The organism is Stenotrophomonas sp. 05N37 (genome assembly GCF_056397365.1).
The window spans coordinates 55935-283228 of sequence record NZ_JBFTNG010000001.1 but is presented as its reverse complement, the minus strand read 5'-3'; the positions used below and the strand labels follow the sequence as shown (position 1 = coordinate 283228).

General features: G+C 68.0%; 195 protein-coding genes, 1 tRNA gene and 2 pseudogenes (1 of these 198 only partly in view). 101 read left to right on the top strand and 97 right to left on the bottom strand.

All coding sequences use genetic code 11. The annotated features are described in order from the left end of the window. Nucleotides 1–22 precede the first annotated feature (22 nt). Nucleotides 23–832 (top strand): tRNA threonylcarbamoyladenosine dehydratase, encoded by an 810-nt coding sequence (locus AC1DGC_RS01260; RefSeq protein ID WP_478047056.1) that lies wholly within the window; start codon nt 23–25, stop codon nt 830–832. 136 nt (nt 833–968) lie between these two features. Here the strand turns inward: AC1DGC_RS01260 and AC1DGC_RS01255 are convergent, their stop codons facing one another. Then, nucleotides 969–1736, bottom strand: coding sequence for a TatD family hydrolase (locus AC1DGC_RS01255; RefSeq protein WP_478047055.1), 768 nt, complete (start codon nt 1734–1736; stop codon nt 969–971). Then, the gene (locus AC1DGC_RS01250) at nt 1733–1957 is read right to left on the bottom strand and encodes a DUF6116 family protein (RefSeq protein WP_259203294.1); all 225 of its coding nucleotides are present in this window, start codon (nt 1955–1957) and stop codon (nt 1733–1735) included. Before AC1DGC_RS01250 ends, AC1DGC_RS01255 begins: the two co-directional genes overlap by 4 nt. 161 nt (nt 1958–2118) lie before the next feature. On the opposite strand from AC1DGC_RS01250, the gene AC1DGC_RS01245 reads away from it, so the two are divergent. The 9 genes from AC1DGC_RS01245 (at nt 2119) to AC1DGC_RS01205 (ending at nt 12846) form a co-directional block, all read left to right on the top strand. Further along, entirely contained in the window at nt 2119–2949 is an 831-nt protein-coding gene (locus AC1DGC_RS01245; RefSeq protein ID WP_310439266.1) for a glycine zipper 2TM domain-containing protein, read from the top strand. Nucleotides 2950–3112: 163 nt separating this feature from the next. Then, the gene (locus AC1DGC_RS01240) at nt 3113–3658 is read left to right on the top strand and encodes a GNAT family N-acetyltransferase (RefSeq protein WP_449335714.1); all 546 of its coding nucleotides are present in this window, start codon (nt 3113–3115) and stop codon (nt 3656–3658) included. A 92-nt stretch (nt 3659–3750) separates the two neighbouring features. Continuing rightward, the gene (locus AC1DGC_RS01235; protein WP_449335713.1) at nt 3751–6030 is read left to right on the top strand and encodes a transketolase C-terminal domain-containing protein; all 2280 of its coding nucleotides are present in this window, start codon (nt 3751–3753) and stop codon (nt 6028–6030) included. Nucleotides 6031–6033: 3 nt separating this feature from the next. Continuing rightward, a complete protein-coding gene (asnB, locus tag AC1DGC_RS01230) occupies nt 6034–7977 on the top strand; it encodes an asparagine synthase (glutamine-hydrolyzing) (RefSeq protein ID WP_478047054.1) in 1944 nt (647 codons plus the stop codon). Nucleotides 7978–8443: 466 nt separating this feature from the next. Beyond that, entirely contained in the window at nt 8444–9004 is a 561-nt protein-coding gene (locus tag AC1DGC_RS01225; RefSeq protein ID WP_478047053.1) for an NADPH-dependent FMN reductase, read from the top strand. A gap of 203 nt (nt 9005–9207) precedes the next feature. Then, a complete protein-coding gene (locus tag AC1DGC_RS01220; RefSeq protein ID WP_259203287.1) occupies nt 9208–10632 on the top strand; it encodes a replicative DNA helicase in 1425 nt (474 codons plus the stop codon). 742 nt (nt 10633–11374) lie between these two features. Continuing rightward, entirely contained in the window at nt 11375–11587 is a 213-nt protein-coding gene (locus AC1DGC_RS01215) for a hypothetical protein (RefSeq protein WP_478047052.1), read from the top strand. Beyond that, nucleotides 11584–11847 (top strand): hypothetical protein, encoded by a 264-nt coding sequence (locus AC1DGC_RS01210; protein WP_478047051.1) that lies wholly within the window; start codon nt 11584–11586, stop codon nt 11845–11847. The genes AC1DGC_RS01215 and AC1DGC_RS01210 overlap by 4 nt, the downstream gene beginning before the upstream one ends. 78 nt (nt 11848–11925) lie before the next feature. Next, nucleotides 11926–12846, top strand: coding sequence for a YwqG family protein (locus tag AC1DGC_RS01205; protein ID WP_478047050.1), 921 nt, complete (start codon nt 11926–11928; stop codon nt 12844–12846). A 225-nt stretch (nt 12847–13071) separates the two neighbouring features. Here the strand turns inward: AC1DGC_RS01205 and lpdA are convergent, their stop codons facing one another. The 7 genes from lpdA to AC1DGC_RS01170 form a co-directional block, all read right to left on the bottom strand. Then, nucleotides 13072–14508: a dihydrolipoyl dehydrogenase gene (gene lpdA / locus AC1DGC_RS01200; protein ID WP_259203284.1), complete on the bottom strand. Its 1437-nt coding sequence runs from the start codon at nt 14506–14508 to the stop codon at nt 13072–13074. 129 nt (nt 14509–14637) lie between these two features. After that, nucleotides 14638–15846, bottom strand: coding sequence for a dihydrolipoyllysine-residue succinyltransferase (gene sucB, locus AC1DGC_RS01195; protein ID WP_259203283.1), 1209 nt, complete (start codon nt 15844–15846; stop codon nt 14638–14640). Nucleotides 15847–15889: 43 nt separating this feature from the next. Beyond that, entirely contained in the window at nt 15890–18721 is a 2832-nt protein-coding gene (locus AC1DGC_RS01190; RefSeq protein ID WP_259203281.1) for a 2-oxoglutarate dehydrogenase E1 component, read from the bottom strand. Between the two features lie 185 nt (nt 18722–18906). Further along, nucleotides 18907–19812: a GNAT family N-acetyltransferase gene (locus AC1DGC_RS01185; protein WP_478047049.1), complete on the bottom strand. Its 906-nt coding sequence runs from the start codon at nt 19810–19812 to the stop codon at nt 18907–18909. Nucleotides 19813–19814: 2 nt separating this feature from the next. Then, complete coding sequence (locus AC1DGC_RS01180) at nt 19815–21230, bottom strand: ribosomal protein uL16 3-hydroxylase (protein ID WP_478047048.1); 1416 nt, start codon at nt 21228–21230, stop codon at nt 19815–19817. Nucleotides 21231–21559: 329 nt separating this feature from the next. Next, nucleotides 21560–22927 (bottom strand): adenylosuccinate lyase, encoded by a 1368-nt coding sequence (purB, locus tag AC1DGC_RS01175; protein ID WP_478047047.1) that lies wholly within the window; start codon nt 22925–22927, stop codon nt 21560–21562. A gap of 36 nt (nt 22928–22963) precedes the next feature. After that, nucleotides 22964–24286, bottom strand: a complete 1323-nt coding sequence (locus tag AC1DGC_RS01170) for a hemolysin family protein (RefSeq protein ID WP_394162632.1) — start codon at nt 24284–24286, stop codon at nt 22964–22966. Nucleotides 24287–24556: 270 nt separating this feature from the next. Here AC1DGC_RS01170 and AC1DGC_RS01165 point away from each other — a divergent pair, with 270 nt between their 5' ends. Then, complete coding sequence (locus AC1DGC_RS01165) at nt 24557–25969, top strand: class II fumarate hydratase (protein WP_394162634.1); 1413 nt, start codon at nt 24557–24559, stop codon at nt 25967–25969. Nucleotides 25970–26527: 558 nt separating this feature from the next. Here the strand turns inward: AC1DGC_RS01165 and AC1DGC_RS01160 are convergent. The 7 genes from AC1DGC_RS01160 to AC1DGC_RS01130 form a co-directional block, all read right to left on the bottom strand. Further along, nucleotides 26528–26953, bottom strand: coding sequence for a hypothetical protein (locus AC1DGC_RS01160; RefSeq protein WP_259203272.1), 426 nt, complete (start codon nt 26951–26953; stop codon nt 26528–26530). Nucleotides 26954–27047: 94 nt separating this feature from the next. Further along, nucleotides 27048–27644: a DUF2884 family protein gene (locus AC1DGC_RS01155; RefSeq protein WP_259203271.1), complete on the bottom strand. Its 597-nt coding sequence runs from the start codon at nt 27642–27644 to the stop codon at nt 27048–27050. 29 nt (nt 27645–27673) lie between these two features. Then, entirely contained in the window at nt 27674–28555 is an 882-nt protein-coding gene (locus AC1DGC_RS01150; protein ID WP_478047046.1) for a GIN domain-containing protein, read from the bottom strand. A gap of 38 nt (nt 28556–28593) precedes the next feature. Then, nucleotides 28594–29622, bottom strand: a complete 1029-nt coding sequence (locus tag AC1DGC_RS01145) for an ABC-2 transporter permease (RefSeq protein ID WP_259203267.1) — start codon at nt 29620–29622, stop codon at nt 28594–28596. Then, complete coding sequence (locus tag AC1DGC_RS01140; RefSeq protein WP_259203266.1) at nt 29619–30494, bottom strand: ABC transporter ATP-binding protein; 876 nt, start codon at nt 30492–30494, stop codon at nt 29619–29621. Before AC1DGC_RS01140 ends, AC1DGC_RS01145 begins: the two co-directional genes overlap by 4 nt. Then, complete coding sequence (locus tag AC1DGC_RS01135; RefSeq protein ID WP_019185943.1) at nt 30491–30853, bottom strand: GntR family transcriptional regulator; 363 nt, start codon at nt 30851–30853, stop codon at nt 30491–30493. Before AC1DGC_RS01135 ends, AC1DGC_RS01140 begins: the two co-directional genes overlap by 4 nt. A 2-nt stretch (nt 30854–30855) precedes the next feature. Continuing rightward, nucleotides 30856–31110 (bottom strand): hypothetical protein, encoded by a 255-nt coding sequence (locus AC1DGC_RS01130; protein WP_478047045.1) that lies wholly within the window; start codon nt 31108–31110, stop codon nt 30856–30858. A gap of 537 nt (nt 31111–31647) precedes the next feature. Between AC1DGC_RS01130 and AC1DGC_RS01125 the strand changes: the two genes are divergently transcribed. The 6 genes from AC1DGC_RS01125 (at nt 31648) to AC1DGC_RS01100 (ending at nt 37690) form a co-directional block, all read left to right on the top strand. Continuing rightward, nucleotides 31648–32184 (top strand): glutathione peroxidase, encoded by a 537-nt coding sequence (locus AC1DGC_RS01125; protein WP_394162700.1) that lies wholly within the window; start codon nt 31648–31650, stop codon nt 32182–32184. 84 nt (nt 32185–32268) lie between these two features. Further along, nucleotides 32269–33249: an FKBP-type peptidyl-prolyl cis-trans isomerase N-terminal domain-containing protein gene (locus tag AC1DGC_RS01120; RefSeq protein ID WP_259203260.1), complete on the top strand. Its 981-nt coding sequence runs from the start codon at nt 32269–32271 to the stop codon at nt 33247–33249. A gap of 23 nt (nt 33250–33272) precedes the next feature. Next, a complete protein-coding gene (locus AC1DGC_RS01115; protein ID WP_259203257.1) occupies nt 33273–34622 on the top strand; it encodes a UDP-glucose dehydrogenase family protein in 1350 nt (449 codons plus the stop codon). Beyond that, nucleotides 34615–34854 (top strand): SlyX family protein, encoded by a 240-nt coding sequence (locus AC1DGC_RS01110; RefSeq protein ID WP_259203255.1) that lies wholly within the window; start codon nt 34615–34617, stop codon nt 34852–34854. Before AC1DGC_RS01115 ends, AC1DGC_RS01110 begins: the two co-directional genes overlap by 8 nt. A gap of 13 nt (nt 34855–34867) precedes the next feature. After that, a complete protein-coding gene (locus AC1DGC_RS01105) occupies nt 34868–35566 on the top strand; it encodes a DUF2058 domain-containing protein (protein ID WP_259203254.1) in 699 nt (232 codons plus the stop codon). A gap of 48 nt (nt 35567–35614) precedes the next feature. Further along, the gene (locus tag AC1DGC_RS01100; RefSeq protein ID WP_478047044.1) at nt 35615–37690 is read left to right on the top strand and encodes an acyltransferase family protein; all 2076 of its coding nucleotides are present in this window, start codon (nt 35615–35617) and stop codon (nt 37688–37690) included. A 55-nt stretch (nt 37691–37745) separates the two neighbouring features. Here the strand turns inward: AC1DGC_RS01100 and AC1DGC_RS01095 are convergent, their stop codons facing one another. The 5 genes from AC1DGC_RS01095 to AC1DGC_RS01075 form a co-directional block, all read right to left on the bottom strand. Further along, nucleotides 37746–39080 (bottom strand): amidohydrolase family protein, encoded by a 1335-nt coding sequence (locus tag AC1DGC_RS01095; protein WP_478047043.1) that lies wholly within the window; start codon nt 39078–39080, stop codon nt 37746–37748. Between the two features lie 89 nt (nt 39081–39169). Then, entirely contained in the window at nt 39170–40360 is a 1191-nt protein-coding gene (locus AC1DGC_RS01090) for an MFS transporter (protein ID WP_478047042.1), read from the bottom strand. 91 nt (nt 40361–40451) lie between these two features. Continuing rightward, the gene (gene metH, locus AC1DGC_RS01085; protein ID WP_259203247.1) at nt 40452–43136 is read right to left on the bottom strand and encodes a methionine synthase; all 2685 of its coding nucleotides are present in this window, start codon (nt 43134–43136) and stop codon (nt 40452–40454) included. 57 nt (nt 43137–43193) lie between these two features. Then, nucleotides 43194–44297, bottom strand: coding sequence for a homocysteine S-methyltransferase family protein (locus tag AC1DGC_RS01080; RefSeq protein ID WP_449335650.1), 1104 nt, complete (start codon nt 44295–44297; stop codon nt 43194–43196). 8 nt (nt 44298–44305) lie between these two features. Further along, nucleotides 44306–45235 carry an ArsR/SmtB family transcription factor gene (locus AC1DGC_RS01075; protein WP_070208802.1) on the bottom strand — a complete coding sequence of 310 codons (930 nt, stop codon included), beginning with the start codon at nt 45233–45235 and terminating at the stop codon, nt 44306–44308. 148 nt (nt 45236–45383) lie between these two features. Between AC1DGC_RS01075 and AC1DGC_RS01070 the strand changes: the two genes are divergently transcribed. Further along, nucleotides 45384–46532 (top strand): acyl-CoA dehydrogenase family protein, encoded by a 1149-nt coding sequence (locus AC1DGC_RS01070; protein WP_259203242.1) that lies wholly within the window; start codon nt 45384–45386, stop codon nt 46530–46532. 81 nt (nt 46533–46613) lie between these two features. Here the strand turns inward: AC1DGC_RS01070 and AC1DGC_RS01065 are convergent, their stop codons facing one another. Further along, a complete protein-coding gene (locus AC1DGC_RS01065) occupies nt 46614–47516 on the bottom strand; it encodes a hypothetical protein (RefSeq protein ID WP_478047041.1) in 903 nt (300 codons plus the stop codon). A gap of 238 nt (nt 47517–47754) precedes the next feature. Here AC1DGC_RS01065 and AC1DGC_RS01060 point away from each other — a divergent pair, with 238 nt between their 5' ends. Beyond that, on the top strand, nt 47755–48048 hold the full coding sequence (locus AC1DGC_RS01060; protein ID WP_478047040.1) for a hypothetical protein: 294 nt from the start codon (nt 47755–47757) through the stop codon (nt 48046–48048). A gap of 473 nt (nt 48049–48521) precedes the next feature. Here AC1DGC_RS01060 and AC1DGC_RS01055 read toward each other — a convergent pair whose 3' ends face one another. From AC1DGC_RS01055 to AC1DGC_RS01045, 3 genes are read right to left on the bottom strand one after another with little or no spacing between them, the layout of a single operon-like run. Continuing rightward, nucleotides 48522–51695: a multidrug efflux RND transporter permease subunit gene (locus AC1DGC_RS01055; protein ID WP_478047039.1), complete on the bottom strand. Its 3174-nt coding sequence runs from the start codon at nt 51693–51695 to the stop codon at nt 48522–48524. Nucleotides 51696–51710: 15 nt separating this feature from the next. Further along, nucleotides 51711–52976 carry an efflux RND transporter periplasmic adaptor subunit gene (locus AC1DGC_RS01050; protein ID WP_259203237.1) on the bottom strand — a complete coding sequence of 422 codons (1266 nt, stop codon included), beginning with the start codon at nt 52974–52976 and terminating at the stop codon, nt 51711–51713. Then, on the bottom strand, nt 52976–53635 hold the full coding sequence (locus AC1DGC_RS01045) for a TetR/AcrR family transcriptional regulator (protein ID WP_259203235.1): 660 nt from the start codon (nt 53633–53635) through the stop codon (nt 52976–52978). Before AC1DGC_RS01045 ends, AC1DGC_RS01050 begins: the two co-directional genes overlap by 1 nt. Before the next feature lie 344 nt (nt 53636–53979). On the opposite strand from AC1DGC_RS01045, the pseudogene AC1DGC_RS01040 reads away from it, so the two are divergent. The 3 genes and pseudogenes from AC1DGC_RS01040 to AC1DGC_RS01030 all read left to right on the top strand — a co-directional run. After that, nucleotides 53980–58875: pseudogene (locus AC1DGC_RS01040) on the top strand (NAD-glutamate dehydrogenase); the annotation flags it as partial. A 192-nt stretch (nt 58876–59067) separates the two neighbouring features. Then, the gene (locus AC1DGC_RS01035; RefSeq protein ID WP_478047038.1) at nt 59068–59838 is read left to right on the top strand and encodes an NAD kinase; all 771 of its coding nucleotides are present in this window, start codon (nt 59068–59070) and stop codon (nt 59836–59838) included. 79 nt (nt 59839–59917) lie between these two features. Then, nucleotides 59918–60865: a 5'-nucleotidase gene (locus AC1DGC_RS01030; protein ID WP_259203230.1), complete on the top strand. Its 948-nt coding sequence runs from the start codon at nt 59918–59920 to the stop codon at nt 60863–60865. 29 nt (nt 60866–60894) lie between these two features. On the opposite strand, the gene AC1DGC_RS01025 is transcribed toward AC1DGC_RS01030, so the two are convergent. The 12 genes from AC1DGC_RS01025 to asnS all read right to left on the bottom strand — a co-directional run bounded on the left by AC1DGC_RS01025 (nt 60895) and on the right by asnS (nt 71861). Next, nucleotides 60895–61470, bottom strand: a complete 576-nt coding sequence (locus AC1DGC_RS01025; RefSeq protein ID WP_478047037.1) for a DUF2939 domain-containing protein — start codon at nt 61468–61470, stop codon at nt 60895–60897. Nucleotides 61471–61535: 65 nt separating this feature from the next. Further along, nucleotides 61536–62519, bottom strand: coding sequence for an aldo/keto reductase (locus AC1DGC_RS01020; protein ID WP_478047036.1), 984 nt, complete (start codon nt 62517–62519; stop codon nt 61536–61538). 5 nt (nt 62520–62524) lie between these two features. After that, the gene (locus AC1DGC_RS01015; RefSeq protein WP_478047035.1) at nt 62525–63211 is read right to left on the bottom strand and encodes a DUF2461 domain-containing protein; all 687 of its coding nucleotides are present in this window, start codon (nt 63209–63211) and stop codon (nt 62525–62527) included. Next, nucleotides 63208–64647 carry an exodeoxyribonuclease I gene (gene sbcB, locus AC1DGC_RS01010; protein ID WP_478047034.1) on the bottom strand — a complete coding sequence of 480 codons (1440 nt, stop codon included), beginning with the start codon at nt 64645–64647 and terminating at the stop codon, nt 63208–63210. Before sbcB ends, AC1DGC_RS01015 begins: the two co-directional genes overlap by 4 nt. Beyond that, on the bottom strand, nt 64647–66014 hold the full coding sequence (locus tag AC1DGC_RS01005) for an FAD-dependent oxidoreductase (RefSeq protein ID WP_478047033.1): 1368 nt from the start codon (nt 66012–66014) through the stop codon (nt 64647–64649). The genes sbcB and AC1DGC_RS01005 overlap by 1 nt, the downstream gene beginning before the upstream one ends. Nucleotides 66015–66045: 31 nt before the next feature. After that, entirely contained in the window at nt 66046–67323 is a 1278-nt protein-coding gene (gene kynU, locus AC1DGC_RS01000) for a kynureninase (RefSeq protein WP_394162663.1), read from the bottom strand. Between the two features lie 480 nt (nt 67324–67803). After that, nucleotides 67804–68334 carry a 3-hydroxyanthranilate 3,4-dioxygenase gene (locus tag AC1DGC_RS00995; protein ID WP_259203215.1) on the bottom strand — a complete coding sequence of 177 codons (531 nt, stop codon included), beginning with the start codon at nt 68332–68334 and terminating at the stop codon, nt 67804–67806. A gap of 25 nt (nt 68335–68359) precedes the next feature. After that, the gene (gene can, locus AC1DGC_RS00990; protein WP_259203213.1) at nt 68360–69022 is read right to left on the bottom strand and encodes a carbonate dehydratase; all 663 of its coding nucleotides are present in this window, start codon (nt 69020–69022) and stop codon (nt 68360–68362) included. Between the two features lie 73 nt (nt 69023–69095). Further along, entirely contained in the window at nt 69096–69806 is a 711-nt protein-coding gene (locus AC1DGC_RS00985; RefSeq protein ID WP_478047032.1) for an FMN-binding negative transcriptional regulator, read from the bottom strand. A gap of 6 nt (nt 69807–69812) precedes the next feature. Further along, nucleotides 69813–70127: a hypothetical protein gene (locus AC1DGC_RS00980; RefSeq protein ID WP_259203211.1), complete on the bottom strand. Its 315-nt coding sequence runs from the start codon at nt 70125–70127 to the stop codon at nt 69813–69815. After that, on the bottom strand, nt 70124–70429 hold the full coding sequence (locus AC1DGC_RS00975; RefSeq protein ID WP_478047031.1) for a hypothetical protein: 306 nt from the start codon (nt 70427–70429) through the stop codon (nt 70124–70126). The genes AC1DGC_RS00980 and AC1DGC_RS00975 overlap by 4 nt, the downstream gene beginning before the upstream one ends. 37 nt (nt 70430–70466) lie before the next feature. Then, nucleotides 70467–71861: an asparagine--tRNA ligase gene (asnS, locus tag AC1DGC_RS00970; protein WP_259203206.1), complete on the bottom strand. Its 1395-nt coding sequence runs from the start codon at nt 71859–71861 to the stop codon at nt 70467–70469. 186 nt (nt 71862–72047) lie between these two features. On the opposite strand from asnS, the gene AC1DGC_RS00965 reads away from it, so the two are divergent. The 7 genes from AC1DGC_RS00965 to zipA all read left to right on the top strand — a co-directional run bounded on the left by AC1DGC_RS00965 (nt 72048) and on the right by zipA (nt 79574). Then, nucleotides 72048–72386, top strand: coding sequence for a HesB/IscA family protein (locus AC1DGC_RS00965; RefSeq protein WP_394162670.1), 339 nt, complete (start codon nt 72048–72050; stop codon nt 72384–72386). Nucleotides 72387–72444: 58 nt separating this feature from the next. Continuing rightward, nucleotides 72445–72993 (top strand): CbrC family protein, encoded by a 549-nt coding sequence (locus AC1DGC_RS00960; protein WP_478047030.1) that lies wholly within the window; start codon nt 72445–72447, stop codon nt 72991–72993. Nucleotides 72994–73206: 213 nt separating this feature from the next. Beyond that, nucleotides 73207–73644 carry a 30S ribosomal protein S6 gene (gene rpsF, locus AC1DGC_RS00955; RefSeq protein ID WP_259203201.1) on the top strand — a complete coding sequence of 146 codons (438 nt, stop codon included), beginning with the start codon at nt 73207–73209 and terminating at the stop codon, nt 73642–73644. 11 nt (nt 73645–73655) lie between these two features. Continuing rightward, nucleotides 73656–73886, top strand: coding sequence for a 30S ribosomal protein S18 (gene rpsR, locus AC1DGC_RS00950; protein WP_002804494.1), 231 nt, complete (start codon nt 73656–73658; stop codon nt 73884–73886). A gap of 152 nt (nt 73887–74038) precedes the next feature. Continuing rightward, nucleotides 74039–74491: a 50S ribosomal protein L9 gene (gene rplI, locus AC1DGC_RS00945; protein ID WP_259203194.1), complete on the top strand. Its 453-nt coding sequence runs from the start codon at nt 74039–74041 to the stop codon at nt 74489–74491. 796 nt (nt 74492–75287) lie between these two features. After that, nucleotides 75288–78791 (top strand): chromosome segregation protein SMC, encoded by a 3504-nt coding sequence (gene smc, locus AC1DGC_RS00940; RefSeq protein ID WP_478047029.1) that lies wholly within the window; start codon nt 75288–75290, stop codon nt 78789–78791. A gap of 45 nt (nt 78792–78836) precedes the next feature. Then, nucleotides 78837–79574, top strand: a complete 738-nt coding sequence (gene zipA, locus AC1DGC_RS00935; RefSeq protein ID WP_449335346.1) for a cell division protein ZipA — start codon at nt 78837–78839, stop codon at nt 79572–79574. 357 nt (nt 79575–79931) lie between these two features. On the opposite strand, the gene AC1DGC_RS00930 is transcribed toward zipA, so the two are convergent. Together AC1DGC_RS00930 and AC1DGC_RS00925 are read right to left on the bottom strand one after the other, a co-directional pair. After that, a complete protein-coding gene (locus tag AC1DGC_RS00930) occupies nt 79932–80387 on the bottom strand; it encodes an REP-associated tyrosine transposase (protein WP_478047028.1) in 456 nt (151 codons plus the stop codon). A 536-nt stretch (nt 80388–80923) separates the two neighbouring features. Next, entirely contained in the window at nt 80924–82030 is a 1107-nt protein-coding gene (locus AC1DGC_RS00925) for a pyridoxal phosphate-dependent aminotransferase (protein ID WP_478047027.1), read from the bottom strand. A gap of 143 nt (nt 82031–82173) precedes the next feature. On the opposite strand from AC1DGC_RS00925, the gene ligA reads away from it, so the two are divergent. From ligA to AC1DGC_RS00880, 9 genes are all read left to right on the top strand, one after another. Next, nucleotides 82174–84636, top strand: a complete 2463-nt coding sequence (ligA, locus tag AC1DGC_RS00920) for an NAD-dependent DNA ligase LigA (protein WP_478047026.1) — start codon at nt 82174–82176, stop codon at nt 84634–84636. A 9-nt stretch (nt 84637–84645) separates the two neighbouring features. Next, nucleotides 84646–85131 (top strand): GNAT family N-acetyltransferase, encoded by a 486-nt coding sequence (locus AC1DGC_RS00915; protein WP_259203186.1) that lies wholly within the window; start codon nt 84646–84648, stop codon nt 85129–85131. Next, entirely contained in the window at nt 85128–86072 is a 945-nt protein-coding gene (gene epmA, locus AC1DGC_RS00910) for an EF-P lysine aminoacylase EpmA (RefSeq protein WP_449335342.1), read from the top strand. The genes AC1DGC_RS00915 and epmA overlap by 4 nt, the downstream gene beginning before the upstream one ends. A gap of 132 nt (nt 86073–86204) precedes the next feature. Continuing rightward, nucleotides 86205–86948, top strand: a complete 744-nt coding sequence (locus tag AC1DGC_RS00905) for a DUF3011 domain-containing protein (protein ID WP_259203183.1) — start codon at nt 86205–86207, stop codon at nt 86946–86948. 43 nt (nt 86949–86991) lie between these two features. Further along, on the top strand, nt 86992–88053 hold the full coding sequence (mtnA, locus tag AC1DGC_RS00900; RefSeq protein WP_478047025.1) for an S-methyl-5-thioribose-1-phosphate isomerase: 1062 nt from the start codon (nt 86992–86994) through the stop codon (nt 88051–88053). 349 nt (nt 88054–88402) lie between these two features. Then, entirely contained in the window at nt 88403–91120 is a 2718-nt protein-coding gene (gene gyrA, locus AC1DGC_RS00895; protein WP_394163307.1) for a DNA gyrase subunit A, read from the top strand. Nucleotides 91121–91348: 228 nt separating this feature from the next. Next, complete coding sequence (locus AC1DGC_RS00890) at nt 91349–93868, top strand: membrane-bound PQQ-dependent dehydrogenase, glucose/quinate/shikimate family (protein WP_478047024.1); 2520 nt, start codon at nt 91349–91351, stop codon at nt 93866–93868. 60 nt (nt 93869–93928) lie between these two features. Further along, nucleotides 93929–94429, top strand: coding sequence for a DUF4952 domain-containing protein (locus AC1DGC_RS00885; RefSeq protein WP_449335339.1), 501 nt, complete (start codon nt 93929–93931; stop codon nt 94427–94429). A 61-nt stretch (nt 94430–94490) separates the two neighbouring features. Beyond that, the gene (locus AC1DGC_RS00880) at nt 94491–94880 is read left to right on the top strand and encodes an energy transducer TonB family protein (RefSeq protein ID WP_259203175.1); all 390 of its coding nucleotides are present in this window, start codon (nt 94491–94493) and stop codon (nt 94878–94880) included. A gap of 15 nt (nt 94881–94895) precedes the next feature. On the opposite strand, the gene AC1DGC_RS00875 is transcribed toward AC1DGC_RS00880, so the two are convergent. Further along, nucleotides 94896–95288, bottom strand: coding sequence for a DUF3037 domain-containing protein (locus AC1DGC_RS00875; protein ID WP_394163313.1), 393 nt, complete (start codon nt 95286–95288; stop codon nt 94896–94898). Further along, nucleotides 95266–96042, bottom strand: a complete 777-nt coding sequence (locus tag AC1DGC_RS00870; RefSeq protein WP_259203173.1) for a HipA family kinase — start codon at nt 96040–96042, stop codon at nt 95266–95268. The genes AC1DGC_RS00875 and AC1DGC_RS00870 overlap by 23 nt, the downstream gene beginning before the upstream one ends. Before the next feature lie 643 nt (nt 96043–96685). Between AC1DGC_RS00870 and AC1DGC_RS00865 the strand changes: the two genes are divergently transcribed. The 6 genes from AC1DGC_RS00865 (at nt 96686) to AC1DGC_RS00840 (ending at nt 105143) form a co-directional block, all read left to right on the top strand. Beyond that, nucleotides 96686–97918: a cytochrome P450 gene (locus tag AC1DGC_RS00865; protein WP_394163315.1), complete on the top strand. Its 1233-nt coding sequence runs from the start codon at nt 96686–96688 to the stop codon at nt 97916–97918. Between the two features lie 136 nt (nt 97919–98054). Continuing rightward, nucleotides 98055–98537 carry a LuxR family transcriptional regulator gene (locus AC1DGC_RS00860; protein WP_259203170.1) on the top strand — a complete coding sequence of 161 codons (483 nt, stop codon included), beginning with the start codon at nt 98055–98057 and terminating at the stop codon, nt 98535–98537. Between the two features lie 102 nt (nt 98538–98639). After that, on the top strand, nt 98640–99008 hold the full coding sequence (locus AC1DGC_RS00855) for a hypothetical protein (protein WP_478047023.1): 369 nt from the start codon (nt 98640–98642) through the stop codon (nt 99006–99008). Between the two features lie 794 nt (nt 99009–99802). Then, the gene (locus tag AC1DGC_RS00850) at nt 99803–100108 is read left to right on the top strand and encodes a hypothetical protein (RefSeq protein ID WP_394163602.1); all 306 of its coding nucleotides are present in this window, start codon (nt 99803–99805) and stop codon (nt 100106–100108) included. Between the two features lie 145 nt (nt 100109–100253). Beyond that, nucleotides 100254–102716 carry a S9 family peptidase gene (locus tag AC1DGC_RS00845; protein WP_449335335.1) on the top strand — a complete coding sequence of 821 codons (2463 nt, stop codon included), beginning with the start codon at nt 100254–100256 and terminating at the stop codon, nt 102714–102716. A 168-nt stretch (nt 102717–102884) separates the two neighbouring features. After that, nucleotides 102885–105143, top strand: coding sequence for a patatin-like phospholipase family protein (locus AC1DGC_RS00840; RefSeq protein WP_478047022.1), 2259 nt, complete (start codon nt 102885–102887; stop codon nt 105141–105143). 15 nt (nt 105144–105158) lie between these two features. On the opposite strand, the gene AC1DGC_RS00835 is transcribed toward AC1DGC_RS00840, so the two are convergent. Next, entirely contained in the window at nt 105159–106136 is a 978-nt protein-coding gene (locus tag AC1DGC_RS00835; protein ID WP_394163326.1) for a hypothetical protein, read from the bottom strand. Nucleotides 106137–106279: 143 nt separating this feature from the next. Here AC1DGC_RS00835 and AC1DGC_RS00830 point away from each other — a divergent pair, with 143 nt between their 5' ends. The 5 genes from AC1DGC_RS00830 (at nt 106280) to AC1DGC_RS00810 (ending at nt 110825) form a co-directional block, all read left to right on the top strand. Further along, a complete protein-coding gene (locus AC1DGC_RS00830; RefSeq protein WP_478047021.1) occupies nt 106280–106963 on the top strand; it encodes an HAD family hydrolase in 684 nt (227 codons plus the stop codon). Between the two features lie 98 nt (nt 106964–107061). Next, nucleotides 107062–108084 (top strand): glycosyltransferase, encoded by a 1023-nt coding sequence (locus AC1DGC_RS00825; protein WP_478047020.1) that lies wholly within the window; start codon nt 107062–107064, stop codon nt 108082–108084. Nucleotides 108085–108106: 22 nt separating this feature from the next. After that, a complete protein-coding gene (locus AC1DGC_RS00820; protein WP_478047019.1) occupies nt 108107–109210 on the top strand; it encodes a CDP-glycerol glycerophosphotransferase family protein in 1104 nt (367 codons plus the stop codon). Between the two features lie 31 nt (nt 109211–109241). After that, on the top strand, nt 109242–110027 hold the full coding sequence (locus AC1DGC_RS00815; protein WP_478047018.1) for an SGNH/GDSL hydrolase family protein: 786 nt from the start codon (nt 109242–109244) through the stop codon (nt 110025–110027). 66 nt (nt 110028–110093) lie between these two features. Next, nucleotides 110094–110825 carry a hypothetical protein gene (locus AC1DGC_RS00810; protein WP_478047017.1) on the top strand — a complete coding sequence of 244 codons (732 nt, stop codon included), beginning with the start codon at nt 110094–110096 and terminating at the stop codon, nt 110823–110825. A gap of 12 nt (nt 110826–110837) precedes the next feature. Here the strand turns inward: AC1DGC_RS00810 and AC1DGC_RS00805 are convergent, their stop codons facing one another. Then, the gene (locus tag AC1DGC_RS00805; protein WP_478047016.1) at nt 110838–111380 is read right to left on the bottom strand and encodes a thioesterase family protein; all 543 of its coding nucleotides are present in this window, start codon (nt 111378–111380) and stop codon (nt 110838–110840) included. A gap of 69 nt (nt 111381–111449) precedes the next feature. Here AC1DGC_RS00805 and AC1DGC_RS00800 point away from each other — a divergent pair, with 69 nt between their 5' ends. Continuing rightward, nucleotides 111450–112034, top strand: coding sequence for a TetR/AcrR family transcriptional regulator (locus tag AC1DGC_RS00800; RefSeq protein WP_449335327.1), 585 nt, complete (start codon nt 111450–111452; stop codon nt 112032–112034). A gap of 20 nt (nt 112035–112054) precedes the next feature. Here the strand turns inward: AC1DGC_RS00800 and AC1DGC_RS00795 are convergent, their stop codons facing one another. Further along, nucleotides 112055–112732 carry a MarC family protein gene (locus AC1DGC_RS00795; RefSeq protein WP_478047015.1) on the bottom strand — a complete coding sequence of 226 codons (678 nt, stop codon included), beginning with the start codon at nt 112730–112732 and terminating at the stop codon, nt 112055–112057. Between the two features lie 249 nt (nt 112733–112981). Here AC1DGC_RS00795 and AC1DGC_RS00790 point away from each other — a divergent pair, with 249 nt between their 5' ends. The 4 genes from AC1DGC_RS00790 to AC1DGC_RS00775 are packed head-to-tail and all read left to right on the top strand — an operon-like array spanning nt 112982 to nt 116719. Then, nucleotides 112982–113344, top strand: a complete 363-nt coding sequence (locus AC1DGC_RS00790; protein WP_259203154.1) for a hypothetical protein — start codon at nt 112982–112984, stop codon at nt 113342–113344. Nucleotides 113345–113380: 36 nt separating this feature from the next. After that, nucleotides 113381–114961 (top strand): multicopper oxidase family protein, encoded by a 1581-nt coding sequence (locus AC1DGC_RS00785; RefSeq protein ID WP_478047014.1) that lies wholly within the window; start codon nt 113381–113383, stop codon nt 114959–114961. Continuing rightward, a complete protein-coding gene (locus AC1DGC_RS00780) occupies nt 114961–116106 on the top strand; it encodes a hypothetical protein (protein ID WP_478047013.1) in 1146 nt (381 codons plus the stop codon). Before AC1DGC_RS00785 ends, AC1DGC_RS00780 begins: the two co-directional genes overlap by 1 nt. A gap of 1 nt (nt 116107) precedes the next feature. Beyond that, complete coding sequence (locus tag AC1DGC_RS00775) at nt 116108–116719, top strand: SCO family protein (protein WP_259203150.1); 612 nt, start codon at nt 116108–116110, stop codon at nt 116717–116719. Nucleotides 116720–116785: 66 nt separating this feature from the next. On the opposite strand, the gene AC1DGC_RS00770 is transcribed toward AC1DGC_RS00775, so the two are convergent. Then, the gene (locus tag AC1DGC_RS00770) at nt 116786–117064 is read right to left on the bottom strand and encodes a hypothetical protein (RefSeq protein WP_478047012.1); all 279 of its coding nucleotides are present in this window, start codon (nt 117062–117064) and stop codon (nt 116786–116788) included. Between the two features lie 314 nt (nt 117065–117378). Here AC1DGC_RS00770 and AC1DGC_RS00765 point away from each other — a divergent pair, with 314 nt between their 5' ends. The 4 genes from AC1DGC_RS00765 (at nt 117379) to AC1DGC_RS00750 (ending at nt 119746) form a co-directional block, all read left to right on the top strand. Further along, entirely contained in the window at nt 117379–118134 is a 756-nt protein-coding gene (locus AC1DGC_RS00765; protein ID WP_394163352.1) for a cyclic nucleotide-binding domain-containing protein, read from the top strand. A gap of 90 nt (nt 118135–118224) precedes the next feature. Then, entirely contained in the window at nt 118225–118605 is a 381-nt protein-coding gene (locus AC1DGC_RS00760) for a VOC family protein (RefSeq protein WP_259203543.1), read from the top strand. Then, complete coding sequence (locus tag AC1DGC_RS00755) at nt 118602–119381, top strand: hypothetical protein (protein WP_478047011.1); 780 nt, start codon at nt 118602–118604, stop codon at nt 119379–119381. The genes AC1DGC_RS00760 and AC1DGC_RS00755 overlap by 4 nt, the downstream gene beginning before the upstream one ends. Nucleotides 119382–119383: 2 nt before the next feature. Next, nucleotides 119384–119746 carry a hypothetical protein gene (locus AC1DGC_RS00750; protein ID WP_478047010.1) on the top strand — a complete coding sequence of 121 codons (363 nt, stop codon included), beginning with the start codon at nt 119384–119386 and terminating at the stop codon, nt 119744–119746. Here the strand turns inward: AC1DGC_RS00750 and AC1DGC_RS00745 are convergent, their stop codons facing one another. The 7 genes from AC1DGC_RS00745 to hutI form a co-directional block, all read right to left on the bottom strand. Further along, a complete protein-coding gene (locus AC1DGC_RS00745) occupies nt 119747–120160 on the bottom strand; it encodes an EF-hand domain-containing protein (RefSeq protein WP_259203144.1) in 414 nt (137 codons plus the stop codon). A gap of 129 nt (nt 120161–120289) precedes the next feature. Further along, entirely contained in the window at nt 120290–121198 is a 909-nt protein-coding gene (locus tag AC1DGC_RS00740; RefSeq protein ID WP_259203143.1) for a hypothetical protein, read from the bottom strand. A 65-nt stretch (nt 121199–121263) separates the two neighbouring features. Beyond that, nucleotides 121264–123372 carry a TonB-dependent receptor family protein gene (locus AC1DGC_RS00735; RefSeq protein ID WP_478047009.1) on the bottom strand — a complete coding sequence of 703 codons (2109 nt, stop codon included), beginning with the start codon at nt 123370–123372 and terminating at the stop codon, nt 121264–121266. A 902-nt stretch (nt 123373–124274) separates the two neighbouring features. Further along, nucleotides 124275–125942: a urocanate hydratase gene (hutU, locus tag AC1DGC_RS00730; protein WP_478047008.1), complete on the bottom strand. Its 1668-nt coding sequence runs from the start codon at nt 125940–125942 to the stop codon at nt 124275–124277. Continuing rightward, nucleotides 125939–126793: an N-formylglutamate deformylase gene (hutG, locus tag AC1DGC_RS00725; RefSeq protein ID WP_478047007.1), complete on the bottom strand. Its 855-nt coding sequence runs from the start codon at nt 126791–126793 to the stop codon at nt 125939–125941. Before hutG ends, hutU begins: the two co-directional genes overlap by 4 nt. After that, entirely contained in the window at nt 126790–128331 is a 1542-nt protein-coding gene (gene hutH / locus AC1DGC_RS00720; RefSeq protein WP_478047006.1) for a histidine ammonia-lyase, read from the bottom strand. Before hutH ends, hutG begins: the two co-directional genes overlap by 4 nt. 23 nt (nt 128332–128354) lie before the next feature. Then, the gene (gene hutI / locus AC1DGC_RS00715; RefSeq protein WP_478047005.1) at nt 128355–129554 is read right to left on the bottom strand and encodes an imidazolonepropionase; all 1200 of its coding nucleotides are present in this window, start codon (nt 129552–129554) and stop codon (nt 128355–128357) included. A gap of 63 nt (nt 129555–129617) precedes the next feature. Here hutI and AC1DGC_RS00710 point away from each other — a divergent pair, with 63 nt between their 5' ends. After that, complete coding sequence (locus tag AC1DGC_RS00710; RefSeq protein ID WP_478047004.1) at nt 129618–131009, top strand: formimidoylglutamate deiminase; 1392 nt, start codon at nt 129618–129620, stop codon at nt 131007–131009. Nucleotides 131010–131039: 30 nt separating this feature from the next. Next, nucleotides 131040–131768 (top strand): histidine utilization repressor, encoded by a 729-nt coding sequence (gene hutC / locus AC1DGC_RS00705; RefSeq protein ID WP_259203134.1) that lies wholly within the window; start codon nt 131040–131042, stop codon nt 131766–131768. A gap of 67 nt (nt 131769–131835) precedes the next feature. Here the strand turns inward: hutC and AC1DGC_RS00700 are convergent, their stop codons facing one another. The 3 genes from AC1DGC_RS00700 to AC1DGC_RS00690 form a co-directional block, all read right to left on the bottom strand. Further along, a complete protein-coding gene (locus tag AC1DGC_RS00700) occupies nt 131836–132864 on the bottom strand; it encodes a restriction endonuclease (RefSeq protein WP_478047003.1) in 1029 nt (342 codons plus the stop codon). A gap of 271 nt (nt 132865–133135) precedes the next feature. Next, nucleotides 133136–133636: a phasin family protein gene (locus AC1DGC_RS00695; RefSeq protein WP_259203131.1), complete on the bottom strand. Its 501-nt coding sequence runs from the start codon at nt 133634–133636 to the stop codon at nt 133136–133138. A 97-nt stretch (nt 133637–133733) separates the two neighbouring features. Next, nucleotides 133734–134009 carry a polyhydroxyalkanoic acid system family protein gene (locus AC1DGC_RS00690; protein ID WP_259203130.1) on the bottom strand — a complete coding sequence of 92 codons (276 nt, stop codon included), beginning with the start codon at nt 134007–134009 and terminating at the stop codon, nt 133734–133736. A 120-nt stretch (nt 134010–134129) separates the two neighbouring features. Between AC1DGC_RS00690 and AC1DGC_RS00685 the strand changes: the two genes are divergently transcribed. The 4 genes from AC1DGC_RS00685 to aroA all read left to right on the top strand — a co-directional run bounded on the left by AC1DGC_RS00685 (nt 134130) and on the right by aroA (nt 138867). After that, nucleotides 134130–134930 (top strand): FHA domain-containing protein, encoded by an 801-nt coding sequence (locus tag AC1DGC_RS00685; protein ID WP_394163377.1) that lies wholly within the window; start codon nt 134130–134132, stop codon nt 134928–134930. Between the two features lie 158 nt (nt 134931–135088). Further along, nucleotides 135089–136174, top strand: a complete 1086-nt coding sequence (gene serC, locus AC1DGC_RS00680; RefSeq protein WP_478047002.1) for a 3-phosphoserine/phosphohydroxythreonine transaminase — start codon at nt 135089–135091, stop codon at nt 136172–136174. Between the two features lie 53 nt (nt 136175–136227). Next, the gene (gene pheA / locus AC1DGC_RS00675; protein ID WP_394163381.1) at nt 136228–137436 is read left to right on the top strand and encodes a prephenate dehydratase; all 1209 of its coding nucleotides are present in this window, start codon (nt 136228–136230) and stop codon (nt 137434–137436) included. A 117-nt stretch (nt 137437–137553) separates the two neighbouring features. Beyond that, nucleotides 137554–138867, top strand: coding sequence for a 3-phosphoshikimate 1-carboxyvinyltransferase (gene aroA, locus AC1DGC_RS00670; protein WP_478047001.1), 1314 nt, complete (start codon nt 137554–137556; stop codon nt 138865–138867). A 314-nt stretch (nt 138868–139181) separates the two neighbouring features. Here the strand turns inward: aroA and AC1DGC_RS00665 are convergent, their stop codons facing one another. Together AC1DGC_RS00665 and AC1DGC_RS00660 are read right to left on the bottom strand one after the other, a co-directional pair. Continuing rightward, nucleotides 139182–139763 carry an energy transducer TonB gene (locus AC1DGC_RS00665; RefSeq protein WP_449335310.1) on the bottom strand — a complete coding sequence of 194 codons (582 nt, stop codon included), beginning with the start codon at nt 139761–139763 and terminating at the stop codon, nt 139182–139184. 157 nt (nt 139764–139920) lie between these two features. Continuing rightward, complete coding sequence (locus AC1DGC_RS00660; RefSeq protein ID WP_478047000.1) at nt 139921–140553, bottom strand: energy transducer TonB; 633 nt, start codon at nt 140551–140553, stop codon at nt 139921–139923. A 134-nt stretch (nt 140554–140687) separates the two neighbouring features. Between AC1DGC_RS00660 and serS the strand changes: the two genes are divergently transcribed. Continuing rightward, the gene (gene serS, locus AC1DGC_RS00655; protein WP_394163389.1) at nt 140688–141968 is read left to right on the top strand and encodes a serine--tRNA ligase; all 1281 of its coding nucleotides are present in this window, start codon (nt 140688–140690) and stop codon (nt 141966–141968) included. A 611-nt stretch (nt 141969–142579) separates the two neighbouring features. On the opposite strand, the gene AC1DGC_RS00650 is transcribed toward serS, so the two are convergent. Together AC1DGC_RS00650 and AC1DGC_RS00645 are read right to left on the bottom strand one after the other, a co-directional pair. Further along, nucleotides 142580–142933: an SH3 domain-containing protein gene (locus tag AC1DGC_RS00650; RefSeq protein ID WP_449334612.1), complete on the bottom strand. Its 354-nt coding sequence runs from the start codon at nt 142931–142933 to the stop codon at nt 142580–142582. Nucleotides 142934–143137: 204 nt separating this feature from the next. Continuing rightward, a complete protein-coding gene (locus AC1DGC_RS00645) occupies nt 143138–143719 on the bottom strand; it encodes an FMN-dependent NADH-azoreductase (RefSeq protein ID WP_394163391.1) in 582 nt (193 codons plus the stop codon). A 125-nt stretch (nt 143720–143844) separates the two neighbouring features. Here AC1DGC_RS00645 and AC1DGC_RS00640 point away from each other — a divergent pair, with 125 nt between their 5' ends. Then, the gene (locus tag AC1DGC_RS00640) at nt 143845–144837 is read left to right on the top strand and encodes a LysR substrate-binding domain-containing protein (protein ID WP_256774489.1); all 993 of its coding nucleotides are present in this window, start codon (nt 143845–143847) and stop codon (nt 144835–144837) included. 155 nt (nt 144838–144992) lie between these two features. Next, nucleotides 144993–145082: transfer RNA gene (locus AC1DGC_RS00635), tRNA-Ser, on the top strand. Between the two features lie 349 nt (nt 145083–145431). Here the strand turns inward: AC1DGC_RS00635 and AC1DGC_RS00630 are convergent. The 7 genes from AC1DGC_RS00630 to AC1DGC_RS00600 form a co-directional block, all read right to left on the bottom strand. Further along, entirely contained in the window at nt 145432–145878 is a 447-nt protein-coding gene (locus tag AC1DGC_RS00630) for a lysozyme inhibitor LprI family protein (protein WP_259203117.1), read from the bottom strand. A gap of 61 nt (nt 145879–145939) precedes the next feature. Beyond that, a complete protein-coding gene (locus tag AC1DGC_RS00625) occupies nt 145940–146440 on the bottom strand; it encodes a DUF4189 domain-containing protein (RefSeq protein ID WP_478046999.1) in 501 nt (166 codons plus the stop codon). Nucleotides 146441–147029: 589 nt separating this feature from the next. Next, nucleotides 147030–148532 (bottom strand): DUF1254 domain-containing protein, encoded by a 1503-nt coding sequence (locus AC1DGC_RS00620; protein ID WP_478046998.1) that lies wholly within the window; start codon nt 148530–148532, stop codon nt 147030–147032. Nucleotides 148533–148579: 47 nt separating this feature from the next. Then, nucleotides 148580–150100, bottom strand: a complete 1521-nt coding sequence (locus AC1DGC_RS00615; RefSeq protein WP_478046997.1) for a DUF1254 domain-containing protein — start codon at nt 150098–150100, stop codon at nt 148580–148582. A 276-nt stretch (nt 150101–150376) separates the two neighbouring features. Further along, complete coding sequence (locus AC1DGC_RS00610) at nt 150377–150727, bottom strand: hypothetical protein (protein ID WP_478046996.1); 351 nt, start codon at nt 150725–150727, stop codon at nt 150377–150379. A gap of 18 nt (nt 150728–150745) precedes the next feature. Then, nucleotides 150746–150940, bottom strand: coding sequence for a hypothetical protein (locus AC1DGC_RS00605; protein ID WP_259203111.1), 195 nt, complete (start codon nt 150938–150940; stop codon nt 150746–150748). Between the two features lie 78 nt (nt 150941–151018). Beyond that, nucleotides 151019–151450: a hypothetical protein gene (locus AC1DGC_RS00600; protein WP_478046995.1), complete on the bottom strand. Its 432-nt coding sequence runs from the start codon at nt 151448–151450 to the stop codon at nt 151019–151021. 173 nt (nt 151451–151623) lie between these two features. Between AC1DGC_RS00600 and AC1DGC_RS00595 the strand changes: the two genes are divergently transcribed. Then, nucleotides 151624–151836: a hypothetical protein gene (locus AC1DGC_RS00595; protein WP_478046994.1), complete on the top strand. Its 213-nt coding sequence runs from the start codon at nt 151624–151626 to the stop codon at nt 151834–151836. A 26-nt stretch (nt 151837–151862) separates the two neighbouring features. Here the strand turns inward: AC1DGC_RS00595 and AC1DGC_RS00590 are convergent, their stop codons facing one another. Further along, a complete protein-coding gene (locus AC1DGC_RS00590; protein WP_478046993.1) occupies nt 151863–152828 on the bottom strand; it encodes an AraC family transcriptional regulator in 966 nt (321 codons plus the stop codon). 104 nt (nt 152829–152932) lie between these two features. On the opposite strand from AC1DGC_RS00590, the gene AC1DGC_RS00585 reads away from it, so the two are divergent. Further along, on the top strand, nt 152933–154177 hold the full coding sequence (locus AC1DGC_RS00585; RefSeq protein WP_478046992.1) for an MFS transporter: 1245 nt from the start codon (nt 152933–152935) through the stop codon (nt 154175–154177). 219 nt (nt 154178–154396) lie between these two features. Continuing rightward, nucleotides 154397–155080, top strand: a complete 684-nt coding sequence (locus AC1DGC_RS00580; RefSeq protein ID WP_478047465.1) for a thermonuclease family protein — start codon at nt 154397–154399, stop codon at nt 155078–155080. Nucleotides 155081–155085: 5 nt separating this feature from the next. Here the strand turns inward: AC1DGC_RS00580 and AC1DGC_RS00575 are convergent, their stop codons facing one another. Genes AC1DGC_RS00575 through AC1DGC_RS00560 form a run of 4 tightly spaced genes read right to left on the bottom strand, consistent with a single transcriptional unit; the run spans nt 155086 to nt 158902 of the window. Then, the gene (locus tag AC1DGC_RS00575) at nt 155086–155448 is read right to left on the bottom strand and encodes a hypothetical protein (protein ID WP_478046991.1); all 363 of its coding nucleotides are present in this window, start codon (nt 155446–155448) and stop codon (nt 155086–155088) included. Between the two features lie 54 nt (nt 155449–155502). After that, nucleotides 155503–155628: a hypothetical protein gene (locus tag AC1DGC_RS00570; protein WP_394163413.1), complete on the bottom strand. Its 126-nt coding sequence runs from the start codon at nt 155626–155628 to the stop codon at nt 155503–155505. Then, nucleotides 155625–156755, bottom strand: a complete 1131-nt coding sequence (locus AC1DGC_RS00565) for a PepSY-associated TM helix domain-containing protein (protein ID WP_478046990.1) — start codon at nt 156753–156755, stop codon at nt 155625–155627. The genes AC1DGC_RS00570 and AC1DGC_RS00565 overlap by 4 nt, the downstream gene beginning before the upstream one ends. An 8-nt stretch (nt 156756–156763) precedes the next feature. Beyond that, nucleotides 156764–158902 carry a TonB-dependent siderophore receptor gene (locus AC1DGC_RS00560; protein WP_478046989.1) on the bottom strand — a complete coding sequence of 713 codons (2139 nt, stop codon included), beginning with the start codon at nt 158900–158902 and terminating at the stop codon, nt 156764–156766. Between the two features lie 189 nt (nt 158903–159091). On the opposite strand from AC1DGC_RS00560, the pseudogene AC1DGC_RS00555 reads away from it, so the two are divergent. Next, nucleotides 159092–159274 (top strand): annotated as a pseudogene (locus AC1DGC_RS00555) (transcriptional regulator); the annotation flags it as partial. Between the two features lie 11 nt (nt 159275–159285). Here AC1DGC_RS00555 and AC1DGC_RS00550 read toward each other — a convergent pair. Genes AC1DGC_RS00550 through AC1DGC_RS00540 form a run of 3 tightly spaced genes read right to left on the bottom strand, consistent with a single transcriptional unit; the run spans nt 159286 to nt 162221 of the window. Beyond that, nucleotides 159286–160284 carry an NADP-dependent oxidoreductase gene (locus tag AC1DGC_RS00550; protein ID WP_478046988.1) on the bottom strand — a complete coding sequence of 333 codons (999 nt, stop codon included), beginning with the start codon at nt 160282–160284 and terminating at the stop codon, nt 159286–159288. Further along, the gene (locus tag AC1DGC_RS00545; RefSeq protein WP_259203094.1) at nt 160281–161063 is read right to left on the bottom strand and encodes an SDR family NAD(P)-dependent oxidoreductase; all 783 of its coding nucleotides are present in this window, start codon (nt 161061–161063) and stop codon (nt 160281–160283) included. The genes AC1DGC_RS00550 and AC1DGC_RS00545 overlap by 4 nt, the downstream gene beginning before the upstream one ends. Nucleotides 161064–161123: 60 nt before the next feature. Further along, nucleotides 161124–162221 (bottom strand): alkene reductase, encoded by a 1098-nt coding sequence (locus AC1DGC_RS00540; protein ID WP_478046987.1) that lies wholly within the window; start codon nt 162219–162221, stop codon nt 161124–161126. 166 nt (nt 162222–162387) lie between these two features. Here AC1DGC_RS00540 and AC1DGC_RS00535 point away from each other — a divergent pair, with 166 nt between their 5' ends. Together AC1DGC_RS00535 and AC1DGC_RS00530 are read left to right on the top strand one after the other, a co-directional pair. Further along, nucleotides 162388–162969, top strand: a complete 582-nt coding sequence (locus AC1DGC_RS00535) for a TetR/AcrR family transcriptional regulator (protein ID WP_478046986.1) — start codon at nt 162388–162390, stop codon at nt 162967–162969. Between the two features lie 819 nt (nt 162970–163788). Then, entirely contained in the window at nt 163789–164205 is a 417-nt protein-coding gene (locus tag AC1DGC_RS00530) for a hypothetical protein (RefSeq protein ID WP_478046985.1), read from the top strand. Between the two features lie 148 nt (nt 164206–164353). Here AC1DGC_RS00530 and AC1DGC_RS00525 read toward each other — a convergent pair whose 3' ends face one another. The 4 genes from AC1DGC_RS00525 to AC1DGC_RS00510 all read right to left on the bottom strand — a co-directional run bounded on the left by AC1DGC_RS00525 (nt 164354) and on the right by AC1DGC_RS00510 (nt 168472). Then, the gene (locus AC1DGC_RS00525) at nt 164354–164680 is read right to left on the bottom strand and encodes a hypothetical protein (protein WP_394163443.1); all 327 of its coding nucleotides are present in this window, start codon (nt 164678–164680) and stop codon (nt 164354–164356) included. Nucleotides 164681–164851: 171 nt separating this feature from the next. Continuing rightward, a complete protein-coding gene (locus tag AC1DGC_RS00520) occupies nt 164852–166675 on the bottom strand; it encodes a glycoside hydrolase family 15 protein (protein ID WP_478046984.1) in 1824 nt (607 codons plus the stop codon). Then, complete coding sequence (locus AC1DGC_RS00515) at nt 166672–167568, bottom strand: SDR family oxidoreductase (protein ID WP_478046983.1); 897 nt, start codon at nt 167566–167568, stop codon at nt 166672–166674. The genes AC1DGC_RS00520 and AC1DGC_RS00515 overlap by 4 nt, the downstream gene beginning before the upstream one ends. Nucleotides 167569–167605: 37 nt before the next feature. Next, complete coding sequence (locus AC1DGC_RS00510) at nt 167606–168472, bottom strand: SDR family oxidoreductase (RefSeq protein ID WP_478046982.1); 867 nt, start codon at nt 168470–168472, stop codon at nt 167606–167608. A gap of 219 nt (nt 168473–168691) precedes the next feature. Between AC1DGC_RS00510 and AC1DGC_RS00505 the strand changes: the two genes are divergently transcribed. Next, nucleotides 168692–169246: a hypothetical protein gene (locus AC1DGC_RS00505; protein WP_478046981.1), complete on the top strand. Its 555-nt coding sequence runs from the start codon at nt 168692–168694 to the stop codon at nt 169244–169246. Nucleotides 169247–169387: 141 nt separating this feature from the next. Further along, nucleotides 169388–169858 (top strand): YkgJ family cysteine cluster protein, encoded by a 471-nt coding sequence (locus AC1DGC_RS00500; protein ID WP_478046980.1) that lies wholly within the window; start codon nt 169388–169390, stop codon nt 169856–169858. 127 nt (nt 169859–169985) lie between these two features. Here the strand turns inward: AC1DGC_RS00500 and AC1DGC_RS00495 are convergent, their stop codons facing one another. From AC1DGC_RS00495 to AC1DGC_RS00465, 7 genes are all read right to left on the bottom strand, one after another. Beyond that, nucleotides 169986–171188: a hypothetical protein gene (locus AC1DGC_RS00495; RefSeq protein WP_478046979.1), complete on the bottom strand. Its 1203-nt coding sequence runs from the start codon at nt 171186–171188 to the stop codon at nt 169986–169988. Nucleotides 171189–171297: 109 nt separating this feature from the next. Continuing rightward, nucleotides 171298–172545 carry an arsenic transporter gene (locus tag AC1DGC_RS00490; RefSeq protein WP_478046978.1) on the bottom strand — a complete coding sequence of 416 codons (1248 nt, stop codon included), beginning with the start codon at nt 172543–172545 and terminating at the stop codon, nt 171298–171300. 18 nt (nt 172546–172563) lie between these two features. Next, the gene (locus AC1DGC_RS00485) at nt 172564–173832 is read right to left on the bottom strand and encodes an MFS transporter (protein WP_478046977.1); all 1269 of its coding nucleotides are present in this window, start codon (nt 173830–173832) and stop codon (nt 172564–172566) included. Nucleotides 173833–174189: 357 nt separating this feature from the next. Then, nucleotides 174190–175638 carry a PepSY-associated TM helix domain-containing protein gene (locus tag AC1DGC_RS00480; RefSeq protein WP_478046976.1) on the bottom strand — a complete coding sequence of 483 codons (1449 nt, stop codon included), beginning with the start codon at nt 175636–175638 and terminating at the stop codon, nt 174190–174192. Between the two features lies 1 nt (nt 175639). Then, entirely contained in the window at nt 175640–177613 is a 1974-nt protein-coding gene (locus AC1DGC_RS00475; protein WP_478047464.1) for a TonB-dependent receptor, read from the bottom strand. Between the two features lie 253 nt (nt 177614–177866). Continuing rightward, nucleotides 177867–178301, bottom strand: a complete 435-nt coding sequence (locus AC1DGC_RS00470) for a DUF2946 family protein (RefSeq protein WP_478046975.1) — start codon at nt 178299–178301, stop codon at nt 177867–177869. A 222-nt stretch (nt 178302–178523) separates the two neighbouring features. Then, the gene (locus AC1DGC_RS00465) at nt 178524–178694 is read right to left on the bottom strand and encodes a CsbD family protein (RefSeq protein WP_259203067.1); all 171 of its coding nucleotides are present in this window, start codon (nt 178692–178694) and stop codon (nt 178524–178526) included. 236 nt (nt 178695–178930) lie between these two features. Here AC1DGC_RS00465 and AC1DGC_RS00460 point away from each other — a divergent pair, with 236 nt between their 5' ends. After that, nucleotides 178931–179221 carry a hypothetical protein gene (locus AC1DGC_RS00460; protein WP_394163470.1) on the top strand — a complete coding sequence of 97 codons (291 nt, stop codon included), beginning with the start codon at nt 178931–178933 and terminating at the stop codon, nt 179219–179221. A gap of 54 nt (nt 179222–179275) precedes the next feature. Here AC1DGC_RS00460 and AC1DGC_RS00455 read toward each other — a convergent pair whose 3' ends face one another. The 5 genes from AC1DGC_RS00455 to AC1DGC_RS00435 all read right to left on the bottom strand — a co-directional run bounded on the left by AC1DGC_RS00455 (nt 179276) and on the right by AC1DGC_RS00435 (nt 188664). Then, on the bottom strand, nt 179276–179752 hold the full coding sequence (locus AC1DGC_RS00455) for a hypothetical protein (RefSeq protein ID WP_478046974.1): 477 nt from the start codon (nt 179750–179752) through the stop codon (nt 179276–179278). Between the two features lie 117 nt (nt 179753–179869). Beyond that, nucleotides 179870–182026, bottom strand: a complete 2157-nt coding sequence (locus tag AC1DGC_RS00450; protein ID WP_478046973.1) for a methyl-accepting chemotaxis protein — start codon at nt 182024–182026, stop codon at nt 179870–179872. Nucleotides 182027–182140: 114 nt separating this feature from the next. Beyond that, nucleotides 182141–183907, bottom strand: coding sequence for a sensor domain-containing diguanylate cyclase (locus AC1DGC_RS00445; protein WP_478047463.1), 1767 nt, complete (start codon nt 183905–183907; stop codon nt 182141–182143). A 343-nt stretch (nt 183908–184250) separates the two neighbouring features. After that, nucleotides 184251–184607, bottom strand: coding sequence for a bleomycin resistance protein (locus AC1DGC_RS00440; protein ID WP_394163478.1), 357 nt, complete (start codon nt 184605–184607; stop codon nt 184251–184253). 127 nt (nt 184608–184734) lie between these two features. Then, complete coding sequence (locus AC1DGC_RS00435) at nt 184735–188664, bottom strand: hypothetical protein (protein ID WP_478046972.1); 3930 nt, start codon at nt 188662–188664, stop codon at nt 184735–184737. Between the two features lie 639 nt (nt 188665–189303). Here AC1DGC_RS00435 and glgA point away from each other — a divergent pair. The 13 genes from glgA (at nt 189304) to AC1DGC_RS00370 (ending at nt 207284) form a co-directional block, all read left to right on the top strand. Further along, the gene (gene glgA, locus AC1DGC_RS00430) at nt 189304–190866 is read left to right on the top strand and encodes a glycogen synthase GlgA (RefSeq protein ID WP_449334509.1); all 1563 of its coding nucleotides are present in this window, start codon (nt 189304–189306) and stop codon (nt 190864–190866) included. A gap of 77 nt (nt 190867–190943) precedes the next feature. Then, the gene (gene glgB / locus AC1DGC_RS00425) at nt 190944–193103 is read left to right on the top strand and encodes a 1,4-alpha-glucan branching protein GlgB (RefSeq protein ID WP_394163614.1); all 2160 of its coding nucleotides are present in this window, start codon (nt 190944–190946) and stop codon (nt 193101–193103) included. Further along, nucleotides 193100–194839 carry a malto-oligosyltrehalose trehalohydrolase gene (gene treZ, locus AC1DGC_RS00420; protein ID WP_478046971.1) on the top strand — a complete coding sequence of 580 codons (1740 nt, stop codon included), beginning with the start codon at nt 193100–193102 and terminating at the stop codon, nt 194837–194839. The genes glgB and treZ overlap by 4 nt, the downstream gene beginning before the upstream one ends. Continuing rightward, nucleotides 194836–196737: a 4-alpha-glucanotransferase gene (malQ, locus tag AC1DGC_RS00415; protein ID WP_478046970.1), complete on the top strand. Its 1902-nt coding sequence runs from the start codon at nt 194836–194838 to the stop codon at nt 196735–196737. Before treZ ends, malQ begins: the two co-directional genes overlap by 4 nt. A 3-nt stretch (nt 196738–196740) precedes the next feature. Further along, complete coding sequence (gene treY / locus AC1DGC_RS00410) at nt 196741–199278, top strand: malto-oligosyltrehalose synthase (protein WP_478046969.1); 2538 nt, start codon at nt 196741–196743, stop codon at nt 199276–199278. Nucleotides 199279–199289: 11 nt separating this feature from the next. Then, entirely contained in the window at nt 199290–199451 is a 162-nt protein-coding gene (locus tag AC1DGC_RS00405) for a DUF2934 domain-containing protein (RefSeq protein ID WP_394163490.1), read from the top strand. Beyond that, on the top strand, nt 199448–201577 hold the full coding sequence (glgX, locus tag AC1DGC_RS00400; RefSeq protein ID WP_478046968.1) for a glycogen debranching protein GlgX: 2130 nt from the start codon (nt 199448–199450) through the stop codon (nt 201575–201577). Before AC1DGC_RS00405 ends, glgX begins: the two co-directional genes overlap by 4 nt. A 299-nt stretch (nt 201578–201876) precedes the next feature. Continuing rightward, the gene (locus tag AC1DGC_RS00395; RefSeq protein WP_478046967.1) at nt 201877–202734 is read left to right on the top strand and encodes an STAS domain-containing protein; all 858 of its coding nucleotides are present in this window, start codon (nt 201877–201879) and stop codon (nt 202732–202734) included. 1 nt (nt 202735) lies between these two features. Beyond that, entirely contained in the window at nt 202736–203101 is a 366-nt protein-coding gene (locus tag AC1DGC_RS00390; protein ID WP_259203052.1) for an STAS domain-containing protein, read from the top strand. Continuing rightward, nucleotides 203098–203499, top strand: coding sequence for an anti-sigma regulatory factor (locus AC1DGC_RS00385; protein WP_259203051.1), 402 nt, complete (start codon nt 203098–203100; stop codon nt 203497–203499). Before AC1DGC_RS00390 ends, AC1DGC_RS00385 begins: the two co-directional genes overlap by 4 nt. After that, nucleotides 203490–204506, top strand: a complete 1017-nt coding sequence (locus AC1DGC_RS00380) for an ATP-binding protein (protein WP_478046966.1) — start codon at nt 203490–203492, stop codon at nt 204504–204506. Before AC1DGC_RS00385 ends, AC1DGC_RS00380 begins: the two co-directional genes overlap by 10 nt. Further along, entirely contained in the window at nt 204503–205363 is an 861-nt protein-coding gene (locus AC1DGC_RS00375) for a sensor histidine kinase (protein WP_394163497.1), read from the top strand. Before AC1DGC_RS00380 ends, AC1DGC_RS00375 begins: the two co-directional genes overlap by 4 nt. Beyond that, nucleotides 205350–207284, top strand: coding sequence for a response regulator (locus AC1DGC_RS00370; RefSeq protein WP_394163499.1), 1935 nt, complete (start codon nt 205350–205352; stop codon nt 207282–207284). The genes AC1DGC_RS00375 and AC1DGC_RS00370 overlap by 14 nt, the downstream gene beginning before the upstream one ends. 36 nt (nt 207285–207320) lie before the next feature. On the opposite strand, the gene AC1DGC_RS00365 is transcribed toward AC1DGC_RS00370, so the two are convergent. After that, a complete protein-coding gene (locus AC1DGC_RS00365) occupies nt 207321–208271 on the bottom strand; it encodes a cation diffusion facilitator family transporter (RefSeq protein WP_259203047.1) in 951 nt (316 codons plus the stop codon). 185 nt (nt 208272–208456) lie between these two features. Between AC1DGC_RS00365 and AC1DGC_RS00360 the strand changes: the two genes are divergently transcribed. The 4 genes from AC1DGC_RS00360 (at nt 208457) to AC1DGC_RS00345 (ending at nt 210734) form a co-directional block, all read left to right on the top strand. Next, complete coding sequence (locus tag AC1DGC_RS00360) at nt 208457–209080, top strand: sigma-70 family RNA polymerase sigma factor (RefSeq protein ID WP_310439316.1); 624 nt, start codon at nt 208457–208459, stop codon at nt 209078–209080. Beyond that, a complete protein-coding gene (locus AC1DGC_RS00355; RefSeq protein ID WP_259203043.1) occupies nt 209077–209769 on the top strand; it encodes a ChrR family anti-sigma-E factor in 693 nt (230 codons plus the stop codon). The genes AC1DGC_RS00360 and AC1DGC_RS00355 overlap by 4 nt, the downstream gene beginning before the upstream one ends. A 27-nt stretch (nt 209770–209796) precedes the next feature. Next, nucleotides 209797–210480 (top strand): NAD(P)H-binding protein, encoded by a 684-nt coding sequence (locus AC1DGC_RS00350; RefSeq protein ID WP_478046965.1) that lies wholly within the window; start codon nt 209797–209799, stop codon nt 210478–210480. A 95-nt stretch (nt 210481–210575) separates the two neighbouring features. Beyond that, complete coding sequence (locus AC1DGC_RS00345) at nt 210576–210734, top strand: hypothetical protein (RefSeq protein WP_394163504.1); 159 nt, start codon at nt 210576–210578, stop codon at nt 210732–210734. 52 nt (nt 210735–210786) lie between these two features. Here the strand turns inward: AC1DGC_RS00345 and AC1DGC_RS00340 are convergent, their stop codons facing one another. Both AC1DGC_RS00340 and AC1DGC_RS00335 read right to left on the bottom strand, forming a co-directional pair. Further along, complete coding sequence (locus tag AC1DGC_RS00340) at nt 210787–211197, bottom strand: response regulator transcription factor (RefSeq protein ID WP_478046964.1); 411 nt, start codon at nt 211195–211197, stop codon at nt 210787–210789. Between the two features lie 91 nt (nt 211198–211288). Beyond that, nucleotides 211289–212032, bottom strand: coding sequence for an SOS response-associated peptidase (locus AC1DGC_RS00335; RefSeq protein WP_478046963.1), 744 nt, complete (start codon nt 212030–212032; stop codon nt 211289–211291). 100 nt (nt 212033–212132) lie between these two features. Here AC1DGC_RS00335 and xth point away from each other — a divergent pair, with 100 nt between their 5' ends. Both xth and AC1DGC_RS00325 read left to right on the top strand, forming a co-directional pair. Further along, nucleotides 212133–212927, top strand: coding sequence for an exodeoxyribonuclease III (gene xth / locus AC1DGC_RS00330; RefSeq protein ID WP_478046962.1), 795 nt, complete (start codon nt 212133–212135; stop codon nt 212925–212927). Nucleotides 212928–212961: 34 nt separating this feature from the next. Further along, nucleotides 212962–217737 (top strand): ATP-dependent helicase, encoded by a 4776-nt coding sequence (locus AC1DGC_RS00325; protein ID WP_478046961.1) that lies wholly within the window; start codon nt 212962–212964, stop codon nt 217735–217737. A 77-nt stretch (nt 217738–217814) separates the two neighbouring features. Here the strand turns inward: AC1DGC_RS00325 and AC1DGC_RS00320 are convergent, their stop codons facing one another. Further along, nucleotides 217815–218732 carry a hypothetical protein gene (locus AC1DGC_RS00320; RefSeq protein ID WP_478046960.1) on the bottom strand — a complete coding sequence of 306 codons (918 nt, stop codon included), beginning with the start codon at nt 218730–218732 and terminating at the stop codon, nt 217815–217817. Nucleotides 218733–218914: 182 nt separating this feature from the next. Between AC1DGC_RS00320 and AC1DGC_RS00315 the strand changes: the two genes are divergently transcribed. After that, nucleotides 218915–219502, top strand: a complete 588-nt coding sequence (locus tag AC1DGC_RS00315) for a DUF4124 domain-containing protein (protein ID WP_478046959.1) — start codon at nt 218915–218917, stop codon at nt 219500–219502. A 36-nt stretch (nt 219503–219538) separates the two neighbouring features. Here the strand turns inward: AC1DGC_RS00315 and AC1DGC_RS00310 are convergent, their stop codons facing one another. The 3 genes from AC1DGC_RS00310 to AC1DGC_RS00300 form a co-directional block, all read right to left on the bottom strand. Continuing rightward, nucleotides 219539–220654, bottom strand: coding sequence for an alpha/beta hydrolase family protein (locus tag AC1DGC_RS00310; RefSeq protein ID WP_478046958.1), 1116 nt, complete (start codon nt 220652–220654; stop codon nt 219539–219541). Nucleotides 220655–220673: 19 nt separating this feature from the next. Beyond that, nucleotides 220674–222350, bottom strand: a complete 1677-nt coding sequence (locus AC1DGC_RS00305; RefSeq protein ID WP_394163520.1) for a type IV secretory system conjugative DNA transfer family protein — start codon at nt 222348–222350, stop codon at nt 220674–220676. 95 nt (nt 222351–222445) lie between these two features. After that, the gene (locus AC1DGC_RS00300) at nt 222446–223015 is read right to left on the bottom strand and encodes a hypothetical protein (RefSeq protein ID WP_259203030.1); all 570 of its coding nucleotides are present in this window, start codon (nt 223013–223015) and stop codon (nt 222446–222448) included. 673 nt (nt 223016–223688) lie between these two features. On the opposite strand from AC1DGC_RS00300, the gene AC1DGC_RS00295 reads away from it, so the two are divergent. The 5 genes in view from AC1DGC_RS00295 to virB11 are tightly spaced (at most 14 nt apart) and all read left to right on the top strand, a layout consistent with a single transcriptional unit that may run on beyond the window. After that, a complete protein-coding gene (locus tag AC1DGC_RS00295) occupies nt 223689–224015 on the top strand; it encodes a hypothetical protein (protein ID WP_259203029.1) in 327 nt (108 codons plus the stop codon). A 14-nt stretch (nt 224016–224029) separates the two neighbouring features. After that, complete coding sequence (locus tag AC1DGC_RS00290; protein WP_259203028.1) at nt 224030–225019, top strand: VirB8 family type IV secretion system protein; 990 nt, start codon at nt 224030–224032, stop codon at nt 225017–225019. After that, entirely contained in the window at nt 225016–225792 is a 777-nt protein-coding gene (locus AC1DGC_RS00285) for a TrbG/VirB9 family P-type conjugative transfer protein (protein WP_394163523.1), read from the top strand. The genes AC1DGC_RS00290 and AC1DGC_RS00285 overlap by 4 nt, the downstream gene beginning before the upstream one ends. Continuing rightward, nucleotides 225789–227003 carry a TrbI/VirB10 family protein gene (locus AC1DGC_RS00280; protein ID WP_478046957.1) on the top strand — a complete coding sequence of 405 codons (1215 nt, stop codon included), beginning with the start codon at nt 225789–225791 and terminating at the stop codon, nt 227001–227003. The genes AC1DGC_RS00285 and AC1DGC_RS00280 overlap by 4 nt, the downstream gene beginning before the upstream one ends. A gap of 14 nt (nt 227004–227017) precedes the next feature. After that, nucleotides 227018–227294, top strand: partial view of a P-type DNA transfer ATPase VirB11 gene (gene virB11, locus AC1DGC_RS00275; protein WP_259203025.1) — the 5' end (the start) only. Its footprint extends 761 nt past the window's final position; 277 of the gene's 1038 nt are visible here — the first part of the coding sequence; the start codon lies at nt 227018–227020; its stop codon lies beyond the right edge, outside the window.

Below are 227294 nucleotides of genomic sequence, written 5' to 3'. Positions count from 1 at the left end.
GGGGGGAGGGTAAAATTCGCGGATGAACGACGTATTGCGCGAACGATTTGCCGGCATCGACCGGCTGTATGGGGCAGGCACCGTGGACCAGCTGTCCACCCGCCGGGTGGCGGTGGTCGGCATGGGCGGGGTCGGCTCGTGGGTGGTCGAAGCGCTGGCGCGCACGGCGGTGGGGCATATGACCCTGATCGATGCCGACGACATCTGCGTGTCCAATACCAACCGCCAGCTGCCGGCGCTGGCCGGCCAATACGGGCGCAACAAGGCCGAGGCGATGGCCGAGCGCTGCCGTGCGATCAATCCGGACATCCAGGTGGATGCGATCGCCGCGTTCCTGACCGTGTCGAACATGGTGGAACTGCTGGACCGCGATTTCGACCTGGTGATCGATGCCTGCGACAGTTTCCGGGTCAAGGTGGAAACCATCGCCTGGTGCCGCCGACGCAAGCTGCCGATCCTCACCGTGGGCGCGGCCGGCGGGCGTACCGATCCGACGCTGGTGCGCATCCGCGATGTGTCGCGCACCGAGCACGACGCGATGATGGCGTTGATCCGCAAGAAGCTGCGCAGCGATTTCAACTTCCCCAAGAACGCCTCGCGCTACTTCGGCGTGCCCGCGGTGTATTCGCTGGAGAACGTGAAGTACCCGCAGGCCGATGGCAGCGTGTGCGGCATCCGCCCGAACCTCGGGGCGGACGCGGCGTTGAAGCTGGACTGCGGCGCCGGCCTCGGCGCGGCCACCCACATCACCGGGGCGTTCGCGTTCGCCGCGGTGGGCAAGGCGCTGGAGATGCTGTTGAAGAAGCCGGCGGCGGCCGCCAAGGCCGATTGAAGCCCGCGTGCCGCGCGCCGGGTAGAGCCGACCGTTGGTCGGCTGCTTTCGCGTGAACCGCCGCCCATTGGTCGGCCGCCGTTGCGTGAACCACCGGTCGGCTGCCGTTGCGCCGACAGCCGACCAACGGTCGGCGCTACGCTGCCAGGCCAAAGAGTGCGCGCGCATTGGCCGTCGTCTGCGCGGCAATCTCCTCGGCCGGCTGCCCGCGCAGCCGCGCCACCGTCTCCAGGATCACCGGCAGCCGCGAAGGCTCGTTGCGTTCGCCGCGGATGCCGGCATCGGGCTGGTCCGGGGCATCGGTTTCCAGCAGCAATTGCTCCAGCGGCATCCGTGCCACCAGCCGGTGCAGCCGCTGCGCACGGTCGTAGGTCAACGGACCGCCAAGACCCAGCAGAAAACCCAGTGTGTGCAGTTGCGCGGCCTGCTCCGGACTGCCCGGGAAGCTGTGGACGACGCCACGCAGCCCGCCCACCTGCCTGATTGCCGAGATCACCGCATCGACCGCGCGCCGTGCATGCACGATGACCGGCAGGTCGAACTCGCGGGCCAGGCGCAGTTGCCCCACGAAATACTGCTGTTGCAGCTCCGCATCCAGCCCCTCGACGAAGAAATCCAGCCCGCATTCGCCGACCGCGCACGGGCGCTCGCGCTCGATCCAGGCGCGCAGTTCGTCAAGATGCCCGGCACGGTGCTCGGCCAGGAACATCGGGTGCAGCCCGTAGGCCGGATGCAGTCCCTCGGCCGACTGGCAGGTCTGGCGCAGCTTGGGCCAACTGGCGGCGGTCACCGCCGGCACGATCTGCGTGCCCACCCCGGCCGCACGTGCCCGCGCGATCACCTCGGCGCGATCGGCATCAAACTCGCCGGCGTCGAGGTGGCAATGGCTGTCGACCAGGATCACGCGCGGCGTTTGCGCGGCAGGGCGGGCGGCACCGCTGCGCTGCGATTCTTCCAGTTGGCCAGCAGCAGCGTGCCCAGGCCCAGCAGGATCTCGTCCACGAACGGCACCGGATCGGGAATGAACAGGGTCAGCGCGAACAGGCCGGCGGTCAGCTTGAACAGCGTGGGGTAGCGCAACCGGCGCGCCCATTCCAGCATCGGCAGCAGCAGGGGATTGGCCATGACGCACTCCTCGGACAGATGCTGTAAACGCTATCACGAGCCCCATCAACACAGAACCTGAATGGGTAAGGGGGGCGTGCACGCACTGTGGAGATTCCGTTCAGGCACCGCATGCTGGAATCCGCTCAAGAACGTTGCGGATCGCCCGCAGGGAGCCGGATATGAAAAGTACCACCACCACTGCTTTGGTCGCTGCTGGCGCGCTGCTCGTCGGCGGCATCGCCACCGCTGCCTTCATGAAGAGTGGCTCGTCCGCCCCCGATCCGGTGACGGCGACGCAGACCCGGCCCACCCTGGACACCACCCCGCTGGCCGACGACGGCGCCCGCACCGATGCCGTCGCGGTGGACGACAAGGCCGGCAAGCTGGAGTACGCCGACATCGTCAAGGTCGATCCGCTGACCAGGAAGGAGAAGGCCTACGCCACGGTGATCGGTACCGAGCCGGTGCGCGAAACCTCCACCACCCAGACCCCGCATGAAGTCTGCGAGGACGTGGTCGTGCAGGAACGCCTGCCCGAGCGCGATGGCAACGTCGGCGGCACCGTGGCCGGTGCGGTCATCGGTGGCCTGCTCGGCAACCAGGTCGGCGGCGGCAACGGCCGCAAGGCCGCGACTGCCGCTGGCGCGGTGGCCGGTGGCCTGATCGGCAACACGGTCGACAAGCGTCACGTCGGTGGCCGCGTGGTCAACCGGACCGAGCGCCAGTGCCATACCGAAACGGCGACCTCCGAGTCGACCAAGGTCACCGGCTACAACGTGACCTACCGCAATGAAGACGGCACGACCGGCACGATGCGCATGGCCAGCAAGCCGGGCAACCGCATCCCGATGGGCACCAGCAACGCGGTCACCGGCTACAACGTGACCTACCGCTACGACGGCGCCGAGAAGACCGTGAAGATGGACAACAAGCCGAGCAGCGATCGCCTGCCGGTGATCGATGGCCAGCTGGTCACCCAGACTGCGGCACTGGATTCGAACAAGCAGTGATGTTTCGCGCCGCTTGATGGGGCGAGCAACAGGCCGGCCTAGTCCGGCCTGTTGCGTTTTGCTGTGGCGGCCGGCTCGACCGGCGGGCCCGATCAATGACATCCATTGGCTTGCGCGCGCGGCGTCTGCGAAGATCGATGCCGGCACGGCACGGGGCATGGGCATGAGCATCTTCGATCTGCAACTGGAAACCGACCGATTGATCCTTCGCCCGCCGCGGGCAGAGGATTTCGACGCGTTCCTGCGCTTCTGCACCGACCCGGAGGTCATGCAGCACCTCGGTGGCGTGCAGGCGCCATCGCAGGCCTGGCGCAGTTTCTGCTGCCTGGCCGGCAGTTGGCACCTGTACGGTTTTTCGATGTTTTCGGTGATCGAAAAGAGCAGCGGTGACTGGGTCGGTCGGATGGGGCCGTGGCAGCCGCTGGACTGGCCGGGCACCGAAGTCGGCTGGAGCATCCGCCGTGAAAGCTGGGGCAAGGGCTACGCGCCCGAAGCCGCCGTGGCCAGCATCGAGTGGGCGTTCGACACGCTGGGCTGGGACGAGGTGATCCACACCATCGATGCGGCCAACGAGAACTCCAAGGTCGTCGCGCGCAAGCTCGGCAGCACGCTGCTGCGGATGGGTGAACTGCCGCCCCCGCACGGTGGCAAACCGATCGAAATCTGGGGCCAGTCGCGCGGCCAATGGCGGGCGCGCCGCGGCCCCTGATGGCCATGCTGCACCCGCGCTTGGCAAGCGGCGCGGGTTGCGGCCAGACTCCCGGCGTGGTCGATTTGGCCGCGCGTCACGGAGGCTGATGGATGTTTGCCGTGGTTCCCGATCCGATTCCCGCCCGCATGAAGGCCCTCAACCGGGCCGAGATCTGCGACGCCAACTTCATCGATTTCGTGCAGCAGTGGCAGGGCGATCCGACGCCGCGGCCAGCGCCGGACGCGCCGATCCTGCCGGGCAGCACGCTGGATGCGCAGGGCTTCGATGCGCTGTTCGAGTCGCAGCTGATCAGCCGCCACCTGGACCTGATGGCGCGCGTGCTGCGCGTGCAGAACAAGGTCTTCTACACCATCGGCTCGTCCGGCCACGAGGGCAATGCGCTGGTGGCGCGGCTGGCGCGGCACACCGATCCGGCGTTCCTGCACTACCGCTCGGGCGCGTTCATGGCCGAGCGCTTCCGCCAGTTGCCGGGCATGGACCCGGTGCTGGATGCGGCCCTGTCCTTCGCCGCCAGTTGCGATGATCCGGCCAGCGGCGGGCGGCACAAGGTGTGGGGCAGCAAGCCGTTGTGGGTGCTGCCGCAGACCTCCACCATCGCCTCGCACCTGCCCAAGGCGCTGGGCACGGCCATGGCGATCGAAAGCGCGCGGCGGATCGGGCACGCGCTGCCGATTCCCGAAGACAGCGTGGTGATCTGCTCCTTCGGCGATGCCTCCTCCAACCATGCCACCGCGCAGACCGCGTTCAACACCGCCGCCTGGGCGGCTTACCAGCGACTGCCGGCACCGGTGCTGTTCGTCTGCGAAGACAACGGCATCGGTATTTCGGTGAAGACCCCGGACGGCTGGATCGCGCAGAACTTCAGCCACCGTCCGGGGCTGGACTACTTCTTTGCCGATGGCCTGGACCTGGCCAGCGGCCATGCCCAGGTGCAGCGCGCGCTGGAGCATTGCCGGCGCACGCGGCGGCCGACCTTCCTGCATCTGCGGACCACGCGGTTGATGGGCCATGCCGGTACCGATTTCGAGATCGAGTGGCGGCCGCTGCCGGAGCTGTGCGCGGCCGAAGCGGCCGATCCCCTGCTGCGCTCGGCGCAGATCGCCCTCGAATCGGGCTGGATGGACGGCACGCAGGTGCTGCAGCGCTACGAAGCGATGCGTACGCGCTGTTTTGCCGCGGCCGAAGAAGCCGACCGCCGGCCCAAGCTGGATGGCCTGGCGCAGATTCTGGCGCCGCTGGCGCCGTACTCGCCGGCGGCCGTGCAGGCCGAGGCAGGCCGCGTGGCCGCTGCCGAAGCGCGCCTGGCCGCGTTCGGCAGCGAGGCGCAGTTGCCCGAGCGGCAGCCGCCGCGGCACCTGGCGATCCAGATCAACCAAGGCCTGCACGAACTCATGGCGAAGTACCCGTCCACGCTGTTGTTCGGCGAAGACGTGGCGCAGAAGGGCGGGGTGTATACCGTCAGCAAGGGCCTGCTCAAGGCGTTCGGTCCGCGCCGGGTGTTCAACACGCTGCTGGATGAAACCATGATCCTGGGCATGGCCCAGGGCCTGGCCAACCTGGGCATGCTGCCGATCCCGGAGATCCAGTACCTGGCCTACCTGCACAACGCGGCCGACCAGTTGCGCGGTGAGGCGTGTTCGCTGCAGTTCTTCTCCAACGACCAGTACCGCAACCCGATGTTGGTGCGTATTGCCGGGCTGGGCTACCAGAAGGGGTTTGGCGGCCACTTCCACAACGACAACTCGATCGCCGCGCTGCGCGACATCCCGGGGCTGGTGGTGGGCTGCCCGTCGCGTGGCGACGACGCGGCGATGATGTTGCGCACCCTGGCCGCGCTGGCCCAGGTCGACGGACGGGTGTCAGTGTTCCTGGAGCCCATCGCGCTGTACATGACCAAGGACCTGTACGCGCCCGGCGACGGCCAGTGGCTGTTCGCCTACCCGCCGCCGGAGCAGACGATGCTGCCCGGCGAGGGCCGGGTGTACGACCCCGAGGCCAGCGACCTGGTGATCTTCACCTATGGCAATGGCGTGCCGATGAGCCTGCGCGCGGCGCGCACCCTCCAGGCCGAGCTGGGCTGGCAGGTGCGGGTGGTGGACCTGCGCTGGCTGGTGCCGCTCAATGCCGGTTTCATCGCCCAACAGGCGGCCGATGCCCAGCGGGTGCTGGTGGTCGATGAAGGCCGGCACAGCGCGGGGGTGGGGGAGGGCGTCATCACCGCGCTGGTCGAGGCGGGGCTGGGCCACCTGCCGCTGCAGCGCGTTTGCGGCGCCGACACCTATACACCACTGGCAGGGGCAGCAATGTGCGTGCTTCCAAGCGACAATGCACTGGTAAGCGCCGCCCGGGTACTGGCGCAGGACCTCTGACGCATGTGTGGATTGGCAGGAATGCTGCTGCCGGCTCCGGTAATGGAGCAGGCCGTACTGGAACAGCTGGCGCGACGCATGGGCGACGCGTTGATCCATCGTGGCCCGGATGACAGCGGGGTGTGGGCCGATGCCAGCGGCGGCGTCGCGCTGGCGCACCGACGGCTGAGCATCCTGGACCTGTCCCCGCTGGGCCACCAGCCGATGGCGTCCAACGACGGGCGCTACGTGCTCGCCTACAACGGCGAGGTCTACAATTTCGCCGCCCTGCGCGCCGACCTGGAGGCCCTGGGACATACGTTCCGCGGCCATTCCGACACCGAGGTGCTGCTGGCCGCGTTCGTGGCCTGGGGCCTGGATGCCACCCTGCAGCGCGCCAATGGCATGTTCGCCATCGCGCTGTGGGATCGCGCCGAGCAATGCCTGTGGCTGGCCCGCGACCGGGTCGGCAAGAAGCCGCTGTACTACGGCTGGGCCGGCGAGGCACTGGTGTTCGGCTCGGAGCTGAAGGCGCTGTGGCAACACCCGCACTTCGACAACGACATCGACCGCGATGCGCTGACCCTGCTGCTGAAGCTGGATTACATCCCCGCGCCGCACTGCATCCACGCGCGCTGCTTCAAGCTGATGCCCGGCCGGGTGCTGCGGCTGGATGCGGCCACGGTGGCCGCCGGTGCCGACGCTCACCGGCCGGACCAGCAGCAGGTGCCGTTCTGGAACGCGCGCGAGCGCATGCAGCAGGCCCTGGCGCAGCCATTCGTCGGCAGCGATGCCGAGGCCGAGTCGCAGCTGGATGGTGTGCTGCGTGACGCAGTGGCGTTGCGCATGGTGGCCGACGTGCCGGTCGGCGTGTTCCTGTCCGGCGGGACCGATTCGTCGGTGGTGGCCGCGTTGATGCAGGCGCAGTCGAGCACGCCGATCCACAGTTTCAGCATCGGCTTCGAGGGCTCCCACCACGACGAGGCGCCGCTGGCCAAGGCGTTGGCGCAGCACCTGGGCACCGACCACACCGAGCTGTACGTCAGCGGGGCCGACGCGCTGGCGGTGGTGCCGCAGTTGCCCACGATGTTCGATGAGCCCTTCGCCGACGCCTCGCAGGTGCCCACCGCGCTGGTGGCGAAGCTGGCGCGCGGCTCGGTGGCGGTGGCGCTGTCGGGCGACGGCGGCGATGAGCTGTTCTTCGGTTATGGCCGCTACCAGCGGGCGCTGCGCAACTGGGCGATGCTGGGCAGGGTGCCCGCGCCCCTGCGGCGCTGGATGGCCGCCCATTCCACCACCCAGGGCGAGGCCTCGCGTACCGGCGGGCTGGCCGCGTTGCTGGCCGAAACCGGGGCGCGGGGGATCGGCGATGTGTACCGCAACCGGATCTCGCGATGGCGCGATCCGGCGGCGGCGGTGAAGGGAGCTGCCGGGGCGGGCAGCTTCTATGACCTCGCCGACCCGCTGCATGGCGCCGGCTCACCGGCCGACGCGATGATGCTGGCCGACTTCAACACCTATCTGCCTGATGACCTGCTGTGCAAGGTGGACCGCACCAGCATGGCGGTCAGCCTGGAGGCACGCGCTCCGCTGCTGGACTGGCGGGTGGCCGAGTTCGCCTGGTCGCTGCCGCTGTCGATGAAGCACCGCGATGGCGTGAGCAAGTACCTGCTCAAGCGGGTGCTTGGCCGCTATGTGCCGCAGGACATGGTGCACCGCCCCAAGCGCGGCTTCGGCGCGCCGGTCAGCGAGTGGCTCAAGGGCGACCTGCGCGGTTGGGCCGATGAACTGCTCGACCCGGCCCGGCTGGCGGCCGAAGGAGTCTTCAACGTCGAGGCGGTGGTGCCGCTGTGGCAGCAGTTCCAGCAGGGCGAGCGCAAATGGCACACGCACCTGTGGAACGTGCTGATGTTCCAGGCCTGGCAGGCGCATTGGCGCCACGTCCGCGCCGGCGTCGAAGGCGGCTGACATTGCGCGCAGCCACCCATGGGGTGGCTCTACGAGGGAAGGCCGGCGGTCTGCCCCCCGCGTAGAGCCACGCCATGCGTGGCTGGGGCCGCCGACGACGCCTGACCAACAGGCAGCCCCACAGGTTGGCACCACGCAGGAAAGGCCCCCGCAGTCATGGCCCCCCGTAGAGCCACGCCATGCGTGGCTGGGACCGCCGACCACACCTGGCCAACAGACAGCCCCCAGGGTGGCACCACGCCAGGAAAGCCCCACAGTCGTCAACCCCGCGTAGAGCCACGCCATGCGTGGCTGCGACCGCCGCCGCCCCCTGACCAACAGGCAGCTCCCCACGAGCCGGCACCACCCGGCCCCCAATCAACCACAGCCCCCCGTACAGCCACGCCATGCACGGCGGCCTCACCTTCACCGTTGCCGAAGGTTGCGCCGCCTACGCTGGACCTTTCCCCCAACGGAGACATCCCCCATGGCCGAAGTGAAGATCGCAGTACTGGTCGGCAGCCTGCGCAAGGGCTCGCACAACAAGGCGCTCGCCCACGCGCTGGAAAAGCTCGCGGCCGGCAAGGCGCGTTTCGAGCACGTCGACATCGGCGACCTGCCGCTCTACAACCAGGATCTCGACAAGGATTACCCCGCCGAGGCGATACGCCTGAAAAAGCAGATCCGTGATGCCGACGCGGTCTTGTTCGTCACCCCCGAGTACAACCGTTCGATCCCCGGCGTGCTCAAGAACGCCATCGACTTCGGTTCACGCCCCTACGGCGACAGTGCCTTCGCCGGCAAGCCGGCGGCCGTGGTCGGTGCCTCGATCGGGGTGATCGGCACCGCGCTGGCCCAGCAGCACCTGCGCAACGTGCTGGCCTACCTGGACATGCCCGTGCTGGGCCAGCCGGAGGTGTTCCTGCAGGTCAAGGACGGACTGATCGACGAGGCGGGCAACATCAGCAACGCGGGCACGCAGACGTTCCTGCAGGGGTTCATCGACACCTTCCTGGCCTGGATCGCCACCCACGGCGGTCAGCATTGAGCCGGGTGCTTCTGCGATAATGGCAGGACGACGGGCGCCGCAACGGCGTCTGTCGCACTAAATGCGACGCTTGCGGCCGATGCTGCCGGCACTGCCGGTATACCCTGCTATCCACCGCTTATCCACAGGGTTGTGCATGGCTGGGGCGGTCGCTACGTGCCTACCATGCCCCATGCTCCGCACTGCAGGAAGTACACCCCCACATGTCTGCCCGTTCTGGCTTCCGTTCCGACCGCAAAGACCGCGGTGACCGCTTCGACCGCGACGAATCGCGGATCGACCAGTTGCGCGTGCCGCCGCATTCGATCGAGGCCGAACAGGCGGTGCTGGGCGGGTTGATGCTGGCACCGGAGAGCTACGACCGGGTCAACGACCAGCTGACCGAGACCGACTTCTACCGCCGCGATCACCAGATGATCTACCGCGCGATCCGTGAGTTGTCCGAGCGCGATCGTCCGTTCGATGCGGTGACCCTGGGCGAGTGGTTCGAATCGCAGGGCCGGATGGAGCTGGTGGGTGATGGCGCCTACCTGATCGAACTGGCCAGCACCACGCCGTCGGCGGCCAACATTGCCGCCTACGCCGAGATCGTGCGCGACAAGGCGGTGCTGCGCCAGCTGATCCAGGTCGGCACCGATATCGTCAACGACGGCTTCCAGCCCGAAGGCCGCGAAAGCAGCGAGCTGCTCTCGGCGGCGGAAAAGTCGGTGTTCGCGATCGCCGAGCAGGGCGCACGTGGCCGCACCGATTTCGTGGCGATGCCCGGCGCGCTGAAGGACGCCTTCGAAGAGCTGCGCAACCGCTTCGAGAACGGTGGCAACATCACCGGCCTGCCGACCGGCTATGCCGACTTCGATGCGATGACCTCCGGCCTGCAGCCGACCGATCTGATCATCCTGGCCGCGCGTCCGGCCATGGGCAAGACCACCTTCGCCCTGAACATCGCCGAATACGCCGCGATCAAGTCCAAGAAGGGCGTGGCGGTGTTCTCGATGGAAATGTCCGCCTCGCAGTTGGCGATGCGCTTGATTTCCTCCAACGGCCGCATCAACGCCCAGCGCCTGCGTACCGGCCAGCTGGAAGACGAGGACTGGAGCCGGGTCACCGGCGCGATCCGGATGCTGAAGGAAACCAAGATCTTCATCGACGACACGCCAGGCGTGTCGCCGGAAATCCTGCGCTCCAAGTGCCGCCGCCTCAAGCGCGAGCACGACCTGGGCCTGATCGTGATCGACTACCTGCAGCTGATGAGCGTGCCGGGCAACAGCGAAAACCGCGCGACGGAAATCTCGGAGATCTCGCGTTCGTTGAAGGGCCTGGCCAAGGAGCTCAACGTGCCGGTGATTGCGCTGTCCCAGCTCAACCGCTCGCTGGAAACGCGTACCGACAAGCGCCCGGTGATGGCCGACCTTCGTGAATCCGGCGCTATCGAGCAGGACGCGGACATGATCGTGTTCATCTACCGCGACGACTACTACAACAAGGAAAACTCGCCGGACAAGGGCCTGGCCGAGATCATCATCGGCAAGCACCGAGGCGGTCCGACCGGCTCGTGCAAACTCAAGTTCTTCGGTGAATACACCCGCTTCGACAACCTGTCGCACGATTCGGTGGGGTCGTTCGAATAACGCCGCAGGCCCTGCGGTGGTGTTGGCCGTGGGCTGCACTCTGGCGAATCGGGTGAAGGCGAATCCGGCGAATCCAACCCGGGAAGTGACGACCGTTGGGCGGTACGCCGCGGCACCGGTCCCGGAGCAGGGTAGAGCCGAGCCATGCTCGGCTGCTCTTCCGGCAGCGCGCCGGGCGCGTCAGCCGAGCATCGCTCGGCTCTACCTCCCGCCTTTGGTCAGCCGAGCGTGGCTCGGCTCTACCTCCCGCCTCTGGTCAGCCGAGCGTGGCTCGGCTCTACCTCCCGCCTCTGGCCAGCCGAGCGTGGCTCGGCTCTACCCCCTTTTACCTTGGCGGTGGTGTTGGCCGTAGGCTGCACTCCGGTGAATCGGGTGAATCGGGTGAATCCAACCCGGGAGGTGACGACCGTTGGGCGGTACGCCGCGGCACCAGTCCCGGAGCATGGTAGAGCCGAGCCATGCTCGGCTGCTCTTCCGGCAGCGCTCCGGGTGCGTCAGCCGAGCGTGGCTCGGCTCTACCTCGCCTCTGGTCAGCCGAGCATGGCTCGGCTCTACCTCCACGTGTAGGCAGCCGAGCACGGCTCGGCTCTGCCCCCTTCCGCTGTGTCGTGCTGTTATTCATCCGCGTATTCCCACGTTCGTCGGCGCTGGTCGATGTTCGTCGCATGCGGCTTGCCGGCCGATCGGCGCGGTCGCAGTGTAGAGCCGTGGGCAATGACGCCCCGTGCGGTGGAGACCGATGATGAAGACCCTGTTCGCGCTGGGCGTGTGGTGCCTGCTGTTCGTGCTGTGCTGGCCGCTGGCGATTCTGGCGTTGGTGGCCTGGCCGTTCGTGTGGCTGCTGAGCCTGCCGTTCCGCCTGGTCGGGATCACCTTGTCGGCGTTGTTCGCGTTCCTGCGCGCGCTGTTCATGCTGCCGGCGCGACTGCTGGGCGGCGGCCCGGTGGCCGCATGAGCCGGCTGTGCGCTGGACTGGTCGCGCTGTGGTTGGCGGCGCCTGCGTTCGCCGCCGAACCGCCCAAGGCGTGGGTGGAACGGCAGCAACCTGGTCAGGTGGGTGCCGAGCCTGCGGCTGGCAAGGACGCGCCGAAGCAACACTGCCGTGTGGTGAAGGAATGGAAAGTGGGCGAGGTGGTCGCGCAGCATCGGGTCTGTGAGGGCGCGCCGAAGGTGCCGGCTGCGGCCGCGCCGGAGACGATCCGGACACGTACGTGATGTCGATGGGCGCGGCCGGTGGCCGGCTCGTGGACATTGCGTGGAGCCGGCCAGCGGCCGGCTCTACCGGTTTTGTCGGTGCTGCGCCTAGACTGCTGTCTGCTTTCAGACAGGGAGGTGGTCATGACGCTGACTCAACACGAATTCACCGCGCTCTGCGCATCGCATGGGTTCGGCGCGCATGTCGGCGTGCTGCGGCCGTGGCTGCGGCCGCGCGTACGGTTCAGTCGCCGCGCGGAGACGGATGCACCGATCGGCGCATCGCGGATCGGCGGCGGGCCGGATGTCCCCGCCGGCTTTGAATGGCCTAACCACAAGGGCAGGGCGCTGGACTTCCTGCTGCAGATCAACCTGGCCGACGTGCAGGGTCTGCAGTGCGGGCTGGATCTGCCCGCACAGGGCGTGCTGTCGATCTTCTACGACGCCGAGACGCAACCGTGGGGCTATGACCCGGCCGATCGCAGTGGGCATGGCATCGGCCTGTTCGACGCGGACGGGTTGCAGCGCCTGCCTTCGCCGGATGCGGAGGCCGCGTTGGTGCCGTCCGCGTTGGCGTTCCATCAGGCCTGGAGCCTGGCGCATTCGTTTACGTCCGAGGGCGAAGAGGTCGCGCAGGCGCTGCGTGACGCCGGGCTGGGCTGGGACGACGCGGCCGAGGAGGGCTACTACGCACTGGTGGAGGATATCGCCGACCTGGGCTCCCCGACGCCGCGCGAGCGGCACGGCCTGGGCGGGTGGTCGCATAACGTGCAGGGCGACATGGCACTGGAAGCGCAGCTGGTCAGCCATGGCTTGTATTGCGGCGACCCGAGCGGATATGGCGATCCCCGCGCCGCTGCGCTGGCGGCCGGTGTGGCCGACTGGGCGATGCTGCTGCAGCTGGATTCGGACGACGAGGCGATGTGGGGCGATTCGGGAATGCTGTACGCCTGGGTCCGCCGGCAGGACCTGGCCGCGCGGGATCTGTCGCAGACCTGGCTGGGCTTGCAGTGCTGCTGACAAAATCGCGCCGGTAGTGCCAGCCGCTGGCCGGCTCCTCGACAGGTTGATCGAGGAGCCGGCCAGCGGCCGGCGCTACCAGAGAGGGTCGACGCGCCCGCCAGCAGCCCGGACCACCGGAGCCATGTTCGAGGCGCCGCCGGCAGTGGTTGCCACCGGGCAAGCACGCACAAAAAACCCCGCCTTGGCGGGGTTTTTCGTTTCGTTACACGATCCGCAGGGCGATCAGTTCGCCTTGTGGATGGCGCGCTTGCTCACGGCCATGGCGGCGTCGTGCACGGCTTCGGACAGCGACGGGTGGGCGTGGCAGATGCGCGCCAGGTCGTCGGCCGAGCCGCTGAACTCCATGGTCAGCACGCCTTCGTGGACCAGTTCGGAGACGTTGGCGCCGACCAGGTGCATGCCCAGGATGCGATCGGTTTCGGCATGCGCCAGCACCTTCACGAAACCGGCCGGCTCGATCATCGCCACGGCACGGCCGTTGGCGGCGAACGGGAAGCTGCCGGCCTTGTACGGGATGCCTTCGGCCTTCAGCTGCTGCTCGGTCTTGCCGACCCAGGCCAGCTCCGGCTCGGTGTAGATGACCCACGGGATGGTGTCGAAGTTGACGTGGCCCGGCAGGCCCGCGATCAGTTCGGCCACTGCGATGCCTTCCTCGAAGCCCTTGTGCGCCAGCATCGGCCCGCGCACGCAGTCACCGACCGCCCAGACGCCATCCACGCCGGTGTGGCAGTGGTCGTCCACTTCGATCTGGCCGCGCTCGTTGATCTTGACGCCGGTGCCTTCGGCCAGCAGGCCCTTGGTGGCGGCGCGACGGCCGACGGCCACCAGCAGCTTGTCCACGATCAGGCTCTTCTCGCCTTCGGCGTCGGTGTAGGTCAGGGCGACTTCCTTCTTCTTGCCCTTGGCGGTCACTTCGGCCTTGGAGACCTTGGCCCCCAGGCGGATGTCCAGGCCCTGCTTCTTGAATTCCTTGGCGGCCGCCTTGGCCACCTCGGTATCGGCGGCGGCCAGGAAGTCCGGCAGGGCTTCCAGGATGGTCACTTCCGAACCCAGGCGCTTCCAGACGCTGCCCAGTTCCAGGCCGATCACGCCGGCGCCGATCACGGCCAGGCGGGCGGGGACCTCGGTGAAGTCCAGGCCGCCGACGTTGTCGACGATGGTCTCGCCGTCGAACTTGGCGAACGGCAGTTCGATCGAATCCGAACCGGCGGCGATGATCACGTTGGTGCCCTTGAGCTCGACGATGGCGCCGTCGTGCTGGGTGACCTTGACCACGTTGCCCGGCTGCAGCTCACCGAAGCCGTAATAGGCGGTGACCTTGTTGGCCTTGAACAGCATGCCGATGCCGCCGGTGAACTGCTTGACGATCTTGTCCTTGCGGCCAACCATCGCTTCGACGTCGATCTTGGCGTCCTTGAAGCTGATGCCGTGGTCGCCAAAGATGTGGCCCATGTTCCAGAACTGGCGCGAGGAATCCAGCAGCGCCTTGGACGGAATGCAGCCCACGCGCAGGCAGGTGCCACCGAGGGCCGGCTTGCCGTCCTTGCCCAGGGCAGCGTCGATGCAGGCGGTCTTCAGACCCAGCTGCGCGGCGCGGATGGCGGCATGGTAGCCGGCCGGGCCGGCACCGATGACGACGACGTCGAATTGTTCAGCCATTGAGATATTCCTTGTTGCAGTCCCGAGCTTCGGTCGAAGCCGGTGGCGCGCAGGCGCCGGGGAGAGAGCAGGGTGCACCGTGCCGTAAAACCACTACCCCTCCGCGCAGGCGCGGAGGGGTAGGCGGTCTTACAGGCCGAACAGCATGCGGCCCGGGTTTTCCAGCTGGTTCTTGATGTCCACCAGGAACTGCACCGAGTCCTTGCCATCGATGATGCGGTGGTCGTAGGACAGCGCCAGGTACATCATCGGCGCGATCACGACCTGGCCGTTCTGGGCGATCGGACGCTCCTTGATGGCGTGCATGCCCAGGATGGCGCTCTGCGGCGGGTTGATGATCGGGGTCGACAGCAGCGAGCCGAAGGTGCCGCCGTTGGTCACGGTGAAGGTGCCGCCCTGCAGTTCTTCCAGGCTCAGCTTGCCGTCACGGGCCTTCTTGGCGTAGTCGGCGATGGTCTTCTCGATGTCGGCAAACGACATGCGCTCGACGTTGCGCAGCACCGGGGTCACCAGGCCCTTGTCGGTCGACACGGCGATGGAGATGTCCGAGTAGCCGTGATAGATGACGTCGTCGCCGTCGATCGAGGCGTTGACCAGCGGGAAGCGCTGCAGTGCGTTGGCGGCGGCCTTCACGAAGAAGCTCATGAAGCCGAGCTTGATGCCATGGGCCTTGACGAACTCGTCCTGCAGGTCCTTGCGCGCGGCCGAGACCTTGGACAGGTCGACCTCGTTGAAGGTGGTCAGCATGGCCGTGCTGTTCTTGGACTGCATCAGGCGCTCGGCGATGCGCTTGCGGATGCGGGTCATCGGCACGCGTTCTTCCGGACGTGCGCCACCGGCCTTGCCGGCGCCGCCGTTGCGGGCGAAGTTGACGATGTCTTCCTTGGTCACCGCGCCGCGACGGCCGGTGCCGTCCACGTCGGCCGGGTTCACGCCTTCGGTGATCGCGGTGAAGCGGGCACCCGGGGGCAGGGCGTCGGCGGAGGACTTGGCGGCCGGGGCCGGCGCGGCGGCAGCGGCCGGCGCAGCGGCAGCAGGTGCTGCGGCTGCCGGGGCGGCCTCGGCCTTCTTCTCTTCCGCAGCGGGGGCAGCAGCCGCGGCGCCTTCTTCGATGACGGCCACGACCTGGCTGGAGGTCACGGTGGCGCCCACCTCGAACTTGATCTCCTTCAGCACGCCATCGACTGGCGACGGCACTTCCAGGACGACCTTGTCGGTTTCCAGATCAAGCAGGTTTTCATCGCGCTTGACGGCATCGCCGACCTTCTTGTGCCAGGTGGCGATGGTGCCGTCGGCGACGGATTCGGGCAGTACCGGGGCTTTGACTTCGGTGGCCATGCGGGAGCTTCCTGGTTTGTCTTTTCTAGAATGAGGGAGGGGGTTATTCAGCGACCGAGTCGTTGAACGGGTTGACCAGGGCATCGGCGATCAGCTTCTGCTGTTCGATGATGTGGTCCGCCATGTGTCCAGCGGCCGGCGACGCCGAACGGGCGCGACCTGCGTAATGGATGCTCTGGCCATCGGCCAGGCAGGCCTGCAGGTGGTGGCGGATCTGGTACCAGGCACCCTGGTTCTGCGGCTCTTCCTGACACCACACCACATCGGCCGCCTTGCCGTACTTCTTCAGTTCTGCGGCCAGGGCCACGCGCGGGAACGGGTACAGCTGTTCGACGCGGATGATGGCCACATCGTCCTGGCCACGCTTGGTCTGGTCTTCCAGCAGGTCGTAGTAGACCTTGCCCGAGCACAGCACCACGCGCTTGACCTTCTTGGCCTCTGCGTTGGCATCGCCAATCAGGTGCTGGAACTCGCCATTGGCCAGTTCTTCCAGGCTGGACACGGCCAGCTTGTGGCGCAGCAGCGACTTGGGCGACATCACGATCAGCGGCTTGCGGGTGGTCATGCGCATCTGGCGACGCAGCATGTGGTACGCCTGCGCCGGGGTCGACGGCACGCACACCAGCATGTTCTCCAGCGCGCACAGCTGCAGGAAACGCTCCAGGCGTGCGGAGCTGTGCTCCGGGCCCTGGCCTTCGTAACCGTGCGGCAGCAGCAGGGTCAGGCCGGTGATGCGGCCCCACTTGGCTTCGCCGGCAGCGATGAACTGATCGATCACCACCTGGGCGCCGTTGGCGAAGTCGCCGAACTGGCCTTCCCAGATGCACAGGGTGTTCGGATCGGTGGTGGAGAAGCCGTACTCATAGGCCATCACTGCTTCTTCGCTGAGCAGCGAATCGATGATGGTGGCCTGTTCCGGCGACTCGACCAGCTGGCGCAGCGGCAGGTAGTAGTTGTCGGTCTTCTGGTCGTGCAGGATCGCGTGGCGGTGGGTGAACGTACCGCGGCCGACGTCCTGGCCGACCAGGCGCAGGCTGTTGCCTTCGTCCAGGACGGTGGCGTACGCCAGGTTTTCGGCAAAGCCCCAGTCGCCCGGGATCTCGCCGGCAGCCATCTTGCGACGGTCGTCGTACACCTTGGCCACGCGCGAGTGCAGTTCCACGCCTTCGGGCACGGTGTTGATCAGCGTGGCGAGCTGCTTGACCTTCTCCATGCCGACGGCGGTGGAGACCGCGTCGGAGAGCTTGCCGTTGAGCAGCTTGGGCCAATCGACGTACATCCTGCTGGTGGCCGGGGTCTTTTCGACCTGGGCCAGCTCGGTGGTCACTTCACCGGCATCGAGCTTGTTGCGGTAGGCATCGACCATCGCCTTGCCGCCGCCCGCTTCGATCACGCCGGCAGCTTCCAGCGCCGCGGCGTACAGCTCGCGGGTGGTCTGGTGCTTGCGGATCACCTGGTACATCAGCGGCTGGGTGATCGCCGGTTCGTCGGCCTCGTTGTGGCCCCAACGGCGGTAGCACATCAGATCGATGACCACGTCCTTGGCGAACTTCTGGCGGAACTCGAAGGCCAGCTGCGCGGCGAACACGACCGCTTCCGGGTCATCCCCGTTCACGTGCAGCACCGGCGCGGCGATCATCTTGGCCACGTCGGTGGCATAGCGCGTGGAGCGCGTGTCCAGCGGGTTGGAGGTGGTGAAACCGACCTGGTTGTTGACCACGATGTGCACCGTGCCACCGACGGCGAAGCCGCGGGCCTGGGACATCTGGAACAGCTCCATCACCACGCCCTGGCCGGAGAAGGCCGCGTCGCCGTGGATCAGGATCGGCATCACCTGCTTGCGGGCGGTATCGCCACGACGTTCCTGGCGCGAGCGCACGCTGCCGGCCACGACCGGGTCGGCGATTTCCAGGTGCGACGGGTTGAACGCCAGCGCCAGGTGGACGGCGCCGCCCGGGGTGGAGACGTCGGCAGAGAAGCCCATGTGGTACTTCACGTCACCGGCCGAGGCGTGGTCGTCGTGCTCGAACTTGCCTTCGAACTCGTCGAACAGCTTGCGCGGGCTCTTGCCCAGCGTGTTGACCAGCACGTTCAGACGGCCGCGGTGGGCCATGCCGATCACCACGTCCTTGACGCCATCCTTGCCGGCGTCACGGATGATGGTGTCCATCATCGGGATCAGCGCATCGCCGCCTTCCAGCGAGAAGCGCTTCTGGCCGACGTACTTGGTGTGCAGGTAGCGCTCCAGGCCCTCCGCCGCGGTCAGGCGCTCCAGGGTGCGGCGCTGGGTGTCGGCATCCAGGTTGTAGTTGCCACCGGCCGTTTCCAGGCGCTGGTACAGCCACTGGCGCTGCTCGACCTCGGAAATGTGCATGAATTCCGCACCGATCGAGCCGGTGTAGGTCTTCTTCAGGCGCTCCAGCAGGTCGCGCAATTTCATCCGCGGCTGGCCGGCGATGCCGCCGGTGCTGAACTCGCTGCCCAGGTCGCTCTCGGACAGGCTGTGGAACGGCAGCCCCAGGTCCGGCGGGTTGGTCGGCGGGGTCAGGCCCAGCGGGTCCAGGCGGGCACCGAGGTGGCCACGCGAACGGTAGGCGGTGATCAGACGGCCGACATTGCGCTCGCGCTCATCGCCGGCACCGGTGGCCGAACCGCTGTTGACAGCGTTCTTGGCAGCGTCGGTGATGTGGGCGATGACGGCCGAGTGCGGAATGTCACCGGCTTCGCGGCCCTTGAAGCCGTCGAAGTAGGTCTTCCATTTGGGATCGACACTGTCCGGAGAAACGAGGTACTGCTCGTACAGATCCTCGATATAGGAGGCGTTGCCGCCGGCGAGCTGCGAAGACTGCGCAAACTGCTTCAGTAGATTGTCCACGATGGAGGGTCGGATTCGCTTGTGGGGTAAGGCTTCGATGATCCGGCAGGGAAAAGTGAATAGCCCTGCGCGGGCGGTATCTAACTCCACAAATTGTACCCCCATCGGGACAGGAAGGGGCACCGCGGCGGCCGTGGCAGGACCTGCGGTGTCATTCCCAGACAGGTTCGAGCCCGTGGCGTGAGCTACAGGCCGATGGCCCGTAGTTCGCTGCATTCCCGCGAACGTTCCCATACGCGCTGCAAACCGTCCTGCAACGGTCGCGAACGTGCTGGCAGCGAGAGCCCTGCCTCGCCATCGAAACGCTGGCCGCTGAGACGAAAGTAGTAGTCACCGGCATCGTTGAGCAGGCAGGCCGAGGCCAGCGCGCGGTCGATCGGATCGGTTGGCTGGCGCAGGCGGAACACGCTGGGCAGCCGCTGCAGCAGGCCCAGCAGGGGCGAACCGGCCTGGGGGATGGCCGCTGGGTCGTGGACGATCAGCCAGGCCTGCTTGTCGTGGCGGGCGGTGGCGAAGCGGCGCAGGGCCTCCAGCACCGGCGGGGCGTCAAGCAGGCCGGGGTCGAGCTGGCGGCTGTGGATCCACACCTGGCGGCGGGCACGGTGGACCACGGCGGTGGTGATCGCCACCGCCTCCTCGGCATTATCGATCTGGGCCGCCCCCGTCAGCACCCGGCGCATGTGCTGGTGGGCGATGCCCGCTTCCTCGAACACCTCGCCGTGCGGCAGGAAGCCCTGCCGGGTGTAGAACACCCGGGCCGGCAGCTGGGCATGCAGGGTCACCTCGGGCCAGCCGCGGGCCCGGGCCACCTCGACCAGGGCCAGCAGCAGCGCTTCGCCGACGCCGTGGCCGCGCCAATCGGCCAGCACGGCCATCCGGCCGATCCGGCCATCCGGGGTGAGCCGGCCGGCCCCGACCGGCGTGCCGTCGCCGCTACGCGCCAGGACGTGCACGCTGAGCGGGTCCAGCGCGTCGATCTCCAGGTGGGCCGGCACCTGTTGTTCATCAACGAACACGCGGTGCCGGACCCGGTGCAGCGCGTCGCGCTGGGCCGGGTAGGGGACGATCTCGACCTGGATGCCGGTGGCCATGCTCAGGCGGGCTTGCCGTCGTCCTGGTCGTCGCTGTCGTCGAAATCGACGATCACTTCGATACCGTCCTCATGGATGGTCACTTCGTGGACGTCGGGCTGGGCGTCGTCGACCTCGACCGCGGCGGTGCCGTCGACGACGGCGTCGTCGGCGAAGGTGCCCTCCTCGTCCTCGTACTCCGCCTCGTCCTCGTCTTCGTCATCGAAGGCCTGGGCGTCGAACAGCTGGTAATAGCCGCCGGAGACCAGGTCCTGGACCGCATCGCGGCCCTTGGCCGAGAGCTTCTGGTAGAGCGCGGCGCCGAGCTGTTCGGTCGCGGCCAGCACCTGCGCGTCCTTGACCGGCAGGGCGAACTCCAGGCCGCTGCAGTACAGGCTTGCCCCGCGCTTGGCGCGGCGCCAGGCCATGCGCGCCCACGGATGGCGCTGCAGGTCCAGGCCAGCGGCCAGTGCGGCCTCGATCTCCTCGCGCGGCACCGGCTCACCGCCGGGCATCACCTCGCCGGCAGCGCGGTAGGTGGTGATGAAGCGGCCGAACCAGTCGCCCAGCTTGTCCGGGTCGTTCATGCGGATGGCGTTGAGCGCGTCGACCACGCGGTTCATGGCCACCACGTCGATTTCGTTCGGGTCCTCGGGCAGGGTGAGGTCCGGATCCTGGTAGCGGATGGATTCGTCGGCGCCCTCGATCAGGGTGTCCAGGTAGTCGCTGATCAGCTCGGCCGAGGCGGGCGCGCGCATGCCGAAGGAGAAGGTCAGGCAGGGATCTTCGGCCACGCCGTTATGCGGGACGTTGGGCGGCAGGTAGAGCATGTCGCCGGGGGCCAGCACCCAGTCATGGGTGGGCTTGAAGCGGCGCAGCAGCTTCAGCTCGACGTCGTCGCGGAAGTCCAGCGGCGGGCGCTTGCCCTTGGTCGATTCGCTGGCGTCGATCTGCCAGCGGCGATGGCCATGGGCCTGCAGCAGGAACACGTCGTACTGGTCGACATGGGCGCCGACCGAGCCGCCCGTGGCGGCGAAGCTGATCATCACATCGTCCATGCGCCAGCGCGGCAGGAAGTCGAAGTGGCCGATCAGGGCGCGTACGTCCGGGTCCCACTTGTCGACGTCCTGGACCAGCAGGGTCCAGTCGTGGTCGGGCATGCCGGGAAATTCCTCTTCCTGGAACGGGCCGCTGCGCACGGTCCAGCCATCGGTGGCGCGATCGTGGGTGATCAGGCGGGCCAGGGCGGTTTCCTCGCAGGCCAGGCCGGCCAGGTCTTCGGGCTGGACGGGGGTCTGGAAATCGGGGAAGGCGGCGCGGATCAGCAGCGGGCGCTTCTGCCAGTAGTCGCGCAGGAACACGGCGGCGGGCATGCCGAGCGGGAGGCCGGGACGGGCCTGGATTTCGATGACGGGGGTCTTGGTCTTGCGGGCAGCCATGCGGGAATCCTTGGAGCGTATAGACGGAAAACGGGGCGCGGCGCGGGCCGGCGCGAGCCGGCGCGAGCGGGGCTATTGTCCGCTGGTTGGGGCGGATGTGCACCTGCGGTGGGGTGTCGCGGGGTGGGGCGTTGGTCGTGGCGCGGCAATGCGCGGGGTACGGTCGATTCCAACCGACGGCCGATGCGGTGCGTGCGCCCGGGTCACGCAGTGCAGGGATCGAATCCTGCGGTAGCGCCGGGCCATGCCCGGCTGCGCGCTCGGCCACAACGAAAAAGGGACGCTGGTGGCGCCAGCGTCCCTTCCATGTCACACGGTGGGCGCGATCGTCAGATCGCCTTGGCCAGGTCCGCGGCCAGGCCGATGTAGCCGCCCGGGGTCAGGGCGCGCAGGCCCTGCTTGGCGTCTTCGGGCAGGTCCAGCGACTCGACGAAGGCCTGCATCGACTCGGCGGTGATGCCCTGGCCACGGGTGAGGGCCTTGAGCTGCTCGTACGGGTTGGGCAGGCCATGGCGACGCATCACGGTCTGCACGGCCTCGGCCAGCACTTCCCACGACGCGTCGAGGTCGGCGTCCAGGCGCTCCGAGTTGACGGTCAGCTTGCCCAGGCCCTTGGCCAGCGAGTCCAGGGCCACCTGGGTGTGGCCGAAGGCGGTGCCGACCGCGCGCAGGACGGTGGAATCGGTGAGGTCGCGCTGCCAGCGGCTGATCGGCAGCTTGGCGCTGAAATGCTCGAACAGCGCGTTGGCGATGCCGAAGTTGCCTTCGGCGTTTTCGAAATCGATCGGGTTGACCTTGTGCGGCATGGTCGACGAGCCGACCTCGCCTTCCTTGAGCTTCTGCTTGAAGTAGCCCAGCGAGATGTAGCCCCAGATATCGCGGGCCAGGTCGATCAGGATGATGTTGGCGCGGCGCGCGGCATCGCCGATCTCGGCGACGTTGTCGTGCGGTTCGATCTGGGTGGTGTACGGGTTGAACACCAGGCCGAGGCTTTCCACGAAGCGCTTGGCGAAGGCCGGCCAGTCCACCGCCGGGTAGGCGATGACGTGGGCGTTGTAGTTGCCCACGGCGCCATTGATCTTGCCGGTCAGCTCGACCGCGGCGATCTGGCGGCGCTGGCGTTCCAGGCGGGCGACCACGTTGGCCACTTCCTTGCCCAGGGTGGTGGGCGAGGCGGTCTGGCCGTGGGTGCGCGAGAGCATCGGCTGGCTGGCCTGGGCGTGGGCGAGGGCGCGCAGCGTGGCGGTCACGCCGTCCAGGCTGGGCAGCAGCACGTCGCGACGGGCCTGCTCGAGGATCAGGCCATAGCTGAGATTGTTGATGTCTTCGCTGGTGCAGGCGAAATGCACGAATTCCAGCGCGGGGCCCAGCTCGGCGTCGGCCTTGAGCTGTTCCTTGATGAAGTACTCCACGGCCTTGACGTCGTGGTTGGTGGTGCGCTCGATCTCCTTCACCCGCGCGGCGTGGGCCGGGGCGAAGTCATCGGCCAGGGCGCGCAGGCGGGCGGTGGCGGCGGCCGAGAACGGTGCCAGTTCGACGATGCCCGGCTCGTTGGCCAGTGCCAGCAGCCATTCCACTTCGACCTTCACGCGGGCCTTGATGAGGCCGTATTCGGAGAAGATCGGGCGCAGCGCATCGACCTTGCCGGCATAGCGGCCATCGAGCGGGGACAGGGCGAGCAGGGCGAATTCGGACATGGCAGGCGCGGGGCTATGACGGCGGGGGCCGTCATTCTACGCTGCCCCGGGGGCCTCGGCCTGTGCCATGCGTACGGTGACGGCCTGGATGCGGTGCCCGGCCATGCGCTTGACCGTGAACTGATGCCCGTCGATCTCCAGCTGCTCGCCCTCGTCGGGCAGGCGCTGGAGCTGGTGGACGATCAGCCCGCCGACCGAATTGAGGTGTTCGGGCGCCTCCAGGTCGTGGCCGAGCAGGCGCTCCAGGCGGAAGATCGAGGTCGAGCCGGCGACCAGCAGGCTGCCATCGGCGCCGCGGGTGGGCGCGTCCTTGACGATGTGCGGGTGCTCGTCCTCGATATCGCCCACCACCACCTCCAGCAGGTCCTCCAAGGTGAAGAAGCCCAGGATGCGGCCGTGCTCTTCCACGCACAGCGCCAGGTGGGTGGTGCCGGTGCGGAAGCGTTCGAGCACGCTGGGTACCGGGGTCTCCAGCGCGATCAGGTTGGCCGGGCGCAGCAGCGCGCGCAGGTCGTCGGTGGGGTTGCCACGGGCGATCTCGACCAGCAGATCCTTCATGTGCAGGATGCCCAGCACATCCTCGCCGTCGCGGTCGAACCACGGGTAACGGCTGTAGCGGCTTTCGGCGAACTCGGCCATCACCTCGGCCAGCGCCATGCCGTCGCGGAACGAACGCATGTGGTCGCGCGGGCGCATCAGGTCGCCGGCCACCAGTTCAGGCAGCTCCAGCGCATGGCTCATCAGGGTCAGGCCGTGGTCGGGCGCGCTGTCGGTGGGCTGTTGGCGGCCGACGATCAGCTTGAGCTCTTCGCGCGAGTAGCGGTGCGAGGTGTGCTCCACGTCGCCCCAGCCGGCCAGCCGCAGCAGCGCGTTGGCGCTGTTGTTGAGCAGCCAGATGGCCGGGTACATCGCCCAGTAGAACAGGTACAACGGCGCGGCGGTCCACAGCGACATGCGGTCCGGGCGACGGATCGCCATCGATTTCGGCGCCAGTTCGCCCAGCACGATGTGCAGGAACGAAATCACGCTGAAGGCGATGATGAAGGAGGTCAGCTGCGAGGCCTCCGCGCTCATGCCCAGCGCGTCGAACAGCGGCTGCAGCAGGTGCGCGAAGGCCGGTTCGCCGACCCAGCCCAGGCCCAGCGAGGACAGGGTGATGCCGAGCTGGCAGGCCGAAAGATAGGCATCCAGGTGCGAGTGCACGTTGAGCAGCAGGCGGCCGCGCCAGCCGTGGCTCTCGGCCAGGCCCACGGCCTGGGTGTGGCGCAGCTTGACCAGGGCGAACTCGGCGGCTACGAAGAAGCCGTTGAGCAGCACCAGGCCGAAGGCAAGCAGCAGCAGGAGCAGGTTGCCGATCATCGGCGGACCCCGGTCAACGGCGCGGCAGGCGCGGTGACGGAAGGGGCGGGGCACTGCGCATGGGCAGGCCAGGGACTACTGTGGGGGTCGTCACCCATGGGGGCGGAAGGCTTTCTGAATGAACACGAATCCCGAGTCTAGCCGATCACCCGCGCCCTTGGGTTTCAGTCCGCCTTGGGAGTATCGTGCCGAGAGCCGCCAGCCAGGGAATCAGGCCCGTTGCCAGCCGCAGGTTCCCTTTCCAAACCGAAAGAAACGCGGAGTGATGCAATGAGCAAGGGTTTCAGGATCGAACACGACAGCATGGGCGAGCTGCAGGTGCCCAATGATGCGTTGTGGGGCGCGCAGACGCAGCGGGCGGTGAACAATTTCCCGGTGTCCGGGCAGCGCATGCCGCGTGGTTTCATCCGCGCGCTGGGGCTGGTCAAGGGCGCGGCGGCGGCGGTGAACGTCGAACTGGGCCACCTGCCGAAGAACATCGGCAAGGCGATCGAGGCGGCCGCGGCGGAGGTGGCCAGTGGCCAGCACGACGCGCATTTCCCGATCGATGTGTACCAGACCGGTTCGGGCACGTCCTCGAACATGAACGCCAACGAGGTCATCGCCACGCTGGCCAACCGCGCCGGCAAGGCCGGCAAGCTGGCCGTGCACCCCAATGATCACGTCAACCAGGGGCAGAGCTCCAACGATGTGATTCCCACCGCGCTGCGCGTATCGGCGCTGCTGGGCGTGCAGGAACAGCTGCTGCCGGCGCTGGTGCACCTGCGCAAGACCATCGACAAGAAGGGCCGCAGCCTGCGCAAGGTGGTCAAGACCGGCCGCACCCACCTGATGGACGCGATGCCGCTGACCTTCGAGCAGGAGTTCGGTGCGTGGTCGGCGCAGTTGGCCTCGGCGCAGGAGCGCATCGAGGACAGTCTGAAGCGGCTGCGCCGGTTGCCGCTGGGTGGCACGGCGATCGGGACCGGGATCAACGCCGATCCGCGCTTCGGCGAACGCGTGGCCAAGCTGCTCAAGCAGCAGACCGGGGTGAAGTTCGACAGTGCCGAGAACAAGTTCGAGGGGCTGGCCGCGCAGGACGACGCGGTGGAAGTGTCGGGCCAGCTCAATGCGCTGGCGGTGGCGCTGATCAAGATCGCCAACGACCTGCGCTGGATGAATGCCGGTCCGCTGGCCGGCCTGGGCGAGATCGAACTGCCGGCATTGCAGCCGGGCAGCTCGATCATGCCGGGCAAGGTCAACCCGGTGATTCCCGAAGCGACGGTGATGGTGTGCGCGCAGGTGATCGGCCACCACACCGCGATCACCGTGGCGGGGCAGACCGGCAATTTCCAGTTGAACGTGACGCTGCCGTTGATCGCGGCCAACCTGTTGGACGGGATCGGGCTGCTGGCCAACATCTCGCGGCTGCTGGCCGATACGGCGATCGCGGGGCTGAAGGTGCGCGAGGACCGCGTCCGCGAGGCGCTGGACCGCAATCCGATCCTGGTGACGGCGTTGAACCCGATCATCGGCTACGAGAAGGCGGCGGCGATCGCCAAGCGCGCGTACAAGGAGCAGCGCCCGGTGCTGGACGTGGCCAAGGAAGACAGTGGTCTGTCAGAAGCCGAGTTGCGCACGCTGCTCGATCCGGCAGCGCTGACCGCCGGCGGCATCCATGCTGGTAGCAGCGGCGGCGGCTGACGCCCAGGCCAAGAACGAAAAAACGGGCCCAAAGGCCCGTTTTTTTTGGCTCCCCCTGCCAGCGCCGGGTAGCGGCTTGTTGCATGGCAGATGGCGTCCGGCGATGCGCGCGTGGCGGGAGTGTCCGGGTCACGCGTGCGGGGGCGGGTCTCCGTTCGGGCGTGCCGCGCGCGTGAGGGCCCCGCAGCGGCCGGTAGGCCCCTGAGGTGGTGTCCCCCGGCCTGGCGGCCTCCTCCTTTATTTTGCCCGGGAGCCTACCGGCCGCTGCGGGGCTAGGCTTGCGGCAAGAAGGTAGACGCCAAGGCTGTTTTGACGCTGGTCGGTGGGTCGGGCGCTGGGCCCCCATGCCCTTGGAGGCGAAATAAAGGGGGAGGTGTCGGCCGCAGGCCGACGCCGGAGGACATTCGCCGGAAAGGGCATGGGGGCCCAGCGCCCGACCCACCGACGGCCGCTGGAGTCGAAATAAAGGGGGGAGGCCGCCGACCGACACCGGAGCCGTCGCCGAAAAAGATATGGGGGCCCAGCGCCCGCCCCACCGACCCCCGCGCGATCAGACCGTCAGTGCCGATCGGCCTGCAGGTTGTCGAAGGTCTCGGTGTAGTCCTTGAACTCCGGAATCCGCTGCACCAGGTCCGGCGGGATCGGCTGCATGCCCTCGGGGACCTGGATCTTGACCGAACGCTTGGCCGGGTCCGGCGGGGCATCGGTGAGGGTGTTCTGGCGCAGCACCTGGAGCTGGCCGAACATCCCCTGCAGCAGCGCCTGCTGGCTGGCGTCCAGCGGGATCTCGATCTCGTCGATCTTCATGTGGCCGTTCGGCAGCACGATGATGTTCGGCGCCGGCGCGCGGCGCACGGTGAGCATGCCGTCGCTGACGGTGATCTTCGGCTTGCCGCGCTCGGCGCGGTGGTTGCGGTATTCCTGGTCGCAACCGGTGGCGGCTACGCAGAACAGGGCGAACAGGAGCAGGCACAGCTTCTTCATGGGCAGGTGGCAGACATGAAAAGGGGGAGGACCATTCTAGTCCTCCCCCCTTGCCTGCGGGCCGGGCTGCGACCGAACGTCGCAGCCGTGGCGCTTACTTGCCGCAGTCGTCGATGTCGCTCTGGTCCATCGTGGCGTAGGGCTTGAAGGCCGGCAGTTCGGCCGCCAGCGCCTGTTGCTTGGCCATCATCCCCGGCAGCAGGGCGCACAGCTTCCTGGCCTGCGCCTCGATCTTGCCGGCCTCGGCGTTGACCCGCGCTTCGATGCCCTGGGTATCCCCGGCGAGGATGCCCTTGAGCGCCTCGCCGGCCGCGCTCACGCCCAGGTTGGCCCCGGCCACGCCGATGTCCATGCCGGCCCCGGCCAGCGCTTCGACCTGCTTGCGGTAGTCCACCAGCAGTGCACGCTGGCTGGCGGTGGTGGTCACCGTCTTGCCGTTGATCAGCAGTTCGCCCTGCGGGGTGATCTCGGCCTTGTCCGACTGGCCGTTGGAAATGCTGATGTTCTTCTTGGCGATCTCCGCGCGGGCCTTGTCGGTGGCCTCCTGCACGGTCCTGCCCACCGACGTGGTCTCGGCCGTGGGTGAGGCACCCTTGCCCGAAGCGGTGGCGGCCTTGTCGGCATCGTGGTTGCCACAGGCCGCCAGCGGCAGGCACAGCAGCAGGGTGGGCAGCAGCAGTCGGGTGGTCATGCGCGCATTCCTTGGGATGAAAGTAGAGGTCACTTGCCGCGGGGCAACTGCACGCGGCCGCCCACGCCGCTGTGGCGGATGTCGCCACTGCCGCTGTTGGCCACGGTGAGGTTGCCGCCGACATCGCGCGCGGTGACATCGCCGGAGCCATGCCGCTCCACGCTGACATTGCCGCCGACGCCACGGATTTCCAGGTCGCCCGATCCCACGTTGCCGACGCTGACGTTGGCCTTCACCTCGCGCAGGTCGACATCGCCCGAGCCCACCGTGCCCAGCTCCACGTTGCCCTGCACACCGTGCAGCGTCAGGTCGCCGGAGCCGACCGTGCCGATCGTGGCGTTGCCGCGCACGTTGCGTGCCTTGAAGTCACCCGAGCCGACCGACAGTACGTTGAGTGCGCCGGCACCGTCGAGATCCACGTCGCCGGAGCCGATCGCCGCGGTGACCAGGCCCTTGATGTCACGCAGCGTGATGTCGCCCGAGCCGACGTCGGCACTGAGCGAGTGCGCGCCGCTGACGCTGGCGTCGCCGGAACCCACCTTCATCTGTACCAGCAGGGTGTTCGGCACGCTGCCGCGCAGGTCCAGGTAGGCGTAGTTGCCGCCGGTGGTGACGTGGTTGCGGCCTTCGCGCAGCAGCCGCACCACCAGCTTGCCGTCTACTTTGTGCTGGGTCACGGTCAGCTCGCGCAGCCAGTCGGCGTTGGACGCGCAGGCGCGTCCGCCGAGCTGGGCCGGGCCGGGCCCGGCGGTCAGCACCAGGTCGTGCTGGTTGACCTCGAACACCACGGCCTTGGCACCGGCCAGGTCGAGCTTGAGCTCGCGTGGTGCGTTGAACTTGCATTGCGGTTCGTCGGCCAGCGCGGACAGCGGCAGCAACAGCAGGGAAGCGACGGCGAGGGTGCGGATCATGTGCGACTCCTGGGAACGGTGGGTCGAAGGGCGGGCGGTCAGATTTCGCCGGCGCGGCGGCGCAGGCGGATGGCGACGATGATGAACACCACGCCGATCGCGGCGCCGATCCAGATGTCCGGCACGCTCAGTGCCAGCAGCTGGTTGGACGGGGCCAGCGCGGCGACCAGGTTGTCGCGGTCGCCGATCACCGCGCGCAGCTGGTCGGTGCGGTAGAACACATCGCTGCCCGGCAGGGTGCCCAGCAGCAGGCGGCCCACGATGTTCTTCCAGAACCAGCCGCTGGTGCTGCCGAAGGCGCCCATCAGGTGGGTGGTGCTGACGATGATGCCGGCGAACAGCGGCAGCATCACCGCCCACAGGAACGGCTTGGTCTTGGCCCAGGCCGAGCACAGCAGCAGCCAGCCCACGCTCGGCAGCGCCCACAACAGGTAGACCGGGATCCAGGACAGGTGGCCGGCGACGATGCTCAACGGACTGGCCGGCCCCCAGATCAGGGTCATCGGGTTGCCGCCGTGCGCCAGCACCACCACGCTGATGATCAGCAAGAAGCCGAACATGGTCAGGATCGAGGCGAACACCGCGATCACCGGCGCCACCAGCAACGCGCTCACCGCCTTGGACAGCACTGTCTGGGTATCGGACAGCGGCAGCGACTTCCAGAACAGGATGCTGCGGTCGCGACGGTCGTCGTAAAGGGCGCCCAGGCAGTAGAAGAAGACCACGAAGGCCAGCACGATGAATGGCCACAGCGAGCTGAGGATCAAGGTCAGGTCGAGCCCGTTGGCCAGGTTGTGCAGGGCCTCCGCGTCGAGCTTCTGGGTCAGCAGGGCCAGGTCGAGCCCGTTGACGTTGACGTTTTCATCGTCGATGACGAAGTTGCCGCTCTTGGCGGCACGATGCATCGCCAGCAGGCCGAACAGGATCCCGACCAGGCTCATCACCAGCGAAATGGCCCCGGCGATCAGGGGGGCATACAGGAACCCGCCGCGGTTCTCCCAGTACTCGCGCTTGAGCATCCACTTGAAGGTGCTGGCCTTGCTGATGGGGTGGTGGACGGTGTTCATGCGTAGGTTCCCTTCATGATGGCCACGAACAGGTCCGCCAGCCCGGGGCTGCGGATCTCGCCCAGGGGCGTGAGCTGGGCGCGTGGCACCCCGTCATACAGCAGCACCGTCTTGCCGAACGGCAGCGAGCGTTCGTCGATCGGCTGCAGCGCGCGCGCGGCCTCCAGCGTCTCGGCCGACACCAGCACTTCGCTGTAGCGCTCGCCGATGTCCTCCATGTCGGTGGTCAGCACGATGCGGCCGTCGCGGATGAACATGACATCGGTGAGGATGTGTTCGATCTCCTCGACCTGGTGGGTGGTGACGATGATGGTCTTCTGTTCGTCGAAGTAGTCTTCCAGCAGGCGCTGGTAAAACTCCTTGCGGTACAGGATGTCCAGGCCCAGGGTCGGCTCGTCCAGCACCAGGACCTTGGCATCGATGGCCATCACCAGGGCCAGGTGCAGCTGCACGATCATGCCCTTGGACAGTTCGCGCACGCGCTGCCTGGGCTGCAGCTTGGTCGAGGCCAGGAAACGTTCGCAGCGGGCGCGGTCGAAGCGCGGGTGGGTGCCGGCGACGAAGTCGATCGCCTCGCGCACCTTCATCCAGCGCGGCAGCACGGCCACATCGGCGATGAAGCACACCTCGTTCATCAGCGCATTGCGCTGCACGGCCGGGTCCAGCCCGAGCACCTGCAGCTCGCCTTCCACCGTGGTCAGGCCGAGCAGGGCCTTGAGCAGGGTGGTCTTGCCGGCGCCGTTGGGGCCGATCAGGCCGGTGATCCGGCCGGGGGCGATGGTGAAGCTGGTGTTGTCCAGCGCCAGGGTCTGTTTGTAGGCCTTGCGCAGGCCGCGGGCGGAGATGACGACATCACTTGCAACGGCATTCATGAGGATTTCCCCTGGGGCAGCAATTCGTCGAGATTCAGGCCCAGGCGTTGGATGCGCTCCAGCACCAGCGGCCATTCTTCATTGAGGAACCGGTCGCGCTCGCTGCTGCGCAGCTGCGTGGCCGCTTCCTCGGTCATGAACATGCCCAGCCCGCGGCGCTTCTCGACCAGGCCTTCGTCAGCCAGTTCCTGGTAAGCGCGCGATACGGTGATGGGGTTGAGCTGGTACTCGGCGGCGACCTGCCGGACCGAGGGCAGGGCGTCGCCAGGCTTGATGATGCCGTCAAGCATCATGGCGATCACGCGTTCCTTCAGCTGACGGTAGATCGGAGCACCATCGCTCCATTGGATATCGCTCATGGTCAGCTCCGTGGGTTCAGCGACTGTGCGAATGAGAAGTAAGGCATGGACAGGGAGCTGTGCAGCCGGCGGGGGGGCGTGGGGGCGCCGTCGGCGGTCCCTGCCTCGATGATCGCGCCTGCGTCCTGCGGGCCTTCGAACGCACCGGTGGCGGCACTGCTGCCGACCTCACCGGTGGGGGTGCCCAACCAGCCGAGCAACAGCAGCGCGGAGGCGGCGGTAACGGCTTTGGTGGACTGGCGGCGCATGCGGTTCATGGGCTTCCCCTGCATCAGGTGACTGGTGTTGTATGCAACTATAACACCGGCACGCCGAAGTGCAATGGGTCCATGCCCCCAACTGATGGCAGGGGCATGCCACTGCGCCCTGGGGTTGTTCAAGTGATTGATTTGAAATGGATTCAATCGATTTCGCCTGGCGGCTGGGCTGCCGCCTTCGTTCAGCCTCATCAATGGTAGAGCAGGTCACGTGGCTATTCAGGTGAATGCAGCCGCTGGTGGCGTCGCGTGGACAGACCGCCAGATTCGGCAATTCCGTCACGGGTGACGCTGGAAACCATCGCATCGCTGTATGCGCGGCCAGGCCTATCGCGGCCAGGGGGACGGCCGCGATAGGGCAAAAGTGCCGGTGATATAGTGCGAAACGGCCCGTTGCCGGCCGTGCGCCGCTGCGCCCGGCGCACGGGGTACCCATCCCGTTCGACCCTTTCGTGGAGTCTTGCAATGCCCCAGATCCGTCCCGAGTCGTCCCCGCGCCGCGCTGCCCTGGGCCGTGCCCGCCGTTGGGGTGCCACGCTGTTGCTGGGAGGGTTGCTGGCCGCCACCGGCGCCCATGCGGCCGGGCTGCTGGACCTGAGCTACCGGCCGCTGGCCGGCAAGGCCGAGGTCAACCTGCAGAAGCAGTACGGCGGCAAGGTGCTGCTGGTGGTCAATACCGCCAGCAAGTGCGGCTTCACCCCGCAGTACGAAGGCCTGGAGGCGCTGCAGCAGAAATATTCCGCGCGCGGTTTCTCGGTGCTGGGTTTCCCGTCCAACGACTTCAAGGGCCAGGAGCCCGGGAGTGAGGCGCAGATCCAGGAATTCTGCACGCTGACCTATGGTGTCAAGTTCCCGATGTTCCAGAAGGTGCAGGTGACCGGCAAGGACGCCACGCCGTTGTACCAGCGCCTGGCGGCGGCCACCGGCGTGGAGCCGGGCTGGAATTTCCACAAATACCTGATCGCGCGCGATGGCCGGGTGGTTGCGCAGTTCCCCAGCAAGGTCAAGCCGGATGATGCCGGGCTGGTCGCGGCGATCGAACGTGAGCTGTCCGTCACGCCGGCAAAGCGCTGACAACCTCGACATCTCGCACGTGCGTGCGACAATGATCGCTTTCGCGCCGACGTCGGCGTCCAGTCACTTCCAGGAAAGCAGCGAATGAAGATGGGAATGCGCGGCGCCGCGGCGTCGGTTCTGATTCTGGCGATGGGTGCCACCGGTACCGTGATGTCGCAACAACCGGCCGCGCCTGCGGCTGCCAAGGAGACTTCCGCTTTGAACTCCCAACGGGAAAAGCTCGGCTACGCCATCGGCATCGATGTGGCCAACTCGTTCGCTCCGATCTCCAGCGAGATCGATCTGGCGGCGCTGCGTCGCGCGGTGACCAATGCCTTTGAAGGCAAGCAGCCGCTGATCAGCCAGGAAGAAGCCCAGAAGACCGACGGCGCGCTGCGCCAGGCCATGGCCGCCAAGAGCGGCCAGCCGGTGCCGGGCGTTGCCCCGGGTACCCCGGCGCCGAAGGTGGACCGTGAAAAGGTCGGCCTGATGCTGGGCAGCTATGCGGTCGGCCCGTCGCTGGCCCCGCTGAAGGACGACCTGGACCTGGACGCGCTGTTCGACGCGATCGGTACCACCTTCAACAAGGGCGCCACCAAGATGACGCCGGAGCAGGCCAAGGCCACGCTGGAAGGCTTCATGGCCGGCAAGCAGGCCGAAATGCAGGCCCAGGCGGCCGCCAAGGCCGGCACCAACCGCACCGAAGGCAACGCCTTCCTGGCCAAGAACAAGACCGTGCCGGGCGTGGTGACCACCGCGTCGGGCCTGCAGTACCAGGTGCTGCGTCCGGGTTCGGGCGAGCGTCCGCTGCCGACCAGCAAGGTGCGCGTGAACTACGAAGGCAAGCTGCTGGACGGCACCGTCTTCGACAGCAGCTACGAGCGCGGCCAGCCGATCGAGTTCGGCCTGGACCAGGTCATCAAGGGCTGGTCCGAAGGCGTGTCGCTGATGCCGACCGGCGCCAAGTACCGCTTCTGGATCCCGGGCGAGCTGGCCTATGGCGAACAGGGTACGCCGGGCGGTCCGATCGGTCCGAACGCGACGCTGACCTTCGACGTCGAACTGCTCAACGTCCTTCCGTAATCGGAATTGGAGTCACCACGGACATGCGTGTAGCGATTTTCGGTACCGGCTACGTCGGGTTGGTCACGGGTACCTGCCTGGCCGATGTGGGTCATCAGGTGGTCTGCGTCGATATCGACCAGGCCAAGGTCGACGGCCTCAACCGTGGTGTCATCCCGATCTACGAGCCGGGCCTGGAGCCGATGGTCAAGGCCAACCACGCCGCGTCGCGGCTGGCCTTCACCAGCGATGCTGCCAGCGCGATCACGCATGGCCAGGTGATCTTCATCGCCGTGGGCACGCCACCGGACGAGGACGGCAGTGCCGACCTGCAGTACGTGTTGGCGGTGGCCCGCACGATCGGCACGCACATGCGCGTGCCGACCGTGGTGGTGAACAAGTCGACCGTGCCGGTAGGCACGGCCGACAAAGTGCGCGCGGCCATTGCCGAGGTGCTGGCCGCACGTGGGGTGGAGATCGCGTTCGACGTGGTCTCCAACCCGGAATTCCTGAAGGAGGGCGACGCGGTTGCCGACTGCATGCGGCCGGACCGCATCGTGGTGGGTGCCTCCAACCCCGATTCGGTGGCGTTGATGCGCCGCCTGTATGCGCCGTTCAACCGCAACCACGACCGCGTGGTGGAGATGGACGTGCGCTCGGCGGAGCTGACCAAGTACGCCGCCAACGCGATGCTGGCCACCAAGATTTCGTTCATGAATGAAATCGCCAACATCGCCGAGAAGGTCGGTGCGGATGTGGAACAGGTTCGCCAGGGCATCGGTTCGGATCCGCGCATCGGCTGGCATTTCATCTACCCGGGCGCCGGTTACGGTGGCTCGTGTTTCCCCAAGGACGTGCAGGCGCTGGCGCGCACCGCGCAGCAGTACGGCCATGAGCCGAAGCTGCTCAATGCGGTGGAAGCGGTCAACGATGCGCAGAAGGGGCATCTTTACCAGTTGATCCAGCGCCATTACGACCGTGGCGAGGATGAAGGCGTGCGCGGCAAGACCTTCGCGGTCTGGGGCCTGGCCTTCAAGCCCAACACCGACGACATGCGCGAAGCCTCCAGCCGGCGGCTGCTGGCGCAGTTGTGGGAAGCGGGCGCCACGGTGCGGGCCTATGACCCGGAAGCCACCGAGGAAGCGCGCCGCATTTTCGGCGAGCGCGAGGACCTGGTGTTCTGCGAGCATGCCTACGATGCGCTGGAAGGCGCCGATGCGCTGGTCGTGGTGACCGAATGGAAGCAGTTCCGCAGCCCGGATTTCGCCCGGTTGCGCGAGATGCTCAACGATGCGGTCGTGTTCGACGGCCGCAACCTGTACGACCCGCAGGAGATCGAAGCCGCGGGCCTGGCCTATTACGGCATTGGCCGGGGACGTTCGCTGCATGCATGATTCCACCCCCTCATCGCGTGAGCAGGCGCTGGAAGCGCGCCTGGTCGAGCTGGAAATGCGCGTGTCCTTCCAGGAGCAGGCCCTGGCCGAGCTGAGTGAAGCCCTGGCCGATGCACGCATCGAAGGCAGCCGCAACGCCGACTTGACCCGCCTGCTGCTGGAGGACCTGGGCAAGGTCCGCAACGCGCTGTATTCCGATTCGGGCGAAGAACCACCGCCCCCGCACTACTGATCGACCCAACGTCATGAGCGATACACTCCGCGACCAGCTGCTGGGCCTGGGCTTCAAAGCCGCGCCCAAGCCCGAACGCAAACCCGAACGCAAGCCCGATGCCCGCCGCGATGGCCGCCCGGGTAACAAACCGCAGGGCGCCCGTCCACCGGCCAAGCCCGGCGATGCCGCGCGTCCGCCGCGCGAAGGCGACGCCGCACGGCGTGCCGCGCACGGCAAGGGGCGTCCCGGCGGCGCCCGTCCCGGCCAAGGCCAGAATTCCGGCCAGGGCAAGCCGCGCTCGCGCGAGGACATCGACCTGGCCAAGGCCTACGCGATCCGCGCGCAGAAGGAAAAGGACGACCGCATCGAAGCCGAGCGCGTGAAGCAGGAAGAGGCACGCCTGCGTCGCGAAGCCAAGGCCAAGCTCGACGTGCTGCTGGAAGGCAAGTCGTTGAACGATGCCGCGGCCGAGATCGCGCGCCACTTCAACTACGGCGGCAAGATCAAGCGCGTCTACGTCACCGCCGAACAGCTCAAGGCGCTCAACGCCGGCGAGCTGGGCGTGCTGCAGCAGAACGGACGCTACCTGCTGGTGACCGCGGCCGTGCTCGACGAGGCCGAAGCGGTGTTCGCCCCGTCGGTAGCCCTGCGCGTGGACCCCAATGCCACCGCCGACGAAGACCCCTACGCCGATCCGGCTTACCAGGTCCCCGACGACCTGGTCTGGTGATTCCATCCGGGTCGCGGCCACCGCGACCCTTTCGTTGCAGGGATGCGCATGACGGCTGACCCCAGTCACGGCTACGTGCCGCATATCGACGGGCTGCGTGCCATCGCGGTGCTGGCGGTGATCCTGTTCCACCTCGACCCGGCCTGGTTGCCCGGTGGGTTCACCGGGGTGGACGTCTTCTTCGTCATCTCCGGCTTCGTGGTCAGTGCCTCGGTACACCGGCTGCCGCCGTTGCCGCTGCGCCCGTCGCTGCAGCGCTTCTATTCGCGCCGACTGCGCCGCATCGCGCCGGCCCTGGTGGCCTGCCTGCTGGTGTCCGGCGTCGCCAGCGTGCTGTTGATTCCACAGTCGTGGTTGAGCGAAGCCAGCGACATGACCGGGCTCATGGCCTTCGTCGGCTTGAGCAACTGGGTGCTGGTGGGCGTGGGCAGCGACTACTTCGCGCCACGCGCGGAGTTCAATCCATTCACCCATACCTGGTCGCTGGGCGTGGAAGAGCAGTTCTACCTGCTGTTCCCGCTGTTGTTCCTCGCCTGGAGCCGCGGTGGGCGCGGGCGCCTGCTGAGCCTGGGGCTGTTCGCGCTGGCGAGCATGCTGTCGATCGGCCACGCCGTGTATGCCGGCAGCCATCCCGAGCAGGCGGTGCGGGCGTTCTATGCCACCACCACCCGGTTCTGGCAGCTGGGCGCGGGCGTGCTGCTGTTCCAGGTGCTGCACCTGCGCCAGCATGACGCCGGCAGCGTGCCGGCGCCGGGGCGTGCCCGCGTGGCGTGGTCGCTGCTGGCCGTGGCGGCGCTGGTGGCGCTGGGCTGGACCCTGTGGTCGGCACGGGCCGGGCACTCGCCCTGGCCGGACGGACTGTGGGCCGTGCTGGCCAGTGCCGGGCTGCTGCTGGCGCTGCATTTCCACCCGCGCGCGCTGGTTGGCCGGCTGCTCTCCAGCCCGCCACTGCGCCGGATCGGGCTGCTCTCCTATTCGTTGTACCTGTGGCATTGGCCGGTGTTCGTGCTGATGCGCTGGACGGTGGGCCTGGACACCCCTGGCCAGCGGGTGTTCGCCACGTTGCTGGTAGCCGTATTGGCCTGGGCGTCCTGGCGCTGGGTGGAGCGGCCGTTCCGCGGCCCCTTGGCGCAGCGCCTTGGCGCGCCCCGCTGGGTGCTGGTGGGCGTCGCGACGCTGGCACTGGCCGGTGGCCTGCAGGCGTTGCTGTATTGGCAGTCGCCACATCTTTCCCTGAGCACGGTGAGCCGCCATCCGCTGGACTGGTATCCCGATGGCGAATCCGTGGCCGCCGATTACCCGGGCTGCACGCTGCAGGTGGGCAAGGAGCGCTTCGAGGGGGGGCGTGCGCGCACGTTCTCACGCGGCGAGTGCGGTCGCCCGGTGCCGGCGGGGATGCCGCGCAACGTGTTCGTGGCCGGCGATTCGCATGCGATGGCCTATAACGAACTGCTGCGCCGGCTGGCGCTGGAGACCGGTGCGACCGTGTGGCAGTACGGGCGGGGCGGTTGCCCGCAGTTGGGCCTGCAGGAGTGGCGGTGGGCCGCGCCGGATTGCCAGGCCTACGACGCCGCCGTGCGGGCCGACATCGCCCGCCGCGCCGCATCCGGCGATGTCGTGCTGCTGGTCTCGCTGCGGGTGCCGCGCCTGTCCGACCAGTTCATCCTGTTCGACGCGCGCGAGCAGCGCGACAGCGAACACAGCGAGCAGGGCTATGCCGGGCGTGCTGCCGAAGCCGAGCGTGCCATCGCCGATTGGCGCCCGCTCGCCGACGCCGGCGTGCGCGTGGTGCTGGAGGCGCCCAAGCCGGTGCTGCCGGCGCCGCCTTACCGGTGCTCGGACCGCTTCAATGCCGCCAATGCGGTATGTCGCAATGGCCTGCAGGTGCAGCGCGCCTGGATGGAGGAATATCGCGCCCCGGCCCTGGTGGCGCTGCAACAGGTCGCGTCGGGGCTCCCCGGCGCGGTGATCTGGGACCCGTTGCCGATCCTGTGCGACGCCGACGCCTGCCGCGCCCAACGCGATGGCCGTCCGCTGTTCTTCGATGGCGACCATCTGAGCGGCTATGGCAATCGGCTGCTGCTGCCGTCGTTGCAGGCCACGCTGGCAACCCGCCCGCGATAACGGAGCGGGGTGCGTCGTGGATATTCGCGGCGTCATGGCGCCGCGAAGGCATCCATCATTCCGTGATCGGCCCAGCCACCTGCCGACCGGCCTGCCAGACCGCCTCGATGCGCTGGCTGTTGGCGATATCGGCCAGCGGATCGGCATCCAGCACCAGCAGGTCGGCGCGTTTGCCGGCGGCAATGCGACCGCGGTCGGATAACCCGAGCAGGTCGGCAGCCTGGGCGGTGGCGGTCCGCAACGCTTCGGTCGGGGTCAGCCCGGCCTCTACCAGCAACTGCAGTTCGCGATGTTCGGCAAACCCGATCACCCGCTGCGGCATCGCGCCGGCATCGGTGCCAAAGCCGAGCCGGACCCCGGTCGCGTGCAGCCGGCGCAGGTTGTCCAGGTTGGTTGCCACCGCGTTGCGTGCAGCGGGTATGTCGCTGCCTGCCAGCTGCGCACGTTGCCAGGTCGGCTGCGACCAGCGCGCCAGCACGTCGGCGGGCAACGCCGTGCGCAGGAACGGCTGCTGCAGGTACTGCGGATGCTCGGCATACCAGTAGTTGGCCTCGTCGATGGCGACGGTGGCGATGTACCAGGTGCCCTGGTCGCGCATTTTGCGCGCGAGCATCGGGTCCACCGCACGGTCGCGGATGCCGTGGGCGAGGATGTCCACCTGCGCGTCGACCAGCGCGCGTGCCTGCGCCAGGTCGTGGATGTGCGCAGCGACCTTGAGGCCGCGCGCATGCGCTTCGGCAATCGCCGCGCGATACACCTCCGGGGTCATCATCGGCCGCTTGCCGCCCATGTCGTCCACCCACAGCTTGATCAGGTCTACGCCATCGGCCTGTTGGGTGGCCACCGCCGCGCGTGCCTCCTCGGCGTTGCGCGGGCGCGCCACGGGATCGTGGCTCAGGCCCATGCTGTCGGCCGGGGGCGCACCGTCCGGCACCCCGATGCCGCCGCCGGCGCCGTACAGCTGGGCGCCCAGTGCGGGGTCGGCATTGACTGCCGTGCGGATGGCGAAGAAGTCCGCGCCGTTCATGCCCAGCGCGGTCACCGTGGTGATGCCGTAGCGCTGGAACTGGCGCAGGTCGCCCACCACGTTGTCCTGGGTGTAGAAGCGGTCGCCGTGGTCCAGGCCCTGGGTGTTGCCGACGTGCGCGTGGTCGCTGACCAGCCCCGGCAGCAGGGTCTTGCCGGTGTAGTCGATGCGGCGCGCGCCGGTGGCCGCGGCCGGCAGCGGCGTGCCGACATGCACGATGCGTGCGCCGTCGATCAGTACCGGGGTGACCCCGAGGTCACGCTGGCCGTCGAACACACGGGCGTTCTCGAGCAGGATCGGTTCGGCGGCGGCAGGCAGGGCGACGGCGGCAAGCAGCAGGGCCCACAGGCGGGTCGATCGCATGGGCGGCTCCAGTCAGGGGGAGGCTTGAGCCTACCCCATCCGGGGGACCGGGTTGCCGGCCGGCGGCCGGCGCTACCAGCGGCGGGCGATCAACGCCTGCGCGCGCGCAGCAACGGCAGGCTGATCGCGAAGAAACACAGCAACGCGCCGGCCAGCGCAAAGCCACTGCCGGCCAGGAACGCGGTGCGGCCCTGGTCGATGTTCCACAACTGGCCGGCGATCAACGCGCCCAGCACGCCGCCCACGCCGGACGAAAACCCGTACAGCAAGCCCTGGCCATGGCCGTTGAGGCGGCCGGGGAAGTAGGTGGCCAGCATCTGCATCGCGGCGGCGAAGAAGGCGGCAAACCCCAGTGCATGCGCGGTCTGGGCCACCAGCATCACCGGCAGGTTGTCCGGGAAGAGGGCGGTGACGGCCCAGCGCACGGTGGAACTGAGCAGGGCGATCAGCAGCATCCAGCTCGCGTCGTAGCGGCGGAAGAATCGGCCGATGGTGAAGAACACGCCCACCTCGAACACCACCCCGACCGTCCACAACACGCCCAGCGTGGAGGTGGCATAGCCATGGTGGTCCATGTAGACCGAGAAGAAGGTGTAATACGGGCCGAACGACAGCTGCTCCATGAACGCGGCAAGGAAGAAGGCCAGCACCTGCGGCTTGCGCACGATCTGCCAGAAGCCGGTGGCGTCGCCATCACGGCGCTGCAGGTTGCGCGCGTAGTGGTTGGCAAAGCCCGAGGCGGTGAGCAGGCCGAACAGCGGCAGCATCAGCCACGGCAGCAGGTGTGCGTTGCCGGCGCCGCCGTGGCCCTCGATGATCCAGCCGAACAGCATCACCACGGCGATGAAGCCCAGCGAACCCCAGACCCGGATCAGGCCGTAGCGATGGCTGTCGCTGCCGAGGTGGGTGAGGGTGATCGATTCGAACTGCGGCATCACCGCGTTGTAGAAGAAGCAGAACGCGATCATGGCCGGATACAGCCACGGTTGCGGCAGCGGCAGCAGGAACGCGCAGAAGGTGAGCAGGGTGAGCACGCAGCCGATGCGCAGCCAGAAGATCGGGCGCGGCGAGGCGGCGGCGATCGAGGTCCAGGTGGTGGGCGCGACGATGCGGGTGGCATACCACAGGCCCATCATCACGCTGATCGCGGTGACGCTCATGCCGCGGGAGGTGAGGAACAGGCTCCAGTACGGCGTGAACGCGCCGAGCGCGGCGTAGTAGAAGAGATAGAAAGACGACAGGCGAACGGCCGGAACGGCGTCGCGGGTGGAGGCGGTCATGCAGGGTCCCGGTTGTTGCGCGCACCCCGCAACGCAGGGGGCCTACCGATGCATTATGACCGCAGCACCCCGCCGCGGGTGGGCGTGCGACTCACTCCGGATCGTAATCCAGGTTCGAGGCCAGCCAGCGTTCGGCCTGCACGCGGTCCACGCCCTTGCGCTTGGCGTAGTCGCTGACCTGTTCGCGGGTGACCCGGCCCACCACGAAATACTGGCTCTGCGGGTGGCTGAAGTAATAGCCGGACACCGCTGCGGTGGGCAGCATCGCAAAGCTCTCGGTCAGGTGCATGTCGGCGTTGCGCTCGGCGTCGAGCAGGCGGAACAAGGTGGCCTTTTCGCTGTGCTCGGGGCAGGCAGGATAGCCCGGGGCCGGGCGGATGCCGCTGTACTTCTCGGCGATCAGGGCCTCGTTGTCCAGCTGTTCGTCCGGCTGGTAGCCCCAGTAGTCGGTACGCACGTGCTGGTGCAGGCGCTCGGCGAGCGCTTCGGCGAAGCGGTCGGCCAGGGCCTTGAGCAGGATCGCGTTGTAGTCGTCGTGGTCTGCCTCGAAGCGCGCCACGTGCGCATCGATGCCGATGCCGGCGGTGACCGCGAAGGCGCCGATCCAGTCCTGCTTGCCGCTGTCGGCCGGGGCGATGAAGTCGGCCAGGCAGAAGTCCGGGCGTTCGACCGGCTTGTCCACCTGCTGGCGCAGGAAGTGCAGGGTGGTCTCCCCATCCGGGTGCTGTACGCGCACGTCATCGCCGACGCTGTTGGCCGGCCACAGCCCGAACACCGCCTTGGCGGTCAGCCATTTCTCGCCGACGATGCGGTCGAGCATCGCGCGTGCATCACGGTACAGCTCGCTGGCCTGGGGGCCGACGATCTCGTCGGTGAGGATGGCCGGGAACTTGCCGGCCAGCTCCCAGGCCTGGAAGAACGGGGTCCAGTCGATGACCTCGACCAGGTCGGCCAGCGGGTAGTCGTCCAGCACATGCAGGCCGGGCTTGCGCGGCGCCGGGGGCGTGTACGCGGCCCAGTCGCCCTGGAAGCGCTGCGCGCGCGCCTTGGCCAGGGGGACCAGGCGCTTGGCATCGCCGCGGTTGCGATGGCGCTGGCGGATGTCGGCGTAGTCGGCCTCGTTGGCGGCCACGAACGCGTCGCGCAGCTCGCGGGAGATCAGCGACTGGGCCACGCCCACCGCGCGCGAGGCATCCTTCACCCACACCGTGGGTGCCTTGTAATGGGGATCGATCTTCAGTGCCGTGTGCGCCCGCGAGGTGGTGGCGCCGCCGATCATCAGCGGCAGGGTGAAGCCCTGGCGCTCCATTTCGCGGGCGACGTGGCTCATTTCCTCCAGCGACGGGGTGATCAGCCCGGACAAGCCGATGATGTCGGCGTTCTCGGCGCGCGCCGCGTCGAGGATCTTCTGCGCCGGCACCATCACGCCGAGGTCGATCACCTCGAAGTTGTTGCAGGCCAGCACCACGCCGACGATGTTCTTGCCGATGTCATGCACGTCGCCCTTCACCGTGGCCATGATGATCTTGCCGTTGCTCTTGGCGGTATCGCCGCTGCGCGCCTTCTCGGCCTCGATGTAGGGCAGCAGGTAGGCCACGGCCTTCTTCATGACGCGCGCGGACTTGACCACCTGCGGCAGGAACATCTTGCCCGCGCCGAACAGGTCGCCGACGATGTTCATGCCATCCATCAGCGGGCCCTCGATCACGTCCAGCGGGCGGCTGGAGCGGATCCGTGCTTCTTCGGTATCGGCCTCCACCCAGGCGTCCAGGCCGTGCACCAGGGCGTGCGCCAGACGCGCGTCGATCGGCTTCTCGCGCCACGCCAGGTCTTCGCCCTTGACCTCGCCCTTTTTGCCCTTGTAGCGCTCGGCGATCTCCAGCAGGCGCTCGGTGCCGTCACGGCGACGGTTGAGGATCACATCCTCCACGCGCTCGCGCAGTTCCGCATCGAGGTCGTCGTAGATCGGCATCGCACCGGCGTTGACGATGCCCATGTCCATGCCCGCCGCGATCGCGTGGTACAGGAACACCGCGTGGATCGCCTGGCGCACCGTCTCGTTGCCGCGGAAGGAGAACGACACGTTGGAGACGCCGCCGGAGACATGGCAATGCGGCAGGGTGCGCTTGATGATGCGGGTGGCTTCGATGAAGTCGACGGCGTAGTTGTCGTGCTCTTCGATGCCGGTGGCCACGGCGAAGATGTTGGGATCGAAGATGATGTCCTGCGGCGGGAACCCGACCTGGTCGACCAGGATCCGGTAGGCGCGGGTACAGATCTCCACCTTGCGCGCGCAGGTATCGGCCTGCCCGTCCTCGTCAAAGGCCATCACCACCGCCGCCGCGCCGTAGCGCAGCACCTTGCGCGCCTGCTCGATGAACTGCGCCTCGCCTTCCTTGAGCGAGATCGAGTTGACCACGCTCTTGCCCTGCAGGCACTTCAGCCCGGCTTCGATCACGCTCCACTTGGAGGAATCGACCATCACCGGAATGCGCGCGATGTCCGGCTCGGACATGATCAGATTCAGATAGCGGGTCATCGCCTTTTCCGAATCGATCAGGCCCTCGTCCATGTTGACGTCGAGGATCTGCGCGCCGTTGGCCACCTGCTGGCGTGCCACTTCCACGGCCTCTTCGTAGCGCTCTTCCTTGACCAGCTTGCGGAACTGCGCGCTGCCGGTGACGTTGGTGCGCTCGCCGATGTTGATGAACAACAGGTCCGGCGTAATCACCAACGGTTCGAGGCCGGACAGGCGGGTATGGCGGGAAGACGTCATGGGCGGGCGGGCATCGGTTGGCGAAGGGGGATCAAACGCATGCGGACAACGCGGCGCTCACGCGGCATCGTCCAGCGCGGCGGCAGGCAGGGCACGGGGAGGCAGGTCGGCCACCGCGTCGGCGATGGCGCGGATATGCGCCGGCGTGGTGCCGCAGCAGCCGCCGACCAGGTTGAGCAGCCCGGCACTGGCGAACTCGCGCAGGGTGCCGGCCATTTCCTCGGGGGTTTCGTCGTATTCGCCGAAGGCATTGGGCAGGCCCGCATTGGGGTGTGCGCTGACCAGACAGTCGGCCACGATCGACAGGGTTTCCACGTGCGGGCGCATGTCGGTGGCGCCGAGCGCGCAGTTGAGCCCGACCGACAGCGGCCGGCTGTGCGCGACCGAGGCATAGAAGGCCTCGGCGGTCTGCCCCGACAGCGTGCGCCCGGAGGCATCTGTAATGGTGCCGGAGATCATGATCGGCAGGCGTGCACCGCGGGCGTCGAAGGCCTCTTCGATGGCGAACAGGGCCGCCTTGGCGTTGAGCGTGTCGAAGATGGTTTCGACCATGAGCGTGTCCGCGCCGCCGTCGATCAGGCCGTCGATGGCTTCGCGGTAGGTCTCGCGCAGCGCGTCGAAGCTGGTGTTGCGGAAGCCGGGGTCGTTGACGTCCGGGCTGATCGAGGCGGTGCGGCTGGTCGGGCCCAGCACGCCGATCACGAAGCGCGGCTTGCCCGGCGTGGTCGCCGCCACGGCATCGCAGCAGGCGCGCGCGACCGCGGCACCGGCCTTGTTGAGCTCGTACACCAGGTGTTCCAGGTGGTAGTCGGCCTGGCTGACCGAGGTGGCGTTGAAGGTATTGGTTTCCACCAGGTCGGCGCCGGCCTCCAGGTAGGCGGTGTGGATCCCGGCGATCACCTCCGGCTTGCTGAGCAGCAGCAGGTCGTTGTTGCCCTTGAGGTCGTGGCCTTCCGGCGGGGTGCCGTGGTCGCAGCCGGGGCCATGCGCGTGTGCGCTGTCGTAGCCGGCGACGAAGCGCTCGCCACGGTAGTCGGCCTCCTCCAGCCCATGGCGCTGGATCATGGTGCCCATCGCGCCATCGATGATCAGGATGCGCCGGGCAAGCGCGTCCTGCAGGGCATGGACGCGGTCGGGATGCAGCCAGGGAAGGGATGACATGGCGGGCCTCAGGGCTTGCTGGCGATCAGCGAAATGACTTCGAAATGCGGCGGCCGCTTCTCGCGGGTCACCGTTTCCAGGCTGGAGACGACCAGCCCGGCCTTCTCGGCGAACTTGCGCAGTTCCTTGTCCGAGAAGCCCAGGTTGACGTGGCCATAGGCCTCCACGGCAGCCTTGTGTTCATGCCGTGCCAGGCTGCACAGCAGCAGCCTGCCACCGGAGCGCAGCACGCGCGCACCCTCGGCCACGGCCTGGGCCGGCTTGGCCGCATAGGTCAGCGCGTGCATCAGCACGACCAGGTCGAAGCTGCGGTCCTTGAATGGGAGCGCGTGCATGTCGCCTTCGCGCACTTCCACGTTGGCCAGGCGGCGCAGGCGCTCGCTGGCGGCAGCCACCACGCGTGCGCTGGTGTCGATGCAGACGTAGCGCTTGGCATGCGGGGCGACCAGTTCGGCCAGCACGCCATCGCCGGAGGCGATATCGAGCACGTCGCCGGTTTCCAGCAGGGGCAGGGCGGTGCGCGCCAGCGCTTCCCAGGTACGGCCGGGCGAGTAGTGCCGCTCCATGTCGCCGGCCACGCTGTCGGCCCAGTTCTGGTCGGCGGCGCGGCTGGCGAGCACGGCCGCCACCCGTTCAGCATCCTGGCGCAGCAGGGGGTCGTCGCTGCCGGTGCTCAGCGCATGCCACAATGCACGCTGCGCCGGGTCCAGCGCGGCGTCATCGAAGCGGTAATACGCCGAGACGCCGGCGCGCCGGTCGCGCACCAGGCCGGCTTCCTTGAGCCGGGCCAGGTGGGTGGACACGCGTGGCTGGGCCAGCGTGGTGATGGCCGACAGCTCGGCCACGGTCAGTTCTTCCTGCTCCAGCAGGGTCAGCAGGCGCACACGGGTGGCGTCGGCGAATACTTTCAGCCGGACTGACCAATCCTCGAGATCCATAAATATCTACCTATCGCGATATAGAGATATTTTCGTCCCTGGGCCGGTGCGGGGTCAAGTCAGCCGGGATCGACCCGCCCCCGGTACAATCGCCCCACCGGGGCGCGCACTGCGCGGCCCTATCACCATATGTTCCTGGGAGGGTGTTGTGGATTTCAGCTTTACCGAAGAGCAGTTGATGCTGCAGGACGTCGCGCGTCGCATCGCGCAGGAAAAGATCGCGCCCAGCGCCGAACATCATGACCGTACCGGCGAATTCCCGCTGGAGAACATCCGCCTGCTGGGCGAGAACGGGCTGATGGGCATCGAAGTGCCGGCCGAGTATGGCGGCGCGGGCATGGACCCGATCGCCTACGTGCTGGCGATGGTGGAGGTCGCCGCCGGCGACGCCGCCCACTCGACCATCATGTCGGTCAACAACTCGCTGTTCTGCAACGGCATCCTCACCCACGGCACCGAAGCGCAGAAGCAGACCTACGTGCGCGCCATCGCCGAAGGCGAGGCCATCGGCGCGTTCGCGCTGACCGAGCCGCAGTCCGGGTCGGACGCCACCGCCATGCGTTGCCGCGCGGTCAAGCAGGCCGACGGCACGTTCGTGATCAACGGCAAGAAGAGCTGGATCACCTCCGGCCCGGTCGCCAAATACATCGTGCTGTTCGCGATGACCGACCCGGACCAGGGCGCGCGCGGCATCACGGCGTTCATGATCGACACCGACAAGGCCGGCTTCCACCGCGGCAAGACCGAGCCGAAGCTGGGCATCCGCGCCTCGGCCACCTGCGAGATCGAGTTCCAGGACTACGTGGCCAGCGCCGACGACGTGCTGGGCAAGGAGGGCGAGGGCTTCAAGATCGCCATGGGCGTGCTCGACGCCGGCCGCATCGGCATCGCCTCGCAGGCGATTGGTATTGCCCGCGCGGCGTATGAAGCGACCTTGGAGTACGTGAAGGACCGCAAGGCCTTTGGTGCCGCCATCGGTACCTTCCAGATGACCCAGGCCAAGATCGCCGACATGAAGTGCAAGCTGGACGCAGCGCTGCTGCTGACCCTGCGCGCGGCCTGGGTGAAGGGGCAGGGCAAGCGCTTCAGCAACGAAGCGGCGATTGCCAAGCTGACCGCGTCCGAAGCGGCGATGTGGATCACCCACCAGGCCGTGCAGATCCACGGCGGCATGGGCTACTCCAAGGAAATGCCGCTGGAGCGTTACTTCCGTGATGCCAAGATCACCGAGATCTACGAGGGCACCTCGGAGATCCAGCGGCTGGTGATCGCGCGCAACGAGACCGGGTTGCGCTGAGTCATGTGACGGCGTTCCCGCGTGGGGACGCCGTCCGTGCCCTGAAGGCTGTTGACCAGAACGTTGCTTGGCCGCTCCGTGTCAGCGGCCGCTGCAGGCAAGTGTCTGGCTATTCCATGTGCATCGCAGCTGCAGGCTGTCAATACCCACATTGTCGACATGTACGCCATAGAGCTTGGCTGCCTGCAGCCAGTTTTCGATCGCGTGGCGATCCTGGAAGTGATAGTCGCCGCCGAAGATGTCGGGTGCTTCCGGGCCAGTGGCGGCTGCATCGGGAATGGGATTCCCCTGCGCATCACGGCTCTTGCCTTTGACATACTGCGCTTGGTGGACGGAGTCCGGCTCCAGCTTAAGCAGGGTCTGTGATCCGTCCCGCCAAGTGACGGCGTAGGTGACGGAGCTGACACCAAACAGGCGGCTGACAAAGCTCAATCCTACCGATGACAGTGTGGTGGAAAGCGAATTCCACACGGTGCTGCCGGTCGTAGCGCCGGAGAACGCGCTGCCAATACGCGTTTCAAGCTGCGATCGCGTGGTGGCGGACTGGACGACATCGTAAGCGGTGAGGCCCTTGAAATCCTCCGGAAACGAAATGCCATTGGCGCCGCCGGGATCGTCGGGATGGACCGGGATGACCGCGCCGTTGCCGCCTGCCTGTGGGGTGACCGCAGCACCTGCCGCGCCGTGTGATTCGGCAAGGGCCATGACGCGCAGGAAGGCCTCGTTCACCGGCGCGGGGATCTGGGTCGGGAGTGCGCGGTAGCGCTTCAGTTCCCGGTCGTACTCGACCTCATAGCCGCTGATCTTCACCTGCAGCAAGTCGACCACGAGCGTGGTTCCCGCGCCGGACCCTACGGCGACCTGCTTCGGGTTGGCGCAGTTGTCGCACACGACAACACCGCCCGCATGCGCGGGGGACACCACCGCCAGCCAAGGAACCAGCAGGGCTGCGGGCCAGTGTGGGTTGAACCCAGAACGTGCCATGCCTGTTCTCCCTCGTTGTGCAGTGAATCGATCATCGGCTATGGATGGGAAGCTCTTTGTAGCGTGGCTGCTCACACGAAGTTGTGTTGCGGCATACAGAAAATGCGGTGCGTGTTGATTGCGACATTGTTTGCGCGCGCGCCGCGCCGCGTACCGAGGCGCCACGCGGATCGCCACGGGCATCTCCAGCGCTGTACGATGCCCGGCCGCAACTCAACACAACGCCCCAGGAAACCTCATGCTCATCTATCGAGGCGCAGGATTTCTGACCCTGCTCACGCCCATCGCCACCTTGCTGCTGCTGATGTGGCTGTGGCCCGATCCAGCCGTTGCCAAAGGCAATACCTCGCTGACCCAGCTTCTGCTTGGATTCGGCAGTGGTGCGGCACTCAATGTGCTGCTGGGTCTGGTGCTCAATCGCGGCCCGCGCGCGGCTGGCGAGCATGCCCGCCACCATTTCTTTTTCCTGCCGATGCAGTGGCCATCGCTGGCCATCGTCGTCGCGTGCGTAGTGGTGGCGCTGCTTCGCTGACGCGTCGCCGGATCACCGTGGGCGCTGTGTTGTTCGGGGTCATGCGTTACAGCGCCGACGAGCGCTATCGGCGGTCGTCTGGGAACCGACCCCACCCCCGCAAGGCGTGCGCGTGGGGGTTGGTTGCGCGCGTCAGGATCGCGCTCGGGCGCCGGAGGTAGGGTCGGCGGCGTGTGTGGATCGGGCTGTGCCTCCGCTTGGGCCTGTCGCGCGCGTGAGGGCCCCTTGGCGGCCGGTAGGCCCTTGGCGTAGTGTCCTCCGGCTTGGTGGCGTCCTCCTATATTCTGCCCAGGAGCCTGCCGGCCGCTAAGGGGCTCGGCTTGCGGTAAGCAGGCCGAAGCAAGGCTTTTCTGATACCGCCGCGCGCAAAGGATTGAGCGCGCACTTCGTGCTTGCCCCGCATACGGGTGAAGACCCAAAAAAAAGCCCCGGCGCGAGCCGGGGCTTTTCGTTTCAGCAGCGTACTGCCCGGATCAACGATCCGGACGGTGCGCCGTGTTGGCTTCGCCCTGGCGTTCCAGGAACTCCTTGGACGGTTCGTCCAGCTTGTCGCCCAGCATGCGGCGGACCACGATGAAGAACACCGGGATCATCAGCAGGCCCAGGAAGGTGGCGAACACCATGCCGCCGATCACGCCGGTACCGATGGCGTGACGGGCATTGGCGCCGGCGCCGGTGGAGATGGCCATCGGCACCACGCCCAGGATGAACGCGAAGGAGGTCATCAGGATCGGGCGGAAGCGCAGGCGGGAGGCCTCGATGGTGGCCTCGCGCAGGGTCTTGCCCGCCGCACGCTGCTCCACCGCGAACTCCACGATCAGGATGGCGTTCTTGGCCGCCAGGCCGATCACCGTGATCAGGCCGATCTTGAAGTACAGATCGTTGGGCAGGCCGCGCGCCAGCGAGAACGCCAGTGCACCGAGCACGCCCAGCGGCACCACCAGCAGCACCGCCACCGGGATCGACCAGCTTTCATACAGCGCGGCCAGGCACAGGAACACCACCACGATGGACAGCACCAGCAGCAGCGTGGCGGCGTTGCCGGCCAGGATTTCCTGGTAGGACATGCCGGACCAGTCGTAGCCGAAGCCGGCCGGCAGGTCGTCGCTGACGATCCGCTCCATCGCCTGCATCGCCTCACCCGAGCTGCGCCCCGGTGCCTGCGAACCGACGATGTTGACCGCCGAGTAACCGTTGTAGCGGCTCAGCGACGGCGGTGCGGACACCCAGTCGGACTTCACCACGGTGCTCAACGGGATCATCGCCGGGGTGCCGTCCGCGTTGGTCTGCAGGCTGCTGGGCGTATAGAAGCTGTTGAGCGATTCGGCACCGGTGCGGTACGGGCCATCGGCCTGCATCGTCACCCGCTTGATGCGGCCTTCGTAGAAGAAGTCGTTGACGTACACCGGGGCCAGCATCAGCTGGATGGTGCTGTACACGTCCGACACCGACAGGCCCATGGTCTGGGCCTGCACGCGGTCCACGTGCAACTGCAGCTGCGGTGCGTTTTCCAGCCCGTTGGGGCGCACGCCGGTGAGCAGGTCGCTCTCCTGCGCCGCCTTGCCGAGCAGGATGTTGCGCGCCTGCGTCAGCTGTTCATAGCCGGCGCCGCCACGGTCCTGCAGCCACATGTCGAAGCCGCCGAACTGGCCCAGGCCCTGCACGGTGGGCAGGTTGACCACGAAGATCTGCGCTTCCTTGATGCCATAGAAGGCACCGTTCATCTTCTGGATGAACTCGGGCACGGTGACCTTGCGATCCGCCCAGGGCTTGAGGCGGATGAAGCCCATGCCCACGTTTTCGCCCGAGCCGACGAAGCTGAAACCGGCCACCTGCAGCATGCCCTCGAACCCTTCCTGGTCCTTGAGCACGCCCCGCATCTGCGCGAAGGCCTGGTTGGTCTGGGCCTTGGTCGAGCCCGGCGGCAGCTGCACGATCGCCAGGGCGTAGCCCTGGTCTTCCTCGGGCAGGAAGCTGCCCGGCATGCGGGTGAACAGGAAACCGCACAGCACGGTGAGCACCACGAACAGGATCATCCAGCGCGGCGCATGGCGCACCGCCGAGGTGATGTGGCCCACGTAGGTGCCACTGATCTTGTCGTAGTACTTGTTGAAGGTGCGGTAGACGACGTTGGGCTTGTCGGTGTGGGTCGGCTTGAGGAACGTCGCGCACAGTGCGGGGGTGAAGCCCAGCGCCAGGAACGCGGAGAAGCCCATCGCGATGGCGATGGTCAGCGCGAACTGCTTGTAGATCTCGCCGGCGGCACCGCCCTGCAGCGCGGACGGGATGAACACTGCCGCCAGCACCACAGTGATGGCCACCACCGCGCCGGTGATCTGGGTCATGGCCTTCTGGGTAGCGGCCTTGGGCGGCAGCTTCTCCTCGGTCATGATCCGCTCGACGTTCTCGATCACCACGATGGCGTCATCGACCACGATGCCGATCGCCAGCACCATCGCAAACAGGGTGAGCTGGTTGATGGTGAAGCCGATGACGCTCATGCCCAGGAAGGTACCGAGCAGGGCCACCGGGATGACCAGGGTCGGGATCAGGGTGGCGCGGAAGTTCTGCAGGAAGATCAGCATCACCAGGAACACCAGTGCCACTGCTTCGATCAGCGTCTTGACCACTTCCTCGATGGAGATCTTCACGAAGGTGGTGCTGTCGTACGGCGAGAACCAGCTGACACCGGCCGGGAAGCTCGGGGCCAGTTCGTCCATCTTGGCGGTGACCGCGTTGGCCACGTTCAGGGCGTTGGCGCCTGGCAGCAGCTGGATCGCGAAGGCACCGGTCGGCTTGCCGTTGTACTGGGTGTCAAAGCCGTAGTTGTTGGCACCGAAGGCGATGCGTGCGATGTCCTTGAGCATCACCCGCGAACCATCCGCGTTGGCGCGCAGGATGATGTTCTCGAACTCCTGCGGCGAGCTGAAGCGGCCTTCGGCCGACACCGTGGCGGTGAAGTAATGCCCCTCCGGCGACGGATCGGCACCCAGCGAACCGGCCGCGAACTGCACGTTCTGGTCCTTGATCGCGGCCAGCACCTGGCTGGCCGACAGGCCGTAGCCCTGCATCTTTTCCGGGTTGAGCCAGATGTTCATGGCGTACTCGGAGCCGAACTGCTGGGTGCTGCCGACGCCGGGGATGCGCGAGATCTGGTCGAGCACGCGCGAGCCGACGATGTCGTTCAGCGCGTCACGGTCGATCGACGCGGTGTCCGACTGCAATGCCACCACCATCAGGAAGCCGGCGTTGGCCTTGGCCACCACCACGCCCTGCTGGGTGACTTCGGTCGGCAGGCGCGGCGTGGCCAGCGACACCTTGTTCTGCACCTGCACCTGGGCGATGTCCGCGTCGGTGCCGGTCTCGAAGGTGAGGGTGATGGTGACGCGGCCGTTGGACGCGGAGGACGAGCTGAAATACAGCAGGTGATCGATACCGGTCAGCTGCTGCTCGATCACCTGGGTGACCGACTTTTCGGCGGTGTCGGCGCTGGCGCCGGGGTAGGTGGCGCTCACCGTCACCTGGGGCGGTGCGATGCTGGGGTAGGACTCGACGCCCAGCCCGAGGATCGAGATCACGCCGGACAGCGAGATCAGGATCGCGACCACCCAGGCGAATACCGGGTGTTCAATGAAAAATTTAGGCATGACGGAGGGTTCCCGTTATTGCTTGTTCGATTCGGCAGCCGGGGCCGCGTCGGCCTTGTCGGCAGTCGCGTCGGCGGGTTTTGCAGCGGCGTCCGGCTTGGCGGCGGCCGGTGCGGCCCCGCCCGCGGCCGGGGCCTGGCCGTTGGCTGCGGCGCTGGCCGGATCCCACGGCTTGGCCGTGGCCGGCGCCCCTTCCTTGACCTTCTGCACGCCTGCCACGATCACCTTGTCGCCCGCATCAAGACCGCCACTGACCAGCCAGTTGCCGCCCTGCTGGCCCTCGCTCTTGACGTTCTTGCGCGCCACCTTGCCGTCCTTGCCGACCACCAGCACGTAGCCGCCGGTGGTATCGCGCTGGAGCGCCTGCAACGGCACCAGGAACGCGTTGTTGCGCTCGCCGAGGGTGGCCTGGAAGCTGACGAAGGCACCCGGCAGCAGGATCTGCTGCGGGTTGGGCAGTACCGCGCGCAGCGAGACCGCGCCGGTGGTGGGGTCGACGGTGGTCGAGGAGAAGTCCAGCGTGCCCGGCTGGTCGTAGAGGGTGCCGTCGGCCAGCTTGACCTGCACGGTGGACTTGCCGTCCCCGCTCAGCGCCAGCTGGCCCTTGGCCTGCGCGGCGCGCATCTGGGTCAGCTCGTCCACGCTCATGGAGAAGTTGACGTACAGCGGGTCCAGCTGGTCCACGGTGGTCAGCAGGGTGACATCGCCCTGGCCGACCAGCGCGCCTTCGGTGACCTGCTGCTTGCCGGCGCGGCCGCTGATCGGCGAGGTCACTTCGGCATAGCCGAGGTTGATCTTCGCGCTGGTCAGCGCCGCCTGGGCCTGCTGCACGGCCGCCGCAGCGGTGCGCTCGGTGGCTTCTGCGGCGTCCAGGTCGGACTTGGAGACGTACTTCTGCGGCGCCAGCGAACGGGCGCGGTTGGCGGCGGCCTTGGCGTTGGCGTAGGTGGCCTGCGCGGACGCCAGCTCGGCCTGCGACGCGTTCAAGGAGGCACGCAGCGGGGCCGGGTCGATCAGGAACAGAACCTGGCCCTGCTTGACGTCGGCGCCTTCCTGGTAGACGCGCTTGAGCAGCACCCCGGGCACGCGGGCGCGGACGTCGGCGCTGCGGTAGGGCGACAGGCGGCCGACCAGCTCACGCTGCAACGGCAGGGTCTGCGGCTTGGCATCGATCACGCCCACTTCCGGCGGCGGGGGCGTCTGCTGCTCTGGCTTCTTGCAAGCGGTCAGTGCGACAGCAACTGCGCAGGTCAGGGCAAGGCTGCGGAGTGGGGCGATCATCAGGAAAAACTCCGGTGTTGGTTTGAATGCGATGCCGCGGCGGTCTCCGGCACGGCGAACGCGCGCAGGAAGCTGTCAACGGAGAATTCGGCCCAGCGGCGGCGCACGGTGGCGTCAGCGCGGTGGGGGGTGTGGAAGCGCTGTTTCTCGAAATCCAAGCCGGCGATCATGCTCAATAGCAGTTCGGCCATGAAGTGCGGGTCGTCATGCCCCAACTGGCCCAGCGCGGTGCGCGCCTGGAGCCATTCAGCGACGTGAAGAACGAGCGCGCCCGCCCCGTCGCGGTACAGGGCGCGGGCTTCCTGCGGGAAATGCGGGGAGTCGGCGGCGATCAGTCGCCGGGCCTGGGCCACGTGCGGCTGGTTGCAGTGCTCCAGGTAGTCGGTGGCGAACTGCAGCAGGCTGCCGCGCAGGTCGCCCTGGTCCAGGCTGTGCAGGCCGGCCGTGGCCCGGCTGACATGCCGCTGCATGACCCGGCGCAGCAGTTCCTGCTTGCTGCCGTAGCGGCTGTAGAGGGTCTGCTTGGAGCAGCCGGCCTGCTGGGCCACCGCATCCATGCTGATCTGCATGCCCTGGGTGGAGAACAGATCGCGCACGGCATCGAACACGCGCTGATCGCGCGCATCCAGGGTGCTGGCGGCGGGGTGGGGGGGATTCACGCGATGGACTATACCGTCCAGTTCAGAATTGGAGAAGCCTTGTGTTTGCCGCGGATTTGATACCCATCGTCAAGTTGCCACGGAAGTGGCCGATGCTTGCGTGCGTGGATCTCCTACGCGAGCGTCCGTACTCGTGCGGATTGACCATCGCGACGTAAACGCCACCCAACCCGATTTGCCTTATTCCGTCCTGCAGCAAGGTATTTTTGTGCGGTAGGCCTACAATTTCATTTTCCCAACTGAGCAACACGCACCGCTCTGCCATGAAACCGCAAAAACCAGCAGCCAAGACCGTGAAAAACAAATCCAAACCAGCCGATACGCAGACTGTTTCGCCAGTGGGCTTCTCGCTGGAGCCGGTGTACACGGCCTTGCGCAAGCGCTACCCGGCGGCCGGGCAGGCCGAGGCAGTGGCTTTCGCCGCCGACTTCTACAAGCGCATGGAGGCGGACGAGTTCCCCCACCACACCGCCGAGGAGTGGGCTGCGCTGGCGGCGGACACGCTGGAATTCGCGCGTGTCCGCAAGCCGGGCAAGGCCAATGTCCGCGTGTTCAACCCGAGCCTGAAGGCCAACGGGTGGGAATCGCCGCACACGGTGCTGCAGATCGTCAATGACGACATGCCGTTCCTGGTCGACACGGTCACCATGTCGCTGGCCGAGCATGGCATCGGCGTGCACGTGCTGGGCCACCCGGTGATCCGCTTCGCGCGCGACAAGGCCGGCAAGCTCAGCGGCGTCAGCGAGGGCAACGCCGAGTCGGTGATGCTGCTGGAAATCGACCGCCAGCCGGCCGATGCCATGGCCGACGTCGAGCAGGCGATCGTCAAGGCGCTGGACGAGGTGCGTGCCATCGTCCACGACTGGGACGCGATGCGTGCCAAGGCGCAGAGCCTGGCCGAGGACCTCGGCAGCCGCCAGCTCCCGATCGATGCCGCTTCGCGCGCCGAAGCGCAGGAATTCCTGCGCTGGGCCGCCGACAACCACTTCACCTTCTTCGGCTACCGCGAATACCGCGTGGAGAAGCAGGGCAAGGAAGAGGTGCTGGCACCGCTCAACGAAACCGGCCTGGGCCTGATGCGCGGCAAGGACAAGTCCGCCGCCCGTCCGGTCAAGACCCTGGCCGCGCAGGGCCTCAACGCCACCACCGGGTTGAAGGACGCGCTGATCCTGACCAAGACCAATGCCCGTTCGCGCGTGCACCGCGCCGGCTACATGGACTACATCGGCGTGCTGGAATTCGACGCCAAGGGCAAGATCATCGGCGAGCAGCGCTTCCTCGGCCTGTTCACCTCCAGCGCCTACAACCGCCGCCCGTGGGAGATCCCGCTGGTGCGCCAGCGCCACGAATACGTGATGACCCAGTCCGGCCTGGCGCCGAGCAGCCACAGCGGCAAGGCCCTGCGCCACATCCTGGAAACCCTGCCGCGCGAAGAGCTGTTCCAGTCCAGCGAGGACGAGCTGTTCCGCACCGCGATGGGCGTGCTGGGCCTGCAGGAGCGCGTGCGTAGCCGGCTGTTCCTGCGCCGCGACAAGTACAGCCGCTTCATCTCCGCGCTGGTCTACCTGCCGCGCGAACGCTTCAACACCGATGTGCGCCTGCGCATCGAAGCCATGCTCAAGGACGCCCTGCAGGGCGAATACGTGGACAGCTCGGTGGTGCTCGGCGAATCGCCGCTGGCCCAGGTGCACCTGATCGTGCGCCCGAAGGCTGGCCAGACCCTGGAAGTGGACACCAGCGTGCTGGAACAGAAGCTGGCCCAGGTGCTGCGCAACTGGCAGGACGACCTGCGTGAAGCGCTGGTGGCCCGCCACGGCGAAAGCGAAGGCCTGCGCATTGCCGCGCGTATCGGCAAGGCATTGCCGGCCGGCTACATCGAAGACTCCAGCACCGAGATCGCGGCCAACGACGTCAGCCAGCTCGACGCGCTGACCGGTCCGGACGACCTGCGCCTGAGCCTGCAGGCCGTGCAGCGCGACGGCGGTGACGGCCTGCGCCTGAAGCTGTATCGCCAGCTGGACGACATCCCGCTGTCGGACGCGCTGCCGATGATGGAAAACATGGGCCTGCGCGTGATCGCCGAGCGTCCGTACCGCCTGACGGTCGACAACGCCCCGGTCTACGTGCAGGACTTCGAGGTCGAATCGGTGGCCGGTGCCATCGACGCGCCGAGCGTGGATGCCGCCTTCGGCGAAACCTTCGCCCGCGTGTGGCACGGCGATGCCGAGAACGACGGCTTCAACCGCCTCGTGCTGGCTGCCGGCCTGCATTGGCGCCAGGTCGCCATGCTGCGTGGCTACTGCAAGTACCTGCTGCAGACCGGCGTGCCGTTCTCGCAGGCCTACGTGGAAGGCACCTTCACCCGCTACCCGCTGCTGGCGCGCCTGCTGGTGGAGCTGTTCGAAGCCCGCTTCGACCCGGCCACCGGGCATGAAAGCAAGGAGGCCATCGCCGAGGGCCAGGCCCAGCTGCGTGCGCACCTGACCGTGCTCGCCGGCGGCGACGAGGCCACCCTGAAGGTGCTCAAGACCGTGGTCGATGCGCGCAAGGGCGACCGTGCCGCGCAGATGGATGCCGCGCGTGACGCGCTGGTCAAGCTGATGGACCGCGTCTCCAGCCTGGACGAGGACCGCATCCTGCGCAGCTTCATGGGCGTGATCGATGCGACCCTGCGTACCAGCTACTACCAGACCGATGCCGATGGCCGTCCGGGCCATGTCATCAGTTTCAAGTTCGATTCGGCGCTGGTGCCGGACCTGCCCAAGCCGCGCCCGTACCGCGAAATCTTCGTGTACGGCCCGCGCGTGGAAGGTACCCACCTGCGTTTCGGTGCCGTGGCCCGTGGCGGCCTGCGCTGGTCGGACCGTCGCGAAGACTTCCGCACCGAGGTGCTGGGCCTGGTCAAGGCGCAGATGGTCAAGAACACGGTCATCGTGCCGGTCGGCGCGAAGGGCGGCTTCTTCGCCAAGACTCCGCCGGTGAACGGCGACCGTGATGCGGTGTTCGCCAACGGCGTGGCCTGCTACAAGCTGTTCATCCAGGGCCTGCTGGACATCACCGACAACATCGTCAACAACAAGATCGTGCCGCCGGTGGACGTGGTCCGCCACGACATGGACGACCCGTACCTGGTGGTGGCCGCCGACAAGGGCACCGCGACCTTCTCCGACATCGCCAACGGCCTGGCCATCGCGCACGGCTTCTGGATGGGCGATGCGTTCGCCTCCGGTGGTTCGGTCGGTTACGACCACAAGGGCATGGGCATCACCGCGCGCGGTGCGTGGGAGTCGGTCAAGCGCCACTTCCGTGCCCTGGGCCGTGACAGCCAGAGCCAGGACTTCACCACGGTGGGCGTGGGCGACATGTCCGGCGACGTGTTCGGCAACGGCATGCTGCTGTCGCGCCACATCCGCCTGGTGGCCGCGTTCGACCACCGCCACATCTTCCTGGACCCGAACCCGGATGCGGCCAGCACGTTCGTCGAGCGCGAGCGCCTGTTCACCGTGCCGCGCTCCAGCTGGGCCGACTACGATGCCAAGCTGATCAGCAAGGGCGGTGGCATCTACCCGCGCTCGCTGAAGTCGATCGAGATCACCCCGCAGGTGCGCGAGGCGTTGGGCCTGGACGACAACGTCAAGGCGCTGTCGCCGAACGACCTGATGAGCGCCATCCTCAAGGCGCCGGTGGACCTGCTGTGGAATGGCGGCATCGGCACCTACGTCAAGGCCTCGACCGAGCAGCACAGCGATGTGGGCGACCGCGCCAACAACGCGCTGCGCGTCAACGGTGGCGAGCTGCGCTGCAAGGTCGTGGGCGAGGGCGGCAACCTGGGCATGACCCAGCTCGGCCGCATCGAGGCCGCCCAGGCCGGCGTGCTGCTCAACACCGACTTCATCGACAACTCGGCCGGCGTGGATACCTCCGACCACGAAGTCAACATCAAGATCCTGCTCAATGACGTGGTCCGGGCCAAGAAGTTGACCGTCGAACAGCGCAACAAGCTGCTGGCGTCGATGACCGACGAAGTGGCCGCGCTGGTGCTCAACGACAACTACCGCCAGAACCAGGCCCTGAGCCTGATGGAGCGGATGGCGGTCAAGCGCCTGGGCTCCAAGCAGCACTTCATCCGTACGCTGGAGCAGCAGGGCCTGCTCGATCGCCAGATCGAGTTCCTGCCCTCCGACGCCGAGCTGTCCGCGCGCAAGGCGCGTGGCCAGGGCCTGACCCGGCCGGAGCTGTCGGTGCTGCTGTCCTATTCCAAGCTGGTCGCGTTCGCCCAGCTGCTGGATTCGGACATCCCCGAAGACCCGTACCTGTCCAAGGAACTGCAGCGCTACTTCCCCACGCCGCTGCAGAAGAAGTACGCCGATGCGATGGAGCGTCACCGCCTGAAGCGCGAAATCATCGCCACGGCCGTGACCAACCAGACCATCAACCGGATGGGTGCCACCTTCCTGATGCGCATGCAGGAAGACACCGGCCGCAGCATCGCCGAGGTCGCCAAGGCCTACACGATCAGCCGTGAAACGCTGGACGCGCGCGCCCTGTGGGCACAGATCGACGCCCTCGACGGCACGCTGCCGGAGTCGGTGCAGATCGACGCGCTGGAAGTGATCTGGAAGCTGCAGCGTTCGTTCGTGCGCTGGCTGCTGTCGCGCCCGGGTGCGATGCCGGGCATCACCGAGGCGGTCAACCGCTACCAGGCGGCCTTCAACGACATCCGTGTCGCCTCCGGCGTGCTGCCCGATTCCCAGCGCCCGGCCTACGAGGCCAGCGTGGCCGAGTGGAAGGAAAAGGGCCTGCCGCCTGCACTGGCGCAGCAGTTGTCCGAGCTGCAGTTCCTGGAACCGGCGTTCGACATCATCGAACTGGCGCGTACCCGCAAGCTCAAGCCGGTGGATGTGTCCAAGATCCACTTCCGCCTGGGCGACGCCCTGCAGCTGCCGTGGTTGTTCGAGCAGATCGACGCGCTGGAGGTCAATGGCCGCTGGCACGCCGTGGCCCGTGGCGTGCTGCGCGACGAACTGGCCGCCCATCACCGCAACCTGGCTGCCCAGGTGCTGTCGATGAAGGGCGGCAGTGCCGAAGCCAAGGTGGCCGCGTGGATCGGTCGTGACGACAGCAGCCTGCGCTTCACGCTGTCGATGCTGGCCGAACTGGCGGAGCAAAAGACCTTGGACTACCCGACGGTGTCGGTTGCCGTCCAGCGTCTGGGCCAATTGGCGGCCCATGGCGCGTAAGCGATAGCGCCGGGCGCTGCCCGGTGGCATGAAAAGGAAACGGCCCCGCAATCGCGGGGCCGTTTTCGTTTCCGGTCGTGGTGCTCGCCGCTGCCCGGCAATCGCATCGACCCGACGGCGGATGCGCGGACCCGGCCAGCGGCCGGCACGACCGGGTATGCTCTTGCTGGCATACCCCACCCGGATCCACCGATGAGCGACACCCCCCGTATCGCCTTCCTGGCCAGCAACACCGAGGCCGCGCAGCAGGCCCTGGCCGTCATGCTGGCCCGGCATGGCACGTGCGCGCCCGAGCAGGCCGATGTGCTGTGCCCGCTCGGCGGCGATGGCTTCATGCTGCAGACCCTGCATCGCTACGCGGCGCTGGGCAAGCCGGTGTTCGGGATGAAGCTGGGCACGGTGGGTTTCCTGATGAACCAGTTCCGTGATGACGACCTGCCGGCACGCCTGGCGGCGGCCGAGCCGGCCAATCTGCGCCCGCTGGAGATGCTGGCGCTGACCGAATCGGGCACCACCACCGGGTCGCTGGCGTACAACGATGTGTCGCTGCTGCGCCAGACCCGCCAGGCCGCGCACATCGGCGTGGACCTCAATGGCCAGGAGCGGGTGGCCGAGCTGATCGGCGATGGCGTGCTGGTGGCCACCCCGGCCGGCAGCACCGCCTACAACTATTCCGCGCACGGCCCGATCCTGCCGCTGGGCTCGCACACCATCGCGCTCACCCCGCTGGCCCCGTACCGCCCGCGTCGCTGGCGTGGGGCGATCCTCAAGGCCGACACCGAAGTGCGCTTCCGCGTGCTGGACCCCTACAAGCGCCCGGTCAGCGTGACCGCCGACTCGCACGAAACCCGCGACGTGGTGGAAGTGACCATCCGCGAGTCGCGCGAGCGCCGGGTGACGCTGCTGTTCGACCAGGAGCACAACCTGGAAGACCGCATCCTCAGCGAACAGTTCATGTTCTGAGCCCACCCGGGCGTGACGGCCGCGCACTGTGGGACAATGGCTGGCCGGCCGCTGCGGCCGCATTGGATTGCTGAGTGCCATGGGCGACAACACCCCCCGTCTGCTGACCGTCGCGGTGACCTCGCGCGCGCTGTTCGACCTGGAAGAAGGCCACGCGCTGTTCGAGGCCGAAGGCGTGGACGCCTACGCCGAGTACCAGCGCAAGCACGAGGACGACGTACTGCGCCCCGGCGTGGCGTTCCCGGTGGTGCGCAAGCTGTTGGCGCTCAACCAGGGCCAGTCGCCGGAGTCGCCGCGCGTGGAAGTGATCCTGCTTTCGCGCAACTCGGCCGACACCGGCCTGCGCATCTTCAATTCCATCCAGCACTACGGCCTGGGCATCATCCGCGCCACGTTCACTGCCGGCGAGCCGACCTGGCCCTACGTGAAGCCGTTCGGTACCGACCTGTTCCTGTCGGCCAACCCGGAATCGGTGCGCCGCGCGCTGCTGCATGGCATCGCGGCGGCTACCATCCTGCCCAAGCCGCCGGGCGAGACCATCGCCGCGGCCGAGCAGGTCGACCTGGGCCGGCCGTTGGGCCAGCTGCGGATCGCCTTCGATGGCGATGCGGTGATCTTCGGCGATGAGAGCGAGCGCATCTCGCGCGAGCAGGGCGTGGAAGCGTTTGGCCGGCACGAGCGCGAGAACGCGCGCGAGCCGCTCAGCGGCGGCCCGTTCCGCAACTTCCTCTCCGCCCTGCACACCCTGCAGGCCGTGTTCCCCTCGGGCGAGGATGCCCCGATCCGCACCGCGCTGGTCACCGCGCGTTCGGCGCCGGCGCACGAGCGGGTGATCCGCACGCTGCGCGAGTGGGGCGTGCGCCTGGATGAAGCGCTGTTCCTGGGCGGGCGGCACAAGGGGCCGTTCCTGGAAGCGTTCGGGGCCGACATCTTCTTCGACGATTCGCAGCACAACATCGACAGCGCCCGCCAGCACCAGCGCGTGGCCGCCGGCCACGTACCGCATGGCGTTGCGAACGACGGCTGACCTATCGCCGCGGCGGGCCGCGGCCGCGCTTACCGGAGCGGCAGGCCCGACGGCACATCCGGCGCGCTGACCAGCGGCAGGCGGATGTCGACCAGCTTCCAGCGCAGGCCGGAGCGCTGCAGCACGAAGACCACGGGGGTGCCATCCGGGGTGTGGGTGGTGGCGGTGAAGCGCGACAACGACTCGAACCGATGCGTGGCACCCTGCAGCGGCCGTGCCTTGCGTGGTGCCGCGTACGCGTCGCTGCTTTCCAGGTCGTTGCGGGCGCGTTTCCACAGGGTGTGGCCTTCCAGCAGCGCGCCGATCCCGGTCGGGGTGACCATTGCGTCCACCGCGGTGCCGGTGAGCGTCTCGCTGGCCGACAGCAGCAGCGCGCCGACGACGTTGGACTGCACGTCAGCGCCCGCGCGGCGGACCACGTAGTCGTTGAGCTGCGCGCGCAGGTTGGCCCGCAGCATCGGGAAGTCCACGTAGCGGTCGAGCTTGGCGGTGTCGCGGGTTTCGATGGCCTGCGACAGGCCGTGCACGGTGAGGTAGGGGCCACTGAAAAACACGCCTGCCAACAGCAGCAGCAGGGCCAGCAGCAACCAGGGAAGCTTTTTCATCACATCACGCATCTGCAGGGCATCGGGTTGAGCTTGCCGCAGCGGGTGTCGGGAAATGTGAAGGCTTACTGGCTTGGCGATCGCCCTGACTGGAAGGCGGCCACCAGGCGCGCGCGCTCGTCCGCTTGCAGTGCGTCCACCCGCGTGTCCAGGACCTGCGCCAGGTTGCCGATGCGGGTGGTGCCGAGCACGCCGCTGGCGATCGCCGGGTTCTGCAGCACGTAGGCGAACGCGGTCTGCGCGGGCGTCTGCGACCGCACCGTGGCGACCGCGCGCTGCATCGTGCGCGCACTGCGCATCAGCTCGCGGCTGGACGGCTTCAACCACGCGCGGGCGAGGTACCACGCGTCGGCCAGGCGCGGCACCCGCGGCCGTGCGGGCAGCAGGTGGCCCTGGGCCAGCACGGTGCCGGCCAGGACGCCGATGCCCGCCGCGTGCATGGCCGCGATCAGCGGTTCGCGGTCCTGCTGCAGGGCGTTGTAGTCGATCAGCGCGACATCGAACATCCCGGGGTGGGCGGCCATGAACTGCATGGTGCCGGCCGTGTGGGTATTGATGCCGAGCAGGCGGAACATGCCGTTGCGGCGCATGCGCGCCAGTGCCGAGAGCAACTCGTCGGTGATCTGTGGCACGCCGATGCCGTGCAGCTGGAAGATGTCCAGGTGGTCGCAGTGCAGGTTGCGCAGCGAGGCGGCGCAGCTGCGCTCGATGGCCTCCGGGGAAAAATCGCGGTGTTCGGCACCGCTTACCCCGGCCTGCCCGGTGAGGGTGCCGGCCTTGCTGGAGATCACCAGCCCATCGCGCGGGTGCGCGGCGAACGCGCGCTGGAGGATGCGCCCCAGCCGCGGCTCGGCATTGAAGGCGGCGTAATTGTGGCCGGTGTCGAACAGGTTGACGCCGCGCTCCAGCGCGTAGCGCACGATGCGCTCGGCCTGGTCTTCGGCGAAACGGCGATGGCCCCAGAAGCCCGAGCAGCCCAGCGCGACCTGCGATACCTGCAGGCCGCTGCGGCCGAGCGGGCGCAGCGCCACGGGAGACGGCGTCGGCATGCGGCTCAGAACTCCAGGTCCAGCGCGGCGCACAGGTAGTCCACGAACGGCCCCAGCGTGACCAGGTCGGCGGCGATGGTCTGGCGCAGGCGCGGGCCGGTCATGGTGGCGTCGTCCAGCGCGCGCCAGAACACCCAGTTGCGGTGTTTGAGGTCGTCGATGAACTCGAAGTCCGGCTCGAAGCCGCGCGGGGCACGCACCAGCTTTTCGCTTTCCTCGAAGTCGAACTTCTTCCGCAGCACCGGCGAGTGCGCGGCGGCCTTCCAGCTGCCCGGGTTGTCGACGATGAAATGCCGCACCTTGCGCTGCGTGGCCGGCTCGGGATGCCACAGGCCGGCACCGACGAAGCTTTCGCCTGGCTGCAGGTGGATGTAGAACGACGGCGCGGGTACCTGCCTGCGGCGCTCATGGAACAGGCGCGCGCCCTGCCAGCTCTTGTAGGGCGATTTGTCGTTGGAGAAGCGCGCGTCGCGGTAGATGCGGAACAGCGAGCCACCCACGCCGCGCGGGTCGGCGCGGAAATGCTGGCTGACTGCGGCCAGGTCGGGCTGCAGGTCGGCGATCAGGCGCAGGAACGGCTGGCGCACGTGCTCCTCGTACTGCGGTTTGTGCTCGTTGAACCAGGTCTTGTCGTTGTTGCGGGCCAGCCCACGCAGGAACGTGAAGCTCTTGGGGGTGAAATAGCTGCTCACAGGCTCTGCTCCAGGTGGGTGCCCCAGTCGCGCAACTGTTGCAGCAGGGCGAGCCGGGCCGGGTCGGCGGCGTGCTCGGTGGCCAGTGCATCCAGTTGTTGGCGGAACTGCGGCAGGTTCTGCTCGCCCAGCGCGGTGTCGCCGAGCAGGCGCTGGCGACGATAGTCGTTCCAGCGTGAGTGCTCGGTCGCGTCCAGGGTGTCCAGGTGATTGCGTGCGCGGTAGCGGAACAGCAGCTCGGGCATGCGCGGATCGCGCAGGCGCTCGGCGAAGCTGGCCAGTTCGGCCGGTGGACTGGTGCGGATGCGGGCCATCAACGCCTTGTCGCCGTCGGCCAGGAAGCCGTCGTACAGCGAGGCATCCACGTCGCTTGGGGGCAGCGCACGTTCGCCGCCGAACACCTGGCGGGCCTTCTCGGCCAATGCCGGTCCCAGCTCGCGCAGGCGCGCGGCCTTGGCTTCGATGGCGGCCACGTCCAGGCCAAGGCGCGCATGGTCGGCGGCACGCAGGTGGTTCCAGGCGACCAGCGCAGGCACCTTGTTGACGTGCACTTCCTTGAGCGGCACGCGCTGTTCGCCCTCGGCCAGGTCGGCGGCGCGGGTGTACAGGCGTGCGGCGATGGTCTCGGCGGGCAATGCCAGCAGCGCGTCGACGTCGCCGTCCAGGTCGAACACGATGACCCGGTTGCTGATGTACGGATGGCGTGCCAGCGGCAGCACCGGGGCGGCGCACAGGCGCTGGGCCGGATAGCGCATCGAGATGTGCAGGACCGGCTGCATCGCCTCCACGTCGAGCAGGCTGGCCACGAAGCGCTTGTCGCGCAGCTTCAGGGCGTAGTCCCACAGCCGCGGCTGCGCCTGCTTGAACAGGCGTGCCATGCCGATGGTGGCGTACACGTCCGACAGCGCTTCATGGGCATCGCCCTGGCGCACGTCGTTGGCGGCGGCCAGGTGCTCGAGTTTGAACGAGGTGGCGCCATCTTCGCGCTGCGGCCACACCACGCCCTCGGGGCGCAGCGCGTGCAGCAGGCGCATCATGTCCAGCAGGTCCCAGCGCGAATTGCCGTTGCGCCACTCGCGCTCGTAGGGATCGTAGAAGTTGCGGAACAACCCGTGGCGCACGAACTCATCGTCGAAGCGCAGCGTGTTGTAGCCCAGCGAGCAGGTGCCCGGTCGCGCCATCAGGTCGTTGATGCGCGAAAACGCGTCGGCCTCGCTGACGCCGGTGGCGAGCGCGTGCTGCGGGGTAATGCCGGTGATCAGCGTGGCCACCGGCGAGGGCAGCAGGTCGTCGGCCGGCTTGACGTAGAAGCTGACCGGCGCCTCGATGATGTTCAGCTCGGCATCGGTACGGATCGCGGCGAACTGCGCGATGCGGGTGCGCCGAGGGTCCTGGCCGAAGGTCTCCAGGTCGTAGAACAGGAAGCTGTCTGCCATCAGTGTGCGCCCTCCAGCGCCGGCAACTGCGCGTGCACGATCCGCTCCAGCGCCGGCCAGTCGATGTGGTCCAGGCTGTCATGCCCGGCGGTGGCGTCCTCCAGGATGCGCCGCTGCAGGTCGGTGCGCGCCAGCGCCACCGCATACGGTGTGTGCAGGAAGGTCACCATGGTGTAGTGCGGCACGAAGCGGGTCGGCCAGCGTGCCTGCAGCGCCTGTTCGAGCTCGCGCTGCAGCAGGAACGCCGGATCGGCCACGCGGTCGCGCATCTCCAGGTAGTTCTCCAGCGCCATCTGCTGGATCGCCTCGGCATTCGGCTTGCGGTCGGCCTCGAACGCGGCGAAGGCCGCGGCCAGCGAATCCTGCGCCAGCAGGTGGCCGGCCAGCGCCACGCAGTCCTCGAACGCGCAGTTCATGCCCTGGCCGTGGAACGGCACCATCGCATGCGCGGCATCGCCGAGCAGCACGGCGCGGCCCTGCAGGTGCCAGTGGGTTAGGTGCAGCGTGCCGAGCAGGCCCGGCGGATGTTCTTCCCAGTCGCGGCGCAGGTTGGGGATCAGCGCCAGCGCATCGGGGAAGTCACGCGCGAACAGCGCCTCGGCTTCGGCGCCCGTGGTGGTGGTGGCAAAGCTGGGCTCGCCCGTGTTGGGCAGGAACAGGGTGACGGTGAAGGTGCCTTCGTCGTTGGGCAGGGCGATGCACATGTAATGCCCGCGCGGCCAGATGTGCAGGGCGTTGGCCTCGATGCGGAAGCCGCCGTCGGCGGTCGGCGGGATCTCCAGCTCCTTGTAGGAGTGGTCCAGGAACTCGATGCGCTCGTCCAGCGGCTGCTTGCGGTTCATCGCCGCACGCAGCGCCGAGCCGGCACCGTCGGCGCCGATCAGGGTGTCGAAGCGGATGTCATGCGGCTGGTCGTCGCGGTCGTCGATGAAGCGGGCGTAGCCGGCATCGAAATCCACGGTGTGCAGGCGGCGGTGGAAGTGCACCTGCGCGCCGGCGTCCTCGGCCAGCTGCAGCAGCGTGGTGTTGAGGTCCTTGCGGTGGATCGACCAGATCACCTCGCTGTCGTCGCGGCCGTAGCGCTGCAACTGCGGCTCGCCCTGGCGGGGATGCACCATCCGGCCGCGCATCATCACGGCCTTGGCCATGACCGCGTCTTCCACGCCCGCCTGGCGCAGCGCATTGCGTCCGCGCTCGGCCAGCGCCAGGTTGATCGAACGGCCGGACTCGTAGTCGCTGATGCGCGGGTCGCCGCGGCGCTCGTAGAGGGTGATGCGCCAGCCTTGGCGCGACAGCAGGATGGCGAGCAGGGAGCCGGCCAGGCCGGCGCCGATGATGCTCAGCGAGCGTGAGGGGGTAGCGATCAAGTCGGTGTCCGCAAGGGGGAGGGGGCGCGGCTTAGTGGCCGGCCCAGGCGCCCACTTCATCGATGAAGTGGTGCAGGTCCTGGTAACGGTTGTAGAGCGGGGTGGGCGAGATGCGGATGACGTCGGGCTCGCGCCAGTCGCCGAGCACGCCCACGGTCTGCAGGTACTCGAACAGGCTGCGCCCACGCTCGCGCCCGCCGACCACGCGCAGCGAGAGCTGGCAGCCGCGACGCTCGGGTTCGCTGGGGGTGAGCACCTCCAGCACGCCGGCCAGACGGGCGCGCACCAGCGCATCCAGCAGTCCGGTGAGGCGCAACGATTTGGCGCGCAGCGCGGCGATGCCGCCGGCCTTGTCGACCACGTCCAGGGCCGCGCGCAGCGGCGCCAGGCCCAGCACCGGCGGGTTGCTCAACTGCCAGCCTTCGGCGCCGATGGCGGGCACGAACTGCGGGGCCATCTTGAAGCGGGTAGCCTCTTCGTGTCCCCACCACCCGGCAAAACGCGGCAAGGTGGTGTCGCGGTGGTGGCGTTCATGGACGAAGCAGCCAGCCACGGCGCCCGGGCCGGCGTTGAGGTACTTGTAATGGCACCAGACCGCGAAGTCGGGCGCGATGTCATGCAGGTGCAGGGGCACGTTGCCGACCGAGTGCGCCAGGTCGAAACCGACCCGGGCGCCCTGCAGGCGGGCCATGCGGGTGATCGCCTCCAGGTCGAACACCTGGCCGCTGCGGTACTGCACGCCTGGCCACAGCACCAGCGCCAGGCGCGGGCCGTGTTGGGTGATCGCACGCTCGATGGCCTGCAGGGAAATCGTACCGTTGGGTTCGTCGGGCTGCACCTCGATGAGGTCGGTGGCCGGGTCGAAGCCATGGAAGCGGATCTGCGATTCGACCGCGTGGCGATCAGTGGGAAACGCGCCGGCTTCGATCAGGATCGCCGGGCGCTGCGCGCTGGGGCGGTAGAAGCTGACCATCATCAGGTGCAGGTTGACGCTGAGGGTGTTCATGGCGACCACTTCACTGGGCAACGCGCCCACGACGCGGGCGAGCTGTTCGCTGACCAGGCGGTGGTAGCGCAGCCACTGGGTGTCGCCGGTGAAGTGGCCCTCGACGGCCAGGCTGGCCCATTTGTCCATCACCTCCTGCACCGCCGCGCGCGCAGCCCGCGGCTGCAGGCCAAGCGAATTGCCGACGAAGTAGACCTGGTCGCGATGGTTGTGCTGCGGGAACACGAACTCGCTGCGGATGGCGCGCAGGGGATCGGCGGCGTCCAGGGCAACGGCATGGGTGCGGCTGAGAATGTCGGACATGGTGCGACCAGCGGTGACAGTGACCGACAGTTTATCCGGTGGTGGGGGTGTGGGGTGTCGTGGGGTGTGGGTTGGTAAAGGCAGCCGCAACAGCAATGGCGTCCTGTCGGGTCGTCGGCCGGGCTGGCGCGTTGCGGGTGGGGTGCCCAGGCACGCCTTAAACCCCGCGCCGCGCTCCGCCCAGCCGCTGGCGCCTGTGCGTTCGGGCGCTTGCGAGGCGGTGCCTCGCAAGCAAAGCGCCCTGAACGCCGGGAACGCGGGGAGCGCCCGGAAACGCTCGGAACGCCGGAACGCCGGAAAACGCGGGAAACGCCTTGGTAGAGCCGAGCCATGCTCGGCTGCTCTTCATTCAGAGGTCATGCTGCCATCGCATGAAGAAGAGGTATCGGCACTCGATCGAGGATCGACCCTACCGGCCCCTTCTCCCCCGCATCTGCCAGCCCACAAAACGCGCACATGCATCCATCCGCGTCCGAGCCCTCACCCCTCAACCGCCACCGCACTGCCCGGCAACGGATCCACGTGCCCGCACGCATCACACGTCCGCAGATCCAGCGACGACTGGTAGCGCGCGAACACCTTCGGCAGGTCGGTCTCGATGTTCTCCAGCGCGAAGTACTCTTCATACAGCTTGTGGTTGCAGCGCTCGCAGTACCACAGCAGCCCATCGCGCTCGTGCGCCAGCCGCTTGCGCTCCACCACCAGGCCCACGCCGCCAGCCGGGCGGCGCGGCGAGTGCGGCACCTTGCCCGGCAGCAGGAAGATCTCGCCGGCGCGGATCGGAATGTCGCGCACTGCGCCATCCTCCTGCACCTTCAGCGTCATCTCGCCTTCAAGCTGGTAAAACCACTCGGGGCCCTCGTCGTAATGGAAGTCGGTGCGGCTGTTCGGGCCGCCCACCACCATCACGATGAAGTCGCCGTCCTCGATCATCTTGTTGCCGACCGGCGGCTTGAGCAGGTGCCGGTGTTCTTCGATCCAGCCCAGCAGGTTGATCGGCATCGGGAGCATGGCGCAAGGTCCGTAGTGGGGGAGGTCAGTCGCGCTTGCCGCGACGCGGAACGTGCGCCAGCGCCCGCTCATAGGCCGGCTGCAGGTCTTCCGGCGCACCGACGTCGATGCCCATCTCGCGCACCCGCCCGTCCTTCAGGCTGTACACCCAGCCGTGCACCATCAGCTTCTGGCCGCGCGCCCAGGCGTCCTGCACGATCGTCGATCGGCAGGCATTGACCACCTGCTCGATCACGTTCAGTTCGCACAGCCGCGCGTGCTTCAGCTCCGGGTCGTCGATCGCATCCATGATCGACGCGTGCTTCTGCGCCACGTCGCCCACGTGCCGCAGCCAGTTGTCGGCCAGGCCCACGCGCGTGTTGTGCAGGGTGGCGTGCACGCCGCCGCAGCCGTAGTGGCCCACGATCAGGATGTGCTTCACCTTCAACTGGTCCACCGCGTACTGGATCACGCTCAGGCAGTTCAGATCGGTATGCACGACCACGTTGGCCACGTTGCGATGCACGAACACTTCGCCCGGCGCCATGCCGATGATCTGATTGGCCGGCACGCGGGAATCCGAGCAGCCGATCCACAGGTATTCCGGGTGCTGCTGCTTGGCCAGCTGGTGGAAAAACTCCGGGTCTTCTTTTTCGATCCGGTCCGCCCATTCGCGGTTGTTCTGCAGCAGCTTGTGGATGTCTTTCATCGTGCGGGGTCCCTGACGTCGGGTGGGGGCAAGGCGCGGCCAGGCCGGCCGCGTCGTCGCAGGAGGGGGGAGGTCAGTCGGCGGCGGTGCCGCCCTCGCGGCGCCAGCGCATCCACTGCGCCAGCTCGCGTGACGCCGGGGCGTCCAGTGCCGACAGCGCGTCGATCACGCTGGACTGGTTGGCCTCGGGATGGTTCTGGCTGAGTTTGAGTTTGATCTGCACCTGCGCCGGGCGGAAACGGAAACCGACAATGCCGCCGAGCATGCGCTGTTGGCGCGGCTCGATCGGCAGCAGGTCCCAGTCGCCGCCGACCTGCGCTTCGTAGTGCGCGCTCAGGCCGTCCAGCATCGCGATCAGCGCGTCATCATCGGTGACCGGCTCCAGTACGCCGCGCAGTTCCGCGGCGGCGTAATTCCAGGTCGGTACACGCGCCTGTGCGGCCTTGTGTTCACCCCGTCCCTGGGGCTCACCCTGCGGGCCAGCCTTCGGCTGTCCAACGCCGTTCCTGACGGCGTTGTCCGGATACCAGCCGGGGGAGACATACGCATGCGGGCCGTGCACGAGCATCAACGCGGGGCCGGCATGGCCCGCCTGCGGGTTGGGCTTGGCCCAGTGGCCTTCGATCAGGATGTCATCGGCGTCGCGCCGGTACAGCACCGGCATCCGCGTGGCCTGCGGCAGTCCGTCGGCGCCGGTGGTGACCAGGGTGACGAACGCATCGCGCGCCAGCAGCCGGTCCAGCCAGATCAGGTCGGTCTCGACGAAGGCGGACGGGATGAACATCGTCGGTTACGCGCGGGCGCCCAGGCTCTGGATCATGCGGCCGTGCAGGGCATCGTCGCTGTCGGCCTGCGGCGGCTGCACTTCATGCAGCGAGAAGCCGCGGATCAGGGCGTCTTCTTCGTCCAGGCCGTCGTAGGCGACGAACTCGGCGTCGAACAGTTGCGAACGCGCGGTGTCTTCGCTGTCGTAGCTCAGCGTGTTGCCGTCGCTGTCCAGCACCTCGGCGGTGCCGGCGGGGCGCACGCGCAGACGGGCCCAGATCAGCGTGTTGCCCAGGCTGGCCAGGAACCACTCGTCGCGGTGGGTGGGGGTGTCGTTCATATCAATACCATCGAAAGCAGCCAGAGCAGGGCAGCCATGCCCAGTCCGGCCAGCAGGGTCAGCAGCGACACCCAGGCCGGTGTCGCCAGCCCGGAGAGCGCCCGGTCGGAGGTCTGCCGGTAGTCACGGCCGAGCAGCCAGCGCAGCGCGTCCGGGCGCAGGAACGCGCCGCTGCCGAAGCGTTCGGCCAGCGGCGGGTGGCGGTCGCGGATGTGGATCAGGGTCAGCGGCCAGAAGATCACGAAGGCACTGAACCCGGCGATCGCCACGCCGACGAAACACAGCGCGAAGAACAGGGTCATGGGTCAGGGCCTCCTTGGATGGACCAGCGCGCGTGGATCAGAACTCGGCGGTACCCGGTGCGCGCGGGTAGGGGATCGCGTCGCGGATATTGCCCAGCCCGCACACGTACACCACCAGGCGCTCGAAGCCCAGGCCGAAACCGGCGTGCGGGACCGACCCGTAGCGACGGAAATCGCGGTACCAGCCGTAATGCGCCGGGTCCAGGCCGAACTGCGCCATGCGCGCGTCCAGCACGTCCAGGCGCTCTTCACGCTGGCTGCCGCCGATGATCTCGCCGATGCCCGGTGCTAGCACGTCCATCGCCGCGACGGTCTTGCCGTCGTCGTTCAGGCGCATGTAGAACGCCTTGATGTGCTCGGGGTAGTTGGTCACCACCACCGGGCGGCCGATGTGCTCCTCGGTCAGCCAGCGCTCGTGTTCGGTCTGCAGGTCCAGGCCCCATTCGACCGGGAAGTCGAACTTCTTGTCGGCCTTCTGCAGCAGCTTCACCGCCTCGGAGTAGTCGATCTGCTCGAACGGGGCATTGATGAACGCTTCCAGCTTGGTGATCGCGTTCTTGTCCACGCGCTCGGCCAGGAAGGCCAGGTCGTCGCCGCGCTCGTCGAGCACCGCGCGGAACAGGTACTTCAGGAACTGCTCGGCCAGGCGCGCGTCTTCGGCCAGGTCGGCGAAGGCGATTTCCGGCTCGATCATCCAGAATTCCGCCAGGTGGCGGGTGGTGTTGGAGTTCTCGGCGCGGAAGGTCGGGCCGAACGTGTAGACCTTGCTCAGCGCCAGGCAGTAGGCCTCCACGTTGAGCTGGCCGGACACGGTCAGGAAGGTTTCCTTGCCGAAGAAGTCACGGCTGAAATCGACCTCGCCCTTGTCGTTGCGCGGCAGGTTGGCCATGTCCAGGGTCGAGACCCGGAACATCTGGCCGGCGCCTTCGGCATCGGAGGTGGTGATGATCGGGGTGCTGATCCAGTTGAACCCGTTCTGGTGGAAGAACCGGTGTACCGCCTGGGACAGGCAGTTGCGGATGCGGGTGACCGCGCCGAACAGGTTGGTGCGCGGGCGCAGGTGCGCCACTTCGCGCAGGAACTCGGCGCTCATCGGCTTGGGCTGGATCGGGTAGGTCAGCGGGTCGTCGACCAGGCCGACGATCTCGATGTCGTGGGCCTGGATTTCGAACGACTGGCCCTTGCCCTGGGACTTCACCAGCGTGCCGCGGGCGATCACCGAGCAGCCCGGGGTCAGGCTCTTGATGTCGTCGAAATTGGGCAGGGTGTCATTGGCCACCACCTGGATGGGGGCGAAGCAGGAGCCATCGGTGACATTGACGAAGGCCAGCGCCGCAGAGCCGCGTACCGTACGAACCCACCCGCGTACTGTTGCCTCGCCGCCTTCCGGGATCTTCCCGGCAAGCGCATGTTCAACGCTGACCACCGTCATGACTTGAATCCTCTGTTGATCGACTCGATCTCTGAACACGGAGTTTAACGGGTGCGGTGTTCGGCTTGCGAGGCATTTTTCGCGCGCTCTCCGGGGCTGCGCGCCATGTGAACCGCAGCGACGGCCGTCGAAGCCGGGCCGCGCCATACCCTCTATAATGATCACGATCCGCTGGAGTTGCCTGTCATGGCCGTAAGCCTTACCCCTGTTGCCTTTGCCCGTGTGCAGAAGTTCGTCGAGCAGACCCCCGGCGCGCTGGGCCTGCGTTTCGGCGTGACCCGCACCGGCTGCTCCGGCTGGGGCCACATCACCGACCTGGCCCGCGATGAGCGCGATGGCGACACCGTCTTCGAGCAGGATGGGGTCCGCATCTACGTGGATGCCACCAGCCTGGCGCTGGTGGACGGCACCGAGATCGACTTCGGCAAGCACGGGCTGAGCGAGACCTTCACGTTCAGGAACCCGAACGCGACCGCTGAATGCGGCTGCGGCGAGAGCTTCACCACCGAGGCCGACAAGGCCTGAGCCGGGCAGGGGTGCGCCCGGCCTTGGCGCGGCAGGTTGGCCGCAGCGTCCGCCTGCCATGACCGAACGGCCCGTGTTCCGGTATCAGCCCAATGCCTACTCGATATCGTTCGAGGAGGTCGAGGGTGTCTGCGACTGCTGCACGCAGCGCCGTTCGGTGCGATACCGGGGCTCGTTCTACTGTGCCGGGGAGATGCCAGGCTACCTGTGCCCCTGGTGCATCGCCGATGGCTCGGCCGCCGCCCGATTCTCGGGTGAGTTCATCGGGTGGGCCGATATCGAAGGGGTGTCCCCCGATCCGGCCGATCCGCCGCCCGCGATTCCCCGCGAGCTGCTGTTGGAACTATGCGATCGGACGCCGAGCTACCCTGCGTGGCAGCAGGCGGTCTGGTTGACCCATTGCGACCGCCCGTGCGCCTTCCTCGGGTATGCAGGGGCTGACGATCTGGCGCCGTACCTGGACCAGGTCCTGCCTGACATCCGCGACGTGAGCCCTCGCGATCCCGACGGGGTGCTGAAACACCTCAGTCGCGATGGGGCGATGGCGGGCTGCCTTTTTCAGTGCCTGCAGTGCGGCCAGCATCGGCTGCATGTCGATATGAGTTAGGGTAAGTTGCTGAAAACATTCGGTAATGCGTATTCTCGGCGGCGCGCGATCTTCGGCCTGCGCCCGTGAACGCTGCTGTGGTTTCCGTGACAGCGCTTCTGTGCCATAATTTGTGGCTTCCTGCCTGATTCCGGGCAGGACCCTTGCCCCACCGCGTTCACCTGCGGGGGGCTGTCCGGCCCCCAAAAGGCCACATCCGAAAGGTAAAAACACATGAGTCGTCATTACGAAGTCGTGTTCCTGGTCCATCCGGACCAGAGCGAACAGGTCCCGGCCATGATCGAGCGCTACAAGGCGCTGGTCGAGAACGGCAGCGGCACCATCCACCGTCTGGAAGACTGGGGCCGTCGTCAGCTGGCCTACCCGATCCAGAACCTGGTGAAGGCCCACTACGTCATGCTCAACATCGAGTGCGACCAGGCCGTGCTGAGCGAGCTGGTGGAAAGCTTCCGCTTCAACGACGCCGTGCTGCGCAACCTCGTCATCAAGCGTGACGAAGCCGACACCGAGCAGTCGCTGATCATGAAGAGCAAGGACGAGAAGGGTGACAAGCCCGAGCGTGGCGAGCGTCGTCGTCGTGATGACGAAGAAGGTGAAACCACCCCCGCCGCTGACACCGATGCCGGCGAAGACGCCGCTTCGGCCGCTTAAGGAGCACTGACATGTCCAAGTTCTTCCGTCGCCGCAAGTTCTGCAAGTTCACGGCCGAAGGTGTCAAGGAGATCGATTACAAGGATCTCAACACCCTGCGCCAGTACCTGACCGAGAACGGCAAGATCGTGCCGAGCCGCGTCACCGGTACCAAGTCGAAGTACCAGCGCCAGCTGGCAACGGCCGTCAAGCGCGCCCGTTTCCTGGCCCTGATTCCGTACACCGACAACCACGACGTCTGATGAAAGCCGGCGGCTTCGGTCGCCGCTTTCGTGGACCTGGCCGCCCGCGCTGCAGAGCGTCGGGCGGTTTCACGGTCTACCGTTCGGATATTCGGACAGCCATCCGCTGCGGGGCCCTGCCTCGCTAACGAATACATATTTGGAGTTACACCATGAAGCTGATTCTTCTTCAGAAGGTCACCAACCTCGGCGGTCTGGGCGATCTGGTCGACGTGAAGCCGGGCTACGGCCGCAACTTCCTCGTCCCGACCGGCAAGGCCGTTCCGGCCACCAGCACCAACGTTGCCGAATTCGAAGCCAAGCGCGCCGAATACGAAGCCAAGGCCCAGTCGATCCACGCTGACGCCGAAGCCCGCAAGGCGAAGCTGGAAGGCAAGAGCGTCACGATCGCCGCCAATGCGTCGACCGAAGGCAAGCTGTACGGTTCGGTTGGCCCGCGCGATATCGCCGAAGCCTTCACCGCTGCCGGCCTGCCGCTGGAAAAGAGCGAAGTGATCCTGGGCGAAGGCGCTTTCCGCAACGTGGGCGAGTACGAGGTGACTGTTCACCTGCACGCCGACGTCGAAACCACCGTCAAGGTGGTGGTGGAAGCCGAAAAGGCCTGATCCCTGCCGAAAGGCTGGAATCGCTGAAACGGGTGCCCGCGAGGGTGCCCGTTTTTGTTTGTGGGGTGGGGTTTTTTTGAAGCGAGCGGCTAAAGCCAACGCCAACGCAAACGCTACGGCACGCGATGGCGCCTCGGCTTTCCGGAGGAGGGTGGCGGGTAGCCTTGGCCGGGACACGCCGTACACCCGTCCATGGGGGCTCGTTGTGCGCCTTGCGCGCTCGTGCAATCCTGCACAAGCGGCAAGACCGGGGGTTGGGCGTCCTGCCCAACCCGTCCGGCGCATGCGCCGGACCCATGGCGCACAACGGTCCCGGCCAAGGCTACCCGCCACCCTCTCCAGGGGATATCGGTGTGGGCGGTTGGGGTGGGGCTACGGCGGTGCCGACGTCACTGGCGGGGTAGTGAGAAATGGATGTTGAGGAGGCGAGCGGGTAAATAGGAGCGGCAAAGGCAGCCACGCATGGCGTGGCGCTACGCTCTCCCGCACCCTCTCGCTTTGCCGGACCGCGGAGCGGGGTTTACGGCGTGTCCCGCGCCCCCTCCCGCACCGCCCCGCGTGCGCCGCAAGTGAGAAGCCGTGCTTTGGCTTGGGCTCTGGCTCCGCGCATTGACGCTTTCAAGCATTCAAAAACCCCCAACCCCCAGCAAACAGCTGCCCCGTTATACTCAGGCTATCGCGTCGCCCTTGGGGCCATTGAAACCCAGCAACATCAATGGCTTGAAGGTGGGAATCGCCCCGACATCCACCCTGGCGGGGGTCGCTTCAGGCCCTCGCCCCGGAAACCAACCCCGCCATGCGTCTGTCCACGATCAAGCTGTCCGGCTTCAAGTCCTTCGTCGATCCGACCACGCTCCACCTGCCGACCAACATGACCGGCGTGGTGGGGCCCAATGGCTGTGGCAAGTCCAACATCATCGACGCCGTGCGCTGGGTCATGGGCGAAAGCTCGGCCAGCCGCCTGCGTGGCGATTCGCTCACCGACGTCATTTTTTCCGGCTCCTCCGCGCGCAAGCCGGTCTCCCAGGCGACCGTCGAACTTATTTTCGACAATACCGACCACACCATTTCCGGCGAGTACGCCTCGTTCAACGAAATCTCGGTCAAGCGCCAGGTCAGCCGCGACGGCAGCAGCAACTATTATCTCAACGGCACCAAGTGCCGGCGTCGCGACATCACCGACCTGTTCCTCGGCACCGGCCTGGGGCCGCGCAGTTACTCCATCATCGAACAGGGCATGATCAGCCAGATCATCGAAGCCCGCCCCGAAGACCTGCGCGTCTACCTGGAAGAGGCCGCCGGCATCTCCAAGTACAAGGAGCGCCGCAAGGAAACCGAAACCCGCATCCGGCATACCCGCGAGAACCTCGACCGCCTCGGCGACCTCCGCGAGGAAATCGGCAAGCAGCTCGAACACCTCAAGCGCCAGGCCCGCCAGGCCGAGCAGTACCAGGCGTTGCAGGAAGAGCGCCGGGTCAAGGATGCCGAGTGGAAGGCGCTGGAGTATCGCGGCCTCGATGGCCGCCTCAGTGGCCTGCGCGAAGCGCTCTCGCAGGAAGAAACCCGCCTGCAGCAGTTCATCGCCGAACAACGTGACGCCGAAGCGCGTATCGAAACCAGCCGCGTGCGCCGCGAGGAAGCCGCCGATGCGCTCAGCACCGCACAGGCCGAGGTCTACCAGGTGGGCAGCACGCTGGCCCGCCTCGAGCAGCAGATCCAGCACCAGCACGAAATGGCGCAGCGCCTGAACAAGGCGCGCGACGAAGCCCAGCAGGCCCTGGCCGAACTTGGCCAGCACATCAGCGGCGACGAAGCCAAGCTGGCCGTATTGCGCGAGTCGGTGGACGAGGCCGAGCCGCGACTTGAACAACTGCAGGAAGAAAACGAGATCAAGCAGGAAGCCCTGCGCGATGCCGAAGCCCGCCTGGCCGACTGGCAGCAGCGTTGGGAAGCCCACACCCGCAGCACCTCCGAGGCCTCGCGCGCCGGCGAAGTCGAGCGCACCCGCGTGGACTACCTCGATCGCCAGGTGCTGGAGGCCGACCGCCGCCGTGAAGCGCTCAGCGCCGAACGCACCGGCCTGGACCTGGACGCGTTGGCCGACGTGTTCGAGGAACTGCACCTGCAGCACGAAGCCCAGAAGGAGTCGCTGGACGGGCTCACCGAACTGGTCGAGCAACGCAAGCAGGCCGTGGCCGCACTGCAGGACCGCCAGCGCACGGGCCAGACCGAACTGGCCGAGATCCGCAAGCAGGCCCAGGCCGCGCGCGGCCGCCTGTCGTCACTGGAAACCCTGCAGCAGGCCGCCCTCGGCCAGGAGCAGGGCGCCGCCGTGGCGTGGCTGAAATCGCGTGGGCTGGATTCCGGCGCACGCGTGGGCGAGCGCCTCACCGTCGAAAGCGGTTGGGAAAACGCGGTGGAAAGCGCGCTCGGCCAGCTCATCGAAGGCGTGCTGGTGGCCGCTCCCGAGCAACTGGTCGGCGAACTGGCCGAGCTCGGCGACGGCCGCATCGCGCTGGTGTCCGACAGCCAGGAGGCGCTCAACGTCGCGCCCACCTCGCTGGCGGCCAAGGTGCAGGGGCCGACCGCGATCCGTCGCCTGCTCGCGCGCCTGCACGCGGCGGACGACCTGGATGCGGCGCGTGCGCTGCAACCCACGCTGGCCGAAGGCGATTCGGTCATCACCCGCGGCGGCGAACGCCTGGGCGAAGGCTGGGTGCGCGTGTCGCGCTCCGGCGCGGCCAAGCAGGGCGCGCTGCTGCGCGAGCGCGAGATCGTCACCCTGCGCGCGCAGATCGATACCCTGCAGGAGCGCGAAGCCGCGCTGGAACAACAGCTCTCCGCCTTCCGCGAACAGTTGCTGGCCGGCGAGCAGCATCGCGAGGACGCGCAGCGCCAGCTCTACCAGGCCCATCGCAGCGTCTCCGAACTCGGTGGCCAGCTGCAGAGCCAGCAGGGCAAGGTCGAGGCCGCCCGGACCCGCATCGACCGCATCGAAGGCGAGCTGGTGCAGTTGCTGGAAACCCTCGATACCGGCCGCGAGCAGGTGCGCGAAGCACGCGCACGCCTCGACGATGCGGTTACCAGCATGGGCGACCTGGAGGCGGTGCGCGCCGCGCTGGAAGGCGAGCGCCGCCAGCTCACCGATGCCCGCGACCAGGCGCGCGACCAGGCCCGCAACGTGCGCGAGAGCGCGCACTCGCTGGCCCTCACCCTGGAATCGCAGCGCACCCAGATCGCCTCGCTGAGCCAGGCGCTGGAGCGCATGAGCACCCAGCGTGGGCAGCTCGACACCCGCCTGGGCGAGCTGCATTCGCAGCTGGACCAGGGCGACTCGCCGGTGCAGAGCCTGCAGGCCGAGCACCAGAACGCGCTGAGCGAACGCGTCCGTGCCGACCGCGTGCTGGGCGAGGCGCGGACGCTGCTGGACGGCATCGATGCGGAACTGCGCAATTTCGAACAGACCCGACACAAGCGCGACGAGCAGGCCCTGGCCCAGCGCGAGCGGATTTCCCAGCGCAAGCTCGACCAGCAGGCGCTGGTGCTGAGCGCCGAGCAGCTGTCGGCGTCGGTGGAGAAAGCCGGGTTCGTGCTGCAGGACGTGATCAATACGCTGCCCGAAGAGGCGCGCGTGTCCGATTGGGAACAGACGGTGCACCAGATCGACGGGCGCATGCGTCGCCTGGAGCCGGTCAACCTGGCCGCCATCCAGGAGTACGGCGAAGCCTCGCAGCGCTCGGAGTACCTGGACGCGCAGAACACCGACCTGACCACCGCGCTGGAAACCCTGGAAGACGCGATACGCAAGATCGACCGCGAGACCCGCGGCCGCTTCAAGGACACCTTCGACCGCGTCAACGCCGGCGTGCAGCAGCTGTATCCACGCCTGTTCGGCGGTGGCCATGCCTACCTTGAGCTCACCGGTGAAGACCTTCTCGACACCGGTGTCGCCATCATGGCGCGGCCGCCGGGCAAGCGCGTGTCGAGCATCTCGCTGCTGTCCGGTGGCGAGAAGGCGATGACGGCGGTGGCGCTGGTGTTTGCGATCTTCCAGCTCAACCCCGCGCCGTTCTGCCTGCTGGACGAGGTGGACGCGCCGCTGGACGAAGCTAACGTCGGCCGCCTCGCCAACATGGTCAAGGAGATGAGCGAGAAGGTGCAGTTCCTGTTCGTGAGCCACAACAAGGCCACGATGGAAGCCGCGCACCAGCTCTCGGGCGTCACCATGCGCGAGCCGGGCGTCAGCCGACTGGTCAGCGTGGACCTGGAAGAAGCGGCACGATTGGCGGGCGCCGCCTGACGTGCCATGCTTACCTGAACGTATTTAGCCGGAGACCCCCACCGAATGTCCGACATGGCACTGCTCCGCATCGGCATCCTGGCCGCCGGCCTGCTGTTGATCGCCGCGATCTTCCTGTTTGGCCGCCCGAAGAAGAAATCGCAGGGTCGCCGCGTCGACGCGGCCGATACCGGCGCCGGCGCGCGTCGTGAGCCGAGCCTGGGCGAAGGCGACAGCGCCGAGGCCGGCCGTGATGGCGTCCCCGGCGACGACGGGGTGACCCAGGCCGAGCTGGGCCTGTCCGATGTCGACGGCGCCGCCGCCAGCGACCTGGGCAAGCGCGCCAACCAGGATTTCGACAAGATCGTGTCGCTGTTCGTGGCCGCCCGCGCCGGCGAGCAGTTGCGCGGCGAAGACATCGTGGTGGCTGCGGAGAAGACCGGCCTGGTGTTTGGCCACATGAACGTGTTCCACCGCCTGGTCGAAGGCCACCCTGAGCGCGGTCCGATCTTCTCGATGGCCAGCATCATGAAGCCGGGCAGCTTCGACATGGCCAACATCCGCGAGATGGAAACCCCGGCCATCGCGTTTTTCCTGACCTTGCCGGCGCCGCTGACCGCGCTGGATGCGTGGGAGAAAATGCTGCCCACCGTGCAGCGCATGGGCGAACTGCTCGACGGCGTAGTGCTGGATGACAGCCGCGCTACGCTCGGCCGCCAGCGTGTCGCGCACATCCGTGACGAACTGCGCGCCTATGATCGCCAGCACCAGGCCCCGCCGCTGACCAAAGCCCCGCGCTGGTAAGGCGATCGGGTGTGGTGCAGCCGAGCATGGCTCGGCTCTACCTTGGGGGAAGGGTGGCGGCGCGCAGCGATGGACGCTGGTGCAGCCGAGCATGGCTCGGCTCTACCTTGCGGAAGGGTGGCGGCGCGCAGCGGCGGACGCTGGTGCAGCCGAGCATGGCTCGGCTCTACCTTGCGGAAGGGTGGCGGCGCGCAGCGACGGACGGTGGTGCAGCCGAGCATGGCTCGGCTCTACCTTGGGGAAGGGTGGCGGCGCGCAACGATGGACGACGGTGCGGCCGAGCATGGCTCGGCTCTACCCGGCAAAGGGCGTAGCGGCGGACGGTAGAGCCGAGCCATGCTCGGCTGATCGTCGAGCTCATTCCTGCAATGGCCAACGGCACCATGCATGGGGGTATTCCCCCAGTCTGTCGGCCAGTCCCGCCCTAACGGGATTGGCGGCGATGTAGACCGCCTGCCGGCGGAGCGATTCATCGCACCGCACCGCGTGGTCGAAGTACCCTGGCTGCCACAGCGACGCCTCGCGTCCGAGCGTCCGGTTCAGCAGCCGGCCGCTGCGGGACTTGAACATCTGCATGCAGGCGGCAAGCGTCCCGCTGCGTAACTGGAACATCCAGTGCACATGGTCGGGCATCACCACCCATGCCAGTGAACACGTGCGTTTCGTGCCTTCGACAAATCGCAAGGCATCGATGATGACCGCGGCGTTTGCGGGTACTGCGAGAAGATGCGCTCTCCCCAGCGTCACGGTGGTGACCACATAGACCTGGGCGATTTCGGAGTGACGTCCAATCTGCAGTCGAGGGCTGGTCATCGCCACACGTTGCCCGTGTGGCAGCCATGCGTTGATCGGCCTGGTGCCTGATCTGCTGTCGGGAATCTGTGCGATGTCGTCTCGCGATCAGCCGAGCATGGCTCGGCTCTACCGATGAAGGGGCGTCGCGGCGGCCGATCAGCCGAGCATGGCTCGGCTCTACCGATGAAGGGGCGTCGCGGCGGGCGATCAGCCGGGCATGGCTCGGCTCTACCGATGATGGGGCGTCGCGGCGGGCGATCAGCCGGGCATGGCTCGGCTCTACCGATGAAGGGGTGTCGCGGCGGGCGATCAGCCGGGCATGGCTCCGCTCTACCGATGAAGGGGCGTCGCGGCGGGCGATCAGCCGAGCATGGCTTGGCTCTACCGATGATGGGGTGTCGCGGCGGGCGATCAGCCGAGCATGGCTCGGCTCTACCGGAGGAGGGGGTGTCGCCGTGGGCGGGGTAGAGCCGAGCCATGCTCGGCTGCGTGACCGGAGGATGGGGTGTCGCGTGGCGGGGGTAGAGCCGAGCCATGCTGGGCTGCGTGGACCGTCAGGACGAGGCGTCCACCACCGCCGCGAACGCGTCGCGGAACCGGGCCATCTCCGCTTCGGTACCCACCGTCACCCGCACCCGCTGCGGCCAGATCGGCCAGCTGCGGCCGATCACCACGCCGCGCTCTGCCATCGCAGCAATGAACGCGGTGCCGTCGCGCTTTACATCGACCACGAAACAATTCGCTTCGGACAGCACGCAGCTGAAGCCGCGCGCGCCCAGCCAGCCGACGGTGGCCTGGCGCACGCGGGTGTTCTCGGCCTTGCGCTGCGCGACCAGCGTGGGCTCGCGCAGGCTCGCCAACCCGGCTGCCAGGGCCGTCACCGGCAACGGGTTGTCGCCCAGGCTGGCCAGCTCGCGCAGGCGGTCCGGGTGGGCGGCGGCCACGCCCAGGCGCAGCCCGGCCATGCCGTACAGCTTGGAAAACGTGCGCAGCACGATCAGATCCTCGCGCTGCATCACCTGGCCGATCACCGAGCGCTGGTCGCTGTACTGCAGGTAGGCTTCGTCGACCAGCACGCGGGTCTGTGCCGGCTTGTTGGCGAGCAACCAGGCGATGTCCGCCGCCGGGGTGATCGAGCCGGTCGGGTTGTTGGGATTGCACAGGTACAGCAGGCCCGCGTTGATCCGTGCCGCGGCAGCGGCCATCGCACGCACGTCGTGCGCGCCGTCTGCGCGCAGCGCGATTTTCGCCACCGTGGCGCCACGTGCGGCAGCGAGGTCGCCAAGTGCCTCGAAGGTCGGGTCGGCCACCACCAGCCCCGCGCTGGACGAGGTCCACAGGATCGCCGCGCGGTTCAGCGGTTCGCTGGAGCCTGGGTAAAGCCGCACCTGCGCCGCGCCCAGGCCCTCCTGCTGGGCGAACAGATCGCGCAGCTCGCCGGCCAGCCCGAACAGGTAGCGGCCGCTGCCGGCCACGATGTCGCGTGCGGCCACCTGCGCGGCCGGGGCCGGGCCGTACGGGCATTCGTTGAAGTTGAGCAGGACCGGGGCGTCTGCCGCGGTGCGCGGTGCGGCTGCCGCCGCGCCAGGCACACCCAGCCCGGCCAGGGCCAGGCCGGTGCCGGCCAGTTGCAGGAACGAGCGGCGGGAGGGGGCGGTCACGGTCACGGGACACCTGCAGTGAGGGATTCCGCGCACGCTAGCGCCGTGGTCGGGTAACGGCAATAGTCCGGGCGCCGAACTGCGGGGTGGCTGGCGCAGCCGACAGGCCATAAAATCTACTGCCCCGTCAGGATGCTTCCCGCATGAGCCCCAGCCCCGCTGAACGTGCCGAGGTGCTGCGCCGCCAGATCGACGAAGCCGGCAAGGCCTACCACGAGCGCGACGAGCAGCTGATTCCGGATGCCGACTACGATCGGCTGGTCCGCGAGCTGGAGGCGCTGGAAGCAGCCCATCCCGATCTGGTCCAGGCCGATTCGCCCACCCAGCGCGTGGGCGGCAAGGCATCGTCGCGGTTTGCCGAAGTGCGCCACGCGGTGCCGATGTTGTCGCTGGGCAACGCCTTCAGCGACGAGGAAGTGCAGGATTTCGTGCGCCGCATCGGCGAGCGCCTGCGCCGCGATGCGCTGTATTTTTCCGCCGAACCCAAACTCGACGGCCTGGCGATCAGCCTGCGCTACGAGAACGGCCGCTTCGTGCAGGGCGCTACCCGCGGCGACGGTGCGACCGGCGAGGACGTCAGCGCCAACCTGCGCCAGATCGAGGTGATTCCCCAGTCGCTTGCCGGTGAGGGGTGGCCGCAGGTGCTGGAGGTGCGCGGCGAGGTGTACATGGCGCGCGCCGATTTCGAGGCCTACAACGCGCAGGCTCGACTGCATGAAGGCAAGGTGCTGGCCAACCCGCGCAACGCCGCCGCCGGCTCGCTGCGCCAGCTCGACCCGAAGATGAGCGCCAGGCGCAAACTGAGCTTCTACGCCTATGGCACCGGACAGGTGCAGGGCGGCGAGCTGCCGGCCACGCACTCGGCCACGCTGGCGCAGCTGCGCGCGTGGGGCTTCCCGGTCAGCGACCTGTGCAAGGTGGTGGAGGGCAGCGACGGCCTGTTGGCCTACTACCGCGATATCGGCGAGCGCCGCGATGGCCTGGCCTTCGATATCGATGGCGTGGTCTACAAGCTGGACGACCGCGCCGGCCAGGAGCAGATGGGCTTCGTCTCGCGCGCACCGCGCTGGGCGATCGCGCACAAGTTCCCGGCCCAGGAGCAGACCACCACGGTGGAAGCCATCGAGATCCAGATCGGCCGCACCGGCGCCGCCACGCCGGTGGCGCGGCTGGCCCCGGTCGCGGTGGCCGGGGTGATCGTCTCCAACGCCACCCTGCACAATGCCGATCAGATCGCACGCCTCGACGTGCGCGTGGGCGACACGGTCATCGTGCGCCGCGCCGGCGATGTGATCCCCGAAGTGGTCAGCGTCATCGCCGACCGTCGCCCGGATGGCGCCACGCCGTGGCGCATGCCCAGCCAGTGCCCGGTGTGCGGCTCGGAGATCGTGCGCGAAGAGGACGCGGCCGCGTGGCGCTGCTCGGGCGAGCTGAGCTGCCCGGCGCAGCGCAAGGAGGCCATCGCCCACTTCGCCTCACGTCGCGCGATGGATATCGACGGCCTCGGCGGCAAGTACATCGAAACGCTGGTCGACGCCGGCATCGTGCGTGGCGTGGCCGACCTGTACCGGCTCACGCGCGACCAGCTGCTGCAGCTCAAGTTGGTGCTCGACGCCGAATCGCCGGAGGCGCTGGCCGCGCAGATCGGCCTGCACCTGGCGCCGGAAGGCAGTGGCGAGTACCTGCGCCGCATCCTCCAGCTGGACGGCACTGACGACCGCTGGCGCGCGCAGGCGCTGGCGATGCCGGCCGCATTCACCTGGAACACGAAGAAGATCGCGACCCGATGGGCCGACAACCTGATCGCGGCGATCGACGCCAGCCGCGACACCACCCTGGAGCGGCTGCTGTTCGCGCTCGGCATCGAGCACGTGGGCGAGAGCACCGCCAAGGCGCTGGCGACCTGGTTCGGCGACCTGGAGCTGATCCGGCAACTGCCGTGGCCGCTGTTCAAGCGCGTGCCCGACATCGGCGGTGAAGTGGCGCGCTCGCTGGGCCACTTCTTCGAGCAGGCCGGCAACCAGGACGCGATCAATGCCTTGCTGCAGGTCGGCCAGGTGCGCATCACCGATACCCATGCGCCGTCGGCCAAGCTGCGCGAGGGCCTGGATTTCGCGCAGGTGCTGGTTGAATCCGAAATTCCCGGGATCACCCGCCTGCGCGCGGAAAAGCTGGTCGCCATGCTGCCCGATGCCGCCGCCGTGCTGGATGCCGAGGCAGTGCGGTTCGTGGCCGCCGGGCTGCCCAACGAGGTCGCCCTGGGCCTGGCCAATTGGCTGGACAGCGACGGCCACGGGCCGATGCTGCTCAAGGCCGAACAGTGCCGCCAGCAGTTGCTGGCACGCGCACCGGAACAGGTCGAGCAGGTGGCAGGCCCGCTTGATGGCCAGACCGTGGTGCTCACCGGCACCCTGGCGCAGATGACCCGCGATGACGCCAAGGCGCGGCTGGAAGCACTGGGCGCGAAGGTCTCCGGGAGCGTGTCGAAGAAGACTGCGTTCGTGGTCGCCGGCACCGAGGCGGGCTCCAAGCTGGCCAAGGCCGGCGAGCTCGGCATCGAGGTCTGGGACGAAGATCGCCTGGTCGCCTTCCTGGCGCAGCACTGAGAGGCCCGCATGCACACCGTCCCGTTGGATTTCCGCGTTGCCACCGTCGCCGATACCGAGCTGCTGATCGGCCTGATGCGCGCGTTCTATGCCGAAGACAAGCTCGACTTCGACAACGATCGGGTGCGCCGCGCGCTCGCCGCGTTGCTGGAAGAACCGCGCAATGGCGAAGTGCTGTTGTGGTTGGCCGAAGATGGCCACGTGGTCGGCTATGCCGCGTTGGCGATGGGCTTCAGCCTGGAGCAGGGCGGTCATTTCGCGCTGCTCGACGAACTGTATCTGCAGCATGACGCGCGCGGCCGCGGCCGCGGCAAGCAGGCGCTGGCGATCCTCGAACAGCGCGCCAACGCGCGCGGCGTGGCGCGCATGCGGCTGGAAGTGAACCATCACAACGAGCTGGCGCGGCGGCTCTACCTGGCCACTGGCTACGTCGACGATACCCGCGACCTGCTGACCCTGCCGCTGGCCGAGCGGCTGAAGGACGCGCGCGCATGATCGCCGCCCTGCGCCAGCGTGCCGCGCTCAATGCGCTGATCCGTGGCTTCTTCGCCGAGCGCGACGTGCTGGAAGTGGAAACCCCGATCCTGTCGGCGGCCGGCAACACCGAGCCGAACATCGACAGCTTCCAGACCCGCTTCAGCGGCCACGTGGACGCCGGCACCGCGCAGCGTTGGCTGCGCACCTCGCCCGAGTACCCGCTCAAGCGCCTGCTGGCCGCGGGCGTGGGCGACTGCTACGAGCTGGGCCGGGTATTCCGCAACGGCGAAGCCGGCGGCCGCCACAATCCCGAGTTCACCATGCTGGAGTGGTACCGCGTGGGTTGGGACCACCACCGGCTCATCGAGGAAACCGTCGCGCTGGTGCATGCCGCGCTCGGCCTGGTGCAGCGCACCGCGCGCGTGCACGTCATCGACTACCGCAGCCTGTACCGACAGCACGCCGGCGTGGATCCGTTCGAGGCCAGCCTGGCGCAGCTGCAGGCCCCGCTGGCCGACGTGCGCATCGATGCGGACGGGCTGACCCGCGATGACTGGCTGGACCTGCTGATGACCCACTGCATCCAACCGCATTTCGATGACGACTGCATGACGGTGGTGCACGACTGGCCGGCCAGCCAGGCAGCGCTGGCGCGGGTGCGGCCGGGCACGCCGCCGTTGGCTGAACGATTCGAGCTGTACCTGGGGGCGGTGGAGCTGGCCAACGGCTACCACGAGCTGAACGATGCAGCTGAACAACGTGCGCGCTTCGAACGCGACCACGCCACCCGCCGTCGCCGTGGCGACGTGCTGCCGCCGCTGGACGAGCACCTGCTCGCCGCGCTGCCCTCGCTGCCGGCCTGTGCCGGGGTGGCGGTGGGCGTGGACCGCCTGCTGATGGCGATGAACCGCACCGGTCGGATTGCTGACGTGCTGGCGATCGAGTTCGCGCGGGCCTGAACGGTTTTGCCGGCCGTTTGCGCCGGTTTTCGACGCATGGGTGTCTTGCGCGCCCTGCATGATGATGCTCTGATCACACCGGATGTCCGAAGGTGGTCATGTGATCGTTCTGGTGCGGCGGGGACTGTGTTGATGAAGCTGTTGGATGTAGCCGACCTGCCGTCGTGGAACGCGCCGCGTTGGACGTGGACGTGGTGGACGCTGGTGCTGTGCAGTACGGCGTTGCCGCTGCACGCAAGCGCGGCCGAGACCGGCTATGCCGGCCAGGTGGTGCGCTGCGAATCGCGTGACATGGAGTGGGTGCACTGCGACATGCCGGTGGCCAATGGCGTCGACCTGGTCCGCCAGTTGTCCGGCAACAGCTGCGTGCGTGGCACCGAATGGGGGACCGACCGTTCCGGGGTATGGGTGACGCTGGGCTGTCGCGGCGAGTTCCGCAGCCGCGTTGCCGCCGGTGCCGGTCAGGCGCGCAACGTGCGCCGCGTCCTGCGCTGCGAATCCAACGGCCGCCCGCAGAACTGCCCCGTGGTGCTGCAGGGCGCCCCCGTGCGGCTGCTACGGCAGTTGTCCTCGATGCCGTGCCGCGAAGGCCATAGCTGGGGCGTGCGCCGCAATGAAGTGTGGGTGACGCGTGGCTGCCAGGGTGATTTCGAGATCGGCGCCGCCGACGGCACCGGCTTCCTGGACATGCCGCGCACGCTGGTCTGCGAATCCAAGTCGCGCCAGCGCCGCTTCTGCGGGGCCACCATCAGCAAGGGCGTGCGCCTGTCCAGGCAGCTCTCCGGCAGCGCCTGCGAGGAAGGCCGCGGCTGGGGCTGGGATGCGCGCGGGGTTTGGGTGGACAACGGCTGCCGGGCCGAGTTCCAGGTCAACTGAGCCCGGATATGGCGGCGCGCACGCGCGCCGCTACAATGGGCGGATGAACGCATCCACCGACATCGACTACGCCCGCTACGACCATATCCGCCCGATCCTGTGGACCGGCGATTCCCTGCAACTGCTCGACCAGCGCAAGCTGCCGTTCGTGGTGGAACACGTGGAATGCCGTGACAGCGATGCCGTGGCCGAGGCCATCCATGCGCTGACCGTGCGCGGCGCGCCGGCGATCGGCATTGCCGCCGCCTGGGGCGTGGTGCTGGCCGCCGGTACGGTGCAGGCCGATGACGGTGCCCAGGCGCTGGCCAGGCTGGAGCCGGCGTTGCAGCGGCTGAATGCCTCGCGCCCGACCGCGGTCAACCTGGCGTGGGCGCTGGCGCGGATGCGCCGCGCCCTGGCCGCGGCCGGCGCCGACTGGCAGCAGGTACTGGCCAATGAAGCCCAGGCCATCGCCGACGAAGACCTGGCCGCCAACCGCCACATGGGCGCGCTGGGCGCCGGCCTGATCGAGGCCGGCAGCGGCGTGTTGACCCACTGCAACACCGGCTCGCTGGCCACTGCCGGGTTCGGTACCGCGCTGGGCGTGATCCGCGCCGGCATGGCCCAGCACCGCATCGCCAAGGTCTTCGCCGGCGAGACCCGGCCGTGGCTGCAGGGTGCGCGCCTGACCGTGTGGGAGCTGCAGCAGGACGGCATCGACGCCACCCTGATCGCCGACTCGGCCGCCTCGCACCTGATGAAGACCGGGGCGGTGCAGTGGGTGATCGTCGGTGCGGACCGCATCTGCGCCAATGGCGATACCGCCAACAAGATCGGCACCTACCAGCTGGCCATCGCCGCCCGCCACCACGGGGTCAGGTTCATGGTGGTGGCCCCGTCCTCCACGGTGGACATGGACACTGCCGACGGCGAGCAGATCGAGATCGAGCAGCGCGATCCGGGTGAGCTGTACGGGGTAGGGGGCACGCGCACCGTGGCCGAGGGCATCGCCGCCTGGAACCCGGTGTTCGACGTCACCCCGGGCAGCCTGATCGATGCGATCGTGACCGAGCGTGGGGTCATCCTGAACCCGACGGTGGCCAACATGCAGGCCGCCTTCGGCTGAGCGGCAGCGTGGCCGGGGTGCGGACCCCGGCGCGAATGGCGGGCGGTGTAACGGGAAGCGGCCACCGGCCAGCGCCGCGCGCGAAGGCCGGCTGCGGCGGCGCCCCGCACCCCCTTGGCTGCGCGGACCGGCTGCCGCTGCGGCCAACGCCCGGGCAGTGCCGGCCGGTCGCCGGCAGGCGGGCGCGCAACGCCCCGTAAGTTCCTGATTCTTGCCGGTAAAACCCCTGTAAAAGCAGGCGGAAAACGGCCCGTTGTGGTAGACTCCAACGGTTAATCGAGATTCCGACGCGGCCGCCCCGAAAGGGCTGGCGCGGCGGACTGGACCGCACCCAGACAACGGAACCCGAATGGCAGAAACCGCCAAGGAAATCATCCAGGTCAACCTGGAAGACGAGATGCGCAAGAGTTACCTCGATTACGCGATGAGCGTGATCGTGGGCCGCGCACTCCCGGATGCGCGCGATGGCCTCAAGCCGGTGCATCGTCGCGTGCTGTTTGCGATGAGTGAACTCAACGCGCACGCCAACAAGCCTTACTTCAAGTCGGCGCGTATCGTCGGTGACGTCATCGGTAAGTACCACCCGCATGGCGATCAGTCGGTGTACGACACCCTGGTGCGCCTGGCGCAGCCGTTCTCGCTGCGCTACATGCTGGTCGATGGCCAGGGTAACTTCGGTTCGGTCGACGGCGACTCCGCCGCGGCAATGCGTTACACCGAAGCGCGCATGTCCAAGCTCACCCATGAGCTGATGGCCGACCTGGACAAGGAAACCGTCGATTTCCAGCCCAACTACGACGAAAAGGAACTGGAGCCGACGGTCATGCCGACCCGGTTCCCGAACCTGCTGGTCAATGGTTCGGCCGGTATCGCGGTGGGCATGGCCACCAATATCCCGCCGCACAATCTGACCGAATCGATCAACGCCTGCATCGCGCTGATCGACAATCCCGAGATCGACGTCGACGGCCTGATGGAGTACATCCCGGGCCCGGACTTCCCGACCGCGGGCATCATCAACGGTACCGCCGGCATCGTCGCCGGCTACCGGACCGGGCGTGGCCGGGTGCGCATCCGCGCCAAGGCGGAGATCGAAGTGGCCGACAACGGCCGCGAGTCGATCATCGTCACCGAGATCCCGTACCAGGTGAACAAGGCCCGGTTGATCGAGAAGATCGCCGAGCTGGTCAAGGAAAAGAAGCTCGAAGGCATCAGCGAACTGCGCGATGAGTCCGACAAGGACGGCATGCGCATCTTCATCGAGATCAAGCGCGGCGAGTCGGCGGAAGTTGTGTTGAACAACCTCTACCAGCAGACCCAGATGGAGTCGGTGTTCGGCATCAACATGGTGGCGCTGGTCGATGGCCGCCCGCAGTTGATGAACCTCAAGCAGATGCTCGAGGCCTTCGTGCGCCACCGCCGCGAAGTGGTCACCCGTCGCACCGTGTTCGAGCTGCGCAAGGCGCGCGCCCGTGCGCACGTGCTGGAAGGCCTGACCGTCGCGCTGGCCAACATCGACGAGATGATCGAGCTGATCAAGACCTCGCCCAACCCCACCGAGGCCCGCGAACGCATGCTCGCGCGCCTGTGGGAGCCGGGCCTGGTCGGGTCGATGCTGGGCGCTGCGGGCGCGGAAACCTCGCGTCCGGAGGACCTGCCCAAGGGCGTGGGCCTGATCACCGGCGGCTACCAGCTGACCGAGATCCAGGCCACCCAGATCCTGGAAATGCGCCTGCACCGCCTGACCGGGCTGGAGCAGGACCGCCTGACCGAAGAGTACAAGCAGCTGCTGGAAACCATCGCCGGGCTGATCCACATCCTGGAAGATCCGGACCGCCTGCTGCAGGTGATCCGCGAAGAGCTGATCAACGTGCGCACCGAGTTCGGCGACGAGCGCCGCACCGAGATCCGCCACAGCGAAGAAGACCTGGACATCCTCGACCTGATCGCCCCGGAAGACGTGGTGGTCACCCTGTCGCACGCCGGTTACGTCAAGCGCCAGCCGGTCAGCGCCTACCGCGCACAGCGCCGCGGCGGTCGTGGCCGCAGCGCCGCGTCGACCAAGGAAGAGGATTTCATCGAGCAGTTGTGGCTGGTCAACACCCACGACACGCTGCTGACCTTCACCAGCGCCGGCAAGGTGTTCTGGCTGCCGGTGCACCAGTTGCCCGAAGCCGGTTCCAACGCCCGTGGCCGCCCCATCATCAACTGGATTCCGCTGGAACCCGGTGAGCGGGTGCAGGCGGTGTTGCCGGTGCGCGAGTACGCCGAACGCCAGTTCGTGTTCTTCGCCACCCGCAACGGCACGGTCAAGAAGACCCCGCTCAGCGAGTTCGCCTTCCGCCTGGCGCGCGGCAAGATCGCGATCAACCTCGACGAGGGCGATGCGCTGGTCGGCGTCGGCCTGACCGATGGCGACCGCGACATCCTGCTGTTCGCCTCCAACGGCAAGACCGTGCGCTTCGGCGAGGACAAGGTCCGCTCGATGGGCCGCACCGCCACCGGCGTGCGCGGCATCAAGATGGCCAAGGGCGAGGAAGTGGTCAGCCTGATCGTGGCCGAGAGTGCCGGCGGCAACGAGGACGAGAACGAGGATGACGGCAACGTCGAAGAAGTCGCGATCGAAAACGGCGACGCCGTGATCGAGGTCGGTGACGACGACAACATGCTGTACATCCTGACCGCCACCGAGAACGGCTACGGCAAGCGCACCCCGCTGCCGGACTACCCGCGCAAGGGCCGTGGCACGCAGGGCGTGATCGGCATCCAGACCACCGAGCGCAACGGCAAGCTGGTGAGCGCGGTGCTGATGGGCGCGGCCGACGAAGTGCTGTTGATCTCCGATGGCGGCACGCTGGTGCGCACCCGCGGTTCGGAAATCAGCCGCGTGGGTCGTAATACCCAGGGCGTCACCCTGATCCGCCTGTCCAAGGACGAGAAGCTCCAGGCCGTCGAGCGCATGGATGCCTCGATCGAAGACGAAGAACTGGCGGTGGATGCGGTGCCGCCTGTCGAAGGCAGCGTCGAGATCGCACCGGTCGCCGGTGACGAGACCCCGCAGGGCTGATCGCAGCGCCTTGCGGAACCACGACAACGCCGGCCTCGTGCCGGCGTTGTCGTTTCCGCGCCGGGTGCGGCCGCGACGCACCTTGCCGATCGTGGCGGCCGGGCGAAAGAACGCATGCACTTCACGGGCACGGTGGGATAACGGCACCCGAACCAGCGGACGTTTGCGTCCGCGATGGCCTTCCCCCTGCAGTCGGAGCCGCTCCGGCTGTGCCGCCAGGAGCGCACGATGTCCGCCTCACCCCACGCCGTCCCCCCCGATTCCTCATCCGCCGTGCGACGCCCGCGCCACGGCCTGGTCACCGTCTTGTCGCTCGTGCTGGTGCTGCTCGGCCTGGTGCTGGGCGGGCTGGGCGCGTGGCTGGCCACCCTCGGTGGCTCCTGGTACTACCTGCTCGCCGGTATCGGGCTGCTGGTGTCCGGCGTGCTGCTGTGGGGCAACCGGCGTGCCGGTGCGCTGTGGTTCGGCGCGGTGTTCGTGGGCACGCTGCTGTGGACCGCGTGGGAGTCGGGCAGCGACTACTGGCGTTGGGTGCCGCGGCTTGGACTGATCGTCGGCATCGGCTTCGTGCTCGCGTTGCTGCTGCCCACGCTGGACCGGCCGTTCACCCGGCGGCTCTCGCGCAGCCTGGCCGGCGTGCTGGCGGCGGTGTTCGTGGCGGCGTTCGTGCTGGCCTTCGTGCCGCACGGCATCACCGCGGCCAACGGTGACTTCCCCGAGCCGATGACCAGTGCCGGGCTAGCGCCCACCGCCGATGCGCCATTGCAGCCGGCCGACAAGCCGGCCGACGGCGATTGGGCCGCCTACGGGCGCAACAACGCCGCCACCCGTTTCTCGCCGCTGCAGCAGATCACCCCGGACAACGTCGGCGCGCTCGAACAGGCCTGGCTGTTCCGCACCGGCGACCTGCCCGAGAAGCGCTGGGGCGCGGAGACCACGCCGCTCAAGGTGGGCGACGCGCTGTACCTGTGCACCGCGCGCAACCAGTTGGTGGCGCTCAATGCCGCCGACGGCACCGAGCGCTGGCGCTTCGACCCGAAGATCAAGGACAAGTCGATTCCGTACACGGCGGCCTGCCGTGGCGTGTCGTACTACGAAGTGCCGGCCATCGCGCAGCAGGCCGCCGATGCGGACGTTGCCGCCGACCTGGCCAATGCCGCGCCGGGCGTGCCGGTGCTCACCCAGCTGCCGCGCAGCGCCTGCGCGGCGCGCATCATCGAAGGCACCCTGGATGGCCGCCTGATCGCGGTGGATGCCGCCACCGGCAAGCCGTGCGCCGGCTTCGGCAACAACGGGCAGGTCGACATCACCCTGGGCATGGGCGACAGCCCGGCCGGCTACGTGTCCATCACCTCGCCGCCGGCGATCGTGCAGGGCGTGGTCGTCACCGGCCACCAGGTGCTCGACGGCCAGCGTCGCGATGCGCCGTCCGGGGTGATCCAGGCCTATGACGCGGTGACCGGCAAGCTGCGCTGGGCCTGGGACATGGACCAGCCGGAACTGACCGGCCTGCCGGCGCAGGGCAAGACCTACACCCGTGGCACCCCCAACATGTGGACCACCGCCACCGGCGATGACCAGCTTGGCCTGGTCTACCTGCCGATGGGCAATTCGGCGGGCGACTACTGGAGTGGCTCGCGCACCGAGAACCAGAACAAGTACGCCACCTCGCTGGTGGCCATCGACGTCAACACCGGCAAGCCGGCCTGGCATTTCCAGGCGGTGCGCAAGGACGTGTGGGACTACGACATGGGTTCGCAGGCCACGCTGGTCGATTACCCCACCGCCGCGGGCAAGGTGCCGGCGATCCTGCTGCCGACCAAGCAGGGCGACATGTATGTGCTCGACCGCCGCACCGGCCAGCTGCTGACGCCGGCCGAGGAGCGCAAAGTGCCCGCCGGTGGCGTGGAGCCCGGGCAGCGCTCGCCCACCCAGCTGTTCTCGCTGTACCACACGCTGCGCAAGCCGGACCTCACCGAGCGCGACATGTGGGGCATCACCCCGATCGACCAGTTGGTCTGCCGCATCCAGTTCCGCAAGGCCAGCTACGAAGGGTTCTACACCCCGCCCACCGCCGACCGCCATTCCATCGAGTATCCCGGCTACAACGGCGGCTCGGACTGGGGCAGCGTGTCGGTGGATCCGCGCCGTGGCGTGATCGTGGCCAACTACAACGACATGCCCAACTACAACCTGCTGGTGCCGCGCGCCAAGGCCGACAAGCTGGGATGGGTGCCGCGCGAGGACGTGCGCGCCGACAAGGGCGGTGCCGAAGGCGCGGGCGACCCGCAGGTGGGCACGCCGTATGCGATCGACGTCAACGCCGGCTGGCGCCTGCCGTTCACCAAGCTGCTGTGCAAGCAGCCGCCGTACGGTGGCATCCGCGCGGTCGACCTGCGCACCGGCAAGACGCTGTGGGACCGCCCGTTCGGCAGTGCGCGCGGCAACGGCCCGTTCGGCATCCGCTCGGGCCTGCCGATCGAGATCGGCACGCCCAACAACGGCGGCTCGGTGGTCACCGCCAGCGGCCTGATCTTCATCGCCGCGGCTACTGACGACCTGCTGCGCGCGATCGACCTGAAGACCGGTAAGGAGCTGTGGCACGCCAAGCTGCCGGCCGGCGGCCAGGCCAACCCGATGATCTACGCGTTCGGCGGGCGCCAGTACGTGGTGATCATGGCCGGCGGCCATCACTTCATGGAAACCCCCGCGGGCGATTACGTGATTGCCTACGCGTTGCCGAAGTAAGCGGCGTCGGGTGGGCGCATCGATTACGATGCGCCCACCTCCCGCACCTCACCAGCACCCATGAGCACGACCCGCGCCGCGCACCTGGTATCGCTCTCGTTGTGCGGCGTGCTCGCGCTGACCGGTCACGCCGCCGCCGGCACCCAGGACGCGGCGCTGGCGGAGTGGGAGGCGCATGGCCGCGGCGACGGGCTGGCGCGGCCCGATACCCAGTGCCAGGACTTCCTGCTGGCCCTGGGCCGCAAACCGGCCACCATCGAGTACCTGGGCTGCGAGCAGGACGACGCCTCCTACCTGCAACCGATGACCGCGCGCTACCGGGTGAGCGGGGCGTCCGCGGTCGCGGTGGAGGCCTACCTGCACCAGACCTTCGGCATGCCCATGTTGACCTATGTCTGCTGCGGCTGGAGCAGCGGTGCGCCGTATGCATGGCGTGCGGGCCCCGATGCAGTGGGCTACGACATCGGCATGGGGGTGGAGACCGTGCGTTATCCGCGCGAGCAGTGGGCGCGGATTCCCGGTTTCGAGATCCGCGTGGGCGTGGTGAGGCGCAGTCCCTAGGACCGGGGCGCAGGTTGCAGGTACTCTTGGGCCTCCGGTTCACTGGCACACAAGGAAGACCATGCACCTGTCCCTGTTGCGCACCACCGTGGTGGCGCTTGTCCTGGCCCTCAGTCCCGCCGCCCTCGCTGCCGAGGGGGCGCCCCTGGAACTGACGCCCGCCGAAGGGCTCACTTACTGGACGCCGGCGCCGGGTACGTTCACGCCCAGGACGATGGCCGACCCCGAGCGCGTTGCGTTCGCCGACGAAGTCACCCTGGCCTACACGATCACCGCGCGCGGTCGTACCACCAACGTGCAGGTGATCGACGCCACGCCCGCGGGCGCGCACACCGGCTGGGCGGTCAGCGCGATCAAGGCCATGCGTTTCGAGCCGACCGCGCGCAATGCGGCGCGTACGCCGATCCGCAGCCAGATCACCAGTCGTTGGGATGGGCCGGCCCCGAAGTAGGGCCCACCGCCGGCGTCAGCGCGGGACCCGCACCATGCGGTTGAGCAGATGCTCCACCACGCCTGCAGGCTCGGCGGTCCGGCCCACGTGCGTGCTGGACATCTGCACCACCGAACTGCGCTTGGCGGTGAGGAAGTGGAAGCGGGCACGTGCCGGCAGCTGCGCGATCGGGCCCGCGTCGGCATCGCCGCGGCAGATCGCCACGATCGCATCCAGCCACGGCTGCAGCGCGCCCAGGTCCAGCGCCGGCGCGAAGGCATGCAGGCGCGCCGGATCGATGTCGATGGCCGCTTCCAGGTGCCTGGCCCCGGGACACGACACGATCACCCCGACGTTGATGAACTCCTCGCGTTCGACGCGGGGCACCACGCGGATCACCGCGTAGTCATACGTGTGCAGCGTGGGCACGGACGGCCTCCTGGACGAAGACGGCACGCACCTGCAGGCGGCGCTTGAGATAGGTCACATAGGCCTGGCGATACGCCGCCGGGCTGTCGAAATACGGCTCATCCACCAGCCAGCTGTCCGGCACCAGGCCGACGATGCGTTCGATCTCGGCATCGGTGAGCAGGGCCGCCAGCGCGGCATCGGCCTCGGCGATCTTCGTGGCGAACGGCAGCAGCACATGGTCGCGGATCAGCACGAAGGGCTTCTCGCAGGCATCCCCGGCGTTGGCCCAGTCGTGGTGGAAGTACATCGCCGCGCCGTGGTCGATCAGGTACAGCGTGCGGTGCCACACCATCAGGTTGGGGTTGCGCGCGGTGCGGTCCACGTTGCTGGTGAGCGCATCGAACCACACGATCCGCGAGGCCAGGTCGGCGTCCACCGGCATCGCCGCCGGGTCGTAGTTGATTGCCCCCGGCAGGTAGTCGCTGCCCAGGTTGAGCCCCTCGCTGGCACGGATCAGGTCCTGGATCTCCGGGTCGGGCTCGGTGCGGGCGAACTCACGGTCCAGTTCCACAAACACGATCTCCGGGATCGGCAGCCCCACGCTGCGCGCCATTTCCCCGGCGATCAGCTCGGCGATCAGCGCCTTGGGGCCTTGCCCGGCCCCACGGAACTTGAGCACGACCATGCCATCGTCGTCGGTCTCGACCACGGCGGGCAGGGAGCCGCCTTCGCGGAGGGGGGTGATGTAGCGCAGGGCGTGCACAGTTCGCATGGCGGCATTCTAGCGTGTGGCATCCATGGCCGAAGCACGGGAAGACGCCGTGCTGCGCATGATGCGGGTCGCTGGCGGGGGCATGCCGTGGTTGTGTACTCGCCGAGCCGAGCCGAGCCGGGGCGAGCCGAGCCGAGCCGAGCCGTGGCGGTCGGGCATGCGTGATGGGCTTCCCGGAGCCGCTCCATGGACGACCTCGCGTTGCCGCCAGCGGCGCGCTGCCGGTTGGACGCGCTCGGCGCGAGTCGGTGTCCTGAGGTCTGCGCCGTCGCCTGAAAGGGCGTCGAAATGTGATGAGTTTCTCGTTGAATATGAGTGCTCGTCAGTGAAATTTGGGCGAATCCGATGTGCTTCGTGTTAATTGGGTGAAATATCGATCGCCCCGGGTTTTGCGTGTTACAAGAGGGCGCCAGGCAAGCCTTGCCTGGTATTCGATGTTGGGACCACGACGAAACTAAGGAGTCATACCATGGCTAATCTTGTTCGCGCCTTGCAGGTTTCCCTCAATCTGCGTTCGCACAGTCCGACCCAGAGCATCCGTTCGAAGTACATCTACTGGATCATTTTCTAAGCGCAGCGGTTTTCGCGTGTTTTCATGAACCTCCAGGGGTGGTCGACGGCCACCCCTGGCTTCGGAGGGCATATGGCGGATCGCAGCGCAGGCACGGAAGTCATTTCGATCGATGATCTGCTGGAACGGGTCCGCCAGGAAGGCCCGGTGCTCAATTTCCAGAATGATGTGGTGGGTATTTTCGACCCGGCCCTGGCGGTGAAAGTCGACAAGGCGAACACCGACCAGCACACGGTGCCGGATTCGCTGATCGATTATCTCGGGCTGCGTGGATCCGCGCCGCCGGTGGCGTGGCGCGAGGTGCGCGCGCTGCTCAGCGAGCAGGGCGGTCGCCTGGCTGCACCCGAGCAGATGCGTGCGCTGTATCTGCGCATGCACGCCTTCCTGTCCCGGCGCTGTGGTGCGGTCCAGGACCTGAGCGAGCTCAGCTGGTGGGCGATCTCCGAGCCGCTGCTGCCCTTGCTGATCGATGGCATGGATGCGCGCGATACCGATGCGCTGATCGGCGAGCAGAAGACCCGCTACAGTGGCATCGTGCTGCAGGATTTCGGCTTCTTCCGCCGCCTGCTGAATCTCCACCTGTCGCGCAAGGCGGCGCGCACGGTGGTGCGCCATATCAAACGGCGCGTGCGCGATACCGACGTGCATGACGATTTCCTGCAGTCGCTGCTGCCCCTGGTCGGCCGTATCGGCGTGGATCGCGTGGCCTACCTCATTTCGACCGTGCTGGCCGGTATGTCCGGGCTGCCCGGGATCACCGCCGCGAGCCTGCTGTATGCACTGCACCGCTTCCCCGAGTGGCAGCAACGGATCCGCGCCGAGACCAGCGCACTCAGCCTCGAGTCGCTGTACACGCTGCCGATGCGCGAGCTGCCGTGTACGTCGCGTTTCATCAAGGAGACGATCCGGGTGTGGCCGGGGCTGTTCGCGCTGCGGCGCCCCGCCTGGCACGACATCGAGGCCGAAGGCGTGTCCATCAGGAAGGGCGCGGCCTACGAGCTGTCCTCGTACTACCAGCATCATTCCCCCGAATTCTGGGATCAGCCCGACGTGTTCGATCCGGACCGCTGGCTGCCATCGCGCCGGCAGCCCAACAAGGGTGCCTACGTGCCCTTCGGGTTTTCCTCGCGCGCGTGTATCGGCAGTGCGGTCGGGCACGCGCAGCTGGTGCTGTTCTGTGCGTTGATCACCCGTGACTTTGACATCCAGGTCCAGGCCGAGCCCGCCCCGTGGATGAAACTGGAGGGGTTTGCCATTCCAATCGATTTCAAGGGCGTGGTGACGCCGCGCGCGCGTGCTGGCTGACGGCACGCACGACGCATGCCGCTGGCGGACGCTGGGCCGCCTTGGCGGGTGGGCGGGCATCGTGCGCTGCGTCTTGACCGGCCCACGGGTGGGGTCTAGAAGGCAGGGGTCAACCCCGGTTCGCAGTGGAGGTCGTATGAAGAACGTCATTGCCGCATCGCTCGCGCTGTTGCTGCTGCAGGCCTCCTCGACATTTGCCGCGCCCCCGACGGTTTCACCGCTGGCAGGGCGCTGGACGCTAGATGTGGCAACGTTGCCGATGCCTGCGGAGGCGCGACCGCAGAGCGTCACTCTGGAGTTCGCGGAAGTGCCCGGCGGCAAATGGTCCTCCCGGGTCGCCATCGTCGAGCACAGCGGCAATCGGCTGGACGCTGCCTCCACGATGCTGCTGGATGGCACGCCCGCCCCGGCCACCGGCACCTATCCGGTGGACCGCGTAGCGGCAAAAATGCCGGCGCCCGGGGTACTGGTGGTGCAGTTCATCTACCAGAACATTCCGCGCTCCACCCGCGTGTACACCGTGAGCGCCGACGGCAAGGTCCTGACCGAAACCGAGGCCTATTTCCGGGACGGCCAGCCAGTGCTGCGAACGGCACATTTCGATCGCGCCAGGCAATGATGGCCCCCCAGCCGTAGCGGCCTGACGGTCTCCGCTTCGGGCGGATTGGCAAGCGGTGGCGGGCATGCCATCTTGCCGGCCACACAGGCGCGGGGCGAGACGATGGGGAAGGGATATGCGTATCTGGCGCTGACGGTCATCGGTGCGCTGATGCTGTGGGCGACCGGTCAGTTCGACGAAGTGGCCGGTGGCACCAACGTGAGAGCGCGCGAGGCGTACTGGCAGGAGCAGGTGGACGATGCCGCGCTGCGGGGGCAATCCCGTGCGGCGGTGGACGCATTCGCGGCCACCCACCACCTGGTGCTTCAGTGCGAGAACACCGCTGTTGCCTCGCACCTCACCGAGTGCCTGGTGGACGATCCGCAGGCCAAAGGCGGTACCGCCACGCACCCGGTGACCCTGCAACTGGCGTTCATGTTCCAGGGCGACACCTTGCACACGTTTGCCGCCAGCCCGCGATCGCTGGAGTAGCGGGTCCCCGAGCAGTGCGTCACTGCATCCTAAGCGCGAGTACGCAGGAGCGGGGCAATCTTTCGGATGATGCGGCGTTCGGTTCACGGATGGAATCCATCGCAACTGAGAAGCCAGGTCGGTGAGGCCGCTCGTGTATTACTCGTCCATGCTCTCCGTGGACGGTCTCTCGCTTGACGCCGGCGGCCTCCAGTTCGGAGGCGACGTAGTCAACGTCGTTACTGCAGATCGGTGTCGCAGACGTGTCTTTGCGTGGACTGCCATCCAGGAACTCGACAGCCAGCCGCGCCCGTGACTCGCCCGCATTTCTCAGTACCAGTGCAAAGCCCCACTGTGAGGTGAGGCTAGCGCTGAAGCCGGATGTTCCCGAGCCGAATGGTCTTGCCGGTTTGTTTCATGGCTGTCGAAAGCTGCGCGGTCGTCATCGCGCTGATCGATTTCGTCGTCCTGATCAGTTCAGCAGGCGCGTCACCCACTGCTCGGGAGTGAAAGCGCCTGACGGTGCATCTTGAGCAGAAAGCGGTGCCGGATGCGTTCGCGTGTGATCAGCGGGCGAAGACGCCGCTGTACTCGCACAGGCACAGAAGGCGGATACACAGAGGGCAACCGTCCAAGGCCGCGAAAACATGTACCCCAACATGAGCGATCCTTGCGTGATGGACGCTGACCGCAGGGCCGGCCGGGTGAAGCGCAGGTTAAGCCGAAACGCACGCGCGCAATAGCGCGCGCAACTGGTCTAGGATGTCCGTGAACATCGCGGAGGTGCACGCATGAACGACACAGCGACTCACGCAATGCCGCCCTTGGATGGCCCCAAGGCCGAGCAGATGATCGGCAAGGTGGTACTGGTCGGTGTTACCCGCTACGGCGGCGATGGCCAGGTGCAGGGACTGCAGCAATATGCTGGCAGGGTGCTGCGGATCAGTTTCGACGAAGGCGTGGTGCTGGCCGACGATGTCGACGGGCACGAGCGTTATCTGCCGCCGATGCTGGACAACTACGTGGCCGCCGAGCCGGGTGAGTACCGGATGCTTTCCACGGGGGCCACGGTGGTCGATCCGGACTATGTGGTGACCTGGGACCTGCACGCGCGGCAGTAACGGGGCCGGGGGACCCGACGCCGTCGAGGGGCTGCCTTTGCGGCGTCGGGCGGCTAGCACTTCCGGCCCATCCCCGAGTGCGCCGGTGGTGCTAGATTCGGCGGATGCCCGTTCGCGGGTAACCACCACCACACAGGGGACAGGAATGCTCATCCGTCGTACCTCGCTGGCCGCGGCCGTCGCCGTTGCCACCCTCGGCCTGCTGGCCGCCGCGCCGGCCTTCGCCGGCTATGACAAGCCGCCGGAACACCTGCTCAAGGTGCTCAAGGCACCGCCGCCGCCCGTGCCCAGCCTGGACCCCAGCGGCCAGCGCCTGCTGCTGACCACCGCGCAGACCTATCCGTCGATCGAGCGCGTCGCCCAGCCGTACCTCAAGCTGGCCGGCGTGCGCCTGGAGCCGAAGAACCGCAGCCGCCACGATACCCAGGGTGGCTATGGGATCCCGGCCTGCGTGGCCGATTTCACCCTGGTGGATGTGGGCACCGCCAAGCACACCAAGGTGGTGCTGCCGCAGGGCTGCGCGGGTGCGGCGCAATGGTCGGCGGACGGCCAGCGCTTCGCGTTCCAGAACGCGGTGGATACCGCGGTGCAGCTGTGGGTGGGCGATGCGGTGACCGGGCAGGTCAAGCAGATTCCCAACGTACAGCTCAACCCGATCTTCGGCGGCACGGTGCAGTGGCTGGGCGGTGGCCAGCAGCTGCTGGTGAAGCTGGTGCCGCCCAACCAGGGCCCGGCACCGTCCAGTGGCACCGGCGCGGGCGGCCCGGACGTGCAGGAGTCGCTGGGCAGCAGCGGCGAGAGCAGCACCTACGAGGCACGCGATACGCTTACCAGCGCGCACGATGAGCAGCTGTTCGCCTATTACGGCGCCTCGCAGCTGGCGGTGGTGGATGTCGCCGCCGGCAGCGTGCGCACGGTCGGCGCGCCGGCCCTGTACGACGGGGTCAACGCCGCGCCCGATGGCGTGCACGTGCTGACGGAAACCTTGAAGGCACCGTTCTCGCATGCGGTGACGTACCAGCGGTTCGCCAATGACGTGGCGGTACTCGACCTGGGCACCGGCCGCAGTACGCCGATCGCCAGCCTGCCGTTGGCCGACCGCGTGCCGGTGCATGGCGTGCCGGAAGGCCCGCGCGAGTTCGACTGGCGCTCCACCGACCCGGCCACGCTGGTCTACGCCGAAGCGCTGGACAAGGGCGACTGGAAGGTAACGGTGCCGCATCGCGACCGCGTGCTGTCGCTGAAGGCGCCGTTCACCGGCAAGCCGCAGGAAATCGCCCGTACTGCGCAGCGCTTCGAAGGCATCGCCTGGAGCGCCGATCCGGCGGTGTCGTTCCTGTTCGAGAACGACGAGAACCGGCATTGGCGCCAGACCCGCATCGTGGATGTGGACCAGCCGAACAAGGAAGGCCGCCTGCTGTGGGACCTGTCCAGCGACGAGCAGTACGCCGACCCGGGCAACCTGGTGTTCAAGCGCCTGCCCAATGGGGCCCCGGTGGTGCGCCAGGACGGCGCGTTCGTGTTCCTGCGCGGGCAGGGTGCCTCGCCGCAAGGTGATCGCCCGTTCCTGGACCGCCTGGACCTGGGCTCGCTGAAGACCGAGCGCCTGTTCCGCAGCGGTGCCGATGCGTATGAGCAGGTGCTGGGCCTGACCGCCACGCCCGGCCGCTACCTGACCTGGCACCAGTCGGTGATGGACCCGCCGAACGCCTTCGTGCGCCAGCAGGGCGAGCGCGCAACGGCGGCGAAGGACGGTGAGGCGCAGTACGCCTCCACCGCCACCGCCCTGACCCGGCTCACCGACCCGACCCCGGAAGTGCGCCAGATCCAGAAGCGGCTGGTGACCTACAAGCGTGCCGATGGGGTTGACCTGTCCTTTACCCTGTACACCCCGCCGGGCTACAAGGAAGGCCAGCGCGTGCCGGCGATCCTGTACGCCTATCCGGCCGATTTCGCCAACGCCGCGCAGGCCGGGCAGGTCTCCGGGTCGCAGCAGACCTTCACCCGCCTGGCGCCGTACCGGCTGATGCTGCTGGCCGGCTACGCGATCATCGACAACGCCTCGTTCCCGATCGTGGGCGATCCGAAGAACGCCTACGACACCTACCTGGAACAGCTGGAAGCCGACGCCAAGGCGGCGGTGGACAAGGCGGTCGACCTGGGCGTGGTGGACCGCAACCGGATCGGCGTGACCGGGCACAGCCACGGTGGCCTGATGACCGCCAACCTGATCGCGCACACCACCCTGTTCAAGGCCGGCGTGGCCACCAGCGGGTCGTACAACAAGACCTTCACTCCGTTCGGCTTCCAGAACGAGCGTCGCTCGGTGTGGCAGGCACAGGACGTGTACCTGAAGGCTTCGCCGTTCTTCTACGCCGACAAGATCAAGCTGCCGCTGCTGCTGGTCCACGGTGAGGATGACGCCAACCCGGGCACCGAGCCGTTCCAGTCGCGCAAGCTGTACCAGGCGATCCGTGGCAACGGCGGCACCACCCGCCTGGTGATGCTGCCCAACGAGCCGCATTGGTACACCGCGCTGGAATCCAACGAGCAACTGGTCTACGAAATGCTCAACTGGTTCGACACCTACGTGAAGAACGCCCGCTGACGTAGCGCGTGGGTCGACGGTCCCGCTGCACCCGATCGGCCGCCCCGCAATGGGCGGCCGATTTTCATTCGTCTGGACGCCGCCGCGCGTGGCAGGCAGAGTGCTGCTGGAAAAACGGTGCTGGGGTGCACCGGAGGGAGAGGGCGGATGGATCGAATCGCACGACGAATGCGGGCACGCTTGCGCTGGCTGCTGGCCCTCGGCGCGCTGCTGTGCGCGCCGGCATGGGGCGGAGCGCAGCAGGCCGATGCGGCTTCCCAGCCAATGCCAGAACCCGGCGCGCGGCCGCGCACCTGCCTGGTCCTCGGTGGTGGCGGTGCGCGTGGCGCGGCACATATCGGCGTGCTCAAGGTGCTGGAGCGCGAGCACGTGCCGATCGACTGCATCGTCGGCACCTCGATGGGCGCGGTGGTGGGCGGGCTGTACGCCTCCGGCTACAGCGCCGACGAGATCGAGCTGGTGCTCGATCGGATCGACTGGGCCGAGGTGCTGCACGACAAGCCGCCGCGCAACGAGCGCAGCATGCGCCGCAAGGAGGATGACCTGCGCCTGCTGGGCGGCGTGGAGGTGGGCCTGAGCAATGGCAGGATCGCGTTTCCGCGCGGGCTGATCCAGGGCCAGAAGCTGGAGATGCTGCTGCGCCGGCTGCTGCTGCCCACCTGGCAGGTCCGCGATTTCGACCGGTTGCCGATCCCGTTCCGCGCGGTTGCCACCGATATCGTCAACGGCGACAAAGTGGTGTTTGCCGAGGGCGACCTGGCGCTGGCGATCCGCGCCAGCATGTCGGTACCGGGCGTGTTCGCACCGGTGCGCTACCAGGATCGCCTGTTGGTCGATGGCGGCGTGGTGGACAACGTGCCCATCGACGAAGCGCGACGCCTGGGTGCCCAGCGCCTGATCGTTTCGCGGGTGGGCACGCCGCTGATGACCGAGGCGCAACTGGACTCGCCCCTGGCGATCAGCCACCAGATGGCCAGCGTGCTGATGCAGCGCGAGGTGCTGGCGCAGTTGGCCACGCTGGGGCCGCAGGACCTGCTGATCACGCCGCCGCTGGGCGACATGGGCAGCCAGGATTTCAACCGCTCGCCACAGGCTGTGGGCATTGGCGAGCAGGCCGCGCAGGCCAGCGTGGTGGATGTCCGTCGCTACCAGGTGGACGCGGAACGCTATGCCGCCTTCCAGCATCGCCACCGGCCGCCGGCTTACGCGGCACCGATTGTGGCCTTCGTGGAGGTGCTGCAGGGCGACACCCGCACGGCGCGGTATCTCCAGCAGCGCATGCAGCCGCAGATCGGCCAGCCGTTGGCGCCGGAGAAGGTGGAGCAGCAGGTGGCCACCGCCTATGGCGAGGGCCGCTATGAGCAGGTGCAGTGGCGGCTGGACGAGCGCGAGGGGCGCCAGGGCCTGGTGCTGGCGCCACAGGACAAGCGCTGGGGGCCGGATTTCCTGCACTTCGCGTTGCGCCTGTCCGATGATTTCGACGGCAGCAGCAACTACCAGCTGATCAGCGAGCTGACCCGTACCGGCTTGAGCGAGCAGGGCGCCGAGCTCAAGCTGCGGGTCGGGCTGGGCGAGGTGGAGGAGGCATTCGCCGAGTATTACCGCCCCTTCGGCCGCAGTGGCCGGCATGCGCTGTCGACCTATGCCAAGTACCGCGCCACCGACCTCGACCTGGCCTTGATGGGGGGCGGGGCGCTGGCCGAGTTTCGTTACAGCCAGTGGCTGGGGGGCCTGCGCTGGGCGTATTCGCCGCACCCGGACTGGGAGTTCGCCGCCTTCCTCGAGCGTGGGCAGGAGCGCCTGCGCCTGGATGTGGGCAATCCCACCGAACTGGGCAACTACCGCGCCGACATGGGCAGCGTTGGCTGGCAGGTGCGCCACGATTCCATCGACAGTTCCGCCTTTCCCAGCCGCGGCCAGCGCCTGTCGCTGACCCGCCAGCACTACCTGGACAGCCTGGGCACCGATGATTCGGCGGCCGTTACCCGGCTGCAATGGGACGGAGCGTGGTCGCACGGCCGCAACCGCTGGCTGGGCGGCGCGCGCGCATCGTCGGCACACGGAGGCGACGATCTGCTGGCTACCTATGGTTTCCTCGGCGGGCTGGGCAACCTTTCCGGCTATCCGGAAGAGGCGATTTTCGCGCCACAGACCGCGCTGGCGCGGGTGGTGTATTACCGCCGGGTGGCCCACGCCGACTCGCTGCTGACCATCCCGCTGTATGTCGGCGGCAGCCTGGAATGGGGCGGTTTCTGGCGCAGTCGCAACCAGGTGGACATCGACGGCATGCAAACCGCCGGCAGCGTCTTCGTCGGCGCCGACACCTTCCTGGGCCCGGTGTTCCTGGGTTATGGACGTGCCCAGGGTGGGCACGATGCGTTCTATCTCACCTTCGGCTCGCTGCTGCGCACGCTGGACGGGTTCTGAGCGCGGCCGCCGGCATCAGCCCAGCGGCAACGGCTCGTAGGCGCGGGCGATGCGGTCGTGCAGGGCGCGTACCGCTTCGGCCTTGGCATCCACCCGGCGCTCGTCGCCGAAGGCGCGCAGGAACAGGCAGGCCGCATGACCCTGCGCCTTGTGTTCGTAGTCGGCGATCCATTGCAGGCGACCGGGCAGGAACGCCTGCTCGGCCGACCACGCCGCCACTGGCGGACGGATGCGCCGGCGCATGCCGATGCGCCACGGTTTGGGCGTGAGCCGCGCGCGGAAGCAATGCTGCACCCGGCACATGCGGGCATAGAGTTTGTCGGTCTGCAGGGCATCGAACAGGCCCTGCACGGCAGGGTCGTGCGCGGAGAAGGTGGCGTGCATCGCCAGCAGGCGCAGCCCGGCCGGCGTGCGGTAGGCGCGCAGGTGCCAGCCTGGATGCTGCCGGGTGAAGTCCTCCACCCGGGCCAGCGCGCGCGCCTCCAGTTGCGCGTCGCGGTGGTTGGCGCGCTTGAAGGCCAGCACCACCGCATTCACCGCCACCAGCACTGCGCTGCCCAGGGCCAGGCCGGCCATCCAGTTCCAGACGTTGCCGGCCGCGATCGCGACCCCGGCCCAGAGCACGCAGGCCAGCAGCGTGGGAATGACGCAGCCGGCCGGGCCCGGGCGGTGGTCGATGTCGGCGAAGAGCACGTCCGGGGTGTTCAGGCACAGCGCGCCGTAGCTGTTGCGGGTGATGACGACGTCGCCCTGGCGCTCGACGATCTGCTCGCGGATCGGGACGCCTTCCACGCCGTACCTGGTGCGGCGTTCCTGATGCGGTAGCGGCTGCCCGGCGGCGATGGCATGCAGCGCCTCCAGCGCGCGCGCGTCGGCATGGGCCTGCGCGGCGGCGACGCTGTCGTCGGACCAGCCGAAGCGGCGCACGATCAGCCGCCTGCGGTTGTACCGCACTTCATGCCGGGCCTCTGCCCAGTACTCGGGAACGATCATGACGGTCCTTGTCGCGGAGAAGAAACTGCGCCGAAGTCTGCCACGTCGGACACGCCCGCGGCACATCCGCGGCGGTCGGCGGGGCTTGCTGGATTCCCTGGCACCCATGCAAGAATGCCGGTCGGCAACCAGGAGGGCCGCCGATGCTGCACGCCAACGTGGTGGTATTCGATTTCGATCTGACCCTGACCCGCTGGGAGACAGCGGCGCGCTTCTTCAAGGCGGCCTTGCGGGCACAACCGTGGCGGATGGCGGTGGTCGTGCTGGCCGCGCCGGTGCTGTTGCCGCTGCTGGCGCTGCGTCGCACCCGACGGCTGCCGGTGCGGTTCGCGGTATGGATGGCGACCTTCGGCCGCAGCGGGACGCAACTGGACCGGTTGGCGCAGGCGCATGCGGACGCGGTGTTCGCGGCGGGCGAGGCGGTGTTCATCGAGGACGCGGTGGCGTGCCTGCGCACTCACCTGGCCAACGGCGACCGCGTGGTCATCGCGACCGGCTGCTGGGAGCCATTGGCACGCGCGCTGCTGGCGCGCGGTGGCCTGGCCGAGGTGCCGCTGGTGGCCTCCACGTTGCGCCCGTGGCTGGGCGGCTGGGTGAGCGACCAGCATTGCCTGGGCCCCAACAAGATCCCGCTGCTGACCGCGCGCGGCTACCCGCCACCGTGGGCGATGGCCTATACCGACCACCACGCCGACCTGCCGTTGCTGCGCAACAGCGCGCAGTGGCGACTGGTGAGCCCGAAGCCCGGGTGCGTGCGTCGCATCGAGCAGGCACTGCAGGTGCGTGCGCCGATACTGCCGTGGCGTGGCCAGGCGGCCGCACGCTGACGCTTGCATCGGGCCGGCGCGTCAGCCGATGATGCGGCAGGGAAACGACGACCCGCGCCGACCATGCCGGCGGTGCCGCGGCGATCGAGGGCAAGGATGTGGCCAAGCTGCGTGTCATCACCCGCGACAACGGCGCTGGATTGAGCCGCGATCTGGCGATCGTGGCCGACGTGCTGCGGGCCGGTCACCAGGTTGCCGCAGTGGGCCTGGGGCGCCATCGCTGGCGTAACCACGTGTACCAGTGGTGGACGCGCGCCGCCTGCCGGGTGCGCGGCCGCTTCGACGTGCAGGTATCGCTGGAGCGCATCTATGCACCCACCCTGGGCTGCGCCGCGCGCAACCTGCTGATCCCCAACCCGGAGTGGTTCGCGCCCGACTGGGTTGCCTTGCTGCCGCGGTTCGAACGGGTGCTGTGCAAGACCCGGCATGCCGAAACCCTGTTCGCACAGCTGGGCTGCGCGACGCTGTATACGGGCTTCACCTGTGCGGACCGCTTCGATCCCGCGGTGCCGCGCGTGCCCGCGTTCTTCCACCTCGCCGGGCGCAGCACGGCCAAGGGCACGGCGGTGCTGCTGGACACCTGGGCACGCCACCCGGAGTGGCCGCCATTGACGGTCGTGCAGCGCCACCGGCATGCCCGCGCCGCAGCGGTCGCATCCAACATCGTGCTGCATCCCGGGTATCTCGACGATGCCGTCCTGCGCAGCCTGCAGAATGCGCACCGCTTCCACATCTGCCCGTCCGAGGCGGAAGGCTATGGGCATTCGATCGCCGAGGCGATGAGCGTCGGCGCGGTGGTGCTGACCACCGACGCGGCACCGATGAACGAGCTGGTCGACGCCGACTGTGGCGTGTTGCTCGCCTGCACGCCGGGGGCGCCGATGGGGCTGACCCAGCGCCATCGCGTGGAGGCCGCGGCGATCGAAGCCGGCGTGGCGCGCGTGCTGCAGCTGAGCGAGGGGCAATGCAGTGCGCTGGGGCAGGCGGCCCGCGCCCGCTTCCTGGAACGCGACGCCGCGTTCCGTGAACGCCTGGGTACGGTGCTCTACGAACCGCCACGCCTGCCCACCGATGCCCAGGCGGACACAGCGCTGCCAACCGCTGCCAGCGTCCTTTCCTGACCTGCGCATGCCGGCCGCGTTGATGCCCACTGCCGTCCCGCCGCCGCACGCGTCCCGGCGCTGGGTGATGCTCGCCTCGGAGGCGTACGCGCTGCCGATCCTGCGCCCGTTGGCGGCGTGCGCGCAGGCACGCGGTCACCAGGTGCTGTGGCTGGCACCGGACGCGGTGGCCGCGCGCCTGCAACCGGGCGAGCAGCGGATTGGCAGTGGCTGGCAGTTGCGCGCGTTCAAGCCGCACGCGGTGTTTGCCACCGTGAACCGGATCCCGCCGTTCTTCCCCGGCCTGCAGGTGCAGCTGTTCCACGGATTGAACCTGCACAAGCGCGACCCGGCGCAGGGCCAGTTCCGCATGCTGGGTCTGTTCGACCTGTACTGCTCGCACGGACCGGCCACCACCGCACCACTGCGGCAGTTGGCAGCCCAGCGCCGGGACTTCGGGGTGGTCGAGACAGGGTGGCCGAAACTGGATGCGCTGTTCGCTGCGCCCGGCACGCAGGTGCAGGCACTGCTCGCGGCGGCAGGCGGGCGGCCGCGGGTGATGTACGCCTCCACGTTCAATGCGCCCTTGAGCCAGGCGAGCCGATGCCTGCCGGTGCTGGAGGCGCTCATCGCGCGCGGCGACCGGTATTGGCTGCTGACCCTGCACCCGATGTCGCCCCCCGCGGTGCGCGAGCGCTACCGCGCGCTGGCCGGCCCGAATGCGTGCTATCTGGAGGCCGAGCACGTGGTGGCCATGATGCAGGCCGCCGACGTGCTGGTCTGCGACACCTCCTCGGTGGTGGAAGAATTCATCCTGCTCGACAAGCCGGTGGTGACCGTCTGCCACCGCCAACCACAGCCGTGCATGCACGACGTGCGCTCGCCGGACGAGATCGATGCAGCGATCGACGCGGCATTGGCAATGCCCGGGGCAGCGGCACAGGCGCGGCGCGCGTATGCGATGCAGATCCACCCCGCAACCGACGCGCGGGCGGCCGAGCGCGTGCTGGCCGCGGTCGAACAGCGCCTCTGCAGCGGCGATGCGGGGTTACGTCGGCGCGCCAGACGGCCGTTCCGACGCTGGTGGCGATCCTGGACCCTGTGGCGCGCCCTGCTGCCCGGCAAGCGCACCACGACCCCATGCTAGGCTGGTGGTGATCCCCGTCGGAGTGTCCCGGATGCCTTCATTGCCGCATGCCCTGGTCGCCGTCGCGACGCTGTCGCTGCTGATCCCCGCGGCATACGCCGACGGCCCGGCGGTCAACCCGCTGTTGCGCACGCCGGTGCAGGACCTGACCCCCGCGCAGGTGGACGGCATGCAGCAGCGCCTGCTGGACTGGCCCCAATTGCAGCGCTACCGCGCCGAGAATGCCGCGCTGCCCGCCGCCGCGCCAGGCCAGCCACGCGTAGTGTTTTTCGGCGACTCCATCACCGAAGGTTGGGGCCGCACCGGCAGTGCGTCGTTCTTCCCGGGCAAGGGATACGTGAACCGCGGCATCAGCGGCCAGACCACCGCGCAGATGCTGCTGCGGTTCCGCCAGGACGTGGTGGCGCTGCAACCCGCGGTGGTGGTGATCCTGGCCGGGACCAATGACATCGCGGGCAATACCGGCCCGAGCACGCAGGCGATGATCGAAGACAACCTGCGGTCGATGGTGGAACTGGCCAGGGCGCATGGCATCGCGGTGGTACTGGCCTCGGTGCTGCCGGTCAGTGACTACCCCTGGCAGCCGGGCGTGCAGCCGGCGCCGAAGGTGCGCGCGCTCAACGCGGCGCTGCGGCAGTACGCCGATGCGCAGGGCCTGGTCTGCCTGGACTACTACGGCGCGCTGGCCAACGGCGATGGTGGCCTGGATGCGGCATTGGCCGCCGACGGCGTGCATCCCACCGCGGCTGGCTATGCGCGCATGGCGCCCCTGGCCGAGGCCGCCGTGGCCCGGGCGCTGCACGCACGGCGGCGCTGATGCGGTAGATTCCCGGGGAGCCGGGCGGCGCTGTGTCGCCGGGCAGGGAGCAACGAGGACAAGGGAATGCACGAACGACTGCAGGCGCGCCTGGCCGGCGTGGGGAGGGGCGTGTTGACGGCCCTGGCCATGACCATGACCGCTGCGAACGCGGGGAGCCCGCAGGCCGAGGCCGCGCCGATCACGCGCGCGGCGGTGCAGGGCACCACGCTGGCCGGCTGGACGGAACAGTGGTGGCGGTGGGCGGCGGCGCGGCCGATTGCGCCGTACATGGACCCCGACGGCCGCCTGTGCGACATGGACCAGCACGGGCCGGTGTGGTTCCTGGCGGGCACCAACGGTCGTTTCCAGCCGCGTCGCGAGTGCGTGGTTCCCGAAGGCAAGCACCTGCTGCTGCCGATCATCAACATGGTGATCTTCGCGTCGCCCGGGCGGCGTGAGTGCACGGCGCTGCAGGCGCGTGCGGCGGTCAACAACGAGCACCTGCTCAGCGCGGTGGTCCTCCTGGATGGGCAGCCGCTGGGCGACATGCGGGCGCATCGGGTGTCCAGCAACGGCTGTTTCCGCCTCGATCCGGAGGACGACACCTCGGCGCTGGCCGCAGCCGACGGCTACTGGCTGATGCTCACGCCATTGCCGCGCGGCCGCCACACCCTCAGCGTGGGCGCGAACTACGGCGCGCCCGACGGCAAGGCCTACAGCACGATGAAGCAGACCTTCGAGTACGTGCTGCACGTGGGCGGCAGGAGCCAGATGGTGCAGGTCGAGCGGGTGCAGCCGGTGCGCGCGGCACCGTGACGCGAGGGCGGCTCAGGCGTCGTCCTGCTTGAGCGCGGCGTCGGCCGCCAGCAAGGCGTCGGCGGCCTTGCCGAGCGGCGGGGAGGGCACATCCTCGGCGCCGATGGACTGCATCATGCGCGGCATGTCCACGAAGCGGCGCTGGCGACGGTCGTAGATGCCGGTTACCAGCAGGGCGCGGGTGGCGATCGTGTCCTCACCCAGCAGTACCCGTTGCTCCATGATCACCCGCGTGCCCACCCAGCCGACCAGGCGCGTTTCCAGGGTGAAGCGCTGGAACGGCTTGAGCTCGCGGCGGAACTGGATGGTGCCGGCGCCCACGATCGGCGCCCACTTCTCGCGCAGCGCCACCCGGCCCAGGCCCATGCGCAGGATCAGGTCCAGCCGGCCCAGGTCGAAGATGTTCCAGTAGCGCCCGTTGGTCATGTGCAGGTTGCTGTCCAGGTCGTTGGGCAGCACCCGGAACCGCAGTCTGGAGACCCCGAACGGTGCCGCCAGGCGCGGGCGGAAGTAACTGCACAGGAGCAGGCAGAGCAGGCGGAACCAGAGATTCATGCGGAATATGACGACTGTAATAGAGCGGATACGCTAGGCTATGACGACTGTCTTAGCAAGGAGGGGCCCATGGGACCGCGAACGACCGACGCACCGCAACGCGTGGTCGCCGCCGCAGCGGACATGCTCGCGCGGGTGGGGCTCAACGCCACCAGCATCCGCGAGGTGACCAAGGCGGCCCACGCGCCACTCGGCTCGACCTACCATCACTTCCCCGGTGGCAAGCAGGAACTGTTGGCCCGCGCCACCACGTTGGCCGGTGACAAGGTGGATGCCCTGCTCGAAAAGCTGCTGCAGGAGGGCGCTGCATCGGGTATCGCGCAGTTCCTGCAGTTGTGGCGCGAGCGCCTGCTGCGCAGCAACTTCGATGCCGGCTGCCCGGTGCTGGCCGCGTCGGTGGAAGCGCCGGTGGAGGCGGTGCCGAGCCAGGCACGGGGGGCGGCGGCGGCGGTGTTCGCACGCTGGGAGCAGCGGCTTGGCAACGCGCTGATCGAGGCCGGGCACGCCCCCGCGCAGGCGGCCGTGCAGGCGACCATGATCATCGCCGGCGTGGAGGGCGCGGTGGCGATGTGCCGGGCGATGCAGGACATCGGGCCGTTTGATCGGGTGGCCACGCAGTTGCTGGCGCTGGCGGAGGCGCCCCGCACGGCATGAGTACGCGCCATCGGCGTGCTTCAATGCACGCCCGGCAGCCCCAGTAGCTCAGACAATCCCAGCCAGCCGATCTGCACGCCGATGCACAGCAGCACGAATGCCAGCAGCCGCAACACGACCTGGGTACCGGTGCGCCCGAGCAGCGATTGCAGGCGGCCGGCATAGCGCATGCACAGGTAGATCAGCACGCACAACGCGACCAGCGCACTGGCCGCGGCAGCGACATGCACCGTCTCCGGTCCTTCGGCAGGGGAGCTCGTGCCCACCGCAATGGCCACCGAGATCGAGCCGGGACCGACCGTGAGCGGCAGCGTGAAGGGGTAGAACAACTGCGATTCCAACGTGGCGTCGACGTCCTCCCGTGCCTCCGCCTGCGCCGCGCCGGCGAGCGTGCCGTGTTCGCTCTGCGCCGGGGCCTGCAGCAGGCGCCAGCCGGTGGCGGCGATCACCAGGCCGCCGGCCAGCCGCAGCACCGGAATGGAAATGCCGAAGAACGAGAGCACGTAAGCGCCGATTCCGATGGATGCAGCGAGCATCACCAGGCTGTTGAACGCGACCGCACGCGCCACCCGCGCGCGCTGGGCCACGGTGGCGTCAGGCAGGAGGCCGAGCACCAGCAATGCCGCCCCGGGCGGATTGATCACCGGCAGCAGGCTGGTGAAGATCACCAGGAAGGTATGGCTGAAGTCATTCCACATGGCAGGCAGGAGGCGCGGCGGCGCGCGTGCGGGACCAGTGCGCACCATGCCGCGCAGGCAGTGAAGGTGGCTTGATCCTGGTCAAGCCCGCGGCGACCACGTCCGCGCGTCGCCGACGGCTGAATGCGCGCGCCCGGCCGCATGATCCGCGTCGGCTTGATCCAGGTCATGAAGTGGGCGGATGGTGCTCGCTAAGGTCGGGCTGACCCGTGCCCGGAGCGTTTCCGGACGCTGCCAGCGAGAACGCCAATGGCCCCGGTTCCGTCGCCCCCACCTGACCCGTCACTGCCACGCAATGCGCATCTGGACGAGGACATCTGCGTCCACATTTTCACCACGTCGGCCGCGATGCTGGGCGTGTGCATGACCGTGGTCGGGGTGCTGCACGTGGTCACAGTGCTGCGCAAGGTGGACACCCTGGGCGATGACCTGCTCAGCATCGATTCGCTGATCTACCTGGCCTCGTGCCTGTGTGCCTATGGCGCGCTGCGCACACGCAGGCGCAAGCGCAACCGGATGCTGGAGGTGATGGCCGACTGGCTGTTCCTGGCCGGGTTGGCGCTGAGTGCCGTCGCCACCGGCTTCATCACCTGGGCCATTGCCGGTACCTGATGCCACCCCCGGAACCGTCGCCTAGCAGGTACATCCATGGATCATCCCGCCATTCCCCCGCATCCGTCACGCACACGATGGCTGCACGATCTTTACGCCGTGGTGCTGATCGGCACGCTGCTGTGGACCGGGGCCACTGTGGCCCAATCCCCGCTGGACACCGCCGCACCCGGCGCGCCGCTGCAGTCGCCGGCGGAAATCCGCTACGGGGCCGACGGCATCAGCAAGGGCACGTTGCGCCCGGCGATGTCGGCGGTGTCGGTAGGCGGGCAACCCTATCGCGCGCTGGTGTTCAACGGGGACTACGACGCGCCGCTGATCCGCACCCGTCCCGGTGGCACGGTGTCGATCACGCTGGACAACCAGATGGACGAGACGACCAACCTGCATTTCCACGGGATGACCGTCACCCCACTGGACTCGGGCGACAGCATCTTCCGCGAGGTCGGCCCGCACGAAAAGGGTCTGTACCGCTTCAAGCTGCCCCCCGACCACAGTCCTGGCGCGTACTGGTACCACAGCCATTTCCACGGCGGCGCGCAGCGCCAGGTGGAATCGGGCATCGCCGGGCCGATCCTGGTCGACGGCCTCCTGGATCCGTTCCCGGAACTGAAGGGCATCAAGGAACGCGTGCTGGTCCTGCGCAACTTCCAGAAGACCCTGACCGGCAGGCTGGCCAGCGAAATCGTCACCAGCGCACCATCCATCCGCACCGTCAACGGGCAAGCCGATCCAGTGATCACGATCCAGCCGGGCGAAACCCAGCTGTGGCACCTGATGAACATCTCGGCCAACCAGTATTTCCGCATCCGCATCAACGGCCAGAACGTGCAGATCCTCTCGCGCGACGGCAACACGGTGAACAAGCGGGTGATGACCGACGAACTGCTGATCGGGCCGTCGGCACGCTTCAGCATCCTGGTGGTGGGCGCCACTACGGGCGACCATGCCGTGGAGCTGGCCGCCGGCAACACCGGTGCGGCCGGCGATCAGTACAAGGGCGCGCGCATCGCCACGCTGCGGGTGACCGGTGCGGCCTTGGCAACACGCAGCATTTCCAGTGCATACCCGGTGCTGGAGGACCTGGGCAAGGTGAAGGTCGCCAACGTCCGCCAGTTCGCCTTCCAGGATTCGGCCACCGACGGCGATGCATTCCTGATCAATGGCGAGCGCTTCGATCCGCGCCGCGTGAATACCACCGTCAAGCTGGGCGATGTGGAGGAGTGGAGGCTGTACAACCCCTCCCAGGAACTGCACCAGTTCCATATCCATCAGACCGATTTCCAGGTGGTGGCGATCAACGACAAGCCGGTGCCGTTCAGCGGCTACCGCGATACGGTGTTCATCCCCGCGCGCGGCTCGATCACAGTGCGCATCCCGTTCCGTGACCCGGTGATGCTGGGCAAGTTCGTCTATCACTGCCACATCCTCGAACACGAAGACGGCGGGATGATGCAGGTGATCCAGGTGGTACGCCCCGGGGACTATGCGCAGGCGGTAAAGCTGGCGCCGCTGGGGGGCATCTACGGCGACAACCAGACCTGCAGCTACCTCACGAACAGCGGGCGCGAGTTCACCCTGCCGGCCAATGTGCAGCTGCCTCCGGAGGGTCCGTGATGGACGCGCTATGCAGACGCAGCCTGGCGCTGGGCATCGTGGGCGGGTTGGCCGTGCTGTCCGGCGAGGCCCGTGCCGACAAGGGCTATTACCCCAATTTCGGCATGGATTACAGCGCGGTGATGCAGTATGACGTCAGCCGTACCGAGGGCGATGGTGCGACCGCGCCGCGCGACACCACCGATTTCTACCCTGACATCCAGAGCAGCTTCTACGTGCGGTTCAGCCCCAACGACCAGATCCGGCTGTCCACCGAACTCAACCCGATCAACCCGCCGGGCGCGGGTGAGAAACGCACCTTCGGTGACATCGGCCTGGTGGTCAACGAGCTCAATTACTACGCGCTCACCCGGCACACGCAGCTGCAGGTGGGCAAACTGCAGGTGCCGTTCGGGCGCGCGATGGATGCCGCACCGGGGCTGTATACCAATGATTTCGTCTCGACCTACGATCTGGGCGGCGTGCTCGGCGCAACCTACGCGTATCGCTGGTTCGGCCAGAGGCTGGGGATGCTGCAGGGCGGGGTCAATCTCTACACCGCCGACACCACCGAGTTGAGCCGGCCGTTCTTCCGTAGTGGTGGGCGCGCCCAGCGTGCCGACGGCGGCCCGGCCAACACCGGCAAACTGGATTCCTACGCGTTGACGGTGAACTGGGATGCGATTCCCGCACTGCCGTTCCTGGAACTGCAGGCCGGCTACATGCGAAACCGTGCCGGGCCGGCGCAGCCAGGCACCGGGCCTGCCGACGATGAAGTGATCCGCATCGTCTCAGCGCGCTATATCTGGGCACCCGATTCCAGCGCCGACCTGGACACCACGTTGCGCGGCCGCTACGTCGACGTCGTACCGCTGCTGGAGTACGCGGCCGTGCAGAACGAAGACGCCGTCGCCGGCAACGACACCCGCTACCTCACCACCTCGGTCACGATCGATTATGGCCGCTGGGTCGTGGGCGCCACCCGCACCGACAAACGGCGGCCGTGGGCACCGGGAGCCGGACGGCACGACTACCTCAACGAACTGAGTTGCGGCTACCGGGTGACCGGTCAATTGACCGTTGCCCTATCCGTCGGCAGCCAGTCGCGGGATGGACAGGATTCCAACCTGGTCGGCTTCGCACTGACGTACAGTGGAGCGCACTGACATGGAACGATCCCGATGGCAGGCCCTCGCGGCTGCTCTTGTGGTGTCGCTGCTGCTGACGCCACCGCTGGCGGCGCAGAGCCCGCCGCGGACTGGCGGCGCGTTCAAACTTACCGACCAGAGTGGACGCGAGGTCACCGAGCGCAGCTTCCAAGGCAAACCGGCGCTGCTGTATTTCGGGTTTACCTCCTGCCCGGATGTGTGTCCCACCGACCTGGCGCGCGTGGCGCGCATTGCCCGGCGCGTGCGGTCGCTGGGCGGGCCATCGTTGGTCCCCATCTTCGTCAGCGTTGATCCCGCCCGCGATACACCGGCCAGGATGAAGGCCTACGTGTCGGTATTCGGGCCCGACTTCGTGGGGCTGACCGGCACACCGGCGCAGATTGCCGAGGTCACCGACCGCTACCACGTGTATTACCAGAAGGTTCCGTATGGCAGTCGCGGACAGTACATGATGGACCATTCCACCTTCCTGTTCCTGCTCGACCGCGAAGGCCGCTATGTCGACCACTTCGGCCGTACCGCAGACGAGGCGCAGGTGGCCCGCCGGGTCGTCACCGCCCTGGCCGCCGCTCCGTCGCGTGCACGCTCGACATCCATGGCAGGCAAGTAGCCTCGCGACGCCTGCGTGACCCGCCTGCCGGCCTCCGCGACGGCCAGGCCGCAGAGGCCTGGTTCATTACGGTCGTCCGTTGTTGTTGGCGACATTCGCCGCCTGGCGCAGCTCCTGGTCGGCCTGGATCAGCAGTTCGCGTGCGCGCCCGGCATGGCCGCCCAGGCGTGAGTCGTTGTCCTGTTGTGCCACGCCGATCAGTTGATACGCCTGCACGATGTGCTCCTGGGCGGCGCGCAGGTTGCCGTGACGCTCGCCGATGTTGACGGTGGGCTGCTGGGCCTGGCTTGCGCCAGCCGCAGCGAGGATCAGTGCCAGCGATATGAGGCGGAACGCGCGGTTCATGGGAAAGGCTCCAGAGAGGGGCGGGGACGGGGTAAGCGACGGCGATGTGCCCGGTACCCACACGATAGGTCGACGGGCCGGGTTGGCACTTGATGTGGGTCAAGCGACGGAGCGATGGCCCTGGCGGGGGTTTCGGTCGGCCAAACGCTTCATCCAACCGCGCCGGATAAGCTGAATGTGGGTGACCAGTAGAAATACTGGTGGTGGCGACATTGCACCGCGGCATCGCACAAAATAACCTGCTGGCTTGCGGTGGCAGGGTTGGCTGCATGGGGTGGGGAAGGGGGCGGCATCCAGAGCTGGAGATCTCGACCATGGCCAGGAGTGTTGTCACGCCGTCGGCGCGCTGCTGGGAGTGCGACGCCTGCCCGTTGGGTCCGGCGTGCTTTTCCGGGGCGGTGGGCGCGGACCTGTTGGGTGAGCTGGATGCGTTGATCGAGCACGCCGCCCCGGCGCATGCCGGGAGTTTCCTGTTCCACCAGGGCGACCCGTTCCGGTGCATCTCGGTGGTCCGATTGGGCACGGTCAAAACCTACGCGGTCGATCGCGCAGGCCGCGAGCAGATCCTGGGGTTCCACATGCCCGGCGATGTCATCGGCTTCAGCGCCATAGACGAGGGCCGCTATCCGTGCAACGCCGTGGCGCTGGATACGGTGACGGTGTGCAGGTTGCCCTTCCAGCGTGCGCTGGACCTGACCACCCGCATGCCTGCACTGCAGGCGCGGTTGTTCGGCATGATGAGCCGCGAGATCGCGCGCGCGGCGCGGTTGTCGTGCAGCACCAACGCCGACGAGCGCCTGGCTGCGTTCCTGATCGGCATGGCCGATCGCATGGGCGCGCGCGGCTACTCCTCCACCCACTGGCAGCTCACCATGTCGCGAATGGATATCGCCAGCTATCTGCGCCTGGCACCGGAGACGTTGAGCCGCTTGCTGCGCCGGTTCCAGGCCGAAGGGCTGGTCATGGTCGACGGGCGCGAAGTGGAAGTGCGGGGACGTGAACGCCTGCAGGCGCTTGCCACCGCCGATCACGCGCCTTGCCTGGTCCCGGCCACCATCCGGGCGGCGTAGGCGTTCAGTGCGCGAGGGCATGTTCACGGACGCCTGCAGCGGCCCTAGAATGCGGGCATGCATTCCGCATTCCACGGCAAGGACGTCCTCGTGCTGCATCATGTTTCACTTGGGGTCCGCGACCTCGCCTTGGCCGGCGCGTTCTACGATGCCGTGCTGGGTGCACTGGGCTATCGCCGTGTGTTCGAGGACGACACCGCGATTGGCTATGGGCGGGTCGACGATGAGGACCTGCTGTGCCTGAAGCTGCACGATGATGCGGCCGCGCCTGGACCGGGTTTCCATCTTGCCTTCAGTGCGCCCACGCGCACTGCCGTCAATGCCTTCCATCACGCCGCGCTGCTCGCCGGCGGCCAGGACAACGGCGCGGCTGGATTGCGCCCGGACTATGGCGATCACTACTACGCCGCCTTCGTGATCGATCCCGATGGCCATCGCATCGAAGCGGTGACCAAGCAGGCGGATACGTGAAGCGGCGCGTACCACGGCCCAGCCACCCGCTGCTGCTGCCGTTGACCCGCGGCAGCGAAATCGCGCGTGCCCGCCAGCAGCTGCAGCGCGGCGGCTGGCCGCGCCTGCAGATGGCGGCCATCGTGCTGGTCACCGGCGTCGCCGGGCTGCTCGCCTCGCACCTGCTGCGGGTGGGCGGCATCGATACGATGCTGCTGCGCTATCCGCTGGCGGTGCTGCTGGCGTATGCCATCTTCCTGCTGCTGATGTGGGCATGGTTGCGCTGGCGCGGCGATGTCGCTGCCGATGCGGTGCTCCCGGATGCCGGTGGGGCGGGCGGTTCCGCCGCACCCGGCGGGGGACCGGACTGGTTCGGCAGTGGCGGTCGCTCCGGTGGCGGCGGTGCCTCCGCCTCGTGGGGCGAGGGGAGCACGTCCAGCAGCGCCAGCGATGGCGCGATGCTGGACCTTGCCGATGACGAAGCAGGTCTGCCGATCCTCGCGCTGCTTGGTGTCGTGGCTGTCGTGGCTGCCGCCGTGGTGGCGGCCAGTTGGGTGGTCTGGACAGCGCCGGTGCTCATGGCCGAACTGCTGGTCGATGCGGCCATCGCCGGTGGCCTGTACCGGCGCATGCAGGGCATGCAGGCGCAGGGCTGGTGGCGGTTGTGCCTTGCGCATACCGTTTGGCCACTGCTCGGCGTACTGCTGTTCTTCGCCGCGCTCGGCTGGATCGCGCAGGAAATCGCACCGCACGCCACTACCTTGATGGATGTGCTGCAGACCTTACGGGATACATGACCATGGCTGGAGTGACGACATTGACCGCCTACCGCCCCGTTGGGGCGGGCGCACTGGTGGTGGGTCTGGCCACCAGTGGGGTGACCGCACTGCTGACGACCCTGATGGGGGCCGTGATCCTGCCACGGTTGCTGGCCCCCCTGCAGGCGCAGGGCATGGCGCCGCCGTCGTTCACCACTGCATTCGCCGCGGGCTACCCGGTGGCGTGGTTGGGGCCCTTGGTGGTGTTGCTGGTCTGGCGCTTCGGCGGCATGCATGGGCGCTGGCTGGCCGGCGTGGTCGGCCTGGCCTCGATGCTGGTCGCCGGCAGCATCGCGGTGGTGGCGATGTACCTGGCGGTCTTTGCGCAGGCCAGTGCGATCTGACTACCGGCGGAACCCGCTCTGGAACTCGGCCAGATCCAGCTGCTCGTCGTGGTTGGTATCCAGGCCCTCGAAGCGCATTTGCGCGAACCGGCCCGCTTCCTCGCCACTGAGGTCGCCATCGCCGTTGAGGTCGGCCACGCGCAGACGGTCGGCCGCAGAGAGCTGCCCATCCCGATCCGGGCCCAGCGCGGCCTGCAGTTCATCCAGACTGATCCGGTAGTTCTGGTTGGTGTCCAGTTCGCGGAACACCGCACCGCTGTCGTACTCGTCCGCACTGAGCGTGCCGTCGTGGTTGCGGTCCAGCAACGCGAAGCGGGTGGTCGCCGCGGTGGGCGTGTCCTGGGCGTGGCCCAGGGCCACGGCACACACCGCCAGCGTAAGCGCGCACAGGGCGCGTGTTGCGGAGGAGATCACGGCAGGCTCCAGCGACGGGAATGCCGCCAGTGTCGAGCAGGCGCGCAGCGCGCACCACGGCAAATCCCCGCGGATCGGCCCAGTACTTTTACTGGTTGAACGCCGGTGGCACGGGCGCCGACCGCGCCGTCATTCCGGGGTGATGTCCCGCCAGTGCGTGCCGTCGAAGCTGCGCACCTGGGCAGCGGTCACCCAGAGCAACACTCCATCGGCACTGGAGAGGTGCCCGCCGCCCTGCGGATCCGGCGCCACGTCCACTGGCGAGAGGACCTGGCCCTGGAGCTGGAACAGGGCGCCCGCCTCGCTGCACAGGTACACACGGCCGAATGCGGGCGCGATGCCGCAGAACGTGTGCTCGCCGTGCGCGTGCGCCACCGCGTGCACGCGCGCGCCGTCGATCACAAGGACGGTGCCACGGTCGCCCGCCGCCACGTAGCCGTCGGCGCTGCGGCAGACGCAATGCAGCGCATCGTCGGTGGCAGTGGGCAATGCCGACCAGTCCGCGCCGGTCCGGCGCCATAGCGCACCGCCGCTGCCCACTGCGAGCAGGTCGTGCTGGCCGCTGCCATCGAGGTCATGCACGCTGCTGGGATCACCGCTGCCTGCACCGACCCGGCAGCCAGCGTCGCAGCGCGCCCAAGCCGCCTCATCCAGCGCACGCCGATGCACTTGGCGGCCTGCACCAAACGCATACAGCACGCCATCGATCTGGCGCACGCCACGCAGTCGGCGCAGGCGGTTGGGCCAGGAAGCAGGATCCTCGTCGCCGATGCGGTCTTCGGCCGCACCGTCGTCATCGGTCCACTCGACATACCCTTCCTCACCCACGGTGACCGCCGTGTCCACCCCCTCCAGCGGTACGCCCACCAGACCGGCCAGGCGCTGTTCGAACGACCAGGTATCGAGCGCGTCCCCCTGGCGGGCGAACAGGATCGCGTGGGGCACGTCCTGCTCCTCCAGCTCCAGCGCGACCCCGGCGATGTACAGGCGGTCGCGGCGCAGCACCGCGCCATGGGTATAGCCAAAACGTCCGGTCATCCACGTGCTCCCTGCGCTCGATGTGAGCCGGCGATCATAACGCGGCCCGCGCTGCGCTCAGGCGGTCACTCGAACCGCCAGCGCACGCCGGCATACACGCCACGGCCTTCGCCCGGGGTCGAGCGCGCCACATCCTTTCCGGCATCGTTGTAGCCCGGCGTCACCGTGGCGGCGTAATGGCGGTCGCCGATATTGCGCAGCTCGGCCCAGGCCTGCCAGCGTCCACCGGGCGCGTCATAGCCCACCCGGCTGCCAACGATCACGTGGCTATCGGCGCTGACACTATTGGCGTAGTCCACGAACATCTTCGAGGCGTACTCGGTGTTGAGCGCTGCATGGAAGCCGGTCGGGTGGTCGTAGCGCAGCGCGGCCTGGTAGTAATGGCGCGGCAAGCCCGGCAGGCGATTGCTGCCGAACAGGGCGTCATGGCGATAACGGAAGTCGCTGAAGGTGTACGCCTGGCGCAGCGCCAGGCGGCCCTCGCGGCCTTCCCACAGCGTGCTGTCCAGCCCCGCTTCCAGGCCGCGATGCACGGTCGGGCTGGCGTTGTTCTCGGCCACGAACAGGTTCGGTACCGGCATTACCTCCACGGTAAGCAGTTCGTGCAACACGCGGGCGTAGTAGCCGGTCAGCTCCCAGCGGCCCAGCACGCTGTCGCCGCGCGCGCCCAGTTCCAGCGTGGTGGCGGTCTGGTTGTCCAGCGGCACGGGCGCGCGCTGGCGGCCGGTGGAGGCGCCATGACCCGGGCCGAAGTACTGGTTCGAGCCCCAGATCATCGACCACGGATGGGCCGGCTCGACCGAGCGGCTCAGGTTGCCGAACCACTGCAGTTGCGGGGTCTGCTGCCAGGTGACACCCAGCCGCGGTGCGTAATCCCACTGCTGCTCGCGCAGGCGCTCGGGCGTGGCCGGCCAGGTGACCTGCACATCGCGGCGGGTATTGATCAGCGCCAGCCCGGTCTGCAGGTGCAGCGCCTCGGTGAGTGCCAGGTCGTTGCCGACGCGCAGGGTGCTGTCGGTGCCGTGGTGCGAGAAATCGCGCGTGTGCGTCCCGGCGGCATAGCCGTTGCTGGCAAATCGCAGGGTCTCGCGCACGTCCGCATCGAGGTCGTGGGTGACGCGCAGGCCGAGGGTGGTCACGCTGTCGCGGCCGAACAGTACATGCCGGTGGCGGTAGTCGAGTGTGGCGTTGAGGTTGCTGTAGTCCAGCTGCTGCCGATACAGGCTCTCGTTCAAGTCCATCGGGTACGTGTGGTACACCAGCCCGGCCTGCAGCGAAGAAGCTTCGTCGATCTGCCAGGTGGTCATGTTGCCGATCCAGGTGCTGCCCGGCTGCGGACGGCGCGCGTCGATGGCCAGGTTGGCCGGATTGGCCGCGCGCGGATCGTTGCGGATCTGGTCGCGGGTCAGGCGCCCGGGCGTTTCGTGATTGGTCTCGCGGTAACGCACGAAGAAGCGGGTTTCCAGCTGTGGGGTGATCTGCCAGCCGAGGTTGGCCATCGCCCCCTTGCCGTCGCTGGCGGCGTGGCGCTGGTAGCCGTCGGCCTCGGTATCGGTGTAGGCCAGGTAGTAGTCGACATCGCCGCTCACCCCGCCATAGCCGATGCTGCGCTTCTGGTAGCCGCGGCTGCCTGCTTCGTACTGCACGTCCAGGCCGGCCGAATCGCGCCCACTGCGGCTCACGTAATTGATGGCACCGCCCAGCGCCAACGCGCCGCGCTCGAACCCATTGGCACCCCGCAGCACCTCGGCCCGGCTCAGCCACAGCGGCTCAAGCAGCTCATACGGCGTGCCCCCCGGGCCGGTCAGTGGCAGGCCATCCAGCGACACTGAAATCCCCGAGGCATGCGCGCCCGGACCCCGGTTGATGCCCGAGCCACGGATCGAGACCTTGGCGCCTTCATTGCCCGGCGACTGCGCACTGACGCCCGGCTGGTAGGCCAGCACATCGGCGCTGGTGGACAGGCGGCGGTCGGCGTTGGTCAGGTCCACCACGTTGCTGGCGCCGGGAACGCGCTTGAGCGCCGCGCGGGCCTGCTCGGTCTCGCTGGCGGCGGTCACGTTGACCACGTCGAGGGTGGTGGCCTGGGGGGCGGCGTGGGCGGTGGCCGATAGTGCGACGGCGACGGCCAGGGAGATCCGGGTAAGGGCAGGGCGATGCGACAGCAGGGACATGGGGAGGGCTGTAAACTAAAAAACTGGCGCGAAAGTTAACAGGTGTTGCCTGAAAGGTCACCCGTCATGGGCGTATGGCGGTGATTGAGTGCCGGGGTTGCAGGGCAGAGCCATGCCACGCGTGGCTGCCGAAGCCGGTGCAATCGGGGCTCCTGGGGTGGCGATCTGCGTGCAAGGCGCAGCCACGCATGGCGTGGCTCTACGATGCGCGGACCGGTCTGTCGGGGCATTTCGTTGCACCATGTAGAGCCACCCCATGGGTGGCTGCACGCGGTGCCGGACGCAAGGCGCAGCCACGCATGGCGTGGCTCTACGATGCGCGCGCCGGTGTGTCGGGGCATTTCGTTGCACCACGCAGAGCCACCCCATGGGTGGCTGCGCGCGGTGCCGATTGAAGCGCAGCCACGCATGGCGTGGCTCTACGGTGCGCGCGCCGGCGTGTCGTGGCGTTTCGTTGCATCACGTAGAGCCACCCCATGGGTGGCTGCACGCGGTGCCGATTGAAGCGCAGCCACGCATGGCGTGGCTCTACGATGCTGGCACGGGTCTGTCGTGGCGTTTCGTTGCACCACGTAGAGCCACCCCATGGGTGGCTGCACGCGGTGCCGGATTGAAGCGCAGCCACGCATGGCGTGGCTCTACGGTGCGCGGACCGGTCTGTCGGGGCATTTCGTTGCACCACGTAGAGCCACCCCATGGGTGGCTGCACGCGGTGCCGATCGAAGCGCAGCCACGCATGGCGTGGTTCTACGATGCTGGCACCGGTCTGTCGTGGCCTTTCGTTCCATCACGTAGAGCCACCCAATGGGTGGCTGCACGCGCTGCCGGATGCAAGGCGCAGCCACGCATGGCGTGGCTCCACGCGGCGGCAGGTGCTGGCCGGTGGTCGAAACCTGCGTGCCTTAGCCCAGAATCCCCGGCAGATCCAGGCCCTTCTCCTTCGCGCACTCCACCGCGATGTCGTACCCGGCGTCGGCGTGCCGCATCACGCCCGTGGCCGGGTCGTTCCACAGCACGCGCGCGATGCGCTTGGCGGCCGCTTCGGTGCCGTCGCAGACGATCACCATGCCGGCATGCTGCGAGAAGCCCATGCCCACGCCACCGCCGTGGTGCAGTGACACCCACGTGGCGCCGCTGGCGGTGTTGAGCAACGCGTTGAGCAGGGGCCAGTCGGACACCGCATCGGAACCGTCGGCCATCGCCTCGGTTTCGCGGTTCGGCGAGGCGACGCTGCCGCTGTCGAGGTGGTCGCGGCCGATCACCACCGGCGCCTTCAGCTCGCCGCTGGCGACCATCTCGTTGAAGGCCAGTCCCAGCCGGTCGCGATCGCCCAGGCCCACCCAGCAGATGCGCGCGGGCAGGCCCTGGAACTTGATCTTCTCGGCGGCCATGTCCAGCCAGCGGTGCAGGTGCGGGTTGTCCGGAATCAACTCCTTGACCTTCGCATCGGTCTTGGCGATGTCTTCCGGGTCGCCGCTGAGCGCGGCCCAGCGGAACGGGCCGATGCCCCGGCAGAACAGCGGCCGAATGTAGGCCGGGACGAAACCGGGGAAGTCGAAGGCATCCTCGACGCCTTCTTCCAGCGCCATCTGGCGCAGGTTGTTGCCGTAGTCCACGGTCGGCACGCCGAGCGCGTGGAAGGCGAGCATGGCGCGGATGTGGTTGGCCATCGACGCGCGCGCGGCGGCTTCGACCTCCTTGGGAGCGGACACGCGCTTGTCGTCCCATTCCTCGACGGTCCAGCCCTGCGGCAGGTAGCCGTTGACCGGGTCGTGGGCGGAAGTCTGGTCGGTCAGCAGGTCCGGCTTGACTCCGCGCACCAGCAGTTCGTCCAGCACGTCGGCGACATTGCCGAGCAGGCCGACCGACAGCGGCTTCTTGGCCGTGCACGATTCCTCGATCAGGCGCAGCGCTTCATCCAGGTCGTCGGTCCAGGTGTCCAGGTAGCCGGTGCGCAGACGCATTTCGATACTGCTCTTGCGGCATTCCACGGCGAGGCACGACGCACCGGCCATCACCGCCGCCAGCGGTTGCGCGCCACCCATGCCGCCCAACCCACCGGTGAACAGCCACTTGCCTGCCAGGCTGCCGTCGTAGTGCTGGCGGCCCATCTCCACGAAGGTTTCGTAGGTGCCCTGCACGATGCCCTGGGCGCCGATGTAGATCCAGCTGCCGGCGGTCATCTGGCCGTACATCGCCAGGCCCTTCCTGTCCAGCTCGTTGAAGTGGTCCCAGTTGGCCCAGCGCGGCACCAGGTTGGAGTTGGCGATCAGCACGCGCGGCGCGTCCACGTGGGTGCGGAACACGCCCACGGGCTTGCCCGACTGCACCAGCAGGGTCTGGTCGTCGTCCAGGCGCGTGAGCGTCGCCACGATGGCATCGAAGCTCTCCCAGTCGCGCGCGGCGCGGCCGATGCCGCCGTACACCACCAGTTCCTGCGGGCGCTCGGCCACGTCCGGATGCAGGTTGTTCATGAGCATGCGCAGCGGTGCTTCGGTGAGCCAGCTCTTGGCGGTGAGCGTGCTGCCGGTGGGCGCGATGATGGTGCGGGACGGGTCGTTGCGGGTCATGCGGCGCTCCGGTTCGTAGCAAATGCAAGGCAGGCGTTGAGCACCTGCGCCAGGGTGTGGCGCAGCGGTGCGGCGTGGTCAGGGTCGAGCGGGGTGGGCCAGCTGTGCTCGTCCACCTGGTCGGGCAGCGGCTCGTGCATGTAGCCGCGGCAGGCCAGTTCCATCTGCAGGCTGTGCACGCCGCCGGGGATGTCGCTGTAATGGCGGGTAATCCAGCCGCCCTTGAAGCGGCCGTTGCGCACGTGCGACAGGCCGCTGATCCGGCACAGGTTGTCCACCACATCGCTGAGCGCGTTGTCGCAGGCGGTGTCCACCGTGCCCGACGGGCCGGCGGTGCCGAGGTTGAACTGCGGCAGTTCGCCCTCGAACAGGTGCGGGATGTGCGAGCGGATCGAGTGCGCGTCGTAGACCACCACCGTGCCGTGGCGCTGGCGCAGCCGCGCGATCTGCGCAGCCAGCGCATCGTGGTACGGCGCGAAATAGGTGTCGCGGCGGCGCGCAATTTCCGCGTCGTCCGGTTCCATGCCCGCGTGGTACAGCGGCTGGTTGTCGAAGGTGGTCAGCGGGCACAGGCCGGTGGTGTTCTGGCCCGGGTACAGCGACACGCCGCTGGGATCGCGGTTGAGGTCGATCACCGAGCGCGAGACCGCCGAGCGCACCGTGGTCGCGCCCATGCCACGCGCGAAGTCGTACAGCTCGTGCACCCACCAGTCCGCGTCGCGGCGGGCCAGCCACGGGGAGTGGTAGCGGTCGATCAGGTCGTGCGGCAGCTCGCTGCCGGTGTGCGGGAAGCTGACCACCAGCGGCGCATCGCCTTCATGCACCTGGAGCCAGTCCGGGTGGGTGGTCATGCCAGTGGCTCCACCTGCGGCAGCACGTCGGCCAGGCCCTCGGCCAACGCGCCGCTGCGCACCAGCGTGGTGGCGGCCACCATGTCCGGGTGGAAATAGCGGTCGTCCTGCAGCGTCGGCACCTGCGCGCGCAGGCGTGCGCGGACGCCTTCCAGGGCGTCGCTGGAGCGCAGCGGGGCGTGGAAATCGCAGCCCTGCGCGGCAGCCAGCAGCTCGATGCCCACCACGTTGGCCGCGTTCTCCGCCATCGCCAGCAGGCGGCGCGCACCGTGCGCGGCCATCGACACGTGGTCTTCCTGGTTGGCCGAGGTCGGGATCGAATCGACGCTGGCCGGGTAGGCGCGCTGCTTGTTCTCCGAGACCAGCGCGGCGGCGGTCACCTGCGGGATCATGAAGCCGGAGTTGAGGCCGGGCTTCGGGGTAAGGAAGGCGGGCAAGCCGGACAGGGCCGGGTCGACCAGCATCGCGGTGCGACGCTCGCTGATCGAGCCGATCTCGCACACCGCCATGGCCAGCATGTCCGCGGCGAAGGCCACCGGCTCGGCGTGGAAGTTGCCGCCGCTCAGCGCCTCGTTGGTGTCGGTGAACACCAGCGGGTTGTCGGACACGCCATTGGCCTCGATCGCCAGCGTGGTGGCGGCCTGGCGCATGACATCGAACGCCGCGCCCATCACCTGCGGCTGGCAGCGCAGGCAGTACGGGTCCTGGACGCGCACGTCGTTGTCGCGGTGCGACTCACGGATGGCCGAGCCCTGCATCAGTGCACGCAGCGTGGCCGCAGTGGCGATCTGGCCACGCTGGCCGCGGATGCTGTGGATGCGCGGATCGAACGGGGTGTCCGAGCCCTTGGCCGCTTCCACCGACAGCGCGCCGGTCACCAGCGCGGCATGGAACACGGTGGTGATCTCGAACAGCCCCGCCAGCGCGTAGGCGGTGGAGTACTGGGTGCCGTTGAGCAGGGCCAGGCCCTCCTTGGCGCCCAGCACCAGCGGGGTCAGGCCGAGCCGCGCCAGCGCTTCGGCGGCGGGCAGGCGCTCACCGTTCGAGAACGCTTCGCCCACGCCGATCATGACGCTGGCCAGGTGCGACAGCGGGGCCAGATCACCGGAGGCGCCCACCGAGCCCTGGCAGGGAATCACCGGCACGATGTCGTGCTGCAGGAAGGCTTCCAGCAGCGCCAGCGTCTGCGGGCGGATGCCCGACGCCCCCTGGGCGAGGCTGGTCAGCTTGAGGGCCATCATCAGCCGCACCACCGGGGCCGGCATCGGCTCGCCCACGCCCGCGGCATGCGACAGCACGATATTGCGCTGCAGGGTTTCCAGGTCGTCGCGCTCGATGCGCACGCTGGCCAGCTTGCCGAAGCCGGTGTTGATGCCATACACCGGTGCGCCCCTGGCCACGATGTCGGCCACGGTCTGCGCGCTGCGCAGCACGGCGGCGGCCGAGGCCGGGTCCAGGCGCACGCGGGCGCCGTCGTAGATGGCGCGCCAGTGCGCCAGCGTCACCGCGCCGGGCTGCAGGGTCAGGGTAGTGCTCATGGAATCTCCAGACATCACAAAGATCAGACGGAAACGCCGCGCATCACGCGCGCGTGCAGGGGGTTCAAGCCCATGCGGTACACCACGTCGGCAGGCGCCTCGATGTCCCACAGGGCCAGGTTGCAATCCAGGCCGGTCGCCAGCCGGCCCACGCGGTCGTGGCGGCCCAGCGCGCGCGCGGCTTCGCGGGTGAAACCGGCGATGCATTCGTCCACCGTCATGCGGAACAGGGTGGCGGCCATGTTCATCGCCAGCAGCGGGCTGGTCAGTGGCGAGGTGCCCGGGTTGGAATCGGTGGCCAGGGCCAGTGGCACCCCGGCCGCGCGCAGGGCGGCGATCGGGGGCAGGGTGGTGTCGCGGGTGAAATAGAAGGCGCCTGGCAGCAGCACCGCCACCGTGCCGGCGGCCGCCATCGCCGCGATGCCATCGGCATCGAGGTGTTCGACATGGTCGGCCGACAGCGCGCCGTGGCGTGCAGCCAGCGCCGCGCCATGCTGGTTGCTCAGCTGCTCGGCGTGGATCTTGATCGCCAGGCCGTGCCGGCGTGCCGCCACGAACACCTGCTCGGCCTGCACCGCGCTGAAGGCGATGTTCTCGCAGAACACATCCACGGCCTCGGCCAGGCCCTGCGCGGCCACCGCCGGGATCATCACGTTGCAGACCTCGTCGATGTAGTCCTGTGCCTGGCGGCCGGGCGGAATCGCGTGCGCACCCAGGAAGGTCGGCACGATCTCCACCGCACGCAGCCGGCCCAGTTCGCGCGCCACGCGCAGCTGCTTGGTTTCATCCTCCAGGCTCAGGCCGTAGCCGGATTTGATTTCCAGGGTGGTGATGCCCTCGGCGAGCATCGCGTCCAGGCGCGGCAGGCTGGACGCGATCAAGTCGGCTTCGCTGGCCGCGCGCGTGGCCCGCACCGTGGAGACGATGCCGCCGCCGGCACGGGCGATGTCGGCGTAGCTCACCCCCTGCAGGCGCTGCTCGAACTCGCCGGCGCGGTTGCCGGCATAGACCAGGTGGGTGTGGCAGTCGACCAGGCCCGGGCTGATCCAGCGCCCACCGCAATCGATGCGCCGGGCCGGTTGCAGGTGCGCCTCGGAACCGGCCGCGCCCACGTGCACGATGCGGCCATCGGTCGCGGCAAGCACGCCGTTCTCGATCAGGCCCAGGCCGGGGCCGTCGACGGTGATCAGGTGGGCGTGGTACCAGAGGGTGTCACAGTGCATGGCAGCAACCACGTCGGCGTATATGTCTATACAATATAGGCGCCACTTCCGGGATGTCCAGTGATGCCAGCCAGCCCCGCCGCTTCGGCCAATCCGCCGCTTGTTTTCCATGCCGCCCGTGCGCTGTTGCCGCACGGCTGGGCCCGCGATGTGCGCATCAGCTGCGCCGGCGGCACGCTCAGCGAGGTGACCGCGGGTGTTGCCGCGCAGCCTGGCGACACCGCCCTGGCCATCGCCCTGCCGGGCCTGGGCAACCTGCACAGCCACGCCTTCCAGCGCGGCATGGCCGGGCTCACCGAGATCGGCGGCAACAGCGGCGACAGCTTCTGGAGCTGGCGCGAGCTGATGTACCGGTTCCTGGCCCACCTGCAGCCCGAGGCGGTGCAGGCCATCGCCGAGCAGGTCTACGTGGAGATGCTCGAATCCGGGTTCACCCGGGTCGGCGAGTTCCACTACCTGCACCACGCGCCGGACGGCGCGCCCTATGCCAACCGGGCCGAGATGGCCGAGCGCCTCGCCGCCGCCGCGCAGGGCAGCGGCATCGGCCTCACGCTGCTGCCGGTGTTCTACGCGCATGCCGATTTCGGCGGTGCGCCGCCCAACCCGGCCCAGCGCCGCCTCATCCACGACGTGGATGGCTTTGCCGACCTGCTGCAGGGCTGCTCCCGCGCACTGGCAGGCATTGATGACGCGGTGCTCGGCATCGCCCCGCACAGCCTGCGGGCGGTTACCGGTGACGAGCTGGCCGCCCTGCTGCCGCTCACCACCGGCCCGGTCCACATCCATATCGCCGAACAGACCCGTGAAGTGGACGCCTGCGTGGCCTGGAGCGGCCTGCGTCCGGTGCGCTGGTTGCACGAGCACGCTGCCGTCGACGAGCGCTGGTGCCTGGTGCACGCCACCCACGTGGATGACGACGAGGTGCAGCGCATCCTGGCCAGCCAGGCCGTGGTCGGGCTGTGCCCGATCACCGAGGCCAACCTGGGCGACGGGCTGTTCCCGATGCAGGGCTTCGCGCGGGCCGGTGGCCGCTTCGGCGTGGGCTCTGATTCCAACGTGCTCATCGACGCGGCCGAAGAGCTGCGCCTGCTCGAGTACGGGCAGCGCCTGCAGTTGCGCGGGCGCAACGTGCTGGCCCCGGGCACCGGCCAGTCCAGCGGCCGCTGGCTGTTCGAACAGTCGCTGCATGGCGCCGGCCAGGCGCTGGGCGTGGCCACCGGGCTGCAGGTGGGCGCGCCAGCCGACGTGGTCGAGCTGGATCCCGGCCATCCGGCGCTGATCGCCCGCGACGGCGATGCCTTGCTTGACAGCTGGGTGTTCGCCGCACGTAATGATGCAGTGCGTTCGGTGTGGCGCCAGGGGCGCCAGCTGGTCCATCAGGGCCGTCACCTGCAGCGTGACGCGGTGGCCGCCCGTTTCGCCCACGCATTGCGCACGTTGTTGTCGGCCGGCTGAGTGCCGGTCGCACCCATCCAGGACTCCCGAGTGACGGGCAAGAAAGCAGAAACCCTCAACCAGCGCATCCGCGCCGACCTGGAAAGCCGCATCCTCAGCGGGCAGTGGCCGCCCGGGTTCCGGATCCCGTACGAGCACGAACTGATGGAGCAGTACGGCTGTTCGCGGATGACCGTGAACAAGGTGCTGACCGCACTGGCCGAGAGCGGGATGATCGAGCGCCGCCGCCGCGCGGGCTCGTTCGTGGCCCGGCAACCACCGCACCTGGAGCAGGTGGCGCTGGAAATCCCCGACATCGCCATGGCGGTCGGCGCGCGCGGGCACACCTACGGTTACCAGTTGCTGGAGCGCGCCTACCGGCGCCCGCGTGCGCAGGCCGAGGACGAAATGGCGCTGTCCGGGGGCGAGAAGCTGCTGGCGATCCGCTGCCTGCATCGCGCCGATGGCCGCCCGTTCGCGCTGGAGCACCGGCTGATCAGCCCGGTCGGCGTGCCGGAGGTGCTGGAGGTGGATTTCGACACCACCGCGCCGGGCAGCTGGCTGTTGCAGAACGTCTCGTGGACGCGCGCCCAGCACCGCATCAGTGCCTGGGGCGCCGATGACGCCGCCGCCGCCCTGCTGGAGGTGAAGCCCGGCACCGCCTGCCTGGTGATCGACCGCCTCACCTGGCGCGGCGAGCAGCCGATCACCTGCGTGCGCCAGATGTTCCTGGGCGATGCCTGGGACCTGGTCGCCAGGTTCGCCCCCGGCGCGCGCTAAAACCGGCCGTCGGCCGCCTCAATCCGGGCGGTGCCGGCCTCGGGCCGGCTGCGCTACCCGCCAACGATCACAGCGTTGCGCACTGCCGCCAACGCACCGGCTCGTCCACGCCCGGGCGCGGATTGAGCTGGATGCGCACCGTGCGCAGCGCCGGATAGCGCTTCACCTCGGTGCAGACCCGCGGCCAGATCGTGTCGATCTCGTCGCTGCGGTTCACCGCCAGGGTCTGCCGGGTCAGCCAGAACGCGCTCACCACGCCGGGCTGGGTGGCCAGGGTGCGGGTAAGTTCCTTCTGATACCGCGCCAGCGTGGCCGGGTCCGGATCGGGCTCATCGCCCAGAATGCCCGGGGCAGGGCGCGTCGGCGCGGTGGCCGGCGTGGCGACCGCTGCCACCGCCGCAGCCGTGGCCGGTTCGGGCGCTGCCACGGGAGCCGGGGCCGTGTCCGGCGGCGCGGGGGTGCTCGCCTCGACAGCCATGGCGGCGGGCGGCTGGCGTTCCAGGCGCGAGGTCAGGTAGCCCATGCCCACCAGCAGGCCCAGCGTCAGCGAGCCCAGTGCGGCGATCGAGATGCGGCGGATGGCCTCGCGGCGTGCGGCGTTCTTGACCCGCGCTTCCATGTCGCCGGGCAGGTAAGGCTGCAGCAGGGGCCACAGCAGGTGGCCGTCGAGCACCTCCACGCCTTGCTTCTCGGCGGCTACGCGGCCATCGCGCTCGACCATGCCCTCGGTGATCAGGATGCCGCCGCGGGCCCCGGCCAGGCGCGCGGCCGCGCCCAGTTCGTTCACCGCCGCCGTACCGATCCGGTAGGCGCGGCCATGCTTGCACGACACCAGCCAGCGGTGCTGGTCATCGTGCATCAGGAAATCGCTGCGCGGCTCGCGGCTGTCGTCCACCTCGCCGGGCACGTCCTGCAGCCCGCGTTGTTCACGCATGGCGCGCCGCACGATCTCGGAGAAGTCGCGCCAGTGCATGCCCGCCAGGGCGTTCAGACCCAGCCGGGTCTCCTTGCGGCGGCGCTTGACCAGCCAGAACCAGGCGGCGCAGAGCGTCCAGACGATGAGGGCCAACAGTAAAGCGAGAATCCAGGAGAACATGAGGCGCTAGGGTTGAACGCGAGGGTGCAAGTGACAGTTTATATGCGCTCGTGGGCGTCTGCGGGGCGGCATCACGGCAGTTGCAGCCGGGCTGTCATCGCAGCCGGTGACGGATGTCTCACTTTGCTGGCGAGCGGACACAAAAAACCCGCCAATCCATAGCCGTGAGGGGAGGGAACAAACGGCGCAACAGCGATTGGCGGGTCGATTTCGATTGTCAACAAAGTTGTGCTGCTTTGCAACAATCGATATGGAGCGCGTGCGCGGCGGGTCAGGCGCCGCCGGGGGCCTGGTGCGTGCCCGGGGCCGGGTCCGCATTGGGCGAGGCATTGCGCGCTTCGGCGCGGTTGACCCGGGCGTTGAGGGCATCGATCCGGGCATTGAGTGCGGCCACGTCCTCGGCGGTGGGGATGTTCAGGCGCTTGAGCACGCCCTGCACCCGCTCGTCGAAGGCCTTCTCCACCTTGTCCCAGGTGCCGGCCGCCTTTTCGCGGGCCTCGCCGAGGTGTTCCTCGACATTGTCGCGCCAACGCGGCGCATCGCCGGTCTGTTCCCGGTTGCGGGCCTCGATGGTTTCGCCTTCGCGCACCAGGGTATCGAAGACGCGGCTGCCCTCGGCCTGGGCGCGACCGAAGGCGCCCAGCCCGGCCAGCCACACCTGCTGGGCCGAGCCGGTCAGCTTGCGCGAGAAGCGCTCGGCCTGTTCCTGCAGCGAGGGCTTGTCGTCGGGGCTGCGGGTATCGCGGTCGTCGAAGTCGTCGTGTGCGGTCATCGGGGGGATCCTGTGTGTGGACACCCCGATGCTAATCAGCGCCAGCTTTGCGCGATGTGATGGCGCGCGCCGGCGCGATCGGCGCCCGCGGCACCGTTCAGCCGAGCTTTTCCTGCAGCACGCGCTGGATCTCGCTTTCCACCATGCCCTTCATCGCCGACAGCAGGAAGCCCAGCTTGGCGGTCACCCGCACCGCACCCGGCTGCAGCTCGATGGCCCCGTCCACGCCGGAACCGTTGAAGTTCAGCACGTCGCCGACCCAGCTGCTCTGCAGGCCGAAGCGCTCGGAGAGCTTGGCCGCCACCTCTTCGATCGCCTGGCGTGCGCCGTCGGCGGGCAGGGCATGGGCGTGGCGGATATCGATGTTGGACATGAAGGGCTCCTGGCGGGCCGCTGCGGGAAGGGCGTGCATTGTGCGCATCCTCGCGCGCAACTCCAAGGTCTGCGTCACACTTCTTCTTCGATGACATCCAACCTGCTAGGCTTGCGCCGCGTGCAGAACCTGCTAGTTCACTTCACCCATCGCCAACACCCCGACCAGCCCCTGCGGCCCGGGGTGCAACGCATCGTGCGACACGCCTCGGGCAGCGTCCGGCTCAGCAGTGATGCGGTCGGCAACCTGTTGCTGGCCCAGTTCTGCCTGGACGACCGTGGCCTCTGGCTGCAGGTCGCCAATGGCATACGCGGCATCCACGTCAACGGTCGCCCGGTGCGGCGCATGGCCATGCTGCGCGCCGGCGACGCGGTGTACGCCGACGGCGTGGAGATGGTCATCCAGGGCGAGTGCGAGGCGCTGGCTCAGGCGCCCGCGCGCAACGACGACGGCAGCGACGAGCAGCGCCTGCTGCGCGGGCTCGGCGGTCAGCACCACGGCCGCAGCTTCACCCTGGACCGGCCGCGCCTGGTGGGCAGCAGCCCCGAGGCCGACATCGTCATCGACGACCCGGCCTTCGCCGCCCAGCACGCGCGCCTGGAGCTGCACGGCGACCGCGTCCTGCTGCGCGACCTCGGCGCCGGCGAGTCGACCCGGGTCAACGGCGTGGCCGTACGCCATTGCTGGCTGCAGGCGGGCGACCAGCTGGTCTTCGACACCCAGCACCGTTTCGTGCTGGAAGTGCCGCATGACAGCCGCGTGCGCATCGTCAGCGAGGACGAGGACGACCTGCTCGACCTGCCCACCCCGGTCACTGCACCGGCCAAGCCGAGGCGAGTGCGTCGCTGGCCGTGGCTGCTGGCCAGCGCGCTGCTGCTGGCGGCGGTGATCAGCGGCCTGCTCTGGTTCGGCGCGCGATAAGCGACATCGCACCCCCGACCCAGGGGGCGTGTGGCGGGCCAACGGCCTGCAGCACCGGGCCGCGAATAGATTCGTTTGCAACCAAATTCGCCCGGTCCTGCAAGGCCTAAAGCCTGGTGCGCTGCGGCATACTAGGGGTCTTGCCCCATAGGTGTGACATGACGCGCGCGTTCAATTTCAGTGCCGGCCCTGCAACCCTGCCGGAATCGGTCCTGCGCAAGGCGCAGGAAGAGATGTTGGAATGGAACGGTGCGGGCGCCTCCATTGTCGAAATGAGCCACCGTGGCCCGGAGTTCATGGCCGTCGCCGCCCAGGCCGACGCCGACCTGCGCCGCCTGATCGGCATCCCCGATGACTACGCCGTGCTGTTCCTGGCCGGTGGCGCCACCACCCAGCAGGCCCTGCTCGCGCTCAACTTCGCCCAGCCCGGCCAGACCGTGGACTACGTGCTCACCGGGCACTGGGGCAAGACCGCGATCAAGCAGGTCACGCCCTACGTCAACGTCCACATCGCCGCCAGCAGCGAAGCCAACGGCTTCCACGACATCCCCGCGCGCGACACCTGGGAGCTCTCGACCGATGCCGCCTACGTGCACATCACCGCCAACGAGACCATCCACGGCGTCGAGTTCCGTGACACCCCGGACGTGGGCCAGGTGCCGTTGTTCGCCGATTTCAGCTCCTCCATCGCCAGCGAGCCGCTGGATGTGAGCAAATACGGCCTGATCTACGCCGGCGCGCAGAAGAACCTCGGCCCGGTCGGCGTGTCGGTGGTGATCGTGCGCCGCGACCTGCTCGCGCGCAGCGGCCAGCCGCGCGCGGACATCTTCGATTACCGCTCGCACGTGGGCCGCGATTCCATGCTCAACACCCCGCCCACCTGGAACTGGTACCTGGCCGGGCTGGTGTTCCAGTGGATGCTGGCCGAGGGCGGCGTGGAGGAGTTCGCCCGCCGCAACGCCGCCAAGGCCGCGCTGGTCTACGGCGCCATCGACGGCTCCGGCGGCTTCTACCGCAATGATGTGGTGCCGGCTGCGCGCTCGCGCATGAACATCCCGTTCTTCCTGCCCGATGACACCCTCAACGCGCGGTTCGTCAGCGAGTCCAAGGCCGCCGGCCTGCTCGCGCTGAAGGGCCACGCCGCCGTCGGTGGCATCCGTGCCTCGCTGTACAACGCCCTGCCGGTGGAAGGCGCGCAGGCGCTCGCCGCCTTCATGGCCGACTTCCAGCAGCGACACGGCTGAGTCATTCGTTTCGACCGGGGCGCATGCCGCCCCACTGCACCTGGAATCCCCTGATGGCCAAACAACCCGCCAAGCCCGTCGCCAAGGCCAAGACCGCCAAGCCCGCGCCGACCAAGTCCCAGGCCGCCGCCAAGGCCACGCCGGACGCCACGCCTGCGGTCAAGCCCGATGCCGCGCCGCCCGCGCCGGTGCTGTCGGACGTGCGCGCCAAGATCGACCACATCGACCGCAGCATCCAGGCGCTGATCGCCGAGCGCGCCAATTTCGCCCACCAGGTCGGCAAGGCCAAGGGCAAGCTCGCCGCCGCCGTGGATTACTACCGCCCCGAGCGCGAAGCGCAGGTGCTGCGCATGGTGGTGGACCGCAACGAAGGCCCGCTCAGCGACGAAGTGCTGGTCCATGTGTACCGCGAAATCATGTCGGCCTGCCTGGCCCAGCAGGAGCCGTTGAAGATCGGCTACCTTGGCCCGGAAGGCACCTTCAGCCAGCAGGCCGTGCTCAAGCACTTCGGCCGCTCGGCGCTGGGCCTGCCGCTGGCCAGCATCGAAGAGGTGTTCCAGGAAGTGGAAGCGGGCAACGCCGATTTCGGCGTGGTGCCGGTGGAAAACTCGGGGCAGGGCACCATCCAGATCACCCTGGACATGTTCCTCACCTCCAACCTGAAGATCTGCGGCGAAGTGGAACTGCGCGTGCAGCAGTACCTGATGTCGCGCAGTGGCCGGCTGGAAGATGTCGAGCGCGTCTACGGCCACCCGCAGTCGTTCATGCAGACCTCCTCGTGGCTGCGCGCGCACCTGCCCAAGGCCGAGAAGATCCCGGTTTCCAGCAATGCCGAAGGTGCCCGCCGCGCGCGCAATGCCGACGACGCCGCCGCCATCGGCGGTGAGAGCGCCGGGCACGTGTACGGCCTGAAGAAGGTGGTGACCAAGCCGATCCAGAACGATGCGGACAACACCACGCGCTTCCTGGTGGTCGGCCGCAACATCTTCCCCAGTTCCGGCCACGACCGCACCTCGGTGCTGGTGTTCATCCATGACAAGCCCGGTGCGCTGTTCGACGTGCTCAGCCCGTTCGCCCGCCACGGCATCAGCATGAACCGCATCGAGTCGCGCCCCTCGCACAACGCCAAGTGGGAGTACGGCTTCTTCATCGACCTGGCCGGCCATGTCGAAGACGAGGCCATGCAGGCCGCGCTGGCCGAACTCAAGGCGCACTCGGCGCAGATCAAGATCCTTGGCTCCTATCCGGTCGCCATCCCGTGATCCAGGTGGCGTAGCCGCGTTGCGCGCTACGCCCGGCCCGGCGCCCCCGCGGGTGCCGAGGCCACTCCCGCACACCGTTGCATCGCCGCCGCGGCGGCCCGCCCTCTAGGATTCCCGATGACTGCTTCACCGTACTGGATCGCCCACAAGGGCCAGCCCCTGCAGGGCAGCCTGACCATTCCCGGCGACAAGTCCGTCTCGCACCGCTCGGTGATGTTCGCCGCGCTGGCCGATGGCGTCTCGCACATCGACGGCTTCCTGGAAGGCGAAGACACCCGCGCCACCGCCGCCATCTTTGCCCAGATGGGCGTGCGCATCGATACCCCGTCGCCGTCGCAGCGCGTGGTGCATGGCGTGGGCGTGGACGGCCTGAAGGCGCCGAGCGCACCGCTGGACTGCGGCAATGCCGGCACCGGCATGCGCCTGCTCGCCGGCCTGCTGGCCGCGCAGCCGTTCGACAGCGTCATGGTGGGCGACGAATCGCTGTCGCGCCGGCCGATGCGCCGGGTCACCGGGCCGCTGGCGCTGATGGGCGCGAAGATCGATACCGACGCCGATGGCACCCCGCCGCTGCGCGTGCACGGCGGCCAGTCGCTCACCGGCATCGAATTCGCCTCGCCGGTGGCCAGCGCGCAGGTCAAATCGGCCGTGCTGCTGGCCGGCCTGTATGCGGATGGCGAGACCTCGGTCAGCGAGCCGCACCCCACCCGCGACTACAGCGAGCGCATGCTGCGCGCCTTCGGCGTGGACATCGCGTTTTCGCCCGGCAAGGCCAGCCTGCGTGGCGGCCAGCGTCTGCGCGCCACCGACATCGTGGTGCCGGCCGATTTCTCGTCCGCCGCGTTCTTCCTGGTGGCTGCCAGCATCATTCCCGGTTCCGAACTGCGCCTGCGCGCGGTGGGCCTCAACCCGCGCCGCACCGGCCTGTTGGCCGCGCTGCGGCTGATGGGCGCGGACATCAGCGAAGAGAACCATGCCGAGCAGGGCGGTGAAGCGGTCGCCGATCTGGTGGTGCGTTACGCCCCGCTGCATGGGGCGGAGATTCCCGAAGCGCTGGTGCCGGACATGATCGACGAGTTCCCGGCGCTGTTCGTCGCAGCCGCGGCCGCGCAGGGCAACACCGTGGTACGCGGCGCGGCCGAACTGCGTGTCAAGGAATCCGACCGCCTCGCGGCCATGGCTACCGGCCTGCGCACGCTGGGCGTGCAGGTGGACGAAACCGACGACGGCGCCACCATCCATGGCGGCGCGGTACTGGGCAGCGGCACGATCGAAAGCCACGGCGACCACCGCATCGCCATGGCGTTCGCCATCGCCGGCCAGCTCAGCAGCGGCGAGGTCCGGGTGAATGACATCGCCAACGTGGCCACCTCGTTCCCGGATTTCGACGGGCTGGCCACGGGTGCAGGATTCGGGCTGCGCCAAGGCTGACAGGGGAGAAAGCCCGGTAGAGCCGAGCCATGCTCGGCTGCTTTTCGCTTTTCGCTTTTCGCTTTTCGCTTTTCGCTTTTCGCTTTTGCTCCTGGTCTGCTCCCGCTCCCGCTTCTGTTCCTTTGCCCCTGCGCTTTGTTTCCTGCACACCTGCTTGCCGAGCATGGCTCGGCACTACCGATGCGTTATGCATCACCGGTGCGCAATGCATTACCGCTGCGCGCTGCATGCGCATCCTCAGCAGCCAAATGCGATCCACCACGAAAAAGGGAGGCCAATGGCCTCCCTTTTTCGTTACGCCTCAACGCACCCGCTTAACGCTCGGTGCGGAAATCCACCGGCACGCGCACCACACTGGCCACGGCACGACCATTGTTCATGGCCGGCTCGAACTGCCACTCGCGCACAGTGTTGAGCACCGAACGGTCCAGATCGCGATCACGCGAACCGGTACGCTGCACGATGCTGGCGTCGGTCACGTGGCCACGCGGGTCCACGTTCAAGCTGGCCACCACGCTGCCCTGCACGCCATTGCGCAGCGCCGAGGCGGGGTAGGTCGGCTTGGTGTTGCTGGCCAACGGGCGCGCCTCGCGGTTGCGCACCACCGGGGTGGCCTTGCGCTGGGCGGTATTGGCCGGTGCGGCCTGGCGTGCGGCCGGGGCCGGAGCCGTCGTGGCAACCGGGGTCTCGGTCGCCGGCAGCATGCGCTCGCCGACGGGCGCCGTGCTGGTGTCATCGGGGTTGGCGTAGCGCAACCAGACCAGCGCGGCGGCAAACATCGCCACGATCAGCGCCATCCACAACCACGGCGAAGTGCCACGGCGGGCGGGTTCATCGGTCACGTCGCGCTGGTTGTGCGGCGAAGCGTGCATGTCCTGGGCATGGGTAACACTCATGGCTGACTCCTGGTGTTGTTGTGACAGCCGCAGTCTTGCCCGTGCACGGTTGCCGGTGTGTCAGCGCAACGTCAACGCGGCGACTGCATTCCCGACGAGGTTCAGCTTGATGAGCCCTTGCCCAACCGGCCCACGTGAGGACCGGGCGAAGCGGGCGTTACTGCGGCTTGAAGTCGAACGGCACTTCAATGCTGCCCGGCACCGGCTGGCCATTGCTCTGTGCCGGATGGAAGCGCCAGCGGCGCACCGCCTCGGCGGCCGCGCGGTCAAGATCGCGTGAACCGCTGCGCTGGATGATCGTCACGTTGGACGGATAGCCGGTGGCATCCACGTCCACGCGCACTACCACGCTGCCGGAGTCGCCCCGGCGCAATGCGGCGGGCGGGTAGGAGGGCGGCGGCGACTGCTCGGCGATCGGTTGCGGGCGGTCACCGGCCGCGGCGGCTGCCGGGGCAGCCTCGGCTACCGGTGCCGGCGCGGCGGCCGGCGGTGCCGGCGGCGCGGTTTCCACCAGCTGCGGCGTGTCCTCGCCCGCCGGGGGGGCCTTGGCATCGGGCATGTCGCTGGAGCCGGCGGCGGCCGGGAGTGGCTCGGGCAGCGGCTCGATCTCGGCCACCTGCTGCGGCGTGGCCGCCGGGCCGGCCTTGTAGAACTCGTCGTTGCGGCTGCTCAGCCACACCACCAGGAACAGCGCGATGCCGACGCCGAAGGCGATACCGGCGATCATCAGGCTGCGGCGGGGCAGGTGGAAGGTGATGTTCTTGCCAGACGTAGAGCGGGAAGCGGACATGAGCCATACCGTTGTGAACAGCCCGATTCTGCCACGCCGGCAATGACTGAGGGGTACATGGCCGCCCGTGGGCGGCAGAAATCCGCGTAACAGGCGATAATCCCCCTCCGTACCCGAACCCACCTGCCACCGCCATGCTTGATCCAGCCCTGCTTCGCCAACACCCCGCCGACCTTGCCGAACGCCTGCGCACCTCGCGCGGTTTCGAGCTGGATGTGTCCGGGCTGGAGTCGCTGGAGGCCGATCGCAAGCGCATCCAGGTGCGGACCCAGGAGTTGCAGAGCCTGCGCAACAGCCGTTCCAAGGCCATTGGGCAGGCCAAGGCCAAGGGCGAAGACGTCTCGGCGATCATGGCCGAAGTGGCCGCCTTCGCCGACGAGCTGAAGGCCTCGGAAGTGGCCCTGGACGAACTGCGCGACAAGATCGAAGCCATCGCCCTGGGCATCCCGAACCTGCCGGCCGAGGACGTGCCGGCCGGCAAGGACGAGACCGAGAACGTGGAGCAGAAGCGCTGGGGCACCCCGCGCACGTTCGACTTCCCCGTGCTCGACCACGTCGAGCTGGGCGCCCGCAACCGCTGGCTGGACGGTGAGACCGCCGCCAAGCTGTCCGGCTCGCGCTTCACCGTGCTGCGCGGCCCGATCGCCCGCCTGCACCGCGCGCTGGCGCAGTTCATGCTCGACCTGCACACCGGCGAGCACGGCTACGAAGAAACCAACGTGCCGGCGCTGGTGAACGCCGACTCGCTGCGCGGCACCAGCCAGCTGCCCAAGTTCGAGGACGACCTGTTCAAGACCGCGGTGGGCGAGTCCACGCGCTACCTGATCCCCACCTCGGAAGTGCCGCTGACCAACATCGTGCGCGATGACATCATCGACGCCGACCAGCTGCCGCTGCGCATGACTGCCCACTCGCTGTGCTTCCGCGCTGAAGCCGGCAGCGGCGGTCGCGACGTGCGCGGCATGATTCGCCAGCACCAGTTCGAGAAGGTGGAACTGGTGGCCGCCTGCACCCCGGCGCAGAGCGACGACGAACACCAGCGCATGACCCGCTGTGCCGAAGTGGTGCTGGAAAAGCTCGGCCTGCCGTACCGCAAGGTGCTGCTGTGCACCGGCGACATGGGCTTCTCGGCGGTGAAGACCTACGACCTGGAAGTGTGGCTGCCCTCGCAGGACACCTACCGCGAGATCTCCTCGTGCTCCAACTGTGGCGATTTCCAGGCCCGCCGCATGCAGGCCCGCTGGCGCAACCCGGAGACCAGCAAGCCCGAACTGCTGCACACCCTCAATGGCTCCGGCGTGGCCGTGGGCCGCGCGATGATCGCGGTGATGGAGAACTACCAGAACGCCGACGGCAGCATCACCGTACCGGACGCGCTCAAGCCCTACATGGGCGGCCTGGACACCATCGCCTGATCCACGAAGAACCCGCCGGAAGGCGGGTTTTTTTTGGGGCACCGGCTGCGCACCGCGTGTCGTTCGGGTGCCGCGTCCAGCCACCCATGGGGTGGCTCTACAGGCGATCCTGCAACCGTGCCGAGAATCGTAGAGCCACGCCATGCGTGGCTGCGTATCGTTCGGGCACCACGTGCAGCCACCCATGGGGTGGCTCTACCGGTGATCCTGCAACCGGGGTGTCGAGATTCGTAGAGCCACGCCATGCGTGGTTGCGCAACGTTCGGGCACCACGTGCAGCCACCCATGGGGTGGCTCTACGGGGCGATCCTGCAACCGGGGTGGCGAGATTCGTAGAGCCACGCCATGCGTGGCTGCGTATCGTTGGGGCACCACGTGCAGCCACCCATGGGGTGGCTCTACGCGGCGATCCTGCAACCGGGGTGTCGAGAATCGTAGAGCCACGCCATGCGTGGCTGCGTATCGTTAGGGCACCACGTGCAGCCACCCATGGGGTGGCTCTACGGGGCTATCCTGCAACCGGGGTGTCGAGAATCGTAGAGCCACGCCATGCGTGGCTGCGTACTGTTCGGGCACCACGTGCAGCCACCCATGGGGTGGCTCTACGGGGTCTAATTCATTGCCTGCAGCACCCGCAGCGGTACCCAGCCTTCAACCCCGCCTTCGGCCGGCACACACCACGCCCAGCCATTGACCACACGCCTGCCCAGCAGCGCCTGGTCCGGGTCCACGTCCAGCTCGCGGGCGCAGTACGCCTCCTGCGCGAAGGCGCGCCCCTGCGCATCGCGCCCGATCATCTGCGCCGGCACCCAGCCTGGCGCCTGCCCGGGCACCCTGCACAGGTACCAATCGTCCCAGGCTTCGGTGCCCTGGTAGCGCTCGCCTACCTCCAGCGCCTGCCCGCGCTCAAGCGCCAACGGGTGCGGAAACGCGCTCCGGTGCGGAGCAATCACGAGGTAGCGCATGGACGGACCCTCCAACACGGCGAGCCCATCAGCCTAGGCCTGCCGCTGTAGGGCGCACAGCACCGCCGTCGCACTTGCATCATCGAAAAAAAAGATGGCCCCAAAAGGGGCCATCAGGCACAACGCCGGCAAGGGAGAGGGAACCGGCGCTGCGCACCACGCCACCACGACGAGGGGGAGGGAGTGGCGTGGGGTTGAGAGGCGTCAGGCAGCGGCCAGCTCACGCGGCTGCGGCAGCGCGGCCAGCGCCTGCGCGATGGCATCGGTGCGGTGCTGCGGCGAATAGGCGATGCCCTCGGCGCGCACGAATTCCACGTCGTCGATGCCGAAGAACGCGAACACCTGGCGCAGATAGGGGTCCTGGAAGTCGGTCGGGGCGCCGGTGTGCAGGCCGCCGCGGCTGCTGGCCACGATCACGCGCTTGCCGCCGGCCAGGCCCACCGGGCCGTTTTCGGTGTACTTGAAGGTCTTGCCGGCCACCGCCAGTCGGTCGATCCACGCCTTGAGGGTGGAGGCCACGCTGAAGTTGTACATTGGGGAGCCGATAACCACCACGTCGGCGGCCAGGAACTGCTCCAGCACCAGCGCCGCGTCCGCCACTTCAGCCGCGTCGGTCTGGGCAAACGAACTGCTGCGCAGGTGCGCTACAGGCTGGGCGTCCAGGTCGCGGTAGGTCACTTCCAGGCCCGGCACCTGGTCGCGCCACTGCTGGACCACGGCGGCCGAGAGCTGGCGGGAAACCGAGTTGTCGCCAAGGACGCTGGCATCGATGTGAAGAAGCTTCATGGCAGTCACCTGTTATCTGGGGAGGGGCGGGCAAGGCGCCGCCGACGAAGAACAGGTTAGGTTGTTGCTTGACTGGGATAAAGGTGGTTGAATACCACGTATTGTTCTATATCTGGAACTTCGGTATGCAAGACCTCAACGATCTCTACTACTTCGCCATGGTGGTCGACCACGGCGGTTTCGCCGCCGCCGAGCGCGCGCTGGGCATCCCCAAATCCCGCCTGAGCCGCCGTATCAGCCAGCTCGAAACCGACCTGGGCGTGCGCCTGCTGCAGCGCTCCACGCGCCGCTTCGCGGTGACTGACGTCGGCACCAGCGTGCACCGCCACGCCCAGACCATGCTCGCCGAGGCCCAGGCCGCGCGCGAAGTGGTGGACCGGCTCAGCGCCGAGCCACGCGGCCTGGTGCGCGCCAGCGTGCCGGTGTCGCTGGCGCAGATGCAGCTGCCCAAGCTGCTGCCCAAGTTCCTGGCCCAGTACCCCAAGGTGCGGCTGCAGCTGAACATCAGCAATCGCCGCGTGGACATCATCAACGAAGGCTATGACGTCGCCCTGCGCGTGCGCTCGCGGCTGGACGATGACGGCAGCCTGGTCATGCGCAGCTTCGGCCAGGTGCAGGAACTGCTGGTGGCCAGCCCGAAATACCTCGATCGCGCCGGCCGCCCCAAGGACCCGGACGAACTGGCCAATCACGTCACCCTGAGCATCAGCGAGGACGAAGCCCGCCAGCGCTGGGAACTCCATGGCCCCGAAGGCGCGGTACGCCGGGTGGACCTGCAGCCGCGCGTGGCCGGTTTCGACTTCCCGCTGCTGCAGAGCATGGTCAAGGACGGCTTCGGCATCACCATGCTGCCCGAAACCGTCTGCGCCGACGCCGTGCGCAGTGGCGAGCTGGAAGTGGTGCTGCCGGAATGGTCGCTGCCGCAGGGCGTGTGCCACGCCGTGTTCGCCTCGCGCCGCGGCCTGCTGCCGGCGGTGCGTGTGTTCATCGATTTCCTGGCCGAACATCTGCCGCCGCAACTGGAGGCCTCGCGCCTCGATTGCGGAGGCGCGTGCGAGCGGGCCAAGGAGAAGATCAAGGCCAGTGCGCTGGGTGCGTTGGCGGTGGATGCGGGCTGAGCCCGACACCGGCCGGGTGGGCAAACCCCACCTGAAATGCGAGAATGCGACCCCCGGCCCATGCCGGGGAGCAATGCCGGGAGGGGCGACGCCCCGACCGGATGCCCGGGTGGCAATGACCTGGGCACGCGGGGCGCGGACAGCGTTTCCGATACGGAGAGATGGCCGAGCGGTTTAAGGCACCGGTCTTGAAAACCGGCGAAGGGTCAAACCTTCCGTGGGTTCGAATCCCACTCTCTCCGCCACTGCCTCTTAAATCATTGATTTGAAATTAAAATCTTGATTTTGACGGGGAGGCAGGAAGCATGCAGAGAGAGCACTCGCATGTGCACCCCCATCACCTGAGCCGATCTGCGACCGGCCGCTGGTCATTTGTCCAGCGAGTCTCTGTTGATCTGCAAGCCGGGTTCGATTGCCGGCTGATCAAGCTGCGACGGACAGGTGAGAGGAGGAGCATCCCTCGGCGCCGCGATCCACAACGAAATAATTGGCGCCGGCAACCGAGTTGACATCGCGAGTATCGATGTCGGGGGATGCTGGCGACGTTGTCACTCTGATGGGCGCTGGGCTGTTCCATTGAATGACACGTTGCGGCTACCGATCGTTTGCGATCGATACGTACTCTTCCAGAACATTGGCGCGTTCGCAGAGACGGAAAATTTCTCGCTGCATGACTTGAAAGCTGCTCACCGTTTCGCTGCCATAGAGTGACGCCTCAAAGGCATTGCTGGTGCTGTGGAAATCGAGCCAGGCGCGTTCGGCGCGGATCAGAGTGTCCTTGGCCGTACCACGCTGCTTGCTGAGCAGCGAATTGTAAGCAGCGTTCAATCGCGCGTCTTGTCGCTTCTTCTCCGCAGATTGACATGCAGCAAGTGCGATGTTGTCTGACTCCGCCTTTTCAACGCAGCCATAGAACACATTGCTAATGCCTGCGGGCGCTTGACGTTTGATGACCTGAGCGGTGCTTTCATACGCTTGCGCGCCCGATCCATACATGATGAGTGCAAGGCTGAGGGTGAAAAGTCTGGTTTTTGTTCTCATGCGGGGAGATTTCCGTCCGTACAATGCGTCAAGAAAAATTATTTTTGTTCGAAGCTTTCAGCTAGCGGATGCGGACTGGGGGACTGCATGCACTATACGAAGCCACGCAATTCCTGTCGACCTCTTCGCATTTTTGAATGCCGGATGCAATCGCTTCATCCACGGTCGCTCTGGACGCGATGTTGTATACCCGTTCGCCAACAATCATTGCTGTGCAGCCGTTCTTGTAGGAGTTCTCGATCTTGCAGCTGCTGCCGCCTTTCGACGCGCAGTCAGCCAACGCTGCTTGCTGTGCGGCAGGTTCACTCGGGAACCCGGTCGAGAAACCGAGAATGCCTTGTGGCTTGTCGCCTGCAATCGCACCCCAGCGGTCCTCCCACACAGGCGCTGGAGGTTTGGATGCTTGCTGGTGTCCTCCGCCATTACCCGGAATAGGAGCGCATCCTGCAGTCGCGCGTCCGCCAATCGGGTAAAAACCTGCGGGGCAGTTTCCTTCGGCATGCGCGCCAGCGCTGACACACGAAAGCCAAAGTAGTGCGCCTAAACCACTGACACGCTTCAAGTACGAACTCCTTCGCGTTGATGTGGCCCGATGGCATCCTGAGCGGGCGATTGATTGGACAGTTGAACCCTCCACCGCCAACGTGTCGTGACCGTCGCTTGACCGCTTCAGCCAGTGGCTGTGCACGTCCTTCCGGTCACCGGCGTCAGGTAGTGCTCACTCTCCAAGACCGTCATTCTTCGTCGATAGACCAATAGCAGTCAAGCGGCCGAAAGAGGCCCGGCAACCGACCGGGCCACCAGTGCCCTGCGCCGATGCGACAACCGTTCCACGGAATATTGAGAGGAAACCTGCCGAACAGGCCTTCTGCACCGGTTTGAAAGGCTTGGATCGGATCAAGTGTGATCCGATCCAAGCCTTTTCCTTGTTCGCGCATAATGCAGTGATTTTGAAAACGATCAATTGAGTGTGGCGGAGTGGAGAGAAGGCGGCGCGTCGAGGAAACACTCGCATACGCATACTCCTCAATGTCACTCAGTCTCCAACCGGTCGCTGGCCCTCTGTCCAGCGCATCCCCATGGGCCGCCAGGCGGTGCTCGCCTGTATGCCGGATCTGGGCGAGCGGTCGACGGGATCGTTGGGACCGCAGTCATTGCCCATCGCTGCCTTGCGTCCTGGTCACAGCGGGGGTTTCCCAGTGGCCATCCAGCAACGCCGGCTTGGGACGGTAGTAGCGCATGAACATCACGAACGGCCCGCTGGGTGCCGGCAGCCAATTGGCCTGCTTTTCCTTACCAGGTGACTGGGCCTGGATGTAAATCGTCAAACCGCCATCTGCATCTTTTTTCAAGCCCGGCAACATCGGCGAGTTGATGAGATAGCGGTTGATCGGATTCTTGACCAGCAACTGCTGCGGCAAGCCATACATGGTGACCGACCAGAACGCGTCCACGGGCGGCAATTGGTCCTTGGCGAAGCGCAGCGTGTATGCGCCTTTGCTGCCGTCCAGCGGTTGCCCGTCGGAATCCTTGTCCAGAATCGGATACATCGCCTCTTCGCGGGAGTTCGCGCCGATGCCCACCTGGGTGCCGGTGGCACGGGCGACGTAGTCGTTCTTCAGGAAGTCCCGGTTGCCGAACAGGGCATCGGTCCTTCCTCCCAGCGACGCGCGCCTGTCATCGATCTGCTTCTGCCCCTCGGCCATGCCCTCCTTGAGCGCGGCCTGCATCGGCGGCGGCAGCCGGTTGGCATCGAATGGTTTGCCAGGCTCGATACCCAACTTGGCAAAACGCGCACGCAGGGCAGATTCGCTGGGATGCGGGGGCTGCGCGAACTGCAGCAGGAACGCCAGCTGGTTGAAGAACTCCAGCGACGTCCTGTCCTGCGCAGGCGGCGTTGGCTTGATCCATTCGACGGCAGGGGCCGGCGGCGGCGGTGGCGTTCCCGCGAACGCTGACAAGGGCTGCACCTTGTAGCCGGCCTGTATCTTCTTCACGTTCTCCAGGTCCGCGGCGTTGAACAGTTGCGTGCGCCCGACCACGCTGACGAGATCGGTTTCAGACCGGATCACCTTGGTAATGCCTTTGGGTGCCTCGCCCTTCCATGCCGGCCCGGCGACAAGGAAGTTGCCGCCGTCATTCCCGGTTGCGCGGCTGCCGATGTAGTCGAAATTGAAGGTGTAGAGATCCATCAGCTGGAAAACGAAGTAGCGGTCCTTCGCCATCTTCGGCACCGTGATGACGACCGGCTCCGCGCGCAGATCCAGCATGGCGAAGGAGTAGGGCGTGTCCGAGTTGGGCGTGACGAAGGCGGTGTCGTCGGGGGTGAACACCCGGGCGATGTTCAGAATGGAGTTGAACGGGCCCTTGTACTGCGGGTTGGCGGTGTCGACGTTGAACGCATAGACGGTCTTGTAGGTGTCCACCATCGGGACACCGTACACATAGGCGTCCCTCGCGGTCGTCTTCGCCTCCTCCAATGCCGAGGCGTCTGCCGGCGCTTGCGCGGGCGCAGCCGATTGGCCCGCGGGGGTGGCCGTATCCTTCTCTTTGTCGGACGATGCCCGCTCGCTGCAGGCACTGAGTGTCATGCAGCCGGCGAGGGCAAGGAGCATCCCGATCCCCGGAGCGGATGGAATTCGATGGTCGCGCATGTGGTCTCTCCTGGGGGGTCTGGTTCGCCGACATAGGTCGTGCGAAGTCACGGCGTATCTGTGTCAGCCGGTTGCAACGGGGGCAGATTCCACTTGCCTTCGATGGCAGCAGGGCTCGGGCCGTAGACGCGTCCCACCGCGCTGTAGGGCCCGGCCGGAGCAGGCAGCCAGTTGCTTTCCTTTTCCTTGCCAGGCGAAACGTGGCCGACATACAGGGTCAGCCCTCCATCGGCGTCATACCTGAGCCCGGGGGTCCGGTCGCCAATGGAGTAGCGCTTCAATTCATTGGCGTAGAGGAAGCGATCCGGCAGGGTGTAGAGCGTGACCGACCAGAAGAACCTGGCGGGGGGCAGGGCGTGCTTGCTGAAATGGATCAGTGACGCCTTGTTACCGTCGCCTTCGTAGCCGCCATACCACGCCTCATCGATCGAATTCCCATAGAGACCCTTCTCGGCCGCGATGGCGCGCGTGAGGTAGTTGTTTTCAAGGAACGCGCGCGAGCCGAACAGGCCGTTGGACGAAAGCATCGTCTTGGCCTTCTCGGACATTTCTGCCTTGGCATCTGCCACACCTGCATCGATCGCGGCCAACCGGGCGGGGGGCAATGTCCTGGCGTCGAACGGAAGGCCGGGGCCGATGCCAATCGTCGCGAACCGCTGCATAAGCTCGGTCTCACTTGGATGCGGCGGTTGAGTGAACTGAAGCAGGAAGTTGAGGTAGCCGATGAAGTCGTGCGAATGGACCTTGTCAGCATCATAGGGGGGGAACCGGATCGCCGGTGCTGCCGGTGGAGACTGGGTTTTCAAATAGGCACTGAGCGGCTGGAGCTTCATCCCCGCCTGCACTTTCTTGACGTTGGCGATGTCGTCGGGGCCGTTCAGCGCGATGCGCGTGAGCGTCATCACCAGGGCAGTTTCCGAGGGAAATACGTGCTTGATGCCTTTCGGTGCTGCGCCCGTCCAGCCGGGGCCGGTAATCAAGTAGCTGGCGGCGTCGTTACCCGTGGCACGCGAGCCGATGTAGGCGAAGTTGTATGTGAACAGGTCGACCCACTGTTGCACGTAGTAGCGTCCCTCGGGCACCTTGGGAACGGTGACCACCCAGGGCTCAGCACGCAGGTCCAGCCAGGCCCACGAATAGGGCGTGTCGTTGTTGGGGGTCACAACGTCATGGTTGTCGGGTGTATAGAGCTGCGAGTAATGCCTGAATGTCCCGAAGCCACCGACGTATTCCGGAGCAGTGGGAGAGGCCACCTGCTTGTACAGGGTGTTGTAGTTTTCGAGCATCGCAAACGCGTAGATGTAGGCCTCTTTGGCGATCGCTCGCGCCTCCGCCTGCTCGCGGTCGCTGGCGGTCGCCTGGACGGGCTGTGTGGCCGGAACCGGCGCCGGTTTCGCTTCATCCGGCTGACGTTCCTGCCGCTGGCATGCTGGAAGCAGCATGACCGTGGTCATCAAAAGCAATGGACCGCAAGGCATTGGGCGCATGGACATGAGCTCGATTGGGTGGGGCAGGGTGAACAGAGAGACGACTCGCGGGCGCAACCGGCAGCGCTTGGCCCACGCCATGCACCACGTTCGTGCGTGCAGAGGTCCGAGAAGGTCCAATTCCACTGTGGTCTCCCGGCCACACAGGCGACAAGCGCGTATCCACTGTCTTCCGCTCAGTATTTCTACTGACATTGAGGCTCGGCCTCGATGGCCTGTGCGGCTCGAACGGTTACCCGTCAATCCGACCCGCGTCGTCCTATCCGGCCGACGTCCTGTTGAACCGAGCAGAGATCACGCCGGGAACCTCGGCCTTGCGCACGAGGTCGATAGTCCCGTGGATACCCAGCGCCTGGATCAGCGCGCAGTTAGGGGGTGGGTGCACTTGATCACATGATCGGGAAACAACGCTTCATAAGAAGCGCTGGGAATGCCGAGGATGGTTATCTCGATGCAATCAGGCAGGAACGCTGCAGCGCCGTCCAGAATGGCAATTGCCATGGATGGAACAACCATGCCCGATTCCGTTTTTGCTGAAAGTCTCAAGCCGGAATGGTCGATGTGATTGGTGTGGCACTCGTTTTGAATGGCCAGATACCCAGCGGTTGGCTCGAACCGGCCGAAAGGAACGCCCATGGGAGGATCGCCGCTCTCCAGCGACGCGTAGCCAACCAGGATCAATCCGCCATGGATCGAGAATCGCGCCATCTGATCGCCAGCCTGGATTCACTTGGCGGCGAGTGATGCCTGGAGCGCTGCAGCCAATGCGGCGTCGCCGTTGACCAACTCGGTCCACTGCAGCTCCAATCCCTTTCTCCGCCCTTTCAGCACGAGCTTGAGCCCGCTCGGGTCGATGGTCAGTGTGTAGGTGTCGTCGCCGACCTGCAGTTCTCTACGGATCGCTTTGTCGAGTGGGGTCATGTCCAGCGCCTGGGCGAAGGGGTGGATGGCGGGGCAAGACGCTGGCGCTGGGGAACGCCTGCGATCTTGCCGCCGGACTCAGGCTGGGTAGGTGGGGAATCGCTCGCCCGGGTGGTGCTTCTTCCACTCGGTATGGGCGACGGTTCCCTCCCAGGCGAGGAACGCGGCCGGTGGGCGTCCTCGCCCAGACCACGTCTCACCACTGAAGGGCAGCCAGAATCGGGGCGTCAGCGCTTCCTTCTGAGCCTTGGGTGCCTTGGGTGCCTTGGCGACCTTGGCCCGTCCAGGCGGCTTCGCACGGGCGTTCGCTCCGATCGCTTCGCGGATCCTGCGCTGCTGCGCAGGGCTGAAATCCTCGAAGTAAGCGGTCAGGAGCAAGTTGACGCGCTTGTAGGCTTCCTTGGTCGCTGCACTGAGAAGTGCCTTGTCCGTTGCGGTTCCCGAACGGGGCGCGATGGCAGGGACGTCCAGCGGCGATGCGGAGGGGGTGTTCGAGGGCTTGCGGGGCATGGGGTTCGGATTGTGTGCAGAGCTGGCGCCCACGATACCAAATGGCGGGGCCATCACTTCCGATCGGTCCTGCTGGGCATCGGCGCACCGCTCCCGACCGGCGCAAAGCAGCGCAGTCAGCCGGCGTTGCCTCCGTATCGCCCCGTGCGACGCCCCGCATTCACTCTGGGCCCATGACGAAAGCAGATATCGGAAAAGCGCGCTGGGCGCGCGCACGCGCGGCGTCGCTGTGGCAGCAGGCCGACGCACTGGACCTGCAGCGCGGGGGCGACTGGCGGGCAAGGGTCAGTCGAGGCACTGCCGCCGATCGCCTTCGAACAGAGGCGGCGCGCTTCGATGCGATCGCCAACCGGCTGCAGCCCGTTGACGACGCTCAGGCGGCTTGAGCGACTGACCCCAAAAGAACGGCCCCCTATGGCGAGGCCAGGGCGCGCCCGCGCCGGGTCGCGCCAGGCGAGTGCCCCATGACGCGCTTGTAGGCACGACTGAACGCGGCCTGCGACGCGTAGCCCAGGCGCTCTGCCACTACCTCGATGGACAGGCGCTGGTGGGTCAGCCATTGGCTGGCCAGGTGCATTCGCAGTTCGGTCACGTACCGCAGGGGCGCGGTTCCGATGACGGTCTGGAACCGGTCTGCAAAGACAGACCGTGAGATGTTGGATTCTGCCGCCAGCGCGTCGACGGTCCAGTCACGCCCCGGGTCTTTATGTAACGCAAGCAACGACAGCGACAGGCGCGGGTCGCGCAGGGCCATGACCAGGCCGGATGCGCCGTCGCAACCGCGCTCGACCCAGTCACGGACGATCATCGCGGCCACTGCATCCGCCAGCCGGGCGAGTATGCCTGCATAGCCGATACGCCCGGAGCACACCTCGCGCTTCATCGCATCGACCATCGGCAACAGCCCAGGGAACTGCGTGGCGTTGCCATCGGCCAACATCACCGCCGGCATCGCCTTGCTCAACCCTTGCATGCCACCCAGATCGAACACCATGCAGCCGTGGAAGAGCACCGCGCTTGGCACGGCGTGCGCGCTCGGGCAGGTGTCGATCCCGCTCACCGCGTCACCCAATGGGGCTGCGTCGATCGTGTCCAGGCACTGGACGGGATGGTCCTCGCCCGACAGCAACGCGTGTTCGTCTGCGCGGGGAAGCAGCACGACATCCCCGGCGGATAGACGGTGTTGGCTGCCGTCCGCGCCACGAAGAATCGCCGTACCCACTGCGAGGTAATGGAAGTAGGCATGGCCCGGCTTCGGGGGAAATCCAAGGCCAAAGCGCGGTCCGGTCTGGATGCGCCGGTACTGAACGCCGTGGAGCCGCATGCCGGTCAGCAGTTCGCTGATCAGATCGGTGGGCTGGGGAGCACCAGGGGGCATCGAGAGGTTCCGGGGTTTCGATCAAAAATACAGGTCAGGCAATCATAGATCATCCTGAAGTGGCTCCCTAGACTCTCGGCTGCACGATTGCACCGGGATCTTTGATGAGCAATGACGTAGTTGAGGCCGCAGACGCACCTGATGGCGTGGACTGGGATAGCGCGGAGCCTTCTTCCCCGGCCTGGGTGGCGGTGTTTTCGCTGGCCATGGGGGTGTTTGGGCTGCTCACGGCCGAATATCTGCCCGCCAGCCTGTTGACGCCGATGGCGGCGGACCTGGGGGTATCGGAGGCGCTGGCCGGGCAAGCCGTGACGGTGACTGCGGTTGTGGCTCTGTTCGCCGGCCTGCTGGTGCCGCGGCTGACCCGCTCGATGGACAGGCGCCGGGTGCTGCTGGGTTTCACCGGCCTGATGATTCTCTCCAACGCCCTGGTCGCGCTGTCGTCCAGCATGGGCGTCCTGCTGGTGATGCGCGTTCTTCTGGGCGTCGCGCTGGGCGGTTTCTGGAGCATGGCAGCGGCGGTGGCCATGCGGTTGGTGCCGCCACAGCGCGTGCCTCGCGCGCTCTCCGTCATCTTCAGCGGGATTGCGGTCGGCACGGTGGTGTCCGTTCCCTTGGGAAGTTACCTCGGCGGGCTGCTGGGCTGGCGCAGCGCCTTCTGGGCGGCGACGGCGGTAGGTGGACTCACGTTTGCGTTCCAGTGGTTCACGCTGCCCCCGATGGCCCCGCGCAAGGCGGCAGTCCCCGAGTCGGTGGTGACGCTCCTGCGCCGGCCAGGCGTTGCGGTCGGCATGCTGGGCTGCGTCCTGGCGCACACCGGGCAGTACGCGCTTTTCACCTATATCCGCCCAACGTTGGAGAGCCTGGGGCAGATGAGCGCTGACGGCTTGGCGCTGATTCTGCTCGGGTTCGGCGTGGCGAACTTTGTGGGCACGCTCCTGGCCGGCTGGCTCATGGAGCGCAGTTTGAAAGTCACGTTGGTGATCATGCCTGCCCTGGTGGGCGCAGCCGCGCTGGGCATGCTGCTGTTGCCGGTGGGCGTTGGCGGACTATCGATCCTGGTCGCGCTCTGGGGCCTGGCCTTCGGTGGCGTGCCCGTGGCCTGGTCGAGCTGGGTCGCGCGTGCGGTGCCTGACCAGGCCGAGAGTGCCGGCGGGATGGTGGTGGCTGCGGTGCAGTCTTCCATCGCCGCGGGCGCCGCCTTGGGCGGGCTGGTGTTCGGGCTGGGGGGCATCGTCGCAGTGCTCACCGTTGCGGCGGCGGTGATGCTCCTCGCCAGCCTGCTCATTGCGTTGCGAGTGAGGGTGAGCGCGCCGACACTGTCGGCGGGTCCGGCGTTTCATATTTAGTCGGACATTCCCCTCCAGGGTGGCTGCGTGATCGCCACGCAGGCCTTGGAGCCACTGCGTTGTTGTAGAAGACACCGACGGCGACCAGGTCAGGAACAGACGTCGGGATGGAATGACTGTCGATGTGGTCGGCGTCCTTTCGCCACTTCCGCTAAAGTGCTCGCCCCTGTTTTGACTGGCGCTCGCACCCGAGCGTGCGCTTGGAGGACGTCGTTGTTGATGGTGTGGAAAGGTCTGGTGGTGTTGCTTTTGTTGGTTGCGTCGGTTCCTGGTGTGGCGGCAGAGCTGGTCGGCCGCGCGACGGTCACGGACGGGGACACCCTCACTCTGGCGAAGCAGCGCATCCGCCTCTGGGGCATCGATGCGCCGGAAAGCGCCCAGCAATGCACCGCCAAAGACGGGCGTTCCTGGCCCTGTGGACGGCGGTCTGCCGCCGCGCTGGACGCGTATCTGCTGGACCAGACCGTGCGTTGCAAGCCCAAAGACACCGACCGCTACGGCAGGGTGGTGGCGGAGTGCTTTGTTCAAGGGGCGTCGGTCAATCGGTGGATGGTGCGCTCCGGTTGGGCGGTCGCGTATCGCCAATACGCCACGGCATTCATCGCAGACGAAGCCGACGCGCGCCAGCACCAGCGGAACCTCTGGCAGGGGCAGTTTCAGATGCCAGCGGACTTTCGTCGCGGCAAGCGTGACGAAGCGTCACGACGAACCCCGGTGGCCACGCAGTCGGCGCCGGGCGGATGCCGCATCAAGGGCAACATCTCCCAGCAGGGCAAGAAGATCTACCACGTGCCAGGCCAGCGGGACTACGCGCGTACGAGCATCGACCCGAGCCGTGGCGAGCGCATGTTCTGCAGTCCTGGGGATGCGCTGCGAGCAGGGTGGCAGCCGGCCAAGCGCTGAGCGTCTCACGACCTCCCATGCAGGCGGCGGCGCAGCGCGCCCGCCGCCGCCGCGATAGCCATCGCGGGCAGCGCCAGCACCAGTGCGTATGCCAGCCCAGCCAGCAACAACGGGCCAACGCCAGACGTCACGGCCACCACCGGCACCTGCAGCGCGATGAGCAGCAGCCCCCAAAGCCACGCCCGCCGGGGAAAACAGGCGCCTAGGACGGCGGCGATGACCAGTGCGATGGGATAGACGACGGTCCAGAACGTAGGCGCGTCCCACGGCTCGCCCCCCGGTGTCCGCCAAGCCACCAACACCCAGAAGACCACGCCGACCTTGAGCGTGACAGCGCTTGCTGCCAGAAAATTTCCCGTCATCCGCATCGTTGCTCTCCCGCACGTACAGGCAGCATGCCATCGTTCGACGGGCGAGTGCTTCTACTTCATGGCCTCAAGCGGCACCAGCGATGCCCACACCAGCAACAGGGCCAGCCACAGCCAGCGCCAGCGACCCATGCCTTGCCACGCCGCGCGCCAGGGGCCAGGCAATTTGTCAGGACTCATGCCTGCCGCCTCTTTGCTTTTGATCGCAGCGCATCCACTGTGCGAAGCCCGTAGAGATACACGCCGGTAAAGCACAGCCCGGTCAGCAGCGTGCCGGCCAGCAACCAGAGCAGTCGGATCGGCCAGCCACCGAAGCTGCCGAAGTGCAGGGGATCGGCCATTTCGGCGATGCGCTGATGGACCCCCAGCGCACGGCCGTCATGCATGCCGATCACGCGCCCGGTGTGCAGGTCCACGGCGATGTTGTTCGCCCGCTCCCGCACCAGCCAGGCGTCGGCCTCGCCCAGGAAGAGGATGCTCCCGCCATCGCGCGCGGGGAGGGCGCCGAGGATCTCAAGGCGAGGCCATTGCTGGCGGACGGTCTGCACTGCGGCGTCGACGGCGGCCGGGTCTACGGCGCCGACGCGGTCATCGCCGTTGGCCAGTCGCAGGGTCGGCGCGGCCGGTGCATCGCCGCCGAGCGATTCGATCAGGTACCACGCCCCGGTCAACCCGATCAGCAGCAGAAACCAGAGTGACCACACCCCGGCCAAGCGATGGACATCGCCCCACAGGCGGCGTGGTCGTGAGGGGTCGGGCCGTTTGGAGAAACCGCGCCACCACTTCTTGTAGATGTACAGGCTGCTCAACAGCGACAGCAGCAACGGGATGGACAGAGAGGCCACCAGCGGCACGCCCCAGGCCACCGGCAGCATCAGGTGGCGGTGGGTGTTGCGTAGCAGCCGTTGCGTATTGAACCAGCCCGTGTCGCCGGTCACCTGCGCGGTATACGGGTTCACCCAGACAAAGCGCCGCTTGCCATCGGGCAGGCGCATCTGCGCGCGCGCGGCAAACAGGCGGGTGTGGCCGGCCGTGATGCCTTCCAGCTCCCAGTCCGGATGTGCCGCCTGTGCGGCGTGGATGATGGGCCCCCAGCCGGCGTGCTCACCGCCGTCTGCCACGCGCATGGGCGCGTGCAGCAGCCAGTCGATCTCCTGCGAGAACACCGCCAGCGTGCCGGTGAGGCAGACAAAGCCCATGAACAGGCAGAGCTTCAGGCCCAGCCAACTGTGCAGGTCGAACCACAGCCGGCGGCTACTCCCGCTACGCGCCGGGCGGTCAGGATGCGCTGGCGTAGGCTGGCGCATGGGCGGGCTCAGAAGGCGTACGCCGCTTGCACGTAGACGCGGCGCGGTTCACCCGGGAAGTGGCCGGTGCGCTCGGTGAACCCACTGGCGGCATAGACCTTGTCGAAGAGGTTTTTGACGTTGGCCTGGAACTGCCACTGCTGCCACTGGGTTTTCCAGCTCATATCGAACACGGTGTATGGCTTCACCCGTTGGCCATCCAGGCTGACGCGCTCATCCACGTAATCGGCCCCAAAACCAATGGCCGAATGGATGGCCGGCAGGTCATAGCGCGTCCACAGGCCAAGTTTGTTCTGCGGCGCGTTGGCAAAGCGGTCGCCGGAGGCATTGGTGATGCCGCTGCTGCCGGCATCCTTTACCCGGGCATCGTTGTAGGCGTAGGTCAGGTTGAGCACCCAGCGGTCGGTCACATCGGCCAGCAGATCCAGCTCCATGCCCGTACTGCGCACCAGGCCCAGGGCGGCCAGCTGGTTGACGCCGTCCACGATCTCACCGGTGGCCTGCACGATATTGCTGCGGTCGATCCGATACGCCGCCAGGTTCAGGGTGACGCGCTCGGCCAGCAGGGATTTCAACCCGACTTCCCATTGTTTGCTGCGCTCGGCATCGAACGGGCCGCCCGCCTCGGCGCTCTGGTTGGCCGCGCTCTGGGGCATGAAGCCGCTGGCGATGTTGGCGTAGAGATTGACGCCTTCCCGCACGGTGTACGTGCTGCCCAGCCGCCAGCTGATGTCGTTGCCATCCACGGCGGTGCCGGCAATGCGGTCATCGTCCTTGAAGCCATCCCAACGCAGTCCGGCCAGCACATGCCAGTGCGGGGTCAGGGTCAGCTCATCCTGCAGGTAGCCGCCATAGCGCTTGCTGCGCGTGCTCGTGCTGCGCCAGGGCAGGGCGGCCAGGTTGTAGTCGCGCCACGAACTTGCGCCATACACCGGGTTGAACAGGTCGATGCCGGGCACCGGGCCGGCACCCCTGGCCAGGTCGGCGCTGTTGGCGGTCTGCGCGGTGAAGTCGGCATCCTGCTGGTACACATCGGCGCCGAACAGCACCTTGTGCTCGATGCTGCCGGTGCTGACGCGCCACACGGCGTTGGCGTTGGCGGTGAATGCATCGTTGTCGCGGATCTGGTTGCGCAGCTGGCGGGTCATCCACTCGGGCACGCCGTCGCGGTTGCGGTCGATCAGCCCCATCGGCTCGTGGTAGATCTGGTGCTCGTTGTTCTCGAACCAGCGCGCACCCACATCCACGTCCAGGTGGGTGCTGGGCGAGAAGCGGTACTGCGCCAGCGCCACCTTGGCACGCATGTCGAGAAAGTCGGTGGCTTCGTTGTGGTTCCAGCGACGGTCGGTGAGAAAACTGCCGTTGTCGTCCACCGGCACGCCACGCAGGCGGTTGCCGCCCAGGTTCTGGGTGATGTCGGTGAACTGCAGGGTCAACTCGCCGGTGTCGCCCACGTCGAAAGCCAGCGATGCATCCCCGATCACGCTCTCACTGTCCGCGTTCCAGCGCACGCCCTGTTCGGTGTCGCCGTACAGCCCCGCGCGGTAGCGCACGCTGCCGGCGGTGTTCATTGGCCCGGTGGCCTCGATCGATGCAGCCCGGAAATCGTTGTTGCCGGCCTGCAGCTCGATACGGCGCTCGGGCGCGGCGTTCGGCTTGCGCGTCACGTAGTTGATGACGCCCCCGGCATCGCCACCGCCATACAGGGCGCCGGCCGGTCCCTTCAGGACTTCCACGCGCTCGATGTTGAACAGCTGCGGCACCGAAAAGCCGGCATAGGGGTCGCCGCGCAGGCCGTCATACAGCACGTTTTCCTGGCGGAAGCCGCGCAGGGTCACGCCGGCATAGCTGAAGAAGCTGATGCCGCTGATGCTGCGGTACAAATCGGTGATCTGGCGGGCCGCCTGGTCTTCAATCAGCTCACGCGGCACCACCTGGATGGACTGCGGCACCAGCGCCAGCGGCGTATCCGTCCGCGTGCCCACCGTGGCGTCGTCCACCCGGTAGAGGGTCTGGGCGCGGCCGAGCACCTGCACTGCGTCGAGTTGCTGCACGTCGGGGGAGGGGGGCGGAGCGGCGTGGGCCGTAAGGCAGGCCAGGGTGAGGGACAAGCCCAGGGCAGAGAGATGAAGCGACGGGCGGGTCATCGGGGTGGGATGGGGTAGGTGCGAATGAGAAATATTAACATGTAGGGCGGTTGGGTGTTGGCGGCTGGGTCTGAGATTGCCAACCGCCTCAAGGCGTGCCGGCTCGAGCAGGGCCTGACTCAACGCGCGATGGGGGTGCTTGTGGGATTGCCAGAATAGGTTGCGGGCGTTCGCAGCAACCGGTACGAGCGGGCCGCGCACAATTTCGACATCGAGACAGCGCAGAAGATTGCGCGTGCCCTGGGCGTTTCCATCGCCTATCTGTTTGCTGAAACCGACCAGCTTGCCGAGCTCATTGATGAGTTCGGCAAGCTGTCTGGCAAGGCGCAGGACGCGTTGCTTCCGGACGTGCGGCGCAAGGCGACGAGATAGCGCGCCCCTGCTTACAGCTCCACCACCACTTTGCCCTTCGCCCGCCCACTCTCCACATACGCCAGCGCGCCCTGGGTGTCCTGGAACGGAAACACCCGGTCGATGACCGGTGCGAGTGCGCCGGACTCGACCAGCGAGTTGATGCTGCTCAGTTGCGCCCCATCGGCCCGCATGAAGACGAAGGTATACGTGACTCCCTTCTTCTTGGCCTTGCTGCGGATGCCGTGGCTGAGCAGGCGTATCACCTGTTTGAGCGGCCAAGCCAAGCCACGCGCGGCGGCGAAGGCGGGCGTGGGCGGGCCCGAGATGGAGATGAGGTGGCCACCCGGCTTGAGGATCTGCAGCGAGCGCTCCAGTTCCTCCTTGCCCAGGCTGTTGAGCACCACATCGTAGTCGCGCAGTTGCGTGGCGAAATCCTGCTGCCTGTAGTCGATGACCACATCCGCACCCAGCGCCTTCACCCATGCCACGTTGGGCGTACTGGTGGTGGTGGCGACGAACGCGCCAAGGTGTTTGGCCAGCTGGATCGCCACGGTGCCGACGCCGCCGGAGCCGGCCTGGATGAAGACCTTCTGCCCAGGCTTCAGCTGGGCGGTTTCGACCAGGGCCTGGCACGCGGTCAGCGCGACCAGGGGCAGCGAGGCGGCCTCCACCATGGTGAGGTTGCCGGGCTTGAGTGCCACGGAGGCGGCGTTGACGGCGATGAACTCGGCGAACGTCCCGATGCGGTCATCGTCGGGACGTGCGTACACCTCATCGCCCGGTTTGAACTGGGAAACGCCGGCGCCCACACGCTCCACCGTGCCGGCCAGGTCGTTGCCCAGGATCAGCGGCAGGCGATACGGCAGGATCACCTTGAATTCGCCACGCCGGATCTTGGGGTCCAGCGCGTTGACGCTGGCCGCGTGCACGCGGATGAGCACATCGCCGTCGCGCAGCGCTGGCGTTGGCACGTCATCGATGTGCCCCGTTTCGTTCTTGCCATACCGATCGATGAGGAAGGCTTTCATGGGCGATAGCGCTCCGCTGCCTGCGCCTGGCGGATGTCCGAGAGCAGGCCCTGGCGCGATGCCTCCAGCGTGTCCCAGCGTGCGGCCACGTGCAAGGGCGGAATGGTCACGGTCTCGCGGCGATCGAAGCCGACCAGGGCGGCATCCACCAGCTCGCCGACGTCCATCACCTCCGGCAACGTGTTGATGTCGATGCCGGCACGCTCCCAGATCTCGGTGCGGGTGGCTGCGGGCAGCACGGCCTGCACGTAGACGCCCTTGGGCGACAGCTCCAGGCTGAGGCCCTGCGAGAGGAACAGGACGAAGGCCTTGCTCGCACCGTAGACGGACATGCCGAACTCGGGGGCCAGGCCCACCACCGAGCCGATGTTGACGATCGCGCCTTCGCCGGCATTGGCCAGCCGCGGGGCGATGGCTGCGGCCAGGCGCGTCAGGGCGGTGGTGTTGAGGGTGACCAGGTGTTCGATGCTGTCGGCCGATTGGTCGGTGAAGCCGCCGGACTGGGCCATGCCCGCATTGTTGATCAGGATGCCGATGCGGGCATCGTCGCGCAGGCGGGTTTCCACGGTGGCCAGATCGGCGCGCTGGGTGAGGTCGGCCGGCAGGACGTCTACGGCGACGCCGGTGTCCTTTCGCAGGCGGGCGGCCAATGTTTCCAGGCGCGCCGTGTCGCGCGCGACCAGCACCAGGTCGTGGCCGCGGCGGGCGAAGCGTTCGGCGTAGACGGTGCCGATGCCGCTGGAGGCGCCGGTGATGAGGACGGTGGGAAGCAGGCTCATGGGGTGTCTCTTGGAATGGGGTGGGCGAACGGGGATGTGCGGCAGGGAGCTGTCGGCGGGTTACTGCGCTGTGGTATCGGTCAACGCGGGATAGTCGGTGTAGCCCGCTGCGCCGCCGCCGTACAACGTGGCGGGGTTCAACGCGTTCAAGGGCGCGCCGGTCTTCAGGCGTTCAACCAGATCGGGATTGCTGATGAAGGCGCGGCCAAACGCGACGAGGTCCGCCTTGCCGTCGGCGAGGTGTGCGTTGGCCAGGTCCGCGTCGTAGCCGTTGTTGGCCAGATAGGTCCCCTTGAAACGGGCGCGCAGCCCATCGAAGTCGAAGGGCGCCACGTCACGTGGGCCGCCGGTCGCGCCTTCGACCACGTGCAGGTAGACGATGCCCAGCGCGCTGAGCCGGTCGACGATGTAGTCGTACTGCGGCTGCGGGTCGCTGACCGTGGCGATGGCATTGGCCGGCGAGACCGGGGAAATGCGCACGCCGGTGCGGTCCGCGCCGATCTCCGCGGCCACCGCGGCGGTGACCTCCAGCAGCAGGCGCGCGCGGTTCTCGATGGAGCCGCCGTAGGCATCGGTGCGCTGGTTGGTGCCGTCCTTGATGAACTGTTCGAGCAGGTAGCCGTTGGCACCGTGGATTTCCACGCCGTCAAAACCGGCGGCGATGGCATTGGCGGCGGCCTGGCGGAAGTCGTTGACGAGGGCGGGCAGCTCGTCGATCTCCAATGCGCGTGGTTCGGAGACATCGACAAAGCCGTTGTGGACGAAGGTCTTGGTCTGCGCCCGGATGGCCGAGGCGGACACGGGCGCGGCGTTGCCCGGCTGCAGATCCACATGCGAGATGCGGCCCACATGCCACAGCTGCACGAAGATGCGCCCGCCACGGGCATGCACGGCATCGGTGACCGCGCGCCAGCCGTCGATCTGGTCCTGTGTGTAGAGCCCCGGCGTGTCCTGGTAGCCCTGGGCCTGCGCCGAGATCTGGGTGGCCTCGGTGATGATCAGGCCGGCCGAGGCGCGCTGGGCGTAGTAGGTGGCCGCAAGCGGGCTGGGCACCAGGCCGGCACCGGCGCGGTTGCGCGTCAGCGGTGCCATCACGATGCGGTTGGCCAGGGTCAGTGGGCCGAGGGAGTAGGACTGGAAGAGCGGGGAGAGGGTCATGGTGGGTGCGGGGTCGTGTCGAGAAGGTGCGGCCTGCCCGGCGGGGGCTGACCGTAGGTCGTAATGATGATGACCGTCATCTTAGATGTCAACGGTTTGATGATGGATGTCATCTATCGTGGTAAAGTGCGCTCCACCAAGGCAACGCGTGAAGAGAGACCGGGTCATGAAGGTCACCAAGGCACAGGCGCAGGCCAACCGGGCGCACATCGTCGACACCGCATCCACGCTCTTCCGGGAGCGCGGCTACGACGGCGTGGGCGTGGCAGATCTGATGGCGGCCGCCGGCTTCACCCACGGCGGCTTCTACAAGCACTTCGGGTCGAAGGCGGACCTGATGGCCGAGGCGGCGAGCTGTGGCCTGGCCAAATCGGCCGACGCCGCGGCCGGCACGGACCGGGAGGGCTTTGTGCGCTATTACCTCTCCCGCGAGCACCGGGACGCGCCAGGCCAGGGCTGCACCATGGCAGCGCTGTGCACCGACGCGGCGCGTCAGCCGGCGGCGGTCAAGGCCGCCTTTGCGGCCGGTATCGAGGCGCAGCTGGCGGCCGCTTCCACCCCGGAAGAGCAGGCCGACGCCGCCACCGCCGAACAGGCGCGCGCGCGGCGGATCGCGTTGATGGCGCAGACCGTTGGGGCCATGGTGCTGTCCCGGTCCTGCCCGGACGATTCGGCGCTGGCGGACGAACTCCTGGATGTCTGCCGGGCGGATGTGCTGGCGCGGATGTCAGGGGCGTCCACGCCCTGACGCGGGCCGATGCGCTGTGCGGAGCGAGCAGCGCGTAGCAGGCAGGCCGGCAGATGATCGTGCCGGGCGAGATCGAACCCATGAGCTAAGTGCTTTCGTACACGCTCACACCGGTGCCTCACGTTGATCGTCGCATCAACGAAACTCTCCGCTCGATCCTTCGGCGGTGGCAGGGCATGGAACAGTTGCTCGGCGAGGCCTTTGGTGAATTTCCAGACTGAACCGATGCTTCAAGTATCTCTTCAGGGATGCATCAGCGAAGGCTTGGGCATTTATCAGCCTCTTGCCCGGCCTGATCCGGTCGAAATTATGTTGTCTCTCCGGGCTCGACATGGTGGCCTGCATCCGGTGCTGGAAGTAAGCTGCCCACACTCCCGTCAGCCGGGTGTGGGCTATGGATACTCTCAGCCAAGGGCGGTGCAGTGCCAACGCCCTTTCAGCAGGCACTTTGTTGCTGGGATTGGCCGCGTGCTTCGCGCCGTCGGACCCCCATCGCGACAACGTCTTGCGCGAGGTGACCGCCGCTGACCTTCAGCGCGAGCAGGACCATGCTGCTGCCATCTCTGACGCCGCACTCCCACGCGGTGCGGCACCGATGATGGCCTGGGACGGCTCGCGGCCTTGCAAGCAGGGCCCGACCACACGCCCGGGGAACTCCTCAAACAAAACCGGCGTGACGCGCCGAGTTGCGTGACGGTCGTGAGCTTTGCCATGGAGTGCAGCGATGCTTGAAAAGCGCCCCTGCAGTCAGCGAATTTTGACGCGGTCTTGGCGCCTGCTGAGGGTACTTTCCCGTCATTGTTCCAGAGGAGAAGGGCAATGGCCGCTACCGTAAAAACCCCGTCAGGCCCCAAGGTGTTGAGGATCGAAGCGATGCCGCTGGACTTCGGCGAGGCCGCCGTCGTGATCGAACTGGACGCAGAGCCGCCCAAGCGCTGGTTCAAGGCACTCAAACGGGAGATGACCTATTCAGAAGGCTTGGAGACGGCGTCGGCGAAGTTCGACGGCTGCTTTGTTTACCTCGTGGGGCTGGACACGTCCCTCGGGAGCGCTGTTCGCTGTGCGAGCCGATTGCTTGCCTCGGTGCAGGAGGGCCTTGAAGAGAAGGACACCGCGTTCCCGGAGGCGCCCGATCGGGGCGCTGACGGCGCTCGTCAATCGGCGGTTTCCCTGCATACGCCGCTTCCGGCGAGACGGATTAATGACGCCCCGATGGAGATGAGCAGCAACGTGTGATTGGGCGCGTGGCCGACCGCAGCGCATGCTCACGCCGGGAAGGACGACGCTGAGGCGTCATCCGACCGGGACCAGAATGCGACGTCCAAGGGAAGCACAGGACGGTGAGAATGGACGTCGAGGCCGAGGCCAGGACGTCCGCGGGCGGCTACCGGGTTGCGATGGCCAGCGCCCGGTCAAACACGGGTAGGCGGGGATTGGGCTGGATGTCCGGTGCCCACGGTGGCTGCGCGGTACGCCTGGACGGCTCGCCAATCGCCGAGAGCCGCGCGTTGCTGACGGCGTGATGCGAGCCGCACTGCCCGCAGCGGAACAGCGCGCCACCGGGAAGCTCCATCAGGGAGCCGAAGGTTGACGTGGTGGTCGTGCTGCAATGGCCGCAGGCGACGGTCAGCGCGAGGATCCGCTCTACCGAGCCGGAAGAGGCATAGCTCGCTTCAAAGGAGCGGATGACAAAGGATGCTGAGGTGGGCATCGTTGCTCCTGAACAGGGGGGGGGGTGATCAGAGCATCTCCGGAAACCCGTGACGGGATTGTCGTGACGGGCGGCAGCGTTGGTCCGTCAACGCTGCGGTGCCGTGTGGAGCTGACACCAGTGGCTGGCCGGGAGCGCCAAGACGGCGGATTCAACCCGCTGGCATCGGCTTCACTGGCCGTCTATCGCATAAGCGGCGTGCACCAGGGCCAGGTGGCTCAGGCCCTGTGGCGTGTTGCCCAGCCCCTGTTCCTGCTGGGGATCCCACATCTCCGGCATCAGGCCCACGTCGTTCTGGACGCGGGCCAGCAGCGCACCGAACAAGCGATTGGCTTCTTCCGTCTCGCCCAGCAGGCCGTAGGCCTCCACCATCCAGAACGCGCAGCTGATGAACGTGCCTTCGCAGTCCTGCATGCCGCTGTAGCGCCACAGCAGATCGCCGCTGTCATCGGACAGTTCGCGCCGCATGGCCTCTCGCGTTGAGATGAAGCGCTCCCGACGCACGTCGCCCAGGCCGAAGCGCGAGGCCAGCATCAGGCTCGCATCCAGACGATCGCTGCCGGCGTGCATCACGTAGCTCTGCTTTGCCTCGTCCCAGCAGTGCGCGTCCACCCAGTCGAGGATGCGGTCCTTCTCGCGCTGCCAGCGCGGCAGACGGGCGGTGGTGATGTGACCGGCCTCAGCCAGCTCACAGGCCCGCCGCAGCGCCATCCAGCATTCCACCTTGGACATTGTGTAGTGCTGCGCGTCGCCCAGTTCCCAGAAGCCGCTGTCCTTGCGCATCCAGTTGTCGGCGCATTCGTCGGCCAGTTCAAAGAGCAGGCGGGCGGTGGTGGGATCCAGGATGTGGCCTGCCTCGATCATCCGGCTGGCCATTTCCAGCACGTCACCGTAGGCGCAGGTCTGCAACTGCTCGGCGGCGGCGTTGCCCACGCGGACCGGTTGGCTGTTGCGGTAGCCCGGCACGTCGATGCAGCGCTCTTTTTCGACCCGTTCGCCGCGCAGCGTGTAGCAAGGCGCGAGCCCGGGGCGGTGGCGGCCGATCGTGGTCATCAGCCAGCTGAAGCCGGCCTTGGCATCGGGCAGGGCACCGACGCGCAGGAAAGTCTTGATGACGTAGGCGGCATCCCGCACCCAGGCGTAGCGATAGTCCCAGTTCTTGTCGCCCCCGATGCGTTCCGGCAGGGAGGCGCTCACCGCGGCGGCGATGGCGCCGGTCGGCGCAAACCACAGGAATTTGAGCGCCAGGGCCGAGCGGATGACCTCGGCGTGGCGGCTGGCGTCGCAGTGGAGGTCGTCCACCCACTGGCGCCATTCCCGATCCGAGCGGTCGATACGGGTATCGATATCGGCCAAGGGCGGCACCGGCAGCACTTCGTCCTGGGAGGCCAGCAGCGCGATGATGTCCCGGTCGCCGGTACGTAGCGTCAGGCTGCCGCGGAATTCCCGGTCGTCACAGGTGTCGATCTCCACGCGTTCGGAGTAGCGCAGCATCGTCATGACCGGGCCGGCGTGATGCACGCAACCGTTCGGGGTGTCGCTCATCCAGGGCGTGCAGGTTCCGGCGCGCGTGCCGGGCTGGTAGAGCAGGTCGAAGGTGACCTCTCCCTCCAGGCCCTCCAGGCGGCGGGCCAGCTCGGACCAGGGCAGCCGCCCGGCGGGGCCGCTGTTGAGCGACTCGGTCACGCGGGCCAGGCCGGTGGCGGTGCGGACGTCGGTCTCCAAGACATTGCTGTTGTCGCGGTAGCGCCGATGCACCTGCTGGACGTCGCGGGGTTGCAATACGAAGCGACCGCCGGCCGGGGCATCGAGCAGGCGGTCGAGCAAGGGCGGTGCGTCCATGCAGGGGGCGCACCACCAGTCGATGCTGCCGTCAGGGGCGATGAGCGCGCTGGAGCGCCCATCGCCAATGGCAGCGTAAGCGTGGATGGGCGCGTACCCGTCCGCGTCGCGCGTGGCAGGCACGCGCGTGGACTTGCGGGAGCCTGGGGTCACGGCAGCAGCATGCCGCCGGTGGCGCCGATCACCTCACCGGTGATGTAGCTCGATTCCTGGGTGGCCAGCAGCACGTAGGCCGGGGCCATTTCCACCGGCTGGCCGGCGCGCTTGAGCGGGGTCTGCGAGCCGAATTCCGGGATGGCCTCGGGCGGCTGGCCGCCAGCAGGCTGCAGCGGCGTCCAGACCGGGCCCGGGGCGACCGCATTGACCCGGATGCCGCGCTCGGCCACCTGCTGGGCCAGCGCCTTGGTGAAATTCACGATCGCGGCCTTGGTGGGCGCGTAGTCCAGCAGATTGGGCGAGGGCTGGTAGGCCTGGATGGACGCGGTATTGATGATGGTGGCGCCCGCCGGCAGGTGCGGGAGGGCAGCCTTGCACACCCAGAACAACGCGTGCACGTTGGTGCGGAAGGTGGCGTCGAATTGCTCGGTGGTGAGGTCGTCGATCTTCTCCACGGCCAGCTGCTTGCCGGCGATGTTGGCCAGCACGTCCAGCCCACCCAACGCGTTGACCGCCTGAGCCACGAGGTCGCGGCAGAACTGCTCGTCCTGGAGGTCCCCGGGGATGGCAACGGCCTTGCGGCCTTCGGCTTCAATCAGCGCCACCACGTCGGCGGCATCTTTTTCCTCCTCGGGCAGGTAGTTGAGCGCTACGTCGGCACCCTCGCGCGCGAAGGCAATTGCCACGGCGCGACCGATGCCGGAATCGGCACCGGTCACCAGCGCCTTGCGGCCCTTCATGCGGCCGAGGCCCACATAGCTCTTCTCGCCATGGTCGGCCGCCGGGTTGAGCGCATGAACGGTGCCGGGCGGGGTCTGTACCTGCGCCGGGTAGGTCGGCTGCGGGAACTGGGTCAGCGGGTTCTGCATGTCGTATTGGTTGCGGGACATCATTGGAATCCTTGGGGGGAGGAGGGGGATCGAGGCCTTACAGGGTGGCCGCGCCGCCGGAGACGGTGAGCAGTGCGCCGGAGGTGTAGCTGGCGCTGTCGGCGGCGAGCATCACGTAGGCCGACGCGAGCTCGGCCGGTTGGCCGGGGCGACCGAAGGGCGTCTGGCTGCCGAACTGCTCGACTTCTTCCGCGGCCATGCCGGCGGGAATGAAGGGGGTCCAGATGGGGCCCGGCAACACCGCGTTGACCCGGATGCCCTTCTCGGCGAGCAGACCGGCCAGGCCGATGGTGAGATTGGCGACCGCGCCTTTGGTGGCGGAGTAGGGCAGGATGTTGGGGGTCGGCTTCTTCGAGTTGACCGAGGCGGTGTTGATCACCGAACCGCCGTCCTGCAGGTGCGGCACGCACAGGCGGGTCAGGTTGAACACGGCATGCACATTGGTATCGAACGTCTTTCGCCAGTCGTCCAGGGTGATGTCGTCGAAGGATTCGTAGTAGCGCTGATACGCGGCGTTGTTGACCAGGATGTCCAGGCCGCCAAGTTCGCGGGTGACCTGCTGGATGAGTGCTTCGGCCTGGGCGTCATCGCTGATGTCGCAGGGGCACAGCACTGCTTTCTGGCCTGCTTCCTCGATCAGCGCCGCAATGCTGGCCGCGTCCTTCTCTTCACCCTTTAGGAATGCGATCGCCACATCCGCGCCTTCGCGGGCGTAAGCGATGGCCACTGCTGCACCAATGCCGCTGTCTCCGCCGGTGATCAGGGCTTTCTTGCCCTGCAACAGGCCGTGGCCTACGTAGCTTTTCTCACCGTGATCCGGGCGCGGATCGAGCTCGTCGGTTTTGCCAGGGAATGACTGCTGCTGGGGCTTGAACGGCGGTTTTGGATAATTGGGCACGGGCATCGGCTGAGCCTTCATGGGATCGAAGAAGGCCCAGTGTGCGGATGCACGAGTAAACGTCGCGGCCCAGTGGCGTCGATGGGATGTGCAGGGTCTGCACCCGACGGAGGGCTCTGTCGGGGCTTGGCAGGGCGGGTTTGAGCCGATTGCTCCGAGCGGTTACGTGCACGGGCATTGCCATCGTCACTGATGTCCGTGTGACCTGCACGGGAGGGAATTGAAATGAAGTTCACTCCGGCCTTGGGTTCGGCCTTACTGTTTGCGGCCTCGGTGATCGGCGTCATTCTTTGTGGCGTCGTCTTTCCCAGGGCCTTGTCGGCCACCGCAGACGCGGTGATCAGTCCGTGGATGCTCAACGGGCTGCTGTCGGGCATCGGCGCTGTCGTGAGTGCGCCCTTTGGCTGGAGAGGCTTTATCAACCGGCGTGCCAGTCGAAAACAGCCCTTGGGGATGCGACTGCGTATCAGCGCTCCAGGGCGTCGATACTTCGTCGAGCGCGGTGTACCCGAAGGGCACACCCGATGGGTCCTTCAGGTTGCGCTGGCCGCGTCGCCAGGGGACGCCCTGTATTCTTCACAATTGCCGCTCGGGAAGCGTTCCATGTATTCGGCAAAACGGGCGCCCGAGATCGCCTGGCGTGTTCCGCATTTGGGGCACGTGAGCGCCGCCCCTCCGCCGTCGAACGCTTCCAGGCTGGGTGGCGCGGTGGCCCTGAAGATGTGTCGGCACGTGCTGCACTGGACCCGGACGAACTCGATCTCAGGAAAGGCATGCTGAGCGGTTTTCGTTGGGCTGCAGCACACTTCAAACAGGTAGAACAGGCCAGTGTCTGGCATGGGTGTGTCCTTGACGACTACGGTGCACGGTGGAGCGAAGGACCGTCTGCTCGGCGCATGGTCTCACAGGGCTGGATGCTGAATGCGCGCCGCCCTTGAGCGCGGCGCAAGGGGCGTCATTGCGCCGGTCTCCCGCCTGGCCGGGCGACGGGTTGTAAAATGGCCCACCGTGAACGCGTGGCCGAGGCTCATCGCAATGCCCTATACGAACAGCGACGCGCTAGAGCGGCTGCGCGATCAGATCCCGTCCTTCCGGTGCATCGTCGGCTGCCACGACTGCTGTGGCCCGGTCACCGTGTCGAGCGAGGAGATGGCGCGCCTGCCGGTGAAAAGCGAGGCCGAGCACGACGCTGCGCTGGCCGAACTCAGTTGCCCCTACCTGGGCAAGCAGGGCTGCGAGATCTACGCCGAGCGCCCGCTGATCTGTCGCTTGTTCGGGACCACCCCGCGTCTGCGCTGCCCCAATGGCCAGCGGCCGGTCTATATGATCGATGAGGCGGTGGAGGAGGAGATCCATCATTATCTTCGCAGCACGCGGCAGGTGCTGCTGTAGCTTGGCGGGACTGCGGGTTATTGGTTCGAACGAGCGTTGCCGAAAGCGCTGAGGTCGCCACGGCAACCGCATCGATCGCCAGGTCACCGGCGACGTTCTCCTGCAGGAAGCCTCCCGCCCTGGCGACTTACGGCGACACCGGTTGAACGATGCAGCGTTCCCAGTAGCCGGCAAGCTGGGCCTTCCTGCGCTCGCCGAGTTCGCTGCCGAGGGCCTGCTGTATCCCGGCCGCCTCTGCGCCACGCCCGGTACGGTGCAGCTCCCGTGCCGTTTCGAGCAGGGCCCGTTGGCGCACGGTGAGGTTGCCGAAGGGATCGAAGTAGGAATCCAGGCGCGCGGCGTCGGTCAACCCGGTCCAGGTGAAGCGCGCGTCGCCCGCGTCTGCGGCGATGGCGCGATAGCGGTTTACCGCCATGGCGGGGGTAATGCGTGCTTCGAGCAGGTCCAGGCGTGTTTCCATCAGCCGGGCCTCGGGCGAGTCCTGTTCCGCCTTGAGTGCCTGCACGGTGTCGCGGACAAACGCGCGATCGATGTTGCCAGTGGCGGATTGGACGCCCAGAAGGTTGAAGCTGGCGACCGCCACCCGATAGTCACGGCGCTCCTGCTGGCGCACCTGCGCCTCGGTGGGCTTGCCGAGGCTGGACGGCTGGGCGATGCGCAGGTCGGCGGCATCGGCGAGGATCGCTTCGATATCGCGCTTGTGGAACTCGCCGACCACCACTACCACCGTGCCGCCAGGATGCGCCTTCGCTGCTGCGGCCACCCGCTGGGCCTGCAGGTAGGTGCGATAGAGATACAGCCTGCGTGGCAGATCATCGGTTGCGCGCTTGGCCGGGGTCGCGGCCCACTGCGCGATGCGCGCCACGTTGCTGGCGTCGTCGGCGTGGAAGATATCCCGGGTGAGATGGCTCGGGGACGGGAACGAAAGGAACTGCTGGAATCCGTTGGCCGGGCGCAGTTCCGGCGCTGCGCCCAGGTCCAGGCCGAACCCGAGCCGGGCGTCCTCCACCGGCGGCTCCCAGTCGATGGGGCACAGGTCGATCCCGTTGCGCCGGGCGAAGGGGACCACGAGGTCCTGGACCTCGTAGGTGAACTCGTAATAGTCGTTGCGCGCGAAAGCCTCGGGCGAGCGCTCGATGCAGATCGCGTCGGGCTTGGCATGCGCCAGGAAAGCGGCAAGCAGGGCCGGCCGATCATTGCGGGCCACGAGCTGGGCCGCGTGGTCCACGCCCAGTACGATGACGGTTGTCTTCCCGTCCACTGGCCTGGATGCAGCTCCAGCCGCGCCAGACATGAGCAGCAACGCCAAGGAGAAAAACAGACGCTTCACACGCGCTCCTTCAATTCCATGTGAGTTCCAATCTAGCGCGCACAAGGCGCTGGCTTCCTGTGCCATTGGTTGTAGTCACGTGGGCCACGTCGACAGGGCAACGACGTGGCTACAGAAGCCAGAGTGCGGCGAGCAACGCGGGCGGCATCACCAGGATGCCCAGGCGCAGGAAGGTCAGCGCACTCACGTCTTCGCCTTCGCGACGAAGCGCGACCAGCCAGAGCATGGTGGCGAGCGAGCCGGTCACCGACAGGTTGGGGCCGAGGTCCACGCCGATCAGCAGGGCGGCGCGGGTCTGCGTCGGCAGGTCGGCCATCTGGCCCAGCGAGCCGGCCACCAGGCCGATCGGCAGGTTGTTGGCCAGGTTGCTCAGCACGGCGGCCGCGCCACCGGCCAGCCAGCTGGCTTCACCGGGCGAGGTGCGTGCAAAGGCTTCCAGTGCGTCGGCCGCGAGGCGAATCACCCCGGTCTGCGCCACCGCCTCGACCAGCACGAACAGCCCGGCAACCAACGGCAGCACGTTCCAGGAGACATGCCGCAGGATCGGCAGCGGGCTGCGGCGCTGGCGCAGACGGATGATGGCCAGGGTGGCCGCACCGGCGCAGAAGGTGGTCAGGCCCAGCGGCCCGTTCATCGCCGAGGTGACCAACAGCACGCTGCCGGTGACACCGACGCCGATCGCGCACAGGCGTCCGCCATCGGACAGGGGCCGTTGGTCGGCCACGGCCGCCAGCGGCGGGGCGATCTGGCGCCGATGCGCCATGCGCAGCACCAGGTAGGTGACCCCGATGGCGGCCAGCGAGGGCAGGGTGAACTGCCGCAGCCATGCGGCCAGGGAGGGCATGTGATCGCCGAAGACCACCAGGTTGGCGGGATTGGAAATGGGCAGCACGAAGCTGGCGGCGTTGGCCACGAAGGCACAGACGAACAGATACGGCAGCGGGTTGGCGCGGGCGGCCTTGCAGGCGGCATAGACCGCCGGCGTGAGCACCACGGCGGTGGCGTCGTTGGAGAGGAAGACCGTGACCAGCGTGCCCACCAGGAACACCAGGTCGAACAGGCGTTGTCCCGAGCCCTTGGCGTGCTTCACCGCATACGCGGCCAGCCAGTCGAACAGCCCTTCCTGCCGTGCCAGTTCGGCCAGCACCATCATGCCGATCAGGAAGAGGTAGACGTCGGCCCCTTCGGCCACGGCGGCGATGGCTGCGTTCCATGGCAGCAGGCCGGTGACGGTCAGCAGCGCGGCCGCGCCCAGTGCCCAGGCGTATTCGGGAACACGCCACGGGCGAAAGATGACACCGCAGGTGGCGACGGCGGTGACCGTCCAGATGATCAGGGACGTGGTTGGAATGTGCATCAATGGCTCGGGAAACACTCAAAGGCTGGCGTTGGACGCCGGTGTTGCGGGTTCGGCGGTGGTATCGCTGGCCTGGGGCCGGGTCTCCGGCATGGCCATGGCCAGGACGAAGGCCAGGGCAGCGATGGCCGCCAGGGTCAGGAACGCGACATCATACCCAGCGAACTGCACGATCAACCCGGCCAACCCCGGACTGAGGGCGGCGCCCAGCCCGAATGCGGTGGACACCGCGCCCAGGGTGACGTTGAAGCGACCGGTGCCCTGGGTCAGGTCACTGACGATGACCGGGAGCAGGGCACCGAAGATGCCGGCACCAATGCCGTCGAGCAGCTGCACGCCCAGCAGCCAGGCGGGCGCGTCGGAGAAGGGATAGAGCACGCCGCGGATCGGCAGGATGAGGAACGCTGCCAGCAGCAGCGGCCTGCGTCCCCAGGCGTCGGCCCGGTGTCCGACCAGCAGCGCGGCGGGCACCATGACCAGCTGTGCCGCCACGATGCAGGCGGCGGTGAGCGTGGTGGCCAGCGCCGGGCTGGTCTGGGACAGCTTCTGGCCCACCAGCGGAAGCATCGCCGCATTGGCCAGGTGGAACAGCGCACAGCAGGCCGCCAGGGTCATCAACGTTCGGTTGTGCAGCAGCCGCAGGACCGAGACGGGCGCTGGCGCGTCCTGGCGGGGGGAGGGCAACCCGCGCGCGCGCTCGTGGTCGATGGCCGCCGACGGAATCATCAGCACCGCCGCGATGCTGGCCAGCGTCATCGCCGCCATCAGGTAGAACACCACGACCGGCCCGCCCACATACGCCAGCCCGCCGGCCAGCACCGCGGCAACCGCGTTGCCTGCATGATTGAAGGTTTCGTTACGCCCCATGCGCCGTGCGAACACGCGCGCGCCGCCGATCCCCAGCGAGATGGCCGCGATGGCCGGGGCGAAGACCGTGCCGGCGACCGCGCTCACCGCCTGGGTGATGGCGACGAGGGTGAACGACGTGGTCCATGGCAGCACCAGACAGCTGACGGTGACCAGCAGCGCGGCGATCACGATTGTTGCCCGCTTGGCGTTCACCCGGTCGATCAATGCCCCTGCGGGCGTCTGCGCGACCAGGGCGGTGAGCCCGGCCACGGTCATGACCGCGCCGATGCTGGCCGGTTCCCACTTGTGCACCGCCAGCAGGTAGATCGCCAGGTAGGGCCCCAGTCCGTCGCGCACATCGGCAAGGAAGACGTTGACCGCGTCGAGCGCGCGATCCGGCGCGCGGGACGACTGCAGGGCGGGCGGCGATGGATTCACGTGCGGAGGTTTGATCGCGGGGTCGGCACGTTATGCGCGCGCGTCCGTGACGGCCGTGTGGCGCGGGGGAGCGTGCTCGCTGGCGACCGTTGTTCAGCGTTTGTGCACCGGCTGGATGGTCGCCATGCCGCCCTGTGGGCGTGGCGCCGAGGCGCTGCACCCGGCAAACAGACCCAGCGCATTCTCCCGGCGATTTGCTGTTGCAGGTTGGGCGGAAGGTGGTGGTCTGTGCAGGTAACGTTCAACGCAGCTCCGCCCATGGCTGCCGATCTCACGCAGCACGATCAGCGCATCATTCTTCGTGGCAGCCGCGCGCGCACCGCGTTGCTGGTGCTGGCAAGGGATTGCGCGGGCACGTCAATGGCGAACCGGACGCACAGCGCCCCACCCGCCGCTGACAATGAAATCGAGCACGCCCACCACCAGCAGCGACGCACCTACCAACGGGAACAGCACCCCGCCAACGCACAGCAGCGCGAACACGATGGCCACCGTTCGCCGTTGCCTGGGCAATGCAGGCACGCCCATGTTGCCGATCGGCCGCCGCTTCCACCACATCACCGCGCCGCTGATGCACAGCATGAGGATCGCGGCGCAGGCGGTGAGCAGGAACAGGCGATTGACCGTGCCGTATTCCTGCCCCAGGTGCACGTTGATCCCCCATTCCAGCCCACGCCCCAGCGCGCCGTAATCGGCGTAGCCCATGTCCAGCAGCACGCGGCCGCTGTACTGGTCCAGGTGCACCACGCGCTGGCCTGCGAGGTCCTCGGGGTAGACCGAGGCGGTATACACGCCCATCGGACCGCGCGGCAGCGCCACGCTGTAACCGGGTGCCAGGCCGAGGCCGTTGAAGCGTTGCAGCGCCGCGTCGATGCCGATGCTGCCGGGTTGGGCGGAGAGATCGCCCAGTGCGCCTCCGCCGTGCCCCTCGTGCCCGGCGTGCCCGGCGTTCCCGCCGTGGCCATCAACGGGAGCGTGGTCGGCGTGGGGCAGGGAGGACACCGGCAGTTGCGCCTGCTGCATCGACCACGTGGGCGTGCTGGCGTCGGCCAGCCGCTGATGCGACATCGGCACCTGCACGCGCACGCCGGCCGGATAGCCGTAGTCCTGCCCGTTGGCCCACGCGTTGACCTGCTTGCCCCACACCACCGACCAGGGCATGCCGGTGACCGCGAGGAACAGCAGCACCAGCCCTACCCAGACGCCGGTCACCGCATGCAGGTCGCGCCAGAACAGGCGCTGGCCCGGCCGCCCACGCACCGTGCTGACGCCGCCTTTCCGCCCTCGCGGCCACCACAGGTAGACACCGGTCAACACCAGCAGGATGGCCCAGCCGGCGGCGATCTCGATCAGCGCACGGGCATAGTCGCCGAGCAGGTCCAGGCTGTGCAGGCGGCGTACGACGCCGGCGAACGTGCCCTTGTCCGGCAGGTGCCCGAGGATGCGCGCCGAGGCGGGGTCGACGTAGTAGACCTCGCGCCGACCGTTGGCCTCCAGCACACCGATTTCCACGCTGCCATCGCGGCGCTCCGGGGTGGTGTAGCGGAACACTTCGCCACGGGTGAGGGCGGTGACGGCGGCGATCTGGGCGCTGGGACGTGTGCGGGCGTGCCGCGGGTCCTCCACGACCTTGAGGTCATGATGGACCCAGCGGTCTATCGGCTTCTGGTAGAGGTAGACCGCACCGGTCAGCGCCAGCCAGGCAATGAACGGCAGCACGAACAGCCCGGCATAGAAGTGCCAGCGCCACACCGCGCGGTAGAAGCGCCAGCGATCGGGCGACGGCGGCGAGGTAGCGGTATCCATGTCAGAGCTCCCGGGTCCAGCTCAGGTAGAGCGCGCGGCCGTCCCCCGGCGAGTAGCCGGACGAACCGCTGTCATACCACGCGTAGACGTAGAACCGGTCGGTGGCGTTCTTCAGTTGCAGGGCCAGGCTGTTGCGCGCATCCAGGCGGTAGCTGGCGCTCAGGTTCAACAGCGCATAGCCGCCGTAACGGCCCAACGTGTTGGTGCGCTCCACGAAGTAGTCGCCCTGGCCGTTGCCCCAGGCACTGAAGGTCCAATCGGGGGTGGGCGTATATTCCACGCCGGCGGTGGCCAGCCAGTTCGGCACGTTCTCGATCTGCCGGCCACGGGTCTGCGGTGCGCCGGGGTCGGGTATCTGGATCACCGCTTTCTGTCGCGAGTACGACGCCCACGCGCGCCAGGCCGCGCTGGCCTGCCAGGTGAGCTGCGCGTCCCAGCCGCGGCGCAGGGTTTTGCCGACGTTGCCGACCTCGTTGCTGCCTACGCTGCCGTTGACGCCGAGGATGGTGGCCACCTCGTCGGAGGCGTGTTGTTCCCAGTAGGCGAGGCGGGTCTGCAGGCCCTGCACGGGCGCCCACGTCAGCCCGGTCTCCCAGCCTTCGTTGATCGAGGCCGACAGATTGCCGGGCTGGGTGCGGTAGGCGCCATTGCCGCTGCCGATCTGGAAGGTGCGGCCCCAGTTGGCGTAGGCCGTGGTGTGGCTGCCTACGGCATAGGAGATGCTCAGCTTGGGCTGCCTGATCAGGCCGTAGTCGTACACCGGGGCGCGCGTGCCTGCGGCAACCGCGCGGAAATCGCCGTCGATGTGGTCCACGCGGTAGGCTGGCACGATCTTGAGTGCATCGACGGGGCGGATCACCGCCTGCACGTAAGCGCCGCGGGTGTCCAGGTCGAAATCCCAGTCGCGCAGCGTCGCCTGGCGCTCGCGTGCCGCGGTGCGGTAGCGGCGCGCGGTGTTGTCCTGCCATTGCCCGTCCACGCCGGCATCGAGCACGACCTCGGCCAAGGCGGTGTTGGGGCGCCACGTGGTGGTGAGGATCAGCCCACGCTGGGTTTCATCGTTGAAGCGCTCCTGCTGCGCGCCGCCGGCGGTGAAGGTGACCCAGCGCTGGTTGCGGTAGCTGTTCTGGTAGGCCTTGGCGTTCCAGTGACCGGCGCTGCCAAGCGCGCCATCGGCATGCAGGGCGGTCTGGACGGTCTCGCGCTCACTGCGGTCATCGCGGGCGTAGGCCGGGGACTGGTTGGGATTCGCTTGCACCTCGGGGTAGCTGAGGTAGCCGGCTTCCAGCGCGGCGTTTTTGTAGTAGCGGCTGCTGAGGCCCGCTCGCCAGCGGTCCTCGGGATCGGTGTAGAACCACTTGCCGGCGAAACTGCGTTGGGTGCCATCGGCGTGGTCGCGCTCGCCGTCCGCGCCGCGCCAGCCGACGAAGTAGTTCTGCGACCAGGCCCCAGTCTCGAATCCTTTGGCGAGTTGCACGTCGCGGGTGCCGAAGCTGCCGACGGTGACGCTGAGTTGGCCGTCGTTGCCACCCTGGCGGGTGAGTACGTTCACGTCCCCGGCGATGGCGTGCAGGCCATAACGGGCGTCGTTGGTGCCGCGCACGATCTCCATCGCGCTGATATCCAGCGGGAATACAGCGTCGAGGTACGGCATGCCGCCGGCATTGTCGTTGCTCGGGATGCCGTCGATGAGCAGTTTGACCGCGTTGATGCGGCCTTCGCCGTTGAAGCCCCGGAAGGAGAAGCGGCCTGCATCGGTGCCCATTTTGAACTGGGTGACCTGCACGCCGGGCGCGTTCGTCAGCAGCTCCCAGCTGTGATCCACCTTCTGCTGCTGCAGCAGGTCGCCGCCGATGATGTCCACCGAGGTGAATACCGAGCGCGCCGACAGCTCGCGGTCGGCAGCGGAGCGGGCCTGGACGGTGCCCAGGGTGAGTACGGTGCCGTCCTGGGCAACGGCCCGCGATGGCAGCATGGCCGCGCACGCGAGTGCGGCCAGGATCGCCTGGGAAAGCAGGCGGGGAAGGGGAAGTGTGTTCATGGTGCACAGCGTCGAGATGCCGCGACCACCGGGTGATCGAGACAGGCAGAAGAGCCGGCGTGCTAGCCGGAGGCTGGAAAACACGTGCTGGATCCAGCACGCCGCACATGCCTCCACGCCGAAGCGGGGCGTGCGGACGCAAGGGTCGGGTAAGGCGCGGTGCGTGCGCCCCGTGCCCGTTGCCGGATCAGCAGCCGAGGGCGGCTGGCGGGCCGCGTGCTCCCAGCGTGCCCGTGGGAGGAGCGCGCCGGGCAACCACCCGCCCGGCCAACGCGCGCAGGATCGCCGGCCACAGCGCACTCCAGAACAGGAGGGCGACCAGCAGGCTGATCATCCGCGCCGCGATCAGGCAGTAGTCGCAGTCCACGCCCATGTCATGCTCGGCGTGGGGATCGGGGGACGCGGGCGTCGTCGCTGCCTTGGAGGTCGCAGCCTCTGCGTGGTGATCCATGCCATGCGCCGTGCCGTCATGCGCCATGCCGTGATGCATGGGGTGGGCAGCCGGGGTCACGGGGCCGGACGACGCGTGATGCACCGCCATCGGGTGTGGGGTTTGCAACGCAGTTGGTACAGGATGCGCGAGTGCCCGGCTGATCAGCGGGGCGACCACCATCAGGAGCATGGCCAGGCATGCCCAGGCGTGAAGCCAGCGGTGGAGAACGGGTGCGCGCACCGCCCGGATTCTAGGCCATATCCGGCGCCCTACACGGGAATCAGGCCGGGTTTACGCCGGATTGCGACGGTTTGTCGCACCTGGATGGGGATGCTGTGCAGCGCGGGGCGATCCCGGCGCGGCGCGACAGCCACTGCTCCTTTGCCGAAGCGCAGGAGCAGCGCGCCTGCGTCAGCGACGGGCGTCGTCCTTGGCCTTGCCTACTTCACTCTGGACCTTGCCCACGTTCTTCTGGACCTTGCCCTCAAGTTCCTGGCCCTTGTCGCCCGTGACCTTGCCGGCGACTTCCTTCACGGTGCCCTTGACCTGGTTCTTGACACCTTCGGTACGGTTCTTGTCCATGTGCAGTATCTCGCTATGTCGCCCTGAGTGGGCGTGGCCATGCTGCTTGCAGGGGGCGTGTGGCGTGAGTGAAATATCGGCGGATTGCGCAAACCCATCCCCAACGGTTCAGGGTTGCGCAGCGCGCGTGCATGTTTCCGGGTGCGGGCTTCGCGTGGGCTGCATCGCCTCTGCACCCGCGCTCCACATCGCGGCACCTAGAGTGGCCTGCATCCCACCCTCCATGGCGCGCCCGCGTGAACCAGCAGACCTTCGTTTCACATCCGCTCCCGCGGCGCGCGATGCCCGATAGCTGCCACTTCGATCTGCTGGATGTGAGCGCGCTGCAGGACCCCTGCAGCGGCCGCATCGTGCACCTGTATTCGATGGTGGCGCGCTGCCTGTCCTGCGAGGTGATCTTCAAGGCGCAGGAGGGGCAGGGTTTCGTGAGCACGTCGGTAGCGCGCGTGCTGCGCTGCCCCACCGGGTGCGGCCAGCAATCGCTGCGCGGCGCGGCGCTGCGCCAATGGCGCGCGCAACCGGCCTGACACGCAATGCGCCCTGGAGGATCCAGGGCGCGGGTGTCGCGTGTCACCTGCAGATCAGGAGGGCAGGTCCCATTTTGACTCGCTGGCGGGCGCCTGCTTGTAGATCGCGCCGGCGAAGTCCACGTGCAGCTCGGTCCATTCGCCCGCGTCACGCTGGGCCAGCAGCTCGAAGTGCTTCGGCTTGCGCTGCGGTGTGCCGCTGACCGTCCAGCCGGCCTTCTTCACCGCCGCCACGACGCTGCGAGCATCCGCAGGTGCATCGGGGTGAGCGTGCTTGGGCCCGTGATGCGGCTTCTTGTGTTCCACCTCGACAAAGCTCCCGCCTTTCCTGGCGATGCGGGCCACCTTGATTTCCGATGGGCGTTGCTCCCCTTCCAGGCGGACGGCCAGCCCCGGCGCGAGCGCGAAGGCCTCCGCGCCCTTCGGGCCGAGGTCTGCCAGGTAGGCCTGCTGGTCGCACATCACGGTGAACCGATGGGCGAAGACGTGCTCGATGACGCCGGCGATGGCGATCTTTTCATGGTGCGGCATGCATTTCTCCTGAGAGCGCCCAACCGCGGGCGCTCTCCATCAATGCGGGTCAGGGCCGGGGTTTCAAGCAGTGGCCGGTTGCCCTGCCTTGTTCGTTCATCATCGAGGGTGGCCGGCCTAGCAGGCCGCCACGGCCTGCGCATGCGGCAGGCGGGCGTGGCGACGCACGGCGACCGGCTCGAGGGTGAACGCCGCCACCGCATGCCGCAGCCCCGACGCCTGGACATTGAGTTCGGCGGCGGCCGCGGCGGCTTCTTCGACCAGGGCGGCATTCTGCTGCGTGGTCTCATCCATGCGGCCCACGACCGCGTTGACCTGCTCGATGCTGGTGGCCTGCTCGCGCGATGCGGCGGAGATCTCCTGCATGATGTCGGTCACCCGCTGGACGCTGGTCACCACCTCGCCCATGGTGGCACCCGCGGCGCGCACCTGCAGGGAGCCCTCGGCCACCCTGGCCGAGGAGTCGTCGATAAGTGCCTTGATCTCCCTGGCCGAACCGGCCGCGCGTTGCGCCAGGCTGCGCACTTCGGCAGCGACCACGGCAAAGCCACGCCCCTGGTCGCCGGCGCGCGCGGCTTCCACCGCGGCATTGAGGGCGAGGATGTTGGTCTGGAAGGCGATGCCGTCGATCACGGTGGTGATGTCGGCGATGCGGCGGGAGGCGGTTTCGATGCCGTCCATCGTGCTGACGACCTCGCCCACGATCTCCCCGCCACGACTGGCCACCACGGCGGCGTCGATGGCCAGGCGATTGGCCTGGTCTGCCGAGGCGGCATTCTGCCTGACGGTGGAGGTCAGTTCTTCCATCGACGCGGCGGTTTCTTCCAGGCTGGCGGCCTGCTGTTCCGTGCGTTTGGACAGGTCCTGGTTGCCGTTGGACAACTCGGTCGCCGCATCGGTAATCGACTCGGACGAGACATGGATGCGGCGGACGATATCAGCCAGATTGCCGGCGGTCCGGTTCGCATCGGCGCCCATGGCGGCAAAGACACCGCGGAAGTCGCCCTCCATGCGTGCCGCCAGGTTGCCCGATGCGACCGCGTTGAGGAACGTGGACAGTGCCGAGAGGTTCTGCTCGGCGGTGCCCATCAGGCCGTTGAGGTTCTCCACCATGGCGCGGAAGTCGTACTCATAGGCCTCCGGTTCGCCGCGTGCCGAGAAATTGCCCTCGGACGCGGCGTGGGTGAGCTGGCGGATGTCGCGGTTGATGGCGGACAGGTTGGCCTTCACCCGGTCCATGGTCTCGGTGATGATCGCCTTTTCGCCGGGCAGGCGTTCCATGTCGTCGGCCAGGTCGCCCACCGCGTAGCGCCCGATCAGGCGCACCAGCCGCATCTTGATGGCGATATGGGCGTCCACGATATCGTTGGTGTCGCGCACCATCACGCCGAATTCGCCGGGATAGGCGCTGGCGTCCATGCGGTAGCTGATTTCGCCCCGTTCGTGCCGGGCCGTCATGTCGCCCAGTTCCGTGATGACGCGCCGGATGCGCTGGCGCATCTGCTCCATGGCCTCCAGCAGCTGGCCGGCTTCGTCGCCCCGACCGGAGCCCATCGGCGTGTCCAGATTGCCTTGGCTGACATCCCGGGCGGCCTGCAGGGCCGTGCGCAACGGGCCGACCACGCTGCGCGTCAGCGCGATGGCGATGACCGTTCCCAGCGCCAGTGCCAGCACCGTGGCGCCGATCATGAGCATGGCAAAGCCGCGCGCGGTGGCCGTCACCTGTTCCGCCGTGGTGGCGCTCTTGGCCTCCTGCCAGTCGATGAAGGCGTTGATCGAGGCCAACCACGCCACGAAGGCCGGTTTGGCCCGGGTGAGCATCAGCGCCTTGGCCCCCTCCACATCGCCCGCCTCGCGCCGCCTGCTGACGTCGGTCAGCAGGGGTAGGGTGGCGACCTCGTTGGCACGGATGGCGTCCAGCAGGCCGGCTTCCTTGCCGTCGGTGCTCGCCGCGATCATCGCCGACAGGGGCGTGGCGGCGGCCGCGTAATCGTGGGCGAGGCGATCGATCTGGCGCGTGAACTCGGTCCTGGCCCGCGGGTCGTCACTGAGCACGACGTCGCGCAGCGCGATCGCGCGATCATGCACGCTGCCCCTGAAATTGATGGCCAGGCGCTGCTTGACGGCGTTGACGTCGTTGATCGTGTGCAGGTCATTCTCGATGAGGTGCACCCGATGGATGCCGATGAGGGTCAACACGACCATCAGGCCGATGACGGCGGAGAAGCCGACGGTCATGCGCTGGCCGACGCGGAGTTTGCTGACAAGGTGCATGGTGGGGGTAGCCTGGGGAGAGGGCGGGGATGGGATGTCGAGCGCTAAAGTTGCGCGGTGGACAACCGATATCGGCGGCAGCGCGGTGCGCTTAAAAGGCAGGCGGGCCTGCGTTTACGTAGCGATACAATTTGTGACGCGCGGGTGATGGGCATGCTCCAGCGCGGACAGCAGCGGCAGTCGCGCGCGGGCAAACAGGTCTGCAATCGCCGACGCGTCCGCAGGCATTGCCAGCAGATAGCCCTGGATCTGGTCCAGGCCGATGGCCGTCAGCACGTCGAGCTGTTCCTGATGCTCCACGCCTTCGGCCACGGTGAGGTAGCCGAGTTCGTGGGCGAGATGGTGGATCGCCGAGACTTTCGCCCTTGCGCGCGGATCCGTGCCGATGCCGTCGATCAGGGATTTATCCAGTTTCAAGGTGCGGATCGGCAGGTCGGACAGGTAGCTGAAATTGCTGTAGCCGCTGCCGAAGTCATCGACGGCGATCTTGACGCCTGCTTGGGTCATCGCCTGGATCTGCGCGACGGCAGGGGAGTCGGGGCCCAGCCACTCGCCCTCGGTGATCTCGAATTCGACCATCGCAACCGGAATGGCGCGACGCGACAGCTTCGCGCGGATGACCTCCCAGGCAGTGCCGCTGGTGAGATAGCTGCTGGGCAGGTTGATGGAGAGGGGAACCTCCACGCCTTGCGTCCGCCACGCCTGCAGCTGGTCCAGCGCCGCATCCAGCACCCAGTCGGTGACCAGCGCCATGAGCGCAGTCTGTTCGAACACCGGGATGAACTCGAGCGGGCTGATGGGCCCGAGGACGGGATGGTTCCACCGGATCAGTGCCTCGGCGGACACGGGATTGCGCGAAGTGGCGTCGAAACGGGGCTGGTACACCAGGTGGAATTCGCCGTTGGCAATGCCACGCTCGGCATCCGAGGCCAGGCGGTAGGCGCGGTGGACCGACTGATCCCGCGCTGCGGAGTACCAGCACAGCGTGCGGCCCGCGTCGAACGCATCGTACAGGCCCACCAGCAGTTTCCGCAGCAACTCGTGGCTGCCTTCGCCACTCTCGATGGGGCAGACGCCGGCATGGAAACGCGGTGACATGGGCACGGCGGCAGCCATCAGCGGACGCAGCATGCGACCCCGCAACTCCAGGACCAGGCTTTCGACCTGGCGCGTGCTGGACATGCTTACGATGAAGGCGAAGCGCGTCACCCCCACGTGGTAGACCGTGGCGAACCCGTCCAGCGCGGTGCGCAGGCGAACCCCGGCGCGCCGTATCAGCGCCTCCAAGGGCTGCAGTCCAAGCACCTGGCCGACCTGGCTGGCCCGGGGGATGTCGAGCACGTCCACGACCACGGCGTAGTGCGTGCCGGTGGCGCCGGAGGCGACGATGCCGGGGAAATCGGCATGCAGCTGGTGGCGACTGGGGAGGCCGCTGACCGGGTCCAGCCGGCCGGACAGGTTGCGCAGCTCCAACTGCCCCATCACCAGCTGTGCCAGGCTCGCCAGTTGCTCGCAGTCGCGCGGGAGGAACACGCGGGGCGTGGAGTCCATGATGCAGAGGGCGCCGATGGCCACCCCGTTCCTGGCCACCAGGGGCGCGCCCGCATAGAAGCGGAGGTGGGGAGCACCGACCACCAGCGGGTTGTCCTGGAAGCGGGGATCGGCCTTCAGGTCGGCGACCACGAACACGTCATTGGCGGTGATGGCGTGGGCGCAGATGGACGCGCGGATGCACGTTTTGGCCACCGGCAGCCCGATCCGGGACACGAAGCGCTGTTCCACATCGCCCAGCAGCGAGACGAAGGCGACAGGGGCGTCGAAGGTGTAACTGGCAAGGCGGGTGATGTGGTCCAGCGAGGGAAGTGCACCGACATCGGTCATCTGCATCGCGCCGAGAACGGCGCGTCTTTCATCTTCCTGGGTGACGGGGGGGCTCATCGCGTTTCGGCCATAGGGGGGAGTGCGATGGAGCGGCGAACGTGCGCTGCATCGCCGTCCGCTTTCTTCCCCATCGCCGCCTATGTACGAGCCCCGGGGCCATTTGGATTCACCCGACCGCGCAGTCGGCTGAATTATTCAACGCCAGGCGCGACATGCCTGCTGCGCCGCGCAGCGCGTGCCGGAAAGGTGACGCAATTCGTCAAGGTGTTGACGGTGCGGGGCGCACATCGACCTTATGCGGCGGATGACGGGCGCGCCGTCCTATCGCGCCGCCCTCCGTGGCTCACTGCCCCTGCGTAGCAAACCGCAACCGATTGTGGTCCGGATCCACAACCATCATTTCGCGCCCGCCCCACGGCACGTCGGCCGGCGCGCGGAACACCGCGACGCCGGCTGCCGCGAAGGCGCGATGCAGCGCATCCACGTCCGGCACGTGGAAATACACCGCGCCACCGGGTTCGCAGTCGCCGGCATGTTCGCTGAGGAACAACAGCTGTCCTTCGCGGCTGATCTGCACGAACAGTGGCATGCCTGGTTCGAAACGGTGTTCCCAGTCGATCGCAAAGCCCATGCGCTGGTAGAACGGTACGCTGACGGCGGCATCGGTCATGCGCAGTTGGGGGATGACGGTCTGTGGCATGGCGGTCTCGGCAGGCAGGGGGGGCAGGGCGTGGCTGATGGTAGCGCCGTGGGCGCGGCCTGGCTGTCTACCTGCGATGCCGCGGGCAAGCAAAGGGGGCCGGCTGCGGCAGCCGGCCCCCTCCGCTTTATGCAGTGGCTTGTGCCTGCTGGCCTGCGGCCTCGGCCACCGTGCGTGCCTTGTCGAACGCCGCGGCGGCCTTGGCAGGCGTGGCCAGGTGCTGGAAGCGGACCCGGCCTGGCTGGCCGCGCTTTCCCTTGCGGATGGCCAGCACGCAGGCATCGCGGTCCAGGCGCAGGGTGGTGACCTCGCGCTCGCTGGCGAGCTGCAGGCGCACGACGTCCGCGTCGCCGCGTTGGCCATGCCAGAGCAGGGCGATGTCGGCGACGTCGCGGTCCAGGGCATCCAGCAGGGTGTCCACCAGTGCGGTGCGCACCCCGCCATGGGCGCTGTACTGGTAGCGCCTGTCCACGGCAGGATCGAGTGGGATCACCTGTTGGTCTTCATTTTCGGCGTCAGCCAGCAGCCACTGCGGCTGGCCATGGGCGTCCACCACCAGCGGCCGGTGGCCATCGACGGCGGCGCTGGCCAGAATCTCGGCCGGTGACAGCAGGCGGCGGCCATGGCCGGGGTAGTGCCAGCCGGTGCAGGCATGGTGCTGCCAGTACGCCACCAGCGCGGCGGGCAGGGGGTGGCGGCGGGAGGCGGCCAGCGCGTCGATGTCGGCCGCGCTGGCGGGGCCGTCGCGGCGCACGCCCAGGGCGGTACCCGCGGGCTGCAGCACGTGCGCGGCGAGGTAGCTGACCACCACGTCCACGGTCTGCTCCAGTGATTCGGCCAGCGTGCCGGCGTGGACGGCGCGCACTTCCGCGAGCCAGTCCAGAACGGACAGATCCTGCGGCCGCTTGAAGTCGTCCTGGTACTCGATGGTGTAGGTGAAGCCGCCCGCGCGGCGTGCGTCCACTTCCAGCGCGTTCACCGCGGCCAGCGCGGCATCGCCGAGCAGACGATTGCCGTCGGCGCCGGTCCAGGCCTGGTTGCGCAGGCGCAGGTAGGTGCCACCGGGCTTGCGCGGGTTGCGCAGGGTGCGCGACACCTCGCCATGGCCGGCGCGGTACCAGGGGTCGCAGGCCACGAACGCTCTGGGCGGGTTGGCGGTGACCGTGGCAAACCACTGCGCCGCCTCGGCAGCGCTGGCAAAGCGCAGTGCCAGGTTGACCTGGCCGGCGGCATTGTTTTCGCCGTGGATGACGTTGATGGCGGCGCCCAGGCGGGTCCAGTCATAGAAGGTCTCGCCCTTCCAGCACATCCACCGTTCGGAGACCTCGGTCGCGTCGTGGAAGAACGCCGGGCCTTCGTCGCGCAACGTGTAGCCCTGTAGCTGGAAGGGCGGGGCGACGATGGCGTAACCGTCAAAGTAGTGCGTGTTGCCCAGGACGTCCTGGAACAGGGTGGCGCCGCTGGCAGGGTCGCGGCACCAGGCGAACGCGGCGGTGCCGCCCGCCAGTTGGCCCAGGGCCTGCAAGGTGATGCGGGTGTCCGGCGTGCCGTCGGCACGCGCCTGCTGGAGGCGCGCATGCAGGCTGACCAGTTCGCGTTCGGCCTTGCCATCGAGCGCGTCCTGCAGCCTGGCCTGCAGATCGGCCGTGCTGAAGGGATCGAACGCGGCATCGGTGCGCGCACCGGGTTCCCGTGCGGGCCCGTCGATGGCGGTGGCGCGATGATGGAAGGCGCGTACCTGGGCCGGCTGCTGCTGGAGCAGCGCCAGCGAGCTACCCAGCAGCAGGAGGTACTTGAGCTGCGCGCGCGAGGCGCTGTCGTCCGGCAACGGCCAGTCCAGCACGAGCGCGGCCACGTCCAGGGCCGGCTGGGTGCGCTTGTCCCAGGTATGCACGCTGACGCAGTAGGTGGCGGCAGCGGCGATGTGGGGCGATTCGCGCAGGCGCTGCATGACCTGCGCATGCAGCGGCGGCGACCAGCAACCGTGCAGTGCCCAGTAGACGCCTCGCACGTAGGCCTGTTCTTCCCAAAGCCGATCGATCAGGAAGCTGGCGGTATCGGGATCCTGCTTGCCGAGCTCGCCCAGGCTGTTGTACAGGCTGGACAGCACGGCCTCGCTGGCCGGCTGGCCGGCGGCCATGGCCGCCGATTCCGCCTGCAGGGCCTTGCGCAGGGCGGGGGCGAGGTCGGGCGTGCCCAAGCCGTCCAGGACGCGCGGCGACCAATGGTCGTCCTGGCGCGCCTGCACGCGCGCCAGGGCCCAGTGGAACAGGCGCTGGCGCTGGGCGGTGTCCAGCGCGACCTGGAATGCCTGGATGGCCTGCCCGAGCCGGTCCACCAGCACGCTCTTCACCGGTGCCCGCGCTAGCAGCGCCATCAGCGGCTCGAACAGGCGGGCATCACCCCAGAGCGTCTGCATGCCCGCAAGAACGGCGTCGGCTCGCGCGTCGGCATCCATTTCGGCGCTGATGTCGCCCGCGGGTGGCTCCTCGCCGATCAGGGCGATGAGCATGGGCACCAGCCCGTCACCCGGATCGGTGATGCTCGCGCAGATGTCCGGCAGCAGACGCCGCTGCAGGCGCGGCGCCAGCTGCGGCAGGGCGCGCTGCAGCAGCGCGCCACGGCTGTGCAGGGGGCTGCCCAGCACGAAGCGGATGGCCCATTCGCGGTCTTCGTCGGTGTCGGCCAGCTCCGGACGACGCGTCAGGCGGATGGCCATGGCTTCGCGGGTGGCCGGCGCGGCGGCCGCGACGCCCTCGGCAAAGCTGGGCGCATCCCAGATGGTGAGGAGGTCGTCGGCCAGGTGGCGCAGGTGTGCCCGTGCCTCGGCGGCGATCACCTCCGCGCCCAGCAGGGTCTGTGCGTGCTCGAGCATGTCCAGCACGCGCGTCATCAGGTCGTCCCATGCCAGCAACGGGGTGACCACCTGCAGCAGGGCATCGCCATCGCTGATCAGCGGCAGGATGGGATGCAGGGTTTTCACCGCGTCCAGCGGGGCGTGCGCGGTGGCGGCCATCAGGCGGGTGGCGCGGTCGGCCGCGGCACCGGCGGGCTGGCCGAGGTGGTTCTGCAGGTAGGCGCGCAGCGCCCACACCGCCGTCGCGTCCGCCTGGATGCGGTCGAGCGACTGCAGGGCCTGCGCGGCATCGAAGGCGTCGGGGTCGTTCTGCAGCGCGAGGGTGAGCTCGTCCACCAGCTCCATGCCGACGGTGTGCGGGGATACCGCCATGGCGCGCAGCCGTTGCTGCAGCGGTGCAGCCGTGTCGATCTGGGCGAGGATCAGCAGGCGCGCACGACGGTGGGCAAACCCGGGGACGACCGCGATGTCGGCGTCATCGGCCAGGTGCCCGAACACGGCGACGAAGGCCTGCAGCAGCGGCACCTCGGTCGGCCCGATGGCCGCCAGCACCTTGGCCAGGCGCGCGTCCTGCCCCAGCAGGCTGGCGTGCAGCAGCCAGTACAGGGCCAGGTGGGGGTCGCCGGCCAGGCGTGGCAGTTCCTTCCGGAAGCAGCGCTGGTCGTCGCCCTGCTCGGGGAACAGCGGGATGTAACAGGTGTACGCGTCGACGGCCAGGGTGTTGGGGCTGTGCAGGGCGTTGCCCTGGGGGTCGCGGGCGGGCAGCGCGAGGGCGTGCATCAGCCACTGGTAGCGTGCCAGCAGCGCGGGGCTGTCGCCGGCCCGGGCGTCGGGCGTGCAGGCGTATTCGGCCAGCAACGCGGCTTCGGAGTCTTCGCCCCTGGCCAGCCGGGCGCGGCAGGCCAGATAGTCCTCGAGGCTGGCAAAGCGCAGCTCCAGCTGCCGTGTTTCGTGATCCTGCCACCACACGCTGCCGTCGCCGCGCAGGTCCAGCAGGGTGTAGTTGTCGCCGCTGTCGTCGAGCACCACGAAGCCGGACAGGGTCTTGTCGATGCCGCCGAAGTACAGCGGGTTGCGCGACAGGTGCGCGTGGACCAGGTCGTCGAGGTCGGCCTGGGAGACATCCGTATCGATCGCCGCGGCAATCGCGGCAGTAACGGGCAGCGCATAGAAGCGCGACAGGGAAGCGGTGTCTTGCATGGGACATCCATGTTGTTGAGGTGACCCGCGCGGCGCGACCGGCGCAGGATGACGGCGGCGTATTCCCCACGCTGCCGTCACATTCTAGGCGGAGCGCGACAGCGGCAGTCAATCCGGTTGGCCCTGCGCGGCCCGGCGGCTGGATGGCGAAGGCGACGAACATAGGGTGGCCGTCCGTGAAACCGGACGCGCGGAGGCGTGCGCCGAGTAGACGCACCGCGATCGCGGTATCTGCGTGACCGCAGAAAGGGGGGGCGGGTGCGTTGGTCGGGTCGATGGCACTGCCCCATGCCGGCGTCGGTGCATCGCTATCGGCGCGAATCCACCGCAATCACGGTCCGTTTGATGCGGATTGAGGGTGCTCGAAAAGAAAGTCTTAATGATTCAGTGTGCGTTATCAGTGAGCTGCACCTAGGGCGAATGGATAAGCACATGCCGTTTGCGCATGTCGGTTCACGCAACTGTCGTGCCAGGTTCACGGCGCATTGATTGGGCGGGAGAGTAGATTCGAACCACGCCCCAAGTAGTGGCTGGGGTTTCCCCCCGTCTTCGCGGTTTTCTCCTGAATATTGCTTGCGCCGGACAGTCCGGTTCGAGATGGAGGTTGCTGCGTCGTGTTTCTCTGCCATCGAGCCCCCCATGCCCACGCACCCGCTTCCCCTCGCGTCTTCTGCCAACCGTGCAGACGCTCTCCCACATCCTGATGCCATCCGCGTACGCCGGGCCCCGCCGTCGCTGCTGCAACGCGGGCTGGTGGGTCGTTCCAATGCTGCGCCGGACGCTGCACGCCGCGTGCTGTTCGTGGCCTCGGAGATGGCCGACTACGTGAAGGCGGGCGGTCTGGGCGACGTGGCGGCAGCACTGCCACGTGCGCTGCGCGACCGCGCCGACATGCGGGTGCTGATCCCAGGCTACAGCGAAGTACTCGCGCGCACCGGCCCGATCCAGGTGGTGGGCCAGACCGAGGCGCACGCCGCACTGCCGGCGTGTGTGATCGGCCACACCGTGCTGGAGGATGGCCTGCCGGTGTATGTGCTGATCTGCCCGGAGCTGTACGAACGCGACGGCAGCCCCTATGTGGACAACGCCGGAGAGCCGTGGGCGGACAACGCCGTGCGGTTCGCCACGCTGTCGCGCGCCGCGGCACTGATCGCCGCGGGTGAAGTGGGCATGGAATGGCAGCCGGACCTGCTGCATCTCAACGACTGGCCCTGTGCCTTGGCCGCTGCCTACGTGCGCTGGCTGGGCAGCGCGGCGTCGTGCCTGCTGACCATCCACAACCTGGCCTACCAGGGCCTGTTCCCCAGCGCGCTGGCGGCGGACCTGGGCATCGACGAGGCGCAGTGCGAGGCGCTGGCGTTCCATGGGCAGCTGTCGTTCCTGCGCGGTGGCATCGTGCATGCCGACCAGGTGAACACGGTGAGCGTCAGCTACGCCGCGCAGATCACCGCGCCGGCCGAGGGCTGCGGACTGGACGGGCTGCTGTCGGGCCGCGCCGCGCTGGGTCACCTCAGCGGGATCGTCAATGGCATCGACGCCAGCTGGGACCCGAGCACGGACCGGCACCTGCCGGCGCACTTCGACGTGCGCAGTTTCGATGGGCGCGACCACAACGCGCGCCACGTGCGCCGCGCCTTCGGGTTGCCGGAGAGCCGTGGGCCGTTGTTTGCGGTGGTCTCGCGGCTGGTGCACCAGAAAGGCCTGGACCTCACCTGCGACGTCGCGCCGCAGATCGTGGCGGCCGGTGGGCAGCTGGTGATCATCGGCGGCGGCGAGCCGGCGATCGAGGAGCAGGTGCGCGCGCTGGCGCGACGCTTCCCGGGCAGCGTGTCGGCGTATATCGGATTCGATGAAACCCTGGCGCGGCGGATGTTCGCCGGTGCCGATTTCCTGCTGATGCCGTCGCGGTTCGAGCCGTGCGGGCTCAGCCAGATGTATGCGCAGCGCTTTGGCTGCCTGCCCATCGCGCATGCGACCGGTGGGCTGATCGATACGGTGGACGACGGCGTCACCGGCTTCCTGTTCAACGGCCCGGACGCGGACATGCTGCGCCGCTGCGTGCAGCGCGCCTTCCGTACCTTCCGCCAGCCGCGCCTGATGGCCGCCATGCGTCGCGCGGCCATGCTCCGCCCCAGCGGTTGGGAGGTGGCAGGCACGCACTACATCGACCTGTACCAGCGCACCGCCGAGGCGCGCGCATGACGATGGGGTGCGAATTGCTGGTGCCCGCACCGCAGGGGCAGGACGGCGTTTCAGGTGCGCCGGCCGCCGATGAGCCGATGTCCGCGGCGTTGGCTGCGCTGGCTGCGGGCGCCCCCGGCGACGCGTTCGCGCTGCTGGGGCCACACCAGGACGGCCATGGTCGCTGGCGGCTGCACGTATTGTTTCCCGGCGCGTTGGCCGTGCAGCGGCGCGACGCGGGCGGGCGCTGGCAGCCGATGGCGGCGCTGGGCGACGGCGTGTTCGTGTCCCCGTGCGAGGGCGCGGCGGTCGCGCTGCTGCGGGTGGACTGGGGCACGCATCAGCAGGAGATCGAGGACGTGTTCGGCTTCGGGACCCAGTTGGACGCGGCCCTGCTTGCCGGCATCCCCGCCGGGGATCCGCACAGCATCCGTACCGGCCTGGGCGCGCAGCTTGCGTTCGACCAGGGCGTGCAGGGCGTGCGCTTCTCGGTCTGGGCGCCGAATGCGCGCCGGGTCGCGGTGGTGGGTGAATTCAATGGCTGGGATGGCCGGCGCCATCCGATGCGGTTGCGGGCCGAGGCCGGCGTCTGGGAAATCTTCGTGCCGCGCGTGGCGGCCGGGGCACGTTACAAGTTCGAGATCATCGCCGCCGACGGCGCGCACCTGACCGACAAGGCCGACCCGATGGCGCGCCAATGCGAGCCGCTGCCGGGCACCGCGTCGGTGGTGGGGTCCGATGCAGGCCATGCATGGCAGGACCAGGCGTGGATGCAGGCGCGCGCCGCCAATGCCGCCGGTGCGATCTCCATCTATGAACTGCATGCCGGCTCCTGGCGTCGCGGTGCCGATGGCGCGGTGCTGGACTGGGACCAGTTGGCCGATGCGCTCATTCCCTACGTGCTGCAGCTGGGCTTCAGCCACGTGGAACTGCTGCCGGTCAGCGAGCATCCGTTCGGTGGCTCGTGGGGCTACCAGCCGCTGGGGCTGTATGCGCCTACCGCGCGGCATGGCGATCCGGAAGGGTTCGCACGCTTCGTGGACCGCTGCCACCAACAGGGCCTGGGCGTGATCGTGGATTGGGTGGGCGCGCATTTCCCCTCCGATGCGCACGGCATGCAGCGCTTCGACGGCACCGGCCTGTACGAACACGAAGACCCGCGCCAGGGCCTGCACCCGGACTGGGACACGCTGATCTACAACTACGGGCGCAGCGAGGTGTCCGGGTTCCTGATCGGCAGCGCGCTGGAGTGGATCGATCGTTTCCATATCGATGGCCTGCGCGTGGACGCAGTGGCGTCGATGCTCTACCGCGACTACAGCCGCGAGGACGGGCAGTGGATTCCGAACGCGCATGGTGGCCGCGAAAACCTGGAGGCCATCGATTTCCTGCGGGCACTCAACAGCGCCATTACGACCACCCATCCCGGGGTGGTGGTGATCGCCGAGGAGTCCACGGCGTGGCCCGGCGTGACCGCGCCGGCCGCCGAGGGCGGGCTGGGTTTCTCCCACAAATGGAACATGGGCTGGATGCACGATACGTTGAGCTACCTGCAGCGCGACCCGATCCACCGCTCGCACCACCACAGCGAGATGACCTTCAGCGCGATGTATGCGTTCTCCGAGCAGTTCGTGCTGCCGCTCTCGCATGATGAAGTGGTGCACGGCAAGGGCTCGTTGCTCGGCAAGATGCCGGGGGACCGCTGGCAGCAGCTGGCCAACCTGCGCGCCTACTACGGTTTCATGTGGGCGCACCCGGGCAGCAAACTGCTGTTCATGGGCGGCGAGTTCGCCCAGGCCACCGAGTGGAACCACGACGGCGAACTGGACTGGGCGCTGGCCGCGCAACCGGAGCATACCGGCGTGGCACGCGTGGTCGCCGACCTGAACCGGCTGCTGCGCGACATCCCCGCGCTGCGGCACGGCAATCGCAGCGAGGACGGCTTCGAGTGGAGCGTCGGCGATGACCACGTCAACAGCGTGCTTGCCTTCATCCGCCATGACGTGCACGGCAGTGGCGGGGCATTGCTGGCGGTGAGCAACTTCACCCCGGTCGCGCGGCATGGCTATCGCGTGGGGGTGCCGCGCGCCGGCCGCTGGCGCGAGGTCTTCAACAGTGACAGCCGCTTCTACGGTGGCAGCGATGCGGGTAACCACGGGCAGGTCGACGCCCAGTCGATCGCCATGCATGGCCACGCGCAGTCGATCGAGCTCACGTTGCCACCACTGTCCACCCTCTACCTCCAGGTGGTTGAGTGACGCCTGCGCGGCGGCAACTTGGCGCATGGCGGCAGGAGGACGGCGGGTACTGCTTCCGGTTATGGGCACCGGCGGCGGACCGCGTGGAACTGTTGCTGGACGGCGAGATAGTGGCGATGGCCCCCGAGGATGATGGCTGCCATGCGGTGTCCTGCGCATGCGCACCGGGCACACGTTATCGCTTCCGCATCGACGGCACGTTGAGCGTGCCGGACCCGGCGTCGCGTTGGCAGCCGGAGGGACTGAAGGGCGCCAGCGCGGTCCCCGATGAAGACGCCTATGCCTGGCAGACGACCGGTGGCGCGGGGCGCCCCTGGGCCGAGGCGGTCCTGTATGAGGTGCACGTGGGCGCCGTGGGTGGGTATGCGGCGCTGCAGGCGCAGTTGCCGGCATTGGCCGCGATGGGCATCACCGCCCTGCAGTTGATGCCGTTGGCGACGTTCGCAGGTACCCGCAACTGGGGCTACGACGGTGTGCTGCCCTATGCACCGGCGTCGGTGTATGGCACCCCGGACGAGCTGAAGGCGCTGGTGGATGCCGCCCATGCGCTGCGCATGATGGTGCTGCTGGACGTGGTGTTCAATCATTTCGGGCCGGAGGGCAACCACCTGGCCGCCTACGCACCGCAGTTCTTCCGCGAGGACGTGCGCACGCCATGGGGCGCGTCCATCGACTTCCGGCAGCCGTGGGTGCAGCGTTTCTTCATCGACAACGCGCTGATGTGGCTGCGCGAGTATCGCTTCGACGGCTTGCGCCTGGACGCGGTGCACGCGATCCATCCACAGACCTTCCTGGTGACGCTGCGTGAGGCGATCCATGCCGACGGTCCCGCGCACGCGGTGGACCTGGTGGTGGAAAACGAGAACAACGCGGCCTCGCTGCTGGGTGAGGGCTATACCGCACAGTGGAATGACGATTTCCACAACGCCTTGCACGTGCTGTTGACCGGAGAAACCGAGAGCTACTACGCCGACTTCGCCGGCGAGCCGGCCGCGCGCCTGGCCCGGGTATTGGCGGAGGGGTTTGCCTGGCAGGGCGAGGTGAACCGGCATGGCAATCGCCGTGGCGAGCCCAGCGCGGGCTTGTCGCCGGACCATTTCGTGGTGTTCGCGCAGAACCACGACCAGATCGGCAACCGCGCGTTCGGTGACCGGCTGCAGGGCTCGGTGGCGCCCGCGCGGCTGCGCGTGGCGCATGCGTTGACCGCACTCACGCCCATGGTGCCGCTGTTTTTCATGGGGGAGCCATGGGGCGCCAGCGAGCCCTTCCTGTTCTTCACCGACTTCGAGCCACCGTTGGACCAGGCGGTACGCGACGGGCGGCGCAAGGAGTTCAGCCAGCTCAAGGCGTTCGCTGATCCAGGCTCGCGCGACAAGATTCCCGATCCCAATGCGGTGGACACCTTCCTGGCGTCGCGCTGCCCGCTGCCGTCACCGGCAGCACTGGCGGGCAACCCGTGGCTGGAGGACTTCACGACCTTCCTGGCCCTGCGTCGGCGCTATCTGGTGGGCGGCGCGGGGCAGGCACGCAGTCTCGGTGGGACCGTGTTGGCCGAGCGGGCGATCGCCGCCGGCTGGGCATTGCCCGATGGCGAGTGGTGGCTGGCCTTCAACCTGGGTGAGACGCCGGTCGCCACCACCCTGCCAGCGGGAGAGACCGTACTGCAACTGGGCCACCTCGATGACCAGGGCCGCTTGGCGCCCGCATCGCTGGTCGCGTGCTGGGTGGCGCGATGACGACCGCGGCGGACGAACTGGCGGGCCTGGCCGCGGCCGTGGGCGTGATGGTCGACTGGCACGACATCCATGGTGTCGCGCGCCGGGTGGAGCCGGACACGCTGGTCGCGGTGCTGGATGCGCTGGAATGGCGCGCGGCGACCACCGCGCAACGGGCGGACAGCCTTCGGCGCTGCGCGGCCGAGCGCGCGCAGCCGCGTCTGCGCACGGCGCAGGCGGGTGCGCGCATCGTCGTCGGGTCGCCCGATGCGGGGCCCGGGCAATGGTGCGATGAAGCAGGCGACACCGAGCCGGCCCACCAGGACGTCGAGGGTGGCTGGCGGTGCCCGCAGCGGCCCGGCTACTGGACGCTGCGCGTCGGTGCACAGGCGCATGCCGTGGCGGTGGCGCCGGCGCGCTGTTTCGGCGTGGACGACGCCACGGGCGCGGCCACGCCGCGCCGGTGGGGCGCAAGCCTGCAGGTGTACGCGGGGCGCTCGCCGTCGGACGCCGGCATTGGCGACAGTGCCGGGACCGCCGCGTGGTGTCGCCGCGTCCGCGCGGCGGGCGGCGATGCACTGGCACTCAGCCCGCTGCATGCGGCCGGCCGGATCGAGCCGCTGTTCAGCCCCTACTCGCCGAGTGACCGGCGCTATCTGGAACCGATCTACACCGCGCCGCCACCGTGGCTGCGAGAAGACGACCCTGCGCTGGACGCGCCGGCGTCAACGGCGGACGGGCTGATCGACTGGGCAGGCGCGGCCGCCTTCAAATGGGCGCGACTGGCGCGCTGGCATGCGGCCATGCACGCGGCGCCGGACGCCATCCGCGACGATCTTCACCGCCATCGACAGGCCGGCGGGGCGGACCTGGAGCGGTTTGCCATCTTCAACGCGGCGGTGCTGGGCCAGCCGGATCCGGCGCTGCAGACCTTTGCGCAGTGGCTGTCCACCCGCAGCTGGTCGCAGGTGCAGCATCGCGCCCATGCCAGTGGCATGGCGTTCGGGTTGATCGCCGACCTGGCCGTCGGCTTCGTGCCGGACGGCGCCGAAGCGGCGGCGGCAGGCGATACCGCCTTGCGAGGTCTGGTCATCGGCGCGCCGCCGGACGCGTTCGCGCCGCACGGGCAGGTGTGGGGCGTGAGCAGCTACTCGCCCGATGGCCTGCGGCGCACCGGCTTCGCGCCGTTCATCGCGCTGCTGCGCGCGGTGATGCGTGATCGCGGCGGCGTGCGCATCGACCACATCCTCGGCCTGCAACGGCTATGGGTGGTGCCGCAGGGTGCGGGGTCGGATGCGGGTGCCTATCTGCGCTATCCGCTGGAGGACCTGCTCAACCTGTTGGCACTGGAGTCGTGGCGGCATCGCTGCATCGTGATCGGCGAAGACCTGGGCGTGGTGCCCGATGGCATCCGCCAGCGGCTCGCGGAGCGCGGCGTACTGGGCATGGACGTGCTGGCGTTCGCGCGCGCGCCCGATGGCGAGTTCCTGCCGCCCAACCTGTGGCGGACGATGGCGGTGGCCACGACCGGCACGCACGATCTGCCCACCCTGGTCGGCTGGCAGCGCGGCGAGGACATTGCGGTGCGCGCGCAACTCGGGCAGGAAGACCCCGCGGCCACTGCGCAGGCCATGGAGCGGCGCCGCGAGGAAGCAGCGCAGCTGGCCAGCGCAGTGGGCGCCGATACCCTGTGTCCGGAGGCGTTGCACGATGCAGCCCTGGCGTTCGTGGCGGCCGGTCCTGCACCGTTGGCGCTGCTGCCCGTGGAAGACGCACTGGGCCTGCGCGAGCAGGTCAATCTGCCCGGCACGGTGGCGGTGTATCCCAACTGGCGGCACCGCCTGCCGCTACCGTTGCCCAGGCGCACGTTGCACGCGGCACTGCGCCGCTTCGCAACGGCCCGCGGCGGGGAGCACTGAGCCATGGTCCCGTTCCGCGCCACCGCACGGGTGCAGTTGCATGCCGGGTTCACCTTCGATGACGCGCGTGCGCAGGTCGACTACTACGCCGCGCTGGGCGTCAGCCACCTGTACCTGTCGCCGATCACCCGCGCCGTGGACGGGTCCACGCATGGCTACGACGTGATCGATCCAACCGTGGTCAGCCCGGCGCTGGGCGGCGAACCCGCGCTGCTCCGTTTGGCCGCGCAGGCGCGTGCCCACGGGATGGGCCTGATCGTGGACATCGTGCCCAACCACGTGGCGGCGCACCTGAGCAACCCGTACTGGGCCGACGTGCTGCTGCACGGCCGGGACAGCCGGTATGCGGCGTGGTTCGACATCGACTGGCAGGCACCGGGTCGCCACGGCAAGCTGTGGCTGCCGGTGTTGGACAGGCCGCTGGCGACGGCATTGGCCGAGGGCCAGCTGCAGGTGGAACGGGATGCCGCCGGGGGTGCCTGGCTGGCGCTTGCCGGTAGCCGCTACCCGTTGGCCACCCAGGCCCTGCCCGATGCGGGGCCCGAGCCGTCCACGCAGGCCATGTCCGCCTTGCTCGCCGCGCAGGCCTATCGCCTGGCGTGGTGGCGCAGTGGCGATGCCCGGGTCAATTACCGGCGATTCTTCACCGTTACCGCGCTGGCGGCATTGCAGATGGAGCGCAGCGAAGTCTTCGATGCCGTGCATGCGCTGCCGTTGCGGTTGGCCGCGGAGGGCGTCATCGATGGCGTCCGCGTCGACCACGTGGATGGCCTGCGCGACCCCGCCGCCTACCTGCGGCGACTGCGCGGTGCACTCGACGTGGCCGGTGCCGGGCGACAGCTGCCGGCCGGTACGCTGGGGCTGTGGGTGGAGAAGATCCTCGGCCCAGACGAGCGGCTTCCCGCCGACTGGCCCTGCGATGGCAGCACCGGCTACGACTTCATGGACGAGGCCGGCGCGGTGCTGCATGACATCGGCGGCGGCCGGGTGCTGGACCAGCACTGGCGCCAACTGACGGCGGACCCGCGCAGCGTGGAGCAGGTCGAGCGGCAGGCGCGCGCCGAGGTGCTCGACAACGGGCTGCGCGCGGAGTTCGACGCGCTGGTCGCCCTGGCAGCGAGGGTGGCCGAGGAAGAGGGCGGGGCGGCCGCCGATTTCGGCAGCGCGCTGCTGGCGACCGCGATCGCGCGCCTGCTGGCGTACTTCCCGGTGTACCGCAGCTACCTCACCGACGCCGCCGCCGGGCCCGCAGACGAGGCGGTCTGGGCGCAGGCCGCCACCGCCGCGCGCGCCGGCGCCGAGCCCGCGGTGGCCGGCGTCATCACCCACATTTTGGGGTGGATGTTGCAGGCCCCGTCAGCGGGTGCTCCGTCCGGGCTGCTGCGTCTGCGCCAACAGGTCCAGTTGCTCAGCGCACCGCTCAATGCCAAGGCCGTTGAGGATTGCAGCTTCTACCGGTATGCGGCGCAACTGTCGCGCAACGAGGTGGGGACCCATCCCGCGCGGCGCGGCCTGCTGCCGAAGGACTTCCACGCACGGGCAGCCGAGCGCGGCCGCGCCCACCCGCGCGCGCTGCTGGCCACCGCCACCCACGACCACAAGCGCGGCGAAGACGCGCGCATGCGACTGGCGGTGCTGTCTCATTGGCCAATGTGGTGGCGCACGATCACGCGCCGCCTGGACCGCCTGGCGCTGCCACTGGGCGGGTCGTCGCTCCATCCCGGCGATCGCCAGATGCTGTGGCAGACGCTGGTGGCGGCATGGCCGGCGCACGGTCGGCAGGTGCCGGACGACCTGCTGCCGCGCCTGCTCGGCTGGCAGCGCAAGGCGCTGCGCGAGGGCGGACTGCGCAGCAGTTGGCGCGATCCGGATGCAGCCTATGAAGCGGCTGCCGGGGAAGTGCTCCGCAATGTATGCGAGTCGTCGGCCGGGCAGGCGCTGCGGCAGGTACTGCACGCGGCCGTGGCGCGGGTGGCGCCGGCGGGTGCCCGGCTGAGCCTGGCGCAGACCGCGCTGCGCCTGACCGTGCCGGGTGTTGCGGATCTTTATCAGGGCACCGAAGGCTGGGACCTGTCCCTGGTCGATCCGGACAACCGCCGGCCGGTGGACTACGCCGCGCGGCGGCGACTGTTGGACGATGCCCGGCCGTGGCCGCAACTGCTCAACAATTGGCATGACGGTGCGGTCAAGGCGCGGCTGCTGCACGCGCTGCTGCAGGTGCGCCGTCGCTGGCCGGCGCTGTTCGCCCACGGGGACTACCGCCCCCTGCGCACCACCGCGCCGGACCGCGTGCTGGCGCTCTGCCGTGAGCACGGCCAGCAGCGCGTGGTGCTGGTGGTGGCCATCGATACCACCGCAGGCCCGGCGCCGTGCGCTACTGCCGCGTTGCCGGCGCGGTTCTGGGGCGCGGCACGCGTCGAGATCCCGGTAGCGCGCTATCGCAACGTGCTCACCGGACTGCCTGTAGACATTCAGAACGCCTTTACTCCGCTGCGGGCGCTGTCTGCGGACAGCCCCGTGACCGTGTTGATCCATCCATGAAGCCCGGACCCATGCAAGAACAAGAACGACGCGAACGCATCGAAGAACTGGCCCGCCAGATCTGGGAGGCCGAAGGCCGCCCGGACGGGCAGGGCGTGCGCCATTGGCTGATGGCCGAGCGGTTGCTGCAGGCCGAACTGCAAGCCGCCGCCGGCAAGGAGGGCGGCCAATGAGCGCCCATCCCACTGTACCGGGCTCGCGCGTTCGCGCCGGCCGCCCGTTCCCGCTCGGCGCCACATGGGACGGCGTGGGCGTCAATTTTTCGCTGTACAGCCGCCACGCCACCAAGGTGGAGCTGTGCCTGTTCAACGAGCGCGGGCGCGAGGTGGAGCGGATCGTGCTGCCCGAGTACACCGACGAGATCTGGCACGGTTACCTGCCCGACGCTCGCCCCGGCCAGCGCTACGGCTACCGCGTGAATGGGCCTTATGCGCCGGACGCCGGCCATCGCTTCAACCCGAACAAACTGCTGCTGGACCCGTACGCCAGGCAGATCGTCGGCCAGTTGAAATGGGCGCCGGCCCTGTTCGGCTACAGCATCGGGCACCGCGACAAGGACCTGAGTTTCGACAAGCGCGACAGCGCGCCGTTCATGCCCAAGTGCGCGGTGGTCGATCCGGCCTTCACCTGGGGCCATGACCGTCCGCCATGCGTGGCCTGGGAAGATACGGTGATCTACGAAGCGCATGTGCGTGGGCTCACGATGCGGCACCCGGACGTGGCCGAAGCGGCGCGCGGCACGTTCTCCGCGCTCAAGCACGATGGCGTGCTGGACCATCTCAGGCACCTCGGCGCCACCGCGCTGGAGCTGCTGCCCATTCATGCGCATGTCGACGACCAGCACCTGCTGGAGCGCGGGCTGCGCAACTACTGGGGCTACAACACGCTGGCCTTCTTCGCGCCGGACCCGCGCCTGCTGTCCACCAACGCCATCGCCGAGTTCAAGCAGATGGTGGCCGGTGTGCACGCCGCGGGCCTTGAAGTGATCCTGGACGTGGTCTACAACCACACTGCCGAAGGCAACGAGCTGGGGCCGACGTTGTCGTTCAAGGGCATCGACAACGCCAGCTACTACCGGCTCGCCGACGACCCGCGCTATTACATCAACGATACCGGCACCGGCAACACCTTCGACCTGACCAACGCCGGCGCGCTGCGCATGGTGATGGACTCGCTTCGCTACTGGGTGCAGGACATGCACGTGGACGGCTTCCGCTTCGACCTGGCCACCATCCTGGGCCGCGAGCGCTCCGGCTTCGATCCGTCCGGCAGTTTCCTCGACGCGGTGCGCCAGGACCCGGTGCTGAGCCAGGTGAAGCTGATCGCCGAGCCGTGGGACATCGGCCCGGGCGGCTACCAGTTGGGCCAGTTCGCGCCGGGCTGGGCCGAATGGAACGACAAGTTCCGTGACAACGTACGTGCGCTGTGGCGTGGCGATGGCGGCCAGTTGGCCGAGTTCGCCACGCGCATCATGGGCTCGGCCGACCTGTTCAACCACAAGGGCCGGCGACCGGCGGCATCGATCAATTTCGTCACCGCCCACGATGGGTTCACCCTCCACGACCTGGTCAGTTACAACGACAAGCACAACGAGGCCAACGGCGAAGACGGGCGCGACGGCAGCGACCACAACATCTCCTGGAACCATGGCGTGGAGGGCCCCACCGAGGACGCGGCGGTGCTGGCGCTGCGGGCGCGGCAGATGCGCAACCTGCTGGCCAGCCTGTTGTTCTCGCAGGGCACGCCGATGCTGCTGGCCGGCGACGAGTTCGGGCGCACCCAGCAGGGCAACAACAACGCCTACTGCCAGGACAACGAGCTGACCTGGCTGGACTGGGCGCAGGCGGGCTCGGCGGCCGGCGCGCAGCAGGCGGCGTTCGTCCGCAAGGCGCTGAAGCTGCGGCGCCGCTACCCGCAGTTGCGGCGCGGGCGTTTCCTCGAAGCGCGCGACGACGTGGCCGACACCGCGATCGAATGGCTGCGCGCCGATGGCGGGCCGATGCACGAGGCGGACTGGAACGATCCGGAGGCGCGGGTGCTGATGTTGAAGCTGGGGGGCAACGACGCCCACAGCCACGAACCCGGTCCCGAGCACGAAACGCTGCTGCTGCTGTTCAATGCCGGGCACGGCGAGGTGCGCTTCGACGTGCCCGGGGTGCCGGAGCGGCCCTGGCGGGTATTGCTGACCAGTGTCGACAGCCCTGCGCCGGCGCTGGACGCACAGGGCGGGCTCACGCTGCCCGAACGCAGCATGGCCCTGCTGGCCAGCCGCCGCGCGCGCGCGCCTGCGGCTGCCTGACGGCACAGCCTGCGCCCGACAGTAGTGCGTGGCGCCCCACGCGGCCCCTCTTTCCCGCCGGCACCCGCGCCGGCGCTGATGGAGGGGCCGCGCAGGCCGGGCGGGCGAGATCGGCACGGCGACGCGATGGATTCGGGGGCGTTATTTCTGAACTAGTCAGGCACGTGCATGCGCCCTTCACATCTGGCGCTGCAACGTATGCCCTCAGCTACCTGAATTGATTTAAGCTCGCGTCCCGGCCCCCATTCATTGCCATGAAGGGAGGCTCTTTCTCTCTCCATTTCTCATCAGGACCCTCCATGGCGGCTTTGCAGCAGCGCACGATCGATCTTATCCGCAGCCACCATGACCAGGTGGTGTCGCAATGGCTGCAGCATCTGGCGGCAGGGAGCCAGGCCCACGACGCCCGGTTGTCCGCGCGCGAACTGGACAGCCAGGCGCGCGAACTGTGGCGCCTGCTGCTGGACGCCCTGTCCGCCAACATCGGCAGCCTGGCCGGCCCGGAGTGGCAGGAGATCCGGCGCTTCCTCGAGACCCTGTCCCGCGACCGCGTGCTGAAGGGATTCAATTCGGCCGAGACCGCCAGCTTCCTGTTCTCGCTCAAGCGCCCCTTGTTCGAGCTGATCCAGCAGGGCTACGCCGACGATTCGGCGCAGCTGGCCGACCAGCTGTGGGCGATCTCCGAACTGCTCGACCTGCTCGGCCTGCACAGCGTGCAGGCGTTCCAGAAGACCCGCGAGGATGTGATCCAGCGCCAGCAGGAGGAAATGCTGGAGCTGTCCACCCCGGTGGTGAAGCTGTGGGAGGGCGTGCTGGCGCTGCCGATGATCGGCACGCTCGATTCGCAGCGCACGCAGGTGGTGATGGAGTCGCTGCTGCAGCGCATCGTCGACACCGGCTCGGAGATCGCCATCATCGACATCACCGGCGTGCCCACGGTGGACACCCTGGTGGCCCAGCACCTGCTGAAGACGGTCACCGCGATCCGCCTGATGGGCGCCGATGCGATCATCAGCGGGGTGCGCCCGCAGATTGCCCAGACCATCGTGCACCTCGGGCTGGACCTGCAGGGCATCGTGACCAAGGCCAACCTGGCCGACGCGCTCGCCCTGGCGCTCAAGCGCACCGGGCAGACGGTGGTGCGGGCAGAGCGCTGACATGGAACGGATCCCGATCCTGCAGATGGGCGATCTGCTGCTGGTGACCATCCAGGTGGACATGCATGACCAGCTTGCGCTGACCCTGCAGGACGACCTCAGCGAAAAGATCCGTCGCACCTCCGCCCGGGGCGTGTTGATCGACATCTCCGCGCTGGACATCGTGGACTCCTTCATCGGCCGCATGATCTCCACCATTTCCTCCATCGCCCGGATCATGGATGCCACCACCGTCGTGGTGGGCATGCAGCCGGCGGTGGCCATCACCCTGGTGGAGCTGGGCCTCACCCTGAGCGGCGTGCGCACTGCACTCAATGTCGAGCGCGGTATGCAGCTGTTGCAGCGTTCCGATGACCTGACGCCATGACCGCGGCCAGTGGGACCCTGCCGATCCGGATCGAGCAGGACGTGGTCCTGGCGCGCCAGACCGCGCGCCAGGTGGCCGTGGCCTGCAACCTGCGCCTGATCGACCAGACCAAGCTGGTCACCGCCGCCAGCGAGCTGGCACGCAACGCGGTGATCTACGGCGGCGGCGGCACGATGGAGTGGGAAATCCTCGAAAGCGGCCTGCGCAAGGGCGTGCGCCTGGTCTTTGCCGACCAGGGCCCGGGCATCCCGGATCTGGCACAGGCGCTTACCGATGGCTGGTCGTCCGGGTCGGGCATGGGGCTGGGGTTGTCCGGCTCGCGCCGGCTGGTGGATGAGTTCGACCTGGACAGCGCACCGGGCGCAGGTACGCGCATCACGATCACCAAATGGACCTGACCTTTGCCGGGCACCTGACGCGGGTCGTGGTGATCGAAGAGACCTCGCAGGTGGGGCAGGCACGGCGCGAGGCGCTGGCGCTTGCCGGGCAGGTCGGCTTCGACGAGACCGATGCCGCGCGCGTGGCGCTGGTGGCGACCGAGCTGGCCACCAACCTGGTCAAGCACGCGCGTGGCGGGCGCATGTACCTGTCCGTTGCCGCGGGTCGCGCCGGCCCGGGCGTGGAACTGTGCACGCTCGATGACGGCCCCGGCTTCTCGCTGGCGCAATGCCTGCCCGATGGCTATTCCACCGGCGGCACCCAGGGCAATGGCCTCGGTGCGATCCGCCGTCAGGCCACCTTGTTCGATGCCTGGTCCGACGCGAAGGGCGCGGTGATCGTGGCGCGGGTGTATCCCGCGCGCCCCGGTGGCGCCTGCGACCTGCCCTACGGTGCGTTGCGTCTGCCGATGCGGCATGAGCTGGCGTGTGGGGATGCCTGGCACCTGCGCGTCCAGGGCAGCGCGGTAGCCGTGACGATGATCGATGGCCTCGGCCACGGGCTGCCCGCCGCGGATGCCGCGCAGGCCGGCGTCGCCGCGGCCGGCCAGGCCAGTGGCTTCGACGCGCCGACCCTGGTCGGCGCGCTGCATGCCGGCATGTCCGGCACCCGTGGCGGTGCGGCGGCCGTGGCCAGCCTGGACATGCACACCGGCAGCATCCAGTTCGCCGGGATCGGCAATATCGCCGCCTCGCTCTGTGAGCCCACCAGCTCGCGCGGCATGGCCTCCCACCCGGGCATCGTCGGCGTGCAGTACCGCAAAGCCCAGCCCTTCCAGTTTCACGCGCCGGCAGGCACGCTACTGGTCATGCACAGCGATGGATTGCAGGCGCGATGGAGCCTGCGTGACTACCCCGGCCTGTTCCACCGCCACCCGAGCCTGATCGTGGCGGTTTTGCAACGCGATTTCGACCGTGGCCGCGATGACGTCGGCATCGTCGCCCTGCGCCTTGGAGACCTGCATTGAGCACCCCCCCGGATGACCACGAGGTGCAGCGCCTGCGCCAGCAGGCCGATGCACTGCGCGCCGAACTGGAGGAAACCAACCAGGGCGTGCTGGCCTTGTATGCCGAGCTGGACCAGCAGGCCGAACAACTGCGCGAGGTCTCGGAGCTCAAGAGTCGTTTCCTGTCCTACATGAGTCATGAGTTCCGCACGCCGCTGGGTTCGATCCTGAGCATGACGCGACTGCTCGAAGACGGCATGGACGGCCCGCTGACCGATGAGCAGCGGCGTCAGGTGCGTTTCATCAGCACCTCCACCAGCGAGCTGCGCGAGATGGTGGACGACCTGCTGGACCTGGCCAAGATCGAGGCCGGGCGCATCACCATCTCGCCGGCGTGGTTCGACCTCATGGACCTGTTCTCGGCACTGCGCGGCATGTTCCGCCCGTTGGCCGAGGGCAACCACGTGGACCTGCTGTTCGACGACCCGCCGGCGCTGCCGATGCTCTACACCGACGACAAGAAGCTGGCGCAGATCCTGCGCAACTTCATCTCCAATGCGTTGAAGTTCACCCCGAACGGGCAGGTGGTCGTCTCGGCCTGCCTGGAAGGCGAGCAGTCGGTGCGCTTCAGCGTGCGCGATACCGGCATCGGCATCCCGGCCGAACTGCAATCCACCCTGTTCGAGGACTTCGTGCAGGTCGATACGCCGCTGCAGAAGCGGTTGCGCGGCACCGGGCTGGGCCTGTCGCTGTGCAAGCGCTTCGCCGAGCTGCTCGGCGGGCACGTGGGGGTGGACAGCGTGGTGGGTGAGGGCTCGGTGTTCTACGTGGTGTTGCCGCTCAAGCTGGCGGCGGAGGCTTCGCATGCCGACGCCTGATCGCATCCTGGTCGTGGATGACAACGTGGCCACCCGCTACGCGGTGCGCCGGGTGCTGGAACACCACGGATTCCGCGTGGAGGAAGCCGGGACCGGCGGCGACGGGCTGGCGCGCCTGGCCGAGCAGGATTTCGGTGCGCTCGTGCTGGATGTGAACCTGCCCGACATGAGCGGTTTCGATGTGGTGCGCCAGTTGCGCGAGGATGCGCGGATGCGGCTGCTGCCGGTCGTGCATGTCTCGGCGGCGTCCATCGCCACCGGCGACCTGATCACCGGCCTGAACGCCGGCGCCGACGCTTACCTCATCCATCCGGTGGACCCGGATGTGCTGCTGGCCACCTTGCGCAGCCTGCTGCGCGCCCGGCGTTCGGAGGAGGCGCTGCGCGAGGCCGAGGCGCGTTTCGGCGAGATCTTCCGCCAGATCAATGCGCCGATCGCCGTCCTCGATGCCAGCCTGCAGTCGCAGGACGCCAACGCGGCCTTCGTGCGCCTGCTCGGCGTCGACGCGAGCCGGCCGGGCGCGCTGGAGGCCCTGCTGGCCGACCAGGCAGCGCCGTTGAGTGCACTCAAGGTGGCGCTGGCCGAAGGCGAGCGGTGGCAGGGCACGTTCGCCCTGCGTGCCGATGCGGCGACGCGCATCACCGAGTGGCGGGTAACGCCGTACCGCGCCTCCGGGCAGGGCGTGGTGCTGATCGAGGACATCACCGAACACCATGCGCGCGAGTCCGAGCAGCGCCAGGAACTGGCCAGCGCGACCTCGGAGCTCGCCTTCCAGATCGCCGAGCGGCAACGCACCGAGATCGAGCTGCTGCAGGCCCAGAAAATGGACTCGCTCGGCCAGCTCACCGGCGGCATCGCGCATGACTTCAACAACCTGCTGACCACGATCATCTCCGGTTTGGACATGATCGAGATCGCCGCCACCAGCGGGAAATGGGACAAGGCCTCGCGTTACGTCGAGATCGCCACCGGCTCCGCCCACCGCGCCGCGGCGCTGACCCAGCGCATGCTGGCGTTTGCCCGCAAGCAGCCGCTGGACCCGCAGACCTTCGACGTGGTCGCGCGGATCCGCTCGCTGGAGGACATGCTGCTGCGCTCGATCGGCGAGAACATCGAGCTGGAGCTGGAGCTCGGCCCGCAGCCGATGGTGGCGGTGGCAGACCCCAACCAGTTCGAGAACGTCATCCTCAACCTGGTCATCAATGCGCGCGATGCCCTGGACGGGCAGGGGCTGATCCGGATCCGTGCCGGCCGCACCCACATCGAGCGCGACCACGAGCTGGCGCCCGGGTACTACATCAGCGTGAAAGTGCTCGACAACGGTCGCGGCATCCCGTTGGAGCTGCTCACCAAGGTCTTCGAGCCGTTCTTCACCACCAAGCCACAGGGCGAGGGCACGGGACTGGGCCTGTCGATGACGTACGGCTTCGCCCGTCAGTCCGGCGGCAGTGCCCGCATCGCCAGCGAGGCCGGCGAGGGTACCGAGATCGAACTGCTGCTGCCGGAAGGGGAGTTGGCCGCGACCACGCAGACGGCGGCCCCCACCCAGGTGCCGCGTGGCAGCGCAGAACGCATCCTGCTGGTGGACGATACCGACTCGGTCCGCGTGATGGTGCGCGAGATGCTGGTGGAGGCCGGCTACCAGGTAGTGGAGGCGATCAACGCGCAACAGGCCCTGCTGGAGCTGCATTCAACGCGCGAGGTGGACCTGCTGCTGTCCGATGTCGGGCTGCCGGGGATGAACGGCAGGGAGTTGGCCGATGCCGCCCGTGCGCTTCGCCCGCACCTGCCGGTGCTGTTCGTGACCGGGTATACCGAGAGCGCGGTGGTGCGCCACGAGTTCCTCGGTCCCGGCATGTCGCTGTTGCCCAAGCCCTTCAGCGTGAACGAACTGCTACGCAGCGTCCGCGAGATGTTCTGACCCCACGGGGGACAGCCGGCGCGCGTGCGCTGGCTGTCACTCCGCCTCGCCAAGTCGCGCGCGCCGCGCATGGAACACCTCCGGCGTCTGCGGCTTGATGAACAACGCGACCAGCTCCGGGTACTCGGCCTTGACCGCCTTCTCGATGCGGGTGATGCAGGCCTCGATCTGCGGGGTGGTGCGCGCGTCTTCGAACTCGGCACTGAGCATGGCAACCACCTGGTCCGGCCCCATCTGCATGGTGGTCACGCCGTTGGCGTTGCGCAGGTCCGGGTCGGTGTTGGCCACGGCCAGGATGCGCTTGGCCACGCTCGGGTGCGCCGGCTCGCCGACCAGCAGCCCCTTGGTCTCACGGGCCAGCAGGAAGGCGGTGACCGCCAGCACCGCGGCAATGCACAGCGAGGCCACGCCATCCAGCACCGGCATGTCCAGCAGCTGCGCGGCGACCAGCCCCAGCAGCGCGAAGCCCAGGCCGAGCAGCGCCGCGCTGTCTTCCAGCAGCACGGTGAAGGTGGTCGGGTCCTTGCTGCGCCGGAAGGCTTCGAAGTAGCCCATCGCGCCCTTGGTGGCGCGGAATTCGCGCAGCGCGATCCACCACGACGCCCCCTCGAACACGATCGAGATGCCCAGCACCGAATAGCTGATCAGGTGGTTGGTGGCCGGCTCGGGGTGGCGGATGTGCTGGATGCCTTCATAGGCCGACACGCCGGCACCGGCGGCGAACACCAGCAGGGCCACGATGAAGCTCCAGAAGTACAGCTCGCGCCCATAGCCGAACGGATGCACGGTGTCCGGCTTCTTCTCGGCGCGGCGCAGGCCATACAGCAACAGCAGCTCATTGATGGTATCCACCAGCGAGTGGACGCCTTCGCTGAGCATCGCCGAACTGCCCGACAGGCCGGCGGCGACGAACTTGGCGATGGCGATGCACAGGTTGCCGGCAAGGGCGGCATAGATGACAAGACGGGAGCCGGAGGGCTTGGCCATTGGGGGTGGGGGGCGGGTGGGGGAGGCCCCCATGATCGGCAAGTGGCCGTCCCGGCGGCGTGCAGGGGGGCGTCGACGGCGCCGGTGGGCCGCGCCTGGCCCCGGCGCCGACATCTGGCTGCATCCAATCGGCCCTGTGGCGCGTACACCTGATGACCTCCTACACACGGCGTCATCCCCTGCAGATGTACCGTCACCCCGACCCGCCTCCCTTTTCCTTCCACGCCGCCCGCATCGTGTCCGTCTCCGCGCAGCCCACAACGACCCCTCCCGACTGGACGCAGGACATGGATGGCGTGGCGCGCCTGCGTGACCGTGACTGCTTCATCCGGATCTACGACCACTTCATGCCGCGCCTGTGCATCTACCTGCGCGGCCGGGGTGCCACCGATGGCACCGCCGAGGAACTGGCGCAGGAGAGCCTGTTGCGGCTGTGGCTGAACGCAGCCGACTTCGATGCCTCGCGCAGTGCGCTGGGTACCTGGCTGTACCGCATCGCCCGCAACCTGCACATCGACCGGTTCCGCAGCGAGCGCGGCTGGTTGCAGGCGCAGGAGGCGGTGGAGGCCGCCGCGGTGGATGACCCGCCCGAGCGCACCTCGGCCGAGCAGTTCGTGGACCACGCGCGGCTGCGCCAGCGGATCAACGAACTTCCGGCGATCCAGGCACGGCTGGTGCGGATGTCGCATTTCGAAGCCAAGAGCCACAGCGAGATCGCGCAGGCGCTGAGCCTGCCGCTGGGTACGGTCAAGTCGCACCTGCGCCGTGCCTTCCTGCAGTTGCAATCCACCGTGCGGAGCGCCCCGTGAACCCTCGCCACCACCTGCACGAATCGACGTTGATGAGCTACGCCGCCGGTGCGTTGCCGCCGGCACTGGGCGTGGTTGCCAGCGCGCACCTGGAGGGCTGCGCGCATTGCCGGCAGCTGCTGCGCGATGCCGAGGCGATCGGCGCGGCGCTGCTGGACCAGACCCAGCCCGAGCCCGCCAGTGCGCGCCAGGCGGCCATGCGCGAGGCGATGCTGGCGCAGCTTGAGGCCGAGGAAGCGCGGGATACGCCGGTGCGCCCCCTGCGCCCGCTGGCGACGCCGGTGGCCGGCGACACGGCCGCGTCGTCGCATCCGGACCCGCTGCCGGTGTCCCTGCATCCGTATTTCGGGCCCTCGCTGCGCACGCTGCGCTGGCGCTGGATCGCGCCGGGCGTGCACTGCATCCGCGCGGCCAGCATGCCCTCGCTGATCATGCTGCGCATCGCGCCGGGCAAGTGCCTGCCGATGCACAGCCACGGCCAGAGCGAGCTCACCCAGATCCTGCGCGGCGCCTACAATGATGCGCTCGGCACCTTTGCCCCGGGCGACATGGCCGACCTGGACGAAGACGTCGAGCACCAGCCGGTCACCGCGCCAGGCGTGCCATGCATCTGCGTCTCGGCGCTGGATGCGCCGCTGCGCTTCAGCGGCTGGCTGGCGCGCAGCATGCAGCGTTTCGTGAAACTCTAGCGTTCTGGCCCGTCGAGGAACCGCATCATGAGCACTCCCTCCCGCCTGCAGGTCCTGATCACCGGTGCCAGCGGCCTGGTCGGGCAGGGCGTGTTGCGCGCCTGCCTGGCCTCACCGCATGTGCAGGGCGTGACCGCACTGGTCCGCCACGCCGGCGGGCTGCCCGACGGCGTGCGCGCGATCGTCCTGCCGGATTTCACCCGCGCCGATGCGTTGGGCGAGCAGCTCGCCGGTTTCCAGGCGTGCTTCTACTGCGCGGGGGCGCCGCCGATCGGCACGCCGGAAGCGGAGTATCGCGCGGTCACGTTGACGGCCACCCTGGCCGTGGCCCGGGCGTGGGCGTCGGCCAACCCCACCGGGCGATTCCTCTACGTCTCCGGCGCGCACGCCGATCCGGACAGCCGGTTCATGCCGCTGCGGATCAAGGGGGAAACCGAGGCCGCGCTGACGGCGCTTCCGATCCGCACTGTGATGCTGCGCCCGGGCGGCGTGCGTCCAGTCGCCGGGACCGGCACGCGGCACCCCCTGCTCAAGCCGCTGTACCTGTTCGGCGGGCCGGTGATGACGCTGGCCGCGCGGGCTGCGCCTGCGCTGGTGACCAGCAATGCGGCGGTCGGACGGGCCATGATCGAACTGGCCCGCATGCCGTCGCCACCGGCGGTGGTCGAGTGTGCCCGGATCAACCAACTGGCGGCCGACGCCGGCGGTTGACGGGGGTTCATCCCCGCGACGAGGGAAACACGGCCTCGTCACCGCGCCGGGCACACCGTGGATGGCGCGATGATTCCATCGCGTTGGAGCACGCAATGTCGGACATGAAGCGCACGCCCACCCAGGATCAGAAGGCCAACGCCAGCACCCACAGTGCAGGCCAGAAGCAACAGCAGCAGGACGCTGGACGCAAGAACGCGCCAGGCAAGGATGCCAAGGCCAAGGATGCCGGCTCACACAAGCAGCACAAGTGAGCGCATCGGTCATGCACCTGGAAGGGCCGCACGCTGCGGCCCTTTTTTACGCCTAGTCGGCGGCCTTGCCGAACGGCGGCCCGCTGCGCCCGCGGCGCACGGCATCGTCGACGCGGGTCACCAGCTCGTCGATGTTGAACGGCTTGCCGACGAAAGGCGTGCCTTGGTGTTGCTTGGGCACCATCTGGAAATAGACCGCCGAGGCGAACAGGAAAGGCGTGCCGAGTGCGGCCAGCCGGTCGGCCACGGGGAACACCGGGCCATCGCGCAACTCGATATCCAGCACGGCGGCATCGAAGTGCTGGTAGGACAACGTGCTCAGCGCATCGGTAACGGAGTCGGCGGCGACCACGTCGTAGCCGACCTCGGTGAGCACTTCAACGAACAGTTTGGACAGCTGGATCTCATCTTCCACTACCAGGATGAGGCTGCGTGCGGGGGGAGAATTCGGACGGCCGTTCATGAGGTTTGAAAGGTTCGGGCAGATGATCCTGTTCCTTTTCGTGTCAACGCGACGCCAACTGCGCTTTCGCTTTCGTTGACATCGGCACGCGTCACTGCGTGCCGTCGTCTTCTTCCAGGGCATCGTCATCCCAGGCGCTGGCCGCGTCCGCAGGCGCATCGGCGTCGGGATCCACCGGCTCCAGCAACGTGTAGTCGTCGCGGTCCGGATCACGGAACGCGCGGCTTACCGGATACGCCTCCAGTTCTGGCGTGCGCGCCTGTGCGCGCAGGTCGGCGGGAGCCTGCAGTGCGCCGGCCAGCCATGCCATGGCGACGTTGCCGTCGATGAACACCGGGCCATCGGGCGTGAGCGGGGCCGGTACGGCGGTGTTTGGGGCGGTCAGCACGGTGAAGCTGTCGATCTGGTCGCCGTCCGGATGCTCCCAGTGCTCCCAGAGCCCGGCGGCCAGCAGCGCCAACCCGTCCGTGCGCTGTACGAACAGTGGCCACGGCGGCTTGCGTTGCCTGTCCCACTTGTAATAACCGGTCATCGCGATCACGCACGGCCGCTGCTGCCAGGCCTGGGCGAAGATGCGGCTCCTGGCGGCGCGATCCAGCCGTGCGGTGACCGTGGTGTAGGGCGTGGTCGGCTCTTTCGACCAGCGCGGCACCAGGCCCCAGCGCATGTCGGCGGGCACGATGCTTCCATCGCCGTCGCGGGCGATCACGGTGGCCACGTCGTTCTTGCCGATGTTGTAGCGGTCCGGTGCATCGGCCAGCGCGTTGGCCAGCGATACGGGCAGGCCGCCGGGCAGGGAGGCGGCATCGGCAATGGCTTGGGCGAAGCGGCGCATGCGGGCAGGGTACGGCCGCCGTTGTGAGCCGCCAGTCAGTGTGACGCGCCGACGACGCCCGCCAGCGTCTAATCAGGTCCTGGCCGCCTGGAGCCCGGGGATGCCGCGCAGGAAAACACTGAAACTTGCCACCTACAACGTCAACGGCATCGGCAACCGGTTGCCGCAGCTGCTGGCATGGCTGGCCAAAGAAACCCCCGACGTGGTCGCGCTGCAGGAGCTCAAAGCGGTGGACCAGGCGTTCCCGGTGGCCGAACTGGAGGCGGCCGGCTACGGCGCGCTCTGGCTGGGCGAGCGCCGCTGGAACGGCGTGGCGTTGCTGGGCAGGGGGGTCACCCCGGTGCAGAGCCGGCGGCGCCTGCCGGGCGAGCCGGCCGACACGCAGAGCCGCTACATCGAGGCCGCCATCCACGGCATCGTGGTGGCCGGCATCTACCTGCCCAACGGCAATCCGCAGCCCGGGCCGAAGTTCGACTACAAGCTGCGCTGGATGCAGCGCCTGCACGCGCACGCCAAGACGCTGGTGGACCTGCCGCACCCGGTGGCGATCCTGGGCGACTTCAACGTCATCCCCACCGACGAGGACGTGTACGACCCCCGCGCCTGGCGCAAGGATGCGTTGCTCCAGCCGGAAACGCGCGCGGCCTTCGAGCGGCTGCTGGCGCAGGGCTGGACCGACGCACTGCGCCACTGCCATCCGGACGAACGCATCTATACGTTCTGGGATTACTTCCGCCAGCATGCCGAGCGTGACCGCGGGCTGCGCATCGATCATCTGCTGCTCAACGCGCCCCTGGCCGCCGGTCTGCAGGATGCCGGGGTAGACCGCTGGGTGCGGCTGCAGGACAAGGCCAGCGACCACGCCCCCACGTGGGCGGTGGTGGTGGCGCCTTGAAACCGCACCCGCGCAGGTAGGTAGAGTAGGCATCATGTCCGACCCGGTTCCGCCCGCCATCGCTGCCTTGGACGCGTTCGCGCCCGCCACCCGCGCCTGGTTCGCCGCCGCCTTCGATGCACCCACGCCGGTGCAGGCGCATGCATGGGCGGCCATCGGCGCCGGTGCGCATACGCTGGTGATCGCCCCGACGGGATCGGGCAAGACGCTGGCCGCCTTCCTACATGCCATCGACCAACTATTCCGCGAGCGCGAACGGCAGCCGCCCGCTGCCGCTGTGCCCATCGGCACGCGGGTGCTGTACATCTCACCGATCAAGGCACTCGGTGCCGACGTGCATCGCAACCTGCAGATTCCCCTGCAGGGCGTCAACGCCGCACGCGAGCGACGCGGCGACCCGGCGCTGAACCTCTCGGTCGGCATCCGGAGCGGGGATACCCCGGCCGCCGAACGCGCCCGGCTGGTGCGGCGGCCGCCGGACATCCTGATCACCACGCCGGAATCGCTGTTCCTGATGCTCACCTCGCAGGCACGCGAGACGCTGCGCGGCGTACACAGCGTGATCGTCGATGAAATCCACGCGGTGGCCGGCACCAAGCGCGGCAGCCACCTGGCGCTGAGCCTGGAGCGCCTGGACGCCTTGCTGGCGCAGCCGGCGCAGCGGATCGGGCTGTCGGCCACGGTGCGGCCGGTGGAACAGGTGGCCGCCTTCCTCGGTGGCGATCGCCCCGTCACCGTGGTCAATCCGCCCTCGGCGCGCCAGTTGGACGTGCGGATCGTGGTGCCCGTGGAGGACATGGCCGACATTCCCGCGCGCGCCGGCGACGAACCCGGCCGGGTAGGCTCGATCTGGCCCCACGTGGAAAGCAGCATCCTGGACCAGGTCCTGCAGCGGCGCTCCACCATCGTGTTCGCCAACTCGCGTGGCGTGGCCGAGAAACTCACCGCGCGCCTCAACGAGGTGTACGCAGAGCGCCTGGCACGCGATCCTGCGTTGCACGCCGCGCCGGCATCGGCGGCGGAGAGTGCCGACCCCGCATCGCACTACGGATCCTTCAACGGCGGCACCAGCGGGCGCACCGCCGGCGCACCGGCGCTGATCGCGCGTTCGCACCATGGCTCGGTCTCCAAGGAGCAGCGCCGCGACATCGAGCAGGCCTTGAAGTCCGGCGAACTGCGCTGCGTGGTGGCCACCTCCAGCCTGGAACTGGGCATCGACATGGGCCTGGTCGACCTGGTCATCCAGGTCGCCGCGCCGCCCTCGGTGGCCAGCGCGCTGCAGCGGGTGGGGCGCGCCAGCCACCAGGTCGGCGGCATTTCCACCGGCCTGGTCTACCCACGCACGCGGCGCGACCTGATCGACGCGACGGTCGCCATCGAAGGCATGCTGGCCGGCCGCATCGAGGCGGTGGACCCGCCCCGCAATCCGCTGGACGTGCTGGCCCAGCAGACCGTCGCCGCGGCGGCGATGGACACGCTGGACGTGGACGCCTGGTATGCCCGCGTGCGCCGTGCCGCGCCGTACCGCACGCTGCCGCGCAGCGCGTTCGATGCCACCCTGGACATGCTCGCCGGGCGCTATCCCTCCGATGACTTCGCTGGCTTCCGCCCGCGCCTGGTCTGGAACCGGCACACCGGTGAACTGAGCGCGCGCCCTGGCGCCAAGCAGTTGGCGGTCACCAGCGGCGGCACCATCCCCGACCGCGGCATGTTCAGCGTGATGCTGCCCGAAGGCGAAGAGCGTGCCGGCTCGCGCCGCGTCGGCGAACTGGACGAGGAAATGGTGCACGAGTCGCGGGTCAATGATGTGATCACCCTCGGCGCGACCTCGTGGCGCATCGAGCAGATCACCCATGACCAGGTGGTGGTCACCCCGGCGCCCGGGCGCTCGGCGCGGCTGCCGTTCTGGCGCGGCGAAGGCGTGGGCCGGCCGGCGGAACTGGGCGCGGCGGTAGGCGCGTTCCTTGCCGCCCTGGACGCAGCCGCCGATGGAGGCGAGGGTGGCATTCCGCCAGCGCTGGACGCGCGGCTGCAGGCCAGTGGCCTGGCCGGCAATGCCATCCGCAACATGCTGGGGCTGGTCGAGGAACAACGGCAGTCCACCGGCACGCTGCCCACTGACCGCCGGCTGGTGGTGGAGCGGTGCCGCGACGAAGCCGGCGACTGGCGGGTGATGCTGCATTCGCCCTATGGTCGCCGCGTCCACGATCCCTGGGCATTGGCGCTGGCCGGCCGTATCCGCGAGCGCTGGGGCGTGGACCCGACGGTGGTGGCCAGCGACGACGGCATCCTCCTGCGCGTCCCCGATGCCACCGGCCGCCTGCCGGGTGCGGCGCTGTTCCTGTTCGAGCCGGAACGGCTGCGCGACGAGGTGACCCGGGCGGTCGGCGGCTCGGCCCTGTTCGCCGCGCGTTTCCGCGAGTGTGCGGCGCGCGCGCTGCTGCTGCCGCGGCGCAGTCCGGGCCGACGCTCGCCACTGTGGCAACAGCGCCTGCGCGCCGGCGAACTGCTGGCCATCGCACAACGCTATCCGGATTTCCCGATCCTCCTCGAGGCCGCGCGCGAGTGCCTGCAGGACGTCTACGACCTCGACGCCCTGGCCGCGCTGATGCAGCGGCTGGCCGAAGGCGGCATCGAGATCGTCGAGGTCACCACCGAGGTGCCGTCGCCGTTCGCGGCGAACCTGCTGTTCGGCTACGTCGCCGAGTTCATGTATGGCACCGACGTGCCGCTCGCCGAACGCCGTGCGTCGGTGCTGTCGCTCGACAGCGGCCTGTTGGCGGACCTGCTGGGGCAGGTCGACCTGGGCGAACTGCTGGACCCCGCCGTGGTGGAGCAGGTCGGCAATCTCCTGCAACAGCGTGCGCCGGAACGCCGCGCCAAAGGCAAGGAAGGCGTGGCAGACCTGCTGCGCGTGCTCGGGCCGCTGTCGGTCACGGCGGTGGCCGAGCGCCTCGCCGACGCCACGCCCTATGCCCTCCAACACCTGCAGGCGCTCGAGCGCGAGCACCGGGCGATCCAGGTGCCCGTGGCCGGCAGCATGCGCTGGGCGGCTGTCGAAGACGCCGCGCGCCTGCGCGATGCGCTGGGCGTGATGCTCCCGGCCGAGGTGCCAGCCGTGTTCCGGCAGCCCTCCGTCGATCCATTGGGTGAGCTGCTCGCGCGTTATGCGCGCACCCACCGCCCGTTCACCAGCGCCGAGGCGGCCACTGCATTCGGGCTCGGCGTGGCGGTGGCGGACGCGGCGCTGGAGCGGCTTGCCACGCAGGGCAGCGTCCTCAAGGGCAGTTTCGGCGTCGTCCGTCGCCAGCAGGATGCGGCCACGTCGCCTGCCGGGCAGTCACCGTTGGCCACCCATGAGTGGGTGGGCGAAGACGTCCTGCGTCGGCTGCGCATGCGCTCGCTGCAGGCGGCCCGCGACGCTACCCAGCCAGTGCCGCCCGAGGCGTATGCGCTGTTGCTGTTGGAGCGGCACGGGCTGGTGGCGGATGCAACGCCGCCCGCACGCGGTGCGACCGCGTCCACCACGGGTGCGCTGGACGGCATCGACGGCGTGACCCGTGTGGTTGAGCTGCTGGCCGGCGTGCCGGCGCCTGTCTCTGTATGGGAAAGCCAGATCCTGCCGGCGCGCGTGCACGACTACGTGCCGGCGCTGCTCGACGCGTTGCTTGCCACCGGCGCTGTGGTCTGGTCTGGCCATGGCCGGCTGGGCGAGGACGATGGGCTGGTCTCCCTGCACCTGCAGGAGTTCGCGTTCGAGTCCTTGCCACCGCTGCCGCTGTCGGCGGAACACTCGCCGCTGCAAGAGGCGATCCTGCAGTTGCTGGCCGACGGCGGGGCGTACTTCGCCTGGCAGCTTGCCGCCGCGGTGCAGGCGCGCTGGACTGGCGCCGCCGGGGGGCAGGCGGGCGCGGAGGTCAGCCCCGATGCGCTGCACACCGCGCTGTGGGACCTCGCCTGGCGCGGCTACCTCACCACCGACATCTGGAATCCGCTGCGTGAGTTGGCCGGACTGCGGCCGCCGCGTCCGCGGGCACTGAGGACCTCGCGACGAAGCAGCCGGGTGCGCGGCATCCCGATGCACGATCCCGCGCTTGCGCCCAACGACGCCGCGCCGCGCGTGGTCGCGTTCACCGCCGCCACGCTGGCCGGGCGCTGGTCGTTGCTGCATCGGCAGGCCACCAGCGACACGCTGCGCGCGGTGGCCCTGGCCGACGCGCTGTTGGACCGCCACGCCATCGTCACCCGCGGCGCGGCCGTCGCCGAAGGCATCGCAGGCGGCTTTCCCGCCTTGCAGCAGGTGTATCGCGGCATGGAGGATGCCGGTCGCGTGCTGCGCGGCCGGTTCGTGGCGACGCTCGGCGGCGCGCAGTTCGCCGAGCGGACCACGGTGGACCGGCTGCGCGGGATCGCCGAGGCGTCGGGCGCCGGACGCTCCAGCGTCGCCGTCGCGCTGTCCGTGGTCGATCCGGCCAATCCGTTCGGCAGCGTGCTGGCCTGGCCACCGCATACCGCCTCCCTGCGGCCGCTGCGGCGCGCCGGCGCGCTGGTGGTCATCGTCGGTGGTCGCCTGCAGATGTACCTGGCGCAGGGCGGCCGGCATCTCCTGACGTGGCTCGACGCCGACGCCGACGCCACCCTGCTCGACGCGGCGGCCCAGGCGCTGGCCGCGGCGCTCGGGCGCACGCGGCGCGCCCGTTTCACCCTGGAGCTGATCGACGACGCGCCGGTCGCACGCAGCGCACTGATCGATGCGCTGCGCGCGGCGGGCTTCCGCAGCGATCCCAAGGGCCTGCGCTGGGACGGATGATCGCGCGGCGTTGGCCTGGGCGTTGCCGGTGCCGCGGGCCCAGGCAGCGGCGCGCGTCCACACACCGTCCTGCCTGCTCAGGCGACCACGGCCAGTTGGCCCGGCGAACCCGGTCGCAGCGCCAGCTTGTGGGTCACGTTGGTGATGCTGCGTCGGGGGTCGGTGGGGTGCGGCCGGGTGGACGTGTGGCTGTTGCCCTGCCGCCACAGCCCGAACATCACGATCTCCGCGCCCACCGGGAAGCGCTGCAGCCACGCGGCATCATCGTGACCCACGCTGACCTCGTAGAACTCCCGGCGATCCATCACCCCGGTCTTCTGGTATTTCGGCGCGCAGTTCAGATAGGTGGCGCCAGCGCCCGTGCCCGGAGGCGGCGAGCGGTGTGATCGCACCGTGCCGAGCAGGGCCATGGGCACCTCGTTGCTGGCCGCATCCAGCCGTGCCCAGGCCTCGTCGTAGTGCGCCGGGTCATGGAAGAACGCGTCCCAGGCCAGCTTTTTCTTGCCCAGCCGCAGCACCACGCGGTCGGCCAGCAGTGCGTCGTTGCCACACATCGCGCGCAGCACCAACAGCGTGGACAGGAGGCGCATCTGCTGCTCCGGCAGCGCGCCGCCGCCCCGTTTCAGGCCCTGGTGCAGCGCGAGCAGGCGCAGTTCGTGGCGGCCATCCTCCAGCCGCTGCACGAACGCCGGGTCGCTGGCCGCAGCGGCATCGAGCACTTCGGCCAGGTGCCCGGCCACGTTGTAACGGCACCCCGTCACGTGCGCCGCGCCCTTGTCCAAAGCGAAGTAACCGGGCATCGGGGCCGGGTACGCCGGATCCGTCTTCGGGCGCGGCCGCGCCGGCACGAAGATCAGCGGTGCGGCGCAGCCGGTGCTGTCGCAGAACAGCGCCGGCAGGGTCTGGGCGGCGTCGTGGCGCTGTTGCAGGCCGTCGACGCCGTGCACGGTGCCGTGCGAGCCGATCGCCCTGCGCATCTTGATGTCACCGCTCATCTCTAACCACTGCAGTACCGGGGCGCCACATGGTAGCCCCATCGGTGCCCATTGCCGCGTGGGCGGCTGCGGCCCGATGGGCGCGCCCCAGGCTCCGCTCGCTCCCTCGCCCCCGGGACACTGGCATCCCCGGCGTTGCTCGGGCAAGAATGGGCCATCACGGGACGTAACGGAGTACCTCCATGTACGCACGACGAATCGGGCTGGCGATGGCCTTGGGGTGCCTGGCGGCCGGCACGACTGCCCAGGTCCACGCCCAGGTGTACCGGTGCACCGGCAGCAACGGCGAGACTGTCTATGCACAGAACCCCTGCGGCGCCGGCGCGAAAGAGGTCAACGTGCGCTCCAACCGCGGCGCGACGCGCTCGTCCGCCGAGGTCGCCACGCGTACGGCGGTGTTCCGCTCCACCGACCTGTCCGATGCGTCCATCGCCGAACGCAATTGCGTGGCCTCGGCGCGGGCGAGCATCTTCGGCCCGGTGGACAGCCGCATCGCCGGCTACCAGCGGCAGGTGGGCGAGCTCAACCAGCAACTGGCCGCGCCGCGCGACAACCTGGCCAATGCCACCTATGAGTCCGGGGTGCGTACCCAGCTGGCCAGCCTGCAGCAGTCGATCAGCATGGAGCGCCAGACCGCCGAAAGCAGCCTCACCCAGGCCCGCGAACGGTGCGCCGACCAGCGCCGGGACCGCGAGGCGGCCATCGAGCGCAAGTATGCGGCCGATGCCGCGCAGCCCGAGGCCGGTGCGCCCGCCGCCGTCACGCGCTGAGGTATTGCCCGGCCAGCGCCGTGCGGGACCGTCCCGTCAGGGCTGCGTCACCGTCGACTGTACCAGGATCGCGCCCAGCACCTCGTCGTCGGAGAAGCCGCAATGGCCTTCGCCGGCACGGGCCAGCACGGTCGGCAACGGATCGGCGCCCGCCTTGGCCGCCAGGGCGGGATAGACCGGTTCGAAGCGCGGGTTGATGGTCGGATCATCGCGGTTGTACTGGATCACCAGCGGCCGCGACAGCGCGCCGGTCAGCCCCAGCTCGCGCCGCAGCGTCGCCTGCGCGGCGGGGTCGGCATCCAGCCGGCGCACCTCGGCATTGAATGCCGCGTCATCGCCGAATCCTGCATACACCGTGTCGCGGTTGCCGACCGGCATGCCGCCGCTGCGCTTGACCAGGTCGTGCAGCACCAGGGCATGCAGGCTGATCGTGCCCGGCAGCTGCTCGGCGGTGACCTGCAGCCGCGTGGCCAGCCGTGCCGCCACCGTTGGCTGGGCCTGCAGCGCGCCGGCGATGGCCGGGTACAGGTCGGCCTGCGGGATCGAGGCAGCGGCCGGCGAGGCCAGCCCCGCCGCGGGCAGCCCGCGTGCGCGCGGGAAGAAATGATCGAAGGCGAGCAGGGTGGTCAGCGTCTCGCTGGCCAGCACCTCGCCGGGTAGGTTGGCCCCGCACAGCGAGGCGCCGCCCGCGTAGTGCTGCGGATAACGCTCCAGCGTGGCGATGGCCACCGCGCCGCCCATCGAGAAGCCCAGCACCCAGGTCCGGCGCGTGGTCGGCTGGGTGGCGATGAAATGCGCGCGCAGGCGTTCGGTGTCGGTGATCGCATCGGCCACGGCCCAGCCTTGGCTGGCATAGCCGCTCTGGGCCACCGCGAAACCCGCCTTGAGCAGGGCGGCGGTCGACGGGTTGGCCGGCCAATCGGCAAGGCGTGGCGTGCCTGCCGGCTCGAAGCCATGCGCGAGCATCACCACCTCGCCGTTCCAGTGCGCCGGCAGATCGATGCGCCACGGCGCACCCTGCAGCACGCCGCTTTCCGTGCGCGCCGTAGCGGCCGCGTTGCTTGCCGCCGGCGCATCGTGGGCGGCGGCGGTGGCCGCCAGTGCGCCCAGGCCCAGGCAACATGCGAAGGTGAGGGCGGCGTGGCGGCGCATGGCGGGTGGGCTCGTGGCCTCAGTGCTGCAGGGTGAGCGGCTTCACCTCGGCCTTTTCCAGCAGGCGCTTGGTGAAGTAGCTGTCCTTGTAATACTTGATCTTGGCGCACAACACCGGGTGCGGCAGGCCTTCGTACAACACGATTTCCTTGTCCGGCCCCATCGCCTTGAGCTCCTGCGGGAGCATCAGCGCGCGCCGCTCCAGGACCTCGTTGTCCGACACGGAGCTGGACGGCCCATGCGAGCGCGTACGCGAACGGCGCTGGACCGTCGTATAGCCCAGCATCTCGGAATAGTCGTTCGCATCCTGCTGTTCGCGCGGCGCGTAGATGATCTGCAGCGCGTGGTTGGTGATGATCGTGCGCGACAGTTCCTTGCCATACACCGCATCCAGCTGCGCCATCGACTGGATGATCGGCAGCAGGCGGATGTTGTAGCCGGCCATGTACGAGACCGCCTTGGAGATGATGTCCACGCGGCCGATCGAGGTGAATTCGTCCATCAGCAGCAAGCACTGGTGCTTGAGCGCCTTGTCGTTCTGCGGCAGCGTCTTGGTGTTGACGTTGATCAGCTGGCTGAAGAACAGGTTCACGATCAGGCGGCTCTCGGCCAGCTTGTTCGGCTGGATGCCCACGTAGATGGTCATGCGCTTGCGGCGTACGTCGTCAAGGCGGAAATCATCGCCACTGGTGGCCGCGTCCAGCACCGGGTTCAACCACGGGTTGAGCGGCTCGCGGAACGAACCGATGATCGAGGCGAAGGTCACGTCCGCCTGCGACAGCAGGCCGGCGAAGGCGGTGCGCGCCTGCGCGCTGAGGAACGGCGCCTCGGCCATCTTCTGCAGGTACGGCTTGAGCTCGGTGCCGTCGCCGGAGGACAGGCGCAGCACCTGGCCCAGGGTCGGCTTGGGCGAGCCGGGCAGGGACTCGGCCTGCTCGAACAGATACAGGGTGAAGGCAAGGAAGGCGTTGCGGGCCTGGCCGGTCCAGAACTTGTCCTTGTCATCGCCATCGGGGTACAGCATCGCGCCGATCGCCTGCAGGTCGGACACGCGGAACGCGGGGTCGTTGGACACGTAGGTCAGCGCGTTCCAGCGATGCGAGCGGCGGTCTTCGGCAAACGGGTTGAACAGGTAGATCTCATGCCCGATCGACTGGCGCCAGCCGGAGGTCAGGTCGAAGTTTTCCTGCTTGATGTCCAGCACCACCGCCGATTCGCGGTAGTCCAGCAGGTTGGGGATGACCACGCCCACGCCCTTGCCCGAGCGCGTCGGCGCGGCCAGGATGACGAACTGCTGCCCGGTCAGGCGCAGCAGCTTGCCGTTCATCTGGCCCAGCACGATGCCGTCGTCCTTCTGCTTGAAGAAGCCCTTGCTGGCCAGGTCCATCATGCCGGCGAAGCGCGCCTTGCCGTGGATGTTGCTGTGGCTGCGCAGCTTGAACATCATCACCGTGACGGCCAGCCAGCCGGCGAACATCAGCACGGCCGAGATGGCGCCAGCGGCCTTGATGCGCCCGGCGTAGGGCATCACCTGGGGGTGGTTGAGGTTCTTGACGTACTGGTAGTACGTGCCGAACTTGGTCGCGCCGGTATCCAGCCCGAGGAACAGCAGGGTGAGCAGACCAGAAAGGTAGAGTGCCGCGATGGCCAGGATCACCGCCAGCACGGCGGAGATCAGGATACGGGGATTGTTCAAGGCGATTCCTTCGACTCGGACGTGCGTGCGTTTGCAGAGGGGGGGCAATGATGCCACGCCGCCGGGTTGCCCGCGCGGCGTGGGGGGTGGCCGCGTTACTTCGCCTTCGGGGCCGGGGCGGCGCCGCTGCCATCGACCAGGAGGTAGTCGCTGTTCTTGCTCCAGCGGCGCTGGTCATCGGCCAGCTTCACGCACGGCGTCCCGTCGCAGGAGGTGATGGACACCTGCTGCAGGGCTTCGAGCACCTGTGCGTCCACCTGCGCCCGTTGCGCACGCTGCACGTTGTTCCATGCGGTGTAGGCGGTGGCGCCGATGATCGCGGCCGAGGCCAGTGCGATCGCGATCAGTGATTTCCAGGCCAGGGCGCGCATCCGCGATGCGGCGGACAGGTGCTCGCGCTGCAGCTGGTCGGCCAGCTGGCGCAGGCGATCCCCGGATTCGGCGATGGCTTCCACCGCCGCCGGAATTTCCTGCGAGAGCGCTTCGCGCACCGCACTTCGCGCGCTGTGCGCCAACTCCGCGCGTCCAGCGGCAACGCCCTGCCCAACGTCGGCGGCCGCCTGCCGCAGCTCGGCGGCGGCGTGCTTCTGGTCGGCAATCGCCTTGTCACATTGCTGTGTCAGGTGTCCCGCAAGCAATGCGGAATTGGTGACGAACTCTTCCATCCGTGTCTGATCCACTACGCACCTGTCGAAATCAGGGGGGCCATCTAGGCGGGAGACGCATGTTGCCAGATTGGAATGACGCGCGGCGACTCTGATGCGTGTCACACATTGTAAGAATTATCTGACAGTGTTCAGTGCTTGTTCGTAAATCGTTCGCATGGCATATTGCCATTTCGATCAACGCTGTGACTCGTCCGCGTGAAATATTCTTCACAAGAAGAATCCTTCACATCCCGGTCGTGTTCGCCTCGTATGATTTCGTGTGAAGGTCTGGTGCAGCTTCACGGGGAATGAAGCGATTGCCACGTTGTGTAGCAGTCGATGGTGTAGTCGGAAAAGGAATTTCCAGATGATTGATGTCAAACGGGGAAAGAAGAGCGGGCCGCGGCCTGCCAAGGTTCTTCCGGGGTGTGGGAGCCCCTTGCCGTCGCTTGCACGCGGCAAACATCGCACTGAAATCCAGTAGTGGTACGTACTGCTTGCTCCCCCCGGGGGGAGTGTCGGGCAGCGATCTGCTGCATACAAAAACTATGTCTACGGTGACTTCGTGAACTGCAGTAAGCCGAATAGAAATGTGATGGCCGTCGCATTACTCTCTCTGACCGCCGTCCTGGCCGGGTGCGCTACGCCGCCGGCGTCCGAGCCGCGTGGCAAGTGGATGCCGGTCAATCGGATGTCCGAAACGACGATCGCCATTCCCTTGAACCAGTCCTACATCTACCAGGCCGCGCCGATCGACAAGACCCTCAAGGGCCTGGTCACGCGCTGGGCCAAGGATTCGGGGCTGACCCTGTCCTACCAGCACCCCAACGACTACACGCTGTACGGCCCGGTCGCCAAGATCCGCACCTCCAGTGCGGGCGAAGCGGCGGCGGCGTTGTCGGCGGCCTATGCCCCGCAGGGCGTGCTGGTCACGGTCGACAACGCACGCATCACCGTCAGCGTCGCTGGTGCGTCCGCCGCAGCGGGGGCTTCGGCCGCCGATGCCTCTGACCAGTAGTCGAGGCGCCCCGCATGTTCGGTAAAAAGAAAACCACCTCGCCCGAAATCGACCGGGCCGTCTCCCAGGGCGTGAACTTCGAGATCACCCTGGCCGAGCGCGCGCGTCGCAGCGAGCGGCGGGCCTGGATGGTCGCCTGGGCGGCCATCCTGATGTCGCTGCTGCTGGCCGGCGGCTACTTCCTGTTCCTGCCGTTGAAGGAAAAGGTCCCGTACCTGGTCATGGCCGATCCCTACACCGGCACCGCGTCGGTGGCACGCCTCACCGGCAACTTCGCCGACCGCGAGGTCACCGCCGAAGAAGCGATCAACAAGAGCAACGTGGCGCAGTTCATCCTGGCGCGCGAGTCCTACGATTCGGGCCTGATCGGCCAGCGCAACTGGCGCACCACGCTGTCCATGGCCGGCCCGGCGGTCGCGCCGGCGTACATGGCGCTGCACGCCGAGAGCAATCCGGAACGCCCGTTCCGGCTGTACGGCGCGTCGCGCGCGGTCAATGTCCGCATCCTCAGCATCGTGCTGATCGGCGGCGGGGAAGGGCGCGTGCCCACCGGCGCCACGGTCCGCTTCCAGCGCACGGTGTATGACAAGAGCAACGGGCGTACCCAGCCGCTGGACAGCAAGATCGCCACGATGGAATACACCTACGACAAGACCATGCGCCTGAGCGACGAAGACCGCCTGGCCAATCCGCTGGGGTTCCGCGTCACCAACTACCGCGTGGACAACGACTTCGCGCCCACGCCGACCGCACCGTCTGCGGCGGTGTTCCGTCCCGATGGCGCGGCTGCCGCCCCGATGCAGGCCGACCCGGCTGCTGCCGCGCAGGTGGCTTATCCCGGCGCCGTGCCGGCACCCGGCAGCGTGCCCGGTGCGGTGCCTGGCGCAGTGCCTGGCGCAGCACCCGGCGTGATGCCGGCGCAGGATCCCAATACCGGCGCATTGCCACCGATGCCAGCCGAACAGATGAACGCACAGAGTCAACAAGGGGGAGTTGTACGATGAGTAGCCCGATGCAGGCGTTCCTGCGCGGCGGCCTGGCTCTGCTGATGATGGCGGGCCTGGCACTGCCAGCCTCGGCCAAGGTCGTGGAAGAGTACGAATACGGCGCCGACAAGGTGTACACCATCCGCACCGGCCTGGGCATCACCACCCAGATCGAGCTGAGTCCGCATGAAGAAATCCTGGACTACAGCAGCGGCTTCGGCGGCGGCTGGGAAATCAGCCGGCGCGAGAACGTGTTCTACCTCAAGCCCAAGAATGTGGACGTGGACACCAATCTGATGGTGCGTACCGCGGCCCATTCCTACATCTTCGAACTGAAGGTGGTCGCCACCAACTGGCGCGCCCTGGAAGACGCCAAGTCCTCCGGCGTGCAGTACAAGGTCCGCTTCACCTACCCGGCCGACACCCTGTTCGCCGCGCAGGAAGAGAAGAAGGAAGACGAAGCCGTCTCCGAGCTGAGCACCGACGTGGTGCCCGGGCGCGACTACTACTACAACTACGATTACACCTACCGCAAGCGTCAGCCGACCTGGCTGGTGCCGGCCTCGGTGTATGACGATCGTCGCTTCACCTACCTTCGCATGGGCGACCGTTCGCGCTTCCCCAGCGGCAATTTCCCCGCGGTATTTGCGCGTGACAGCAAGACGGGCGAGGAGTTCATCGTCAACTCGACCATCGAAGGGGACACCATCGTGGTGCACGGCACCTACGCCTATCTCGTCGTGCGGCACGGCGACAATGCAATCGCCCTGCGCAGGAGGCCGGAGCTGTGAATCAGATTCCTCCCAACGAGCATGACCACGAGCCCGTACCGGCTGGCGCCCCGGCGCCCGCGCCGGCGGACTACTCCAACCCGTATACCCGCCGCAGCCAGGGCGCCGAGCCGGGCCTGGACGGTGAGTCGTCGCCGTACCTGCGCGCCGACGACGTCCAGCGCCTGAACCGCAAGGCGCTCGCCTTCCTGGCGGCGATCGTGCTGGCGCTGGGTGCGCTGGCCATCTGGATCTTCTCCGGCGGCCTCTCCTCCGACAAGGAAGAGGTCAAGAAGGCGCCCAGCGCGCAGGTTGTCATTCCTGCCGCGCCGCGCGACCTGCCGGAACTGCCGCCGGAACAGCCGGTTGCCCAGGCCCCGCAGATGGTCGAGCAGCTGCCGCCGTTGCCGGTGGTCGATGACAGGCCCGAGCCGATGCTGATGGGCGACAACGGCGGTCCGCGCCAGCCCGAGCCGATGTCGCTGCTGGAGCGTCGCATGCTGGACGCCGGTGCGGCCCAGGCCGCCGCGCAGGGCGAGGGTGAGGCACAGCCGCCGTACCCGATGATGCCCGGCATGCCCGGTGCCCAGGCCGCGCCGCCGCCGCGTCGTGCCGCCGACGGCCCGACCAGCGCACAGCCGCTGTACAAGCCGAGCACGCTGCTGCTGCGCGGTACGTACATCCGCTGCGTGCTGCAGTCCCGCGTGATCTCGGACTTCCCGGGCTACACCTCGTGCGTGGTCACCGAACCGGTCTACTCGTTCGATGGCAAGCGCCTGCTGCTGCCGCGCGGTTCCAAGATCCAGGGCTCCTACGGCGGGGACGACACCATCGGTGACCGCGTGGCGATTGTGTGGGATCGCATCACCACGCCCACCGGCCTGGACGTCAACATGAAGAGCCCGGGCGTGGACAACCTCGGCTCGGCCGGCAATCCGGGTTACTACAACGCGCATTGGGGCCAGCGTATCGCCTCGTCGCTGCTGATCAGCATCCTGGCGGATGCCTTCAAGTACGCCGCCGCGGAGAATGGTCCGGAGAGCTCGACCGTCGTCAACGGTGCCGTCGTGCAGAACCCGTATGAAAGCGCCACCGCACGCACCATGGAGCGCATGGCCAACGTCGCCATGGAACGCAACATGGCCCGTCCGGCCACGGTGACCATCAATCAGGGCACGATCGTGAACGTCTACGTCTCCCGCGACGTCGACTTCTCGGCCGTGATCCGCTGAGCGAAGACACTGGAATGAGCAGCGAAACGGCCACCGTCGCCAAGGTCTCCAACGATTTCCTGGATTATCAGTACCATATCCTGGGAATCGGCGAGCACATGCAGTCGTCCGACGTGACCGAAATCTGTATCAATCGGCCGGGTGAGCTGTACCTGGAAACCCGCGACGGTTGGCACCGCGCCGATGCCCCCACGCTCACCTATGAGCGTGCGCGGCAGTTCTGCACCACGGTGGTCAACGAGAGCAACACCGGCCAGCGCATCACCGATGCCGACCCGATGGTCTCGTTGA

Excerpts from the sequence above, each read along its gene's own strand:
- AC1DGC_RS01145 (WP_259203267.1), bottom strand. The coding sequence starts at position 29,622 with ATGAACACCGTCCACCACCCCATCAGCAAGGCCAGCACCTTCAAGTGG.
- AC1DGC_RS01140 (WP_259203266.1), bottom strand. The coding sequence starts at position 30,494 with ATGAATGCCGTTGCAAGTGATGTCGTCATCTCCGCCCGCGGCCTGCGC.
- AC1DGC_RS00840 (WP_478047022.1), top strand. The coding sequence starts at position 102,885 with ATGCGGGCACGCTTGCGCTGGCTGCTGGCCCTCGGCGCGCTGCTGTGC.
- malQ (WP_478046970.1), top strand. The coding sequence starts at position 194,836 with ATGACGACCGCGGCGGACGAACTGGCGGGCCTGGCCGCGGCCGTGGGC.
- AC1DGC_RS00615 (WP_478046997.1), bottom strand. The coding sequence starts at position 150,100 with ATGGCGTGGGCCAAGCGCTGCCGGTTGCGCCCGCGAGTCGTCTCTCTG.
- AC1DGC_RS01095 (WP_478047043.1), bottom strand. The coding sequence starts at position 39,080 with ATGCGATCGACCCGCCTGTGGGCCCTGCTGCTTGCCGCCGTCGCCCTG.
- AC1DGC_RS01115 (WP_259203257.1), top strand. The coding sequence starts at position 33,273 with ATGCGTGTAGCGATTTTCGGTACCGGCTACGTCGGGTTGGTCACGGGT.
- AC1DGC_RS01035 (WP_478047038.1), top strand. The coding sequence starts at position 59,068 with ATGAGCGACACCCCCCGTATCGCCTTCCTGGCCAGCAACACCGAGGCC.
- AC1DGC_RS00440 (WP_394163478.1), bottom strand. The coding sequence starts at position 184,607 with ATGCCACAGACCGTCATCCCCCAACTGCGCATGACCGATGCCGCCGTC.
- AC1DGC_RS00695 (WP_259203131.1), bottom strand. The coding sequence starts at position 133,636 with ATGACCGCACACGACGACTTCGACGACCGCGATACCCGCAGCCCCGAC.
- metH (WP_259203247.1), bottom strand. The coding sequence starts at position 43,136 with ATGACGTCTTCCCGCCATACCCGCCTGTCCGGCCTCGAACCGTTGGTG.
- AC1DGC_RS00525 (WP_394163443.1), bottom strand. The coding sequence starts at position 164,680 with ATGCCCACCTCAGCATCCTTTGTCATCCGCTCCTTTGAAGCGAGCTAT.
- treY (WP_478046969.1), top strand. The coding sequence starts at position 196,741 with ATGGTCCCGTTCCGCGCCACCGCACGGGTGCAGTTGCATGCCGGGTTC.
- sbcB (WP_478047034.1), bottom strand. The coding sequence starts at position 64,647 with ATGGCAGACAGCTTCCTGTTCTACGACCTGGAGACCTTCGGCCAGGAC.
- AC1DGC_RS01110 (WP_259203255.1), top strand. The coding sequence starts at position 34,615 with ATGCATGATTCCACCCCCTCATCGCGTGAGCAGGCGCTGGAAGCGCGC.
- AC1DGC_RS00500 (WP_478046980.1), top strand. The coding sequence starts at position 169,388 with ATGCGCGCCGCCCTTGAGCGCGGCGCAAGGGGCGTCATTGCGCCGGTC.
- AC1DGC_RS00870 (WP_259203173.1), bottom strand. The coding sequence starts at position 96,042 with ATGCGAACTGTGCACGCCCTGCGCTACATCACCCCCCTCCGCGAAGGC.
- AC1DGC_RS00710 (WP_478047004.1), top strand. The coding sequence starts at position 129,618 with ATGCCAGCCAGCCCCGCCGCTTCGGCCAATCCGCCGCTTGTTTTCCAT.
- AC1DGC_RS00995 (WP_259203215.1), bottom strand. The coding sequence starts at position 68,334 with ATGCTCCCGATGCCGATCAACCTGCTGGGCTGGATCGAAGAACACCGG.
- AC1DGC_RS01210 (WP_478047051.1), top strand. The coding sequence starts at position 11,584 with ATGAGCCGGCTGTGCGCTGGACTGGTCGCGCTGTGGTTGGCGGCGCCT.
- can (WP_259203213.1), bottom strand. The coding sequence starts at position 69,022 with ATGAAAGACATCCACAAGCTGCTGCAGAACAACCGCGAATGGGCGGAC.
- AC1DGC_RS00585 (WP_478046992.1), top strand. The coding sequence starts at position 152,933 with ATGAGCAATGACGTAGTTGAGGCCGCAGACGCACCTGATGGCGTGGAC.
- AC1DGC_RS01180 (WP_478047048.1), bottom strand. The coding sequence starts at position 21,230 with ATGGCTGCCCGCAAGACCAAGACCCCCGTCATCGAAATCCAGGCCCGT.
- AC1DGC_RS00700 (WP_478047003.1), bottom strand. The coding sequence starts at position 132,864 with ATGTTCTCCTGGATTCTCGCTTTACTGTTGGCCCTCATCGTCTGGACG.
- AC1DGC_RS01225 (WP_478047053.1), top strand. The coding sequence starts at position 8,444 with ATGGCCGAAGTGAAGATCGCAGTACTGGTCGGCAGCCTGCGCAAGGGC.
- asnS (WP_259203206.1), bottom strand. The coding sequence starts at position 71,861 with ATGACGGTGGTCAGCGTTGAACATGCGCTTGCCGGGAAGATCCCGGAA.
- AC1DGC_RS00390 (WP_259203052.1), top strand. The coding sequence starts at position 202,736 with ATGGAACGGATCCCGATCCTGCAGATGGGCGATCTGCTGCTGGTGACC.
- hutU (WP_478047008.1), bottom strand. The coding sequence starts at position 125,942 with ATGACCCGCAACGACCCGTCCCGCACCATCATCGCGCCCACCGGCAGC.
- AC1DGC_RS00580 (WP_478047465.1), top strand. The coding sequence starts at position 154,397 with ATGGTGTGGAAAGGTCTGGTGGTGTTGCTTTTGTTGGTTGCGTCGGTT.
- AC1DGC_RS01165 (WP_394162634.1), top strand. The coding sequence starts at position 24,557 with ATGAGCAAGGGTTTCAGGATCGAACACGACAGCATGGGCGAGCTGCAG.
- AC1DGC_RS00490 (WP_478046978.1), bottom strand. The coding sequence starts at position 172,545 with ATGCACATTCCAACCACGTCCCTGATCATCTGGACGGTCACCGCCGTC.
- xth (WP_478046962.1), top strand. The coding sequence starts at position 212,133 with ATGCCGCGCAGGAAAACACTGAAACTTGCCACCTACAACGTCAACGGC.
- AC1DGC_RS01090 (WP_478047042.1), bottom strand. The coding sequence starts at position 40,360 with ATGACCGCCTCCACCCGCGACGCCGTTCCGGCCGTTCGCCTGTCGTCT.
- rpsR (WP_002804494.1), top strand. The coding sequence starts at position 73,656 with ATGTCCAAGTTCTTCCGTCGCCGCAAGTTCTGCAAGTTCACGGCCGAA.
- AC1DGC_RS00790 (WP_259203154.1), top strand. The coding sequence starts at position 112,982 with ATGGCCCCGGTTCCGTCGCCCCCACCTGACCCGTCACTGCCACGCAAT.
- AC1DGC_RS00540 (WP_478046987.1), bottom strand. The coding sequence starts at position 162,221 with ATGACCCTCTCCCCGCTCTTCCAGTCCTACTCCCTCGGCCCACTGACC.
- AC1DGC_RS01100 (WP_478047044.1), top strand. The coding sequence starts at position 35,615 with ATGACGGCTGACCCCAGTCACGGCTACGTGCCGCATATCGACGGGCTG.
- aroA (WP_478047001.1), top strand. The coding sequence starts at position 137,554 with ATGACTGCTTCACCGTACTGGATCGCCCACAAGGGCCAGCCCCTGCAG.
- AC1DGC_RS00590 (WP_478046993.1), bottom strand. The coding sequence starts at position 152,828 with ATGCCCCCTGGTGCTCCCCAGCCCACCGATCTGATCAGCGAACTGCTG.
- AC1DGC_RS01080 (WP_449335650.1), bottom strand. The coding sequence starts at position 44,297 with ATGTCATCCCTTCCCTGGCTGCATCCCGACCGCGTCCATGCCCTGCAG.
- AC1DGC_RS00860 (WP_259203170.1), top strand. The coding sequence starts at position 98,055 with ATGAAGAACGTCATTGCCGCATCGCTCGCGCTGTTGCTGCTGCAGGCC.
- AC1DGC_RS00980 (WP_259203211.1), bottom strand. The coding sequence starts at position 70,127 with ATGAACGACACCCCCACCCACCGCGACGAGTGGTTCCTGGCCAGCCTG.
- AC1DGC_RS00660 (WP_478047000.1), bottom strand. The coding sequence starts at position 140,553 with ATGTCCGCTTCCCGCTCTACGTCTGGCAAGAACATCACCTTCCACCTG.
- AC1DGC_RS00750 (WP_478047010.1), top strand. The coding sequence starts at position 119,384 with ATGGCTGGAGTGACGACATTGACCGCCTACCGCCCCGTTGGGGCGGGC.
- glgA (WP_449334509.1), top strand. The coding sequence starts at position 189,304 with ATGCCCACGCACCCGCTTCCCCTCGCGTCTTCTGCCAACCGTGCAGAC.
- AC1DGC_RS00775 (WP_259203150.1), top strand. The coding sequence starts at position 116,108 with ATGGAACGATCCCGATGGCAGGCCCTCGCGGCTGCTCTTGTGGTGTCG.
- AC1DGC_RS00535 (WP_478046986.1), top strand. The coding sequence starts at position 162,388 with ATGAAGGTCACCAAGGCACAGGCGCAGGCCAACCGGGCGCACATCGTC.
- epmA (WP_449335342.1), top strand. The coding sequence starts at position 85,128 with ATGATCGCCGCCCTGCGCCAGCGTGCCGCGCTCAATGCGCTGATCCGT.
- AC1DGC_RS00865 (WP_394163315.1), top strand. The coding sequence starts at position 96,686 with ATGGCGGATCGCAGCGCAGGCACGGAAGTCATTTCGATCGATGATCTG.
- AC1DGC_RS00510 (WP_478046982.1), bottom strand. The coding sequence starts at position 168,472 with ATGCCCGTGCCCAATTATCCAAAACCGCCGTTCAAGCCCCAGCAGCAG.
- AC1DGC_RS01170 (WP_394162632.1), bottom strand. The coding sequence starts at position 24,286 with ATGATCGGCAACCTGCTCCTGCTGCTGCTTGCCTTCGGCCTGGTGCTG.
- AC1DGC_RS00395 (WP_478046967.1), top strand. The coding sequence starts at position 201,877 with ATGGCGGCTTTGCAGCAGCGCACGATCGATCTTATCCGCAGCCACCAT.
- glgB (WP_394163614.1), top strand. The coding sequence starts at position 190,944 with ATGTCCGCGGCGTTGGCTGCGCTGGCTGCGGGCGCCCCCGGCGACGCG.
- lpdA (WP_259203284.1), bottom strand. The coding sequence starts at position 14,508 with ATGGCTGAACAATTCGACGTCGTCGTCATCGGTGCCGGCCCGGCCGGC.
- hutG (WP_478047007.1), bottom strand. The coding sequence starts at position 126,793 with ATGACCACCCACCCGGACTGGCTCCAGGTGCATGAAGGCGATGCGCCG.
- ligA (WP_478047026.1), top strand. The coding sequence starts at position 82,174 with ATGAGCCCCAGCCCCGCTGAACGTGCCGAGGTGCTGCGCCGCCAGATC.
- AC1DGC_RS00855 (WP_478047023.1), top strand. The coding sequence starts at position 98,640 with ATGGGGAAGGGATATGCGTATCTGGCGCTGACGGTCATCGGTGCGCTG.
- AC1DGC_RS01105 (WP_259203254.1), top strand. The coding sequence starts at position 34,868 with ATGAGCGATACACTCCGCGACCAGCTGCTGGGCCTGGGCTTCAAAGCC.
- AC1DGC_RS01155 (WP_259203271.1), bottom strand. The coding sequence starts at position 27,644 with ATGACCACCCGACTGCTGCTGCCCACCCTGCTGCTGTGCCTGCCGCTG.
- AC1DGC_RS00630 (WP_259203117.1), bottom strand. The coding sequence starts at position 145,878 with ATGAGAACAAAAACCAGACTTTTCACCCTCAGCCTTGCACTCATCATG.
- AC1DGC_RS01185 (WP_478047049.1), bottom strand. The coding sequence starts at position 19,812 with ATGGCCACCGGCATCCAGGTCGAGATCGTCCCCTACCCGGCCCAGCGC.
- AC1DGC_RS01215 (WP_478047052.1), top strand. The coding sequence starts at position 11,375 with ATGAAGACCCTGTTCGCGCTGGGCGTGTGGTGCCTGCTGTTCGTGCTG.
- AC1DGC_RS01075 (WP_070208802.1), bottom strand. The coding sequence starts at position 45,235 with ATGGATCTCGAGGATTGGTCAGTCCGGCTGAAAGTATTCGCCGACGCC.
- pheA (WP_394163381.1), top strand. The coding sequence starts at position 136,228 with ATGGCCAAACAACCCGCCAAGCCCGTCGCCAAGGCCAAGACCGCCAAG.
- glgX (WP_478046968.1), top strand. The coding sequence starts at position 199,448 with ATGAGCGCCCATCCCACTGTACCGGGCTCGCGCGTTCGCGCCGGCCGC.
- AC1DGC_RS00315 (WP_478046959.1), top strand. The coding sequence starts at position 218,915 with ATGTACGCACGACGAATCGGGCTGGCGATGGCCTTGGGGTGCCTGGCG.
- AC1DGC_RS00575 (WP_478046991.1), bottom strand. The coding sequence starts at position 155,448 with ATGCGGATGACGGGAAATTTTCTGGCAGCAAGCGCTGTCACGCTCAAG.
- AC1DGC_RS00905 (WP_259203183.1), top strand. The coding sequence starts at position 86,205 with ATGAAGCTGTTGGATGTAGCCGACCTGCCGTCGTGGAACGCGCCGCGT.
- AC1DGC_RS00765 (WP_394163352.1), top strand. The coding sequence starts at position 117,379 with ATGGCCAGGAGTGTTGTCACGCCGTCGGCGCGCTGCTGGGAGTGCGAC.
- AC1DGC_RS01260 (WP_478047056.1), top strand. The coding sequence starts at position 23 with ATGAACGACGTATTGCGCGAACGATTTGCCGGCATCGACCGGCTGTAT.
- AC1DGC_RS00770 (WP_478047012.1), bottom strand. The coding sequence starts at position 117,064 with ATGAACCGCGCGTTCCGCCTCATATCGCTGGCACTGATCCTCGCTGCG.
- AC1DGC_RS00340 (WP_478046964.1), bottom strand. The coding sequence starts at position 211,197 with ATGAACGGCCGTCCGAATTCTCCCCCCGCACGCAGCCTCATCCTGGTA.
- AC1DGC_RS00505 (WP_478046981.1), top strand. The coding sequence starts at position 168,692 with ATGAAGTTCACTCCGGCCTTGGGTTCGGCCTTACTGTTTGCGGCCTCG.
- AC1DGC_RS00335 (WP_478046963.1), bottom strand. The coding sequence starts at position 212,032 with ATGCGCCGCTTCGCCCAAGCCATTGCCGATGCCGCCTCCCTGCCCGGC.
- rpsF (WP_259203201.1), top strand. The coding sequence starts at position 73,207 with ATGAGTCGTCATTACGAAGTCGTGTTCCTGGTCCATCCGGACCAGAGC.
- AC1DGC_RS00295 (WP_259203029.1), top strand. The coding sequence starts at position 223,689 with ATGTCCGAAACGACGATCGCCATTCCCTTGAACCAGTCCTACATCTAC.
- AC1DGC_RS00435 (WP_478046972.1), bottom strand. The coding sequence starts at position 188,664 with ATGCAAGACACCGCTTCCCTGTCGCGCTTCTATGCGCTGCCCGTTACT.
- AC1DGC_RS00740 (WP_259203143.1), bottom strand. The coding sequence starts at position 121,198 with ATGACCGGACGTTTTGGCTATACCCATGGCGCGGTGCTGCGCCGCGAC.
- smc (WP_478047029.1), top strand. The coding sequence starts at position 75,288 with ATGCGTCTGTCCACGATCAAGCTGTCCGGCTTCAAGTCCTTCGTCGAT.
- serS (WP_394163389.1), top strand. The coding sequence starts at position 140,688 with ATGCTTGATCCAGCCCTGCTTCGCCAACACCCCGCCGACCTTGCCGAA.
- AC1DGC_RS00985 (WP_478047032.1), bottom strand. The coding sequence starts at position 69,806 with ATGTTCATCCCGTCCGCCTTCGTCGAGACCGACCTGATCTGGCTGGAC.
- AC1DGC_RS01020 (WP_478047036.1), bottom strand. The coding sequence starts at position 62,519 with ATGCCGACGCCGTCTCCCGTGGCGCTGCGCCCGCTCGGCCGCAGCGGC.
- AC1DGC_RS00650 (WP_449334612.1), bottom strand. The coding sequence starts at position 142,933 with ATGCGCTACCTCGTGATTGCTCCGCACCGGAGCGCGTTTCCGCACCCG.
- AC1DGC_RS01245 (WP_310439266.1), top strand. The coding sequence starts at position 2,119 with ATGAAAAGTACCACCACCACTGCTTTGGTCGCTGCTGGCGCGCTGCTC.
- AC1DGC_RS00850 (WP_394163602.1), top strand. The coding sequence starts at position 99,803 with ATGCCGCCCTTGGATGGCCCCAAGGCCGAGCAGATGATCGGCAAGGTG.
- AC1DGC_RS00820 (WP_478047019.1), top strand. The coding sequence starts at position 108,107 with ATGCCCACTGCCGTCCCGCCGCCGCACGCGTCCCGGCGCTGGGTGATG.
- AC1DGC_RS00620 (WP_478046998.1), bottom strand. The coding sequence starts at position 148,532 with ATGCGCGACCATCGAATTCCATCCGCTCCGGGGATCGGGATGCTCCTT.
- AC1DGC_RS01050 (WP_259203237.1), bottom strand. The coding sequence starts at position 52,976 with ATGATCGCCCCACTCCGCAGCCTTGCCCTGACCTGCGCAGTTGCTGTC.
- AC1DGC_RS00915 (WP_259203186.1), top strand. The coding sequence starts at position 84,646 with ATGCACACCGTCCCGTTGGATTTCCGCGTTGCCACCGTCGCCGATACC.
- AC1DGC_RS01025 (WP_478047037.1), bottom strand. The coding sequence starts at position 61,470 with ATGAAAAAGCTTCCCTGGTTGCTGCTGGCCCTGCTGCTGCTGTTGGCA.
- AC1DGC_RS00515 (WP_478046983.1), bottom strand. The coding sequence starts at position 167,568 with ATGTCCCGCAACCAATACGACATGCAGAACCCGCTGACCCAGTTCCCG.
- AC1DGC_RS01055 (WP_478047039.1), bottom strand. The coding sequence starts at position 51,695 with ATGCCTAAATTTTTCATTGAACACCCGGTATTCGCCTGGGTGGTCGCG.
- gyrA (WP_394163307.1), top strand. The coding sequence starts at position 88,403 with ATGGCAGAAACCGCCAAGGAAATCATCCAGGTCAACCTGGAAGACGAG.
- AC1DGC_RS00310 (WP_478046958.1), bottom strand. The coding sequence starts at position 220,654 with ATGCGCCGCCACGCCGCCCTCACCTTCGCATGTTGCCTGGGCCTGGGC.
- AC1DGC_RS00290 (WP_259203028.1), top strand. The coding sequence starts at position 224,030 with ATGTTCGGTAAAAAGAAAACCACCTCGCCCGAAATCGACCGGGCCGTC.
- AC1DGC_RS00800 (WP_449335327.1), top strand. The coding sequence starts at position 111,450 with ATGGGACCGCGAACGACCGACGCACCGCAACGCGTGGTCGCCGCCGCA.
- AC1DGC_RS00835 (WP_394163326.1), bottom strand. The coding sequence starts at position 106,136 with ATGATCGTTCCCGAGTACTGGGCAGAGGCCCGGCATGAAGTGCGGTAC.
- AC1DGC_RS00345 (WP_394163504.1), top strand. The coding sequence starts at position 210,576 with ATGTCGGACATGAAGCGCACGCCCACCCAGGATCAGAAGGCCAACGCC.
- AC1DGC_RS01120 (WP_259203260.1), top strand. The coding sequence starts at position 32,269 with ATGAAGATGGGAATGCGCGGCGCCGCGGCGTCGGTTCTGATTCTGGCG.
- AC1DGC_RS00845 (WP_449335335.1), top strand. The coding sequence starts at position 100,254 with ATGCTCATCCGTCGTACCTCGCTGGCCGCGGCCGTCGCCGTTGCCACC.
- hutI (WP_478047005.1), bottom strand. The coding sequence starts at position 129,554 with ATGCACTGTGACACCCTCTGGTACCACGCCCACCTGATCACCGTCGAC.
- AC1DGC_RS00595 (WP_478046994.1), top strand. The coding sequence starts at position 151,624 with ATGACGAAAGCAGATATCGGAAAAGCGCGCTGGGCGCGCGCACGCGCG.
- AC1DGC_RS00325 (WP_478046961.1), top strand. The coding sequence starts at position 212,962 with ATGTCCGACCCGGTTCCGCCCGCCATCGCTGCCTTGGACGCGTTCGCG.
- AC1DGC_RS01065 (WP_478047041.1), bottom strand. The coding sequence starts at position 47,516 with ATGGCACGTTCTGGGTTCAACCCACACTGGCCCGCAGCCCTGCTGGTT.
- AC1DGC_RS00450 (WP_478046973.1), bottom strand. The coding sequence starts at position 182,026 with ATGCACCTTGTCAGCAAACTCCGCGTCGGCCAGCGCATGACCGTCGGC.
- serC (WP_478047002.1), top strand. The coding sequence starts at position 135,089 with ATGACGCGCGCGTTCAATTTCAGTGCCGGCCCTGCAACCCTGCCGGAA.
- kynU (WP_394162663.1), bottom strand. The coding sequence starts at position 67,323 with ATGTCCGACATTCTCAGCCGCACCCATGCCGTTGCCCTGGACGCCGCC.
- AC1DGC_RS00570 (WP_394163413.1), bottom strand. The coding sequence starts at position 155,628 with ATGAGTCCTGACAAATTGCCTGGCCCCTGGCGCGCGGCGTGGCAAGGC.
- AC1DGC_RS00975 (WP_478047031.1), bottom strand. The coding sequence starts at position 70,429 with ATGACCCTGTTCTTCGCGCTGTGTTTCGTCGGCGTGGCGATCGCCGGG.
- AC1DGC_RS01060 (WP_478047040.1), top strand. The coding sequence starts at position 47,755 with ATGCTCATCTATCGAGGCGCAGGATTTCTGACCCTGCTCACGCCCATC.
- AC1DGC_RS00665 (WP_449335310.1), bottom strand. The coding sequence starts at position 139,763 with ATGAGTGTTACCCATGCCCAGGACATGCACGCTTCGCCGCACAACCAG.
- AC1DGC_RS00815 (WP_478047018.1), top strand. The coding sequence starts at position 109,242 with ATGCCTTCATTGCCGCATGCCCTGGTCGCCGTCGCGACGCTGTCGCTG.
- AC1DGC_RS00560 (WP_478046989.1), bottom strand. The coding sequence starts at position 158,902 with ATGACCCGCCCGTCGCTTCATCTCTCTGCCCTGGGCTTGTCCCTCACC.
- rplI (WP_259203194.1), top strand. The coding sequence starts at position 74,039 with ATGAAGCTGATTCTTCTTCAGAAGGTCACCAACCTCGGCGGTCTGGGC.
- AC1DGC_RS00735 (WP_478047009.1), bottom strand. The coding sequence starts at position 123,372 with ATGTCCCTGCTGTCGCATCGCCCTGCCCTTACCCGGATCTCCCTGGCC.
- asnB (WP_478047054.1), top strand. The coding sequence starts at position 6,034 with ATGTGTGGATTGGCAGGAATGCTGCTGCCGGCTCCGGTAATGGAGCAG.
- AC1DGC_RS00610 (WP_478046996.1), bottom strand. The coding sequence starts at position 150,727 with ATGGCGCGATTCTCGATCCATGGCGGATTGATCCTGGTTGGCTACGCG.
- AC1DGC_RS01235 (WP_449335713.1), top strand. The coding sequence starts at position 3,751 with ATGTTTGCCGTGGTTCCCGATCCGATTCCCGCCCGCATGAAGGCCCTC.
- AC1DGC_RS00600 (WP_478046995.1), bottom strand. The coding sequence starts at position 151,450 with ATGCCCCGCAAGCCCTCGAACACCCCCTCCGCATCGCCGCTGGACGTC.
- purB (WP_478047047.1), bottom strand. The coding sequence starts at position 22,927 with ATGTCCGAATTCGCCCTGCTCGCCCTGTCCCCGCTCGATGGCCGCTAT.
- AC1DGC_RS00880 (WP_259203175.1), top strand. The coding sequence starts at position 94,491 with ATGCACCTGTCCCTGTTGCGCACCACCGTGGTGGCGCTTGTCCTGGCC.
- AC1DGC_RS00285 (WP_394163523.1), top strand. The coding sequence starts at position 225,016 with ATGAGTAGCCCGATGCAGGCGTTCCTGCGCGGCGGCCTGGCTCTGCTG.
- AC1DGC_RS01150 (WP_478047046.1), bottom strand. The coding sequence starts at position 28,555 with ATGATCCGCACCCTCGCCGTCGCTTCCCTGCTGTTGCTGCCGCTGTCC.
- AC1DGC_RS00480 (WP_478046976.1), bottom strand. The coding sequence starts at position 175,638 with ATGGATACCGCTACCTCGCCGCCGTCGCCCGATCGCTGGCGCTTCTAC.
- AC1DGC_RS01135 (WP_019185943.1), bottom strand. The coding sequence starts at position 30,853 with ATGAGCGATATCCAATGGAGCGATGGTGCTCCGATCTACCGTCAGCTG.
- AC1DGC_RS00365 (WP_259203047.1), bottom strand. The coding sequence starts at position 208,271 with ATGGCCAAGCCCTCCGGCTCCCGTCTTGTCATCTATGCCGCCCTTGCC.
- AC1DGC_RS00350 (WP_478046965.1), top strand. The coding sequence starts at position 209,797 with ATGAGCACTCCCTCCCGCCTGCAGGTCCTGATCACCGGTGCCAGCGGC.
- AC1DGC_RS00690 (WP_259203130.1), bottom strand. The coding sequence starts at position 134,009 with ATGTCCAACATCGATATCCGCCACGCCCATGCCCTGCCCGCCGACGGC.
- AC1DGC_RS01250 (WP_259203294.1), bottom strand. The coding sequence starts at position 1,957 with ATGGCCAATCCCCTGCTGCTGCCGATGCTGGAATGGGCGCGCCGGTTG.
- AC1DGC_RS00780 (WP_478047013.1), top strand. The coding sequence starts at position 114,961 with ATGGACGCGCTATGCAGACGCAGCCTGGCGCTGGGCATCGTGGGCGGG.
- AC1DGC_RS00475 (WP_478047464.1), bottom strand. The coding sequence starts at position 177,613 with ATGCTGCCATCGCGGGCCGTTGCCCAGGACGGCACCGTACTCACCCTG.
- AC1DGC_RS01030 (WP_259203230.1), top strand. The coding sequence starts at position 59,918 with ATGGGCGACAACACCCCCCGTCTGCTGACCGTCGCGGTGACCTCGCGC.
- AC1DGC_RS00645 (WP_394163391.1), bottom strand. The coding sequence starts at position 143,719 with ATGAAGCTTCTTCACATCGATGCCAGCGTCCTTGGCGACAACTCGGTT.
- sucB (WP_259203283.1), bottom strand. The coding sequence starts at position 15,846 with ATGGCCACCGAAGTCAAAGCCCCGGTACTGCCCGAATCCGTCGCCGAC.
- AC1DGC_RS00530 (WP_478046985.1), top strand. The coding sequence starts at position 163,789 with ATGGCCGCTACCGTAAAAACCCCGTCAGGCCCCAAGGTGTTGAGGATC.
- AC1DGC_RS00360 (WP_310439316.1), top strand. The coding sequence starts at position 208,457 with ATGTACCGTCACCCCGACCCGCCTCCCTTTTCCTTCCACGCCGCCCGC.
- AC1DGC_RS00605 (WP_259203111.1), bottom strand. The coding sequence starts at position 150,940 with ATGACCCCACTCGACAAAGCGATCCGTAGAGAACTGCAGGTCGGCGAC.
- AC1DGC_RS00965 (WP_394162670.1), top strand. The coding sequence starts at position 72,048 with ATGGCCGTAAGCCTTACCCCTGTTGCCTTTGCCCGTGTGCAGAAGTTC.
- AC1DGC_RS00320 (WP_478046960.1), bottom strand. The coding sequence starts at position 218,732 with ATGAGCGGTGACATCAAGATGCGCAGGGCGATCGGCTCGCACGGCACC.
- AC1DGC_RS00930 (WP_478047028.1), bottom strand. The coding sequence starts at position 80,387 with ATGACCAGCCCTCGACTGCAGATTGGACGTCACTCCGAAATCGCCCAG.
- AC1DGC_RS00545 (WP_259203094.1), bottom strand. The coding sequence starts at position 161,063 with ATGAGCCTGCTTCCCACCGTCCTCATCACCGGCGCCTCCAGCGGCATC.
- AC1DGC_RS00565 (WP_478046990.1), bottom strand. The coding sequence starts at position 156,755 with ATGCGCCAGCCTACGCCAGCGCATCCTGACCGCCCGGCGCGTAGCGGG.
- hutH (WP_478047006.1), bottom strand. The coding sequence starts at position 128,331 with ATGAGCACTACCCTGACCCTGCAGCCCGGCGCGGTGACGCTGGCGCAC.
- AC1DGC_RS00445 (WP_478047463.1), bottom strand. The coding sequence starts at position 183,907 with ATGACCGATGTCGGTGCACTTCCCTCGCTGGACCACATCACCCGCCTT.
- AC1DGC_RS00805 (WP_478047016.1), bottom strand. The coding sequence starts at position 111,380 with ATGAATCTCTGGTTCCGCCTGCTCTGCCTGCTCCTGTGCAGTTACTTC.
- AC1DGC_RS00380 (WP_478046966.1), top strand. The coding sequence starts at position 203,490 with ATGGACCTGACCTTTGCCGGGCACCTGACGCGGGTCGTGGTGATCGAA.
- AC1DGC_RS00550 (WP_478046988.1), bottom strand. The coding sequence starts at position 160,284 with ATGAAAGCCTTCCTCATCGATCGGTATGGCAAGAACGAAACGGGGCAC.
- AC1DGC_RS01160 (WP_259203272.1), bottom strand. The coding sequence starts at position 26,953 with ATGAAGAAGCTGTGCCTGCTCCTGTTCGCCCTGTTCTGCGTAGCCGCC.
- AC1DGC_RS00795 (WP_478047015.1), bottom strand. The coding sequence starts at position 112,732 with ATGTGGAATGACTTCAGCCATACCTTCCTGGTGATCTTCACCAGCCTG.
- mtnA (WP_478047025.1), top strand. The coding sequence starts at position 86,992 with ATGAACGCATCCACCGACATCGACTACGCCCGCTACGACCATATCCGC.
- AC1DGC_RS00960 (WP_478047030.1), top strand. The coding sequence starts at position 72,445 with ATGACCGAACGGCCCGTGTTCCGGTATCAGCCCAATGCCTACTCGATA.
- AC1DGC_RS00830 (WP_478047021.1), top strand. The coding sequence starts at position 106,280 with ATGCTGCACGCCAACGTGGTGGTATTCGATTTCGATCTGACCCTGACC.
- AC1DGC_RS01240 (WP_449335714.1), top strand. The coding sequence starts at position 3,113 with ATGAGCATCTTCGATCTGCAACTGGAAACCGACCGATTGATCCTTCGC.
- zipA (WP_449335346.1), top strand. The coding sequence starts at position 78,837 with ATGTCCGACATGGCACTGCTCCGCATCGGCATCCTGGCCGCCGGCCTG.
- AC1DGC_RS00470 (WP_478046975.1), bottom strand. The coding sequence starts at position 178,301 with ATGCTCCTGATGGTGGTCGCCCCGCTGATCAGCCGGGCACTCGCGCAT.
- AC1DGC_RS01130 (WP_478047045.1), bottom strand. The coding sequence starts at position 31,110 with ATGAACCGCATGCGCCGCCAGTCCACCAAAGCCGTTACCGCCGCCTCC.
- AC1DGC_RS00640 (WP_256774489.1), top strand. The coding sequence starts at position 143,845 with ATGCAAGACCTCAACGATCTCTACTACTTCGCCATGGTGGTCGACCAC.
- AC1DGC_RS01220 (WP_259203287.1), top strand. The coding sequence starts at position 9,208 with ATGTCTGCCCGTTCTGGCTTCCGTTCCGACCGCAAAGACCGCGGTGAC.
- AC1DGC_RS00300 (WP_259203030.1), bottom strand. The coding sequence starts at position 223,015 with ATGGAAGAGTTCGTCACCAATTCCGCATTGCTTGCGGGACACCTGACA.
- AC1DGC_RS00810 (WP_478047017.1), top strand. The coding sequence starts at position 110,094 with ATGCACGAACGACTGCAGGCGCGCCTGGCCGGCGTGGGGAGGGGCGTG.
- AC1DGC_RS00405 (WP_394163490.1), top strand. The coding sequence starts at position 199,290 with ATGCAAGAACAAGAACGACGCGAACGCATCGAAGAACTGGCCCGCCAG.
- AC1DGC_RS00885 (WP_449335339.1), top strand. The coding sequence starts at position 93,929 with ATGAGCACGACCCGCGCCGCGCACCTGGTATCGCTCTCGTTGTGCGGC.
- AC1DGC_RS00385 (WP_259203051.1), top strand. The coding sequence starts at position 203,098 with ATGACCGCGGCCAGTGGGACCCTGCCGATCCGGATCGAGCAGGACGTG.
- AC1DGC_RS00370 (WP_394163499.1), top strand. The coding sequence starts at position 205,350 with ATGCCGACGCCTGATCGCATCCTGGTCGTGGATGACAACGTGGCCACC.
- AC1DGC_RS00785 (WP_478047014.1), top strand. The coding sequence starts at position 113,381 with ATGGATCATCCCGCCATTCCCCCGCATCCGTCACGCACACGATGGCTG.
- AC1DGC_RS00455 (WP_478046974.1), bottom strand. The coding sequence starts at position 179,752 with ATGCCGCACCATGAAAAGATCGCCATCGCCGGCGTCATCGAGCACGTC.
- AC1DGC_RS00890 (WP_478047024.1), top strand. The coding sequence starts at position 91,349 with ATGTCCGCCTCACCCCACGCCGTCCCCCCCGATTCCTCATCCGCCGTG.
- AC1DGC_RS00465 (WP_259203067.1), bottom strand. The coding sequence starts at position 178,694 with ATGGACAAGAACCGTACCGAAGGTGTCAAGAACCAGGTCAAGGGCACC.